Origin of the sequence: Nocardia sp. GTS18 (assembly GCF_013839555.1) — a bacterium.
Lineage (GTDB): Bacteria > Actinomycetota > Actinomycetes > Mycobacteriales > Mycobacteriaceae > Nocardia > Nocardia rosealba.
Map to the genome: position 1 here is coordinate 1 of NZ_JACBIU010000003.1, position 230,686 is coordinate 230,686.

204 protein-coding genes and 3 pseudogenes (1 of these 207 cut by a window edge) are annotated in these 230,686 nt (G+C 68.2%); 137 read left to right on the forward strand and 70 right to left on the reverse strand.

Annotation, left to right across the window (positions count from 1 at the left end; translation table 11 throughout):
* Positions 1–1,008: 1,008 nt before the first annotated feature.
* The 6 genes from HYG95_RS04795 (at position 1,009) to trmD (ending at position 4,945) form a co-directional block, all read left to right on the forward strand.
* Positions 1,009–2,103: an amidohydrolase family protein gene (locus HYG95_RS04795; RefSeq protein ID WP_181696806.1), complete on the forward strand. Its 1,095-nt coding sequence runs from the start codon at positions 1,009–1,011 to the stop codon at positions 2,101–2,103.
* A 167-nt stretch (positions 2,104–2,270) separates the two neighbouring features.
* Complete coding sequence (locus HYG95_RS04800; RefSeq protein WP_181696807.1) at positions 2,271–2,855, forward strand: Uma2 family endonuclease; 585 nt, start codon at positions 2,271–2,273, stop codon at positions 2,853–2,855.
* Between the two features lie 198 nt (positions 2,856–3,053).
* Positions 3,054–3,494, forward strand: a complete 441-nt coding sequence (gene rpsP / locus HYG95_RS04805; protein ID WP_181696808.1) for a 30S ribosomal protein S16 — start codon at positions 3,054–3,056, stop codon at positions 3,492–3,494.
* Positions 3,494–3,736, forward strand: a complete 243-nt coding sequence (locus tag HYG95_RS04810) for an RNA-binding protein (RefSeq protein WP_056811833.1) — start codon at positions 3,494–3,496, stop codon at positions 3,734–3,736. The genes rpsP and HYG95_RS04810 overlap by 1 nt, the downstream gene beginning before the upstream one ends.
* Complete coding sequence (gene rimM, locus HYG95_RS04815) at positions 3,737–4,261, forward strand: ribosome maturation factor RimM (protein WP_181696809.1); 525 nt, start codon at positions 3,737–3,739, stop codon at positions 4,259–4,261. It begins immediately after the preceding gene.
* A 3-nt stretch (positions 4,262–4,264) separates the two neighbouring features.
* On the forward strand, positions 4,265–4,945 hold the full coding sequence (gene trmD / locus HYG95_RS04820) for a tRNA (guanosine(37)-N1)-methyltransferase TrmD (RefSeq protein WP_181696810.1): 681 nt from the start codon (positions 4,265–4,267) through the stop codon (positions 4,943–4,945).
* Here the strand turns inward: trmD and HYG95_RS04825 are convergent.
* Together HYG95_RS04825 and HYG95_RS04830 are read right to left on the reverse strand one after the other, a co-directional pair.
* Entirely contained in the window at positions 4,942–5,310 is a 369-nt protein-coding gene (locus HYG95_RS04825) for a VOC family protein (RefSeq protein WP_067496209.1), read from the reverse strand. The genes trmD and HYG95_RS04825 overlap by 4 nt on opposite strands.
* A gap of 135 nt (positions 5,311–5,445) precedes the next feature.
* Positions 5,446–6,285 (reverse strand): LuxR C-terminal-related transcriptional regulator, encoded by an 840-nt coding sequence (locus HYG95_RS04830; protein ID WP_181696811.1) that lies wholly within the window; start codon positions 6,283–6,285, stop codon positions 5,446–5,448.
* Positions 6,286–6,369: 84 nt separating this feature from the next.
* Between HYG95_RS04830 and HYG95_RS04835 the strand changes: the two genes are divergently transcribed.
* From HYG95_RS04835 to HYG95_RS04910, 16 genes are all read left to right on the forward strand, one after another.
* Positions 6,370–8,091: an AMP-binding protein gene (locus tag HYG95_RS04835; protein ID WP_181696812.1), complete on the forward strand. Its 1,722-nt coding sequence runs from the start codon at positions 6,370–6,372 to the stop codon at positions 8,089–8,091.
* Positions 8,091–9,704: an AMP-binding protein gene (locus HYG95_RS04840; RefSeq protein WP_181696813.1), complete on the forward strand. Its 1,614-nt coding sequence runs from the start codon at positions 8,091–8,093 to the stop codon at positions 9,702–9,704. The genes HYG95_RS04835 and HYG95_RS04840 overlap by 1 nt, the downstream gene beginning before the upstream one ends.
* 112 nt (positions 9,705–9,816) lie before the next feature.
* On the forward strand, positions 9,817–10,959 hold the full coding sequence (locus tag HYG95_RS04845) for a hypothetical protein (RefSeq protein ID WP_181696814.1): 1,143 nt from the start codon (positions 9,817–9,819) through the stop codon (positions 10,957–10,959).
* Positions 10,960–11,006: 47 nt separating this feature from the next.
* Positions 11,007–13,409 carry a Tex family protein gene (locus HYG95_RS04850; RefSeq protein WP_370465682.1) on the forward strand — a complete coding sequence of 801 codons (2,403 nt, stop codon included), beginning with the start codon at positions 11,007–11,009 and terminating at the stop codon, positions 13,407–13,409.
* A 21-nt stretch (positions 13,410–13,430) separates the two neighbouring features.
* Positions 13,431–14,321: a hypothetical protein gene (locus HYG95_RS04855; RefSeq protein ID WP_181696815.1), complete on the forward strand. Its 891-nt coding sequence runs from the start codon at positions 13,431–13,433 to the stop codon at positions 14,319–14,321.
* Between the two features lie 160 nt (positions 14,322–14,481).
* Positions 14,482–14,823 (forward strand): 50S ribosomal protein L19, encoded by a 342-nt coding sequence (rplS, locus tag HYG95_RS04860; RefSeq protein ID WP_019048201.1) that lies wholly within the window; start codon positions 14,482–14,484, stop codon positions 14,821–14,823.
* An 87-nt stretch (positions 14,824–14,910) separates the two neighbouring features.
* Positions 14,911–15,675: a signal peptidase I gene (gene lepB / locus HYG95_RS04865; RefSeq protein WP_370465683.1), complete on the forward strand. Its 765-nt coding sequence runs from the start codon at positions 14,911–14,913 to the stop codon at positions 15,673–15,675.
* A gap of 19 nt (positions 15,676–15,694) precedes the next feature.
* Positions 15,695–16,399 carry a ribonuclease HII gene (locus tag HYG95_RS04870; protein ID WP_181696816.1) on the forward strand — a complete coding sequence of 235 codons (705 nt, stop codon included), beginning with the start codon at positions 15,695–15,697 and terminating at the stop codon, positions 16,397–16,399.
* Between the two features lie 46 nt (positions 16,400–16,445).
* Positions 16,446–16,751 carry a DUF2469 domain-containing protein gene (locus HYG95_RS04875; protein WP_011210678.1) on the forward strand — a complete coding sequence of 102 codons (306 nt, stop codon included), beginning with the start codon at positions 16,446–16,448 and terminating at the stop codon, positions 16,749–16,751.
* Positions 16,752–16,847: 96 nt separating this feature from the next.
* Positions 16,848–17,204: a YraN family protein gene (locus HYG95_RS04880; RefSeq protein WP_067496228.1), complete on the forward strand. Its 357-nt coding sequence runs from the start codon at positions 16,848–16,850 to the stop codon at positions 17,202–17,204.
* Positions 17,204–18,712 carry a YifB family Mg chelatase-like AAA ATPase gene (locus HYG95_RS04885; RefSeq protein ID WP_181696817.1) on the forward strand — a complete coding sequence of 503 codons (1,509 nt, stop codon included), beginning with the start codon at positions 17,204–17,206 and terminating at the stop codon, positions 18,710–18,712. Before HYG95_RS04880 ends, HYG95_RS04885 begins: the two co-directional genes overlap by 1 nt.
* Complete coding sequence (dprA, locus tag HYG95_RS04890; RefSeq protein WP_370465684.1) at positions 18,709–19,875, forward strand: DNA-processing protein DprA; 1,167 nt, start codon at positions 18,709–18,711, stop codon at positions 19,873–19,875. Before HYG95_RS04885 ends, dprA begins: the two co-directional genes overlap by 4 nt.
* A 469-nt stretch (positions 19,876–20,344) precedes the next feature.
* Entirely contained in the window at positions 20,345–21,268 is a 924-nt protein-coding gene (locus HYG95_RS04895) for a tyrosine recombinase XerC (RefSeq protein ID WP_181696818.1), read from the forward strand.
* Between the two features lie 262 nt (positions 21,269–21,530).
* On the forward strand, positions 21,531–21,896 hold the full coding sequence (locus HYG95_RS04900) for a YidH family protein (RefSeq protein ID WP_067636537.1): 366 nt from the start codon (positions 21,531–21,533) through the stop codon (positions 21,894–21,896).
* On the forward strand, positions 21,893–22,204 hold the full coding sequence (locus tag HYG95_RS04905; RefSeq protein WP_181696819.1) for a DUF202 domain-containing protein: 312 nt from the start codon (positions 21,893–21,895) through the stop codon (positions 22,202–22,204). Before HYG95_RS04900 ends, HYG95_RS04905 begins: the two co-directional genes overlap by 4 nt.
* A gap of 77 nt (positions 22,205–22,281) precedes the next feature.
* Positions 22,282–22,650 (forward strand): GatB/YqeY domain-containing protein, encoded by a 369-nt coding sequence (locus HYG95_RS04910; protein ID WP_181696820.1) that lies wholly within the window; start codon positions 22,282–22,284, stop codon positions 22,648–22,650.
* Between the two features lie 18 nt (positions 22,651–22,668).
* Here HYG95_RS04910 and HYG95_RS04915 read toward each other — a convergent pair whose 3' ends face one another.
* The 3 genes from HYG95_RS04915 to HYG95_RS04925 are packed head-to-tail and all read right to left on the reverse strand — an operon-like array spanning position 22,669 to position 24,029.
* The gene (locus tag HYG95_RS04915) at positions 22,669–23,199 is read right to left on the reverse strand and encodes a DUF1990 domain-containing protein (RefSeq protein WP_181697011.1); all 531 of its coding nucleotides are present in this window, start codon (positions 23,197–23,199) and stop codon (positions 22,669–22,671) included.
* 42 nt (positions 23,200–23,241) lie between these two features.
* Positions 23,242–23,778 carry a M23 family metallopeptidase gene (locus tag HYG95_RS04920; protein ID WP_181696821.1) on the reverse strand — a complete coding sequence of 179 codons (537 nt, stop codon included), beginning with the start codon at positions 23,776–23,778 and terminating at the stop codon, positions 23,242–23,244.
* Positions 23,779–23,789: 11 nt separating this feature from the next.
* Positions 23,790–24,029, reverse strand: a complete 240-nt coding sequence (locus HYG95_RS04925) for a hypothetical protein (RefSeq protein WP_181696822.1) — start codon at positions 24,027–24,029, stop codon at positions 23,790–23,792.
* Between the two features lie 836 nt (positions 24,030–24,865).
* Between HYG95_RS04925 and rpsB the strand changes: the two genes are divergently transcribed.
* The 5 genes from rpsB to HYG95_RS04950 all read left to right on the forward strand — a co-directional run bounded on the left by rpsB (position 24,866) and on the right by HYG95_RS04950 (position 29,402).
* The gene (gene rpsB / locus HYG95_RS04930; protein ID WP_067496258.1) at positions 24,866–25,747 is read left to right on the forward strand and encodes a 30S ribosomal protein S2; all 882 of its coding nucleotides are present in this window, start codon (positions 24,866–24,868) and stop codon (positions 25,745–25,747) included.
* 253 nt (positions 25,748–26,000) lie between these two features.
* On the forward strand, positions 26,001–26,825 hold the full coding sequence (tsf, locus tag HYG95_RS04935; protein WP_181696823.1) for a translation elongation factor Ts: 825 nt from the start codon (positions 26,001–26,003) through the stop codon (positions 26,823–26,825).
* Positions 26,826–27,044: 219 nt separating this feature from the next.
* Positions 27,045–27,773 (forward strand): UMP kinase, encoded by a 729-nt coding sequence (gene pyrH, locus HYG95_RS04940; RefSeq protein ID WP_067636525.1) that lies wholly within the window; start codon positions 27,045–27,047, stop codon positions 27,771–27,773.
* A gap of 49 nt (positions 27,774–27,822) precedes the next feature.
* Complete coding sequence (gene frr, locus HYG95_RS04945; protein ID WP_181696824.1) at positions 27,823–28,380, forward strand: ribosome recycling factor; 558 nt, start codon at positions 27,823–27,825, stop codon at positions 28,378–28,380.
* 176 nt (positions 28,381–28,556) lie between these two features.
* Complete coding sequence (locus HYG95_RS04950; protein WP_225280801.1) at positions 28,557–29,402, forward strand: phosphatidate cytidylyltransferase; 846 nt, start codon at positions 28,557–28,559, stop codon at positions 29,400–29,402.
* 5 nt (positions 29,403–29,407) lie between these two features.
* Here the strand turns inward: HYG95_RS04950 and HYG95_RS04955 are convergent, their stop codons facing one another.
* Positions 29,408–29,776, reverse strand: coding sequence for a lipopolysaccharide assembly LapA domain-containing protein (locus HYG95_RS04955; RefSeq protein ID WP_181696825.1), 369 nt, complete (start codon positions 29,774–29,776; stop codon positions 29,408–29,410).
* Between the two features lie 101 nt (positions 29,777–29,877).
* On the opposite strand from HYG95_RS04955, the gene rlmN reads away from it, so the two are divergent.
* The 4 genes from rlmN to HYG95_RS04975 all read left to right on the forward strand — a co-directional run bounded on the left by rlmN (position 29,878) and on the right by HYG95_RS04975 (position 34,920).
* Positions 29,878–30,987: a 23S rRNA (adenine(2503)-C(2))-methyltransferase RlmN gene (gene rlmN, locus HYG95_RS04960; protein ID WP_181696826.1), complete on the forward strand. Its 1,110-nt coding sequence runs from the start codon at positions 29,878–29,880 to the stop codon at positions 30,985–30,987.
* Between the two features lie 477 nt (positions 30,988–31,464).
* Entirely contained in the window at positions 31,465–32,577 is a 1,113-nt protein-coding gene (locus tag HYG95_RS04965) for an ABC-three component system protein (protein WP_181696827.1), read from the forward strand.
* Positions 32,570–33,049, forward strand: coding sequence for an ABC-three component system middle component 2 (locus tag HYG95_RS04970; protein WP_181696828.1), 480 nt, complete (start codon positions 32,570–32,572; stop codon positions 33,047–33,049). The genes HYG95_RS04965 and HYG95_RS04970 overlap by 8 nt, the downstream gene beginning before the upstream one ends.
* Positions 33,049–34,920 (forward strand): AAA family ATPase, encoded by a 1,872-nt coding sequence (locus HYG95_RS04975; protein WP_181696829.1) that lies wholly within the window; start codon positions 33,049–33,051, stop codon positions 34,918–34,920. Before HYG95_RS04970 ends, HYG95_RS04975 begins: the two co-directional genes overlap by 1 nt.
* A 224-nt stretch (positions 34,921–35,144) precedes the next feature.
* Here the strand turns inward: HYG95_RS04975 and fxsT are convergent, their stop codons facing one another.
* Complete coding sequence (gene fxsT, locus HYG95_RS04980; RefSeq protein WP_181696830.1) at positions 35,145–39,572, reverse strand: FxSxx-COOH system tetratricopeptide repeat protein; 4,428 nt, start codon at positions 39,570–39,572, stop codon at positions 35,145–35,147.
* Positions 39,573–39,582: 10 nt separating this feature from the next.
* On the reverse strand, positions 39,583–39,960 hold the full coding sequence (locus tag HYG95_RS04985) for a hypothetical protein (RefSeq protein ID WP_181696831.1): 378 nt from the start codon (positions 39,958–39,960) through the stop codon (positions 39,583–39,585).
* 372 nt (positions 39,961–40,332) lie between these two features.
* Here HYG95_RS04985 and HYG95_RS04990 point away from each other — a divergent pair.
* The 5 genes and pseudogenes from HYG95_RS04990 to HYG95_RS05010 all read left to right on the forward strand — a co-directional run.
* Positions 40,333–40,902, forward strand: a pseudogene (locus HYG95_RS04990) (radical SAM protein); the annotation flags it as partial.
* A 72-nt stretch (positions 40,903–40,974) separates the two neighbouring features.
* On the forward strand, positions 40,975–41,397 hold the full coding sequence (locus tag HYG95_RS04995) for an uL11 family ribosomal protein (protein WP_181696832.1): 423 nt from the start codon (positions 40,975–40,977) through the stop codon (positions 41,395–41,397).
* A 73-nt stretch (positions 41,398–41,470) separates the two neighbouring features.
* Entirely contained in the window at positions 41,471–43,087 is a 1,617-nt protein-coding gene (locus HYG95_RS05000; protein ID WP_181696833.1) for a serine/threonine-protein kinase, read from the forward strand.
* Between the two features lie 77 nt (positions 43,088–43,164).
* On the forward strand, positions 43,165–44,292 hold the full coding sequence (locus HYG95_RS05005) for a serine/threonine-protein kinase (protein ID WP_181696834.1): 1,128 nt from the start codon (positions 43,165–43,167) through the stop codon (positions 44,290–44,292).
* 43 nt (positions 44,293–44,335) lie between these two features.
* Positions 44,336–45,286 carry a LysR family transcriptional regulator gene (locus HYG95_RS05010; protein ID WP_181696835.1) on the forward strand — a complete coding sequence of 317 codons (951 nt, stop codon included), beginning with the start codon at positions 44,336–44,338 and terminating at the stop codon, positions 45,284–45,286.
* A gap of 55 nt (positions 45,287–45,341) precedes the next feature.
* On the opposite strand, the gene HYG95_RS05015 is transcribed toward HYG95_RS05010, so the two are convergent.
* Positions 45,342–45,611, reverse strand: a complete 270-nt coding sequence (locus tag HYG95_RS05015; protein WP_181696836.1) for a DUF2631 domain-containing protein — start codon at positions 45,609–45,611, stop codon at positions 45,342–45,344.
* A 95-nt stretch (positions 45,612–45,706) separates the two neighbouring features.
* Between HYG95_RS05015 and dxr the strand changes: the two genes are divergently transcribed.
* The 5 genes from dxr to HYG95_RS05040 all read left to right on the forward strand — a co-directional run bounded on the left by dxr (position 45,707) and on the right by HYG95_RS05040 (position 52,247).
* Positions 45,707–46,900: a 1-deoxy-D-xylulose-5-phosphate reductoisomerase gene (gene dxr / locus HYG95_RS05020; protein WP_370465685.1), complete on the forward strand. Its 1,194-nt coding sequence runs from the start codon at positions 45,707–45,709 to the stop codon at positions 46,898–46,900.
* A gap of 88 nt (positions 46,901–46,988) precedes the next feature.
* Positions 46,989–48,185 (forward strand): RIP metalloprotease, encoded by a 1,197-nt coding sequence (locus HYG95_RS05025; RefSeq protein WP_181696837.1) that lies wholly within the window; start codon positions 46,989–46,991, stop codon positions 48,183–48,185.
* A 116-nt stretch (positions 48,186–48,301) separates the two neighbouring features.
* Positions 48,302–49,456: a flavodoxin-dependent (E)-4-hydroxy-3-methylbut-2-enyl-diphosphate synthase gene (gene ispG / locus HYG95_RS05030; protein WP_181696838.1), complete on the forward strand. Its 1,155-nt coding sequence runs from the start codon at positions 48,302–48,304 to the stop codon at positions 49,454–49,456.
* 80 nt (positions 49,457–49,536) lie between these two features.
* The gene (locus HYG95_RS05035; protein ID WP_247607075.1) at positions 49,537–50,391 is read left to right on the forward strand and encodes a GNAT family N-acetyltransferase; all 855 of its coding nucleotides are present in this window, start codon (positions 49,537–49,539) and stop codon (positions 50,389–50,391) included.
* A gap of 65 nt (positions 50,392–50,456) precedes the next feature.
* The gene (locus tag HYG95_RS05040) at positions 50,457–52,247 is read left to right on the forward strand and encodes a penicillin-binding transpeptidase domain-containing protein (protein WP_181696839.1); all 1,791 of its coding nucleotides are present in this window, start codon (positions 50,457–50,459) and stop codon (positions 52,245–52,247) included.
* Here HYG95_RS05040 and HYG95_RS05045 read toward each other — a convergent pair.
* Both HYG95_RS05045 and HYG95_RS05050 read right to left on the reverse strand, forming a co-directional pair.
* Complete coding sequence (locus HYG95_RS05045; RefSeq protein ID WP_067496292.1) at positions 52,241–52,432, reverse strand: hypothetical protein; 192 nt, start codon at positions 52,430–52,432, stop codon at positions 52,241–52,243. The genes HYG95_RS05040 and HYG95_RS05045 overlap by 7 nt on opposite strands.
* Positions 52,433–52,642: 210 nt before the next feature.
* Positions 52,643–53,140: a peroxynitrite isomerase gene (locus tag HYG95_RS05050; RefSeq protein ID WP_181696840.1), complete on the reverse strand. Its 498-nt coding sequence runs from the start codon at positions 53,138–53,140 to the stop codon at positions 52,643–52,645.
* Positions 53,141–53,254: 114 nt separating this feature from the next.
* On the opposite strand from HYG95_RS05050, the gene HYG95_RS05055 reads away from it, so the two are divergent.
* The 3 genes from HYG95_RS05055 to HYG95_RS05065 all read left to right on the forward strand — a co-directional run bounded on the left by HYG95_RS05055 (position 53,255) and on the right by HYG95_RS05065 (position 56,073).
* Positions 53,255–54,601: a TIGR03118 family protein gene (locus HYG95_RS05055; protein WP_255495000.1), complete on the forward strand. Its 1,347-nt coding sequence runs from the start codon at positions 53,255–53,257 to the stop codon at positions 54,599–54,601.
* Positions 54,602–54,730: 129 nt separating this feature from the next.
* On the forward strand, positions 54,731–55,195 hold the full coding sequence (locus HYG95_RS05060; protein ID WP_181696841.1) for a DUF4254 domain-containing protein: 465 nt from the start codon (positions 54,731–54,733) through the stop codon (positions 55,193–55,195).
* Between the two features lie 56 nt (positions 55,196–55,251).
* Entirely contained in the window at positions 55,252–56,073 is an 822-nt protein-coding gene (locus tag HYG95_RS05065) for a thioesterase domain-containing protein (RefSeq protein WP_181696842.1), read from the forward strand.
* 6 nt (positions 56,074–56,079) lie between these two features.
* On the opposite strand, the gene HYG95_RS05070 is transcribed toward HYG95_RS05065, so the two are convergent.
* Positions 56,080–56,961: a helix-turn-helix transcriptional regulator gene (locus HYG95_RS05070; RefSeq protein WP_181696843.1), complete on the reverse strand. Its 882-nt coding sequence runs from the start codon at positions 56,959–56,961 to the stop codon at positions 56,080–56,082.
* 388 nt (positions 56,962–57,349) lie between these two features.
* On the opposite strand from HYG95_RS05070, the gene HYG95_RS05075 reads away from it, so the two are divergent.
* Positions 57,350–57,709, forward strand: a complete 360-nt coding sequence (locus HYG95_RS05075; RefSeq protein ID WP_181697015.1) for a DUF4254 domain-containing protein — start codon at positions 57,350–57,352, stop codon at positions 57,707–57,709.
* Between the two features lie 3 nt (positions 57,710–57,712).
* Here the strand turns inward: HYG95_RS05075 and HYG95_RS05080 are convergent, their stop codons facing one another.
* Positions 57,713–58,435: a GntR family transcriptional regulator gene (locus HYG95_RS05080; RefSeq protein ID WP_181696844.1), complete on the reverse strand. Its 723-nt coding sequence runs from the start codon at positions 58,433–58,435 to the stop codon at positions 57,713–57,715.
* Between the two features lie 97 nt (positions 58,436–58,532).
* Between HYG95_RS05080 and HYG95_RS05085 the strand changes: the two genes are divergently transcribed.
* The 6 genes from HYG95_RS05085 to HYG95_RS05110 all read left to right on the forward strand — a co-directional run bounded on the left by HYG95_RS05085 (position 58,533) and on the right by HYG95_RS05110 (position 64,430).
* Positions 58,533–59,660 carry a TIGR03364 family FAD-dependent oxidoreductase gene (locus HYG95_RS05085; protein WP_181696845.1) on the forward strand — a complete coding sequence of 376 codons (1,128 nt, stop codon included), beginning with the start codon at positions 58,533–58,535 and terminating at the stop codon, positions 59,658–59,660.
* A gap of 2 nt (positions 59,661–59,662) precedes the next feature.
* Positions 59,663–60,349, forward strand: a complete 687-nt coding sequence (locus HYG95_RS05090; RefSeq protein ID WP_181696846.1) for a phosphonatase-like hydrolase — start codon at positions 59,663–59,665, stop codon at positions 60,347–60,349.
* Positions 60,350–60,377: 28 nt separating this feature from the next.
* Positions 60,378–61,457, forward strand: a complete 1,080-nt coding sequence (locus HYG95_RS05095; protein WP_181696847.1) for a 2-aminoethylphosphonate ABC transporter substrate-binding protein — start codon at positions 60,378–60,380, stop codon at positions 61,455–61,457.
* Positions 61,458–61,481: 24 nt separating this feature from the next.
* Positions 61,482–62,669 carry an ABC transporter ATP-binding protein gene (locus HYG95_RS05100; RefSeq protein ID WP_181696848.1) on the forward strand — a complete coding sequence of 396 codons (1,188 nt, stop codon included), beginning with the start codon at positions 61,482–61,484 and terminating at the stop codon, positions 62,667–62,669.
* A 67-nt stretch (positions 62,670–62,736) separates the two neighbouring features.
* Complete coding sequence (locus HYG95_RS05105; RefSeq protein WP_181696849.1) at positions 62,737–63,630, forward strand: 2-aminoethylphosphonate ABC transporter permease subunit; 894 nt, start codon at positions 62,737–62,739, stop codon at positions 63,628–63,630.
* 2 nt (positions 63,631–63,632) lie between these two features.
* The gene (locus HYG95_RS05110; RefSeq protein ID WP_181696850.1) at positions 63,633–64,430 is read left to right on the forward strand and encodes an ABC transporter permease subunit; all 798 of its coding nucleotides are present in this window, start codon (positions 63,633–63,635) and stop codon (positions 64,428–64,430) included.
* Between the two features lie 37 nt (positions 64,431–64,467).
* On the opposite strand, the gene HYG95_RS05115 is transcribed toward HYG95_RS05110, so the two are convergent.
* The 3 genes from HYG95_RS05115 to HYG95_RS05125 all read right to left on the reverse strand — a co-directional run bounded on the left by HYG95_RS05115 (position 64,468) and on the right by HYG95_RS05125 (position 66,702).
* Entirely contained in the window at positions 64,468–65,232 is a 765-nt protein-coding gene (locus tag HYG95_RS05115) for a glucose 1-dehydrogenase (protein WP_181696851.1), read from the reverse strand.
* A 107-nt stretch (positions 65,233–65,339) separates the two neighbouring features.
* Entirely contained in the window at positions 65,340–66,185 is an 846-nt protein-coding gene (locus HYG95_RS05120) for a helix-turn-helix transcriptional regulator (RefSeq protein ID WP_181696852.1), read from the reverse strand.
* A gap of 106 nt (positions 66,186–66,291) precedes the next feature.
* Positions 66,292–66,702, reverse strand: coding sequence for a RidA family protein (locus tag HYG95_RS05125; RefSeq protein ID WP_181696853.1), 411 nt, complete (start codon positions 66,700–66,702; stop codon positions 66,292–66,294).
* A 78-nt stretch (positions 66,703–66,780) separates the two neighbouring features.
* On the opposite strand from HYG95_RS05125, the gene HYG95_RS05130 reads away from it, so the two are divergent.
* Together HYG95_RS05130 and HYG95_RS05135 are read left to right on the forward strand one after the other, a co-directional pair.
* Complete coding sequence (locus HYG95_RS05130; protein WP_181696854.1) at positions 66,781–67,161, forward strand: helix-turn-helix domain-containing protein; 381 nt, start codon at positions 66,781–66,783, stop codon at positions 67,159–67,161.
* Positions 67,162–67,250: 89 nt separating this feature from the next.
* The gene (locus HYG95_RS05135; protein WP_181696855.1) at positions 67,251–67,850 is read left to right on the forward strand and encodes a DUF4126 domain-containing protein; all 600 of its coding nucleotides are present in this window, start codon (positions 67,251–67,253) and stop codon (positions 67,848–67,850) included.
* 1 nt (position 67,851) lies between these two features.
* Here the strand turns inward: HYG95_RS05135 and HYG95_RS05140 are convergent, their stop codons facing one another.
* Entirely contained in the window at positions 67,852–68,862 is a 1,011-nt protein-coding gene (locus HYG95_RS05140; protein WP_181696856.1) for an Atu2307/SP_0267 family LLM class monooxygenase, read from the reverse strand.
* A gap of 82 nt (positions 68,863–68,944) precedes the next feature.
* Here HYG95_RS05140 and HYG95_RS05145 point away from each other — a divergent pair, with 82 nt between their 5' ends.
* Genes HYG95_RS05145 through HYG95_RS05155 form a run of 3 tightly spaced genes read left to right on the forward strand, consistent with a single transcriptional unit; the run spans position 68,945 to position 73,684 of the window.
* Positions 68,945–71,230 carry an FdhF/YdeP family oxidoreductase gene (locus HYG95_RS05145; RefSeq protein WP_181696857.1) on the forward strand — a complete coding sequence of 762 codons (2,286 nt, stop codon included), beginning with the start codon at positions 68,945–68,947 and terminating at the stop codon, positions 71,228–71,230.
* 13 nt (positions 71,231–71,243) lie between these two features.
* Entirely contained in the window at positions 71,244–72,107 is an 864-nt protein-coding gene (gene map, locus HYG95_RS05150; protein ID WP_181696858.1) for a type I methionyl aminopeptidase, read from the forward strand.
* Positions 72,104–73,684: a cobyric acid synthase gene (locus HYG95_RS05155; RefSeq protein ID WP_370465686.1), complete on the forward strand. Its 1,581-nt coding sequence runs from the start codon at positions 72,104–72,106 to the stop codon at positions 73,682–73,684. Before map ends, HYG95_RS05155 begins: the two co-directional genes overlap by 4 nt.
* A 6-nt stretch (positions 73,685–73,690) precedes the next feature.
* On the opposite strand, the gene HYG95_RS05160 is transcribed toward HYG95_RS05155, so the two are convergent.
* Positions 73,691–74,134 (reverse strand): hypothetical protein, encoded by a 444-nt coding sequence (locus HYG95_RS05160; protein WP_181696859.1) that lies wholly within the window; start codon positions 74,132–74,134, stop codon positions 73,691–73,693.
* Positions 74,135–74,382: 248 nt separating this feature from the next.
* Between HYG95_RS05160 and HYG95_RS05165 the strand changes: the two genes are divergently transcribed.
* Complete coding sequence (locus HYG95_RS05165; RefSeq protein WP_181696860.1) at positions 74,383–74,946, forward strand: alpha/beta hydrolase; 564 nt, start codon at positions 74,383–74,385, stop codon at positions 74,944–74,946.
* Positions 74,947–74,953: 7 nt separating this feature from the next.
* On the opposite strand, the gene HYG95_RS05170 is transcribed toward HYG95_RS05165, so the two are convergent.
* Entirely contained in the window at positions 74,954–75,985 is a 1,032-nt protein-coding gene (locus tag HYG95_RS05170; RefSeq protein ID WP_181696861.1) for an alpha/beta hydrolase, read from the reverse strand.
* Positions 75,986–76,217: 232 nt separating this feature from the next.
* Between HYG95_RS05170 and mqo the strand changes: the two genes are divergently transcribed.
* From mqo to HYG95_RS05205, 7 genes are all read left to right on the forward strand, one after another.
* Complete coding sequence (gene mqo, locus HYG95_RS05175) at positions 76,218–77,750, forward strand: malate dehydrogenase (quinone) (protein ID WP_181696862.1); 1,533 nt, start codon at positions 76,218–76,220, stop codon at positions 77,748–77,750.
* A 6-nt stretch (positions 77,751–77,756) separates the two neighbouring features.
* On the forward strand, positions 77,757–78,188 hold the full coding sequence (locus HYG95_RS05180; protein WP_181696863.1) for a GNAT family N-acetyltransferase: 432 nt from the start codon (positions 77,757–77,759) through the stop codon (positions 78,186–78,188).
* A 183-nt stretch (positions 78,189–78,371) separates the two neighbouring features.
* Entirely contained in the window at positions 78,372–80,579 is a 2,208-nt protein-coding gene (locus HYG95_RS05185; RefSeq protein ID WP_370465687.1) for a VWA domain-containing protein, read from the forward strand.
* A gap of 33 nt (positions 80,580–80,612) precedes the next feature.
* Positions 80,613–81,227 carry a cob(I)yrinic acid a,c-diamide adenosyltransferase gene (gene cobO / locus HYG95_RS05190; RefSeq protein ID WP_181696864.1) on the forward strand — a complete coding sequence of 205 codons (615 nt, stop codon included), beginning with the start codon at positions 80,613–80,615 and terminating at the stop codon, positions 81,225–81,227.
* Between the two features lie 64 nt (positions 81,228–81,291).
* Complete coding sequence (locus HYG95_RS24660) at positions 81,292–82,971, forward strand: cobyrinate a,c-diamide synthase (protein ID WP_181696865.1); 1,680 nt, start codon at positions 81,292–81,294, stop codon at positions 82,969–82,971.
* Positions 82,968–83,384 (forward strand): cobalamin biosynthesis protein, encoded by a 417-nt coding sequence (locus HYG95_RS05200; protein WP_370465688.1) that lies wholly within the window; start codon positions 82,968–82,970, stop codon positions 83,382–83,384. The genes HYG95_RS24660 and HYG95_RS05200 overlap by 4 nt, the downstream gene beginning before the upstream one ends.
* A 381-nt stretch (positions 83,385–83,765) precedes the next feature.
* Complete coding sequence (locus HYG95_RS05205) at positions 83,766–85,364, forward strand: TROVE domain-containing protein (protein WP_181696866.1); 1,599 nt, start codon at positions 83,766–83,768, stop codon at positions 85,362–85,364.
* Between the two features lie 84 nt (positions 85,365–85,448).
* Here HYG95_RS05205 and HYG95_RS05210 read toward each other — a convergent pair whose 3' ends face one another.
* Together HYG95_RS05210 and HYG95_RS05215 are read right to left on the reverse strand one after the other, a co-directional pair.
* On the reverse strand, positions 85,449–86,552 hold the full coding sequence (locus HYG95_RS05210) for a hypothetical protein (protein WP_255495001.1): 1,104 nt from the start codon (positions 86,550–86,552) through the stop codon (positions 85,449–85,451).
* Between the two features lie 2 nt (positions 86,553–86,554).
* Positions 86,555–87,685, reverse strand: coding sequence for a phosphotransferase family protein (locus HYG95_RS05215; RefSeq protein ID WP_181696867.1), 1,131 nt, complete (start codon positions 87,683–87,685; stop codon positions 86,555–86,557).
* Positions 87,686–87,878: 193 nt separating this feature from the next.
* Between HYG95_RS05215 and HYG95_RS05220 the strand changes: the two genes are divergently transcribed.
* The 3 genes from HYG95_RS05220 (at position 87,879) to HYG95_RS05230 (ending at position 92,143) form a co-directional block, all read left to right on the forward strand.
* Entirely contained in the window at positions 87,879–89,228 is a 1,350-nt protein-coding gene (locus HYG95_RS05220) for a DoxX family protein (RefSeq protein WP_181696868.1), read from the forward strand.
* Between the two features lie 130 nt (positions 89,229–89,358).
* Positions 89,359–90,606 (forward strand): uroporphyrinogen-III C-methyltransferase, encoded by a 1,248-nt coding sequence (gene cobA, locus HYG95_RS05225; protein WP_181696869.1) that lies wholly within the window; start codon positions 89,359–89,361, stop codon positions 90,604–90,606.
* A gap of 85 nt (positions 90,607–90,691) precedes the next feature.
* The gene (locus tag HYG95_RS05230; RefSeq protein ID WP_370465689.1) at positions 90,692–92,143 is read left to right on the forward strand and encodes an MFS transporter; all 1,452 of its coding nucleotides are present in this window, start codon (positions 90,692–90,694) and stop codon (positions 92,141–92,143) included.
* A gap of 3 nt (positions 92,144–92,146) precedes the next feature.
* Here HYG95_RS05230 and HYG95_RS05235 read toward each other — a convergent pair whose 3' ends face one another.
* The gene (locus tag HYG95_RS05235; RefSeq protein ID WP_181696871.1) at positions 92,147–92,560 is read right to left on the reverse strand and encodes a PPOX class F420-dependent oxidoreductase; all 414 of its coding nucleotides are present in this window, start codon (positions 92,558–92,560) and stop codon (positions 92,147–92,149) included.
* A gap of 118 nt (positions 92,561–92,678) precedes the next feature.
* Between HYG95_RS05235 and HYG95_RS05240 the strand changes: the two genes are divergently transcribed.
* Positions 92,679–93,302 (forward strand): metal-dependent phosphohydrolase, encoded by a 624-nt coding sequence (locus HYG95_RS05240; RefSeq protein WP_181696872.1) that lies wholly within the window; start codon positions 92,679–92,681, stop codon positions 93,300–93,302.
* On the opposite strand, the gene HYG95_RS05245 is transcribed toward HYG95_RS05240, so the two are convergent.
* Both HYG95_RS05245 and HYG95_RS05250 read right to left on the reverse strand, forming a co-directional pair.
* Positions 93,299–93,943 carry a LysE family translocator gene (locus HYG95_RS05245; protein ID WP_181696873.1) on the reverse strand — a complete coding sequence of 215 codons (645 nt, stop codon included), beginning with the start codon at positions 93,941–93,943 and terminating at the stop codon, positions 93,299–93,301. The two genes, HYG95_RS05240 and HYG95_RS05245, sit on opposite strands and share 4 nt — an antisense overlap.
* A 25-nt stretch (positions 93,944–93,968) precedes the next feature.
* Complete coding sequence (locus tag HYG95_RS05250) at positions 93,969–94,805, reverse strand: SGNH/GDSL hydrolase family protein (protein ID WP_255495002.1); 837 nt, start codon at positions 94,803–94,805, stop codon at positions 93,969–93,971.
* 168 nt (positions 94,806–94,973) lie between these two features.
* Between HYG95_RS05250 and HYG95_RS05255 the strand changes: the two genes are divergently transcribed.
* The 3 genes from HYG95_RS05255 to HYG95_RS05265 all read left to right on the forward strand — a co-directional run bounded on the left by HYG95_RS05255 (position 94,974) and on the right by HYG95_RS05265 (position 96,384).
* A complete protein-coding gene (locus HYG95_RS05255) occupies positions 94,974–95,255 on the forward strand; it encodes a helix-turn-helix transcriptional regulator (RefSeq protein ID WP_181696874.1) in 282 nt (93 codons plus the stop codon).
* Complete coding sequence (locus HYG95_RS05260; protein ID WP_181697021.1) at positions 95,255–95,647, forward strand: VOC family protein; 393 nt, start codon at positions 95,255–95,257, stop codon at positions 95,645–95,647. The genes HYG95_RS05255 and HYG95_RS05260 overlap by 1 nt, the downstream gene beginning before the upstream one ends.
* A gap of 62 nt (positions 95,648–95,709) precedes the next feature.
* The gene (locus HYG95_RS05265) at positions 95,710–96,384 is read left to right on the forward strand and encodes an NADPH-dependent F420 reductase (RefSeq protein WP_181696875.1); all 675 of its coding nucleotides are present in this window, start codon (positions 95,710–95,712) and stop codon (positions 96,382–96,384) included.
* On the opposite strand, the gene HYG95_RS05270 is transcribed toward HYG95_RS05265, so the two are convergent.
* The 6 genes from HYG95_RS05270 to ehuB form a co-directional block, all read right to left on the reverse strand.
* Positions 96,381–97,634 carry a hypothetical protein gene (locus HYG95_RS05270; protein WP_181696876.1) on the reverse strand — a complete coding sequence of 418 codons (1,254 nt, stop codon included), beginning with the start codon at positions 97,632–97,634 and terminating at the stop codon, positions 96,381–96,383. The genes HYG95_RS05265 and HYG95_RS05270 overlap by 4 nt on opposite strands.
* 87 nt (positions 97,635–97,721) lie before the next feature.
* Positions 97,722–98,465, reverse strand: a complete 744-nt coding sequence (gene yaaA, locus HYG95_RS05275; RefSeq protein ID WP_181696877.1) for a peroxide stress protein YaaA — start codon at positions 98,463–98,465, stop codon at positions 97,722–97,724.
* Between the two features lie 110 nt (positions 98,466–98,575).
* Positions 98,576–99,331, reverse strand: coding sequence for an ectoine/hydroxyectoine ABC transporter ATP-binding protein EhuA (gene ehuA, locus HYG95_RS05280; protein ID WP_181696878.1), 756 nt, complete (start codon positions 99,329–99,331; stop codon positions 98,576–98,578).
* 4 nt (positions 99,332–99,335) lie between these two features.
* Positions 99,336–99,983, reverse strand: a complete 648-nt coding sequence (gene ehuD / locus HYG95_RS05285) for an ectoine/hydroxyectoine ABC transporter permease subunit EhuD (protein WP_181696879.1) — start codon at positions 99,981–99,983, stop codon at positions 99,336–99,338.
* The gene (gene ehuC / locus HYG95_RS05290) at positions 99,980–100,696 is read right to left on the reverse strand and encodes an ectoine/hydroxyectoine ABC transporter permease subunit EhuC (RefSeq protein WP_181696880.1); all 717 of its coding nucleotides are present in this window, start codon (positions 100,694–100,696) and stop codon (positions 99,980–99,982) included. The genes ehuD and ehuC overlap by 4 nt, the downstream gene beginning before the upstream one ends.
* Before the next feature lie 7 nt (positions 100,697–100,703).
* Complete coding sequence (gene ehuB / locus HYG95_RS05295; protein ID WP_181696881.1) at positions 100,704–101,591, reverse strand: ectoine/hydroxyectoine ABC transporter substrate-binding protein EhuB; 888 nt, start codon at positions 101,589–101,591, stop codon at positions 100,704–100,706.
* Between the two features lie 270 nt (positions 101,592–101,861).
* On the opposite strand from ehuB, the gene HYG95_RS05300 reads away from it, so the two are divergent.
* Entirely contained in the window at positions 101,862–103,610 is a 1,749-nt protein-coding gene (locus tag HYG95_RS05300) for a proline--tRNA ligase (RefSeq protein ID WP_181696882.1), read from the forward strand.
* Between the two features lie 137 nt (positions 103,611–103,747).
* The gene (locus HYG95_RS05305) at positions 103,748–105,499 is read left to right on the forward strand and encodes an acyl-CoA dehydrogenase family protein (RefSeq protein WP_181696883.1); all 1,752 of its coding nucleotides are present in this window, start codon (positions 103,748–103,750) and stop codon (positions 105,497–105,499) included.
* A gap of 216 nt (positions 105,500–105,715) precedes the next feature.
* On the opposite strand, the gene HYG95_RS05310 is transcribed toward HYG95_RS05305, so the two are convergent.
* Positions 105,716–106,147: a ferritin-like domain-containing protein gene (locus HYG95_RS05310; RefSeq protein WP_181696884.1), complete on the reverse strand. Its 432-nt coding sequence runs from the start codon at positions 106,145–106,147 to the stop codon at positions 105,716–105,718.
* Positions 106,144–107,046, reverse strand: a complete 903-nt coding sequence (locus HYG95_RS25100) for a hypothetical protein (protein ID WP_370465690.1) — start codon at positions 107,044–107,046, stop codon at positions 106,144–106,146. The genes HYG95_RS05310 and HYG95_RS25100 overlap by 4 nt, the downstream gene beginning before the upstream one ends.
* A gap of 172 nt (positions 107,047–107,218) precedes the next feature.
* On the opposite strand from HYG95_RS25100, the gene rimP reads away from it, so the two are divergent.
* The 9 genes from rimP (at position 107,219) to HYG95_RS05360 (ending at position 117,167) form a co-directional block, all read left to right on the forward strand.
* On the forward strand, positions 107,219–107,848 hold the full coding sequence (gene rimP, locus HYG95_RS05320) for a ribosome maturation factor RimP (protein ID WP_181696885.1): 630 nt from the start codon (positions 107,219–107,221) through the stop codon (positions 107,846–107,848).
* Positions 107,845–108,873, forward strand: coding sequence for a transcription termination factor NusA (nusA, locus tag HYG95_RS05325; protein WP_181696886.1), 1,029 nt, complete (start codon positions 107,845–107,847; stop codon positions 108,871–108,873). Before rimP ends, nusA begins: the two co-directional genes overlap by 4 nt.
* Positions 108,874–108,943: 70 nt before the next feature.
* Positions 108,944–109,276: a YlxR family protein gene (locus tag HYG95_RS05330; RefSeq protein ID WP_084456574.1), complete on the forward strand. Its 333-nt coding sequence runs from the start codon at positions 108,944–108,946 to the stop codon at positions 109,274–109,276.
* Between the two features lie 108 nt (positions 109,277–109,384).
* Entirely contained in the window at positions 109,385–112,360 is a 2,976-nt protein-coding gene (infB, locus tag HYG95_RS05335) for a translation initiation factor IF-2 (RefSeq protein WP_181696887.1), read from the forward strand.
* Between the two features lie 89 nt (positions 112,361–112,449).
* Positions 112,450–112,743 (forward strand): DUF503 domain-containing protein, encoded by a 294-nt coding sequence (locus HYG95_RS05340; RefSeq protein ID WP_071929201.1) that lies wholly within the window; start codon positions 112,450–112,452, stop codon positions 112,741–112,743.
* A 54-nt stretch (positions 112,744–112,797) separates the two neighbouring features.
* The gene (rbfA, locus tag HYG95_RS05345) at positions 112,798–113,244 is read left to right on the forward strand and encodes a 30S ribosome-binding factor RbfA (RefSeq protein ID WP_181696888.1); all 447 of its coding nucleotides are present in this window, start codon (positions 112,798–112,800) and stop codon (positions 113,242–113,244) included.
* A 9-nt stretch (positions 113,245–113,253) separates the two neighbouring features.
* Positions 113,254–114,252: a bifunctional oligoribonuclease/PAP phosphatase NrnA gene (locus HYG95_RS05350; RefSeq protein WP_181696889.1), complete on the forward strand. Its 999-nt coding sequence runs from the start codon at positions 113,254–113,256 to the stop codon at positions 114,250–114,252.
* A 310-nt stretch (positions 114,253–114,562) separates the two neighbouring features.
* Positions 114,563–115,891, forward strand: a complete 1,329-nt coding sequence (locus HYG95_RS05355; protein ID WP_181697023.1) for an MATE family efflux transporter — start codon at positions 114,563–114,565, stop codon at positions 115,889–115,891.
* A gap of 139 nt (positions 115,892–116,030) precedes the next feature.
* Positions 116,031–117,167: a lipase family protein gene (locus HYG95_RS05360; RefSeq protein WP_181696890.1), complete on the forward strand. Its 1,137-nt coding sequence runs from the start codon at positions 116,031–116,033 to the stop codon at positions 117,165–117,167.
* 36 nt (positions 117,168–117,203) lie between these two features.
* Here the strand turns inward: HYG95_RS05360 and HYG95_RS05365 are convergent, their stop codons facing one another.
* Positions 117,204–118,067: a TerD family protein gene (locus tag HYG95_RS05365; RefSeq protein ID WP_181696891.1), complete on the reverse strand. Its 864-nt coding sequence runs from the start codon at positions 118,065–118,067 to the stop codon at positions 117,204–117,206.
* Positions 118,068–118,218: 151 nt separating this feature from the next.
* Between HYG95_RS05365 and HYG95_RS05370 the strand changes: the two genes are divergently transcribed.
* From HYG95_RS05370 to truB, 3 genes are all read left to right on the forward strand, one after another.
* A complete protein-coding gene (locus HYG95_RS05370) occupies positions 118,219–119,175 on the forward strand; it encodes a metallophosphoesterase (RefSeq protein WP_181696892.1) in 957 nt (318 codons plus the stop codon).
* A 158-nt stretch (positions 119,176–119,333) separates the two neighbouring features.
* Complete coding sequence (gene npt / locus HYG95_RS05375; protein ID WP_181696893.1) at positions 119,334–120,005, forward strand: 4'-phosphopantetheinyl transferase Npt; 672 nt, start codon at positions 119,334–119,336, stop codon at positions 120,003–120,005.
* Positions 120,005–120,931, forward strand: coding sequence for a tRNA pseudouridine(55) synthase TruB (gene truB / locus HYG95_RS05380; protein WP_181696894.1), 927 nt, complete (start codon positions 120,005–120,007; stop codon positions 120,929–120,931). Before npt ends, truB begins: the two co-directional genes overlap by 1 nt.
* Positions 120,932–120,947: 16 nt before the next feature.
* Here the strand turns inward: truB and HYG95_RS05385 are convergent, their stop codons facing one another.
* Positions 120,948–121,370, reverse strand: coding sequence for a nitroreductase/quinone reductase family protein (locus HYG95_RS05385; RefSeq protein ID WP_181696895.1), 423 nt, complete (start codon positions 121,368–121,370; stop codon positions 120,948–120,950).
* Between the two features lie 82 nt (positions 121,371–121,452).
* On the opposite strand from HYG95_RS05385, the gene HYG95_RS05390 reads away from it, so the two are divergent.
* Both HYG95_RS05390 and HYG95_RS05395 read left to right on the forward strand, forming a co-directional pair.
* Complete coding sequence (locus HYG95_RS05390) at positions 121,453–122,040, forward strand: TetR/AcrR family transcriptional regulator (protein WP_220139080.1); 588 nt, start codon at positions 121,453–121,455, stop codon at positions 122,038–122,040.
* 275 nt (positions 122,041–122,315) lie between these two features.
* A complete protein-coding gene (locus HYG95_RS05395) occupies positions 122,316–123,008 on the forward strand; it encodes a hypothetical protein (RefSeq protein ID WP_370465691.1) in 693 nt (230 codons plus the stop codon).
* On the opposite strand, the gene HYG95_RS05400 is transcribed toward HYG95_RS05395, so the two are convergent.
* The gene (locus tag HYG95_RS05400) at positions 123,009–123,737 is read right to left on the reverse strand and encodes a metal-dependent transcriptional regulator (protein WP_255495004.1); all 729 of its coding nucleotides are present in this window, start codon (positions 123,735–123,737) and stop codon (positions 123,009–123,011) included.
* Positions 123,738–123,826: 89 nt separating this feature from the next.
* On the opposite strand from HYG95_RS05400, the gene HYG95_RS05405 reads away from it, so the two are divergent.
* The 5 genes from HYG95_RS05405 to HYG95_RS05440 all read left to right on the forward strand — a co-directional run bounded on the left by HYG95_RS05405 (position 123,827) and on the right by HYG95_RS05440 (position 153,632).
* Positions 123,827–124,795 (forward strand): bifunctional riboflavin kinase/FAD synthetase, encoded by a 969-nt coding sequence (locus HYG95_RS05405; RefSeq protein WP_181696898.1) that lies wholly within the window; start codon positions 123,827–123,829, stop codon positions 124,793–124,795.
* Between the two features lie 126 nt (positions 124,796–124,921).
* Positions 124,922–125,191, forward strand: coding sequence for a 30S ribosomal protein S15 (gene rpsO, locus HYG95_RS05410; RefSeq protein WP_067492627.1), 270 nt, complete (start codon positions 124,922–124,924; stop codon positions 125,189–125,191).
* A 392-nt stretch (positions 125,192–125,583) separates the two neighbouring features.
* On the forward strand, positions 125,584–127,857 hold the full coding sequence (locus HYG95_RS05415) for a polyribonucleotide nucleotidyltransferase (protein ID WP_181696899.1): 2,274 nt from the start codon (positions 125,584–125,586) through the stop codon (positions 127,855–127,857).
* Positions 127,858–128,437: 580 nt separating this feature from the next.
* Positions 128,438–152,164 carry a non-ribosomal peptide synthetase gene (locus HYG95_RS24665; protein WP_255495005.1) on the forward strand — a complete coding sequence of 7,909 codons (23,727 nt, stop codon included), beginning with the start codon at positions 128,438–128,440 and terminating at the stop codon, positions 152,162–152,164.
* A gap of 121 nt (positions 152,165–152,285) precedes the next feature.
* Positions 152,286–153,632, forward strand: coding sequence for a M16 family metallopeptidase (locus HYG95_RS05440; protein WP_370465692.1), 1,347 nt, complete (start codon positions 152,286–152,288; stop codon positions 153,630–153,632).
* 84 nt (positions 153,633–153,716) lie between these two features.
* Here the strand turns inward: HYG95_RS05440 and HYG95_RS05445 are convergent, their stop codons facing one another.
* From HYG95_RS05445 to HYG95_RS05520, 16 genes are all read right to left on the reverse strand, one after another.
* Complete coding sequence (locus tag HYG95_RS05445; RefSeq protein WP_181696901.1) at positions 153,717–154,901, reverse strand: sensor histidine kinase; 1,185 nt, start codon at positions 154,899–154,901, stop codon at positions 153,717–153,719.
* Positions 154,902–154,936: 35 nt separating this feature from the next.
* Entirely contained in the window at positions 154,937–155,776 is an 840-nt protein-coding gene (locus HYG95_RS05450; protein ID WP_181696902.1) for an ABC transporter permease subunit, read from the reverse strand.
* Positions 155,773–156,666 (reverse strand): ABC transporter ATP-binding protein, encoded by an 894-nt coding sequence (locus HYG95_RS05455; RefSeq protein ID WP_181696903.1) that lies wholly within the window; start codon positions 156,664–156,666, stop codon positions 155,773–155,775. The genes HYG95_RS05450 and HYG95_RS05455 overlap by 4 nt, the downstream gene beginning before the upstream one ends.
* Positions 156,667–156,745: 79 nt before the next feature.
* Positions 156,746–157,945, reverse strand: a complete 1,200-nt coding sequence (locus HYG95_RS05460; RefSeq protein WP_181696904.1) for an FAD-dependent monooxygenase — start codon at positions 157,943–157,945, stop codon at positions 156,746–156,748.
* Complete coding sequence (gene accC, locus HYG95_RS05465; RefSeq protein WP_181696905.1) at positions 157,942–159,333, reverse strand: acetyl-CoA carboxylase biotin carboxylase subunit; 1,392 nt, start codon at positions 159,331–159,333, stop codon at positions 157,942–157,944. The genes HYG95_RS05460 and accC overlap by 4 nt, the downstream gene beginning before the upstream one ends.
* Positions 159,330–159,800, reverse strand: coding sequence for a biotin/lipoyl-containing protein (locus HYG95_RS05470; RefSeq protein WP_181696906.1), 471 nt, complete (start codon positions 159,798–159,800; stop codon positions 159,330–159,332). The genes accC and HYG95_RS05470 overlap by 4 nt, the downstream gene beginning before the upstream one ends.
* Positions 159,801–159,820: 20 nt before the next feature.
* Positions 159,821–161,491 (reverse strand): acetyl-CoA carboxylase carboxyltransferase subunit alpha, encoded by a 1,671-nt coding sequence (locus HYG95_RS05475; RefSeq protein WP_181696907.1) that lies wholly within the window; start codon positions 161,489–161,491, stop codon positions 159,821–159,823.
* Entirely contained in the window at positions 161,488–162,264 is a 777-nt protein-coding gene (locus HYG95_RS05480; protein ID WP_181696908.1) for an alpha/beta fold hydrolase, read from the reverse strand. The genes HYG95_RS05475 and HYG95_RS05480 overlap by 4 nt, the downstream gene beginning before the upstream one ends.
* A gap of 15 nt (positions 162,265–162,279) precedes the next feature.
* Complete coding sequence (locus HYG95_RS05485; protein WP_181696909.1) at positions 162,280–163,371, reverse strand: 3-oxoacyl-ACP synthase III family protein; 1,092 nt, start codon at positions 163,369–163,371, stop codon at positions 162,280–162,282.
* 29 nt (positions 163,372–163,400) lie between these two features.
* Entirely contained in the window at positions 163,401–165,728 is a 2,328-nt protein-coding gene (locus HYG95_RS05490; protein WP_370465693.1) for a beta-ketoacyl synthase N-terminal-like domain-containing protein, read from the reverse strand.
* A 31-nt stretch (positions 165,729–165,759) separates the two neighbouring features.
* Positions 165,760–167,028, reverse strand: coding sequence for a beta-ketoacyl synthase (locus HYG95_RS05495; protein ID WP_181696910.1), 1,269 nt, complete (start codon positions 167,026–167,028; stop codon positions 165,760–165,762).
* Positions 167,025–167,498, reverse strand: a complete 474-nt coding sequence (locus tag HYG95_RS05500) for a 3-hydroxyacyl-ACP dehydratase FabZ family protein (RefSeq protein ID WP_181696911.1) — start codon at positions 167,496–167,498, stop codon at positions 167,025–167,027. Before HYG95_RS05500 ends, HYG95_RS05495 begins: the two co-directional genes overlap by 4 nt.
* Positions 167,495–168,748, reverse strand: coding sequence for a beta-ketoacyl synthase (locus tag HYG95_RS05505; RefSeq protein ID WP_181696912.1), 1,254 nt, complete (start codon positions 168,746–168,748; stop codon positions 167,495–167,497). Before HYG95_RS05505 ends, HYG95_RS05500 begins: the two co-directional genes overlap by 4 nt.
* On the reverse strand, positions 168,745–169,191 hold the full coding sequence (locus HYG95_RS05510; RefSeq protein ID WP_181696913.1) for a 3-hydroxylacyl-ACP dehydratase: 447 nt from the start codon (positions 169,189–169,191) through the stop codon (positions 168,745–168,747). Before HYG95_RS05510 ends, HYG95_RS05505 begins: the two co-directional genes overlap by 4 nt.
* Before the next feature lie 3 nt (positions 169,192–169,194).
* Complete coding sequence (locus HYG95_RS05515; RefSeq protein WP_157104761.1) at positions 169,195–169,593, reverse strand: acyl carrier protein; 399 nt, start codon at positions 169,591–169,593, stop codon at positions 169,195–169,197.
* 52 nt (positions 169,594–169,645) lie between these two features.
* Positions 169,646–170,443 carry an SDR family NAD(P)-dependent oxidoreductase gene (locus HYG95_RS05520; RefSeq protein ID WP_370465694.1) on the reverse strand — a complete coding sequence of 266 codons (798 nt, stop codon included), beginning with the start codon at positions 170,441–170,443 and terminating at the stop codon, positions 169,646–169,648.
* 489 nt (positions 170,444–170,932) lie between these two features.
* Between HYG95_RS05520 and fabD the strand changes: the two genes are divergently transcribed.
* Positions 170,933–171,907, forward strand: a complete 975-nt coding sequence (gene fabD / locus HYG95_RS05525; protein ID WP_181696914.1) for an ACP S-malonyltransferase — start codon at positions 170,933–170,935, stop codon at positions 171,905–171,907.
* On the opposite strand, the gene HYG95_RS05530 is transcribed toward fabD, so the two are convergent.
* The 4 genes from HYG95_RS05530 to HYG95_RS05545 form a co-directional block, all read right to left on the reverse strand.
* Positions 171,826–172,449 carry a PadR family transcriptional regulator gene (locus tag HYG95_RS05530; protein WP_181696915.1) on the reverse strand — a complete coding sequence of 208 codons (624 nt, stop codon included), beginning with the start codon at positions 172,447–172,449 and terminating at the stop codon, positions 171,826–171,828. The two genes, fabD and HYG95_RS05530, sit on opposite strands and share 82 nt — an antisense overlap.
* Before the next feature lie 170 nt (positions 172,450–172,619).
* The gene (locus HYG95_RS05535; protein WP_181696916.1) at positions 172,620–173,612 is read right to left on the reverse strand and encodes an LLM class F420-dependent oxidoreductase; all 993 of its coding nucleotides are present in this window, start codon (positions 173,610–173,612) and stop codon (positions 172,620–172,622) included.
* 1 nt (position 173,613) lies between these two features.
* Entirely contained in the window at positions 173,614–174,420 is an 807-nt protein-coding gene (locus tag HYG95_RS05540; RefSeq protein WP_181696917.1) for a hypothetical protein, read from the reverse strand.
* Positions 174,417–175,325, reverse strand: a complete 909-nt coding sequence (locus HYG95_RS05545) for an ATP-binding cassette domain-containing protein (protein ID WP_181696918.1) — start codon at positions 175,323–175,325, stop codon at positions 174,417–174,419. The genes HYG95_RS05540 and HYG95_RS05545 overlap by 4 nt, the downstream gene beginning before the upstream one ends.
* Positions 175,326–175,428: 103 nt before the next feature.
* Between HYG95_RS05545 and HYG95_RS05550 the strand changes: the two genes are divergently transcribed.
* The 3 genes from HYG95_RS05550 to HYG95_RS05560 all read left to right on the forward strand — a co-directional run bounded on the left by HYG95_RS05550 (position 175,429) and on the right by HYG95_RS05560 (position 179,236).
* Positions 175,429–176,199: a response regulator transcription factor gene (locus HYG95_RS05550; RefSeq protein ID WP_356983950.1), complete on the forward strand. Its 771-nt coding sequence runs from the start codon at positions 175,429–175,431 to the stop codon at positions 176,197–176,199.
* 560 nt (positions 176,200–176,759) lie between these two features.
* Positions 176,760–177,608, forward strand: coding sequence for a hypothetical protein (locus tag HYG95_RS05555; RefSeq protein WP_220139082.1), 849 nt, complete (start codon positions 176,760–176,762; stop codon positions 177,606–177,608).
* A 122-nt stretch (positions 177,609–177,730) separates the two neighbouring features.
* The gene (locus HYG95_RS05560; RefSeq protein WP_181696920.1) at positions 177,731–179,236 is read left to right on the forward strand and encodes a lipopolysaccharide assembly protein LapB; all 1,506 of its coding nucleotides are present in this window, start codon (positions 177,731–177,733) and stop codon (positions 179,234–179,236) included.
* Positions 179,237–179,419: 183 nt separating this feature from the next.
* Here HYG95_RS05560 and HYG95_RS05565 read toward each other — a convergent pair whose 3' ends face one another.
* Positions 179,420–179,752, reverse strand: a complete 333-nt coding sequence (locus HYG95_RS05565) for a helix-turn-helix transcriptional regulator (RefSeq protein ID WP_067492681.1) — start codon at positions 179,750–179,752, stop codon at positions 179,420–179,422.
* 92 nt (positions 179,753–179,844) lie between these two features.
* Here HYG95_RS05565 and HYG95_RS05570 point away from each other — a divergent pair, with 92 nt between their 5' ends.
* Complete coding sequence (locus tag HYG95_RS05570) at positions 179,845–181,044, forward strand: MFS transporter (protein WP_181696921.1); 1,200 nt, start codon at positions 179,845–179,847, stop codon at positions 181,042–181,044.
* Between the two features lie 48 nt (positions 181,045–181,092).
* Here HYG95_RS05570 and HYG95_RS05575 read toward each other — a convergent pair whose 3' ends face one another.
* Positions 181,093–181,488 (reverse strand): VOC family protein, encoded by a 396-nt coding sequence (locus HYG95_RS05575; RefSeq protein WP_181697028.1) that lies wholly within the window; start codon positions 181,486–181,488, stop codon positions 181,093–181,095.
* A 135-nt stretch (positions 181,489–181,623) separates the two neighbouring features.
* Between HYG95_RS05575 and HYG95_RS05580 the strand changes: the two genes are divergently transcribed.
* The 8 genes from HYG95_RS05580 to HYG95_RS05615 all read left to right on the forward strand — a co-directional run bounded on the left by HYG95_RS05580 (position 181,624) and on the right by HYG95_RS05615 (position 188,745).
* Positions 181,624–182,730, forward strand: coding sequence for a zinc-binding dehydrogenase (locus HYG95_RS05580; protein WP_181696922.1), 1,107 nt, complete (start codon positions 181,624–181,626; stop codon positions 182,728–182,730).
* Between the two features lie 70 nt (positions 182,731–182,800).
* The gene (gene dapB / locus HYG95_RS05585; protein ID WP_181696923.1) at positions 182,801–183,547 is read left to right on the forward strand and encodes a 4-hydroxy-tetrahydrodipicolinate reductase; all 747 of its coding nucleotides are present in this window, start codon (positions 182,801–182,803) and stop codon (positions 183,545–183,547) included.
* A complete protein-coding gene (locus HYG95_RS05590) occupies positions 183,544–184,044 on the forward strand; it encodes a hypothetical protein (protein ID WP_225280460.1) in 501 nt (166 codons plus the stop codon). The genes dapB and HYG95_RS05590 overlap by 4 nt, the downstream gene beginning before the upstream one ends.
* A 3-nt stretch (positions 184,045–184,047) precedes the next feature.
* Positions 184,048–184,500 (forward strand): flavodoxin family protein, encoded by a 453-nt coding sequence (locus HYG95_RS05595; RefSeq protein WP_181696924.1) that lies wholly within the window; start codon positions 184,048–184,050, stop codon positions 184,498–184,500.
* 87 nt (positions 184,501–184,587) lie between these two features.
* Positions 184,588–185,280, forward strand: coding sequence for a response regulator transcription factor (locus HYG95_RS05600; protein ID WP_067492691.1), 693 nt, complete (start codon positions 184,588–184,590; stop codon positions 185,278–185,280).
* Entirely contained in the window at positions 185,277–186,491 is a 1,215-nt protein-coding gene (locus HYG95_RS05605; RefSeq protein ID WP_181696925.1) for a sensor histidine kinase, read from the forward strand. The genes HYG95_RS05600 and HYG95_RS05605 overlap by 4 nt, the downstream gene beginning before the upstream one ends.
* Positions 186,484–187,509, forward strand: coding sequence for a hypothetical protein (locus HYG95_RS05610; RefSeq protein WP_181696926.1), 1,026 nt, complete (start codon positions 186,484–186,486; stop codon positions 187,507–187,509). Before HYG95_RS05605 ends, HYG95_RS05610 begins: the two co-directional genes overlap by 8 nt.
* Before the next feature lie 36 nt (positions 187,510–187,545).
* Positions 187,546–188,745 (forward strand): winged helix-turn-helix domain-containing protein, encoded by a 1,200-nt coding sequence (locus HYG95_RS05615; RefSeq protein ID WP_181696927.1) that lies wholly within the window; start codon positions 187,546–187,548, stop codon positions 188,743–188,745.
* A gap of 11 nt (positions 188,746–188,756) precedes the next feature.
* Here the strand turns inward: HYG95_RS05615 and HYG95_RS05620 are convergent, their stop codons facing one another.
* A complete protein-coding gene (locus HYG95_RS05620) occupies positions 188,757–189,194 on the reverse strand; it encodes a hypothetical protein (protein WP_067492704.1) in 438 nt (145 codons plus the stop codon).
* Positions 189,195–189,308: 114 nt separating this feature from the next.
* Between HYG95_RS05620 and dapA the strand changes: the two genes are divergently transcribed.
* Together dapA and HYG95_RS05630 are read left to right on the forward strand one after the other, a co-directional pair.
* Positions 189,309–190,217, forward strand: coding sequence for a 4-hydroxy-tetrahydrodipicolinate synthase (gene dapA, locus HYG95_RS05625; RefSeq protein WP_067492706.1), 909 nt, complete (start codon positions 189,309–189,311; stop codon positions 190,215–190,217).
* A complete protein-coding gene (locus tag HYG95_RS05630) occupies positions 190,214–192,289 on the forward strand; it encodes a ribonuclease J (RefSeq protein WP_255495007.1) in 2,076 nt (691 codons plus the stop codon). Before dapA ends, HYG95_RS05630 begins: the two co-directional genes overlap by 4 nt.
* 57 nt (positions 192,290–192,346) lie before the next feature.
* Here HYG95_RS05630 and HYG95_RS05635 read toward each other — a convergent pair whose 3' ends face one another.
* Positions 192,347–192,895: a hypothetical protein gene (locus HYG95_RS05635; protein ID WP_067636350.1), complete on the reverse strand. Its 549-nt coding sequence runs from the start codon at positions 192,893–192,895 to the stop codon at positions 192,347–192,349.
* Between the two features lie 34 nt (positions 192,896–192,929).
* The gene (locus HYG95_RS05640) at positions 192,930–193,313 is read right to left on the reverse strand and encodes a DUF4189 domain-containing protein (RefSeq protein WP_225280807.1); all 384 of its coding nucleotides are present in this window, start codon (positions 193,311–193,313) and stop codon (positions 192,930–192,932) included.
* A gap of 293 nt (positions 193,314–193,606) precedes the next feature.
* Here HYG95_RS05640 and HYG95_RS05645 point away from each other — a divergent pair, with 293 nt between their 5' ends.
* Both HYG95_RS05645 and HYG95_RS05650 read left to right on the forward strand, forming a co-directional pair.
* Positions 193,607–196,144, forward strand: coding sequence for a DNA translocase FtsK (locus HYG95_RS05645; protein WP_181696929.1), 2,538 nt, complete (start codon positions 193,607–193,609; stop codon positions 196,142–196,144).
* Between the two features lie 415 nt (positions 196,145–196,559).
* Positions 196,560–197,537, forward strand: coding sequence for a TerC family protein (locus HYG95_RS05650; protein WP_181696930.1), 978 nt, complete (start codon positions 196,560–196,562; stop codon positions 197,535–197,537).
* Positions 197,538–197,591: 54 nt separating this feature from the next.
* Here the strand turns inward: HYG95_RS05650 and HYG95_RS05655 are convergent, their stop codons facing one another.
* Together HYG95_RS05655 and HYG95_RS05660 are read right to left on the reverse strand one after the other, a co-directional pair.
* The gene (locus tag HYG95_RS05655) at positions 197,592–197,876 is read right to left on the reverse strand and encodes a YciI family protein (protein ID WP_181696931.1); all 285 of its coding nucleotides are present in this window, start codon (positions 197,874–197,876) and stop codon (positions 197,592–197,594) included.
* Between the two features lie 27 nt (positions 197,877–197,903).
* Positions 197,904–198,470 (reverse strand): amino-acid N-acetyltransferase, encoded by a 567-nt coding sequence (locus tag HYG95_RS05660; RefSeq protein ID WP_084456481.1) that lies wholly within the window; start codon positions 198,468–198,470, stop codon positions 197,904–197,906.
* A gap of 257 nt (positions 198,471–198,727) precedes the next feature.
* Here HYG95_RS05660 and pgsA point away from each other — a divergent pair, with 257 nt between their 5' ends.
* The 5 genes from pgsA to HYG95_RS05685 all read left to right on the forward strand — a co-directional run bounded on the left by pgsA (position 198,728) and on the right by HYG95_RS05685 (position 202,407).
* Positions 198,728–199,366, forward strand: a complete 639-nt coding sequence (pgsA, locus tag HYG95_RS05665) for a CDP-diacylglycerol--glycerol-3-phosphate 3-phosphatidyltransferase (protein WP_181696932.1) — start codon at positions 198,728–198,730, stop codon at positions 199,364–199,366.
* Positions 199,363–199,872, forward strand: a complete 510-nt coding sequence (locus tag HYG95_RS05670; protein ID WP_181696933.1) for a CinA family protein — start codon at positions 199,363–199,365, stop codon at positions 199,870–199,872. The genes pgsA and HYG95_RS05670 overlap by 4 nt, the downstream gene beginning before the upstream one ends.
* Positions 199,873–199,964: 92 nt before the next feature.
* Positions 199,965–200,390 carry a helix-turn-helix domain-containing protein gene (locus tag HYG95_RS05675; protein ID WP_067492978.1) on the forward strand — a complete coding sequence of 142 codons (426 nt, stop codon included), beginning with the start codon at positions 199,965–199,967 and terminating at the stop codon, positions 200,388–200,390.
* A 183-nt stretch (positions 200,391–200,573) separates the two neighbouring features.
* The gene (locus HYG95_RS05680; protein WP_067492725.1) at positions 200,574–201,395 is read left to right on the forward strand and encodes a PspA/IM30 family protein; all 822 of its coding nucleotides are present in this window, start codon (positions 200,574–200,576) and stop codon (positions 201,393–201,395) included.
* A 145-nt stretch (positions 201,396–201,540) separates the two neighbouring features.
* Entirely contained in the window at positions 201,541–202,407 is an 867-nt protein-coding gene (locus HYG95_RS05685; protein ID WP_255495008.1) for a hypothetical protein, read from the forward strand.
* A gap of 88 nt (positions 202,408–202,495) precedes the next feature.
* Here the strand turns inward: HYG95_RS05685 and HYG95_RS05690 are convergent, their stop codons facing one another.
* Both HYG95_RS05690 and HYG95_RS05695 read right to left on the reverse strand, forming a co-directional pair.
* Entirely contained in the window at positions 202,496–203,986 is a 1,491-nt protein-coding gene (locus HYG95_RS05690) for a carboxylesterase/lipase family protein (RefSeq protein WP_181696934.1), read from the reverse strand.
* 56 nt (positions 203,987–204,042) lie between these two features.
* Positions 204,043–204,738 carry a maleylpyruvate isomerase family mycothiol-dependent enzyme gene (locus tag HYG95_RS05695; protein WP_181696935.1) on the reverse strand — a complete coding sequence of 232 codons (696 nt, stop codon included), beginning with the start codon at positions 204,736–204,738 and terminating at the stop codon, positions 204,043–204,045.
* 154 nt (positions 204,739–204,892) lie between these two features.
* On the opposite strand from HYG95_RS05695, the gene HYG95_RS05700 reads away from it, so the two are divergent.
* The 5 genes from HYG95_RS05700 (at position 204,893) to HYG95_RS05720 (ending at position 208,606) form a co-directional block, all read left to right on the forward strand.
* Positions 204,893–205,069: a hypothetical protein gene (locus tag HYG95_RS05700; RefSeq protein WP_166655713.1), complete on the forward strand. Its 177-nt coding sequence runs from the start codon at positions 204,893–204,895 to the stop codon at positions 205,067–205,069.
* Positions 205,070–205,085: 16 nt separating this feature from the next.
* Positions 205,086–205,796 carry a PIG-L deacetylase family protein gene (locus tag HYG95_RS05705; protein WP_181696936.1) on the forward strand — a complete coding sequence of 237 codons (711 nt, stop codon included), beginning with the start codon at positions 205,086–205,088 and terminating at the stop codon, positions 205,794–205,796.
* A 131-nt stretch (positions 205,797–205,927) separates the two neighbouring features.
* Positions 205,928–207,082 carry a glycosyltransferase gene (locus HYG95_RS05710; RefSeq protein WP_181696937.1) on the forward strand — a complete coding sequence of 385 codons (1,155 nt, stop codon included), beginning with the start codon at positions 205,928–205,930 and terminating at the stop codon, positions 207,080–207,082.
* 98 nt (positions 207,083–207,180) lie between these two features.
* Positions 207,181–207,372: a DUF3046 domain-containing protein gene (locus HYG95_RS05715; RefSeq protein ID WP_181696938.1), complete on the forward strand. Its 192-nt coding sequence runs from the start codon at positions 207,181–207,183 to the stop codon at positions 207,370–207,372.
* A gap of 7 nt (positions 207,373–207,379) precedes the next feature.
* The gene (locus HYG95_RS05720) at positions 207,380–208,606 is read left to right on the forward strand and encodes a phosphotransferase (RefSeq protein WP_181696939.1); all 1,227 of its coding nucleotides are present in this window, start codon (positions 207,380–207,382) and stop codon (positions 208,604–208,606) included.
* 4 nt (positions 208,607–208,610) lie between these two features.
* Here the strand turns inward: HYG95_RS05720 and HYG95_RS05725 are convergent, their stop codons facing one another.
* On the reverse strand, positions 208,611–209,126 hold the full coding sequence (locus HYG95_RS05725) for a CGNR zinc finger domain-containing protein (RefSeq protein WP_181696940.1): 516 nt from the start codon (positions 209,124–209,126) through the stop codon (positions 208,611–208,613).
* Positions 209,127–209,252: 126 nt separating this feature from the next.
* Between HYG95_RS05725 and HYG95_RS05730 the strand changes: the two genes are divergently transcribed.
* The 11 genes and pseudogenes from HYG95_RS05730 to HYG95_RS05775 all read left to right on the forward strand — a co-directional run bounded on the left by HYG95_RS05730 (position 209,253) and on the right by HYG95_RS05775 (position 218,577).
* A complete protein-coding gene (locus HYG95_RS05730) occupies positions 209,253–209,714 on the forward strand; it encodes a VOC family protein (protein ID WP_181696941.1) in 462 nt (153 codons plus the stop codon).
* Between the two features lie 9 nt (positions 209,715–209,723).
* A complete protein-coding gene (locus tag HYG95_RS05735) occupies positions 209,724–210,602 on the forward strand; it encodes a pyridoxamine 5'-phosphate oxidase family protein (RefSeq protein ID WP_181696942.1) in 879 nt (292 codons plus the stop codon).
* Positions 210,599–211,063, forward strand: a complete 465-nt coding sequence (locus tag HYG95_RS05740) for a nuclear transport factor 2 family protein (protein ID WP_181696943.1) — start codon at positions 210,599–210,601, stop codon at positions 211,061–211,063. Before HYG95_RS05735 ends, HYG95_RS05740 begins: the two co-directional genes overlap by 4 nt.
* A 140-nt stretch (positions 211,064–211,203) precedes the next feature.
* The gene (gene recA, locus HYG95_RS05745) at positions 211,204–212,241 is read left to right on the forward strand and encodes a recombinase RecA (protein WP_181696944.1); all 1,038 of its coding nucleotides are present in this window, start codon (positions 211,204–211,206) and stop codon (positions 212,239–212,241) included.
* Positions 212,242–212,662: 421 nt separating this feature from the next.
* Positions 212,663–213,205: pseudogene (recX, locus tag HYG95_RS24670) on the forward strand (recombination regulator RecX); the annotation flags it as partial.
* Between the two features lie 177 nt (positions 213,206–213,382).
* Positions 213,383–213,541: pseudogene (locus HYG95_RS24675) on the forward strand (recombination regulator RecX); the annotation flags it as partial.
* A gap of 407 nt (positions 213,542–213,948) precedes the next feature.
* On the forward strand, positions 213,949–214,599 hold the full coding sequence (locus tag HYG95_RS05755; protein ID WP_067636695.1) for an ABC transporter permease: 651 nt from the start codon (positions 213,949–213,951) through the stop codon (positions 214,597–214,599).
* Entirely contained in the window at positions 214,592–215,761 is a 1,170-nt protein-coding gene (locus HYG95_RS05760; protein WP_181696945.1) for an ATP-binding cassette domain-containing protein, read from the forward strand. The genes HYG95_RS05755 and HYG95_RS05760 overlap by 8 nt, the downstream gene beginning before the upstream one ends.
* Before the next feature lie 70 nt (positions 215,762–215,831).
* Positions 215,832–216,635: an ABC transporter permease gene (locus HYG95_RS05765; protein ID WP_181696946.1), complete on the forward strand. Its 804-nt coding sequence runs from the start codon at positions 215,832–215,834 to the stop codon at positions 216,633–216,635.
* Positions 216,632–217,609, forward strand: a complete 978-nt coding sequence (locus HYG95_RS05770) for a glycine betaine ABC transporter substrate-binding protein (RefSeq protein ID WP_181696947.1) — start codon at positions 216,632–216,634, stop codon at positions 217,607–217,609. The genes HYG95_RS05765 and HYG95_RS05770 overlap by 4 nt, the downstream gene beginning before the upstream one ends.
* Positions 217,610–217,716: 107 nt before the next feature.
* Complete coding sequence (locus HYG95_RS05775) at positions 217,717–218,577, forward strand: 3-hydroxyacyl-CoA dehydrogenase (RefSeq protein ID WP_181696948.1); 861 nt, start codon at positions 217,717–217,719, stop codon at positions 218,575–218,577.
* A 50-nt stretch (positions 218,578–218,627) separates the two neighbouring features.
* Here the strand turns inward: HYG95_RS05775 and HYG95_RS05780 are convergent, their stop codons facing one another.
* From HYG95_RS05780 to HYG95_RS05795, 4 genes are all read right to left on the reverse strand, one after another.
* Positions 218,628–219,524 (reverse strand): amino acid ABC transporter permease, encoded by an 897-nt coding sequence (locus HYG95_RS05780; RefSeq protein WP_181696949.1) that lies wholly within the window; start codon positions 219,522–219,524, stop codon positions 218,628–218,630.
* Entirely contained in the window at positions 219,521–220,192 is a 672-nt protein-coding gene (locus HYG95_RS05785; protein ID WP_181696950.1) for an amino acid ABC transporter permease, read from the reverse strand. The genes HYG95_RS05780 and HYG95_RS05785 overlap by 4 nt, the downstream gene beginning before the upstream one ends.
* A gap of 85 nt (positions 220,193–220,277) precedes the next feature.
* Complete coding sequence (locus HYG95_RS05790) at positions 220,278–221,114, reverse strand: glutamate ABC transporter substrate-binding protein (RefSeq protein WP_181696951.1); 837 nt, start codon at positions 221,112–221,114, stop codon at positions 220,278–220,280.
* Between the two features lie 36 nt (positions 221,115–221,150).
* Positions 221,151–221,879 (reverse strand): amino acid ABC transporter ATP-binding protein, encoded by a 729-nt coding sequence (locus HYG95_RS05795; protein ID WP_181697032.1) that lies wholly within the window; start codon positions 221,877–221,879, stop codon positions 221,151–221,153.
* A gap of 233 nt (positions 221,880–222,112) precedes the next feature.
* On the opposite strand from HYG95_RS05795, the gene miaB reads away from it, so the two are divergent.
* Positions 222,113–223,657 (forward strand): tRNA (N6-isopentenyl adenosine(37)-C2)-methylthiotransferase MiaB, encoded by a 1,545-nt coding sequence (gene miaB / locus HYG95_RS05800; protein WP_181696952.1) that lies wholly within the window; start codon positions 222,113–222,115, stop codon positions 223,655–223,657.
* Positions 223,658–223,776: 119 nt separating this feature from the next.
* The gene (locus tag HYG95_RS05805) at positions 223,777–224,358 is read left to right on the forward strand and encodes a hypothetical protein (protein WP_181696953.1); all 582 of its coding nucleotides are present in this window, start codon (positions 223,777–223,779) and stop codon (positions 224,356–224,358) included.
* Positions 224,359–224,412: 54 nt separating this feature from the next.
* On the opposite strand, the gene HYG95_RS05810 is transcribed toward HYG95_RS05805, so the two are convergent.
* Complete coding sequence (locus HYG95_RS05810; RefSeq protein WP_181696954.1) at positions 224,413–225,792, reverse strand: DUF349 domain-containing protein; 1,380 nt, start codon at positions 225,790–225,792, stop codon at positions 224,413–224,415.
* Positions 225,793–226,055: 263 nt separating this feature from the next.
* On the opposite strand from HYG95_RS05810, the gene HYG95_RS05815 reads away from it, so the two are divergent.
* The 5 genes from HYG95_RS05815 to hflX form a co-directional block, all read left to right on the forward strand.
* Positions 226,056–226,811: a hypothetical protein gene (locus HYG95_RS05815; RefSeq protein ID WP_181696955.1), complete on the forward strand. Its 756-nt coding sequence runs from the start codon at positions 226,056–226,058 to the stop codon at positions 226,809–226,811.
* A complete protein-coding gene (gene miaA / locus HYG95_RS05820; RefSeq protein ID WP_181696956.1) occupies positions 226,808–227,734 on the forward strand; it encodes a tRNA (adenosine(37)-N6)-dimethylallyltransferase MiaA in 927 nt (308 codons plus the stop codon). The genes HYG95_RS05815 and miaA overlap by 4 nt, the downstream gene beginning before the upstream one ends.
* Entirely contained in the window at positions 227,731–228,567 is an 837-nt protein-coding gene (locus HYG95_RS05825) for a TrmH family RNA methyltransferase (protein ID WP_181696957.1), read from the forward strand. Before miaA ends, HYG95_RS05825 begins: the two co-directional genes overlap by 4 nt.
* A 44-nt stretch (positions 228,568–228,611) precedes the next feature.
* Entirely contained in the window at positions 228,612–229,502 is an 891-nt protein-coding gene (dapF, locus tag HYG95_RS05830; RefSeq protein WP_181697033.1) for a diaminopimelate epimerase, read from the forward strand.
* Positions 229,503–229,665: 163 nt separating this feature from the next.
* Positions 229,666–230,686, forward strand: the 5' portion of a protein-coding gene (hflX, locus tag HYG95_RS05835; RefSeq protein ID WP_225280811.1) for a GTPase HflX. The gene runs 410 nt beyond the window's last position; 1,021 of the gene's 1,431 nt are visible here — the first part of the coding sequence; its start codon is at positions 229,666–229,668; its stop codon lies beyond the right edge, outside the window.

Consider the following 230,686-nt stretch of genomic DNA (forward strand, 5'->3'; position numbering starts at 1 on the left):
TCGAGTTTGCTACCTGCCGCACTCCCCGCGGTGCGGAACTACTGCGGTGTTTTGTGCACCACGGGGGTATTGGGCTGTGTTTTTGGAGCGCTGGCGCGCTCGAGCGCGGCCCCTGAGGGGCCGCGCGAACAGCGCTCGAGACTCGCGCCTGCGGCGCATGCGCTTCGAGCGCTGTTCGCGCGGCCGGGCCGCGGCGCCGCTTCGCGGCGGACCCTCCTCGAGGTCGGGTCGGGCGGGGCTGGGAATGCGGTCATGGCGGACTTAAGTGGTGCCGGGTGGCTGGGAATGCTGTCATGGCGGACTCGAGTGGTGCCACGTGGGCTGGGAGAGACCGCAACGAGATCCACGCCCTCGTCGACAATCTCGCCGCAGCGCTCTGCGGTAGGCGGCCGACTCGGGCCGGTGCCACGTGGGCTGGGGAGCGCGGTAGGTGGCGGACTCGAGTGGTGCCACGTGGGCTGGGAGCGCGGTAGGCGGCCGACTCGGGCCGGTGCCACGTGGGCTGGGAGTGCGGTAGGTGGCGGACTCGGGCGGTGCCACGTGGGCCAGGGAGTGCGGTAGGTGGCGGACTCGGGCGGTGCAGTTTGGGCTGGCGGTGCGGTAGACGGTGGACTGGAGTAGTGCCACGCGGGCCGGGTGTGCGGTAGGTGCGGACTGGAGTAGTGCCGCGCGGGCTGGGTGGCGGACTCGAGTACTGCCACGCGGGCTGGGCGTGCGGTAGGCGGTGGACTCGGGTGGTGCCGCGGGGGCCGGGGAGTGCGGTAGGTGGCGGACTCGGGCGGTGCAGTTTGGGGATGGGGGTGCGGTAGTAGGGGCTCGTGTGGTGGGCGGGATTGTGGTGGGTGGCCGACTCGCGTGGTGCAGTGTGGCTCGGGATTGTGGCGGGTGAACGGCTCGTATGGAGTCGTGTAGCGGACTGGGAATGTGGGGGCTGGGAATGTGGTCTCGGCGGGTTCGGGGTGGGGTGTTGGCGGTAGGTTGGGGGCAGGCTGACGTCTGGAGGTTGGTGTGCATCTGCGTGGTGTGGTTCTTCCCGGTGATCAGGAGCTCGACCTCTGGGTGGTCGACGGTGCGGTGACGTTCGAGCCGGTGGTGGGGGCCGAAACCCTCTGTCGCACAGGGTGGATCGTGCCGGGTCTGGTAGACGCTCACTGTCACGTCGGTATTCGGTACGGCGGCGGTGACGAGACGCACGAGGGTGCGATCGAGCAGGCCGAGACGGAGCGCGACGCGGGCGCCCTGCTGCTGCGCGACGCGGGCTCACCCATCGACACCCGGTTCATCGACGAGCACGCCGAACTGCCGCGCATCATCCGCGCGGGGCGCCACATCGCGCGGCCCAAGCGCTACATCCGTGAACTCGGCATCGAGCTCGACGACGAACGCGACCTGCCCGAGATCGTCGCCGAACAGGCGCGCTTCGGCGACGGATGGGTGAAGATCGTCGGCGACTGGATCGACCGGGCGGTGGGGGACCTGCGCCCGCTGTGGAGCGACGACATCCTGAAACAAGCGATCGACGCTGCGCACGCCAACGGCGCCCGCGTCACCGCCCACGTCTTCGGCGAGGACGCCCTGCCCGGCCTCGTCAACGCGGGCATCGACTGCCTCGAGCACGGCACCGGCCTCACCGACGACACCATCGAACTGATGCTGGCCAACGGCACCGCACTGGTCCCCACCCTCATCAATATCGACACCTTCCCCGGCATCGCCGACTCGGCGACCAAGTTCCCCGTCTACGCCGCCCACATGCGCGACCTGCACCGCCGCGTCCGCGACACCGTCGGCAAAGCCCACGAGGCGGGCGTCCCGATCTACGCGGGCACCGACGCGGGCGGCTCCATCCGCCACGGCCGCATCGCCGACGAGATCGCCGCCCTCACCGGCGCGGGCCTGTCCCCCCACGACGCCCTCGGCGCCGCCTCCTGGAACGCCCGCACCTGGCTCGGCCGCGAATCCATCACCGAAGGCGCCCCCGCCGACTTCGTCGTCTACGCCGACGACCCCCGCGGTAACCCCGCCGCCCTCACCGATCCTCAATGGGTGGTCCTGCGCGGCCTGGTGGTCAAAACCCCGAACCCAGTAACTGGCCACCGCTGATCGGCATTCGGAAGAACTGCCACCTGCAGCCCAGCTAGCAGATATTCATATCTCGTGGTCGATGAGTTATAGAGTGAGAAATAGACAAACCACGTGCGGTTTCGTCACAGGGCGGCAACGAGTTCGCTCGAGTGGTCGCGAGAAGGTACACGGCAGATCGGACAGCTATGACCATGAGCGCCGAGGTTTCGATGTTTCACCCGCTGGGCCCGAAGACTGTGGAAGATTGGCTCGTCGAAGAGCAGCCGGAAGATGGATCGCGACTCGAACTCATCTGGGGGTACCTGCACATGACGCCGCCGCCGGGTGGTTCGCATCAATATGCGTCGTTCGAGCTGGCCGTGATGTTGCGGGACGCGCTGCGAGCAGCTGAACGGTCCGACCTCCACGTTCTGCCCGCCGTGGGTGTTCGCATCAGCACGCCGCTGCGGACCGCCGTCATCCCCGATATTTCCGTCGTCGCGGGAGAGATCGGTCATGTCAGCTTCGCTGCCGAGGACGTTCTCCTCGCGGTCGAGGTCTGGTCGCCCGGCAACACTCGTGAGGAGCGAGACACGAAGATCGCGTCCTACGCGTCGGCGAGGATCCCGAATGTGTGGATTGTCGAGTTGCCGATCGGAAAACCACCTCGATTCTGGGGCTACAGCCTGGGCGAGAGCGGATATCGGCAGGAAGTCTTCGCCGACAACGGGGAAACGGTGAAAGCGCCCGGACCGGTGCCGGTCGTCATAGATACCTCACAGTTGCGCTGAGGCGGCGGCGGTCGAGCCGATTTCAGGTGGGCTCGACCTGTCTGGCACAATGGACCACCGTCCTCCCTGGACAGTGTCAGCCCGTCTCCGGTTACGTACCGCGCGGCGGTCACGCACTTCATGCGCGAAACCGGACCCGCAGACCATGTGGGTCGCCGAATCGCGTGGTGACCAAACTACTGAAAGAGGCAGATCAGCATGGCTGTTCGCATCAAGCTCACCCGTCTGGGCAAGATCCGCAACCCCCAGTACCGCGTCGTCGTCGCCGACGCCCGCACCCGTCGTGACGGCCGTGCCATCGAGTCGGTCGGCAAGTACCACCCGAAGGAAGAGCCCTCGCTGATCGAGATCGATTCCGAGCGCGTGCAGTACTGGCTGTCCGTCGGCGCGCAGCCGACCGAGTCCGTGCAGCGTCTGCTGGAGATCACCGGCGACTGGCAGAAGTTCAAGGGCCTGCCGGGCACCGAGGGCACCCTCAAGGTGAAGGCCGCCAAGCCGTCCAAGCTGGACCTGTTCAACGCCGCGCTGGCCGCCGCCGACAACGAGCCCGTCGCCGAGGCCGTCACCCCGAAGAAGAAGGCCGCCAAGAAGGAAGAGGCTGCCGCCGAGGAGACCCCGGCCACCGAGGCTGCCGAGTAATGACTGCCGTTGTTGCCGACGCCGTCGAACATCTGGTTCGTGGCATCGTCGCCAACCCGGACGACGTCCGCGTCGAGCTGCTCACCGGCCGTCGCGGACGCACCGTCGAGGTGCATGTTCATCCTGAAGACCTGGGCAAGGTGATCGGTCGCGGTGGTCGTACCGCGACCGCGCTGCGCACCCTGGTCGCCGGTATCGGTGGCCGGGGCATCCGGGTCGACGTGGTCGACACCGACGCCTAGATGGAACTCGTCGTAGGTCGGGTCGCCAAGTCGCACGGCGTGCGCGGCGAACTCGTCGTCGAGGTGCGCACCGATGAGCCGGATGCCCGGTTCGCTCCCGGTGCCACCCTCCACGGCCGCATGCCGAAGTCCTCGGCGACCCGTGAGTTCACCGTGAAGTCGGCCCGAGAGCACTCGGGCCGACTTCTGGTGTTCGTCGACGGCGTCGACGACCGCACCGCCGCCGACGCGCTGCGCGGGCTGCTGTTCGTCGTCGACAGCGAAACCCTGCCCCCGTCAGACGATGACGACGCCTTCTACGACCACGAGCTCGAAGGTCTGCGCGTCGAACTCGAAGACGGCACCGTCGTCGGCAAGGTCACCGAGGTATTGCATTCCGCCGCAGGCGAATTGCTGTCGGTGCGCGCCGAAGACGACGGCCGCGAAATTCTGATTCCCTTTGTCACCGCCATCGTGCCGACCGTGTCGGTCGCCGACGGTCTGGTGGTCATCACCCCGCCCGAGGGCCTGCTCGATCCGGAGTAATTCGTGCAACTCGATGTCGTCACGATCTTCCCGGAATATCTCGAGCCGCTGCGCACAGCGCTGCTCGGCAAGGCCGTCGACAAGGGCCTGATCTCGATCGGTGTGCACGACCTGCGTCGCTGGACCCACGATGTGCACAAGTCGGTCGACGATTCGCCCTACGGTGGCGGCCCCGGCATGGTCATGAAGCCCACCGTCTGGGGCGACGCGCTCGACGAGGTATGCCCCGACGACGCACTGCTCGTCGTTCCCACTCCGGCCGGGGTGCCCTTCACCCAGGCCACCGCCCAACGCTGGTCCACCGAAAAGCACCTGGTGTTCGCCTGCGGCCGCTACGAGGGCATCGACCAGCGCGTCTTCGACGACGCCGCCCGCCGCGTGCGCGTGGAAGAGGTGAGCATCGGTGACTACGTGCTCATCGGCGGCGAGGCGGCGGTACTGGTGATGACCGAGGCCGTGGTCCGGCTGATCCCCGGTGTACTCGGCAATCAGCAGTCACACCAAGAGGATTCGTTCTCCGACGGCCTCCTCGAAGGCCCGAGCTACACCCGCCCGGTGTCCTGGCGTGGTCTCGAGGTGCCGCCGATCCTGCTGTCGGGCGATCACGCGAAGATCGCGGCCTGGCGTCGCGAGCAGTCGCTGCAGCGGACCCGCGAGCGCAGGCCCGACCTGCTGCCCGATTAGTTCGCCATCACCCGCGTGGTGATGCAGAACGGATGCCCGGCCGGGTCGAGCAGTACCCGCCAGCGCGGATCCTGTTGTACCGGTGCGGGTGTGGCGCCCACCGCCAGCGCGTGCTGTTCGCACAGATCCAGGTCGGCATCGGCCGCGAGGTCCAGGTACACCGCGGGCGTGCCGGGCCATTGCGGCGGGTAGTAGCCCTCCACGTACTGTGCCGCGATCGTCAGTCCCGACGGTATGCGGATACCGACGCTGTGCTCGTCGTTCCACAGGACGCGGCCGCCGAGCAGCCCCAGGTAGAAACGGGCGAGAGACTCGGGGTCGGCGCAGTCGAGGGAGAGGCCGGCCAGCTGAAAAGGCTCCGTCATCGGATCGACGGTACCGGTCGGATTCCGCGCCGAGATTGTTTTGCGCTAAAGACATTTGGGTATTAGTTGGGGTTGTTCGTTGTGTGATCGTCCAGAACGAGGATTGCTGGTTCCGTCCGGAAACAGGTGCGTGACTCAGGGGAGCAGCCCGTACCGCCGCGCGGTCACCACAGCTTCCTGACGGGTGCTTGCGTCGAGCTTGCTCATCGCGTGCCGCAGATAGCTCTTCACCGTCTCCGCCCCGAGTGAGAGCCGAAGCGCCACTTCCTGATTCGTGCAACCGAGGGCCACCTGGGCGAGCACATCGATCTCCCGCCGCGACAACCGAGGCGCTTCGTCGGCCGGTGCTCCGGTCATCACGGCGGCCAGTCGTGCCGACACACCCGCCAGCCGGTCACGCAGCGTGGCATCGTCGACGGCGGCCGACATCGCACGCAGTTCGGCGTGGATCTCGCGCAGCTCCTCGGTGGCCGGTGTCGCGGCGACCGGTTCCGCGAGCTCGAGCAACCGCACCCGCCGATCCACCTCGTCGCGCACGGCGATCTCGTTCGCCAGCCGCCTGCCCGCCGCCATGATCACGTCGGCGGCGCGGTCGCCGAGGGGGCTCGCGCCGCGGGTGGCCGCGTACAGCACCGCGCGCGGCCGGTCCCCGACCACAACCGGCACGGCGATCACCGAGCGCAGCCCCTCGCCCGAGACGGCCGCGTCGTAGTCGTGGGTGATGGTTGGTGCGCGGCGGTAGTCGGCCACGGCCGCCGGTCTGCGGTATTGCATCGCCTGCCCACCGAGGCCGGAGGTACGCAGCACCGACAGCCCACGCAGACCGGTGGTGACGGTGCCGACGAACTCGGTGAGCAGCAAGGTGTCCTCGTCGACCGGGCCGCCGAAGACCACGGGCACGTTCGCCCGGCGCGCCACCCAGCGGATCTCGGCACGCAAGGCGTCGCCGTCGCGGGGACGCAACAGGGAGCTCATGGATCACCCCTTTTCGGGGGTAGTGGCGAACGTGAGGTGTGCCACATTCTATGCGAGACCGGCACGGTGTTGAGGAGAACTGCGATGAGTACCGACCTGGACGCGCGGGTACGCGACCTGCTCGCCCGCTACGACGGCCCCGAGGCGTGCGCGGCCGAGTTGCTCTGTGACGGGCATCCGGCCGACGCGATCGCGTTCACGGTCGTCGAGTCCGACCTGACCGCCCGCGACCTGACCTACGGGGAGTTGCGCGAGCGTTCGTCGCGGTTCGCGGCCGCGCTGGCCGGGCTCGGTGTCGGCCCGGGCGACCGGGTGGCCACCCTGATGGCCAAGTCCGCCGACCTGGTGGTGGCGCTGCTGGGAATCTGGCGTCGTGGCGCGGTGCATGTGCCGCTGTTCACCGCCTTCGCGCCCGCTGCCATCGAGTTCCGGCTCGCGGCGAGCAACACAAGGGTTGTCGTCGCCGATGCCGACCAGGCACCGAAACTGCGTGCAAGCGAAGGGTTTCCGGCCGGTGACGGCCCGACCACACCGAGTGGGCGGATCGGTGCGGGTGCCGAGCCGCCGCTCGCCGCATCCGACTCGTCGGGATCGGCTGCCGGGCCGACGAGCCCGCCCATCACGATCGTCGCCGGCGATGCCCTGCCCGGCACCTTGTCTTTCCATGACCTGCTCGATACGCACCGGGCCGACGACCCGCGGGCGGTCCCGGTCGCGGTCGGCGGTGACGGCCTGCTGGTCCAGCTGTTCACCAGCGGCACCACCGGCACACCCAAGGGCGTACCGATTCCGGTACGCGCGCTGGCCTCCTTCCACGCCTATCAGGAATTCGCCCTGGACGTGCGCGGCGACGACGTCTACTGGAACGCGGCCGACCCCGGCTGGGCCTACGGCCTCTACTACGCGATCCTGGCACCGCTGGCCACCGGTGTGCGCAGCCTGCTGCTGCATGCCGGTTTCTCCGCGCCCCTGACATGGGAGGTGTTGCGCCGCTTCGGTGTCACCAATTTCGCCGCCGCACCGACCGTGTACCGGGCGTTGCGCGCCGACGGGCAGGTTCCCGACGGGGTGGCGTTGCGCCGGGCCTCATCGGCGGGGGAGCCGCTCACGCCCGAGGTCGTTTCCTGGTCCCGTGACGCACTCGGTGTCGCGGTGCGTGACCACTACGGCCAGACCGAGCACGGCATGGTCATCTGCCACGCCTGGCACCCCGACCTCGACGTCGAGGCCCCCACCGGTTCGATGGGCAGACAGTTGCCGGGCTGGGCATGCACGGTGCTCGCCGAGGACGCAGACACCGAGGCAGCGCCCGGCGAGGTCGGCCGGGTCGCCATCGACACCGACCACAGCCCGCTGCTGTGGTTCCTCGGCTACCTCGACGACCCCGAACGTACTTCGGCGCGGTTCACCGCCGACGGCCGCTGGTATCTGACCGGCGACGTCGGCGCGCGCGATGTCGACGGATTCTTTCGCTTCAGTGCCCGCGACGACGATGTGATCATCATGGCCGGGTACCGGATCGGCCCGTTCGAGGTGGAAAGCGTGCTGGTGATGCACGCTCAGGTCGCCGAAGCCGCCGTCGTGGGCATGCCCGACGAACTGCGGGGCGAGGTGCTCGAGGCGTTCGTTGTGCCGCGCGAGGGCGTCGACGGCGACGACGAGCTGGTGGCCGAGCTGCAACAGCTGGTGAAGGACGAATTCGCGGCCCACGCCTATCCGCGACGGGTACATTTCGTCGCGAGTCTGCCCAAAACCCCTAGCGGGAAAGTGCAGCGGTTCCTGCTGCGCGGCAAGGAGATCCGGTGATGTCCGAACTCAGCTACGCCAGCGGTCCCGCGAGTACCCCGCTGCTCGGCGACACCATCGGCGCGAATCTCGACCGGACCATCGCGGCCGTTCCCGATCAGGAAGCCCTCGTCGACCGGACGACGGGCCGGCGCTGGACCTACCGCGAAGTGGGGGCAGCCGTCGACGCTGTCGCGACCGGGCTCGCGGCCTGCGGCATCGGGCGCGGCGACCGGGTGGGCATCTGGGCGCCGAACTGCGCCGAGTGGTACCTCGTGCAGTACGCGACGGCCAAGCTCGGCGCGATCCTGGTGAACATCAACCCCGCCTACCGCAGCAGCGAACTCGAGTACGTCCTCGGGCAGGCCGGGGTGCGGGCACTGATCGCGGCCGCGGAGTTCAAGTCCTCGAACTACGTGGCGATGATCGAGCAGGTGCGTCCGAATTGCCCTGCGCTGGAGCAGGTACTGATCCTCGGTACACCCCAGTGGCAGGAAGTGGCCGAGACGGCACCTGACTCGCAGCGCTTGGCCGCCATCGCGGCGACGCTGTCGGCCGACGAACCGATCAACATCCAATACACTTCGGGCACAACAGGTTTCCCCAAGGGCGCGACCCTGAGCCACCACAACATCCTCAACAACGGCTTCTTCGTCGGCGAACTCTGCGGCTACACCAGCGCCGACCGGATCTGCGTGCCGGTTCCCTACTATCACTGCTTCGGCATGGTCATGGGCAACCTCGCGGCCACCTCACACGGTGCGGCGGTGGTGATTCCGGCGCCGTCCTTCGATCCGGCTGCCACGCTGGCCGCTGTGGCCGCCGAACGATGCACTTCGCTCTACGGTGTGCCGACGATGTTCATCGCCATGCTCGCCGAGCTCGACAACGGTGCGTCCTACGATCTTTCGAGCCTGCGCACCGGCATCATGGCCGGTTCACCGTGTCCGGTGGAGGTGATGAAGCGGGTGATCGACCGAATGGGGATGGCCGAGGTATCGATCTGTTACGGGATGACCGAGACCAGCCCGGTGTCCACCCAGACCCGGCGCGACGACAGCATCGAACGCCGCACCGCCACCGTCGGCCGCGTCGGACCGCACCTCGAGGTGAAGGTGGTCGACCCCGACACCGGCCGCACGGTGTCGCGCGGCGAACCCGGTGAGCTGTGCACCCGCGGGTACTCGGTGATGCTCGGCTACTGGGGCCAGCCCGACAAGACCGCCGAGGCGATCGACGCCGCCCGCTGGATGCACACCGGCGACATCGGCGTGATGGACGACGACGGCTATCTCTCGGTCACCGGCCGGATCAAGGACATGGTGATCCGCGGCGGCGAGAACATCTACCCCCGCGAGATCGAGGAATTCCTCTACACCCACCCCGATATCGTCGATGCCCAGGTGATCGGCGTCCCCGACGAGAAATACGGTGAGGAGCTGATGGTCTGGCTCCGTGTGCGCGAGGGCGCCGCCCCGCTCGACGCGGCCGCGATCCGCGACTTCTGCACTGGTCGCCTCGCCCACTACAAGATCCCGCGCTATGTGCACGTGGTCGACGAGTTCCCGATGACGGTCACCGGCAAGATCCGCAAGGCCGAGATGCGGGAGCTGGCCCTCGACCTCCTCCGCTGAGATCCGTCGCGGGCACGGCCGCCGTTTGCTACCGTGCTCGCGGCGGGCGGGCGCTCGATGCCCGCCATCGAATATGCTGGGGGGCAGGGTGATCCGTCGCGTATCGATGGTCATGACAGTGATGTGCGCACTGGTGGCGGCGAGCGGAGCCACGGTCGAAGCAGGGCCGGGAGTCACGGTGCTGCCGCGCCCCGGCGGTGAAATGCTGGTGGGAACGACGACGCTGCATCTGGTCGACGCCGCCAGACCGGACCCGTTCGAAGCAGGCCGGACACGGGAACTGATGGTTTCGGTCTTCTACCCGGCCACCGACGTCGACCGTTACCCGCGGGCACATTACGCGTCGACCGAGTTGATCCCCGGGCTCGAGAAGACGCTGGGTATCGAACTTCCCGGCGTACTGACCCATGCCCATCGTGACGCGCCCGCCCGCGCCGGAACGACCTACCCGGTGGTGCTGTACACGCCCGGCGCCGGTGTTTCGCGTGTCCTCGGCACCGGCTTGGCCGAAGACCTTGCCTCGCGTGGCTACGTGGTTGTGACCGTCGACCACACCTATGAGACGGGACCGGCCGTCGAGTTCCCCGGCGGGCGCATTGTCTTACCCACACCCGCACCGAACGGTTTCGATACGACCATCCGCGAAAAGTACATTGCGGCAAGGCTGCTCGACTTCCGGTTCGTCCTCGACTCGCTGACCCGGCTGTCGAGTGGTGAGAATCCGGATTCCGAGCAGGACGCGCTACCCACCGATCTGGGGCTGGTACTCGATATGGAGCGGGTCGGTGCCGTCGGCCATTCCTCGGGTGGCTACACCGCGGTCGAAGCCATGCACACCGACCGCCGCATCGACGCGGCGGTCGACATGGACGGCCAGATCGGTGTCGACGAAGCATTCGGTCGCGCCGTCACCGAGGGCGTCGACAGGCCGACACTCGTGCTGACCAGCGCCCAGATCGAGCAGGTCGGTGACGGGAACCCGTCGTTCGACGCGTTCTGGGGTAAGGCCACCGGCTGGAAACGCCATCTGGCGATTGCGGATTCGGCGCACTACGACTTCACCGACATGCCCGCGTTCGTCCCCGCCCCTGCCAAGCCCGCTGCCGCGCAGTACATCGGCACCATCGATACCGAACGGATGGCGACGCTGGTGCGTTCCTACGTGGCCGCCATGTTCGACAAATTCCTGCGCGAGCGCACCGACACACTCCTGGATCGCCCGATCACCGAACCCGAGCTCACGACGGTGCGCTGACCTGGGATCGAGCCGGGTGTCGGCGGGGAGCTGTAGTCTCTGCGGCTGTGACGACAGCGCCCGAGATCGCCCGTTCGACGTCGAACGGCACTCCGACCGACAGCACGACCATCCTGGCCAGCGTGGGCAGGCGGATCGCCGACGAATTGGGGGTGCGCGAGACGCAGGTCCGCGCCGCCGTCGAACTGCTCGACGGTGGTTCGACGGTCCCGTTCATCGCGCGCTACCGCAAGGAGGTCACCGGTGGCCTCGACGATGCCCAGTTGCGTCAGCTCGAAGAACGGCTCGGCTACCTGCGCGAGCTCGACGAGCGACGCGGCGCCATCATCGAATCCATCCGCGGCCAGGGCAAACTCGATCCGGCCCTGCACGAGCAGATCATGCTCGCCGAGACCAAGGCCCGCCTCGAAGACATCTACCTGCCCTACAAGCCCAAGCGCCGCACCAAGGCCCAGATCGCGCGCGAGGCCGGCCACGAACCCGTGGCCGACGCGCTCATCACCGACCCGACCACCGACCCGGCGAACTACACCGCCGAGCAGCTCGACGGTGCCCGCGCGATCCTGGTCGAACGCTTCGCCGAAGACGCCGACCTGGTCGGTGAGCTGCGCGAAATGATGTGGAACCGGGGTCAGGTCACCTCGACGGTTCGTGCGGGCAAAGAAGAGGCGGGCGCCAAGTTCGCCGACTATTTCGAGTTCAGCGAACCGTTCCACAAGCTGCCCTCGCACCGGATCCTCGCGCTGCTGCGCGGGGAGAAGGAAGAGGTGCTCACCCTGCACCTCGAACCCGACACCGAAGAACCCGAACCCGGGACGCGCACCATCTACGAGGGCCGCATCGCCAAGGCCTTCGGCATCGCCGACCAGGGCCGCCCCGCCGACTCCTGGCTGCTCGACACCGTGCGCTGGGCATGGCGAACCAAACTGCAGGTGAGTCTCGGTATCGATACCAGGATGCGGTTGCGTCAGGCCGCCGAGAAGGACGCCGTCGACGTCTTCGCCGCCAACCTGCGCGACCTGCTGCTCGCCGCGCCCGCGGGCACCCGCACCACGATGGGCCTGGACCCCGGCTACCGCACCGGTGTGAAAGTCGCCGTCGTCGACGCGACTGGTAAGGCCGTCGCGACCGAGGTCATCTACCCGCACAAGCCGCAGGGCCAGACCGAGAAGTCCCTCGCCGTGCTCGCCGCGCTGGTCGCCCGATTCAACGTCGAGCTCATCGCGATCGGCAACGGCACCGCCTCCCGTGAAACCGACGCCCTTGCCACCGAACTGATTTCGCGCATCCCCGAGAACAAGCCGACCAAGATCGTGGTCTCGGAAGCGGGCGCGTCGGTGTACTCCGCGTCGGCCTATGCCTCGGCGGAACTGCCCGACATGGACGTGTCGCTGCGCGGTGCGGTGTCGATCGCGCGCCGCCTGCAGGACCCGCTGGCCGAGCTGGTGAAGATCGATCCCAAGTCGATCGGTGTCGGTCAGTACCAGCACGACGTGTCCGAAACACTGCTGGCGCGCTCGCTGGGCGCCGTCGTCGAAGACGCGGTGAACGCGGTGGGTGTCGACGTGAACACCGCCTCGGTGCCGCTGCTGGCCCGCGTCTCCGGCGTGTCCGGCTCGGTCGCGGAAAGCATTGTGGCCCACCGTGATCAGAACGGCCCGTTCCGCAGCCGCACCGCGTTGCTCGAGGTGCCGCGACTGGGGCCCAAGGCTTTCGAGCAGTGCGCGGGCTTCCTGCGGATCCGCGGGGGTGAGGACCCGCTCGACACCTCCGCGGTGCACCCCGAGGCATACCCGGTGGTGCGCCGCATTCTCGAACGAACCGGTAAGCCGATCGCCGAGGTCATCGGCAACACCTCGGTGCTGCGCTCGCTGAAGCCGGTCGAGTTCACCGACGAGAAGTTCGGTGTGCCCACCGTCAGCGACATCATCGCCGAGCTCGAGAAGCCGGGCCGCGACCCGCGCCCGGAGTTCAAGACCGCCGAATTCGCCGCCGGGATCGAGAAGGTCGCCGACCTGAAGCCGGGCATGGTGCTCGAGGGCGTCGTCACCAACGTGGCCGCGTTCGGCGCGTTCGTCGATGTGGGTGTGCACCAGGACGGCCTCGTACACGTCTCGGCGCTGTCGCACACCTTCGTCAAGGACCCGCGCGAAGTGGTCAAGTCCGGTGACGTGGTGAAGGTGAAGGTGCTCGAGGTCGACGTCGCGCGCCAGCGGATCGGGCTCACCCTTCGGCTGGATGACGAACCGGGCAAGCCCGCCACGGGGGACAATCGTGGGGGCGGTGCGCCGCGCGGCCAGGGTCGTCCCCAGGGCGGTCGTGGTCAGGGCGGCGGCCGCGCGCAGGGCCGTGGTCAGGCACAACCGCGGGGCGGCAATCAGCGCAAGCCGGCTGCCGAACCGACCGGTTCGATGGCCGAGGCGCTGCGCAGGGCCGGTTTCGGCAAGTAGGTCGACGACAGGGCGGGCGGCATGCGACGGTGGCTCGAAGACGATGTGATCGCGCACGGCCGCCTGCCCCTGCTCTGTTTCCTGCTGGGGTTCATCCTCGGTTTCGTGGTGATCCGCGTCAGCGTGCGCTTGATCCGCGCGCAGGTGAAGTGGTGGCCGGGCAACCTCAAGGCCGGTGACACCCACATCCACCACATGGTGTTCGGCGTCATCACGGTGCTGCTGTCGGGCATCGGCCTGATTGCCACGGCCGAGGACTCCACCCAGGTCACCTCGAGCGTGCTCGCCGCCTTTTTCGGCATCGGCGCGGCGCTGGTGCTCGACGAATTCGCGCTGATCTTCTACCTGCGCGATGTGTACTGGGAGGAGCAGGGCCGCACCTCGGTGGACGCGGTGTTCGTCGCGCTGGCCGTGACGGGGCTGCTGCTGCTCGGGGTGCAGCCGGCGACCTTCCTCGACTACGACGATTTCCGGGAGTCGGCAGGTGTCGGGGTGCGCGTCGGGATCGTCGTCACCGTGGCGATCAACCTCGTCCTTGCCGCCATGGTGATCGCCAAGGGCAAGATCTGGACGGGGTTGTTCGGCATGTTCTTCACCCCGCTGCTGCTGGTCGGTGCGATCCGGCTGAGCCGCCCGGGAGCGCCGTGGGCGCGGTGGCGCTACGGGCACCGACCCAAGACGATGTCGCGCGCGATCGCCCGGGAGCGGCGCTACCGCCGTCCCGTGATCCGGGCCAAGATCTTCATCCAGGATCTGATCGCCGGGAAGCCCGACGTCGAACACGCACGCACCGCCGCCGAGGTCGAGTTGCGGCGCAAGGTCGTCGCGGCCCCGCCCGCGCCACCACCACACCCGCATCTGCTGCCGCGTCGACGGGCCGAAGCCGGTTCCGGCAAGCCCGCCGACGAGTGACCGGCGGTGCCCGATTTCAGTCGTGACCACCCTGTCTGGCACAATGAACCGGTTGCCTTGGGCGAGTCATGTCCGGGAGCACCCCTGTACTGAGCACGAACCGGTCGAGCGCGAGCCGCCAGGTTCCTCTGTTCGCGCGAAGAATCCGAAAAGGTGGAAAATGAACACCCTTGATTTCGTCGACGAGAAGTCGCTGCGTAGCGATGTCCCCGACTTCCGTCCCGGTGACACCCTGAACGTGCACGTGAAGGTCATCGAAGGCTCGAAGGAGCGCATCCAGGTCTTCAAGGGCGTCGTGATCCGGCGTCAGGGCGGCGGCATCGGCGAGACCTTCACGGTCCGCAAGGTGTCCTTCGGCGTGGGTGTCGAGCGCACCTTCCCCGTGCACAGCCCCAACATCGACCACATCGATGTCGTGACCCGTGGTGATGTGCGTCGCGCCAAGCTGTACTACCTGCGCGACCTGCGCGGCAAGGCCGCCAAGATCAAGGAAAAGCGCTGATCTTCCGGTAGCTCTTTCCGGCACAGAATCTTTGACAGTAGCCCGGCGCCCCGACTCACGTCGGGGCGCCGGGCTACTCTGTTCGGCGTGGCAGACGAAAGTGGGTCGGTGTCGGTGTCCGATTCGGGCGACGAGGGCAAGCGGCGCAGGAAAAAGGCCGACGACAAGAAGCAACGGCCGTTCTGGCAGGAACTGCCGATACTGGTCGTGATCGCGGCGGTGATCGCCGCCCTGATGGTCACTTTCGTCGGGCGGCCCTACGTGATCCCGTCGCAGTCGATGGAGGACACGCTCCAGATCGGCGACCGCATCTACGTGCAGAAGATCAGCTACTACGGTTCCGAGCCGGGTCCGGGCGATGTGGTGGTGTTCGTCGGCCCCGAATCGTGGAACGGGCACTACAAGTCCATCCGCTCCGACAACGCGGCCATCCGCGGTGTGCAGAATTTTCTGTCCTACTTCGGCCTGGTTCCGCCCGACGAGAACGATCTCGTCAAGCGTGTGATCGCCGTCGGCGGGCAGACCGTGCAGTGCTGTGACCCGCAGGGCCGGGTGATGGTCGACGGGAAGCCGCTCGACGAGCCCTACATCAAGAAGGACTACCCCTGGTTCACCGACCGCCCCAACGCCGTGTACCCGGCCGGGCGGATGTTCGGGCCGGTGAAGGTGCCCGAGGGGCATCTGTGGGTGATGGGTGACAACCGCAACGAGTCGGCCGATTCGCGCGCTCATGTGAGCGACGATCTGCAGGGCACCGTCCCGGTCGACAACGTGCGTGGCAAGACCGTGTTCAAGATCTGGCCGCCCGGCCGGATGGGCCCGGTGAGCTCGCAGAATCCGCAGGACAACTAGACACGGGGACAATCGAACTGTGGGGCAGGATCGGACCAGCTGGCCGCCGCGGGTGGTGATGCGCCGGGCGGGTGGCCTACGCACGCTCGAGGCGGCGCTCATCCGCGGTGGCCTCGGCCCGGTGGCCGGTGTCGACGAGGCAGGGCGCGGGCCCTGCGCGGGACCGCTGGTGGTCGCCGCGTGCCTGCTCGCGCCCAAGGCCTACGACAAGCTGGCCGGGCTCGACGACTCCAAGAAACTCACCGAGGCGGCCCGTGAGGAGCTGTTCCCGGTGGTCAAGCGCCTGGCGCTGGCCTGGAGTGTCGTGGTGGTCCCCGCCTGGGAGATCGACGCCATCGGCATCCACGTCGCCAATATCGAGGGGATGCGTCGTGCGGTCGCCCATCTCGGCCGCACCCCCGGCTACATCCTGACCGACGGATTCAAGGTCCCCGGTCTGCCCGCGCCCTCGCTGCCCGTGATCGGTGGCGACGCGTCCGCGGCGTGCATCGCGGCGGCCAGCATCCTTGCCAAGGTCACCAGGGACCGCATGATGGTCGAGCTCGACGCCGAGCTGCCCGGCTACGGTTTCGCCGCGCACAAGGGCTACAACACCCCCGAGCACACCGCGGCACTGCGCGAGCTCGGTCCGAGCACCGAACACCGCCGATCTTGGCGGAATGTGCGCGAACTCGAGGTGCCGGGCGGTAGCCGGGTGGCTACCCGCGCGGCTCATGCGCGATGATGTGATCAATGAACGCGGCGCTGCTAGCAGGAGGATGTCCCACCCGATGAGTGCTGAGGACCTCGAGAAGTACGAAACCGAGATGGAACTGTCGTTGTACCGCGAGTACAAGGACATCGTCGGCCAGTTCTCGTACGTGGTGGAGACAGAACGGCGCTTCTACCTGGCCAATTCCGTCGAGCTGCGGCCACAGAACGCCGATGGCGAGGTCTACTTCGAAGTGCGGATGAGCGATGCCTGGGTGTGGGACATGTACCGTCCCGCCCGCTTCGTCAAGCACGTTCGGGTGATCACGTTCAAGGACGTCAACATCGAAGAGCTGGAGAAGCCCGACCTCCGTTTGCCCGAATAAGGGGAGTTGTCCCCAGGGGACGAGTTGTCCACAGGTTTTGTGTTTCCGCAGGTCGTGATCCCGGCGTAGCTTCGCGCCGGGATCACGCTTGCACCCGTGACGGACAAACAGGCGCTCGGCGCATACGGGGAGAAATTGGCCGCGCAGTATCTGTGCGAGGCCGGGATGCAGATCGTCGCCCGCAACTGGCGATGCCGGTACGGGGAGCTGGACCTGATCGTCCAGGACCCGTCGGTGACGGCGTTCGTGGAAGTGAAGACACGGTCCGGCCTCGGCTTCGGCAGCCCGGCCGAGTCGGTCACCTTCGGTAAACAGCAGCGGATCAGGCGCTTGGCGTTGTTGTGGCTCGCCGAGCAGGACGGGCCGTGGCGGCGCATCAGGTTCGATGTGGTGTCTGTGCTCGTCCCGCGTGGACGCAAACCGGTGATCGACCACCTGACGGGGGCGTTCTGATGGCCCTCGGACGTGCGCTGTCGGTCGCGGTGACCGGTGTCGACGGCCAGCTGGTGGAGATCGAGGCCGATATCGGCCAGGGACTGCCGTCGGTGAATCTTGTCGGGCTGCCCGACACGGCCCTGCAGGAGTCACGCAACCGGGTGCGCTCCGCCGTGGCCAATACGGGGGAGAAATGGCCCGACGGGCGGGTGATTCTGGCACTGTCGCCCGCGACTCTGCCGAAGGTCGGCTCGGTCTACGATCTGGCGCTCGCCGTGTCGGTGCTGGACGCCTCCGGTGCGGTGCCGGGGGACAAACTCGTGAAAACCGTGCTGCTGGGCGAGCTCGCCCTCGACGGGCGGGTACGCCGGGTCCGCGGTGTGCTGCCCGCGGTGATCGCGGCACGCAATGCGGGCTGCCCGACTGTCGTGGTGCCCGCCGAGGCGGTGGCCGAAGCCGGACTGGTCGAGGGCGTCGAGGTGCTCGGTGCGACGAGTCTGCGCGCTGTGGTCGCCTGGTTGCGCGGTGAAGGGACGCTGCTGGAACCCGACGGTGTGGTGCCGGGCGTCCAGGTGCCGTGTGGGGACCTCAGCGATGTGGTCGGCCAAGATGAGGCGCGCTGGGCGCTGGAGGTGGCTGCGGCGGGTGGCCACCACCTGCTGCTCACCGGACCACCGGGGATCGGGAAAACCATGCTGGCGCAACGTCTTCCGGGGTTGCTGCCGCCGCTGTCGGAGGCCGAATCGCTCGAGGTGACGGCGATTCATTCGATGGCGGGCTCGTTGACGGCCGAACAACCGTTGATGACGCTCGCACCGTTCGTCGCGCCCCATCACTCGACATCGGTAACCGCCATGATCGGCGGTGGTTCCGGCATGGCCCGGCCCGGTGCGGTCAGCCGGGCGCATCGGGGAGTGCTGTTTCTCGACGAGTGCGCCGAGATCGGCACCAAAGTGCTGGAGGCGCTGCGTACTCCGTTGGAAGAGGGCGAGGTGCGGATCGCGCGGCGTGACGGTGTGGCTCGCTATCCGGCGCGGTTCCAGCTGGTGCTGGCGGCGAATCCCTGTCCGTGTGCGCCCGCGCGTGATGTCGACTGCATCTGCGCGCCCCTCGCTCGTCGCCGGTACCTCGGCAAGCTGTCGGGTCCGCTGCTCGATCGCATCGATATCTGGGTGCAGATGCGTGGTCAGGCGGGGGCCGCCTTCGGTGACCAGCAGACCGAGACCAGTGCTGTTGTCGCGGCCCGGGTCGCCGCGGCGCGGGCCCGCGCCGCGGAGCGATGGAGTGCGGACGGTTGGGCGACCAATGCCGAAGTGCCGGGGCATATTCTGCGTCAACGGTTCCGGTTGCCCGCCGAGGCGATCGCGCCGATCGAGACCGCGCTGCGGTTGGGGCGGATGTCGGCGCGCGGTGCCGACCGGGCGGTGCGCGTGGCCTGGACGGTCTGCGATCTGCGCGGTGGGGAGCTGCCGAGCGTGCAGGATGTGCTGGCGTCGTTGAACTTCCGTCAGCGGGGTGGGCAGTGACGGGGCTGAGCGCGGTCGGCACCGTCGACCTCGATGTCGATGAACGCAGGCTGGCGTGGGTGTACCTGTCACGGGTGGTGCAGGGTCCGTGTGCGCCGTTGTCGGCGCTGATCGCCTCGGTCGGGGTTCGCGAGGCTGCGCGTGCGGTCCGCGAGCACGAACTACCTGACGCCCTTCGCGGACCCACCGCCGCACGACGTGAAATGGACTCGGCTGCCAAGGATCTCGAGACGATACAGCGGATCGGCGGCCGGGTCATCACGCCCGATGACGATGAGTGGCCCGGCTGGCGCATGCTCGGCCTCGACCAGCTCGACACCGACCGTGACCGCGAAGCCGCCGTACCGCTCGTACTGTGGGCGCGCGGACCGCTGTCGCTGCGAACCGCATCGGAACGCGCTGTGGCAGTGGTCGGTTCACGATGCAGCAGCGGGTACGGGATGCAGGTGGCCGGCGAGATCGCCTGCGACCTCGCAGGCCGCGGCTGGACCATCGTGTCCGGTGCGGCCTTCGGCATCGACGCCGCCGCGCACCGGGCCGCACTCGCCGTCGGCGGGCCGACCGTCGCCGTCCTGGCCTGCGGCGTCGACCGCCCGTACCCCGCCCAGCACGACCGGCTGCTCGCCGCCATCGCAGACAGCGGTCTGGTCGTCAGCGAATACCCACCCGGCGTCGCCGCCCAGAAACATCAGTTCCTGGCCCGCAACCGGCTCATCGCCACACTGGGAGACGGCGTCCTCGTCGTGGAAGCCGGATTGCGCAGCGGTGCAAGGAATACCGTGAAATGGGCTCGTCGCCTAGGTCGCCCGGCGATGGCGGTTCCCGGGCCGGTCGGGTCCGCGTCATCGGTGGGTTGTCACCGCATGATCCGCGAAGGTGAAGCCTTGCTCGTCACTCGCGCCGAAGACGTCATCGAGGAAGCGGGCCCCCTGCGTCTCCCCGTCGGTGAAGGCGCGCCCATCGACCCGGCCCACCACCTACGCGGCGCCGAAGCCGAGGTCTACGCCGCCCTCCCCGCCGTCGGCTCCCGCCAACCCCGCGACCTGGCCGGCCAGTGCGGTCTCGACCTGGCCACCGTCCGAGCAGTCCTCCCCAGCCTGGAACTGGCCGACCTGGTCGGCTGCGATTCCGAGGGGTGGTTCCGCACCCGTCGCCCGGGCTGACCGGCTCGTCGAGCTCGCGGTCCGCGACGACGAGCGAACATCACTGCCCGCCGGAACAGGTGGGCTTTGTGGTGTCGCCCTTTTGGCGCCAGGGACGGTATCGCCCTGGAGCGGGAGAGTGGCAGGTCTTTTGCCTGGATGGGTGGGACGCTGGTGTCGGCGTTGGGCGTGAGGGCGATGGCGATACTGCCGCCTCGTCGGCCAGGTGACCGCAGCGTCCCAGGCGCCGATCCGCTTATCGAGATAGCGGCGGTGCCTGGCCGACGTGTGGGCCTGGGCGGAATGTGAAAGCGCGAGAGCGACGTGTCCGAGGTGGCGGTGCCAGTCGGCGGTGTGCTCGCTCGGGTCGCCGCCGCTGCCACTCGTCGACCCAGCAGTGTGGGTGGTGCGTGGGGGCGCCGGGTGTGAGGGTGCCGGGTGTGCGGCGTGGTGGGTTGCGTGATGCAAGGGGAGGGGCGACGGTGGGGGAATGGATGTGTTGCCCGAGGATTTGACTGCTTTGCTCGGGGAGTTCGGGCGTCATCTGCGGCTGGGGCGGAATCGGTCGGCGCATACGGTGCGGGCTTATGTGGGGGATGTGCGGTCTCTGCTCGAGCATGTGTACGCGCGGTCGGCGGATGCGGCGTTGCGGGAACTCGATCTGGGAGTGTTGCGGTCGTGGCTGGCCGAGCTGGCGGCGGGTGGGGCCGCGCGGACGACACTGTCGCGTAGGGCGTCGGCGGCACGGACTTTCACCGCGTGGCTGACCGAGACGGGACGGCTGGATATCGATCCGGGGCTGCGGTTGCAGGCCCCCAAGGCGCACCGTGTGCTGCCTGCGGTGCTCGGGCGTGAGCAGGCGGCGCAGGCGATGGGTGCGGCGGAATCCGGTGCGGCACAGCAGGACCCGATGGCCTTGCGTGACCGGCTGATCGTGGAGCTGCTGTATGCCACCGGCATCCGGGTGAGCGAACTGTGCGGCCTCGACCTCGACGACATCGACCGTGAACGCCAACTCGTCCGGGTACTCGGCAAAGGCAACAAGGAGCGCTCGGTGCCCTTCGGCGCTCCGGCCGAGGCAGCCCTCGTCGCCTGGCTGCGTGCCGGCCGACCCGCCCTGGCCAACGAGCGTTCCGGTCGAGCGCTGTTCCTCGGCCAGCGTGGCCGCCGCCTCGACCAACGCCAGGCGCGGACCGTCGTCCACGAGGTTGTCGCCGCCATCCCCGGTGCCCCCGACATGGGCCCCCACGGCCTGCGCCACACTGCCGCCACCCACCTCCTCGAAGGCGGCGCCGACCTACGCGTGGTCCAGGAACTCCTCGGCCACGCCAGCATGGCAACCACCCAGCTCTACACCCACGTCTCCGTCGAACGCCTCAAACGAGTCCACGACCAAGCTCATCCTCGCGCATGATCGCCACGCCGACGCCACAACCGCGGTGAACGACCATATTCGACCCGATGCTTGGTCTGTCGGTTGCCGACTCAGCCAGATCGGCCGTTGCCGCGAGCGGATACACCTCGACCCGCGTGGTCAACTCGGCGAATACGAGAGGCTGTCGAGGTGACAGCGTGGACCGATCCTCGTCGGCGAGTTGCGGGTCGACGCGGCGGTTGTATGAGGTTGATCGGGGATGGGATGTCGGGGGCGCATGATGGGTGGCGGAGGTGATGGGATGACATTGCCCGAGGTCGGGGCCGAATCCGAGGATGGGGAGGGTGAGGTCGACTATCGGTTCACGCTCGCCAACGAGCGGACTTTTCTGGCGTGGATCAGGACCGCACTCGGCCTGCTCGCCGGCGGCGTCGCGGTGCACACCCTTGTTCAGCCACCGCGATTGGCGGGGTTCGCCGGTGTGATCACGCTGGCCTGTCTGGTGATGTCACTGGCCGTCGCGGTGGGCGCGTATCGGCACTGGCGTCGGGTGAATCGCGCGATGCTGGCAGGTGGGCCGTTGCCGGGCACGGTGCTGGTGCCGGTGCTGTCGGTCGGCGTCGCGGTGATCGCCGTACTCGTCTGTGTGGCGGTCGTACTTTCGTGACCGCGCCGACCCTTGCCATGGAACGCACCGCGCTCGCGTGGCGGCGCACCGCCCTGGGAGCTGCTGCCTGTGCACTGCTTTTCGCGCACGAGGCGACCACCGAGGACGGCATGTGGATCGTTCTTCCCTGCGCCGCCGCCACCGCGGCCGTACTGCTCGCCGGTCTGGGCTGGTATCGCGGTCGGACTCTCGGTCGGGGCCGCTCGGCGGGCGGGCATCGGCTGGTGTCGATCACCACCCTCGTGGTCACGCTGGTCGTCCTCATCGCCGTAGCCGAGGTTCTGCTCGGCAGCCGATACGCATCATGACTCCGATCGAAGAACCGTCACGTCGGGCACCGGAACTCGATCGACGGGTACCGAGCAGGCAATTACAGTCGACTCTCATGACCGCAGGATCACCGGACCAGCCCCTCACCGCGTTGCGGGATCGCCTGCGCACCGCACTGAAGCCCGCGATGAAAGCCAGGGATCGCAGCGCGGTCTCGGCGCTGCGATCAGCCCTGGCCGCGATCGGCAATGCCGAGGCGGTCGACGTCGGCGACGCGAAAGCCGGTGCGCTGGAAGACAGTGCCATCGGCCTCGGCGCCGCCGAAGTCCGCCGCCGGGAACTCACCGAGGACGACATCGTCGAGATCGTCCGCCACGAGATCAACGAAAGACGCATCACCGCAGGGGAATACGACCGCCTCGGTGCTGTGGACCAGCGCGACCAGGTCACCGCGGAAGCCGACGTGCTGAGCGCCTTCCTCTGACGACCGGCCCCGCGTGGGTCAGCTTCCGGTATTGCTCGGCAATGTTCGAAGGTAGCGGTGGGCGAACCAGTGTTGCAGCAGTCGCGCGACCGGCCCGCCCAGGCGGGTGTACCACGCGGCGGGTGTCGAAAACGCGGTGACCAGTCCGTACACCGTGTCGTCGGCCGGGTCGTATTCGACCGCGAACAACTCCTCGCCCCGTTCGGGATGCCCCGGTAACGTGCCGTAGGCGAACCCGCGGCGGTTCGGTTCGTCGAGCACATAAACCACCCGGCACGGCGCATTGATGCCGAGCGGCCCGGCGCCGAGACGAACCGTCAATTCGGTTCCCTCCCTGGCGGTTTCGGAATCGGCGCGCTGAAAGATGCCGACTCCCTTCTGCATCCCGAAGGCGAGGATGTGCGTCCCGGCCCGATCGAACAGTTCGCGACCCCGCCCTATAGGTCGCCGGAGCCGGAACCGGTGGTAACCGGCAGGAAGCGTCGTCGCGCGGGTCGCGCCGACGTCGGGATAGGTGAAGGGCGTTGATTCTGCGGGCACAGTATCGATTGTGGCCGGTATTCCCTGCGGCTCCGTGCCGGGTCGTCGAGGTCACAGTGCCGGGCTCAGCGGTTTGAGGCGTACCGGGACTTCGTGCAGGAGACCCAACGGGTCGATGTATTCGCGACGGCTGTGGATGCTGGATTCGCGGCGGACACCCCAGTGCAGGCAGGCCGGTGCCGGGCAGCCCTCGTGTCCGGCGACCAGGGTGCCGATCGGGGTGCCGCGACCTATCCGGGCTCCCACTTTTACCTGCGCCTGCACCGGCTCATATGTGGTGCGCAGGCCGCCCTCGTGGTCGATCGACACCACAGGTTTCCCGGCGACCGTGCCCGCGAAGACGACGATCCCATCGCCCGCCGCGAGAACCGATTGACCTTCGGCGCCTGCCAGGTCGACCCCGCGATGGCCCGGCAACCAATTGCGCTCCGGCTTGTCGAACCGCCGTTCCACCGTCGGCCGTGGACGCAGCGGCCAGCCGAACGGTCCGGTTTCCACCGCCCCGACCGGCGCCGCCCCACCCGCGACCACCGTCAGCACGAGGACAGCACCCGAAATCCAGGCGTACGGACGAACCCGGCTCGCCATCGTCGAGCGCCTCAGCGATGGGGGCGTGGCGCAGGCACGCGCTGTGGCACCAGCACGCGCACGAGTTCGCGCAACGCGGCAGGCAGGTCGGCCGCCGAACCGCTTCCGCCGCGCACCCGAATCTCGAGCTCCGGCGCGGAACTCCGATCCTTCTCCGGCCGAGCCCGCTGCTGGGCAGGCGCCGCAGACCCGAGGTCGTGCACGGTCACCCGAACCGGAACCGGTGCCGGAACCAGCGCCTCCTTCGGCATCTGGCCGGGCCGCAGAATCGGTGCCTTGCCACAGGAACCGGGCCGCTGCACCGGCACCCGCTCGCTGCCGTCGAGCGGACCTTCGACACCGTCACACCCCGCCGGAATCCCGGTATCAACGCCTCCCTCAGTGCCCGCGGTGGCGCACGGGCTGCCGGCAGCGTCTACCCCGGCAGGCCCTGGCGCGAGCGGCCCCGGCACCACGATCACAACGACGGGCCCAGGTGCGGCTTTCTCACCAGGCGGTGGCGGCGCGGCCGGTACAGATCCCGGTGCCGCCGCTCGAGACGGTGGGGAAACGACCTCTCGGTCGCCCGGTGGCTGCGCGAGGACGGCACACACCGGGGCGGGATGACCGGCCGCCGGCGCCGCTACACCCACCGCGCAGAGGAGGGGAAAGGTGGTGATCAGGACACGCGTCAATGTGTTCATGGCACAACTGTCGACCGCACAATCCCTGAGCGGGACAACGATTTCCCGATTGTGGACAACTTCGGCACATGTGGATATCGCGCACTTCACGACGGAAATCCCCGGTCGGCGAGCGGGGGCGATTTCGGCCCTGGCCCGTCGCCGCGTAGACTGAACGAGCGGTTTGTGCTCAGCAGCAACACGTGTGCACGGCACGGACCGACTTCGCGCGCCACCCGTGCTCGTCCATCCGGTCGTCGCTCGCAACGCAGACGGTCCGCGAGGGCATGTCAGCGCGAGTTCTCCAGCGGATGAACAGTGAAATCGCCGGCTGGTCCCGATCGGGTCCGGTGGTTTCGGTGGCGCCAGGGCAGTCGATCGCCGATCGGCTGCGTCAACCGGCAACGAAAGAGGGTACGGGAGCTATGGCTGTCGTAACTATGAAGCAGCTGCTCGACAGCGGCGCGCACTTCGGGCACCAGACTCGTCGGTGGAACCCGAAGATGAAGCGGTTCATCTTCACCGACCGCAACGGCATCTACATCATCGACCTGCAGCAGACGCTGACCTACATCGACAAGGCCTACGAGTTCGTCAAGGAGACCGTCGCCCACGGTGGCACCGTTCTCTTCGTCGGCACCAAGAAGCAGGCCCAGGAGTCGATCGCGGCCGAGGCGACTCGCGTCGGTATGCCCTACGTCAACCAGCGCTGGCTGGGTGGCATGCTCACCAACTTCTCGACCGTCCACAAGCGCCTGCAGCGCCTGAAGGAGCTCGAGGCCATGGAGCAGACCGGTGGCTTCGAGGGTCGCACCAAGAAGGAAATCCTCATGCTCACGCGTGAGATGACCAAGCTGGATCGCACCCTCGGTGGTATCCGCGACATGGCCAAGGTGCCCTCGGCCATCTGGGTCGTCGACACCAACAAGGAGCACATCGCCGTCGGCGAGGCTCGCAAGCTGAACATCCCGGTCATCGCGATCCTGGACACCAACTGCGATCCCGACCTGGTCGACTACCCGATCCCGGGTAACGACGACGCGATCCGTTCCGCCGCTCTGCTCACCAAGGTCGTCGCCTCCGCGGTGGCCGAGGGCGTGCAGGCCCGCGCGGGCCGCGCTTCCGGCGATTCGAAGCCCGAAGCCGGTGCCGGCGAGCCCCTCGCCGAGTGGGAGCAGGAGCTGCTGGCTCAGGCGACCCCGGCCGCTGAAGCCCCCGCCGCCGAGGCCCCGGCCGCCGAGACCCCGGCCGAAGCCGCTGCCGAGGTGAAGGCCGACCCGGCCCAGCACACTCCGGCCGACTTCTGAGCTGATCGGTAGCACACTGTTCACCTTGCCGACCCGTCTGAATTCAGACGAGGTCGGCAAGGTGGCGTAAATACCGAACGAACAACTGCCTGGCCCGGCCGAGACATCAGCTCTGCTCTGGTTTCTCGGCCGCCTCGATCTGGACTGACCAGAGGGTGCGACGAAGGAGCGCCCGCCGGGAGGGAAGATCGAGGCCCCCAGGGCCGAGAAACCCGCGGCGCCAGCCGCCATAGACACAGGAGGCTCGCCCCCGATGGCGAACTACACCGCTGCTGATGTGAAGCGGCTCCGGGAGCTCACCGGCTCCGGCATGATGGACTGCAAGAACGCGCTGGCCGAGTCCGACGGCGACTTCGACAAGGCCGTCGAGGTCCTGCGCATCAAGGGCGCCAAGGATGTCGGCAAGCGTGCCGAGCGCGCCACCGCCGAGGGTCTGGTCATCGCCAAGGACGGCGTCATGATCGAGATCAACTCCGAGACCGACTTCGTCGCCAAGAACGCCGAGTTCCAGGAGCTGGCCGACGCGATCGTCACCGCGGCCGCCGCTGCCAAGCCGGCCGACCTGGATGCCCTCAAGGCGCTGAAGCTGGACAACAGCACCGTCGACGAGGCCGTGCAGGCGCTGGCCGCCAAGATCGGCGAGAAGCTGGAACTGCGTCGCGTCGTGTCCTTCGACGGCCCGGTCGCCACCTACCTGCACAAGCGTGCCTCGGACCTGCCGCCCGCCGTCGGCGTGCTGGTCGAGTACGAGGGTTCCGGTGACGCCGCCGCCGAGGCCGCTCGTGCCGCGGGCATGCAGGTCGCCGCGCTCAAGGCCAAGTACCTCACCCGCGACGAGGTGCCCGCCGAGACCGTCGAGAACGAGCGCCGCATCGCCGAGCAGACCGCGCGCGAAGAGGGCAAGCCCGACGCCGCACTGCCGAAGATCGTCGAAGGCCGCGTCAACGGCTTCTTCAAGGATGTCGTCCTGCTCGAGCAGGCCGCCGTCACCGACTCCAAGAAGACCGTCAAGGCTCTTCTGGAGGACGCCGGCGTGACCGTGAAGCGTTTCGCGCGCTTCGAGGTCGGCCAGGCCTGATCAGGCCGACCGACGCCCCCGATGCGCTCAGCATCGGGGGCGTTTTGCCGTGCGCCGCCGACGCGCGGACCGATCCGGCGCGGGCCGCGCGCGAGGGGGTCTTGTGTGGTGGCGGTAACCGGATAAGGCAGGATGGATGCCGCTCTGCCTTGCTGTGCGGCCTGCTCCGCGCGCCCGCAGTTCGAACCGATCTCACCTCGCCGAAGGAGACGAACACCCATGACCGACCCGGGTAACGACCGCCCTGGATATCGCCGGGTGCTGCTGAAGCTGGGTGGGGAGATGTTCGGTGGCGGTGGTGTCGGGCTCGATCCCGATGTCGTGCAGACCGTGGCCGAGCAGATCGCCGAGATCGTCGAGACAGGCGTCCAGGTGGCCGTGGTGATCGGCGGCGGCAACTTCTTCCGCGGCGCCGAGCTCGAGGAGCGCGGCATGGAACGCGCCCGCTCCGACTACATGGGCATGCTCGGCACCGTGATGAACAGCCTTGCGCTACAAGACTTTCTGCAGCAGCAGGGGGTGGATACGCGCGTGCAGACCGCCATCACGATGGGCCAGGTCGCCGAGCCGTACCTCCCGCTGCGCGCCAAGCGTCACCTGGAGAAGGGTCGCGTGGTGATCTTCGGTGCGGGCATGGGCATGCCCTACTTCTCCACCGACACGACCGCGGCCCAGCGTGCGCTCGAGATCGGCGCCGACGTGGTGCTGATGGCCAAGGCCGTCGACGGCGTGTTCGACGCCGACCCGCGCGTGGACGACAACGCCAGCATGTTCACCGAGATCACCCACAAGGAAGTGATCGAGAAGGGTCTGAAGGTGGCCGATGCCACCGCTTTCAGCCTTTGCATGGACAACCAGATGCCGATGCTGGTGTTCAATCTGTTGATCAAGGGCAATATTGCTCGTGCGGTCGCCGGTGAACCCATCGGCACCTTGGTTCGGTCCTGACCCCGCACTCGCGGACGATGACGATGACGACGCTGTGGAGGAACCGGTCGTGATTGATGAAGCGCTCTTCGATGCCGAGGAGAAAATGGAGAAGGCCGTCTCGGTAGCGAAGGACGATCTGGGCAGCATCCGCACCGGGCGCGCCAACCCGGGCATGTTCACCCGGGTCCTGGTCGACTACTACGGCACGCCGACGCCGATCACCCAGATGTCCAGCATCTCCGTGCCCGAGCCGCGCATGGTGGTGATCAAGCCGTACGAGCAGAGCCAGCTCGGTCCGATCGAGAACGCCATCCGCAACTCCGATCTCGGCGTGAACCCCACCAACAACGGTGACATCCTGCGCATCACGATCCCGCAGCTCACCGAGGAGCGGCGCCGCGAGATGGTGAAGATGGCCAAGGGCAAGGGCGAGGACGCCAAGGTCTCGATCCGCAACGTCCGTCGCAAGGCGATGGAAGAACTGGGCCGGATCCAGAAAGATGGTGAAGCGGGCGAGGACGAGGTCGGGCGCGCCGAGAAGGAGCTCGACAAGACCACCGCCAAGTACGTGGGCCAGATCGACGAGCTGGTCAAGCACAAGGAAGCCGAACTGCTCGAGGTCTGAGCGCAGATCTCGCCAGTCCCGCTCGTGCGGGGGATGAACGGAACGACGAGTTGAGCGACGGGACAATCGTGGCCGAAGACGCCGCCGCCACAGGTGCGGCACCGGAACCGGAATCGCCGCCGGACACGGTCGAGCCGACCGGCGCGGCCGCGGCAGGGGACGAACCCGGCGCGGCCGTGCCGCAGGAACAGCCGCAGGCTCCGGCCTCGCGGGCGGGTCGCAACCTGCCCGCGGCGCTGGCGGTCGGCTTGGGCCTCGGGTTGTCGCTGATCGCGATCCTGTTGTTCGTTCCGAAGGTGTTCATCGGCGTCGCCGGTGTCGGTGTCGGCGTGGCCATGTGGGAGGTCACCAAGCGGCTGCGCGAAGCCGACGTCCTGGTGCCGCGCATCCCGTTGCTCGTCGGCGGCCAGGCGGTGTTCTGGCTCGGCTGGCCGTGGGGCGCGAGCGGGGTGCTCGGCGCGTTCGCCGCGACGGCGTTGACCTGCATGGTCTGGCGCCTGTTCGATCACGGCCTGAGCACCGCGCCACGGAACTTCCTGCGCGACACCGCGATCGCGATCTTCACGCTGTCCTGGATCCCACTGCTCGCGGCGTTCTCGACGCTGCTGCTGCTCGAACCCGACGGCAACCTGCGGGTGCTCACGTTCATGATCCTCGTCGTCTGCTCCGATGTCGGCGGTTACGTCGCAGGCGTGCTGTTCGGCAGGCATCCGATGGTGCCCGCGATCAGCCCGAAGAAGTCGTGGGAAGGGTTCTGCGGTTCATTGGTGTTCAGCGTGATCGGTGGTCTGCTCACCGTCACGCTGCTGCTCGAGGCCAACTCGATGATCGGTGTGGTGCTCGGTGTCGGCCTGGTGGTCGTAGCGACCCTCGGCGACCTGATCGAATCGCAGATCAAGCGTGAACTCGGTATCAAGGACATGGGCACGCTGCTGCCCGGACACGGCGGGATAATGGACCGGCTCGACTCGATGCTGCCCTCGGCGTTCGTGTCGTGGCTGGTACTCAGCGCGTTGGTCTGAGGCGCTCAGGGTTGCCGGGCGGCATGGCGTAACTGCAGGATGCGGATGCCGCCGACCAGCCCCATCACCAGTGCGCCGAGGATCACCGACAGCAGCACCATGATTCCCAGCGGTAGCGAGAAGCTCCAGAACAGCAGCGTCACCTGCACCTTGTCGAGATTCTGCAGGATGAAGATCAGCAGGACGATCCCGAAGATCGCGGCAGCGAGCAACGCCATCCACGTGTAGCCGGTGCGCGACCGCACCAGCGCGTCCGGCTTCGGTCGTTTGACGGGTGCGTGCGTGGCAGGCGCATGCTCGGGTTCCCGGCCGGCGGTGGGCTCGGCCTCAGGCTCGCGCGCCGGTGGCGTGCCTGATTCTGCGTTCGTGGACATACCTCGATCATGGCCGACCGCTATCACCGCTGCACGCATCTTCTCGATAACGGCGCCCGGCGTGGCGGCCCGGTCGCGGCGTTTGGGACAATGGAGGAATTATGGCCACCTCCCTGCCCCTTGTGTTCGATGCCCCGCGTCGCGGTATGCCGCCGCGCCACCTCGCCGATCTCGACGCGGACGAGCGCAAGGCCGCGGTGCAGGAGCTGGGCCTGCCGAAGTTCCGCGCCGATCAGCTGGCCCGCCAGTACTACGGCCGCCTGCAGTCCGATCCGGCGCAGATGACGGATCTGCCCGCCGACGTGCGCGAGAAGGTGGGCGAGACGCTGTTCCCGCCGCTGCTCGACGTGGTGCGTCACCTGGCCTGCGACGAGGGCGACACCCGCAAGACACTCTGGCGCGCACACGACGGCACACTGCTCGAGAGCGTGCTCATGCGCTACCCCGACCGCAACACGCTGTGCATCTCCAGCCAGGCGGGCTGTGGCATGGCGTGCCCGTTCTGTGCGACCGGGCAGGCGGGGCTCACCCGCAATCTGTCGACCGCCGAGATCGTCGACCAGGTGCGGGCCGCGGCCGCCGCCCTGCGCGACGGCGAGGTACACGGCGGGCCGGGCCGCCTGTCCAACATCGTGTTCATGGGCATGGGTGAACCTTTAGCTAACTATCGTCGAGTAGTGTCAGCTGTCCGGCGTATTACGTCACCTTCGCCGGATGGTTTCGGCATCTCCCAGCGCAACGTAGTTGTCTCGACTGTTGGCCTGGCCCCTGCTATTCGTAAGCTCGCGGACGAAGATCTCTCGGTGACTTTGGCTGTCTCCCTGCACACTCCGGACGACGAGTTGCGAGACACGTTGGTGCCGGTCAACAATCGCTGGCCGGTCGCCGAAGTCCTGGATGCCGCACGGTATTACGCCGACAAGTCGGGCCGTCGCGTCTCGATCGAGTACGCCCTCATCCGGGATGTTAACGACCAGCCCTGGCGTGCGGACATGCTCGGCAAGAAGCTGCACAAGGCATTGGGGTCCCGAGTGCACGTCAACGTCATCCCGCTCAACCCCACCCCCGGCAGCAAATGGGATGCCGCCCCCAAGCCGGTCGAACGCGAATTCGTCCGCCGCGTGAACGAGCAGGGCGTGCCCTGCACGGTCCGCGACACCCGCGGTCAGGAGATCGCCGCAGCCTGCGGCCAACTCGCCGCGGAGGGCTAGCGCGCGACGGCGCTAGGGGCATCTTGGGCCGGGACGTAGCAGTGGTGGTGCCTGCCTGTAGATCCAAACGGAATCGGAGCATCACGGGCCCGCCCCGTTGAAACGGGGAACCGGAACCTGCTGGCAGGTGATGGTCCGGCTCGAATGTCTCTGCAGGCAGTTAATCCGTTCGATCTCATTCCAACCTGGCAATTAGGCGCCCGTAGTGAGATCGCGGCAGCATGATGACGATTGGTTGTGTGGAGGAGCGAGGGTTGCGCGAGCGCCCCAGCCGCCCCCTCCATTCCGTGGCATCCAAATGGATACAAGCGCAGCCTTGTTGGGCTGGCCATTACTGGCCCGCGCCATCTGACCGTTAGACGTACGTCTGAAGCAAGTTATTCGAGGAAGTCCAACGACATGTAAAGCCCAGGCTGTGCTGTTCCTTGTTGTCTCCTAAGATTAGGCCGAGACGACACGGAACGAGGAGGTGCCCGCGTGTCCTTGGCGGCCCAGCCGAACGCAAGCAGCGGTGCCCCCGAACTCACCGACGTTCCTGTCCCCGTCGCGTCCGGCTCACCAGCCCCGGCACTCCCCGGTTCTCCCGTGCCCCCGGGCCACCGCATCTACTTCTATTCGCCCGACGAATGGGAAGTCTTCATCGCCGAGTGGGCAACCGGAGTCGCCACCTCGTATCGACAAATCAAGCAGCTCGGGGGATCCGGAGACCGAGGAGTGGACGTCGCCGCGTTCAAGACCGACCGCGGCCTTGAAGGCGCATGGGACTGCTTCCAGGCCAAGCACTACGACGGATCGCTCACCTTATCGGACGCATTCCCCGAAATGTTGAAGATCTTCTACGGCGTCGTGGATACCTATTACCGTCTGCCGGACAGATATGTGTTTGTCGCACCGCGGGGGTGCGGTCCGACGCTAAATCGTCTCCTGAGCAAGCCTACGGAGCTCCGAAAGAAGTTCCTTGAGCTGCTCGATGCCAGAGGTGCCGCTACGCGGCAGTACGACGAACAAACGCTGCAGTCCATCCGTGAACTCGCCGAGTCCTCCAGCTTCTCGATCTTCCAGTCACTTGAGCTCAACGAGATGCTCGATGTACATCGCGATACCCCGTACTACGCCGTCAGATTCGGGACATCCCTGCCTGCGCGGCCTCCCGTCGGTGAGACCCCGGAGGCTCCGGCACCGGACGAAGCGAGCTATGTCAAGAAGCTCGTGGACGTCTACAACGAGCAGGACCCCGCATCCTGCTCCGATGCTGGCTCGGTTGCCGCGCACGCGACGTACGGTCCGCATCTCCAAAGGCAGCGAGAGGCGTTCTACTCCGCTGAGGCGCTGCGCCTTTACGCCAGGGACTCCGTGCCAGACGGCACGTTCGAGCTCCTCCAAGACGACGTCTACGCTGGCGTCATCGACACGGCAGACGCGAACCATGCCAGCGGCCTTGACCGACTCCGAGCTGTCCTCACGCAGTCTGGCCAACTCGATCTGGGCGCCCACGCGCTCATCTCGGTTTCAAAGCTCCAGGACCGGCAAGGCATCTGCCACCAGCTTGCTAACGCCGAGAAACTGACGTGGGTGGCCGCTGATGAGTAACCCCCTCAACAGCCCTCTCGAAGTCGGGATGCGAGCCCTGATGATCCTGGTAGAAGCTTTTCCCGCACATCTTGACATCAATCGACTGGTGCTCCTTGACCACGGGCTACTCCACAGCGCCGACCTCGATGGCCCCGAGAGCCTCCACCCGCCAATCCCGGTACGAGTCGGCGAACTCGGAGTGAAACGACAGCACATCGAAGACGGTCTCCACGTCATGATCCGGGCGGGTCTCGTGGAGATGTCCGCTGAAGAAAGTGGTATCGAGTTCTGGGCGAGCGAGAGCTCGGAGAGCTTTCTGAGACTCTTTGAAAGCGACTACGCGCACGCCCTGCACGACCGAGCGCACTGGGTCGTTGAGGAGCTCGGTGCCGTTGATGACGCGCTCCTGCGTGAGCGCATGAGAGAGATCTCCTCTCACTGGTCCGAAGAGTTCGAGGTCATCCAGCACGAGAGCGGGGGCGAAATCTGATGGGGCGACTCACGCTTTTGCACCTGACGTTTACCGGCACGAATGCCGCGCCGGCCTCGGTCGACTTCAGCCCACAAGTCACCGTCATCCACGGCCCCTCAGACACGGGCAAGTCGTTCATCGTCGACGCGATCGACTTCGTCTTCGGAGCCAAAGAACTCAAGGAGATCCCCGAACGAGAGGGGTATAGCCGAGTCCTGCTCGGACTCGAACTCGGCAACGGCGAACAAATCACGCTCGCACGCTCGGTGGAGGGCGGTGGGGTCTCCGTCTACCGAGCCGATATCCGCGTCGAGCCCTCAACTCCTGCGGATGAGACGCTCGCGGCGAAGCACAGCGCGGCGAACACGAAGAACATCTCTCGGTTCCTCCTCGATCAAGTCGGCCTCGACGAGAAGCAGGTGAGGAAGAACGCGCGCAACGAGACCAACATGCTCAGCTTCCGCGACCTGACCCGCCTGTGCCTCATCGGGGAGACGGAGATGCAGGCCGAGGAACCCCCCGGCCTCAGCGGCAACCCGGTTAACAAGACCAAGGAGGTTTCAGTCCTCAAGCTTCTCCTGGTAGGCGAAGATGACTCCGCACTGACGGCGGTGCCCTCAGCGCAAGAACAGAAGCGGCTGCGCGGCGCCCGGCAGGAAGTCGTTGAGAGGATGCTCAGCCAACTTGAGTCACAGCTCCAAGACGTTGCTGAGCTAGCAGAGCTCACGACACAGCTCGGCAAGCTCAACCACACGATCGACGAGCACAGCACAATGATCGGCAGCCTCACAGAACAGCGAGGTCAACTGCTCCGGCAGCACAACAAACTTCAATTGGCAGACAGCGCCCAGCGGTCGGAATACTCAGATGCAGCGGCGCTCAGGCAGCGATTCACGCTCTTGCAGAAGCAGTACGAGAGCGATTTGGCACGCCTTGAGATGGTGGCGGAAGCCGGGAATTTGCTCGGATACTTCCGCCGCGGTACCTGTGTGTTTTGCGGTGCGGAGCCATCCAGCCAGCATCTCAACCTGGACTGCGAAGGAGACACGACCAGCTTTGGAGCCTCTGTGTCCTCCGAGACTCGGAGGACACAGGGCCTTCTCGAGGACCTCCGCGTCACGATCGAGAGCTTGGACACACGAACCGAGCACCTTCGCACATCGATCAGAACGGCGCGTAGAGACGCCGTGGCGCTGCAGAAGAGCATTGAGAAGCTCGACGTGACGATGAACCCCGAGACGGGTAATCTCCGCGACCTTCTCACTAAACGCAGTGAGATCGAGAAGCACATGGGTCTCTACGAGCAGGTCAAGACGCTTGAGGAAATGATTCGACGAATCGCTAACGAGACTGAAGCGGAGGTGGCAACAGCGGTCGCGGGCCTTAGCCTCACCGCCGTGCGAGAATTATCGACTGAGATTTCCAGGCGCCTCGCCGAATGGGACTATCCGTCTGCGGCGTCTGTGCGCTACGACCGAAACGAGCTCGACATTGTCGCCGGCGATCAACGGCGCTCGGCTCACGGTAAGGGCGTGCGTGCGGTCCTGCACGCAGCCTTCACGCTCGCCCTCGCCCAGTACTGCTTTGATCGGGAGCTGCCACACCCGGGATTCGTCGTGCTCGACTCACCCCTCGTCACCTACCGGCCGCCAGATCAGCCGACAGGGGGCGATGAGCCACCAGAGGGTGTTGTCCGCGCGTTTTACCGCGATATCCAGGACAACTTTGACGGTCAAGTCATTGTTATGGAGAACACCGATCCACTGGATCCGCTCGGGGCCGACGCCCTCGACATCCCCTTCACGAAGAGCGTCAACGTCGGACGGTACGGCTTCATGCCCGCTGTGGCCGACGAGAGGCCAGCCGACACCTTGGCGATCGATAGCTGATTGCGGGGTTCACTGCTTACCGTTCCTGGTCATGGGTGTCCCGCAGGATGTCGCCAGCTCGCTGTAGATGTGTGCCTCCGACGTACTCGCTCCATCCTCCGGCAGCAATTACGTCCACGACTACATCTCCCGATTGGACGCGGGTGCGGCCGCAACTCGTGACGGTTCAGGGCCGACCGCCTCCAAACTCCAAAATATTGGCGGCGAGCCCAGCGAGATCGAAATTATTCCTTCCGATTGATCTCGTTGCTTAGCGCCGTCCGCGTCCTACATAAGGACTGCCACCGATACGCCGTGGTATGCAAACCGTCCAATGGCTGCTGGAAATCCCTCCGGGGCGCGACTGATTCCGCCTTGAAGTTCTCGACCTCCGTGTAGTTAGCAATTGCCTCGCGGAGCTCTTCAGCTATCGGAGTATAGGCCACGATAAGCCCGTCAGTCTTATTTCTGAATGGACGGTTGACGCGGGATAGCAACTGCAGGAGTCGAGGTCCTTGCATTGGCCGGTCTATGTAAACCGTGTGCATCGCCGGAACATCTAACCCTGTCAAAAGAGAGTCGCAAACGATAACCATTGATAACTCATCGTCCGGATCGCGTAGCCGAGAAGAGAGATTTTCTCTTTCTGCGGCATTCAACCGATGTTTTATCAGCTCGGGTCCATCGATACTGCTGCTCACCATTACCTTCACGCTCCCTCGCGACACGCTGTCGTCATGCCAGTCAGGTCGCAACGATACAATCTCGCGATATAACATGGCAGCAATCCTGCGTGACGGGCACACGATAATAGACTTTCCAGTCACGCCAGTGTCTTTCCTGAAAGTTGCGGAGCGCTTCTCCCAGTGGTTGACGATGTCATCCGATATTTTGCGAACTCGATCGGGTGCCCCAAATGCTGCATTGAGCAGCTGGTGGTCGTGTCGGGCATTTGATGCATCGGGGGCAGGGGAAAGTAGTTCAGCATTGGCATCGATCGTAGAGTTGAAACCTATTTCAACAGGAAGGTCCATAGGGATGAGATGGCCTTCATAGTAGACTGGAACAGTCATTCCATCACGCTCGGAACGCACTATATCGTATTTGTCGATATATTCGCCAAATACTTCTCGGATATCGCGGCCGGGCTCAGACATGGGCGTACTCGTAAAGGCGATCATCGTGGCATTAGGAAGCGCATCTTTGACGTTTCGTATGAAACCATACAGTGAATTATTGTAACCTCGATGTGCCTCGTGCGCGATAACGACGATGTTGCGTCTATCTGAGAACAAGGACGGGGATGCCACTCCGTCCGGTCCCAGCTGTGCCGTCCGGAACTTCTGTAATGTCGTAAAAATTAAGCCACGATCTTTGCGACCCGCAAGTTCTGTACGCAGATCAATGCTAGATTCGGCTCGTACAGGCAGTGTCGACAAAAGGCTGCAATTCTTAAATCGATAATAGAGTTGGTCAACGATTGCGGAACGATCACCGATCACCACTACCGTTGGATTGCCAAGCGTCGGATTATTCAGCAGCCGACTAACGTAAAATTCCATGGTGGCTGATTTTCCGGACCCCGCTGTGTGCCAGACAACTCCAGCTCGTCCATCTGTCGACATTGCATTAACGGTCCGCGCCAGGGCTTTCCTGACGGCGAAGTATTGGTGCGGTTTCGCGATAGCGAAAGTATCGGGCGTGCCCAAGCCGGGAGATAGATAGATTGATACCAACTCGATCAAACGACCACGATTGAGCATCCCCTGCAGCGCGAGGCTCAGTTCAGAGCTGTCCCATTTTGCAGCAGGCTGCGGCACTGAGCGACCGTCGACGGCGACGTTCCATGGCGCAAACTGCTCATACGGCATGGATCTCGTACCATAGCGAGCGCGAAATCCATCGGTCACCAACCAGATAAGATTGTGTCGCAGAGAATGTTCGAACCATTCGCCATATTCTTTCAGTTGGTTGTATGCGTCCCTGACACCATCCTCATTGTTCGTGGCATCTTTTAGTTCAACGATAACCAGCGGCAGGCCGTTGACGTAGAGGACAAGGTCCAGCCGACGGGACGTAACGCCTTCGCAAATCTTTACCTCCGTCGCCGCCATGAATTCATTCTCATTAGGGTTAACTTGGTTGATGAGGTGCACGATTTCGTATCTCTCATCAGGGCACTCACCCCTGCGCTCGGTTAGTCGTAGGCCATTCACAATCCATTCTTGGATTCGAGCGTTTCCGCGGTCGCCGCAGGAATCGGATGATCGAATCGTCTCGATAGCCCTGTCGACTTGCCGGTCTGATAGCTGTGGATTAATGCGCTTTATCGACTGTCTCAGCCGAGCAGGGATAATGAGATCCGCCCACGATGCTCTCTCGTCGTTGCCGGGAGCAATTTTGGATCCAGGCAGTACTTCCCAGGAAAGAGAACGAAGAACGCCAAGGACAACCTCTGAAAGCGCATATTCGGTTCCTAGCGCCCTGGCCAATATTGTGCGAATCTGAAAGGAGACGGGATGGTCAGATCCATAGGTCAGCTCAAAGTCTGACACTGCTCGCTGGTATAGCGCGATCGCCTGCGTACGTTGGTTAGCAGACATATAAGTATCGGCCAGATTGAGGCATGACGTCAAAGTATGCAGGTGGTTAAGTCCAAGTAAACGTTCTTGATGTGCCAGAGTTTCCTTAAATAGAAGAATAGATTCTTCGACACGATTCGCGGATCGATACGCATATGCAAGGTTATGGCCGGACATCAGCGTGTGAGGATGATCTGGGCCGAGAACGCGAGTTCGATCAGCCAGGGTACGATAGAAAAGTTCGATCCCCTCGGGGGTCCGGTTTACTAGCATGTATGTACCTGCTAGCCCATCACGTGCCGACAAAGTCTCTGGGTCATCCTCCCCGAGAACACGTTTGCTGCCGGTGACTACCCGCTCGAATAAACGTACAGCCTCATCAAGGCGGCCAGACGATCTATAAGTGAATGCAAGGTCATGGCATGTTCTTAACGTCGCTGGATCGTCGGGCCCGAGGCTACGCTCATTCTCCGCCAATGTTTGTTCAAGAAGGTGAACTGCTTCGTGGAGGCGGCCGGCGGATTCGTATGCAAGCGCCAAAGCATTTCGTGGCGCGTGCGCGCTTGGGCGTCGGCGCCCAAGTAGACTCTCTTCATCTGCGACTGTCCGTTCCAGCAGGTCGATGGCTTCATCGGTTCTCCCGGCCAACCAGTAGGCATTAGCCAAACCTTCCCGCGAAGCAATCGTATCTGGGTGTTCTGGACCGAGCAGCCGGAGGTAGTCCGGAAGGAGGGTTGTCCCGATCCGCACTGCCTGCGACAACTCAGATATTGCCGTAAGTTGTTCGACAGTCGTTGCTCTCAGCTGAAGAAGCTGCTGTAGTAATTCACTATCGCCGAGTTCGGTCAGATGCGCGCACGACCATGACCAGAGCGCTTCAACATGGGACGCAGCGATTGAGATATCAATCCGCCGTCTCCAGGCTTCGATTGCATCGGCTGTTAGCATTCCTTCCAGAATGCAATGAGCATCAGTCGCAATCGAAGGAACCTGGCCCGATCGTTCGGCATCACGTTGTACCATCCGCCGAAGCAGGCTATGCATTGCAATAACGCTGTCACCAGCAGAGAACGTGAGAATTGAAGAGTTGACGCACTCTGCAACCGCGGCTCTCGCGGAGATCCCGGACAATCGCGTGAGGGTCCCGACCGCTAGGCCATTAGGGTCCAGAGCTGCGACTACCGCAAGCACCTTCGGCACTCCGAGCGACGCGCCTTGTGCTCGAACGGTGTCGAGGTTGAGTCTCAGTGCGGTGGTCGCGGCCTCTGGGTACTGCTGTCCTGCAGCCTTCTTCAATGCTTCATCCAGTGCATCGGGCGCGCGCAGCAGCTCCAAGTAGTCTCGATATGAAAGATGGTTGTTCCTGATCACCGATGCAGCCGCCGCTACCGCAAGTGGCAAGTCTCCAAGTTCAGCAGCAACGCTGTCGGCACCGGTCTGATCGTCCTGGCCGGTTCGCTGGTTCAGATAGGCAACGGACTCTTCACGGGTGTAGACGTCAACAGGTACCAGTGAGGCTAGTTCATGGAACCTGTGGTCAGTACTGGTGATAACGACCCTGGTCCCCGGGTCCTTGGGCAGGTACCTGTGTACAAGATCTGGATCTTGTGCGTTGTCGAAAACGATCAGCTTCGGATCAGACAGTCGTGCGATGCAGTTCCAGAGTCGATCAAGGGTTCGCTCATGATCTCCGTCGGGATCTGCGACGTCAAGCAGCGCAGCGGCACGTGTAAGACCGGCGAGGAGGTCGCGGGCAGTAGCGGCGTTGAGCCATAGAACCGACCCACCTCTTTCCTGCACCTTCCTTGCATGGGCCGCTGCGACATGGGTTTTGCCGATTCCTCGCATCCCAGTCAAAGCAGCAACCAGCACGCGCGTTGCTCCCTCGAAGTTTCCCTCAAGGGCTTCGACGATCTCCCTGCGCACAAACGCTGTGGGCTCGCGAGGAATATCACCCACGATGAACGGACCGGAGCGGAGTACGGAAGAGTTGCCGGCTGAACCGATGTTCAGCTGGCCGACGTGACCGGCTCCATCGACATGTATCTGTACAGCCTGGTCAGCGGCACGAAAGTTGCGGTCAGCAGTCACGGGGGATGGTTTAGAGGTTCAGGGTCCCGATCGATGTCCCGCCGGTAATGATTGCTTGCTTAGAGCTGTCGTACGACTGGGCGTTGATATTGGTAGCCGACAGACTGAGAGGGACCCGATTGATCAGATCCGTCAACTCGGCCCGGAATTCGTCGTCCCTGGTCGCCGCTTCGCGGATTCGCTCTGCGAGAGTCGTGAGGTTTTCCTGGTCTGGCAAAGTCTCGGCGGACTCCAGGACCCGTGTCATCTCCTGGTCATTGCGGAACCTTCTAGCTACTACACCCTTCACGGCTTTCCATGCGCTCGTCCCGGCATCCTGAGCCACGCCCTCCCCGAACTTGGTAGCCAGCAGCGCCGCCGCCGCAAGACCGAGCGTGATCGGTTCCATAACTGTCCCTCCGCAATCCAGTTGTGCCGCAGTCTATCAAGGGTGTCTAGCTGCTCTGCCGCAAGCACGGCGATAAGTTCGTGGAGAAAAGTTGACGCGCCGCAGCGCGTCGAAGCCCAGGCATCGCAGCCGGTTTGAACCCTTAGAGCACCGACGACCTGTCGGTGTCGGCTGACAAAGTTGACCATATCCGGAGACCTCGCCGTGCCGCCATAAATCGGCGCGCTGAACTGTTGGTTCGAACGGCGGGGTCGCCTCGCGGCGCTGCGGAGGGCGCCGCGCTTTCGACGTCGCGGCGACCTGTGGCTTACGCCAGCTTGCGAGCTGGGCTTCTTTGCCGTTCCAGCTGGTCAGAGCGTTTGTAAAACGGGGGGCATGGGTGAGCCGCTGGCGAACTACAAGCGGGTGGTGAACGCGGTGCGCCGCATCACCGCCCCCGCACCCGACGGTCTCGGCATCTCACAACGTTCGGTGACGGTGTCGACCGTGGGGCTGGCGCCCGCCATCCGCAAGCTGGCCGACGATGACATGTCGGTGCGCCTGGCCGTCTCCCTGCACACCCCCGACGACGAACTGCGCGACACCCTGGTCCCGATGAACAACCGCTGGCCCATCTCCGAGGTGCTCGACGCCGCCCGCTACTACGCCGACAAGTCGGGCCGCCGCGTCTCTATCGAATACGCCCTGATCCGCGACGTGAACGATCAACCGTGGCGCGCCGACATGCTCGGCAAGAAACTGCACAAGGCCCTCGGCCCGCTGGTCCACGTGAACCTGATCCCGCTCAACCCGACCCCCGGCAGCGAGTGGGACGCCAGCCCGAAGCCGGTCGAGAAGGAGTTCGTACGCCGCGTGATCGCCCAGGGTGTGTCCTGCACAGTGCGCGATACCCGCGGCCAAGAGATCGCCGCAGCCTGCGGTCAGCTGGCGGCCGAGGGCTGATTCTGAAACTGTTGCGGCCCAGGCGTTATCGTCGCGGGACCGCAATGATGCACGCGTCCGAGATCGTTGACTATGGCGCGCGAAACAGCCTCTGTCACAGTCACTCTCGAGCTCGAAGCGGGCAATGCCTCGTTGATGACGCTCGGCAAGATGCTCGGGCCGACCGGGGTTCCGCCGTTCGAGGTGAAGCGGAAATACGATGCGGCGACGGCGGATCGGCGTGGGGAGATCATTCCCGCTGTCATCACGATCGATGCGCGCAAGCGGTGGACGATGCGGCTCAAGACGCCGCCGACTGCCTCCCTCATCCGGGCCGCGCTCGGGCAACCGGGATCGCCGCAACCGGGACACAAGCCGGTCGGTGCGCTCAGTCGCGATCAGTTGCGGCGTATCGCGATTCGTAAGCTGCCCGATCTCAATACCACCGATGTCGATGCGGCGATGCGCATCGTGGCGGGTACGGCTCGGTCGATGGGGGTGAGGGTCGAAGAATGACCCGGACCCTGATGGTGTGGTGTGGCCTGCACTAAGTTGGACCGGTAATCGATCGGTTCGACAACGGGGGATCATGCTTGCGACGGGGGATGTTTTCGCGGGGTACGCGATCGAACGACAGCTCGGTCGTGGCGGGATGGGTTCGGTGTATCTGGCCAGGCACCCTCGGCTGCCGCGCCAGACCGCGCTCAAACTGCTGAATCCGGAACTGTTCTCGGACAACGAGATCCGGGCCAGATTCGAGCGGGAGGCCGATCTGGCCGCGCAGCTCGAACACCCGAACATCGTCACCGTGTACGACCGGGGCGCCGACGACGGGCGGCTGTGGATCAGCATGCAGTTCGTCGACGGTGTCGATGCCGCCGCCATCGAGCATCCTGTTCCCGCTGCCCGCGCACTGCACATCATCGAGGGCACCGCCGCCGCACTCGACCACGCGCACGGCAACGGCGTGCTGCATCGCGACGTGAAACCGGCCAATATCCTGCTGGCCGCCGCGAACGGCCCGGAGCGCGTGCTGCTCACCGATTTCGGAATCGCGCGCCCCCGCGACGACGTCCACCACCTCACCCAGACCGGCACCTTCACCGCGACCCTGGCCTTCGCGGCTCCCGAGCAGCTCACCGGCGCCCCACTCGATCACCGCGCCGATCAGTACTCCCTGGCCTGCACGCTGTACTCGTTGCTCACGGGGCTGGCGCCCTACGAGGCGACCAATCCGGTGCTCGTCATCCAGGGGCACCTGCAATCCCCACCGCCGTCGGTGCACCGGCAACGTCCGGATCTGCCCGTCGCCCTGGACGCGGTACTGGCGCGAGCGCTGGCCAAGCGCCCGGCCGATCGCTTCGATTCGTGTGCGGAGTTCGCCGCCGCGGCTCGTCGCGCGCTCACCGGAACGGGTGGGCAACCCACAGTTTTCGCGCCGCGAACCGGAATTGTCCCGGCACCGCACCAGTATGCGCCGCCCATGCGGCAGGGGGTCGCATCCCCTGCCCGGCAGATGGCGGCGCCCTATCCGGCTCGTCCAGTACCTGCGCGACGACAGCGTGGCGTCGTACCGCTGGTCCTGCTGACAGTGCTCGCGGTCATCGCCAGCGCGTCGTATTGGGTCTGGCAGGACGACAGCACGTGGGTCTCGCAGATACTCAACCGTTCCCGTGCCCATCGAGACATCGCCGCGATGTCGGCGGCGTTCCCGCAGATGCTGCCGCCCGGTGAAGCCGACGGATTATCGGCGTCGAATCCGTACCTCACCGGCGTCGGCACCGGTGGCCGGACCTGCGAGGCCTATGTCAATACGACGACCCGCAACGAGCTGATGTGGGAACTGACGTTCCAAGAGGCACACGCCAAATGGGCGTGCAAACCCGCCGATATCAACGCTACGCGCTTCGCCTTCTACGCGTTTCCGTCCGTGGAGTCCGCGAAAGCGGCGGTGGCGAAATTCGAGAGCGAGACCAAAGACGTGGGCAGTGGCAGCTCCGGCACGCGCACCGACGATCACCGGGGCTGGTTCGCCAAGGACAAGTCCGGAAGAGACCAATACGGATTCACCGTGGTCGTCTCCACTTTCAGTGACCCGGGCCGAGAGCGTTGGGTATTCCTGTTCTCCCGGGGTTCGGGACTGACATCGCTGACCGAGGACCTGCCCGAACTGCTGAAGGAACTGACCACCTTCCCGATGAGCTGAAGGATGCCCGCGACGGCACGAACACCGTTTTGGTAGGGTCCAGCGCGTCGGACGACGAGCGAGATTCGGGGGTCAGAGTGGTTTCTGACGGGACGGTATTCGCCGGATACACGATCGACCGGCAGTTGGGTCGCGGCGGGATGGGTTCGGTGTATCTGGCCAGGCATCCTCGGCTGCCGAGGTGGACCGCGCTGAAACTGCTGAATCAGGAGCTGTTCTCCGATGCAGAGATCCGGGCCAGGTTCGAGCGGGAAGCCGATCTGGTCGCCCAGCTCGACCACCCCAATATCGTGACGGTGTTCGACCGCGGTGTGGAGAATGACCAACTGTGGATCAGCATGCAATACGTCGACGGGATCGACGCGTCGATGCTCGATCCGGCGACGCTGCCACCGGATCGGGCGTTGCAGATCATCCGGGAGACCGCCGTCGCCCTGGACTTCGCGCACCGCGCGGGCGTGCTGCACCGCGATGTGAAACCGGCCAATATCCTGCTGGCCAGGTCCAACAGCCAGGAGCGGGTGTATCTCACCGACTTCGGCATCGCGCGCCTACGTGACGATTCCGGTCACCTCACCGAGACCGGCTCGTTCACCGCGACCCTGGCCTTCGCGGCTCCCGAGCAGCTCACCGGTGTCCCGCTCGACCATCGCGCCGACCAGTACTCGTTGGCCTGCACGCTCTACACCCTGCTCACCGGTACCGCGCCGTTCGAGGCGCCGAGCCCGGCCGCCGTCATCACCGGGCACCTGCAGTCGCCGCCACCGCCGGTGAGTCCGCGCCGGGCCGGGCTGCCGCCGAATCTGGATGCCGTGATGGCGCGGGCGCTGGCCAAGCGACCAGCCGACCGGTTCTCCTCCTGCGAGGAGTTCGTCGAGGCCGCGCAGCGGGCCATGCGCACCGGGACCACCGGTGCCCGCCCGATCGCTCGTCCGCCGTCGGGGGCGCACGCTCAGCCGTTCCTGGGGATGCAGCCGATGCGGCCGGTGAACAACTCCGGTGCCGCGATCCCGGTCGCACCGGTTCCGCCGATGGTGCCGCGACCGGCGACCCCCGCTGCCTGGGCCCAGCCCGCGATGCGTGCGCCGATGCCGCCACCGCCGCCCGCGCGCGGCGGTTGGGGGTCCATGTTGGGGATGCTGCTGGTGGTGTTCGCCATCGTGATCGGCATCGCGGTGCTCATCGCTGTGCTGACGAACCTGTGATCGGTGCGCTGACCTCTTCGGCGCGTGCCATATTCTGATCCGAATGAGCGACTTCGACGTCACCGCCGCCGACTCCATCGACCTCGTCCGGCTGCGTCGGTTCGTCGCCGTGGCCGAGGAACTGCATTTCGCTCGCGCCGCGAAGGCGTTGCGGATTCCACGTCAGGCGTTGAGCGCCACCGTGATCGAGCTCGAGGGCGAACTCGGCACGCGGCTGTTCGTGCCCGGCGCGTCGCCGACCCAGCTGTCCGAGGACGGCGCGACCCTGCTCGACCACGCGCGGGAACTGATCCGTGCCGACGAGCAGGCGCAGCGCGAGCAGAAACCGGAGCGGCCCGCGAGCCTGCGCGTCGGTTTCGTGCCGGGGGTGACGGTGTCGAAGTGGGCTCGGGTGTGGGGCGAGCGGCTGCCGGACCATCCCCTCGAGGTACTCGGTGTCCCGCAGGGCGAACAGGAGAGCGCGCTGCGCGAGGGCCGGGTGGACCTGTGCTTCGTGCGGTTGCCGATGGACCGGTCCGGGATGAACGCGATCCCGCTGTGGGAGGAGACGCCGGTCGCGGTCGTGCAGAAGGACGACGCGCTGTCGCTGCTCGATGCGGTGAGCCCGGCCGACCTGGCCGACGAACAGCACCACGACAGCGGCGATCTGGATAAGGCCGCCGACACCCTGGCAATGGTCGCCGCCGTGGGGGGAGTGGCGATCGTGCCGCAGTCGATCGCCCGACTGCATCATCGGCGCGACCTGGTGTACCGCCCGATCAGCGACACCGAGTTCACCCGGATCGCGCTGGCCTGGCCCGCCGACGGAGATTCGGAACTGGTCGAGGAATTCGTCGGCATCGTGCGCGGCCGTTCGGCCAACAGCTCACGCGGCGCGGAACCGGCCAAGCCCGCGCAGGAGCGTGCGCCCAAGAAGCAGGCGCCCAAGAAGCAGACCGCGCAACGCAAACCCGCCAAGACCGGCCGCAAGCCCGGCGCCCGACGCGGCCGCTGACACGACGATGCCTGCGGCGCGATCGAATCGCGGCCGCAGGCATCGGTGCGGGTGTCTACCTCGGGATGCGCTTGGTGAGCGAATCGACGACGAGGATCAGCGCGAGCAGACCGGCGAACACGATGAGGAAGATGTCCTCGACGTGGCCCTGGTGGTTACCGATGGTCATGCCGAGCAGCGCGATCACGACGAACCAGCCGGCGATGCGGAAGGTCTTGGGCGACTCGCCGCTCCAGCCCCACGCTGCCGAGGGCACCTCGGCGGGGTCGACGCTGGTGGCGACGGCGCGCTCGGTGCTGGCTTTTTCGAGGTCCGTGGCGGCCACGATCGCTCCTTAGGGCTCGAGTTCTGGTTGGGCGAGTGTGCATATCGTGGCATACGACCGTTCGTCGTAGCCAGCAGCCCTGCCACAATGGGCCCGTGTCCCACCACGCACCCCGTGCCGCGCACGGCAATACGGCCTCGACCGACCGGGTGAAGGTGCTGCTCCTTGGCAGTACCGGTTCGATCGGCACCCAGGCGCTAGAGGTGATCGCCGCCAACCCCGACCGCTTCGAGGTGGTCGGGTTGGCCGCGCGCGGCGGCAACCCCGCGCTGCTCGCCGAGCAGATGGCCGCCACCGGCACCCGCAATGTCGCCGTGGCCGATCCCGGCGCCGCCCGGAAACTCGATCTCGATCTGGGCGGGCCGGGGGCGGTGACCGAACTCGTGCGCCGCACCGAGGCCGACGTGGTGCTCAACGCCCTGGTCGGTTCGCTCGGCCTGGAACCGACGCTGGCCACTCTCGAGGCGGGGACCAGGTTGGCGCTGGCCAACAAGGAATCCCTCGTCGCGGGTGGTTCGCTGGTGACCCGCGCGGCCGCACCCGGCCAGATCGTCCCCGTCGACTCCGAACACTCCGCCCTCGCTCAATGTCTGCGCGGCGGTCGTGCCGAGGAAGTCGACCGGTTGGTGCTCACCGCCTCCGGCGGCCCGTTCCGCGGCTGGACCACCGAGATGCTCGAATCGGTGAACCCCGACGAGGCGAAAACGCATCCGACCTGGTCGATGGGTCCGATGAACACGCTGAACTCGGCCTCGCTGGTGAACAAGGGTCTGGAACTGATCGAGACCCACCTGCTGTTCGGGGTGCCCTACGACCGCATCGATGTCACCGTGCACCCGCAGTCGATCGTGCATTCGCTCGTCACGTTCACCGACGGCTCCACCCTCGCCCAGGCGAGTCCACCGGATATGAAGCTGCCCATCGCCTTGGCGCTCGGTTGGCCCGAACGCCTGCCCGGCGCGGCCACGCCCTGCGATTTCGGCACGGCGTCGACCTGGACGTTCGAGCCCGTCGACGACGCGGTCTTCCCCGCTGTACGTCTGGCCAGACAAGCCGGGGAGGCGGGTGGCAGCGTCACCGCCGTCTACAACGCCGCCAACGAAGTCGCCGTCTCGGCCTTCCTCGACGGCGCGATCAGCTTCCCGGCCATTGTGCGCACCGTCACCCGCGCGGTCGAGGCCGCGGACCGCTGGCGTGCCGAACCCGATACCCTGGACGACGTCCTCGCGGCCGACCGCTGGGCCAGGGAGTTCGCCGCCGAGGCCATCGCCGAAGTACCGACGCCCTGACCTGACCGACTCAACGGGACCCCCACGTTTTTCGGTTACGAGGCCGAAAAACCGCGGCGCCAGCCGCCAAGAACAGAGAAAGGGCCAGATGGTATTCGCGTTCGGGTTTGCCCTGTTCGCCGTCGGTATCACGATCTCGATCGCGTTGCACGAATGCGGGCACATGTGGGCCGCGCAGGCGACCGGCATGAAGGTGCGCCGCTACTTCATCGGTTTCGGGCCCCGGGTCTTCTCGTTCCGTCGTGGTGAGACCGAATACGGCCTCAAGGCGCTGCCGCTCGGTGGTTTCTGCGATATCGCGGGCATGACGGCCCTGGACGAGCTGGAGCCCGAAGAGGTGGACCGGGCGATGTATCGCCAGTCCACCTGGAAGCGGCTGGTGGTGATGTTCGGTGGCATCGCCATGAACTTCCTGCTCGGTTTCATCCTGCTGGTGGTGCTCGCGGTGGGCTGGGGTCTGCCGCAGCTCGAGCAGCCACCCGCCACCGCGCTCGGCACCATGAGCTGCGTCGCCCAGGAGACGCCGGACAAGAAACTCGCACCGTGTACGGGTGACGGTCCGGCTCAGCGCGCCGGTTTACGGCGTGGCGACGTGGTGAAGGCGGTCAACGGCGTCGAGGTGACCACCTGGGCGCAGTTCCAGGCCGAAACCCAGAAGCAGACCGGCACGTTCACCTACACCATCGAACGCGACGGCGACACCCTCACCGTGCCCGTGACCCCGGAGCGGGTGATGCGCTCGCCCAAGGAGGGCCCGGCCCGCGAGGTGTCCGCGGTCGGCGTCGGCCCGGATTACGCCGAACCGCAGCAGTACGGCGTGGTCGACGCGATTCCGGCGACCATCGTGTTCACCGGTGACTTCTTCGTCGAGACGGTGAAGTCGCTGGCCAAGATGCCGCAGAAGGTGTCGGCGCTGTGGGAGGCCGTCACCGGTGGTGAGCGCGACCCGGAGACCCCGGTCAGCGTCTACGGCGCGAGCCGGATCGGTGGCGAGACCGCCGAGCGTGGCCTGTGGGGCATGTTCATCCTGGTTCTGGCCAGCCTGAACTTCTTCCTCGGCGCGTTCAACCTGCTGCCGTTGCTCCCGCTCGACGGCGGGCACATCGGGGTGGTGCTCTACGAGAAGGTGCGCGATGTGGTGCGCTCCTGGCGCGGCAAAGCCCCCGCAGGCCCGGTCGACTATCTGAAACTGCTCCCCGTGACGTATGTGGCCGTCGTGATCGGCGGTGCGTTCATGCTGCTCACCCTGGCCGCCGACATCGTCAACCCCATTCGCCTACCCTGATCCGCGTACGCCCGCTGTCGCGCCCCTCACAGGGTGCGGTGCGAGCGTGCGCGACTAAGCTCGGAAGCAATCAGCCCAGGTCGATTCGAGATCCGTAGGAAAGAAGGCAGCCGACCGTGACCAGCACCATCGGATTGGGGATGCCCGCCGCTCCCGCTGCTGTTCTCGCACCACGGCGCAAGACCCGTCAGCTCATGGTCGGCAATGTCGGCGTGGGCAGTGACCATCCCATCTCGGTGCAGTCGATGACGACCACCAAGACCCACGACGTGAACGCCACCCTCCAGCAGATCGCCGAACTCACCGCCTCGGGCTGCGACATCGTGCGGGTGGCGTGTCCGAGGCAGGAAGACGCAGACGCCCTGGCGACCATCGCCAAGAAGTCACAGATCCCGGTGATCGCCGACATCCACTTCCAGCCCCGCTACATCTTCGCCGCCATCGATGCGGGCTGCGCCGCGGTGCGAGTGAACCCGGGCAACATCAAGGAATTCGACGGCCGCGTCGGCGAGGTCGCCAAAGCCGCGGGCGCGGCGGGCATCCCGATCCGCATCGGCGTGAACGCCGGTTCGCTGGACAAGCGGATGATGGAGAAGTACGGCAAGGCCACCCCCGAGGCACTGGTCGAGTCGGCGCTGTGGGAGGCGAGCCTGTTCGAGGACCACGGCTTCGGCGACATCAAGATCTCGGTCAAGCACAACGACCCGGTCGTGATGGTCGAGGCCTACCGTCAGCTCGCCGCGCGCAGCGACTACCCGCTGCACCTCGGTGTCACCGAGGCCGGCCCGGCGTTCCAGGGCACCATCAAGTCGGCGGTCGCGTTCGGCGCCTTGCTCAGCGAGGGCATCGGTGACACGATCCGCGTCTCGCTGTCGGCGCCGCCCGCCGAAGAGGTGAAGGTCGGCGGCCAGATCCTGCAGTCGCTGAACCTGCGTCCGCGCAAGCTCGAGATCGTGTCGTGCCCGTCGTGCGGACGCGCCCAGGTGGATGTGTACACGCTGGCCGACGCGGTCGCGGCCGGTCTCGACGGCCTCGAGGTACCGCTGCGCGTGGCTGTGATGGGCTGCGTGGTGAACGGGCCCGGCGAGGCTCGCGAAGCCGATCTCGGGGTGGCCTCCGGCAACGGCAAGGGGCAGATCTTCGTCAAGGGCGAGGTCATCAAGACCGTGCCGGAAGCGCAGATCGTGGAGACCCTGATCGAGGAGGCGATGCGGATCGCCGAGGAGATGGGCACCGAGCCCGGCGCGCAGCCGGTGGTCACCGCGGGCTGATCCCTCACGGTCCGGCGACGGATTCACCTCGACCCGTACCACTGCGCCCGCTTTCGTGGCAGGCTGGTGCCGTGCGGAGTCTGCTGGAGCCGACGCGACGGTCCAAGGCCACCCCCGCGCGTCCGGTGACCGTGCGGGACCTGGCCGAGGTGCTGCGGGTCCTCGATGCCGATCCGGTCGCCTCGTGCATGATCGCGGCCCGTGTCCAGGAATTCGGCCTCGACACCCGTTCCGGTGTCGGCGAGTTGTGGAGTCGCGGCGGTCCCGCCGACTCCCTGTGCTTCTCCGGTGCGAACCTCGTTCCGCTGCGCGGTGACCAGCAGGCCCTTCGCGCGTTCGCCGATCGGGCCACCAGGTGGCCGCGCGTGTGTTCCTCCGTGGTCGGCAGGCAGGAGCTGGCGCTGCCGCTGTGGGAAATGCTGGCGCCGAGCTGGGGACCGGCGAGGGAGTTGCGCGCCGACCAGCCGCTGCTCGCCCTGGCCCAACCTGCCCTCGCCCGCCCGGACAGCGCGGTGCGACGAGTGCGACCCGACGAGATCGACCGCTACCTCACCGCCGCGATCTCCATGTTCATCGAGGAGGTCGGCGTCGACCCGCGCGCGGGCGACGGTGGCCGCGGATACCGCCGCCGCATCAAGAGCCTCATCGAATCCGGCCGGGCCTGGGCACGTTTCGACGACGGCGAAGTGGTGTACAAGGCCGAGATCGGGTCGTTGTCCCGGCGCACCGGTCAGATCCAGGGCGTGTGGGTACATCCCGAACATCGCGGTGCCGGGGTGGGCACGGCGGGAACGGCCGCTGTCGCGAATGCCGTTGTGTCGACCGGCCGTACGGCCAGCCTGTACGTGAACGACTACAACCAGATCGCCCGACGTGCTTACAGCCGTGTGGGTTTCCGTCAGATCGCCACCTTCGCGACCGTCCTCGTCGATTAGTTTTCCGCCGCTGACCCGGCGTTGTTGCGTCGTCGGCGCCCGGTTCGCCGTTACCATCTGTGCCGATGAGGACTCGGATGTTCACCACCTGTGCGGTGCTCGCGCTCGCGCTCTCCTCGGGCGCGTGTTCGACGGGTCCGCAGGGACCGGCGCCCGCCGCCCAGGATTTCGCCGAGGCCCTCGCCGACCGCGATCTGGTCACCGCGGGTGGTCTCACGACCGCGCCCGAGAAGGCCACGGCCGCACTCACTTCCACCTGGGACGCTCTCCAGGCCGAGGAGCTGACCGTCCGCACCGGTGACGCGCGCGTGCAGGGCGACACCGCCACCGTCGACTACACCTACGAGTGGACATTGCCCAAGGGCCGCCGATGGACCTATTCGGGTGAACTGCAGATGGGCCGCAGTGACGGCCGCTGGCTGGTGCGCTGGACCTCCACCGACATCCACCCCAAACTCGGCGACACCCAAAGCCTGGAGTTACGAACCCAACCCGCGCCGCGCGCGCGGGTCAACGAGTCGGCGGGCAGCGATGTGCTGGTGCCGGGCAAGGTGTCACGGGTGCGGTTCACGGTCGCCGACGCCCCGGATCCGGAGCGGGTCGCGGGTACCCTGGCCGGTGCGCTGAGCCGCATCGATCCGGTGGCTTACACCCCGCAGGCCATTCTGTCGGCCGCGCGCAAAGCCGATGGGGCGTACACGGTCGTCCTGCTCAGCGAGTACGAGGCCGAGACGCTCGGCGCTCACCTGATCGGTCTGCCGGGGGTGACGCTCACCCAGGAGTGGGACATGGTGCCCACCGATCGCAAGTTCGCCCCCGACCTGCTCACCCAGGTGCGCAAGACCGTGATCGCCGAGGTCGACGGCAAGGCGGGCTGGAGCGTGGTCACCCGCAACGCCAACGGCGCGGATCTCGATGTGCTGCACGAGGTCCCGGCCCAGCCGGCACCGTCGTTCGCGCTCAGTATCGACCGTTTCGTGCAGAATTCGGCGCAGCACGCGGTCGACCTGCGCACCGAGCAGACGATGATGGTGGTGATCCGGCCCTCGACCGGCGCGATTCTCGCGGTGGCCCAGAACAAGGCCGCCGACCGCGACGGACCGGTGGCCACGAGCGGTCAGTACCCGCCCGGCTCGATCTTCAAGACGGTCACGGCGTCGGCCGCGATGGCGGCGGGGATCGCGACGCCCGAGACGGTGCTGCCCTGCCCGAGCCGGACAACCATCGGCGAGCGGACGATTCCCAACTACAACCTCTTCTCGGTGGGTGATGTGCCGATGGCCACCGCCTACGAGCGCTCCTGCAACACCACCTTCGCCGGGTTGGCCAGCAGGCTCGAACCCGACGCGCTCACCGAGGCCGCCGCCCGCCTCGGTATCGGCCAGGACTACCGGGTGGCCGGGTTACCGACGCTGTCGGGGTCGGTGCCGCCCGCCGACGGGCTGGTCCAGCGCGCCGAGGACGGCATCGGCCAGGGCCGGGTGGTGACGAGCCCGTTCGGGATGGCACTGATGGCCGCGGCGGTGGCGCACGGGTCGGCGCCGGTGCCGTATCTGATCGCGGGCAGGCCAACCGAGATCGTCGGTGAGCGGCCCGAACTCGCGCCCGAGGTGGTCGAGGGGCTGCGTGCGATGATGCGAATGGTGGTCACCGGCGGCACCGCCGAGCGCATCCGCGATCAGGGCGAGGTGTACGGCAAGACCGGTGAGGCGGAGGTCGACGGCGGATCGCACTCGTGGTTCGTCGGCTATCGCGGCGACATCGCCTTCGCGACACTGCTGGTCAAGGGCGGCAGTTCCGACAACGCGGTCGCCGTCACCCGTGACATGTTCGCGGCGCTGCCGCCCGGCTACTGAGCGCGATACGGCGGGACGACGTAGGCGTCTTTGTCGGTGTGCTCGACCGCGTCGCGATGGACCACTTCATAGCCGGGTGCCGGTTTGGGCGGCGCGGATTGGACTCGGGCGTCGAGCAGATCGATGGCCATGGCTCCGCCGAGAATCATTCCGGCGGTGGTCAAAATCAGGGTGGAACGGCTCATATTCGTCTCCCTCGTCCAGGGTTTCGACGTGTTCCGAATGGGAGAACCGTAGAACGCGGAAGCGCTCGGCAACAGGCGGCGGCAGTAAGCGACACACAATTGTTGCCATATGTGCGGGCGTGTTCGAACGTAATCGCTATGCGACCGTGACGATCCGCCGTCGCGATCGAACGCGCTGCTCAGCGGGTACGTGCAAATGAAATTGCATTGTCACGCACGTTGCAGGGTCGCGCTCAGATGATGTTGCAGGGATTCGCCGACGGCGGCCATCCGCAGCGTGTACTCGATGGTGTCGCCGGTCACATGGAAGGAACGGCCAACCGCGGTCACCGATTTCGCCGACCCGCTCAACCCGATATTCGTCGAATTCAATTCGAGTCGAATTCCGTCGACGGTTTCGGTGAGTGTTCCCTCGCAGATCTCGGTGATTCCGGTGGGGTGGGCGAGCACCAGTTCGACCTTGCCGGGTGCGGGGGCGCGCAGATAGCCCGTCTCCGCGTGCAGCGGGCGGCCGTCGTCGGCGGCCTTGGTTCGCTGCCGGTAGGTCAGGAACGGGCGGCCCAGATGACCGAAGGTGATCTCCTCGAGGTAGTCGAAGGGATCGATGGTCGGGTACTCACCGTGACCTCGCCCGCGCCAGGTACCGAGCAGCGGTGCCAGGGCGGCGACGGCGGGATGCGGGGCGATGGGCGCGCTTGGTTCGACCACGCGCGACAGCCTAGACCTGCCACCACAGCCATGTTCACGGCACACCGTCACACGGGTCGGGATAAGGTCAGCGTCGCCTGAACGCCGTCCGGCGGAGGTCGAAAGGAATGAACGTTGAACGGACATGTGAGGGGCACCCGCCGGGTGCTGTCCGGGCCGGTGCGCGGTGCGGTTCTCGGCGCGGTGCTCTTGGTCGCTGCCGCGTGCTCTAGCACCGATCCGGCGGGCGACGGTGTCGCCGCCCTCGACGGCAACCGGTACAGCCGAACCGATCTGGCCGCCAGCTCCGACTCCTATCACGCCCAATTCACCATCGCCGAGATGGTCGACGCCTGGGGTCTGGCGAATCGGCCCAAGGGCGCGGGCGGACATTTCTGGGTCGGCGCGGGTGGTAAGTCGTTCCAGTTCCTCGGTGATGTCAGCGAGTCGACGGATCCGGCATTGCAGAAACTCACCAGGGACCAGTTCGAATCCGTCGCGATCCCGGGCACCGATGCCGACCCGTCCGACAAGTCGGCGGGCAAGACGACCGGTGTGGTGTTCAACCCCGCCCCGATCAATTCCGATCTGTTCGCGGTGCGCGACCAATGGGTCGATCTGAACGGAATGCCGGTTCCGCTCGGCGGTTCGGCGCGATTCATCGTCGGCACCGATTCCGGCCGGATCAACGCCTGGACCGAGCAGGCGCCCGACGGAGCTGTCATCCGCCGCAACGGCGGCGCCAACCAGGTTTTCGACGGTTCGGCCCAGGGCATGTCGTTCCTCGGGCTCGCGCTCGCACCCTCCGGTGACAAACTGCTGGCCGCCGACTTCGGCGCCGACCCGCAGATCCGCACCTTCGACAAGTTCTGGCAGCCGGTGGCGACCACGGGCTTCGCCAATCCGTTCGCCACCGGCAAGCCCATCGACCCCGCCAGTCCGGAGAAGGGCAACAAGGCCGTTCCCGGTGACCCGGCACCGTTCAACATCACCACGGTCGGCAGCCGGGTGTTCGTCTCCTACGCCGTGACCAAGGCCGACAAGAAGGAGCCCGAGGCCTTCGACAAGGGCGAGGAGGTCTCGCTCGACGCCAAGGCCGACGAAGCGGCCGACGGCACCCCGGACAAGGGCAAGGTCGCCGAATTCGACGCGGCGGGCAAGCTGGTGCGCATCATCGACGACGGCGGGCGCCTCAACGCACCGTGGGCGGTGACGATCGCGCCGTCGAATTTCGGTGCACTCTCGGGCAAGTTGCTGATCGGCAATTCCGGTGGTCTCGGCCGGGTCCTCGCCTTCGACGACACCACCGGAACCTTCGTCGACTACCTGCGCGACAGCGACGGCGAGCCGGTCCAGATCGAGGGACTGTGGGCGTTGACGTTCGGCAACGGTGAGAGCGCGGGCGACGCCGACGCGCTGTACTTCACCGCGGGCCCACGTGAGGAGAAGGACGGACTGTTCGGCAGTCTGCGCGCGCTGTAGCGCGGCGGGCACACGCCAGGCGAACAGGACAACCTGGATGTCCGCAGGCCTGTTCGCTTCCGTCTGGCATCGTGGTAGGGGACAGTGGTGGCGGAGTGTTTGCCGGGGTGGCCGAGCCGGAGGTGCCAGATGACGGTGATGCGCTGTGAGACGCGGTTTTCGGTCGACCGGACCAGGTTGCCCGGGCGTGAGCTGATGCTCGCCGCGTTCCGTGGAATGGCCGAGGGCTACCACCCGGTGCTGCACGCGGCGGCCGAGCTCGCGGTGCTGCACCAGGTGCGCGACCGCACGCCGGCCTTCGAGGCGCCCGGCCTCGACCGTCGCCGGGCGCAGCTGATGCGCGCGATCGACCGCTGGGTGATCCTGGCCGCCCCGCTGCCCTCGGCCACCGCGGCCGAGCACTGCGAAACCCTCGGCATGCTCGTCGACCGGCTCGCCGCGCACAGCGCGCGACTGTTCGTCACGATGGCCGACGCCACCGACGCGCAGTTCTACGACGAGTGGGCCCGGCTCGACGACCTCGCCGAGAGCTACCAGCGTCTCATCGACGATCTGTGGGCCGGTTCCCGCTGTCTTCCCTCGGTCGTCCACTGACCGATGCCCCCGGAATTGTTGGCTCGGTAGAACTTTCGTACGACGTATCATTTGTTGTGCGCACAGACGAGGAGCAGGCGCGGACCTGCGAGTGGTCCCGTGAGGTGTACGCCGAACCACGACCCGCTGCCGCGTTGTCGACCGTGCTGCCGATCCGTCCGCGCTCCGATTCGGTCGACGGCACACCGTTGTTTTGTCTCGCCGGTGAGGCGGGCCTGGCTTGGCCGTTCGCCTGCCTGCTCGCCCACCTCGAGCCGGAGGTACCCGTCTACGGACTGCAGACGCTTGGGTACCTGCCGACGATCGGCGACTACGCGCAGCACTTCCTGACCGAGATCCGCCGGATCGCTCCGCAGGGGCCGTACCGGTTGCTCGGATGGTCGGCGGGCGGCCTCGTCGCCCAGGAGATGGCGGTGCGGCTAGGGGAGGACAAGCAGGTTGTCCGGGTTGTCCTCCTGGGCACGGATGCCGGCGCCGCAACGCTGTCACCGACGACGCCGGGCAGATTTGTCGACCGGCTCATCGGCGTCGCGGACAACGAATCCGGTTCGCCCACCCCGGAAACGGGCATTGACACATCAGCGGTCGAATTTAGCGACAGGCTGGCGGGCACGATCGCCATGACGGGCGACGAATTGCGGCACCTGATCGATCACTCCGACGCGCTCGCACGCGCAGCGTCGACCCACCGCCCACGGAGCCTGCCCGGCGATCTCGTCCTGGTCGTCCCCGAGCGCGATCGACCCGATGCGACTGCCGTGGTGGGGGATTGGCGACGGATGGCGGGCACACCGACGGGCCATGCCGTCGACGCGACCCTCGACGACCTCCTCGCACCCGAGGTCCTCGCCCAGATCGCCGACCTGCTCACCGAATGAGCGCAGCTACCGCTTTCGATCCAGCCCGGCCGCGATCTCGTCGCGTGCCCGCTGAATCAGCGCGGCGGAATCACGTGGGCTCAACGCCATGGCCCGCAACTGGTCGAAGATCACGCCGAACCGGCGGATCTCCGAATGACCTTCCACCAGGTCGTGCACCGACATGCTCTCCACGTACACCAGTTCGGGGTCGACCGGATTGCGGAAGTCGAGCAGCGTGAACGACCCGGCCATGCCGGGATGTGCTCCCGCCTCGAACGGCAGGACCTGCAGGATCACGTTCTTGCGCTTGGTCTCCTCCAGCAGCCGGTCGAGTTGGCCGACCATGGTCACCGGTCCGCCGACTACGCGGCGGATGGCGGCCTCGTCCATCACCACCCACAGCTCGAGCGGATCGTCCTTCGTCAGGTTGACCGCGCGGTCCATGCGCGCCTTGGCCCGGCTCTCCATCACGGAGGCATCGAGGCGCGGCATCGACGTATCGATCACCGCCGCCGCGTATTCGAAGGTCTGCAACAGGCCGGGCACAGTTGAGGTCTGGTACTGACGTGCCGAAAGTGCTTCCGCCTCGAAGTTGATGTAGGTGGCGTAGACATCGGACAACGCGCCTTCGTACGCATGTGACATACCCGGTTTGAGTGCGTCGCTGAGCAGGCTCATGGCCTCCTCGCGCATTTTGTCGCTCACCTGGTACAGGTCGAGCATCGCGCTGAGAGTGCGCCGCTGCGGGCGCGCCTGCGCCATTTCGATGCGGTACAGCGTCGTCACGTTGATGCCGGTGCGCGCGCTCACGTCCTCTTTGCTGAGCTGGGCGGATTCGCGCAGCTCACGGAGCATCGCGGCGAGCCTGCGAAGCCGGACGGTGAGTGTGGTTCGCTTGCCTGCCATGGGTGCCCCTTCGCCTGTGGCGCGTCACGTGAATCGCATTATTGCGCTGCTCGCCCATGCTGTCACGTGTTCGGGAAAGAATGCCGGTCGGCCTGTTCGCGGGTGGTCAAGTGACCCGCGGTTCTGTCAGGGCGGCTTTACTGCAGGAGTGACAACGCAATCTTGCGTTTCCCGTTGTGAGCGAGCATGATCCAGTTAGCCTGGTTGCGAGCAAGCCGAACAGAAGACCGGGATAACCGAATCGAGAGCCAATCATGTTGGTATACAAATCTTGGGTGTCGGGTGAATTCGGGGCGTTGCGATGAGCGCGCCGGTGATGGGTGGGGTACTGCCGACGGCGCCACAATTGTTGTGCGCCTTTCAGGGGCGGCGTTTCCAGGATCGCGAATTGCTGCGATCGGCACACGCGCTCGCTGAGCTGCACGAACGGCGGGCACAGGTGCGTGACGCCGCATTGATCACCGAAATAGATTGCCGTCGCGGAGAACTCGTCGACGACATCAACGACTGGATTGTCGCCGAGATTCCGGTGAATCGGACGGGTGCTTCATTGCACACCGAAAGTCTCGGCGCCGTCGTCGACCGGATGGCGCGCAGCTGGGTGGATGCCAACCAGGCCATCGACCTGGACGGCGCGCGAAGCGACAGCACGCACAAACATTGGTATCACCTGGCCGAACTGGTCGACGGCTACACCGACCTCGTCACCGATGTGATCGGTGGCAGGCGAAGGCTGCCCGAGCAGTAGGGGCTACGCGGGTTCCGGTGACAGCCTCGCCTCGAAGGCGACGCGGTCACCACGATAGAGCGAGCGCACCCGTTCGATGGGTGTGCCGTCCGCATCGACACTTCGCCTGTGCAGCAGCAACATCGGCAATGCGGTCGTGCTTTCGAGCAGGCCCGCTTCCCGTGGTGAGGCGAGAACGGTCTCGATGCGTTCCCGCGCACCGGCAAAGCTCACGCCGGTGGCGCGGATCGCGGCGTAGAGCGACGTGGTGGGGTCGTAACTGCCACGAAGCCCGCCGAAACGATGCAGTGGCAGATAGGTGCTTTCCAGGCCGATACGTTCACCGTCGGCGAGCAGGACGCGTTCGAGGTGCATCACCGGCGTACCGGGTGCCACCTCGAGATCGATCGCGGTCTGCGCGTCGGCGGGAACGTCTTCCCAGGCGACGACTATGCGGCCGGGTACGCGACCGAGGCTGATCGCGCCCTCGGTGTAGGAGCGCAGCGACAGCGGCTGGGTGAGTTTGGGCCGCGACACAACCGTTCCGCGCCCGCGCCGGCGAATCCTGCCCTCCACCAGGAGTTCCCGCAGCGCGTGGCGCACCGTCTCGCGCGCCACTCCGAAGCGGGTGGCGAGATCGCGTTCCGACGGCACCGGGTCGCCCTCGTCGAGTTCGGCGAGGATCGCGTCGATTTCGGTGCGGACGCGGAACACCTTCGGGACGCGCGTGGTGTGCGGTGAATCCATGCCGCTCAGCGTACCCGGATTGATCTATACCAAAAGTTAACGCGGTGTTCGCTCCGGCCACACCTATCGGTCTAGACCATTTGCCACTATCGGTGCCATGCGATTGGTCATCATCGGTGGTGGGATTCTCGGCACGGCGCACGCCTGGGCCGCGATAGCCCGCGGCCACGAGGTCGTCCACCTGGAACGCGAACGCGAGGCGCGCGGCGCGACGGTCCGCAACTTCGGCCTGGTCTGGGTATCCGGGCGGTCTGCGGGCGAACTGGAACTCACGCTGCGTTCGCGCGAGCTGTGGGAGGAGATCGGTGGTCGCGTCGCGGGTGTCGGTTTCCGGCCCGCCGGGTCCATCACCCTGGTCCGCACCCCGGCGGAGCTGGCCGTCGCCGAGGCCGCCGCGGCGGGGCCGACCGCTGTCGATCGCGGTTTCACCCTGCTCGAACCCGAGCAGGTGCTGGCGCGTAACCCGGCGCTGCGCGGCAAATACCTTGCCGGCCTGCACTGTTCGACCGACGCGGCGGTCGAGTCGCGCCAGGCGCTGCCCGCGTTGCGTGCCCACATGGCCGCCAGCGGCCGCTACACCTTCCACGAGTCGACCGAGGCCCGGTCGGTCACCGATACCGGCGCCGGTGCCGTGGTGCTCGACGATCAGGGCCGCCGTCACGACGCCGACCTGGTCGTGCACTGCCCCGGCGCGGCGCATTCCGGGCTCACCCGGGAACTGGCCGGTGTGTTGCCGGTGCGCCGGGTGCGGTTGCAGATGATGCAGACCGAGCCGCTCGGCGAAGAACTCACCACGGCGATCGCCGACGGCGACAGCTTTCGCTACTACCCGGGTTTCGCGGGGCCCCAGGTGGATTCGCTCGCACGCGAACAGTCGCAGACCGCCACCGCCGCCGAGCACAAGATGCAACTGCTGTGTGTGCAGCGGTTACACGGCGGGCTGACCATCGGCGACACCCACGAATACACCGAACCGTTCGCCTTCGACGTCGACGAAGCGCCCTACGACCACCTCACCGAGGTGACCGAGGAACTGCTCGGCCGCAAACTGCCACGCGTGGTGCGCCGCTGGGCGGGTGTCTACAGCCAGAGCGTCGACCCGGACGCCATCGTCACGCGGGTGCGGGCCGACACCAACGTGTGGGTGGTGACCGGCCCCGGTGGTCGCGGCATGACGCTGGGCCCCGCCCTCGGCGAACAAACCGCCGACGAGATCGGACTGTGAGGATGACCGTGCACCACAACAACATTCAGCTCGCTGTGCTCGACATGGCCGGCACCACCGTCGCCGACGGCGGGCTGGTGCTTCGCGCCTTCGAGGAGGCGGCGACCGCGGTCGGGATCGAGTCCGACGGCCCACGTCGCGAGACGGCCCGCCGGTACGTGCTCGACACCATGGGGCAGTCCAAGATCGAGGTCTTCCGTGCGCTGCTCGGTGACGAGGACGCGGCCCAGGCAGGCAATCGCGCCTTCGAGGCGGCCTACGACGCGCTCGTCGGCGAGGCCGACATCGCGCCCATACCCGGTGCGGTAGACGCGATCACGGCCCTGCGCGACGCGGGAGTCCGGGTGGCGCTGACCACCGGGTTCAGCCGCGGCACCCAGGACAAGCTGCTGTCCGCACTCGGCTGGGCCGAGCTGGCCGACCTCACCCTCGCCCCGTCCGACGCCGGCCGTGGACGTCCCTACCCGGACATGGTGCTTACCGCGGCCCTGCGACTGCGGGTCGACGCGGTCGACCGGATCGCCGTCCTCGGCGACACCACCAGCGATATCGCGACCGGTCTGGCGGCCGGAGCGAGCATCGTCGCGGGCACCCTGACCGGGGCGCACAGCGCGGCACAGCTGCGAGAGGCGGGCGCGACCCACGTCATCGACTCCGTCGCCGACTTCCCCGCCCTGCTCCTTGCCTGAACTTCCGCTGCGGCGACCGCCGCGGCGAATGCACCTCCGTGAAACGAAAGTTGCTGTCATCGTGCGTACTTCCCTCACCAGACGCCGCCTCGCGCGCACCGCGTTGCTGCTGGCAGGCGTCACCGCCGTCGCGTTCTCCTCGGCGTGTGGCGGCACCGGAACCGAATCGGCCGACGGCCGCACCGTCACCGTGTACTCCGCCGACGGCGTCGGCGGCTGGTACAAGAACCGCTTCGACGAATTCACCGCGCGGACCGGGATCGCGGTGAACCTGGTCGAGGCCGGGTCCGGCGAGGTGGTCAACCGTGTCGACAAGGAACAGTCCAACCCACAGGCCGACCTCGTGGTCACCCTGCCGCCGTTCATCCAGAAGGCCGAGCAGTCGGGTCTGCTGCAGCCCAGCGGTATAGACACCGCCGCGATCCCCGCCGCCGACAAGGATCCCGACGGCAACTACGTGACGATGGCCAACAACTTTCTGTGCTTCATCGCCAACCCGTCGGTCGATGCCGCCGCGCTCACCTGGGACGACCTGCTGAAGCCGGAGTTCAAGGGCAAGCTGCAGTATTCGACGCCCGGCCAGGCCGGTGACGGCACGGCGGTGCTGGTGCTGCTGCAGCAGTTGCGCGGCAAGCAGGGTGCGCTGGACTACCTGGCGGCGTTGCAGGCCAACAATGTCGGCCCGTCGTCGTCGACCGGCAAGCTGCAGGCCAAGGTCGACAAGGGTGAGCTGCTCATCGCCAACGGTGACGTGCAGATGAACCTGACCACGGTGAAGGAGAAGGGTTCGAAGTTCAACGTCTTCTTCCCCGCCGCCGACGGCAAGCGCTCCACCGTCGCGGTGCCGTACATGATGGGTCTTGCCAAGGGCGCGCCGCACAAGGACGACGCCACCGAGCTGATGCGTTTCCTGCTGGCGCCCGAGGCGCAGGCAGCGCTCGGACCCGAGGCGTTCGCGGTGTCGCCGCGTACCGATGTGCCCGCGCCCGCCGAGGGCGGTCCCGCCGCGGCGATGCGTGGTGTCGACGTGGTTCCGGTCGACTGGAACACCGTGCTCACCGAACTGGATGCCGATCTCGCGGCATACCAGAAGGCAACCGGCAGCTGAAACCCCCTGTAAAAGGAGTCGACAATGTCCGATGGTGACGTCCGCACGGGGTCCGTCGTTTCGGCCGGTGCCACCACGACCGAACCGGCGATCGTGTTCGACCGGGTCGGTGTGAGCTACGGCCGGGGCCGCAAGGCCGCTGTCGCGCTGGCCGACTTCAGCCTGCGCGTCGCCGTCGGTGAGACGGTGGCGTTGCTCGGCCCGAGTGGGTCGGGTAAGTCGACCGCGCTCAAGGCGCTGGCCGGATTCGTCCGTCCCACTTCGGGTTCGGTGCGGTTGGCCGGACGCGATGTCACCGCGTTGTCGCCTGCCGAGCGGGGGATCGGCGTGGTCGTGCAGTCGTACGCACTGTTCCCGCACATGAGCGTGCACAGCAATGTGGCGTTCGGGTTGAAGTCGCAGCGGGTGCGGCGCGCCGAGATCGGGCCGCGTGTCACCGAGGCCTTGGAGATGGTCGGTATGGGTGGCTACGCCCAGCGCCTGCCGAGGGAGCTGTCGGGTGGTCAGCAGCAGCGGGTGGCGATCGCCCGTGCGCTGGCCATCCGGCCGAGGGTGCTGCTGCTCGACGAACCACTCGCCGCCCTCGACGCGCAATTGCGGCACTCGATGCTGGGGGAGTTGCAGGAGTTGCGAAAGGCATTGCCCGACACGGCGATGCTGTACGTCACCCACGATCAGGCCGAGGCGCTCGCCCTGGCCGACCGGATCGCGGTGATGCGTGATTCGCGCCTCGTCGACATCGACACCGCCGAAAACCTCTGGCAGCGACCGCCTTCCGATTTCACCGCCGGATTCCTCGGCGGGGCGAACCTGGTGCCGTGCACGGTGAAGCACGTCACCGGGACGGCGGCGCTGGTCACCGCGGGCACCTCGACGCTGCGGGCCCAGGCGCCGGTGCCCGGTGTCGGGCAGGACGAATGGAAGCCGGACGACGACGCGCTGCTGTGCGTGCGCCCGCACACCGTCACCCTCGGCAAGACCTCGGATCGCGACGCGTTGCGCGCCACGGTGCGAAGTGCGGTCTGGCGTGGAGCCTCGACCCGGGTCGAGTTGGATGTCGACGGGTTGCCTTCGGTGCTCGCCGCCGATGTGCCGGGGCATTTCACCGCTGCGGTGGGTTCGGTGGTCGGTGTGGTGTTGCCCGACCCTGCCGGTGTGTTGATCGCGAACACGATCGGTGCGGGTTCTCGCGGCGAGGGGTCGGCATCATGATCTCGGGTGACTTCTCTGCGATGGTCGGACACGACTTCGGTTTGTCCTACGACGGCGAGGTGCGGTGATGAGTGCACCGGTGCTCGACCCTCCCGGAGTCGCCGAGTCGGAAACTGTTGGTACGCAGCGCTCGTGGGTGCCCGTGCTCTGGGCTTTGCCGCCGGTGCTCATCGTGCTCGGCATCGCCGGCTATCCGATTCTTCGAGTCCTCACGGAGTCGACGCGCACGCCGAGCGGGCGCGGCACCGAGGTGTGGTCCTCGGTTCTCGGCTCGGCGGCCTTCCGGGAAGCGTTGTGGCGCACCATCTCCATCGCCGTGTGTTCGACGCTCGGCTGCCTGGTGCTCGGCACGTTCCTCGCGATCGTGCTCGCCTTCGTGCCGTTTCCCGGCTCGGGCGTGGTCGGCAGACTCATCGACACCGTCCTCACGCTGCCGTCGTTCCTCATCACCCTGGCCTTCACCTTCCTCTACGGCACGGCCGGTGCGGTGAACGCCCTGATCACCGAATTGACCGGGGCGACAACGCCTGTCATCGATTTCCTCACCACGCCACTGGGGGTGATCCTCGCCGAGATCACCTTCTTCACCCCGTTCGTGGTGCGACCCGTGCTCGCCGCGTTCGCGCAACTGCCACGCGAACAGCTCGATGTGGCGGCCAGTCTCGGTGCCTCGCCATGGCGGGTGTTGCGACAGGTGGTGCTGCCCGAAGCGTGGCCCGCGCTGGCGGCAGGCGGCAGCCTCGTGTTGTTGCTGACGCTCAACGAGTTCGGCATCGTGCTGTTCACCGGCGCCAAAGGTGTCATCACGCTGCCCGCGTTGATCTACACCCGCGGCATCGTCACCTTCGACCTGCCCGGCGCCGCCGTCCTCGCCACCGTGCAGGTGGTGCTGTCACTCACCCTGTACGTCACCTACCGGCTCGTATTCGCCCGGTTCATCGCCCGTCCGAAGGAGGACTGATCGTGCTCGTCTGGACTCCCCGCGGGAAAGTGCTGGTACTCAGCGTCTTCGGGCTCGTGGTTACGGTGGTCTTCGTCGCCCCGATCGCGACGGTCGTCCTCGCCGCGCTCGCGGGCACCTGGACCGGCCCGCTCCCGTCGGACCTGGGCTTCGCCAATCTCGGCACCGCTGTGAGCGGTGAACAGGCCGCGAGCCTGTCGGTGAGCCTGCAGACCGCGCTGCTCTCGGGTGCGGTCGCCCTGATCATCGGCACCTGGGCCGCCCTCGCGGCCCGTGAAGCACCCACCTGGTTGCGTCGCCTCACCGACGCCGTCTTCCACCTGCCGGTCGCGGTGCCCTCGGTGGCCATCGGCCTGGGCGTCCTCATCGCCTTCAACGAACGTCCGCTGCTGCTGGGCGGCACCAAGTGGATAGTCATCCTGGCCCACACCGTCCTGGTCCTCGCCTACGCCTTCAGCGCTATCTCCGCCGCCCTCGACCGCCTCGACCCCGCCTACCGCCAAGCCGCCGAATCCCTCGGCGCAGGCCCGCTGCGGGTCCTGCTCCAGATCACCCTCCCCCTCCTCCTGCCCGCCCTCGGCGCCGCAGCGGGTCTCTCGATAGCCCTGTCCATGGGTGAACTCGGCGCCACGATCATGGTGTACCCCGCCACCTGGAAGACGTTGCCCGTCAGCATCTTCGCCCAAACCGACCGAGGAGAAGTCTTCGACGCCGCCGCCGCGACAACCATTTTGGTCGCGGTGACTCTCGTAGTCCTCGTGGTGCTCGGCCGGTTGCGCGGCCGCGCAGCCGTGCGCTGAGCGTTGCGTCGACGGCGCGGCCTCGGTCGCCCCGAAGCTAGAGCAGTGCGGCGGCGTCTACCGCGGTGAGACCACCGTCGATGCGCAGGTCGTGGCCGTTGATGTAGGAGGCCTCGGCGGAGGCGAGGAACGCGACGGCGGCGGCGATGTCGTCCACGGTGCCGATCCGGCCTGCGGGGGAGAGGGCCGCGACTCCGGCCTGCGCCGACTCGGAGAGTTCGGCGCGGAAGGCCGGTGTGTCGATGTAGCCGGGGCTCACCGAATTGACCCGGATACGCCGTGGCGCCAATTCCGCCGCGAGCGTTCGCGTCAGATTGTGCACGGCCGCCTTGCTCGCCGAATACAACGCCGCACCCGGCACACCCCGATGCAGGCCGAACGACGCGTTGATGACAATGGAACCGTGGTCGACCAGCAACGGCAACGCCTTCTGGATCGTGAAGAACGCCCCCTTGAAATTGCTGTCGATCACCTGCCCGAACAGGTCGTCGCTCACCTGCTCGATCGTCTGGAACGACCCGATCCCCGCATTGGCGAACACCACATCGAGCCGCCCGAACCGCTCCGAAATCGTCCCCATCACAGCATCCAGGTCGTCGAGATCAGCCATGTCCCCGGCGATCCCGACCGCCCGATCACCTAACTCCCCGACCGCCGCATCGAGCCGCCCCTTGTCCCGGCCGGTCACCACAACCCGCCCACCCTCCGCGATCAACCGCCGCGCAGCAGCCAACCCCATCCCACTGCTACCCCCGGTAACCAGAGCGATCTTCCCGTCGAACCGAAACCTGTTGTGCGTCATGCACTCACCCTGCGCCTCCGTCGAACAGGCAACCAGTGCGCGTTTATCAGGGGTGTGTCACCACCACCCTGGCTACCAGGACGGGCGGCTTCGTCGCGGCTGGTGCCTCAGGCGGATTCGGTGAGGTGGAGGTGGGGGAGGGTGGTCAGGCGGGCGTGGGTGGCTGTGCCCGGTTTCGGGTTGTAGAGGACTACGGACCAATTGGGGTTGTCGGCGACGGTGAGGGTTGTCGCGTCGAAGAACAGTTCGCCTGCTTCGGGATGGAGTAGCGCGTTGACTGCTTGCGCGGGGACACCCACCTCGTGCCGGTCCCACAGTTGTGCGAAATCGGGTGACGATGCCACGAGTTCTTTTGCTACACGGTGGAATTCGTCGTCGTGCGGGGCGAGCGCCGCGTCGGCACGGTAGGCCGCGACAACACCCGGTGCCGCAGCGGCCCAGATCTCGGGCAGGCCACGGTAGCGGGGACTGGTGAAGAAGGTGACGAGGCAGTTGTGTGGCTGCCCGTCGTCGCAGCCGAAGATCCGGCCGGCAAGAGTGTTGAACGCCAGGATGTTCCAGTAGCGGTCGCGCACCACGGCGGGCCCACGCTCCCATCCGTCGATGAGCGCCCGAATCTCCTCGGTCACCGGCGTTCCCGACCCGCTCGCGGGCGGCGGGTTGAGTCCGGCGAGCAGATACAGGTGCGAGCGCTCGGCATCGTCCATCCGCAGCACCCCCGCTACCGCGTCGAGCACATCGCCGGACACCGAAATGTCGCGTCCTTGCTCGAGCCACGTGTACCAAGACACCCCGACCCCCGCCAACATCGCGACCTCCTCGCGCCGCAACCCGGGCGTCCGCCGCCGCCCACCCACGGGCAACCCCACCTCACCGGGAGATATCCGCTCCCGCCGAGCGCGCAGAAACTCGCGCAATTGTTCACGCCGCCGAACCGATGCCGCACCGCCCATGACTCCAACGTAGTCACTCGGGGCGGTGGGGAGATCGGGGGTCGCGGAGTGTGCCGCACCGAACATGACTTCGCGGGTCGGTGTGGTGCGGCACGCTCGGCAGGGATCAATCGACGATCGCCGTGGCTTCGAGTTCCACCATCATGTCCGCTTCGAACAGGGCCTCCACGCCGATGAGCGAGGCGGGGGGCATCGGGTTGGGTAGGCCGATCTCCGCGGCGACGGATTCCACGCCGGACATGAAGGCACCGGCCTGGTCGGGGGTCCATCCGGTGACGTAGAAGGTCAGGCGAAGTACGTCGGCGAAGGTGGCGCCTGCGCCGGCCAGGCCGACGGCGGTGTTGCGGAGGGCTTGGGCGACCTGGCCGGCAAGGTCGCCGGGTGCGACGGGCGTTCCGTCGGCGAGGCGGGAGACCTGCCCGCTGACGTGCACGTGCCGCGATCCGGTGCCCACAGCCACGTGGTGGTAGGGCGCGGGCTGCAGCATTCCGGCGGGGGTGAAGTGCTCGACAGTCATGGTTCTTGCTCCGTTCGTTGTAAGTATCGCTAAGCTACCTAGTGCATAAAGGACACTTCAACGAAACCAGGTTTCAGCATGGATACCGCCGACGAACTCCGCATCGACACCGCGCACCGTGAGCTGCTGGATCAGGTGCTCGACAAGTGGTCGCTGAGCGTTCTCAACGAACTCTGCGAGCGACCGTCCCGGTTCAACGAATTGCGCCGCGCCATCCCCTCGGTAACGCAGAAGTCGCTCACCGCGACCCTGCGCAGACTCGAACGCAACGGGGTGATCGAACGGCAAGTGGTCGGCACCCGGCCGGTCGCGGTCGAGTACCGCATCACCCCGCTCGGCAAAACCCTGCGCCACCCGGTCGACGTCCTGCTCGCCTGGGCGGCCGAACAGATGCCCGCGATCCACCGCGCCCGCGATGCCTACGACGAGCGTGAGGAAGCAGAACTGGGTGCGAGCTGAATCCGGTGGGCCTTGGCTCATCGGGGAGGACTCGACCGCAACGTCGTCGCCTGCGAGTCTGTGTCGGTACCCGGGCTTAGGCTGATGACGTGTCGGTGCTGCCTCTGATCTTCACCGCTGGCTGGGCCAGCGGGATCAACGCGTACGCGGTGGTGTTCCTGCTCGGCTTGTTCGGGCGGATCGGGTGGACCGACGACGTGCCCGCCGGCTTGGAGCGCACCGATGTGCTCGTCGCGGCGGGCGTGCTGTTCCTCATCGAAGCCGTGGCCGACAAGATCCCGTACCTCGACTCGTTCTGGGATGCGGTGCACACGGTCGTGCGTCCGGCATCCGGGGCGGTGGTGTCGGCTCTGATTGCCGGACAAGACGATTCGCTACCCACATTGTTCGCCGCCGCCGTGGGCGGCACGACCGCGCTGGCCAGCCACATCGTCAAAGCCGGTACCCGGATGGCCATCAACACCTCACCGGAACCGGTCACCAATATCGCGATGAGTACCGCCGAGGACTTGAGCGTCGGCGGCATCATCACGCTCGCGGTGTTCTTCCCCGTGCTGGCAGCCGTCATCGCCGCGATCTTGCTGGCGATCGGGTTGTGGGTCGTCTACCTGTGCGCCAGCCGGATCCGCCGCTACCTGCGACGAAGAAGGGAACGGCGCGAGACGCGACCGGTCGACGCGCTCGAGTAGATCACCGCACCTGCGGCGCCACCTTCGAACCGAGCAGATCGATGGTGTGCAGCACCTTCTCCGGCGGCAGTGTGCCCACGCTGGTGTGCAGCATGAACCGGTCCAGGCCGAGGGTGTCGCGGACGTCGGCGATCTTGGCGGCCACGTAGTCGGGGGTGCCGACGAACAACGAACCACTCTGGGAACGCAGCGCGTCGAACTGCTGGCGCGTCATCGGACCCCAACCACGCTCGCGTCCGATCACCGACATCGCCATCGCGTACGGCTCGTAGAAATCGGCGACCGCCTGCTCGTCGGTGTCGGCGATGTACCCGTGCGCGTGCACCGCGACCGGCTGCTTCTCGTGCCCACCTTCGGCCAGCGCCCGGTGATACAGCTCCACCAGCGGCTTGAACCGCGCGGGCTGCCCACCGATGATCGCGATCGCCAGCGGCAGACCGAGCAGCCCGGCGCGGATCACCGATTCGGGACTGCCGCCGACCGCGATCCACACCGGCAGCGGCCGGTGGTCGGTGCGCGGGTAGGCGGTGGCCTCGTGCAGCGGTGCGCGGAACCGGCCGGACCAGGTGACCGGCTCCTCCTCGCGCAGCCGAAGCAGCAGGTCGAGTTTCTCCTCGAAGAGCGCATCGTAATCACCCAGGTCGTAACCGAACAGCGGGAACGATTCGGTGAAAGACCCACGCCCGGCCATCAATTCGGCCCGCCCGTTCGACAGGCCGTCCAGCGTCGCGAAGTCCTGATACACGCGCACCGGATCGTCGGAGCTGAGCACGGTCACCGCGCTGGTCAGCTGGATCCGTTCGGTACGGGCTGCCGCCGCGGCCAGGACCACGGCCGGTGCGGAGGCGGCGAAATCCTGGCGGTGGTGCTCGCCGACGCCGTACACATCCAGGCCGGCGGCCTCGGTGGCCACGGCCTCGTCGACCACCTGACGCAGCCGCTCGGCCGCCGTCGGCGCGGGCAGATCGCCCGTGGGGTACCGCTCGGCGAAGGTGGTGAGCCCCAGTTCCATGTGAACCTCGTTTCCAGGTCGCGTTCTGTTCCCCAGTCTAAACGGACCGTGGTCCGATATCATTCCCGTTTATGCTGGCCTCATGATCGAGGACCCCGCCGACGACCTGACGGTCACACCACCGAAGCAGTGGGCGGTCGGTGTCCCCGCCGTGGTCAACGCGCTGAAGTACTCCCTGTCGCAGAGCACGCTGCCGCGCACCGCCCTCACCTTGCTGAACATCAATCAGACCGATGGTTTCGACTGTCCCGGTTGCGCGTGGCCGGAGCCGAAGCACCAGACCACCAACGAGTACTGCGAGAACGGCGCACGCCACATCGCCGACGAGTCGACCACGCGTCGCGTCACCGCCGATTTCTTCCGCGAGCATCCCGTCGCCGAACTCGACACGATGTCGGACTACTGGCTCAACCAGCAGGGCCGCCTCACCGAACCGATGGTGAAACGACCCGGCGCCACCCACTACGAACCCATCGGCTGGGACGACGCCCTCGACCTCGTCGCCTCCACCCTGCGCGGCCTCGACTCGCCGGACGAAGCCGTGTTCTACACCTCGGGCAGGCTCAGTAACGAGGCCGCGTTCCTGCTGCAACTGTTCGTGCGCGCCTACGGCACCAACAACCTGCCCGACTGCTCGAACATGTGCCACGAATCCAGCGGGTCGGCGCTCACCGAAACCCTCGGTGTCGGCAAGGGCAGCGTGTCGCTGGACGACATCTATCAGGCCGACCTGATCTTCGTCGTCGGTCAGAATCCCGGCACCAACCATCCGCGCATGCTCTCGGCGCTGGAGCAGACCAAACGCAAGGGCGGCACGATCATCGCGGTGAATCCGCTGCCCGAGGCCGGACTCATCCGGTTCAAGAATCCGCAGAAGGCGCGCGGTGTGCTCGGTCGCGGCACCGCCATCGCCGACCAATTCCTCAAGATCCGCCCCGGCGGCGACCTCGCCCTGTTCCGCATGCTGAACCGGCTGCTGCTCGATGCCGAAGACGCCGGCCCCGGCACCGTGCTCGACCACGACTTCATCGCCGAGAACACCAGTGGTTTCGACGAATTCGCTGAGCAGGCCCGCGCGATCAGCTGGGACACCGCGCTCGCCGCCACCGGGCTCACGCGCGAGGAGATCGAGCAGGCGCACCAGCGCGTGCTGGCGAGCAAGAAGATCATCGTGTGCTGGGCGATGGGCCTCACCCAGCACAAACACGGCGTGCCGACCATCCGCGAGATCGTCGACTTCCTGTTGCTGCGCGGCAATATCGGCCGCCCCGGTGCGGGTGTGTGCCCGGTGCGCGGGCACAGCAACGTCCAGGGCGACCGCACGATGGGCATCTGGGAACGTCCGCCGCAGGCCTTCCTCGACGCGCTCGGCACAGAGTTCGCCTTCACTCCGCCCGCAGCACACGGTCTGGATTCGGTCGGCGCCATCCGTGCCATGCGCGACGGCAAGGCGAAGGTGTTCGTCGGTGTCGCAGGCAATTTCGTACGCGCCACCCCCGACAGTGAGGTCACCGAGGCGGCATTGCGCCGCTGTGCGCTCACGGTGCAGATCTCCACCAAGCTCAATCGCTCGCACACGGTGTGCGGCGATACCGCGCTGATCCTGCCGACACTCGGCCGCAGCGACCGCGACATCCAGGCAGGCGGCGAACAATTCGTCACCGTCGAGGACTCGATGAGTGAAGTGCACGCCTCTCGCGGGCGCCTCGACCCGGCCTCACCACACCTGCTCAGCGAGGTGGCCATCATTTCCCGGCTCGCCCGCCGCACGCTGGGATCCTCGGCGATTCCGTGGGAGGAGTTCGTCGCCGACTACGGGACCATTCGCGACCGCATCTCCCGAGTCGTGCCCGGTTTCGAGAACTTCAACGAGCGGGTGGCGCAACCGGGTGGGCTGCGGTTGATCAATCCGGTCAACGAGGGCGTCTTCCGAACCGCCACCGGCAAGGCGCGGTTCACGTGCAACGAGGTGACCGCGCTCGACGTGCCACCGGGTTACCTCGTGCTGCAATCACTTCGGTCCCACGACCAGTGGAACACCATTCCCTACGGCAGCGACGACCGCTATCGCGGCATCCACCACGCGCGCCGGGTGGTGATGGTCAACCCCGACGACCTCGCCGAACGCGGCCTGGCCGACGGCGACACCGTCGACATCGTCAGCGTGTGGCACGACGGCAGTGAACGGCGCGCCGAGAAGTTCGTCGTGGTCGCGTACCCGGCGAGCCGGGGTTCGGCGGCGGCCTACTACCCGGAGACCAATGTACTGGTCCCGCTCGACAGCGTCGCCGACATCAGCAACACCCCGACCTCGAAGGGCATCGTCGTCCGCCTCGAACCCGTCGCGGCCGATGCCGACGTCGGCTAAGTACACTTCCGGTATGTCCGTGCGCACCCGTCAGCCACTCGTCCCCGGCACCCAGTCGCCGATCCGGGACGTCCCGCGTTCCATCGAGCGCCCCGAATACGTGTGGAAACCGACGGTCAACGAGGGCAAAGAGCCCTGGGTGCAGACGGCCGAGACCATCGAGAAGATGCGGATCGCGGGCAAGATCGCCGCCCAGGCACTCGAGGAGGCGGGCAAGGCGGTGGCGCCCGGCGTCACCACCGACGAGCTCGACCGCATCGCCCACGAGTACATGTGCGACCACGGCGCCTACCCCTCCACGCTGGGCTACAAGGGTTTCCCCAAGTCGTGCTGCACCTCGCTCAACGAGGTGATCTGCCACGGCATCCCCGACTCCACCGTGATCGAGGACGGTGACATCGTCAATATCGACGTCACCGCCTACATCCACGGCGTGCACGGCGACACCAACAAGACCTACCTCGCCGGTGATGTCGACGAGGAGGTGCGGCTGCTGGTCGAGCGCACCGAGGAGGCGACCAACCGGGCCATCAAGGCGGTCAAGCCGGGCCGCGCGCTCAATGTCATCGGCCGTGTCATCGAGGCCTACGCCAACCGCTTCGGCTACGGCGTTGTTCGCGACTTCACCGGTCACGGTGTCGGCCCCACCTTCCACAGCGGCCTGGTGATCCTGCATTACGACCAGCCCAGCATCGATTCGGTCATCGAACCGGGCATGACCTTCACCATCGAGCCGATGATCAACCTCGGCGGCATCGACTACGACATCTGGGACGACGGCTGGACCGTGGTCACCAAGGACCGCAAGTGGACCGCGCAGTTCGAGCACACCCTGGTGGTCACCGAGACGGGCGCGGAAATCCTGACCCTGCCGTGAGCGGTGTGCTGCGCGGGGCACTGCTGATCGCCGGGACCACCTCCGACGCGGGCAAAAGCGTTGTGGTGGCGGGTATCTGCCGGATGCTGGCGCGGCGCGGGGTGCGGGTGGCGCCGTTCAAGGCGCAGAACATGTCGAACAATTCCGTCGTCACGCTCGACGGTGGGGAGATCGGGCGCGCGCAAGCTCTGCAGGCGCGCGCCTGTGGGCTCGAGCCGAGTGTGCGGTTCAACCCGGTGCTGTTGAAGCCAGGCAGTGATCGCCGTTCCCAATTGGTGGTGCGTGGCAAGGCGATCGGAACCGTCGGCGCACGAGACTATTTCACGCGCCGTCAGCAGTTGCGGGAAGTAGTCGCGGACGAACTCGCCTCGCTGCGTGCGGAATTCGATGTGGTGATCTGCGAGGGCGCCGGGTCGCCTGCCGAGATCAACCTGCGCGCGACCGATCTGGCGAACATGGGGCTGGCGCGTGCGGCGGACCTTCCGGTTCTCGTCGTCGGTGATATCGACCGGGGCGGGGTGCTGGCCCATTTGTTCGGCACCGTCGCCGTTCTGGAACCCGAAGACCAGCAACTCGTTTCGGGCTTCATCATCAACAAGTTCCGCGGTGACGTCTCCCTGCTCCAACCCGGCCTTGACCAGCTCAGTGCCCTCACCGGCCGCCCCACCCTCGGCGTGCTCCCGTTCGCCGAAGACCTCTGGCTCGACGCCGAAGACTCCCTCGGCACCATCGCGGGCACCCCCGTCGGCCGCCCCGCCCCACCCCACGGCACCGCCTGGCTCACCGTCGCCGCCATCCGCCTACCCCGCATCTCCAACTCCACCGACATCGAAGCCCTGGCCTGCGAACCCGGCGTCTCGGTCCACTGGGCCGACAGCCCCCACCAACTCACCACCGCCGACCTCGTGGTCGTCCCCGGTTCCAAATCCACCGTCTCCGACCTGGAATGGTTGCGCGCCAAGGGAATCGACGAGGCACTGCGCACACGTGCCGCCACCGGACGCCCCATCCTCGGCATCTGCGGCGGCTACCAGATGCTCGGCCGCCGCATCATCGACGGAGTGGAATACGCGGGCGGTGTACCTTCGCGCGATGCCGACTCGGCCGCTCACCCGTGGAGCGGCGACGGCCTCGGGCTGTTCGACCTGGACATCGAATTCGCGGAGCCGAAGATCGCACGACAGGTAGCCGGGACTGCCGCCGATATCCCGGTCCACGGCTACGAAATCCACCACGGCCGGGTGCGGCGTACCGGCGACCCTGCCTGGCTCACCATCGGCGGTGCTCCGGAAGGCAGTGCACGAGAAGCGATTTGGGGTACGCACGTGCACGGTGTGCTCGAATCCGACGAGTTCCGCCGCGCCTGGCTGACCGAAGTCGCCACTCGAGCGGGCCGCACCGGCTTCACCGTCGCCCCCGATACCTCCGTCGCCGCCGTGCGGGAAGCCCAGCTCGACCTACTCGCCGACCTGATCGAGAAGCACCTCGACATCCCCGCCCTGGAAGAACTGATAGCGCGCGGCGCAACCAACCTCCCGATCATCCGAAGTGGAATCCTCGACGTCCCCGGTGCGTAAAAGCGTTCACGCCGTGGACTCGGCGGTAGTGCTGCTCGGTTTCGGCCGGCCACGGCCGAGGGCGTACGCGGCGAAGGCGAATACCAGGGCCGGGGCGCCGAGTACGACGACGCCGAAGATCCAGATGTAGTCCTTGGCGGCGGTGGCGGGCGTGGTGTAGGCCTGGGTGTCTTTGCCGATGTCGATGAGAACCATTCGCGCGTCGACTGTTTCGCCCTCGGTGACGTCGAAGAGTCGGACGGTGCGCCCGTCCTCGACGATCGTTCCGATACCCGCGTGGCCGCTGCTCATCCCCGAAGTGGAGCTTTCCTCGATCCGGACGGTCACCTCCTCGCCGAATCCCGCGAGGTAGGCGGTGGCGTTGACCAGATGCGCGACCCCCGTCAGCGCTCCTGCTCCGAAGACGACGGCGCCGACCGCGCACAGCACGGCCTGGATGATCCTTTTCACATGCCCCCCATGATGTCGATAGAACTCGATGGCCATCCTATGGCGAGTGGCACGGCTGTGCCTCAGGTCGCGACGCCCGCCGGGTGTGGAACCGCTCTCGTCCTCACCGAGAGCGCACCCCTCTTGTGACAGGTTTGGCAATTCGACGGTTCCAGGCAGTGAAAGCCCAGTACACGGGCATCGGCCCGATGGAGAGCCGGGGCCGAACGGCAGGTGGCGTTCAGGGTGGGCGTGTACCGTAAACCGGCATGAAATCGCGGCAGATCACGGTCGGTGACCAGGCCTGGACAGTGCGGGTCGACGGGCCCTCCTCACGGCACAATGTGCTGTTGCTTCCCGATGCGGACGACCCTGCTGATGTGTTCGACAAGGTGTGCGCGCGGCTGCACGAATCCGATCTGCAGACCGTCGTCGTGGAATCCGTCGAAGGGCTCGAGCCCGCAGGGGTGCACGCCATTCTCGACGAACTCGAACTGCCCTACGTGAACGTGGCCGGACGCGGTGCGGGGGCGGCACTCGCGTGGCGGGTGTGCGCGGGCCGCTTCGGCCGGTTCATGAGTCTCGTCGTCGCCGACCACGGCCACCCCGCCGTGCCCGGCGCCGACGGCACGATCCCCGACCCGGCCTGCCCGCCCCTCGAACTCCCGGTGACGATGATGGTCACCAAGAGCCTGCCCCGCGCCACCGCCGACGCCTCCGGCCGCTTCGTCTACGGCGAATTTCGTGTCGTCCCTTTGGAAGTCGACAACATCGCCACCGAGGCTGGCCACGAACTCGCCACCGAGATCGTGTTGCGCACCAGCCTCTGGTGAAACGGGGTCAGGACTTGCGGTAGGCGGCGAGCCAGTCGAGCCAGCTGTCGGTCTCGGCGAAGGCGACCGCGCGAACGGCCTCCGAGGACAGGAACACGTCGTGGCGAGCGCCGTCGATGGGGACGATGGTGGTGCGTTCGCCCAGGCAGCCGGCCCAGCGCTGGATCTGCTTGACGTCGAGCACAGCATCGGCCACGTCGACGGCTGAACTGTGCTGGCGCGCGAACTTGGTGACCCGCGAACGCAGGATCAGCGCGGGTACCCCGATGGTGAGGCCCTGCTGCAGCCGTGCCTGGCCCTGCCGGATCGCCCGCAACCAGCCGAGACGCACCGGTTCGCCGGTCAACGGCTTCCAGTCCAGGTTGTAGTCCCATTCACCCGAGCGGGTGTGGTGCAGGCTGTCGCCGTAGGCGGTGCTCACACCCATACCCGGGATCTGCGCGAACGCCCGGAACCGGCCGACGGCGTTGATGATGGGCGTGCCGACGGTGCGGTAGTACGACGGTCCCTGCAGGTCGAACCAGGGGCTGTTGAGCACCACACCGACCACACCCGCCGCCGCGCTACCACCCGCGGCTTCGAGCCGGTCGAGCCACAGCGGCACGATGAGGCCACCGGTCGAATGCGCGACGACCAGCACATCGTTGCCGGTTTCCTCGCGGGCGATCCGCAGCGCCTCGCTGAGTTCCGCGTCGTAGAGCGCCAGATCGCTGACGTAGTGCGCGCTCTGCCCTTCACGCCGCGAGCGGCCGCATTTGCGCAGGTCGAGAGCGTAGAAGCGGTGGCCGCGCGCGGCGAAATGCTCGGCCAGGTGCTCCTGGAAGAAGTAGTCGGTGAAACCGTGCACGTAGAGCACTGTCGGCTCGTGTGCCGGGGCGGCGGCGTCGGGCAGGTAGCGAACCAGGGTGGCGACGATCTCGCCCTCGCCGTCGGGGTCGGTGCCCAGCGGCAGGGTTCGCTGCTGGTACGCCGTGCCGAGGATGTCGGCCTGCCACTGCTCGTCGGTCCGGTCGGCGATCCCTTGCGTTTCGTTCGTCACACCCGCCAATCTATCGCGGGGTCACGGCGACGTGCAGGGTTGGTTTACATCACATTCGGCAGGTCGGGTGCAGTGAGGCGATCTGCTGAGGTGCACAATTGAGTTCAGGTGAACGACGGGTAACCTACCCCCGGCGATTCACTGCGAGTCGCATCAACACTGCCAAGCGCCCGCGCCAAGCGAACTCACCCGCCGGTGGTTAGCTGAGAAGGACAAGGAAGTCGATCTACCCGTGCCGAACGCTGCGAAGATTGAAAAGACCGATGTAGTTCTCATCGGCGCAGGCATCATGAGTGCCACGCTGGGCGCGCTGCTGCGGCAGCTGCAGCCGGACTGGACGGTTTCGGTGTTCGAACGGCTCGACGCCGCCGCCGCCGAGAGCAGCGACCCGTGGAACAACGCGGGTACCGGTCACTCGGCGCTGTGCGAGCTCAACTACAGCCCGCAGAACGCCGACGGCTCGGTCGACGTCAGCAAGGCGATCGACATCAACGAACGCTTCCAGGTCTCGCGCCAGTTCTGGGCCTCCGCGGTCGACGCGGGCGTCCTGGGTGACCCCTCGCGCTTCATCAACCCCATCCCGCACGTCAGCTTCGTGCACGGTGCCGACAACGTCGAGTACCTGCGTAAGCGCTACGAGGCGCTGGCGCCGCACCCGCTGTTCCGCGGCATGGAGTTCATCGACAGCCCCGACGAGTTCGCCGCGCGCCTGCCGCTGATGGCCAAGGGCCGTGACTTCTCCGACCCCATCGCACTGAACTGGACCGACGGCGGCACCGATATCGACTTCGGCGCGCTCACCAAGCAGCTGCTGGCCTATGTCGGCTACTCCGGCGGCGAGATCGCCTTCGGCACCGAGGTCCGCGACCTCGACAAGCAGTCCGACGGCTCCTGGAACGTCACCGTGCGCAACCTGCGCACCTACCGGTCGCGCACGATCAACGCGAAGTTCGTGTTCGTCGGCGCCGGTGGTGGCGCGCTGCCGCTGCTGCAGAAGTCGGGCATCAAGGAGGCCAAGGGCTTCGGTGGGTTCCCGATCAGCGGCCAGTTCCTTCGCTCGACCAACCCCGACCTGATCGCCGCGCACGAGGCCAAGGTGTACGGCAAGGCCGCCGTCGGCGCGCCGCCGATGTCGGTGCCGCACTTGGACACTCGCGTCATCAACGGCAAGAAGGGCCTGCTGTTCGGCCCCTACGCCGGCTGGACCCCCAAGTTCCTCAAGGACGGCTCCAACGCCGACCTGTTCAAGTCGATCAAGCCGAACAACATCGGTTCGCTCGTCGGCGTGGGTCTCACCGAGATGGGTCTCACCAAGTACCTCATCAGCGAGCTGCTGAAGTCGCAGAACGGCAAGGTGGGTGTGCTCGAGGAGTTCCTGCCGCGGGCCGACGGCCGCGACTGGGAGCTCATCACCGCCGGTCAGCGCGTGCAGGTGATCCGGCGCAAGGGTGCCGGTGGCGTGCTCGAGTTCGGCACCGCCGTCATCTCCGCCCAGGACGGCAGCATCGCCGGTCTGCTCGGTGCCTCGCCCGGCGCGTCGACCTGTGTCACCGCGATGCTCGATGTGATGCAGCGTTGCTTCCCGCGTGAATACGCCGACTGGACCCCGCAGCTGCAGCAGATGATCCCCTCGCTCGGCCAGAAGCTGTCGGAGAACCAGGCCCTGTTCCAGGAAGTGTGGGACTGGACCAACAAGTCGCTCAAGCTCGACGAGGTCAGCGCCACCACCCAGGAAGACGCGCTCGGCTTCGCCCAGGTGCGCTGACCCGCCGTGCCGGTCGTGCTGAAACGGTCGTGGGCGGCGGACCTCGGCTCCGCCGCCCTGTACCGGCTGCTGAAGTTGCGCGTCGACGTGTTCGTCGTGGAGCAGGAATGCGCCTACCCCGAACTGGACGGGCGTGACCTGCTTCCCGGCACGCGGCACCTGTGGATCGACGACGACGGCGAGATCGTGGCGACTCTGCGCCTGCTCGAAGAGCCGGACGGATTCCGCATCGGCCGGGTGTGCGTGGCGGCGGATGCCCGCAAACGTGGCTACACCACTCGTCTGATGCAGGCCGCGCTGGCCGAAACCGGTTCGGCAACAGTGCGATTGGACGCCCAGTCCCACCTGGTCGACATGTATGCCAAGTTCGGCTTCGCCGTCGACGGGCCGGAATACGACGACGACGGCATCATGCACGTCCCGATGCGTCGCGGCTGATCCCTCCGGGTATCCATCTCCGACCCCTGCGTCTGCCATGCTGTCCGGTCCGTCGAGAGACGCGCGCGCCACTATGGCGGGACGCCGCTGGATGCGATCGTCGCGGGCGGCGGACCGGGTGCCGCTCGTCGGGCAGTGATGCCCGGGGATCAGAGGTGATCGGGCCGCGCATACAGTGGGGGCGTGCCTGGTTTTGCTGATGTTGCCGCTGGTCCGCACACCGCTGCGCGGGGAGTGGGTGAAGCGGGGTTCCCGTTCTCGGCTGTGGTGGGGCAGGAGCGGTTGCAGCTGGCGTTGATCTTGTCGGCGGTGCACCCCGGGATCGGCGGGGTGCTGGTGCGCGGCGAGAAGGGCACCGCGAAGTCGACCGTGGTGCGCGCGCTCGCGCAGTTGCTGCCGCCGGTGGTCGACGAGACGGGCGCGCGACCGGCCCGGCTGGTCGAGTTGCCGGTCGGCGCCACCGAGGACCGCGTAGTCGGTTCGCTGGATCTCGAGCGGGTGCTGCGCGACGGGGAGCAGGCGTTCCGTCCCGGCCTGCTGGCCGCGGCCCATCACGGCGTGCTCTACGTCGACGAAGTGAATCTGCTGCACGACCACCTGGTCGACGTGCTGCTCGATGCCGCCGCCATGGGCCGCGTACACGTGGAGCGCGACGGGGTGTCGCATTCGCATCCGGCGCGGTTCGTGCTCGTCGGCACCATGAATCCCGAAGAGGGAGAGCTGCGTCCGCAATTGCTCGACCGGTTCGGCCTCACCGTGGACGTGGCGGCCTCGCGTGACGTGTCGACCCGGATGGCCGTCGTGCGCCGCCGCCTCGACTACGAAGCCGACCCCGCCGCCTTCGCCGCCCGCTACGCCGGCGCGGATCGGGTTGTCGCCGAACGTATTCTGACCGCGCGCGACCGGCTGCCCGATGTCGTGCTCGACAATGCCGAGCTGCGCCGGATCGCGGCGCTGTGTGCGGCGTTCGATGTCGACGGGATGCGCGCGGACCTGGTCGTCGCCCGAACCGCGACCGCCCACGCGGCCTGGCGGGGCCGCGACCAGGTCACCGAGGACGATGTGCGGATCGCCGCCGAGCTGGCCCTGCCGCATCGGCGGCGCCGCGATCCGTTCGACGAGCCCGGGATCAGTGAGGAACAGCTCGACGAGGCGATGCGGGCGGCGGCCGAGGAAGTCGAAAATGCTTCCGAAGACGACGAATTCGATGATCCGTACGGGTCCGCCGATGACCGGGCGCTCGAGGCGGAGAATGCGGACGGTCGCAGCGGCGAGCAGGCCGACGGTGGTCGCGCGAGTGACGAGTCGATAGGTACCGATCAGGACGGGGACGGCTCCGGGGATCGGCTCGGGGGCAACAACTCGCGTGACCCGCGCGAGGGCGGTCCTGACGACAGCGACGGACCGGATGACGACGGCCCGGACGGTGGGCCCAGTGGCCCGGACGGCAGCGGTCCGGACGGTGGGCCCGGTGGTGGCCCGAATGGCAACCGCCCGAACGAGACCGGTTCGAACAGCAGTGGCTCCGACGACAAGGGTTCTCGGCCGACCGCCGAAAGGCTTTCCGGCACACCCGGTTCCACTTCCAAGCCTGCCCCCCGCTGGGAAGTTCCCGGCATCGGTGAAGGCGCTCCCGGCCGCCGCTCCCGCGCCCAGACCCGCACCGGTCGCATGGTTCGCCCCCACACCGACACCTCCACCGGTCTGCACCTGCTCGGCACCGTCTTCGCCGCCGCACCGAAACAGGTCGAGCGCGGCCGGTTCGCCGGCCCGCTCGCCCTGGCGATCGAAGACCTGCGTGGCGCGTATCGCGAAGGGCGCGAAGGCAACCTGGTGGTCTTCGTCGTCGACAGCTCCGGTTCGATGGCCGCCCGCGACCGGCTCACCGCCGTCACCGGCGCCGTCGTCACCCTGCTGCGTGACGCCTACCAGCGCCGCGACAAGGTGGCGGTGATCAGCGTGCGCGGCAGCGAGGCCGAGCTGGTGCTGCCGCCGACCTCCTCGGTCGACATCGCCGTGCGCCGCCTGGCCGGTCTGCGCACCGGCGGGAAGACACCTCTCGCTGCCGGTTTGCTGAAGGCCCGCGAGGTGATCGCCCGCGAACACGTGCGCGACCCGCGTCGCCGCCCGATGCTCGTCCTGCTCACCGACGGCCGTGCCACCGGCGGCACCGACCCCCTCCCGCGCGCCCGCACCGCCGCGCGCCTCCTCGCGGGCGAAGGTCACACCACCATGGTCATCGACTGCGAGCGCGGCATGATCCGCCTCGGCCTGGCCGCCGAACTGGCCCGCGACCTGCGCGCCCGCTACCTGCGCCTCGACGAACTCACCGGCGAATCCGTCGCCGATGTGGTGCGCGCGTCCGGCTACCCGACGAACCGCGCGGCCTGAGCCTCAGCCGAGCGTGAAGAGAAGGAGATTGCTGTGCCCAAGGGTGTTCCCGAGGTCGTCCCCGCGGACGGGCTGACCACGCGGCAGCGGCGTAATCAACCCGTGCTTGCCGTGCACACCGGGCCCGGCAAGGGGAAGTCGACGGCGGCGTTCGGGATGGCGCTGCGGGCCTGGAATCAGGGATTCGACGTGGCCGTGTTCCAGTTCGTGAAGAGCGCGAAGTGGAAGGTCGGCGAGGAAGCGGCGTTTCGGACCCTCGGCACCCTGCACGAGGAGACCGGCGCGGGCGGCGCGGTGGAGTGGCACAAGATGGGGGAGGGATGGTCCTGGACCCGCAAGCACGGGACCGAGGAAGACCACGCCGCCGCCGCACTCGCGGGCTGGCAGGAGATTTCCCGGCGTCTCGCCGCCGAGCAGCACCGCTTCTACGTGCTCGACGAGTTCACCTACCCGCTGAAGTGGGGCTGGGTCGATATCGACGAGGTCGTCGAGACCCTCACCAACCGGCCCGGTAACCAGCACGTCGTCATCACCGGACGCGACGCACCACAGGCGCTGATCGATGCCGCCGACCTGGTCACCGAGATGACCAAGGTGAAACACCCGATGGACGCGGGCCGCAAGGGTCAGCGCGGTATCGAATGGTGACTGGCTCGACAGCCGTTGTGGAACGAACGGGGAGTGGACCGGCGGTCGTGTGGGAGTGGCGACCGTGAGCGCCCCGGCGATCGTTATCGCGGCCCCGGCGTCGGGTAGCGGCAAGACGACGCTGGCCACCGGGCTCATCGGTGCGTTGCGGCGGGCCGGGCACGAGGTGGCGCCGTTCAAGGTCGGCCCGGACTACATCGACCCCGGGTATCACGGGCTCGCCGCGGGGCGCCCCGGCCGGAACCTCGATCCTGTTCTGGTAGGCGAGGATCGGGTGGTCCCGCTGTACCGGCACGGTGCACGCGGGTGCGATATCGCGGTGGTCGAGGGCGTGATGGGCCTATTCGACGGGCGTATCGACGAGCACCGGACGGAAGCGGTGGCCGAGGGTTCCACCGCGCAGGTGGCAAGCCTGCTCGGCGCACCGGTCGTGCTGGTCGTCGACGCGCGCGGGCATTCGCAGAGCCTGGCCGCCCTGCTCCACGGATTCGCCACCTTCGACTCCTCGGTCCGTCTCGGTGGAGTAATCCTCAACCGCGTCGGCAGCGAACGCCACGAACAGGTCCTGCGCTCGGCATGCGACCGCGTGGGCATCCCCGTCCTCGGCGTGCTACCCCGGATGACCGAATTGGAAGTCCCCTCACGCCATCTCGGCCTCATCCCCGCCGTCGAACACGGGACCGCCGCCACCCGCGCGGTCGACGCGATGACCACCCTGGTCGCCGCCCACGTCGACCTCTCGGCGATCGTCGCCTTGGCCGGTGGATCGGTGCAGGGAACCGCCTGGGATCCGCTGACCGAACTGGCCGCAGCCGCCGATCGAGCCGTGCCCGATCGAGAGCAGTCGTCCGGCGAGCTCGGCGGGTCGCCCTCTACCGCGCGAACTCCACGCGATCCCGCCCCGGCGATGTTGTCCGAGCGATCCCCACTGCCGACCGACCCGAACGCGCAGGCCGCAGCCACCTTGTCCGGCCGAACGCTGCCTTCGTCGACCGAACCCGGAGTTACAGCAGGCATGGCCAAGTTCGCGCACGCCGCGAATCGGCCGGTCGAACCTGCGCGAACCGGGCGGACCACCACGATCACGGACGCGACTGTCGGCGACCGCCTCACCCGGATCGGGGGGCCTGTGATCGCGATGGCCGGCGGCGCTGCCTTCACCTTCGGCTACGCCGAGCACCGAGAGCTGCTCTTGGCAGCGGGTGCGCAGGTCGTTGTCTTCGATCCACTGACCGACGAATTGCCCGAGAGCACAGCGGGTCTGGTGCTGCCGGGTGGTTTCCCCGAGGAACACGCCGCGCAGCTCTCGGCGAACGTACGCCTGCGCAGCGCGATCGCCGACGGCGCCACCCACGGCCTCCCGATCCACGCGGAATGCGCCGGACTGCTCTACCTCACCCGCTCCCTCGATGGGCACCCCATGGCGGGAGTGATCGACGCCGACGCCGAATTCGGCCCCCGCCTCACCCTCGGCTACCGCGACGCCGTCGCCCTGCACGACTCCGTGCTGTGGCAGGCGGGCGCCCGAGTACGCGGCCACGAATTCCACCGCACCCGCCTGATCCAGGCGGGCACGGCGAACGCCGCATGGGGCTGGCGCACAACACAGTCCGTCTCCGAAGGTGCGGTGGTCGGCCAGGTCCATGCCTCCTACCTGCACACCCACCCTGCGGGTAATCCTGACGCCATCCGCCGATTCGTCGACGCCGCAACGGGATTCGAATCGATGACGGGTCGTCGGTGACGGACGGTAGGGGGACGCGAGCGACCGGAGCATCCGAGAGCGAGTCGCTGGACCGAGCCGTCGCGGTCGGCATCGGTCTGCGCCCAGGCACCACATCGGACCGCATCGTGCGAGCCGTCGAAGAGGTTGTCGGGCAGTACCGCATCGCCTGCCTGGCGACGCTCGACACCCGAGCCGCCGAGCCGGAAGTGCGGGCGGCCGCCGCGATCCTAGGAGTCGCGTTGCTCGGATTCACCGCCGAGGAATTGTCCGCGGTAGAGGTTGCACACAGCTCGCTCCGCACCGAGGCAGCGGTCGGGACCCCCAGCGTCGCGGAGGCCGCCGCACTACTTGCGGGGAATGGCGAATCAGTATGCGGACGAACAATTGTCGATGGAATCGTCGTGGCAGTGGCGTACACCGACCCGATTTAATTCACTGGGCAATATCGGCCGCGCGCAGTAACGTCTGGTCCAGCAGTCGTACGGCGGGCCGGCACTGATCGGTTACCTCTGGACCAAGCGGACGCAGGTTCGAATCCTGCCCGCCACCGCGCGGTGGCGGTAGCTCAGCCTGGTAGAGCACTCGGCGCGTCCGGTCGGGACACACACGCCCGCCGTGCGATTGCGACGGAATAGGGCGGGCCGGATTCGGTCGGTTATCTGGTGACCTCGTAAGTCGAGCGGGTTCGAACCCCGCGTCGGAAAGCAATTTCCGGCTCCGGCCGAAAACACCACGCCTGCCCCATTCCGCATACATGCCCCGCTGGGTCCGGGGCCGAACAGCAACGCCCACGGGCGTATCGGAGGGGAACAATGAATATTCTGTCGCGGTTCAACCGTCGCAGCACACCGCAGACCGCACCGGCCGACAATCGTCAGGTCGTGAACAACGCCGGTGGTTACGTTTTCGACATCACGCCGCAGGCACGAGTGCGTCGCTTCCTCACGCTCGGCACCGAATCGGGAACGTACTACGTGAGCCCCGCCGCGCTGACCGCCGACAACGCGGAGTTCATCGTCGGGTACGCGGCCGAGCACACCGCCGGCCTGGTGCGCGAGATCGTGGAGATCTCCACCTCCGGTCGTGCGCCGCGACAGAATCCCGCGCTGTTCGCACTCGCCGCCGCCGCATCGGTCGGTGATGTCGACGGCCGTCGCGCCGCCTTGGCCGCGTTGCCGCAGGTCGCCCGCACCGGCACGCACCTGTTCCTGTTCGCCGGCTACATCGAGCAGTTCCGCGGCTGGGGTCGCGGGCTGCGCCGGGCGGTGGCGAACTGGTACCTGGACAAGCCGGTCGACGCGCTCGCCTTCCAGGCGGTCAAGTACCGGCAGCGTGAAGGCTGGACGCACCGCGACCTGCTTCGCCTGTCGCACCCGGCGGCCACCGACGACGAGCGGCGCAGGCTGTTCGACTGGATCTGCGGCCGCGCAACGGAACTCGACGGCTTGGCCGTGATCGAGGGCTTCCAGCGTGCGCAGACCGCCCCGGCCGATCAGGTGCCCGCACTTGTTCGCGAATACCGGCTCGGCTGGGAGATGCTGCCCGATGCCGCGCTGAACACACCCGAGGTGTGGGAGGCGCTGCTGGACAACGGGATTCCGCAGACAGCACTGCTGCGTCAGCTCCCGCGCATCACCCGCCTCGGGATGCTGGACCCGCTCGGATCACGGACGGCCGCGATCTGTGCCCAGCTCACCGATCCGGCGCGACTGCGCGCGGCCCGGGTGCACCCTGTCTCGGTGCTGATCGCTCTGCGTACCTACGCTTCCGGGCGTTCGGCACGCGGTTCGGGCACCTGGACGCCGTCGGCTCCGGTCGTCGACGCGCTCGATTCCGCGTTCTACGCGGCGTTCGAGCTGATCCAGCCGACCGGTCTGCGGCACCTGCTCGCGCTCGACGTGTCCGGGTCGATGACCGCGCCGATCAGCGGCCTGCCGCTGTCGGCACGCGAGGCATCGGCCGCGCTCGCCCTGGTCACCGCCCGCACCGAACCCCGGCACCAGATCGTCGGGTTCACCAGCGGCGGCAAGGGCTGGTCGCAGTCGGACCGGTTGTCGGAGCTGGCGATCTCGCCGCGCCAGCGCTTGGACGACGCGGTGCGCACGGTATCGGGACTGCCGTTCGGCGGAACCGACTGCGCGCTGCCGATCCTGCACGCGCTGGACAAGGGCATCGAGGTGGACGTGTTCTCGGTCTACACCGACAACGAGACCTGGGCAGGTTCCATGCACCCGCATCAGGCGCTGGCCCGCTACCGCCGCGAGGTGAACCCGCGAGCCAAGCTCGTGGTGGTCGGGATGACCGCGACGAACTTCAGCATCGCCGATCCCGACGACGCGGGCATGCTCGATGTCGCCGGATTCGACGCCGCCGTGCCGTCGCTGCTGGCCGACTTCGCCACGGCCGCATAGAAGTTCACACAGCACAGAAAACGGAGCCGCCGCGACCTCGTTGTCGCGGCGGCACCTTTCCTCTCGCGCGGAAGTTCCTCACCCTCAGGGGGCGACCGAGGACCAATCGGCGAAACCGGTGGGGTCGTGGCGGCCCATGGAGGCGTGTTCGAACAGGCCCCAGCCCTCGGCGTCGCCGCAGCGGGCGTGGCCGATGTGGTCGATCACGCCGTAGGGTACGCGGGCTCGGATGCCGGGGTCGGTGAGGTCGTAGGTGCTCGACAGCGACCAGTTCTCGCCCATCCAGCGGCCGTGGGTCCAGTCGGGGTCGGCGCCGTACCCGCAGCCAACGTGCAGGGCGATGCCGGGGCGGGACTCGATCTCGACCTCGAGGGGCTTGCCGTCGGGGGTCGTCATGTTCAGGCGGACCGAGCGGGGGTGGCGGGTGCCCGGCTCGTAGACCCAGGTCATGCGCGGCCAGCCGAGTTGTTCCTTGCGGCCGTCGTTCCAGATGCGCACCGCGTTGTTGAGAGTGCGGGTGCCGTCGGGTTCCTCCTGGATGATCACCACGATGGCGAAATCACGGAACCGCAGCGGCGCGTACAACCACCAGAAACCACCCATGCCCGTCGGCCTGCCCGCCGGGTCCGGTTCGCCGGAGGGACGGATGCCCCAGGAGCGGTCGCGGCTGCCGGTCCACACCGCCGGGTCGACGGAGTAGTCGCGCCCGTGGACCGCGAGAGTGCCCTCCCACGAACCCAATTGGGCGAAACGCGAGGCCTCGATGATCGGCCGCGTGCCGGACAGGATCAGGTGCGGTTGTTCCTGCACGGCCGGCTGCGCCCCGGTCCAGGTGAGGTCGAAACCGAGATCGTCGTGCTCGCACACCACGCGCAACTTCTGCAGCGGCTCGATCACCTCGATGCGGTAGCCACCGACACCGGTGTCGAGATCACGCGAGGTGAGCGCGTCGGAGAACCGCACACTGTGCTGGGTGTCGCCCTGGCGTGCGCACGCGAACGCGTCGACCACGCCCAGGTTCGGGTACACGCCGAACCCGGTGATGAGCATGGTGTCACCGGCGGGGTCGAAGGCGTTGAAGTAGTAGCGGTCGTAGAAATTCCGGTCGCTGGTCGCCACCCGGGCCAGCGAGAGCGGCGTCTGATGGACCGGGTATTCGTCCAGGGGGACGGGCATGATCGCGTTCATCGTCAGTCCCATTCGTAGGTGCCGTCGAGCAGCGCTTCGAGTCCGCGCCGGTGCATGATGTAGTCGTCGCGCTCGTCGGGCACGGTGTCCTCGCCGAAATGGATCATCCGCCGCTTGATCCGCGCCATCACGATGGCGTGGCGCAGCGCCGCGTACACGATGTAGAAGTCCAGGTCGGTGACGGTGTGGCCGGTGAGCTTCTCGTACTCGGCGACCACGTCGTCGCGGCGCAGGAAGTCGGCGAGGCCCGGCTGGTCGAAGTGGGTGGCGATGTCCTGGAAGAACCGGTGGATGAAGATCAGCCAGCCCAGGTCGAGCTCGCGGGGGCCGAGGGTGGCCATCTCCCAGTCCAGCACGGCGGCCGGGGTGAAGCCGTCGAACAGGATGTTGCCGGGGCGCGCGTCACCCCAGTTGAGCACCTCGGCGCCGGTCTCGGCGGGCCAGTTGGCCTCCAGCCAGTCGAAGGCGCGCTCGATCAGCGGGATCTCGACACCGTCGTCGGCCAGCGCCCACCGGTACCAGGCGCGCTGAGCCTCGAAGTGCCTGCGCAGCGCGGATCCTTCGCCGTCGAGCGCCGGAAAGCGCTGTGCCGCTTCGTCGATCGCGTGCACCTGGGCGATCACCTTGACGGTCTCGGCGGTGATGCCCGCGCGCTCGGCGGGGGTGGCGTCGAACACCCAGCCGAAGAACACGTACGGCGGATTGTCGGCGACTACCTGACCATCGATTTTGTCCATGACGAAAAACGGTGTGCCGAAAAGGGATTCGTCGGTCTCGAGCCAGCGCAGGGCGGGCACGGGAACCTCCGACGCCGCCGCGACACCCGACATCACCTGGTACTGCAACGGCAGGTCATAGGACTGGAACACCGGAAACGACGAGTCCTCGGGCGCCATCCGCGCGACGAACGAACCGCTCTCGGCGACCCCGTTCACCGACCATTCGGCATCGAACAGAACCGTGGTGCTCGACATACCGCCGGTGGCGGGTTTGCTGAGGTTGCCGATCGTCGGCGGGGCGTCGGCGCCGACCTTGTCCGACAGCCACCCCGAGAGCCGCTCGCCGAATGCGTCGAGATCGAGCTCGGTGACGGTCAGCGACTGCTGCGCGGTGTGGTCCGTGTCGTCGGACATACGTGGGGTCCCCTGTCGGCGTGGTGAAACGTGTTCCGTACCGGCGTACCGGAAGACCGGCCGGAATGTAAGGCGGGCGTCGGTGAGCGGGATTCAGGGTTGACACCTCCAAGATCGGGGTTTCCCCCGATGCGCGTGCGTGTCGTTCTCGGTAAAGCTTGCCGGACAGCTGTTTTCGATAGGGAGGTACGTAGTGACCGCAGTCGTCGCGGAGCACGCAGTCGAGGAGCCGGTGCGTGCACCGGAGCCCAGGTGGCACCCGCTCAGCCTGATCGCGTTCAGGTTCTGCGTCGCGTACTTCGGCCTGTTCTGCCTGTGGATGGCTCAGATCACCTTCGTCTTCCTCGGCGTGATCGCGTTGAAGATGCCCGAGGACGCCGTCGCCTGGCAGCTGCTCACCCTGGCCCCCGTGAGCAGCTGGATCGGGGAGCACGTGTTCGGCGTGTACGCCGAGCTGGAGATGAACGGCAGCGGCGACCAGGCCGCCATCTGGATCCAGTGCGGCTTGGTGCTGATGGTCGCGATCCTGGTCACCGCGGTGTGGTCGATTCTCGACCGCCGCCGCCGCGCCTATCCCCGGGTGGCGAGCTGGTTCCTCACCGGCCTGCGCCTGGCTGTCGGCGGGCAGATGCTGTTCTACGGTTTCACGAAACTGGTCCCCACCCAGATGCCCGAACCGGCGCTGACCACCTTGCTCACCCGGGTAGGCGACCTGAGTCCGATGGCGATGCTGTGGACGCAGGTCGGTTCGGCACCGGCCTATGAGGTGGCGCTCGGTGCCGCCGAGGTGCTCGCGGGGCTGCTGCTGTTCTGGCCGCGCACCGCGACGCTCGGTGCCATGCTCAGCCTGATCAGCATGGCCCAGGTGTTCCTGCTGAACCTCACCTTCGACGTGCCGGTGAAGATGCTGTCCGGCCACCTGCTGCTGATGAGCCTGGTGCTGCTCGCCCCGCAGGCCCGGCGGCTACTGGATGTGCTTGTGCTGGAACGCGCATCGGGTCCGATGGTGCAGCCCGCGCTGTTCCGGTCCGCGCGGGCGAACCGGTGGGCCACCGTGGCGCAGGTCGCGGCGGCGGTGTGGATTGTGGCCGGAATGATCGTGGTGATCACGGACTCGTGGCGCGAATACGGCGGGGGCGCACCGGAACCGGAGCTGTACGGCATCTGGGAGGTGTCGGAGTTCTCGATCGAGCAGCTGCCGGTGGCGCCGCTGACCACCGATCCCGTCCGCTGGCAGCGCCTCGTCGTGGACAAGGGCACGGCGGGCTATCAGCTCATGGACGACACCATCGTTCCGGTCCAGGTCACCGTCGACCCGGCGACCTCGACGCTCACGCTCCTGGCCGCGCCGACCGCACCCGATCAGGCGGCCGCGCCGTACGCCACTCTCGCCGTGGACCGTGCGGCAGACGACCGGCTCACCCTGCGCGGCGACATCGCGGGCAAGCAGGCGGTGGTCGTCCTCACTCGCGTCGATCTCGACAGTTTCCCCTTGCGCGGCACCGGCTTCCGGTGGGTACAGAACAATCCCTACCTGGGCTGAGCCGTGCACGGTGCGGCGAGGCGCGCGCGGACCGGCGTCCATCGAGCCGACCGGCACCGGGCAGCGGTCCGACACCGCAACGGCCGGGTGGGTGCGGGGATCGGCAGGTCACGAACTAGGCTCGGACATTGTGCCGAACACGTCTGACACCGCATCGACCCAGCCCGCCGGGGACCCGAACTACCTGGTCGGGCTCGATCTGCGTGGACGCAGAGTCGTTGTCGTCGGCGGCGGCACTGTCGCCCAGCGCAGGCTCGGGCTGCTCGTGGCCGCGGGTGCGCAGGTGCACGTGGTCAGCCGCGCCGTGACCCCGGCCGTGGAGGGCATGGCAACAGCGGGGCAACTCACCGTGGAACTGCGCGACTACCGCGACGGCGACCTCGACGAGGCCTGGTACGCGATGGCCTGCACCGACGAACCCGAGACCAATGCCGCCGTGGTCGCCGAGGCCACCGCCAAACGGATCTTCTGCGTGCGCGCCGACATCGCCCGCGACGGCACCGCCGTCACCCCTGCAACCGCCCGCTACGACGGCCTCACTCTCGGCGTCCTCGCGGGTGGTGCGCACCGCCGCTCGGCCGCCGTCCGCAACGGGCTGCTCGAAGCACTGCAATCCGGTGTGGTGACCGATGATTCGGAACCCGTGACGCCCGGCGTCGCGCTCGTGGGTGGTGGGCCAGGCGACCCGGACCTCATCACCGTGCGCGGTCGCCGCCTGCTCGCCCGCGCCGACCTGGTCGTCGCCGACCGGCTCGCACCGCCGGAGCTGCTCGCCGAACTCGGACCGCACGTCGAGGTCATCGACGCGGCGAAGATCCCCTACGGCCGGTCCATGGCGCAGGAGGCGATCAACCTCGCCCTCGTCGAGGGCGTGAAGGCGGGCAAGTTCGTCGTCCGGCTCAAGGGCGGCGACCCGTACGTCTTCGGGCGCGGGTACGAGGAGCTCGAGGCGTGCACCGAGGCGGGCATCCCGGTGACGGTGGTACCCGGCATCACCAGTCCCATCTCGGTACCCGGTGCGGCGGGCATCCCGGTGACCCATCGCGGCGTGACCCACGAATTCGTGGTCGTGAGCGGACACGTCGCCCCGGATCACCCGGACTCGCTGGTCGACTGGTCGGCGCTGGCCAAGCTGCGCGGCACCCTCGTGCTGATGATGGCCGTGGAACGCATCGACAAGTTCGCCGCCGCCCTGCTCGACGGCGGCAAGCCCGCCGACACCCCGGCCACCGTCATCCAGGAGGGCACCCTGCGCACCCAGCGGGTGGTGCGCGCCGACCTGGCCACCGTCGCCGAGCGGGTCAAGCAGGAGGGCATCCGGCCGCCCGCGATCATCGTCATCGGGCCGACAGCGGCCTTCGGTGCCGATCCCGCCTGAGTCACGATCCCGGCGGGGGCGCCGGCCGCGTCGTTTACAGTGGTCGACTGTGCTCGAAAACCCCGCTGCCTCGAAGCAGTCCCCGGTGAAGCAGTCGGCCTTCGGGCTCGCGATCATCGTTCTCAGCGGCCTGCAGTTCATGGTCGTGCTCGACGGCACCGTCGTGATCTTCGCGCTGCCCCGCCTGCAGGACGAACTCGGCCTGTCCAGTTCGGGCGGTGCGTGGACGGTCACCGCCTACGGCCTCACCTTCGCGGGCATGATGCTGCTGGGCGGTCGCCTCGGTGACGTCTTCGGCCGCAAACGCATGCTCATCACCGGTGTCGGCCTGTTCACCGCCGCCTCGCTGGCCTGCGGCCTCGCTCAGGGTGAGCTGGCGCTGCTGATCGCGCGCGCCTTCCAGGGTGCGGGCGCGGCGATCGCGGCACCGACCGCGTTCGCGCTGGTCGCCACGACTTTCGCGCCGGGTAAGGCACGCAACCAGGCGGTGGCCGTCGTCGGATCGATGGCGGGCATCGGGTCGGTGAGCGGCCTGGTGATCGGTGGTCTGCTCACCGAGATGTCGTGGCGGATGATCTTCCTCATCAATGTGCCGATCGGCGCGCTGATCGTGGTCGGCGCGATGTACACACTCTCCGACACCGCCCACCACCGGGCGCCCCTCGACGTGAAGGGCGCGGTGCTCGGCACGCTCGCCTGCGCGCTGGTCGTGTTCGGCGCCACCGAGGGACCGTCGTGGGGATGGGGCAGCCCGGTCATCCTGACCTCGCTGATCGTCGGTGTCGTGCTGCTCGTGGCGTTCGTGCTCATCGAGCGCAACGAGGCCGACCCGCTGCTGCCGTGGTCGCTGTTCGACAGCCGCGACCGCAACTCGACCTTCCTGCTGATCTTCCTCGCGGGCGCGGTACTCGGCGCGATGACGTTCTTCGTCGCCCAGATGCTGCAGAACTCGCTCGGCTACAGCCCGCTGCACGCCGGTATCGCCTGCATCCCGTTCACCATCGGCATCGGCGTCGGCGGCGCGCTGGCCTCGAAGGCGGCGTTGCGGGTGCCGCCGCGCTGGCTGCTGACCGGCGCCGCGCTCGTGTTGTCGGGGGCGCTGCTGTTCGGGTCGACCCTCGATCGCCACATCGGCTACTTCACCACCCTGCTGCCGTTGCTCGTCGTGATCGGATTCGGGGTGGGTGTGGCGATGGTGCTCGCCCCGCTGTGCGTGCTGGTCGACGTGCCGCCGTCCGATATCGGTCCGCTCTCGGCGGTGGGGCAGATGTTCATGAACCTGGCGACGCCGATCGCGATCGGACTGCTCAGCCCGATCGCGGCCTCGCGCACCCTGTCGCTCGGCGGCAGCCCCGACACCAAGGTGTCGGCCATGACCGGCCCCCAGCTCGACGCGCTCACCAGCGGCTACACCACGGTCCTGCTCGTCTGTTCGGGTCTGGCACTGCTGGCCGCCGTCGTGGCGCTGACACTGCGTTTCACGCCAGGTCAGCTGGCCCAGGCCCAGCACGCCCAGGAGGAAGCCCAGCAGTCCTGAGCCTCAGAGGCGGCCGGTGACCTTGTACGGCGTGATCCGTACCGTCACCCGTTCGGCGTCGTCTACCGAGGCCGGGTTGAACTCCGCGTAGGGCAGACCCGTGTATTTCAGGGACAACTCGTCGGGCAGCAGACGATCGGGATCCGGGACGAGGGTGGCGGTGCCGCGGATGGCGGCGTAGACGAACGGGCGCTCGGGCGGGTTGACCATCACGGTGACGCGGGGGTCGCGGGCCAGGTTCTTGGCCTGCTGGCGGGCGACCGTGGTGGAGAAGAGCAGGTCGTCGCCGTCGCGTTTGATCCAGACGACAGTCAGATGCGGATGCCCGTCGGGGCCGAGGGTGGCGACGGTGGCATACGCCCTCTCGTTGTCGATATAGGTGGACAACTCTTCGGACAGCGCGATGGTTCGGGTCATACCGGTACGAACGCGGCGGTCATACCCGGCATTCCGGCCCATTGTGGCAGAACGGTATTCGGGTTCTCGTGGCGAAAACGGGGTTGCCCGACAGTTGACGCGGCATGAGACTGGAGGGATGTCTGTGCTCGCGGAGAACCTGCTCGACCGGTGGATCGCCTTGGCCGGGACCGACTCCGAAGCCATCGGGATCGGCATCATCGGCCGCTACGCCGAACCACACCGTCGCTACCACACGCTCACCCACCTGGCGGTGATGCTCGCCGCCATCGACGAATTAGCCGATGCCGCAACCGATATCAATGCCGTGCGCTACGCGGCCTTCTTCCACGACGCGATCTACGCCGTCGACCGCGCCGACAACGAGGAACGCAGCGCCGACCTGGCTCGCGACGTGCTCGAATCACTCGGCGCCACACCAGAGCTGGTGAACGAGGTGGTGCGCCTGGTGATCCTCACCCGTGGTCACAACCCGGAAGCCGGCGACGCCAACGGCGCGGTGCTCTGCGACGCCGACCTGGTCGTGCTCGGTGGGACAGCGCAGGAGTACGCCACCTACGCGGCCGCGATCCGTGATGAATACCGCCACGTCCCCGACGACCTGTTCCGTGCGGGCCGTGCCTCGGTGCTGCGCAACCTCGCCGAGCAACCGCGCCTGTTCCGCACGCCGCGGGCTTATCAGCGTTACGAGGGGCCCGCTCGTGCCAACCTCGCGGCCGAACTCATCGGCTTGTCCGGCTAGTCCTTGCGCCCGGTCAGCGCGAGCGACGCGCCGAGGCCGATCATGACCAACCCGCCGGTCCCGCCGACGGCGGCCAGGCGTCGCGGCGACCGGGCGAACCAGGTTCTGGCCGAGCCGGCCGCCAGCGCCCACAGTGAATCGAAGACGAGGCCGAACACGGGGATGCACAGACCGAGGATCAGCATCTGCTGCGGTGCGCCGCCACGTGCGGGGTCGACGAACTGGGGGAGCAAGGCCGCGAAGATGACGATGGTCTTCGGGTTGGCCAGGCCGACGATGAACCCGTCGCGCAACGCCGCGACCGTGTTTCCGTCGCGACCCTCGGGTCCGATCTGCAGGGCGCCGTGTAGTTGGGTGCGGTGCCGGAAGCTCTGAATGCCTAGGTACACAAGGTAACCCGCGCCGACGAGCTTTATCGCCGTGAACGCGGTCGCCGACGCCATCACCACCGCCCCCACGCCACACGCGACGGCGACGATCTGGAGGTATACGCCCACGGCGTTGCCGACCACGTTCAGCAACGCGGTCCGCCGACCGGCGGTGAGCGCCCGCCCGATGGTGAACAACACGCTCGGACCCGGCACGAGAACGATCAGCAACGCCAGTCCGGCGAACGACGCCAGCGCACCCCAGGAGACCATGACCGCCACGGTATCCGGGCCGCGCTCAGCGCGCGAGCGCGTTGTTCGATTCGATCGCGGTCACGATGAGGTCGGCTACGCCGCGCTGACCGGCGAGGGTCGGGTGATAGGGCAGCAGGGTGCGATCGGCCAGGATCGGGTCGAACCAGCGCACCGACGGATCCGCGCACATCCCGAATTCGCGGGAGGCGGCGACAGTATCGACAAAGATCGCACCGTGCGCGGCGGCTTCGCCCGCGACCACCGCATTGAGTCGTTCGAACTTGGACTGGATATAGGCGGCGTCGGTGTCGCGCAGTCCGGCCATCGCCGGGCAGCTGTGGTCGGTGAGGTAGGTCGGCCAGCCGTCGACGACGATGACGGCGTTCGGGGCGCGCCGGGTGATGTCGTCGAGTGCGGCCGCGTAGCTCGGGGCGATCGCGTCGATCTTCTCGTCCCAGCCGTGTTCCGTCCCGCAGCCGCCCAGGTGGCACCGGCCGAGGATGTACTGCGTCATATCGGCGTCGTTGGCGCCGATGTGCAGCGTGACCAGCCGTGTCGCAGGCCCGAGCGCGTCCAGCTGCGGGGCGATACCCGGTCCCTGCTGCTGGGTCAGGTGCGGGATCTTCGCCGAACTGCAGGTGCGGTCGTCCAGGGTGAGTCCGAGCCGTTGCGCCACCAGCTTCGGCGCGTTGGCCGTCGAGCGAGCACACTGCAGCGGAGCGGTGAGGTCGAGGTTCGCGGCGCCGGTGGTCGCGGCACCGGAATCGCCGAGGGCCACATACACAGCCCCGCTCACCGGGTCGGCGTGCGCTCCGGCCGAGAGCAGCGCGGACGCCGAAACGGTCAGCGCCGCAACGAGAGCGCGCATGCGGTTGGTCATCGAACATCCTGGAGATCGAGCGGTCGGCGTCGGTCGGCCGAGTTCAGGCTAGGCGGCGGTGCACCCCGTTGTCTTTGTGCTGCGTCACGGTATCTGTTGGACGATGCGATTGACAGGCAAGTCGCTACTTGCCTATGGTGGTTTCGGAAGAGACAAGGAGTGCTCGCCGTGAGCGATATCTTCACCGCCCTGGCGGATTCGACACGACGCGTGCTGCTCGACGAACTGGCCGATCGTGACGGTCAGACCCTGTTCGAACTGTGCGGCAGGCTCGTGACAAAGCACGGCATCAGCTCCTCGCGGCAGGCGATCACCCAGCATCTGGGTGTGCTCGAGGCGGCGGGCCTGGTCCGCACGAGCCGTGTCGGCCGCTACAAATTCCACTACCGCGACTTCACCCCGCTGCGCGAGCTGACGGCGCGGTGGCCCATTCCCCAGGAGGACACATGATCCGCATCGGCGTCACCAGCGTCTTCGTCGACGACCAGGACAAGGCCGAGAAGTTCTACACCGAGGTGCTCGGTTTCCAGGTGAAACACAAAGTGCCCCTTGGTGAATACTCGTGGCTCACCGTCGTGTCGCCCGCCGACCCCGACGGCATCGAACTGCTCCTCGAACCCGATCAGCACCCCGCCGCCAAGGCCTACAAGACGGCACTGAGCGCCGACGGTATTCCGATGATGATCTTCACCGTCGACGACATCGACGCCGAGTACTGCCGCCTGACCGACCTGGGTGTCTTCTTCACCCAACCGCCCCAGCCCATGGGCCAGGTGACCTCCGCCGTCTTCGACGACACCTGCGGCAACCTCATCTCCCTGAACTCACCTGTCGGCGAATAGCGCACCGGGCGCCGCCGAGATCACCGGGAACAATCGTGGCACCCCATCGGTTGACCCGGCACATGACGACACTCGGATTGATCGGTAGCGGATTCATCGGCTCCACCCTGGCCCGGCTCGCGGTCGACGCGGGTCACGACGTGGTCCTCAGCAATTCGCGTGGCCCGGAAACCCTGGCGGACCTGGTGGCCGAACTCGGCCCACGCGCTCGCGCGGCCACCCCCGCCGAAGCGGCCGAGGCGGGTGACTACGTGGTGGTCACCGTCCCGTTGAAGGCCTACCGCGAGATCCCCGTCGCGCCGCTGGCGGGCAAGGTGGTGTTTGATACCAACAACTACTACCCCGAGCGCGACGGCGCGTTCCCCGAACTCGACGCCGACGAGACCACCACCAGCGAACTCCTGCAGCGCCACCTCCCCGAGTCGAAGGTGGTCAAGGCGTTCAACAACATCGCCTACGCCAACCTGGCCGAACTCGCCCGCCCCGCGGGCGCTGCCGACCGTTCCGCGCTGCCGATCTTCGGTGACGACGCCGACGCCAAGAAGCTGGCCGCCGAGTTCATCGACAGTCTCGGCTACGACGTGGTCGACGGCGGCTCACTCGCCGAAAGCCGCCGCTCGCAGCGGGATACGCCGGTCTACGTGCGCCCGTACGCCGCCGACAGCAACTGGCCGCCCGCGTCGAAGCCCGCGAGTGCCGACGAAGTGCGCGCGGCCCTCGCGGCGGCGCAGATCTAACCCGTTCCCCACCTCCCCGCGGCCCGCAACCTGGCCAGCGTCGCCTGATCTGGGTGATGCTCGACCAGGAAGCGCGGCGGGAACAGGCCGGGCACGGCCCGCAGGCCGACTTCGCGATCCAGCACCTCCCAGGGAACACCGAACAGGGACGCGGTCGTCGGGTCGACCATGCTGACGACATGCGCGCGCGGAAGCAGCGTGGGCACGGTGTCGGTCCACGCGGCCACCGTTTCCTCGATGCCGTTCTCGGCCCGTACGTGCAGCAGTTCTGCGACGAACAGATCCAGGCGGCCGGCTTCGGTATCGGCTTGCATGCCCTGATACTGGGCGGCATGGACCGGTGCGGCGAGCGCGGCCTCGGCGGAACGGATCGCGGCCCACGCGGGGTGGTCGATGGGCACCGTGAACGGCACGAGCCGACCCTGTTCGTCGACCGTGTAGGGAGCCGGTGAGACGGGTCGCACGGCATTGTCGAACATTTCCCGGGCGGCAGCGACCAGTTCGCAGACCCGCTCCGGTGAACTCGCCACCCCGGCCAGGACGCCGAAACTACCCGGCACGAAGAACAGGGGCTGTGCGCCTGCTTTGTTGCCGAGCCCGGCCAGCCAGCCGTCGACCAGCGGCAGCGACCCCGCGTAGAGATCACCGTCGTCGTCCGGGAGGAACAGCACACCGTCCTCGGTGTCGAACAGCGACACAGTCTCCACCGCGAAGTCGATCATGTTGGCGCGGGCGGTGGCGAAGACGGTATCGGCATCCACACCCCACTCGACCAGATCGTCCGGGGACACCGTGCGCATCGAGGTCGGCAGGTCGATCACCACGCGCTCGGTGAGGCAGGGCAGCAGCGGCCGCCACAGCATGTGGTCGCCGATCCGCTTCCCCTGGAACTCGAGGGTGAGGTCACCGGCCGGCCGCAGCACCGAGCGCAACGTCGGCGCCGCCGACACCCAGCCCGCTACGGGTTCGGTCATCACCGTTCGCGACGTCACCGCACGGCGCAAGTACTCGGCGAGCAGCTGCACCGCTTCCTCGCCGTCGAGGCCCACGGCCAGCCGGTACGGCGTCTGCAGGCCGTACTGCTGAATCGCGCCGTCGGCGTAGACGACATCGACGTGGAACTCGGACGCATCGAACTCCGCCGAGACGACCTCGGGAAACGCCCGCAGGATGTCGACCGCCCACTTGCCGAAAATCGCGTCACGCGAAGCAGATTCGCGACGCCGGAACAAACCCCTACCGAAACCCATTGAGCACTCTCTCGATCACGCATGCCCGGCCGGACGCGACCGAACCGCGGAACGTTACCGGTAACCGGACCGGCGCGCACCCCGAGTTCAGGTGATGATGAGAAGTTCTGTGGGCGAGGCGATTTCCGCGCGCAGACCGGATTTGGTCGCGACTCGGGCCACACCGCGAATGTCGGTGGGATCGGCGCGGGTGAGGACGAGGGCGCGGGCGAGCAGCCCCTTGTGGTGTTTGTTGAAATGGCTCACCACGGTGCGGGAACCGTCGGGGTGCTCGGTGAGGACGTTGGCGGTGATCGCGTCGGGGACGCGGCCGAGCTGCTGGTAGGTGCCCGAGCGCAGGTCGACGACGAGCTCGCCCGCGGCCTCGGCGTAGAGGGCGTCGGGGAGCACGTCACGCCACAGGGCCGAGAGGGTGGGCAGGCCGGGGAGTTTGGTGCCGCCGGAGAGACGGTAGGCGGGGATCGGGTCGCCCGCGCGGACGGCACCGAACAGGGCGGAGCCGATCCCCAGCCGGGCGTACGCCTTGGCCCGCTGCGCCTTGGTGAACGACTTCGCGTCCAGCGCGTCGTAGAGCACGCCGGTGTAGCGCTCGAGTGCGGGCCGGGTGGGGGAGGTGCGCAGGGTCGCGTTGCGGGCGATCTCGGTGTCGGCGCCCTTGCCGAGCCCGAGCACGGCTGCCGAGGTGGCCGGGTCGGCCGCCAACTGGACCACCTCGGTGATCAACTTGTCGCGCACCGCGCTCAGCTGCGGCATCGCCAGATCGTCGAGGTTCAGGGGCGCGCCCGAACCGCCGTCGGACTTGGTCTCGGAGGGAGGCAGCAGCACCAGCACGAGCGTCAACGGTAATCGCCGCGTTGATCGCCGCAGCGTCCCACCCCGCCGCTCCCGGCAAAGCCGCGTCTTCGTGCTCGCCGACTACGGCATCCGAAGTCCCGGGGTGCTCAGCGCACCGCTTCCAAGAACTTGCGCGTCCGCTCGTTGGTCGGCGCCTCGAAGATCTGTTCCGGCGGACCCTGCTCGATGATGCGCCCGGCATCGAACATCAGCACCCGATCCGACACCTCGCGGGCGAAACGCATCTCGTGGGTGACGATCAGCATGGTGATGTCGGTCGTCTCGGCGATGGTGCGTAGCACGTCGAGCACGTCACCGACCAGTTCCGGGTCGAGCGCGGAGGTCACCTCGTCGAGCAGCATCACCTTCGGGTCCATCGCGCAGCACCGCGCGATCGCCACCCGCTGCTGCTGACCACCCGAGAGCTGGGAGGGGTGCGCGTTCTCCTTGTCGGCCAGGCCGACCACATCCAGCAGGTGCCGTGCCCGTTCGCGCGCGTCGTCTTTCGACTTGCCGAGCACGTGGATCGGTGCCTCGGTGATGTTCTCGAGCACCGTCATGTTCGGGAACAGATTGAACTGCTGGAACACCATGCCGATCTTGGTGCGCACCGCCCGCAGGTGTTTCTCCTTGGCGGGCACCAGTTTTCCGTTGCGTTCGGTGTGGGTGAGGGGTTCGCCGTCGACCCAGATGACGCCCTCGCTCACGGTTTCCAGCGTCATCAACAGGCGGAGGATCGTGGTCTTGCCCGACCCCGACGGGCCGATCAACGTGACCTTCTCCCCACGCCCGACCGTGAAATCGAGGTGGTCGAGCACGGTGAGGGCGCCGAAGCGTTTGACCACCTGATCGAATCGAATCATCTCGTCAGTAGTAGGCAAGTCGCTTCTCCAGTCTTCTGATCAGCACGGAGGTCGGATAGCTGGCGACGAGGAAGAACACGCCCGCCAGGGTGATCGCCTCCAGGTAGGCGAAGTTGCGTGCCCCGAATTGCTGTGCGGCGGTGACCAGTTCGACCACCGAGATGGCGAACAGGAACGGGGTGTCCTTGAACATCGACACCGCGTTGGTGCCGAGTGCGGGCAACGACGCCCGGATAGCCTGTGGCAGCACCACCGCCCGCCAGGTGCGTGTCGGCGGCAGCGACAACGCGCGCGCCGCCTCCCACTGCCCCTTCGGTACCGCCTCGATCCCGGCCCGGTACACCTCGGCGAGATAACTCGAGTAATGGATACCGAGCACGGTGATGCCGATCTGCAAAGCCGAGAACTGGGTGAGCAGGGTGTAGGCGAACAGCAGCTGTACGACCAGCGGGGTGAGCCGCACGAACTCGCTCACCGCGTGGACGGGTGCGGCGATCCAGCGCGGCATCGACTGGCGGATGATCGCGATCACCAGTCCGAGCACGGCGGCGAGCGCGAAGCCGAGCACGGTGGCGAGCAGGGTGATCTGGAAGCCGTCCCACAGCACCGGCAGGGCGTCGCGGGCGCGCTCCCAGCTCCATTGGGCGTTCATGCGGTCACCTTCGCGTCGTCAGGGGCGAGCCGCAGCACTTCCTTCAGCGACGCACCTCGGCCGAGCTTGGTCTTGGCACGGGTTTCCAGGAGGTTCATGCCGAGGGTCAGCAGGTAGGCGAGGACGAAATAGATAACCAGGCCCACCCCGAACGAGAACAGGGTGTCGCTGGTGGTCTTGCGCAGCTGGCCGATCTCGTAGGTCAGATCGTGCAGGGTGATGTACGAGGCCAGCGCGGTGCCCTTGAGCAGGTGCACGAGCAGATTGGTCAGCGAGGGCAGCATGAGCGCCCACGCCTGCGGGAACAGCACCCGCCGCATTCGTTGCCATGGACTGAAGTTCAGCGCGACCGCTGCCTCGAACTGGGCGCGCGGCACCGCGTTCAGCGCGCCGCGCACCACCTCGGCACCGTAGGCGCCGTAGTTGAGGCCGAGCGCGAGGATGCCGCAGAACACTGGGTCGAGCTTGTAACCGAGCAGCGGCAGCACATAGAACAGCCAGAAGATCTGCACCAACAGCGAAGTACCACGGAAGAATTCGATCAGAACCCGCGCACTGCCACGCACCGCGAGCGAGCGGAAACGCGCGGCCGTACCGAGCGCCAGGGCGAGGACGAACGCGAGCAGCGCACCGCCGATGGTCAGTTCCAGCGTGACGACGATGCCGTCCCACAGCGCGGGGAGGGCATCGCGTACCGCGTCGAGCTTGCTCACGAGCCGGTCAGATCTCGCCCTTGCAGAGTTTTGCCGTCGTGTACTTCGGGTCGGGCAGTTCACGTTCGGTGAAGCCGAACTTGCCGACGATGGACAAGTACTTGTCCTTGTCGCCGGTGATCTTGGCGAGTTCGGTGTTGTAGGCGGCGAGCAGGTCCGGATCGGTGGTGCGGAAGACCGTGCCGCCCGCACCGACCTGCGGCTTGCCGTCGATGACCGCCACGAACGACGGCGTCACATCGACCGGCGCGTCGGGAGTGTGGCTCTTCAGCCAGTTCAGCGAGATCGCGGTGAGCGCGAACACGTCGGCGCGGCCCGAGGTGACCGCGTCCATGCCGTCCTGCGGGGTGGCCACCTGGGTGGCGTCGATGCCGAGCGACGCGGCGTAATCGGATTCGATGGCACCCGTCATCGCGGCCATCTTCGCCCCGCTGGATTTGATCGACTGCATATCGCTGAGGTTCATCGGATTTCCCTTTTTCACCATCAGCGCGGTGGTGTACATGAATTCCGGTTCGCTGAATGCGGCCTGTTCGCACCGTTTGGGCAAGATCGACATTCCGGCGCTCACCGCGTCGAATCGGTTGGCCTGCAGGCCGGGGATGAGGGCGCCGAACTCGGTCTGCACACCGTCGACGGTCTTGATGCCGAGGTTGGCGAAGATCTCCTTGTGCAGGGCCACGGTCGCGCCGGTGAGCTGGCCGCCCTCCTCGAACGAATACGGCGCCTCACCCGCGAAACCCACGGTGATGGTGCCCTTGTCCTTCAGCGACTGCAGGAGTTGGCCGCTCTCGGTGGTCTCGGTCTTCGTGCACCCGGCGAGCACCGCCGCCGCGAGCGCGGCACCGGCGAACACTGCTGTACAGCGCTTAGGCAGGGAAATCGTGTCCGGCATGGTCGGCCTCTCGCAGGGGTAGCGCCGCAGAATGTGCAGGTTACCGAATCTTCTTTTGTCGTCGGGAAATTCGTGTCTGTGAAAAATCTAATGCTTCGATATTTGCCGAACCCGGTTCCGTTATCGTTTTGTTATCTGCTGGTTGGCGGGCCACTTCGATGGGTAACCTGATACGCGATTTCCGCGGCGGACCGGCGAGGGGCCGCCCGCGCGGGTCCAGGTGGTAATCGGCTGTCGGCCCCGCCGGACCAGGGACTACCCTGTGCATCCGTGATCACCCGCCTCTCCCGCCTGTTCCTGCGCACCCTGCGAGACGATCCCGCCGACGCCGAGGTGCCGAGCCACAAACTGCTGGTGCGTGCCGGCTATGTCCGCCGCGTCGCCCCGGGCGTGTACTCGTGGTTGCCGCTGGGTCTGCGCACGCTGCGCAAGATCGAGGACGTCGTGCGCCAGGAGATGGACGCCACCGGCGCCCAGGAGATCTCCCTGCCCGCGCTGCTGCCGCGCGAGCCCTACGAGACCACCAAACGGTGGACCGAATACGGTGACGCCCTGTTCCGCCTGCAGGACCGCAAGGGCGGTGACTACCTGCTCGGCCCCACCCACGAAGAGCTGTTCGCGCTCACCGTGAAGGGTGAGTACAACTCCTACAAGGACCTGCCGGTCACGCTGTACCAGATCCAGGCCAAGTACCGCGACGAAGAACGTCCCCGCGCGGGCATTCTGCGTGGCCGCGAGTTCATCATGAAGGACTCCTACTCCTTCGACCTCGACGACGACGGTCTGGCCGCCAGCTACGCCGCCCACCGCGCCGCCTACCAGCGCATCTTCGACCGCCTCGGCGTGAAGTACGTGATCGTGGCCGCCACCTCCGGTGCCATGGGCGGTAGCGCGTCGGAGGAATTCCTCGCCGAGAGCCCCGTGGGCGAGGACACCTACGTGCGCTGCGTGGAATCCGGATACGCCGCCAACGTGGAAGCCGTGGTCACCCCCGCGCCCGCGCCGCTGCCGATCGACGGCCTGCCCGCCGCCGTCGAGCACGAGACCCCGAACACGCCGACCATCGCGACCCTGGTCGACTGGGCCAACGAGGCGAAGGTGCTCGACCGCGCCGTCACCGCCGCCGACACGTTGAAGAACGTGATGGTGAAACTGCGTCACCCCGACGGCAAGACCGAGATCGTCGGCATCGGCATCCCCGGCGACCGCGAGGTCGACGACAAGCGTCTCGAGGCCGCGGTCGAACCCGCGACGGTGGAACTGCTCACCGAGGCGGACTTCACCGCCAACCCGTTCCTGGTGAAGGGCTACATCGGCCCGAAGGGTCTGCAGGCCAACGGTGTTCGCTACCTCGTCGACCCCCGCGTCGTCGACGGCACCTCCTGGATCACCGGCGCCGACCAGCAGGGCAAGCACGTCGTCGGCCTGGTCGCCGGACGTGACTTCACCCCCGACGGCACCATCGAGGCCGCCGAGGTCCGCGACGGCGACCCCTCGCCCGACGGCGCAGGTCCGCTGGTGTCGGCCCGTGGCATCGAGATCGGCCACATCTTCCAGCTCGGCCGCAAGTACACCGACGCCTTCGATGTGGACGTGCTCGGCGAGAACGGCAAGCCCGTGCGCCTCACCATGGGTTCCTACGGCATCGGCATCTCCCGCATGGTCGCGGTGATCGCCGAACAGCAGCACGACGAGAAGGGCCTGCGCTGGCCCGCCGAAGTCGCCCCCTTCGACGTGCACGTGGTGATCGCCAACAAGGATGCCGCCGCCCGCGACGGCGCCGAACACGTGGTCGCCGGGCTGAACGCCGAAGGCCTCGAGGTCCTCTTCGACGACCGCACCGCCTCTCCCGGCGTGAAGTTCAAGGACGCCGAACTCCTCGGCATGCCCTGGATCCTGGTCATCGGCCGGGGCTGGGCCGAAGGCAAGGTCGAACTCCGCAACCGGCTGACCGGCGAAGCCGAGGAGATCCCGGCCGAGGATGCCGTCAGCGCGGTCACCGCGCGCGTGCGCGGCTGATCGGTTCGCCTCGATCGCGCTGTCCCGCCGACCGGTGGGGCAGCGCGATCGTCGTATCCGCCGAACTTACGCTTACGTAGGGGAAACCTGCAGGTAGACGGCGTAGTCGGGGGTGGGGCGCTGATAAGTTGACGGGTATGACGAGTTCGCCCAGCCTGTTGTTCAACCCCGCCACCTACGACCCGCAGCACTTCGATGCGGAGACGCGGCGGCTGCTGAAAGCCACCATCGAGTGGTTCGAGTCCAAGGGCAAGGCGCAGTTGCTGGCCGACGACCGGGACGCGCTGTGGGTGCAGGACTTCCTGGACTTCGTGGCGAAGGAGAAGCTGTTCGCCACCTTCCTGACCCCGGCCGCCTACGCCGACGGTGACCCGAACAAGCGCTGGGACGCCGCGCGCAATGCGGCGCTGTCGGAGATCTTCGGCTTCTACGGGCTGGCCTACTGGTACGCCGAGCAGGTGACGATTCTCGGCCTCGGCCCGATCTGGCAGAGCGACAACGAGATCGCCAAGCGCAAGGCCGCCGCCGACCTCGCCGACGGTCAGGTCATGGCATTCGCGCTGTCGGAGCGTGACCACGGCGCCGACATCTACAACACCGACCTCGTCCTGACCCCCACCGAGCCGGGCAGCGCCGATGCCGAAGCGGGAATCCTGTTCCGCGCCAACGGCGAGAAGTACTACATCGGCAACGGCAACGTCGCCTCGATGGTCTCGGTGTTCTCCCGCCGCGCCGACATCGAGGGCGCCGACGGCTACGTCTGGTTCGCCGCCGACTCACGCCACGAGAACTACCACCTGATCGAGAGCGTCATCCACGGTCAGATGTATGTGAGCCACTTCCGGCTGGAGAACTACCCGGTGACCGCCGCCGACGTGCTGCACGAAGGCCCCGAAGGGTTCTCGGCCGCGCTCAACACCGTCAACGTCGGCAAGTTCAACCTGTGCCACGGCAGTATCGGCATGGTGGAGCACTCGTTCTTCGAGGCCATCACCCACTCCAACAACCGCATCCTCTACGGCAAGCCGGTCACCGACTTCGCCCACGTGCGCGGCAATTTCGTCGACGCCTACGCCCGCCTGATCGCGATGAAGCTGTTCAGCGACCGGGCCGTCGACTACTTCCGCAGCGCCTCCCTCGAGGACCGCCGCTACCTGCTGTTCAACCCGATGACCAAGTCCAAGGTCACCTCCGAGGGCGAGGTCGCCATGACCCTGCTGCTCGATGTGCTGGCGGCCAAGGGTTTCGAGAAGAACACCTACTTCCACGAGGCCTCGCGCTACATCAACCACCTGCCCCGGCTCGAGGGCACGGTGCACGTGAACGTGGGCCAGATCCTCAAGTTCATGCCGAACTACCTGCTCAACCCGGCCGAGTACCAGGCGGTTCCCACCCGGCTCGAGGCGGGCGACGAGGAGTTCTTCTGGAAGCAGGGCCCGGCGCGCGGCGCGGGCAAGGTGCGCTTCGCCGACTGGACCCCGGCCTACGAGGCGGCCGCCGACGTGCCGAACGTGGGCCGCTTCTACGAGCAGGCCAAGGCGCTGCGTGAGCTGCTGCTCACCGCCGCACCGGACGAGGCGCAGCAGAAGGACCTGGACTTCATGCTCACCATCGGCCATCTGTTCTCCACGGTGGTCTACGGTCAGCTGATCCTCGAGCAGGCCGAACTCACCGGCCTCGACCGCGACGTGCTCGACCAGATCTTCGACTTCCAGATCCGCGACTTCAACACCCAGGCCACCGCGCTGCTCGGCAAGCCGTCGGTCACCGACGCACAGCGGAACTGGGCCATCGCCGCCCTGCGCACGCCGATCGCCGACGCCGAACGGTTCGACCGGGTGTGGCAGCAGGTGGAGTCCTACGACGGCGCGTACGCGATGCGTCCGTAGTCGACAGCGACGGTCCGGCCTGTTCAGCGGGCCGGACCGTCGCTGTGTCACACGGGGCGGCCATCGAGGCTCCCTCGATGGCTCGTCGCCCGCCGGCACTGCCAACGGGAGGGCATGGCGTTGCCGGGCGGGCGGAATCGCTTCCGTCCGCGACGGGTTGATGTGCGCGGGCGGTATTCCAGTACGGAAGCCCGCGTGACCCGGTGGGCCTTCGGGCTATGTCCGTCCCGGGAAGCTGACGGTGACCGGGTTCGTGCCGAGGATCGCCTGCCATCGGGCGCGGCGCACCGCTGCTTCGGTGAGCGCTTCGACGGCGCTCGCACGGACGGCGGGATCGGTCGCCTGTTCGACCACGGCGTACCACGCTGCGGCGCAATCGGATTCGACCGCGACGGCGAGGTGCGCGGCCGGGATCGGGTCGTCGACCGGGAACGGCGGGTTGTAGGCGGCGTCGGGTGCCTCGGGTGCGGAGCCACCGGCTTCGAGCAGTTCGATCGTCGCGTCCCGGCGGGCGCGGTGCGCGGCACTGAACTCCGCGACCAGGCGCGACCGATCACTGTTGGCGTAGGCGGCGATCAGGCCGTAGGAGTACACGGCCGCGTACTCGGTGTCGAGGGCGCGTTGCAACGCTTCACGTTGACCGGTCATGAAAGCAGAACTCCCGCCTCGGTGGCACAGGCCGCGCTGATCGAGGCCAGCAGCCCTGCGCGGTAACCGGATTCGGTGCGGGCCAGGGTCGCTGCGGCCTGTTGGGAATGCTGCAAGCGGGCACGCAACTGTTCGACGCTGATCGGCTGCTGCGCCGCCGAGACCAGATCCGCGGCGGGCACCGGTGCGCCGTCGGAACCCGGCACAGTGACGACGCCGGTGCGGTGCACAGGAGTGGTTCCGTCGCCGTAGACCCCGATCACCCGGTCGATCTCGGCGCGTAAGGCATCGGCGTGGGCGGTGCGTTCGGTGGCGACGGTCGTCAGCGCGGCCTGCGCCTGCGGTGCCAGCGCGATCGCGGCCGTCGCGGCGGCGGCATCGGTGCGAGCCAGAACCTCGTGTGCGGCAAGGGGGTCCGGTGCGTGCACAGAATCGTCCTCGGCGCACGACGTCAGGACGGCGACCGCGGGCACCGCGACAGCGCCTGCGCCTGCCAGCCGCAATATCGTCCGCCGCCGCCAGGTGCGCACGACGGTCGGTACGGGCGAGGGCTCCGTCGATTCCAGCTGCCCGGCCGCCGATACAGCAGCGCACTCCGGCGACTTCGGGTGCGGCACGGCGATGTTGGTGGTCGGCGACTGCAGGTGCTGGGCAGCGTGCTGTGCCGACTTCGCGTGCGGCACGACCTCGGTGGTCGGCGATGGGAGATGCCGGGGAGTCCGAACGGCGGTGGGGGTGCTCGGCGCGACGGCGAATTCGGCAGTCGTCGCGAAGGCCGACCGCACGACTTCACGCGCGAAGCCGCTGGTCGGCGGGTGGGAATCGCGGTGGTCGGGGCGCATGCCGGAAGGTCGCCCGGCACTCGGCGGGACGGTATGGCGGTGATGCACGTGGACCATCGTGCCAGATCCCGCGGCGACGGTTCGCCACGCGGCGATCGCGCCGGGCACGCCGACACGGACCGGTGCGCACCGCCCGGTGGCTGGTCCTTTACACTCTCGTGGCGCGTTACGCTAGACCTTCGGCGTAGAAATTTCCGATCGCGTCACAACTGAACCAGGAGCCGCCCATATGCCGATGCCCACCGAGGAAAGGGTGAGCCAGCTCGTCGCTGAGCTCGTCGCACGCCGGGGTTTCGACCTCGAGGGCGTCGCGATCGCGGCCGCGGGCAAGGACGAACTGGCTCCGGTTCGGGTGAAGGTCACCGTGGACAGCGACGGTCCCGCCGACCTCGACGCCATCGCCGAGTTGAGCCGCGAGATGTCCGAGTCGCTGGACGCGGCAGGTGATTTCGGCGAATCCGCCTACCTGCTCGAAGTGACGACCCCCGGCGTCGACCGGCCGTTGACCACCGACCGCCACTGGCGCCGCGCCCAGGGTCGCAAGGTGAAGATCGCCCTTGTCGTCGGCGCCGAACCCGTCGAGGGCAAGAAGACTTTCGAGGCCCGCGTCGGCCAGCTCGCCGACGACGGCACCATCGCGCTCGTGCTCGGCGGCAGGAACAAGCCGCACCGGGTGCATGTGCCCCTCGCCGACATCGCCTCCGCGGTCGTCCAGGTCGAATTCAACGCACCCGGCGCCGCCGAACTCGAACTCGCCGGTGGAATCGCCGCGGGCCGCCCCGTCCCGGGCGACGAACCCGCCGACCTCGCCGCAGCAGGCCAACACAGTGACACTCCCACCGAAGGGGTTGCGGAATGAACATCGAAATCGAAGCCTTGCGCGCGATCGTCGCCGACAAGGGCATCCCGATCGAGACCGTGATCTCGGCGATCGAGTCGGCGCTGCTCACCGCCTACCGGCACACCGAGGGGCATCAGCCCAACGCCTACATCGACATCAACCAGAAGACCGGCGTGGTCCGGGTGATGGCGCGCGAACTCGACGCCGACGGCAACCTCGTCTCCGAATGGGACGACACCCCTGAGGGTTTCGGCCGCATCGCCGCAACCACCGCCCGCCAGGTGGTGCTGCAGCGGCTGCGTGACGCCGAGAACGAGAAGTCCTTCGGCGAGTTCTCCACCCACGAGGGCGACATCGTCGGCGGCGTCGTCCAGCGCGACGCCAGGGCCAACGCGCGCGGCATCGTCGTGGTGCGCATCGGCAGCGAGGCCAACGGCGCCGAGGGCCTGATCCCGCCCGCCGAGCAGGTGCCCGGTGAGACCTACGAGCACGGCGACCGCATCAAGTGCTACGTCTACGGTGTGTCGCGCGGAGCGCGTGGTCCGCAGATCCAGCTCTCGCGCACCCACCCCAACCTGGTGCGGCGACTGTTCTCGCTGGAGGTTCCCGAGATCGCCGACGGTTCCGTCGAGATCGTCGCGGTGGCCCGTGAGTCGGGACACCGCTCCAAGATCGCGGTTCGTTCGACCGTTCCCGGCGTGAACGCCAAGGGCGCCTGTATCGGCCCGATGGGGCAGCGCGTGCGCAACGTGATGAGCGAGCTGGCGGGCGAGAAGATCGACATCATCGATTACGCCGAGGACCCGGCGACCTTCGTCGGTAATGCGCTGTCGCCGTCGAAAGTGGTTTCGGTCACTGTCGTCGATCCCGAGGCTCGCGCCGCGCGGGTGATCGTGCCCGATTTCCAGCTCTCCCTCGCCATCGGCAAGGAGGGGCAGAATGCCCGCCTGGCTGCCCGCCTGACGGGCTGGCGCATCGATATCCGCAGCGACGCCGCGCCGGAGACCGACGACTCGGCACGGCCGCAGGCGCACCGTAGTTGACGCGGACACGTCGGAATATCGGCCAGCGGATGACAGGTTTATAACTTCGGAAGGGGAGGGGTTCGTCGTTATGACCGGGTCACCGGTAGAGTGGGTGAAGGACCGGCCCGCGCAATCCGTTCGAACCTGTATCGGATGCCGTCAGCGCGAGCCGTCTGCCGACCTGTTGCGGATCGTGACGCAGCCAAGGGAGGCGGGCAGTGCTACTGCCGCCGCCCCCGTGGTCATCGTTCCCGACCCGCGGCGCAGACTTCCCGGACGGGGTGCCTGGTTGCACCCCGTCTCAGCTTGTCTGCGTTCCGCAGAGCGGCGCCGAGCATTCGGCAGAGCCCTACGAGTGTCCGGAAATCTGGATATCTCAGCCCTGGAGCAGTACCTCGAGAACAGGCACGAGCACTCATGAGCACACCGTGAAGCACCAACGATGAACGTCCATCGGAGATAACCCGAGGTCGTGCGGGCCCGCCTTACCTAGGCGGCGTCACTGCTCGACCTCTCAGTGAGGAGAGCAGTGGCAGGCAAGGCCCGCGTGCACGAGTTGGCTAAGGAACTCGGTGTCACAAGCAAGGAACTACTCGCGAAGCTCAAGGAGCAAGGCGAGTTCGTGAAGTCGGCGTCCTCGACGGTGGAAGCACCCGTCGCACGTCGTCTGCGCGAATCACTCGCGTCGAAGTCCGCTCCGGCGGCCGACGCGAAGCCGGCGGCCCGTCCGGGTCCGTCGTCGGCGGCCCGTCCGGCCGCCAAGCCCACCCCCGGTGGTCCCCGTCCGGGCCCGCGTCCGGCTCCGGCGCCCGCCGCCGCCGCGACTCCCGCACCCGCTCCGGCTCCGGCGCCCGAGGTGAAGCCGGCTCCGGCCGCCAAGCCGACGCCCGCCGCCGCGCAGAGCGCACCGGCCAAGCCGGCCAACGCACCGGCTCCGGGCCCGCGTCCGACCCCCGGCGCCCCGCGTCCGGCTCAGGCCGGTCAGGCGCCGCAGCAGCCGCGTCCCGGTACCCCCGCACCGGGTGCTCAGGCCCCGCGTCCGGCCGGTCCCGGCCCGAAGCCCGGCCCGAAGACCCCGCGGGTCGGCAACAACCCGTTCAGCTCCGCTCCCGATCGTGAGCGTCCGGCGCCGCGTCCCGCCCCGCAGGGCGGTCCGCGCCCGACGCCGGGTCAGGGCGGTCCCCGTCCGGCTCCCGGTCAGGGTGGCCCGCGTCCGGCTCCCGGTCAGGGCGGTCCCCGCCCCGGTCAGGGTCAGGGTGGTCCGCGTCCGGCCGCCGCGCAGGGCGGTGCCCCGCGTCCCGGTGGTCCGCGCCCCAACCCGGGCTCGATGCCGCCGCGTCCGAACCCCGGCGCCATGCCCGCTCGTTCCGCACGTCCCGGCCCCGCGGCCGGTGGCCGTCCGGGTCGTCCCGGCGGCGCCCCCGGTGGCGGCGCAGGCCGTCCCGGTGGTGGCGGCGGTGGCGGCTACCGCGGTGGCGGTGGCGGTGCCCCCGGCGCTCCCGGTGCCGGTGCACCCGCGGCCGGTGGTTTCCGCGGTCGCCCCGGTGGCGGCGGCGGTCGTCCCGGTGGTCCCGGTGGCCGTGGTGGTGCCGCAGGTGCCTTCGGTCGTCCCGGTGGCGCGGTTCGCCGTGGCCGTAAGTCGAAGCGGGCGAAGCGCGCCGAGTACGAGAACATGCAGGCTCCCGCCGTCGGCGGCGTGCGTCTGCCCCGTGGCAACGGCGAGATCATCCGTCTCGCCCGTGGCGCCTCGCTGTCGGACTTCGCCGAGAAGATCGACGCGAACCCGGCCGCTCTCGTGCAGGCCCTGTTCAACCTCGGCGAGATGGTCACCGCTACCCAGTCGGTGAACGACGAGACCCTCGAGCTGCTCGGCAGCGAGATGAACTACGTCGTCCACGTGGTCAGCCCCGAGGACGAGGACCGCGAGCTCCTCTCCTCGTTCGACCTCACCTACGGCGAGGACGCAGGCACCGAGGAAGACCTCGAGCAGCGTCCGCCGGTGGTGACCGTGATGGGTCACGTCGACCACGGTAAGACCCGACTGCTGGACACGATCCGTAAGGCCAACGTCCGTGAGGGCGAGGCCGGTGGCATCACCCAGCACATCGGTGCCTACCAGGTGCTGACGAACCTGAACGAAGAAGAGCGCCTGATCACCTTCATCGACACCCCGGGTCACGAGGCGTTCACCGCCATGCGTGCCCGTGGTGCGAAGGCCACCGACATCGCGATCCTGGTGGTCGCGGCCGACGACGGCGTCATGCCGCAGACGGTGGAAGCGATCAACCACGCCCAGGCGGCCGACGTGCCGATCGTCGTGGCGGTCAACAAGATCGACAAGGAAGGCGCGAACCCGGACAAGATCCGGCAGCAGCTGACCGAATACGGCCTGGTGACCGAGGAATACGGTGGCGACACCATGTTCGTCGACATCTCGGCCAAGCAGGGCACCAACATCGACGCACTGCTCGAAGCGGTGCTGCTGACCGCGGATGCCTCGCTCGACCTGCGGGCCAACCCGGACATGGACGCCCAGGGTGTCGCCATCGAGGCGCACCTCGACCGCGGCCGTGGCCCGGTGGCCACCGTGCTCATCCAGCGCGGCACCCTGCGTGTCGGCGACTCGATCGTGGCGGGCGACGCCTACGGTCGCGTGCGCCGCATGGTCGACGAGCACGGCGAGGACGTCCACGCGGCGCTCCCGTCGCGCCCGGTGCAGGTCATCGGTTTCACCTCGGTGCCCGGCGCCGGTGACAACCTGATCGTGGTCGAGGAAGACCGCATCGCCCGTCAGATCGCCGACCGCCGCAACGCACGCAAGCGCAACGCGCTCGCCGCACGCAGCCGCAAGCGGATCAGCCTGGAAGATCTGGATGCCGCACTGAAGGAGACTTCGGAGCTCAACCTGATCCTCAAGGGCGACAACTCCGGTACCGTCGAGGCCCTCGAAGAGGCCCTGCTCGGTATCGAGATCGACGACGAGGTGCGTCTGCGCGTCATCGACCGCGGTGTCGGTGGCGTCACCGAGACCAACGTCAACCTGGCGTCGGCCTCGAACGCGATCATCATCGGCTTCAACGTCCGTGCGGAGGGCAAGGCCACCGAGCTGGCCAACCGCGAGGGCGTCGACATCCGGTACTACTCGGTGATCTACCAGGCGATCGACGAGATCGAGAAGGCCCTCAAGGGCATGCTCAAGCCGATCTACGAAGAGGTCGAGCTCGGCCGGGCGGAGATCCGCGCGATCTTCCGTTCGTCCAAGATCGGCAACATCGCCGGTTGCATGGTCACCAGTGGTTCGGTCAAGCGCAACGCCAAGGCGCGCCTGATCCGCGACGGCCGGGTGATCGCCGAGACGATGACCATCTCCTCGCTCAAGCGGGAGAAGGACGACGCCACCGAGGTGCGCGAAGGTTTCGAGTGCGGTATGACCGTGACCTACAGCGACATCAAGGACGGCGACATCATCGAGGCGTACGAGCTGCGCGAGAAGCCGCGCGACTGATAACGCACACCGTTCCACACGCCGCATCCGAGCTCTCGGGTGCGGCGTGTGGTCATGCGTGCGAACCATCTACCAGGAGGTGAGCACCGCTGTACATCGGTGCGCTCGAATTCGATCTACTGCTCGGTGACGTGCATTCGCTCAAGGAGAAGCGGTCGGTGATCCGGCCGATCCTCGCCGAGCTGCAGAAACGCTTCGGCGTGAATGCCGCCGAGGCCGGTGATCAGGACCTGCACCGCCGTGCGCTGCTCGGGGTGGCCATGGTCAGTGCGGAAACGGGACATCTCAACGAGGTGCTCGACAAATGTGAGCGGCACGTTGCCGCGCGTCCGGAGATAGAGTTGCTGGCAGTACGCCGCCGGATCTTCGGACCCGAAGACTGACAGGCGCGGCCCGGGTGTCACAGCCCGGTGCCTGCCTATGAGAGGAGTGTCCCCATGGTGGATCAAGCCAGGGCTCGCCGACTCGCCAAGCGGATTTCCGCGATCGTGGCCACCGCGATCGAGTACGAGATCAAGGATCCGCGGCTGCGGTTCGTCACCGTCACCGACGCCAAGGTGACCGGCGACCTGCGCGAGGCGACGATTTACTACACGGTGATGGGCGAGACGCTCGACGCCGAACCCGATTACCCGGCGGCCGCCGCCGGTCTCGACGCGGCCAAGGGTGTACTGCGGTCCAAGGTCGGCGCGGGGACGGGCGTGAAGTTCACCCCGATCCTGTCGTTCAGCCTGGACAAGGTGCCCGACGCGGCGCGCGAGATGGAAGAGCTGCTGGCCAGGGCTCGCGCCATCGACGACGAGGTGGCCAAGGTGGCCGCCAACGCCAAGCACGCCGGTGACGCCGACCCGTACAAGTCCGAACGCGACGACGAGGACGAGTAGGACACCCGCGTGACCAGTGTCCGGGACGGGACCGAACTGGGTGCCGCCGTCGCGTTGTTGGCGGCTGCCCGTTCGGTGACCGTCCTGTGCCATGTGCAGCCCGATGCCGACACGGTCGGTAGCGGGCTGGCCTTGGCGCTGGCTCTCGACCGCCGCGGCGTACCCGTGTGCGTGTCGTTCGCCGAACCGGCCGAACTGCCCGCCTCGCTGCGTACCCTGCCGGGCGGGCAGCATCTCGTCGCGCCCGCGCAGGTTCCGCACGAGGTGGACCTGCTGGTGGTCGTCGACTGCGGCGCCCGCAGCAGACTCGGCGCACTCGCCGACCGATTATCCGGTGCGGCAACGACTCTGGTGATCGACCATCACCGCGCCAACGACGGTTTCGGCACGGTGGATCTGATCGACGAGACGGCGGCCTCGACCACCGAGCTGGTCACCCGCCTGCTCGACGCGTGGGGTGTGCCGATAGACGCCGCCATCGCGCACTGCCTGTTCGCGGGCCTGGTCACCGACACCGGCTCGTTCCGCTGGGCTCGGCCCGGCAGTCACGCCCTGGCCGAGCGGCTGCTCGCCACGGGCATCGACGGTTCCGAAATCACCCGTTCGCTGCTCGATACGCACCCCTTCACGTGGTTGCCGATGCTGTCGAAGGTGCTGTCCTCGGCGGTGGTCGTGCCCGGTGCGGCGGGCGTCGGCCTGGTGTACGCACTGGTCCGGGCCGCCGACACCCATGAAGTGGGGCCGGAGGAGGTCGAAAGCGTCATCGACGTCATCCGCACCACCGCCGAGGCGGGTATCGCGGCGGTTTTCAAGGAGGCGCGCGGGCAGAACGACCGCTGGACGGTGTCGTTGCGTTCGCGCGACTCGGCTCCCGGGGTGTCCGATGGCGTCGACGTGGCGGCGATCGCGAGCCGTTTCGGTGGCGGCGGGCATCGGTTCGCGGCCGGGTACACGACCTATGGGAGCGCCGAGTCGGTGGTGCGCGCGCTGGTGGACGAGCTCTCCTGACGCACTGGTGTCGTGATCGATGCGCTCGACTTTGTGATGTGGATCAGACGGCCACGTGCGCTGAGATACGGCTATATGCGCTGGCGAGTGGCTACTCGCGCTGACCTCGGCCATGCGCGCCGATGGGCGGTCCGGTGCGCAGATGGGCGGTACGGCACTGCCTGCGCGTCGAGGGCTGTACCTCATCGGATTCGGTGATCTCGCCGATCAGCTGCGCGGCGATCTTGTCGGTGCCTTGTGCCAGTATCTGCGGAACAGTTGCGGGTGGTGGGAGGTTGGTGTGGGGTCGACGGTGTCCAACGACGACGCGATGATCGAAGACGCCGGGCCCCGGCGGATTCTCGGTATCGCGGTGCCGACGCTCGGTGTGCTCGTGGCCGAGCCGCTGTATCTGCTGTTCGATATCGCCGTAGTCGGGCGGCTCGGGGCGCTGGCCTTGGCCGGGCTCGCCGTCGGCGGGGTGATCCTGGGAACGGTGAGTACGCAGCTGACGTTCCTGTCCTACGGCACGACGGCGCGGGCGGCTCGGCGCAACGGTGCGGGCGACCGCGCGGGCGCGGTCGAGGAGGGTGTGCAGGCCAGTTGGGTCGGCCTCGGGATCGGCATCGTGATCCTCGCGGTGATCCAACTGTTCGCGGGCCCACTGTGTTCGGTGCTCGCCGGTGGTGGGGAGATCGCCGACGAAGCGCTCGCCTGGGTGCGGATCGCGCTCTTCGGAGTGCCGTTGATCCTGCTGTCCATGGCGGGCAACGGGTGGATGCGTGGGGTGCAGGACGTTCGTCGTCCACTGCTGTATGTCGTTGCCGGGCTGGCTCTTTCGGCGGTGCTGTGCCCGGTTCTGGTGTACGGGTTACTCGGCGCGCCACGGATGGAGCTGGCCGGATCGGCGGTGGCCAACCTTGTCGGCCAAACGGTGTCGGGCGTGCTGTTCGGCTACGCCCTGCTGCGGGAGCGGGTTTCGTTGCGACCACGCCCGTCGGTCATGCGTGCTCAACTGGTCCTCGGCCGCGACCTCATCGTGCGCAGTCTGTCGTTCCAGGTGTGTTTCGTCTCGGCCGCCGCCGTCGCGGCCCGCTTCGGCGCAGCCTCGGTCGCCGCCCATCAACTGGTGTTGCAACTGTGGAATTTCCTCGCACTCACGCTGGATTCGCTGGCCATCGCCGCCCAGACCCTGGTCGGTGCGGCGCTCGGTGCGGGCAACGCACGGGGCGCGAAGGGCATCGCCCGGCGCGTCACCACCTGGTCGGGGATATTCGGACTGGTCCTCGCGGGAATCTTCGCCGCCGGTGCCGGCGTGCTGCCCCTGCTGTTCACCGACGACGCGGCTGTGCTCGACCGCACCCACGTGATCTGGTGGTTCTTCGTCGCCATGATTCCGGTCGCGGGCGTCGTCTTCGGCCTCGACGGTGTCCTCCTCGGTGCGGGCGACGCGGCCTTCCTGCGCACTGCCACCCTGGCGGCGGCACTCGGCGGATTCCTGCCCCTGATCTGGTTGTCGCTGGTCTTCGACTGGGGCGTCGCAGGAATCTGGACCGGCTTGGTCGTCTTCATGCTTGCCCGCCTCCTCGCAGTGGTGGCCCGTGCCCGGTCCGGACGCTGGGCCAAGGTCGGCGCCGAACTCCCACGCGAAGCCGCCTAGCCGTCCGATCAATCGAGCTGGGCCGCGGCGTTTCGAGCCGAATTCGGTTCGTCGGCGGAAATGCGGGTAGTGCCGGTTCGTCGCCGATGGCCTACCGTCGGGTGGACGACTTCGAGCAGACATGGGAGGCGAAACCGGAGTGCACGAGTGGATTTCGAAGGCCGGGCGGGTGATCCTCGCTGGGGTCTTCGTACTGGTCGCGGTGGTCGTCGGGCTGCCCGCGACGGCACAGGCGGCACCCGAGACACCGGGTCGGCTGGTAGCGCACACCGCTCAGCCCGCCGGGTGGGGCGAATGGTCGCGGGCCTCGATCGTCGAATACAGCACCGAGGCGGTCACCGGCGGCACCACGAATTCGGCAGGGCTGCTGTTGCTTCCGGACACACCTGCCCCGGAAGGCGGATATCCGGTCGTCGCTTGGGATCACGGCACCAGTGGCCTCGCGCCGCACTGCGGGCTCACCACGTCCAAGGCGGCGCACGAGCATTCGCTGCTGCAGTCGTTCCTCGACCGCGGCTGGGCCGTGGTCGCTCCGGACTATCTGGGACTTTCGGCCGGCGCGGACACCGTTCACCCATACCTGCACACCCGCACCGAGGCGACCGCGACCATCGACCTGGTGCGCGCCGCCCAGGCGGCCGAGCCCGATCTGTCGCGCAGCTGGGCTGTGGTCGGTGGTTCCCAGGGCGGGCACGCCGCGCTGGCCACCGGCAACCTCGCCGCCGATTACGCCCCCGAACTCGACTTCCGGGGGACCGTGGCCTTGGCACCGGAATCTCATTTCGAGGAGATCCTGTCCCGGCTGGGCCCCGGCGTCCCGAATCTTCCGGTCGTCGACCGGCTGGTCGGCCCGTTCGCGGGGATGCTCGCCGGGCTGCGCGCCGCCCGTCCGGACCTCGACGTGAACGGCGCGCTCACCGAGCGCGGCCGCCGAGTGGTCGATGCGATCTCGACGAGCTGTGTGCGCGAGTTCGACCGTGCGGCGGGCACCGCCTCGCTCGGGTCGCTGCTGGCCCGGCCGATCACCGAGGGCGGCATCGGCGCGGCCCTGCGCGACTACATGGTGGTGCCGACCGTCGGCTACCGGCAGCCGATCCTCATCGCACACGGTGCCACCGACATGGTCGTCCCGCTGCCGATGACCCTCGCACTGCTGTCGCGCATGCGGGCGGCGGGTACCGACGTGGAGTTCGCCCAGTACCCGGGCGGCCACGAGGAGATCGTCGTGGAATCGCGTGACCGCGTGCTCGACTTCGTCGACGAATTGCTGGCCTGACCCCGTCCCGCCGGGTGAGCCGGCGGGACGCGAGAGCTAGTCGGGGTCTTTCATCAGTGAGCCCACGGCGATGGCGCCCCCGACCAGCGCGAGCGGGACCAAGCACAGGAAGCCGAATATGTTGCCTCGCTCGTTGATGTCTTCCTGCTCGTCGCGGTTGTGGCGGGCCGAGTTGTTGGTGACGCAGATGTCGTCGGCGTCCATGACCTCGGTGCCGCAGCGGACGCCGGAATCGTCCTCGCTCAGACCCATGAAGGCGATACCGCCGAAGAACACCATGATCGCGATACCGATGACGAAACCCATCACCCGCATCGCCGGAGTCGACCTCTCGGCGGCGGCCGATGTACGAGCGGTCGGGTCGGGCGGCATCGGTGGCATCGGCTCGGCCGGCGGCGCCGGTGTCAACGGCTGCGCCTGGGACACCGGCGGCAGCTCGAGTCCTATGTCGCGCGCGAGACCGGTGATCCCGTCGGCATAGCCGTCGCCGAGGTGACGAAGTTTCCACCGGCCCTGATGACGGTAGAGCTCCACCGTCCTGACCAGCGTCTCGGCTGTGAAGCCGCTGCTCACCGCGACGAACTCCTCGCCGTCGCCGCGCACGACGCTGCGCACCTCGGTGCCCGCGAACCCTTGCCTGCCCGTGGCCGCGGCCACGACGACCCGCGCGATACCGGGATCGACCAGGGCGGGATCGATGCGCACCGAATCCTCCGTGACTTCGACGGCACCGTCAGCAGACGGGTCCGCGCCGGAAACCACCAGGTCGCGGCCGTCGCGCAGGCGACCGTTGACGTCGAGACCTACCGCGAGCACGCGCGGCGGTGGGCCGTCGACCACACCGACCCGGATCTCGACACGCCCGCCGGACAGCACACAGTTGCCCCCTTTTGCCAACAACACCTGATCCCCCGAAGCTCTTGTGGCACAACGCCATGTGCGAAAAGCCTAACCGCTGCGCGCGGCGTCGGCAGGCTGTCTTCCGCAGAACCCGGGCGCCTGTGACCGACGGGGATGGGCCGGTCGAGGGCCGATGTGTCACTGTGGACAGGTGAATCCGAAGTTGTGGGCGGTCAGCGATGTGCACGTGGGGCATCAGGGCAACAAGCCGATCGTCGAGCAGATCCGGCCCGAGTCGCCGGAGGACTGGCTGATCGTCGCCGGTGACGTGGGGGAGAAGGCCGAGGAGGTGCGGTGGGCGCTGGAGTTGCTGCGTGCCCGCTTCGCCAAGGTGATCTGGGTGCCGGGCAACCACGAATTGTGGACCACGCCCAAGGACCCGGTGCAGATGCACGGCGCCGCCCGCTACGACTACTTGGTGGCGATGTGCCGTGACCTCGATGTCCTCACCCCGGAGGATCCGTTCCCGGTGTGGAACGGGCCGGGCGCGGAGAAGTTCGGTGGCAGCGTCACGCTCGCCCCGATGTTCCTGCTCTACGACTACTCGTGGCGGCCCGCCGGCACCAATACCAAGGCCGAGGCGCTCGCGGTGGCACGGGAACGCAATGTGGTCGCCACCGACGAATTCCTGCTCCACCCGGACCCGTACCTCACCCGCGACGCCTGGTGCCACGCCCGCGTGCAGTACACCCAGCGTCGCCTCGACGCCCTCGCGCCGGACACCCCACTGGTGATGATCAACCACTTCCCGCTGGTCCGCCAGCCCACCGACATCCTCTTCTACCCCGAGTTCTCCCTGTGGTGCGGCACCGACCTCACCGCCGACTGGCACACCAGCTACAACGTGGTCTGCTCGGTCTACGGCCATCTCCACATCCCCCGCACCACCCATTACGACGGTGTCCGCTTCGAAGAGGTATCCCTCGGCTACCCGCGCGAATGGAAGCGTCGCGGCATGCCGGACCCGTTGCTGCGCCAGATCCTGCCCGAACCGGTCTACGCCGAGGGCGACCTCAACGCGTGGGGCGGCCATTTCGCCGTCACCCCGGAAATGGAAGCCGCAGCCGAAGAGATGCGTGCGAAGGCGGATCGGCGCCGAGGCATCTGAACCGCGGAGTTCGGATTTGCGTAGAACGTCGACCACTGATTTGGTGATGCACATGGGTAACTCATCGGGTACGGGCGAACTTGCCGCTTCCGTCCCGCCAGCCGCCGAACTCGCCGGACAACCACCCAGGTCTGGCCTCGAGTCCCGGGGAGGCGGGTGTGCTTGAGAACATACTGCCGTCCGGTGTCGCTACCTCGGAGCTGCTGGCGTATCCGGAGGACCTGAAGGCGCATCCCGCCGAAGAGCACCTCATCGCGAAGTCGGTGGAGAAGCGCCGTCGCGATTTCATCGGTGCCCGGCACTGCGCGCGGCTGGCGCTCGAGGAGCTCGGTGAGCCGCCGGTGGCGATCGGCAAGGGGGAGCGCGGTATGCCGCTGTTCCCGCGCGGTGTCGTCGGCAGCCTCACCCATTGCGACGGGTACCGTGCCGCCGCGCTGGCGCACGCGCTGCGGTTCCGTTCGGTCGGTATCGACGCCGAGCCGCACGGTCCGCTGCCCGAGGGGGTGCTCGACTCGGTGAGCCTGCCCGCCGAACGCGAGTGGCTCGCCGGCACACCCGGCGACGGTCTGCACCTGGACCGGCTGCTGTTCTGCGCCAAGGAGGCGACCTACAAGGCCTGGTTCCCGCTGACCCTGCGCTGGCTCGGTTTCGAGGACGCCCACATCACCTTCGAAGTCGATTCCCGCACAGCCGATTCCGCCACCGGGACGTTCCACACCAAGCTGCTCGTCCCCGGTCTCACCACCGACGGCGGAATCCCGCTGACCACGTTCGACGGACGTTGGCTGATCGCCGACGGGCTGATCCTGACCGCGATCGCGCACGGCTGATGGCGGCGCGTACTCCGGCCGTCGATCCGCTCGGCGGGTTGGTGATCGTCGACAAGGACGGCGGCTGGACCAGTCACGACGTGGTGGCCCGCAGCCGGAAGCTGTTGCGCACCAAGAAGGTCGGCCATGCGGGCACCCTCGACCCGATGGCGACCGGGGTGCTGGTGCTCGGCGTCGAACGGGCGACGAAACTGCTCGGCCAGCTGATCCTCACCTCCAAGGCGTACACGGCGACGATCCGCCTCGGTCAGTCGACGATCACCGACGACGCCGAAGGCGAGGTGGTCGCGACGACGCCCGCCACGCACGTCACCGACGCCGACATCGCCGCCGGGGTCGCCGCGCTCACCGGCGACATCCAGCAGGTGCCCGCGACCGTCAGCGCCATCAAGATCGACGGCGAACGCGCCTATGCCCGCGCCCGTGCCGGCGAGGACGTGCAACTGGCCGCCCGCCCGGTGACCGTCTCCCGCTTCGACGTCCTCGCCCGCCGCGAAGCCGGCGACTTCGTCGACCTCGACGTGGAGGTCGACTGTTCCTCGGGCACCTACATCCGCGCCCTCGCCCGCGACCTCGGCGCCGCCCTCGGCGTCGGTGGCCATCTCACCGCATTGCGCCGCACCAGGGTCGGCCCCTTCACCCTCGAACATGCCCGCACCCTGGACGAACTGGCCGCCGCGGCCGAAGCCGAGCAACCGCTGCTCAGCCTCGATATCGACACCGCAGTCCGCACCGCATTCCTGCACCGCGACATCGACGAAGCCCAGGCGAACGATCTGCGTAACGGCCGCTGGCTCGAACCTGTCGGCATCAAGGGCGTCTACGCGGCCATCGATCCCACCGGCCGGGCCATCGCCCTCCTCGAGGAGAGCGGCAAACGCGCCGCCTCGGTCATGGTCGTCCGCCCCCAGGGCATCGGCGACTGATTTCGGCGCAGAGGCGTCAGCGAGCGGTCTCGCCGGTGGGGTCCAGGTCGATCCGGATGGTGAGCAGATTCGTACCGAGCAGGCGAACCATCGCACTGTTGATCCGGGGCAACTGCCGCAGCCGGGCGCGCGCGTCGTCGTCGGGGAGCGGTCGAGCCGTTCCCGTGTGCCAGCGGGAACGTAGTTGGAGGCGCACGCGGGGGTCGGCATCGATATTGCGGACGTAGGCCGAGTCGCGTCCGTGATCACTGACCATCCAGAACGTCGAGCCGACGAGACGTCCACCGATCGGCGTGCGCCTGGCCAGTCCTGAGCGTCGGCCGGTTGTCTCCAGTAGTGCGTTGCCCGGAATGCGGCCGACCAGTGGTTTCGCCAACGGATTGGCGAGATAGCGGTGAACCCATGTGACGATGCGTCGCTTGACCTGCGGATACGTCATATTTGCCTACTTTGTCGAGACGGAATGTCTAGACAAGAGTGTTGTCGAGACTGCGCGTTCCGTCAACGGTAGAATCCTCGATGTGGTCTCGAAACCGTGTCGCGTGCACACCGGTCGCAAGCGCAATGACGCGGCGAGACAGGCGATTCTGGATGCTGTGCCTGCCCTGCTGGCCGCCGCCGACGGCACCGACATCACCATGACCGAGATCGCCGCCGCGGCCGGTGTCGGCAAGCAGACGATCTACCGATGGTGGCCCTCTCGCGGCGTGCTACTGCTCGACGCACTGAGCGCGTGGGCGGGCGCCGAAGTTGCCGAACCGTCCGGCGAAACCCTGCTGGAGGACCTCGACACGTTCCTGCGAGCGACCTTCCTCGCCGCGTCGACGCCGCCCGCTCACCATCTGCTGTGCGCGATTCTTGCCGACGCACAACGTGATCCGGAGACGTCCCGACTGCTCGCGGGCTTCGCCGAGACCCGCCGCGCCGCCTTGCGCCGCATCTTCGACCGGGCCCGCGTTCGCGGCGAACTCGCCGACGGTACCGATGTGGAGTTGCTGATCGATCAGGCGTTCGGGGTGCTCTGGTACCGGTTGGGTGTGCGCCGCGCACCGCTGACCGCTGAACTGGCAGCCCAGCTCGCTGCCACCTTGGCCGACATGCGCCGCTGACCGATCGCTGGTGTGCGGCGAACGGTCACCTGGCACCCCGATCGGGTCGTGGTCGTGCGCCTCGGGAGTTCGGCGGCCGGCTTCGGCTGTGTCATGTCCTCTGGACGAGGGCTAACGGGGTCGGGACCTCGCTCGATAGCTTCGGTATATAGCCGACGGCGCAGAGGTGGACCATGGGTGCGGTACGGAAAGCCTGGATCGGCGTGATCGCCGGGGCGATGCTCCTAGTTGCCGGATGCGCGTCCGATGAGCCTCGGGTGGTTAACCCTTCGCGCGTGCCGACCACGCCGGCCCAGCCGCCGGTGGCGACGCCGCCTGATGCGGCGATCACTGTGGGTCCGGTCGAGGCGACGACGGGGATGTCCGCCACGCGTACCACCGCCGCGCGGCCGAGTCCGCGGCCGACACCGGCGACGGGAACCATCGTGCTGCGCACCGAAACGGTGTCGGGAATTGCGGTTCCCGATGTGCCGGTGCACCTTTCGCGTCAGGAACCATGCGACCCGGCAGGCCACGACATCCCGGTGGGCGAGACGAGCGAGACCCAGCGGCTCGACGCCGTGACCGACGGCGACGGCCGCGCCGTCTTCGCCGTGCCCGTCGGCTGCTACTACTTCGGCATGACCGCCCCCGCCGGCACGAATCCTGTTCCGGAGGGCATGCATTCGGCCTTCCTCACCACCGCCGGATCAACCGTCGACGGCCTGCGGCGCTTCCAGGACACCGCGGGCCCCTGCCACCCCGACGGCATCTCCGCCGACCTCGGCATGCTCGACAACGCCGCCGTCGTCGACTGCGACGGAACCTGGGCCGTCATCCGCTTCGCCACCCCCGGCGACAACCAGCGCATCATCCGCCGCGTCGACGGCACCTGGACCACCTACGTCCTGTTCCCCCACGAAACCTGCTGGACCACCGCCGAATCCGACGGCGTCCCGGCTCGGCTCCGCCCCTACTTCACCTGCTGATCAGGCGGTCAGCCAGATGGCTTCGGCCGCGAGGGTGCCCAGTTCGGTGGGGGCGTCGGCGGTGGCGATGCGGACGGCGATGGTGCCGGCGAAGTCGCGGCGTTCGGCTACCTCGATGGGGGTGTCGAGGGCGATGCCGACGGAGTCGAAGTAGCGCAGCATCTCGGGGTCGGAGTCGGAGATGCGGGCGACGCGGCCGGATTCGCCTGCGGCGAAGTCGCTGAGACGGCGGGCCGGGGGAGTGGGGACGGCGCCGTCGACCGAGGGGATGGGGTCGCCGTGCGGATCACGGTCGGGGTGGCCGAGTTTCGCGTCGATGCGCGACACCAGCAGTTCCGACACCGCGTGCTCGAGAACCTCGGCCTCGTCGTGCACCTCGTCCCAGCCGTAGCCGAGTTCGTTCACCAGGAAGGTCTCGATGAGGCGGTGGCGGCGCACCATGGCCACGGCGGCGCGACGGCCGTGGTCGGTCAACGTGATCGCGCCGTAGCGAGCGTGTTCGACCAGGCCCTGGTCGGCGAGTTTGCGCACCGCCTCCGACACGGTCGAGGCCGACACGCCGATGCGCTCGGCGAGCAGCTTGGTCGACACCTTCTCCTGCGACCACTCCTGCGCGGTCCAGATGACCTTGAGATAGTCCTGTGCCACCGCCGACAGCTCGGGCGCGATCGTAGCGCTGACCTCGAGTCCGGCCTCACGTTTACCTGGCACGTTGTCAATGTTAGGCATCCCTGGCCCGAATCACACATCGGCGAACCGGCCACGATCGCATCACACCGGAATTCTGTTCGCGCACCGCTTTGCGTAGGCTTCGCTCTGTGCAGAGATGGCGAAGTCTCGACGACGTGCCCGCGGACTGGGGACGTTGCGTCCTCACGATCGGCGTGTTCGACGGGGTACATCGTGGACACGCGCAGCTCATCAGCCGTGCGGTGGCCGCGGCGAAAAAGCGTGGCGTGCCCGCGGTCCTGATGACGTTCGACCCGCACCCGATGGAAGTGGTGCGCCCCGGTTCGCATCCGGCCCAGCTCACCACCCTCACCCGGCGGGCGGAACTGGCCGAGGAACTCGGCATCGACGTGTTCTGCGTGATGCCGTTCACCCAGGAATTCATGAAGCTCACCCCCGCCGGTTACGTGCACGACCTGCTCGTGGAGCGGTTGCACGTCACCGAGGTCGTGGTGGGCGACAACTTCACCTTCGGCAAGAAGGCCGCGGGCACCGTCGACACCATGCGTGAGCTCGGTGCGCGTTTCGGTTTCGAGGTCGACGGGGTGACCCTGCTCGGTGAGCACGCCGTCACCTTCTCCTCCACCTACATCCGTGCCTGCGTCGACGCGGGCGATATGGCCGCGGCCGCCGAGGCGCTCGGCCGCCCGCACCGCGTGGAGGGCGTGGTCGTGCACGGCGACGGTCGTGGACGTGGACTCGGTTTCCCGACCGCCAACGTCGCCCCGCCGATGCACGCCGCGATCCCCGCCGACGGCGTGTACGCGGGCTGGTTCACCGTGCTCGGCGCCGGTCCGACGATCGGCACGGTCGAGGCGGGCGAGCGGGCGATGGCCGCGATCTCGGTGGGCACCAACCCCACCTTCTCGGGACGCTCGCGCACGGTCGAGGCCTATGTCCTCGACGGTGAGGCCGATCTGTACGGCCAGCATGTGGCGGTCGACTTCGTCGAACAGTTGCGCGGGATGCGTAAATTCGAGTCCATCGACGAGCTGGTCGAGGCCATGGGCCGCGACGTCGAGAATGCCCGCAAGGTACTCACCGCCGCCGAGGTCTGAGGCGGATTCAACCTCTCACCAGCGGCGGTGTAAGGTGGCTCCTCGGGTTTGCTGCGGTCCGCGGTGGCGCCCATCCCGGGTAACCGGACATTCGAGCGCGGAACTGAAAAATAGGAGTCGAGCCACATGGCGCTGACCACTGAGCAGAAGTCGGCCATCCTGGCCGAGTACGGCCTGCACGAGAAGGACACCGGTTCGCCGGAGGCGCAGATCGCGCTGCTGTCGAAGCGGATCTCGGACCTGACCGAGCACCTCAAGCAGCACAAGCACGATCACCACACCCGCCACGGCCTGCTGGCCCTGATCGGTCGTCGTCGTCGCCTGTCGAAGTACCTGCAGGCCAAGGACATCAACCGCTACCGTTCGCTCATCGAGCGTCTCGGCCTGCGCCGCTGATCTGCTACGACACGCCTCCACGCTGAGGCGGTCGGCGAGTAGCCAACAGGAAGAAGTACACTTCTTTCTGTTGGCTATTCGCGTATTCGGAGACCATGGGGTTTCCGGGTGCACTACAACATGTGACAGCCGTGTGCATCCGTCCACGTGGCGTCGGTCTTCGGTAGTGGCCTTTCGGCAGGCGATGTTCTACCGCCGTCGGGCTTCGATCGATGACCGCCACCGCGTCGCCGCTTCCAAGGGGATACGGCCGGGTGCTGCGCGTGACAGCCAGGAGGGTTGTCGCGTGTCCGTGTCCGGTACGGCTGACGAAAAGCTGGTTCGCGCCCATCAGGCGAGTACGCCTGGCATCGGCCGCGCGAATCGGCGAGACGAGAGGTCGAGAGAGAAATATGACGCAGACAACTGAACGTGCATCGACTGCGGTCGAGGTCGAACCCGGTGTTTTCGAATCGGTCGCGCTGATCGACAACGGTAGCTTCGGCACCCGCACCATCCGCTTCGAAACCGGCCGTCTGGCCAAGCAGGCCGCCGGCTCCGTGGTCGCCTACCTGGACGACGAGACCATGCTGCTGTCGGCGACCACCGCCGGTAAGCACCCCAAGGACCAGTTCGACTTCTTCCCGCTGACGGTCGACGTCGAAGAGCGCATGTACGCCGCGGGCCGCATCCCCGGCTCGTTCTTCCGTCGCGAGGGTCGTCCCTCCACCGACGCGATCCTGACCTGCCGCCTGATCGACCGTCCGCTGCGTCCGACCTTCATCGACGGTCTGCGCAACGAGATCCAGGTCGTGGTCACCGTGCTGAGCCTGGACCCCCAGGATCTCTACGACGTGCTGGCCATCAACGGCGCCTCGGCGTCCACCCAGCTGTCGGGCATCCCGTTCTCGGGTCCGATCGGTGGCGTGCGCGTAGCCCTGATCAGCGGCCAGTGGGTGGCGTTCCCGACCGTCGAGCAGCTCGAGGGCGCTGTCTTCGACATGGTCGTCGCGGGCCGCGTCACCGACACCGGTGATGTCGCCATCATGATGGTCGAGGCCGAGGCCACCGACAAGGTGATCGCGCTGATCGAGGATGGTGCGCAGGCGCCGACCGAGGCCGTGGTCGCCGAGGGTCTGGAAGCCGCCAAGCCGTTCATCGCGCGCCTGGTCCGCGCCCAGGCCGACCTGGCCGCGCTGGCCGCCAAGCCCACCCAGGAGTTCCCGCTCTTCCCGCCGTACGGCCCCGATGTGTTCGAGGCTGTCGAGGGCACCTCGAAGGTCGAGCTGAACCAGGCGCTGAGCATCGCCGACAAGCAGGCCCGCGAAGCCAAGATCGATGAGATCAAGGTCGAGGTGCTGTCGCGTCTCGGTGAGGACTTCGCCGGACGCGAGAAGGAGCTGGGTGCCGCGTTCCGCTCGGTCACCAAGAAGCTGGTCCGCCAGCGCATCCTGACCGACGGCTTCCGCATCGACGGTCGCGGCCTGGCCGACATCCGTGAGCTGTCCGCCGAGGTCGACGTGATCCCGCGCGCCCACGGTTCGGCGCTGTTCGAGCGTGGCGAGACCCAGATCATGGGCGTCACCACCCTGGACATGGTGAAGATGGCTCAGCAGGTCGACTCGCTAGGCCCGGAGACCTCCAAGCGCTACATGCACCACTACAACTTCCCGCCGTTCTCCACCGGTGAGACCGGTCGCGTCGGTTCGCCGAAGCGTCGCGAGATCGGCCACGGCGCCCTGGCCGAGCGCGCGCTGATGCCGGTGCTGCCCTCGCAGGAGGAGTTCCCCTACGCCATCCGTCAGGTCTCGGAGGCGCTCGGCTCCAACGGCTCCACCTCGATGGGTTCGGTGTGCGCCTCGACCCTGTCGCTGCTCAACGCCGGTGTGCCGCTGAAGGCGCCGGTCGCGGGTATCGCCATGGGCCTGGTTTCCGACACCATCACCAACGACCAGGGTGTCGACGAGGTCCGCTACGTGGCCCTCACCGACATCCTCGGTGCCGAGGATGCCTTCGGCGACATGGACTTCAAGGTTGCCGGTACCCGTGACTTCGTCACCGCCCTGCAGCTCGACACCAAGCTCGACGGCATCCCCTCGCAGGTGCTGGCCGGTGCGCTGAACCAGGCGCACGACGCCCGCACCACCATCCTGGACGTGATGGCCGAGGCCATCGCCACCCCGGACGAGATGAGCCCGTACGCCCCGCGCGTCACCGCGATCAAGATCCCGGTCGACAAGATCGGTGAGGTCATCGGCCCCAAGGGCAAGATGATCAACCAGATCACCGAGGAAACCGGCGCCAACATCTCCATCGAGGATGACGGCACCGTGTTCGTCGGTGCGACCGACGGGCCGTCGGCCCAGGCCGCGATCGACATGATCAACGCCATCGCCAACCCGCAGCTGCCCAAGGTCGGCGAGCGCTTCCTCGGCACGGTCGTCAAGACCACCGCCTTCGGTGCGTTCGTCTCGCTGCTGCCGGGCCGCGACGGTCTGGTGCACATCTCCAAGCTGGGCAACGGCAAGCGCGTGGCCAAGGTCGAGGACGTGGTCAACGTCGGCGACAAGCTGCGCGTGGAGATCGCCGATATCGACAACCGCGGCAAGATCTCGCTGGTCCCGGTCGAGGACGAGGCCGCCGCGCCCGCCGAGTCGGCCGACACCGAGGACGCCTCCGCCGAGTAACTCTCAGGCACCGTAAGCCCCCCGCCGAGCACGATGGCGGGGGGCTTCGTCGTGTTCGGGGTGTAGTGGTGTGCATCACTCGGATGCAACGGTGATGCAACGTTGGCTCGCCTAGTGTGTCCTGACACAGTACGAATCTGTGGCGGCAGCAGTGACGTAGCCCGTGGGTGCACCGGGCGGGCGGCTGCCGGTTCGGCGTGTGCGGCCGGGTTGCCCGGCGCCGTCGGATTCTGGTGAATTACTCCCGAGTACGAGATTTTGACGGAATCTGGTCCGGTTTATTATCGAAACGAATACGCTTCAGTCGTCTACGGGCGCGTGTGTCGGGTGTCGGGGTTGACGATGGAGGTCGGGAGATAACCGAGTCATTGCTGGTTGTGTGGCGACGAGCTGGAATGTCGCGATCGTGTCATAGCCGATCGCACTGAATTCCGGTGTGAGCGGGCGGATTTCGGGCAGGGTGCCCGGGGTTGGCCGTCCGTGCGCCGATCCCCGACCCGGTGCGAGCCGGGGGAGTTCCGAGAGTTTTTCGCGGCTGCGTGGCGTTACCCGCGGCCGGTAGATGGAAGGCAGTGTTGCAATGACCAACCCCACTCCGGCGTGCGCGCAGATCGATCAGCTGGCGGCGCTGGTGGCGACGGTCGCGGCGATGGAACCGGCACGGACCGCCGTCGGATTCGACGGCACCTCGGTGTCCTACGCGGAGCTGGATGCCCAGCTCACACTGATGGCGGAGCTCACCGGCGGCGCGCTCGACCCCGAGACGCTCGTCCAGGTCGTGCTCGCCGAGCTGTTTCCGGGGGTTGTCGACGCGGCCGAGGGCACCTTCGGGCGCTTGCTGAACACACTGGCCGCCGACGCGATGACCGTGCTCGGGATCGAGGCGCCTGCCGCCGGGGCGACGCTGGTCGACCGGTTCGCCGAGCAGCTGGCGCGCACTCCGGATCGGGTGGCGGTGCAGTTCGGTGACCAGACGCTGACCTATGCCGAATTCGATGCCAGGGTCCGGGTGCTGGCCGATCGGCTGGCCGGGCTCGGTGTCGGCCCGGAGTCGCTGGTCGGGTTGGCGATGCGGCGCAGTGTCGAGTTGATCGTCGCCGTGCACGCGATCGTGCGGGCGGGCGGGGCGTATGTGCCGCTGGACCCGGATCATCCGGTGGACCGGTTGCACTACGTGCTCGAGGTGGCACGGCCCGTCGTGGTGGTGACGCGGGCGTGCGACGAACCGGATCTGGGTGGCGCGGCGGTGTTGCGCACCGACGACGTCGACTGGTCCGCGGTACCGGCGGAGATCATGTTGGGAGCGCAGGCTGGGAACACGGCCTATGTCATCTTCACCTCCGGTTCGACCGGTCGGCCCAAGGGTGTCGCGGTGACCCACAGTGCGATCGTGGCGAACCTGGACTGGCGTCAGCGCAGCTATGCGATGACCGAAGACGACGTGGTGCTCCAGAAGACCCCGTACACCTTCGACGTGTCGGTGTGGGAACTGTTCTGGCCCTTGCAGATCGGTGCCCGGCTGGTGATCGCCGAACCGGGCCGTCACGGTGATCCCGCCTACCTGGCCGACCTGATCGCCCGCCACCGTGTGACGGTGACCCACTTCGTGCCGTCCATGCTGGCCGCCTTCGTCGGTGAGCTGGCCGAGGCCGCGACGGTCGCGGATCTGTCGTCGTTGCGGATGGTGTTCGCCTCCGGTGAGGCATTGCCCGCCGCGACCGCCGCGCGGCTACGCAAGCTGTCGGCGACGGCGCTGCACAACCTGTACGGGCCGACCGAGGCGGCGGTCGACGTCACCGCACACGAGGTGACCGAGGCCGACGAGGTGTCGGTGCCGATCGGTGGGCCCGCCGACGACACCGGGTTGCTCGTGCTCGACGAGAACCTCGACCAGGTGCCCGCCGGGGTGGTCGGTGAGCTGTATCTGTCGGGTGTGCAGTTGGCTCGTGGCTATGTGGCGCGGCCCGGGCTGACCGCCGACCGGTTCGTCGCCAACCCCTACGGCGAGCCCGGTGAACGCATGTATCGCACGGGTGATCTCGTGCGGCAGCTGCCCGGCGGTGCCGAGCTGGAATACCTGGGGCGCACCGACTTCCAGGTGAAGCTGCGTGGGTTGCGGATCGAACTCGGCGAGATCGAGGCCGTGCTCGCGGCGCACCCGCGCGTCGGCAACGCCGCGGTGGTGCTGCACCGGCACGCGGCCGGTGAGGCGCTGGTCGGGTATGTGGTGAGTGTCGACGGGGAGCCTGTCGACGAGGCCGAGCTGGTGGCGCATGCGAAGGCATCGATGCCGGAATACATGGTGCCCTCGCTGCTGGTGCAGTTGCCCGCGATGCCGATCAATGCGAGCGGCAAGCTGGACCGGAAAGCATTGCCCGAACCCGACTTCCGTGTGGCCGCGGCCGAGTTCCGTGCGCCGGTGACCGCGACCGAGCAGGCGGTGGCGGCGCTGTTCGCCGAACTGCTCGACGTCGAGACCGTCGGCCTGGACGACGACTTCTTCCGGCTCGGCGGCAACTCCCTGATCGCCACCCGGGCCATCGCTCGCCTGCACGCGAACTTCGGTGTGCGCGTAGATGTTCGGGACTTCTTCGACAGTCCCACCGTCGCGGTTCTCGCGTCGTTGATCGATGCTTGCGATGCCGACGAGAGGCCGGCTCTCGTCGCAGGCCCCCGCCCCTCCGTTCTGCCGCTGTCGCCCGCTCAACAACGCATGTGGTTCCTGAACCGCTTCGACCCGACCACCGGCGCCTACAACATCCCGATCGCGGTTCGCCTCTCCGGTGCGCTCGATCATGCGGCCTTGCGTGCGGCCGTCCGCGACCTGATCGCCCGCCACGAAGTGCTACGGACCGTCTACCCCGAGGTGGACGGGGTCGGGACGCAGGTTGTGCTCGACCCCGCCGAGGCTTACGAGCTGCTCGTCGCCGAGGCGGCGGGCTGTGCACATGCCGGGGCATCGGCCCCCGGCGGCGGTAGCCACGGTGTCGCGGAACCGGCGCTCGGCGCCGCGGCTGCGGGTTGCGGTGCTGTCGGTGGCGAAGGCGTTGGTGCGGCGCTGTTGGAACCGATTGTTGTTGCAGCGGACGAGCTGCGGGAGGTAATCGCGGGGGAGATCCTGCGCGGTTTCGATGTGGCGGTGGCGCCGCCGGTGCGGGTGCGGTTGTTCGAGGACGACGGGGATCACGTGCTGGTGCTCGTGGTGCACCACATCGCGGCCGACGGGTGGTCGGCGGGGCCGCTGGTGCGCGACACTATGGCCGCCTATCAGGCACGGACCAGTGGAGCGGCGCCCGCGTGGGAGCCGCTGGCGGTGCAGTACGCCGATTACACGCTGTGGCAGCGGGCCGTGCTCGGCGAAGAGGACGATCCGGCTTCGCAGGCGGGGCGGGAGATCGCGTTCTGGCGGGCGGCGCTGGCCGGTCTGCCGGACGAGTCGGGGTTGCCGACCGATCGGCCGCGCCCAGCGACCGCCTCGATGCGTGGGCAGCGGGTCGAGTTCAGCCTTGACGCCGAGTTGGTCACGGCGCTGAATGCTGTTGCCGCCGAACGCGGCGCGACGCTGTTCATGGTGTTGCACGCGGCATTGTCGGTGCTCATCGCCCGTCTGTCGGGCAATGTGGATGTGGCGATCGGCAGCCCTGTCGCCGGGCGCGGTGCCGCCGAACTCGACGATGTGATCGGCATGTTCGTCAACACCGCGGTGCTGCGCACCCAGGTGCGCGCCGGGGAACCGTTCGCCGAGCTGCTCGGCCGCGTCCGGGCCGACGACCTGGCCGCCTTCGAACACACCACCCTGCCCTTCGAGCGGCTCGTCGAAGTGCTGGCGCCTACTCGTTCGGCCGGTCGGCACCCCCTGTTCCAGGTGGCGTTGTCGCTACAGAACCTGCCCCTGACCACCTTCGAACTGCCCGGCCTGCGGGCAAGCGCGGTCGACCTGCCCTACGACATCGAGAAGTTCGACCTGTCGGTGACATTGCGCGACGCTGCGGCCGATGGTCTGTCCGGCGAATTCTCCTACGCCACAGAACTGTTCGACGTGTCGACGGTTACCACGATGGTGCGCCGCTTCACCGGACTGCTCTCCGCGATCGCCGCCGCACCGCATACCCCGGTAGCCGATCTGCCGTTGCTGATCGACACCGAACTCACCGAACTCACCACCCGCAGCGGCGGTTTCGCCGAGCCCGCACCCCTGCTGCCCGAAGTTCTTGCCCGTGCCGCCGCCGACCCGGCCGCTATCGCCATCCGCCACGGCGGACAGACCCTCACCTACGGCGAACTCGAAGCCGCCGCCACCAGCTTGGCCGCCCGGTTGGCCGACCACGGCGTGGGCCCGGGAGATGTTGTCGCCGTCAGCATTCCGCGCTCGGCAGCGTCGGTGACCGCCGTGTGGGCCGTCATCAAGTCGGGCGCAGGCTTCCTCCCGGTCGACCCGAACTACCCGGCCGACCGCATCACCCACATGCTCGCCGACTCCGGCGCCGCCGCAGGCATCACCACCGACGAGCTCCGCGCGGACCTACCCGCCGCCGTGGACTGGCTGGTCGTCGACCGCGCCGCCGTGTACACGGACACGCACGCCGTTCCCGATGTCACCGCGCCGAGGCTTGTCGAGGGTGATGGTGGATTCGGCGCGGCGGACGTTGTCATCGACGGGTTCGATGCGTCGGGTGATGCTCGGAGGCCGCATCCGCTCGACCCGGCCTATGTCATCTACACCTCCGGCACCACCGGTCTGCCCAAGGGTGTGGTGATTCCGCACGCGGCTGTCGCCGCCTACCTGCCGGTGCAGGCGGGACGGTATCGGGCTGCGGCGGACGCGCGGGTCCTGCATGTGGCGTCGCCGTCGTTCGACATCTCGGTGGCCGAGCTGCTGCTCACCGTCAGCGCGGGAGCGACCATGGTCGTCGCGCCGAACGGGGTGTTCGGTGGGGCGGAGCTGGGTGAACTGTTGCGGGTCGAACGGGTGACCCATGTGGTCATCACGCCGTCGGCGCTCGCGACGGTCGATCCGGTGGGGCTCGCCGATCTGCGGGTCGTCGTGGTGGGTGGTGAGGCGTGTCCGGCGGAGCTGGTGGCACGGTGGACGGCGGCGATTCCGGGGTTGGTGTTCCGCAACGGGTACGGGCCGACCGAAACCACGATCGTCACCAATATCAGCGAACCACTCGGCGCCACAACGCCGATCACCCTCGGTGGTCCCGTGGAGGGGACCACCGAATTGGTGCTCGACGAGCGGCTGCGCCCGGTGCCCGCCGGTGTCGTCGGTGAGCTCTACATCGCGGGCGCGCAGTTGGCGCGCGGCTACCATCGTCGGCCCGCGTTGACGGCGAGCCGGTTCGTCACCAACCCGTACGGCGCGCCGGGGGAGCGGATGTACCGCACCGGCGACACCGTCCGCTGGGTGCGCCTCGGTGACTCCTACGACCTGGAATACCTGGGGCGCAACGACTTCCAGGTGAAGGTGCGTGGGTTCCGGATCGAACTCGGTGAGATCGACGCCGTCCTCGCCAAGTACCCGACGGTGCGTTTCGCCGTCACGATCGGGCACCGCACCGAGGCTGGTGCGACCCTGCTGGTGTCCTATGTGGTGCAGGCCCCCGAGGCCGCTGTCGACACCTCGGAGTTGCTCGCGCATTCCGCCGCGCATCTGCCCGCGCATATGGTGCCCGCCACGATCATGACTCTGGACGAGGTGCCGCTGACCCCGGTCGGCAAACTGGATCGTTCGGCGCTGCCCGCTCCCGTATTCGAAGCCGCCGTCTACCGCGCGCCCGTCACCCGTGCCGAACAGGTAGTCGCGGACGCGTTCGCCGAGGTCCTCGGTCTGGAACGGGTCGGCCGCGACGACGACTTCTTCGAGCTCGGCGGCAACTCGCTCCTCGCCACCCGCGTGATGGCCCGCATCGGCACCGACCTCGATATCCGCATTCCGGTGCGGCAACTGTTCGACACCGCCTCGGTCCGCTCCCTGGCCGACGCCGCCGAGCGGCTGCGCGGCACCGGCGTCGGTCCGGCCCTCGTCGCGGGCGTGCGCCCCGACCCGCTGCCGCTGTCCCCGGCCCAGCAGCGCATGTGGTTCCTCAACCGCTTCGACCCCGGTTCATCCGCCGACAACATCCCGATGGCCGTGCGCCTCACCGGCGACCTCGACGTGCCCGCTCTGCGCGCAGCCCTCGTCGACGTCCTCGACCGCCACGAGGTCCTGCGCACCCGGTACCCCGAACGCGACGGCCACGCGATCGCCGAAATCCTCCCCACCCCGGGTCTTCTCCCTGACATCCACCCCGAGGTCCTCTCTACCGACGACCTCCCCGACGCGATCCGTACCTTCGCCAACGCCGGCTTCGAACTCACCACCGACGCACCCCTCCGCATCGCCCTGTTCCGCGTGCGCGACACCAGGGAAGCGCCGACCAGCGGGTACGGTCCGATCGATACGTCAGCGCGCTCCGGCGAGGAACCGCTGCTTGCCGATCCCGTGAGTACCGGTGCGGCACTGCAAGTTACGGGTGTATCGACGGGCGTGCCTACGATGCTTGACGGGGACGCGCCCACCGACGACGGCGTGAGGTCCGGTGCGGCGCAAGCCGGTACGGTGGAGTTCACCGCGGAGGCGCTGCTGACTGCGCAGGAGCAGTTCGGCGGAGACGCATCGGCCGGTGTCGGTCAGATCCCCGGAGAAGCACGGGAAGCTGCTGTGTCGGTTGACGGCGCAGCGGAGTACGTGCTGGCTATCGTGCTGCATCACATTGCGGCGGACGGATTTTCGTTCGGTCCGTTGATCCGCGATGTGCTCGCCGCGTACGGGGCGCGGGCTGTAGGGGAGGCTCCCGCGTGGGAACCGCTGAGCGTGCAGTACGCCGATTACGCGGTGTGGCAGCATGCGGTGCTCGGCACCGCGGCCGACCCCGGATCGGTGGCTGCCCAGCAGCTTTCGTACTGGCGTAAGACGCTGGACGGGCTGCCGGAGCAGTTGGAGTTGCCTGCCGACCGGCCGCGGCCTGCGGTCGCCTCGCGCAGAGGAGCGGTGCACGCGGTCGAATTCGAGGCCGAAACGCACCGTGCGCTGGCCGAATTCGCGCGGGCGCACGGGGTGACGGTGTTCATGGCCGTGCACGCGGCGTTCGCCGTGTTGTTGGCGCGCTTGTCGGCGACCACCGATATCGCCATCGGCACGCCGGTGTCGGGGCGTGGGCACCGCGCACTCGACGACCTGGTCGGCATGTTCGTCAACACCCTGGTTCTGCGCACCGAGGTGGCACCCGCGACGCCGTTCGCCGAGCTGGTCGCGCGGGTCCGTGACACCGATCTGGCGGCCTTCGGGCACGCCGATGTGCCGTTCGAGCGGCTCGTCGAGGCGCTCGACCCGGTGCGTTCCACGGCCCGCAACCCCCTGTTCCAGGTGATGCTGTCGCTGAACGAGGACACCGCGCGCGAACTCGTCCTGCCCGGCCTGACGGTCGGTGGCGTCGACCTGCCGACCACGGTCGCCAAGTTCGACCTGGAACTCACCCTCACCGAACACCGCGACGAGAACGGCGCTCCCACCGGACTTTCCGGCGCCTTCCTCTACGCCACCGATCTGTTCGACGCGGCGACCGTCGCCGGATTCGCCACCCGCCTGCACCGCGCCCTCACCAGCGCCCTGACGGACCCCACGCGCCCGGTCGGCGACATCGACCTCCTCGACGACACGGAACGCACACAACTGCTCGCCATCGGGGACGCGCCCTCTGCGGCTGGTTCCGCCCTGATAACGCAGTCGACCGACCGGGCGGTGGTCGACGCTGCCGCTCAGGAAGACTCCGCCGCTGCTGCTTCCGGCCTGGCAGCGCAGTCGGGTGACCACGTCGCGGCCGCCCGTGCCGCCCGAGCGCCCGCCGCTACCGCCACCCTGGCTTCGCTGTTCGCCGACCAGGTCGCGGCCAGCCCCGGCGCAACAGCTCTCATCCTCGATGCCGAACCCGCGGGAGTAGCGCGCGGTGCGGATCTTGCGGACACAGCGGTAGCCCTTGATGCGCAGCAGCCCGTGGTCGGGTCACGCAGTGTGGATCGCGCTGCGACACCGATCGTTTCCGATGCCGAGCCCGTCGTCGAGCCCAACCGGGTGGGCGGTGTGGGGACTTCGGTCTTCCATCACGCAGAGCGAGGTGGGGCAGGGTGTGGCAGTGGTGCCGACAGCGCGGTAGCGATGGGCGGTCCGGTATCGGTGCGGTTCACGTATGCCGAGTTCGGTGAGAGGGTTGCTCGGTTGGCCCGGCATCTCATCGGGCTTGGTGCGGGGCCGGGTTCTCTCGTGGCCGTGGCGATGCGGCGTGGTGTCGAGCAGTTGGTCGCGGTGCACGCAGTGCTGGCCGCCGGGGCCGCTTACGTGCCGGTGGATCCGGATCATCCAGCTGACCGAACCGCGTATGTGCTCGCTCAGACGGCACCGGTGTGTGTGCTTACCGTCGCCGGAAGTGGTGTCGGCGTGGGTGAGGCGGTCGAGGTGGACACCCTCGATCTGTCGGCGCTGTCGGGTGATCCGATCGTCGACGAAGAGCGCTGTGCCCCACTGCGTCCCGACAATCTCGCCTATGTGCTGTTCACCTCCGGTTCGACCGGTCGGCCCAAGGGCGTGGCGGTACCGCACCGCGCGGTGGTGAACCAGCTGCGGTGGTTGCAGAGCGCTTATCCGCTCTCCGCCGATGATGTGGTGCTGCAGAAGACGCCCTTCACCTTCGACGCCTCGGTGTGGGAGCTGTTGTGGCCCTTGCAGGTCGGGGCCCGACTGGTTCTGGCCGCGCCCGACGGGCATCGCGATCCGGCGTACCTGGCCGCCGCGACTGCCCGGCACAGCGTGAGTGTGGTGCAGTATGTGCCTTCGGTGTTGACCGCCGTGATGGCGGAAACGACCGGAACCGTGGGCGACCCGCACGATCGGTCCGGCGACGTTTCCCGGGGGCAGAGCGCGCTGCGGCTGGTGTTCGCCGGCGGTGAGGCGCTCACCACCGAACTGGCGCGTACCGTCCGCGAACGCACCAACGCCACGGTGGTGAACCTGTACGGGCCCACCGAAACCGCCATCCAGGTCACCACCCACCGGTTCGCCGACGACCAGGGTGCGACCGTGCCCATCGGTTCGCCTGTCGCCGAAACCCGTGTGTACGTGCTCGATTCGCGCCTGCACCCGGTCCCGGCCGGTGTGCCCGGCGAACTGTATGTGGCCGGCGCCCAGCTCGCCGACGGCTACCACGGTCGCGCCGACCTCACCGCCGAGCGTTTCGTCGCGAACCCGTTCGGCACCGGCGATCGCCTCTACCGCACCGGTGACCTCGTCACCTGGCGCACCACGTCCACCGGCCCCGCCCTGCACTACCTGGGCCGCACCGATTTCCAGGTGAAACTGCGTGGCTTGCGCATCGAACCCGCCGAGATCGAAGCCGCCCTCACCACGGTTTCCGGCGTTCGCCGCGCGGTGGTCGTCGTCCGCTCGGACGACGGCAAGCCCGACCAGCTCGTCGCCTACATCGTCCGCGACAGCACCGAAGCCGAACCCGTCGCGGCTGCCCGGCGAGCCTCTCCCTCAGTCGGGGTCATCCCGGCCGGAGGTGCGCAATCAGCTTCGACTGCAGCCGGTTCCGTACCGACAGGCGGTGCGCAATCAGCCTCGACCGAAGCCGGTGTCGACGGCACAGTCTCGGGTGCGCCCGACCGTGACGCCTGCACTCCGGCGGATCTCGACGCCGCTGTCACCGCCACCCTGCCCGCCTACATGGTGCCGGGCGCCTACGTGTTCCTCGACGAACTGCCGCTCACTGCCTCCGGCAAGCTGGACCGCCGCGCACTGCCCGCCCCACAGGTGCGCCGCACCGTTCACCGGGAGCCCGCGACCACGACCGAACGCATCGTCGCCGCCACCTTCGCCGGCGTGCTCGAACTGGACCGGGTGGGCGCCGACGACGACTTCTTCGCGCTCGGCGGCAACTCCCTGCTGGCCACCCAGGTGGCCGCACGCCTCGGCGCCGCGCTCGATGCGCGCGTCGCGGTCCGTCAGCTGTTCGAGGCGAGCACCGTCAGTGGCTTGGCACAGCGCCTGGACACTCTGCGTGGCACCGGGAGCAGGCGCGGGCCGGTGGCGGGTCAACGCCCGCAACGGATCCCGTTGTCGCCCGCGCAGCAGCGCATGTGGTTCCTGCACCGTTTCGACCCGGAGTCCGCCGCCTATCACATCCCCGTGGCCATCCGCCTCAGCGGTGAACTCGACGTTCCGGCGCTGCGCGGCGCCTTGGGCGACCTGGTCTTCCGGCACGAGACCCTGCGCACCACCTACCCCGAATTCGACGGGCAGGCAACGCAACTCGTCGGCGACCCGTTCGTTCCCGAGTTCACGGTCTCCGACGTTTCCGCCACCGACGTGTCCGGCGCCGTCGCGCAGGTGCTGTCGGGCGGTTTCGACATCACCGCCGAGGTGCCGGTGCGCGTCGCCCTGCTGCGCGTGACGCCGACCGAGCACGTGCTGGTGCTCGTCGTGCATCACATCGCCGCCGACGGCTGGTCGATGGGCCCGCTCACCCGTGACCTGGTGGCCGCCTACGCCGCCCGCGCCACGGGCAGCGCGCCGCAACTGCCGCCGCTCACGGTGCACTACGCCGATTACGCGCTGTGGCAGACCGAGGGGCTCGGCAGCGTCGACGATCCGGACGCACCGCTGGCCCGCCAGCTCGACTACTGGCGGCACCGCCTGGCCGCGCTGCCCGACGTCCTCACTCTGCCGACGGACCGCCGTAGGCCGCTGATCGCCTCCGATCGCGGGGCCACCTTCATCACCGCCTTCGACGCGCACTTGCACCGGGGGATCGAGGAATTGGCTCGGGCGCGCCGGGCATCCACGTTCATGGTGCTGCACGCGGGCCTCGCGGTGTTGCTGGCCAGGCTGTCGTCGGGGTCCGACATCGTGGTCGGCACCCCGGTGGCCGGGCGCGGTCATCGCGAACTCGACGACATCGTCGGCATGTTCGTCAACACGCTCGTCCTGCGCGCCGAGGTGCGCGGCGGAACCGGATTCGCCGACCTGCTCGACCAGATCCGCGCCGGTGACCTCGATGCCTTCGACAACGCCGACGTCCCGTTCGAAACACTCGTCGATGCGGTGAACCCCGCACGCTCGCAGGGCTATTCGCCGCTGTACCAGGTGTCGCTCGCCCTGCAGAATCAGCGGCGCGCCGCGTTCGAACTGCCCGGGCTCACCCTCTCGGGCCTCGAACTGCCGGACGCGCCGATCGAAGTCGACCTGGACTTCACCTTCGTCGACCGGTTCGACGCCGACGGCGAGCCCGACGGTCTCGATCTCGAATTGCGCTACGCGACGGACCTTTTCGACGCCGAGACCGTCGCGACGATGGCTGCCATGCTCGAGCTCGTGCTCCGCGCGGCCGTGCAGGCTCCGGCGACACCCGTCGGCGACCTCGAACTGCTCGCCGAACCGGTCCGCGCCGAGTTGGTGGCGGGCCCGCACGGCGAGGTGGTTCCGCTCGAGCGGGAGCTGGCCGAGCTGGGCATCGGCGCGCCGCTGGCCGCCCATCTGCTCGATGCGGCGGCCGCGCGCGATCCGCAGGCGATAGCGGCCGTTTTCGAGGACACCGAGATCACCTACGGTGTGCTCGCGGCCAGGGCCAATCGCCTGGCGCGCAGGCTGATCGAGTGCGGTGTCGGGCCGGAAACGCCGGTCGCCGTCGCTGTTCCGCGCGGAATCGACCTGCTGGTCGTGTTGCACGGTGTGCTCGCCGCCGGTGGCGTGTACGTGCCGATCGACCCGGCCCAGCCCGCCGACCGCATCGGCCACGTACTGGCGACGGCGGCACCACGATTGGTCGTCGCCGCCGAGGCGAGCGACCTCGATCACGTGGACGCGGGCATCCGGTCCGCCACCGCCTCGGTGCATTTCGCGGCCGCCTCGCGGTCCGGGTTCCCGGTGCTCACCGTCGCTCAGCTCGAAGACCCTGCGCAGGTCCCGGTGCCGGGTACTCCGGTCACCGATGCCGAGCGCCTCGCACCGCTGCTGCCGGACCATCCGGCGTATGCCCTGTTCACCTCCGGTTCCACCGGTCTGCCCAAGGGCGTGCTCATCACCCACCGGGCGGTGATGAACGAATTGTGCTGGCTGCGCGGGGAATACGCGTTGACCGCTGAGGATCGCCTGCTACAGCGCGCCCCGCTGACCTTCGACGTGTCGCTGTGGGAACTGCTGGCCCCGGCGTTGCTCGGCGCCACCCTGGTGCTGCTGCGCCCCGGCGGCCACCTCGACCTCGCCTATCAGGCGCGGGTACTGCGCGAACAGCGGGTCACCGTGGTCGAACTGGTGCCGTCGGTGCTGTCGGCGATGCTCGCCGAAGGGCTCGGTGACGCCCTGCGCGGCCTGCGCATGCTGCATGTGGGTGGCGAGGAACTGCCCGCCCCGCTCGCGGCGACGGTGCTGGCCACGCTGCCCGTCGAGTTGCACAACACCTACGGTCCGACCGAGGTGGCGATCACCAGCACCTTCCAGCAGATCACGGCACCGGTCGAACAGACCGAACTGCCCATCGGTAGGCCCACCTGGAATGTGCGCGCCTACGTCCTCGACGAGCGGCTGCACCCGGTGCCCACCGGTGTGACGGGTGAGCTGTACCTGGCGGGTGCCCAGCTGGCCCGTGGCTACCTGGGGCGGCCGGATCTGACCGCCGACCGTTTCGTCGCCGACCCGTTCGGTGCGAACGGTACCCGTATGTACCGCACCGGCGACCTGGTCCGCCGCGACCGCAATGGTGCGCTGATCTACCTGGGCCGCAACGACTTCCAGGTGAAGATCCGTGGCCTGCGAATCGAGCTCGGTGAGATCGAGGCCGCCCTCGGCGACGTTCCCGGCGTCACGCATGCGACGGTGCTGCCCGCCACGGACGACTCGGGGCGTCAGTGCCTGGTCGGCTATGTAGCCGGTGCGGTCGACGCCGCGAAGGTGCGCGATCATGTGGCGAGCCGCGTGCCCGCCTACATGGTTCCCACGCATTTCGTCGTGCTGGACACAGTGCCGCTGAACTCGGCGGGCAAGCTCGACCGTGCCGCCCTGCCCGCTGCCGACCTGTCGGTCACCACCGCCTACGTGGCGCCACGTCCCGGCACCCAGGCAACGCTCGCCGAGGTGATCGCCGACCTGCTCGGCGTGACCCGCATCGGTGCCCACGACGACTTCTTCGCCGTCGGCGGCAACTCACTGCTGGCCATGCGGCTGGTCGCCCGCGCCAACGCGGCACTGGGCAGCGCCCTCGACGTGCGCGACGTGTTCGAAGCACCGACCGTGGCCGGGCTCGCCGAACGCGCCACCGACGGCGAACAGCTGCCGCCGCTGGCCGCGGTGCACCCACGTCCCGACCGAATCCCGTTGTCACTGGCCCAGACTCGTCTCTGGCTGCTCAACCGCATCGACCCCGACTCGGCCGTCTACACCCTGCCCATCGCCCTGCGCCTCACCGGTGACCTCGACATCGCCGCCCTGTGGGCCGCCCTCGCCGACGTCCTCGCCCGCCACGAGGCCCTGCGCACCGTCTTCCCCGAAGACACGGACGGCCCCACGCAGGTGGTCCTTCCGGTCGACCAGGCCCTACCCGACGCGGTACTCGAGGAGGTCCCCGAGCCGAACCTCGCCGCTGCTGTCCGCGCCGTCGTCGGGGCGGGCTTCGACCTCACCACCAAGCCGCCCCTGCGCGCGGCACTCCTGCGCCCGGTGCCCACACCGGCGAACGAACTGCCCGACCACCGCCGTCTCGCCGGGCAGTCTGCCGATTACGGGGTCGTCAGCCTCGGTGATGTCCTGCCGCACGGCGTCGACCACCACGAGGTCGGCCGTCGCGCGGGTGCCCACAACGATGACGGGTCCGGGCGCAATGGCGGCGACCGCGTCGCCACCGGCGGGGTCAACGGTACTGCCCGAGCTCTGGGCGATGCCTCGGCCGATCGAGTGTCGGGCGACGGGGCGCGGACCCAGGGGGTGACCTCCGCAGGCGGCTCCACGCGGGACCATGAGTATGTCTTCGTGCTGGCCGTTCATCACATCGCGGCTGACGGTGTGTCCATCACGCCGTTGGCGCGGGATCTCATCGCCGCGTATGCCGCGCGGACGGCGGGGGTCGCGCCGCAGTGGGAGCCGTTGCCGGTGCAGTACCCGGACTTCACGCTGTGGCAGCGGGAGGTCCTCGGCGACGCCGACGATCCGAAGTCGCGCCTGGCGCGGCAGCTGGCGCACTGGCGTGACGAATTGGCCGGGCTGGCACCGGCTCTCGAGTTGGCGACGGATCGACCACGTCCCGCTGTGCGCGCGGGGGAGGGCGCTGCCGTCGGATTCGATGTGCCCACCGAGGTCGTCGCCGGGATAGAGGCGCTGGCCCGCAGGCACGGGACGTCCACGTTCATGGTGGTGCACGCGGCATTCGCGGTGCTGCTGGCCCGGCACGGTGCGGGCGGCGATATCGCCATCGGCACGCCGGTCGCGGGACGAGCCGATGCGGCGCTCGACGATCTCGTCGGCATGTTCGTCAACACCCTGGTCCTGCGTACCCCGGTGGACGCGGGGGCGGCGTTCGCCGACCTGCTCGCCACCGTGCGTGCGGCCGATCTGCGCGCTTTCGCGCACGCGGACCTGCCCTTCGAACGGCTCGTCGACGAACTCAACCCGGTGCGCTCCACCTCGTACGCGCCGATCGTGCAGGTGATGCTCGCTTTCGAGCACCGCGACGACACCACCGTCGAACTGCCGGGCCTGCGGATCGACGAATTCGCGCTGCCCGCGGCGACCACGCAGTTCGACCTGTCGCTCGCCGTCAACGAAACCGCCGGTGCGGGTGGTCGACCGGGGATGCGCGGATGGCTGCGGTATGCCACCGATCTGTTCGACGCCGAGACCGTCGCCGCCTTCGGCGCGCGGTTCGTCCGGGTGCTGCGTGCGGTGGTCGCCGACGACGCGGCGATCGTCGGTGAGATCGACCTGCTCGACGACACCGATCGGGCCCAGCTCGCGGCCTGGAACTCCACGCACGCGCCTCTGGACACCGATGCCACGCTCGTGTCGATGTTCGCCGAACAGGCCCTTCGCACCCCGGATGCCATCGCCCTCGAATTCGAGGGGCAGCGAATCACTCACGGCGAGTTCGCTGTTCGTGTGGCTCGTCTCGCGCGCTGGCTGATCGGGGAGCGGGTGGGGCCCGGCGCCATCGTGGGTGTGGGACTGCGGCGCGGAATCGATCTGCTCGTCGCGCTCTATGCCGTGCAGGCGGCAGGTGCGGCGTACCTGCCGCTCGACCCCGACCACCCGGCCGACCGGATCGCCGATGTGCTGGCCACCGCGGCACCGGTCTGTGTGCTTGCCGCCTCCGGCTTCCCCGAAACCGGCACTCGCACCATCGATCCCGGCGAACTCGACCTCGACGACTTCGACGCCCACCCGGTGACCGATGCCGATCGTCTCCGCCCGTTGCGCGGTGCCGACCTGGCGTACGTGCTGTTCACGTCCGGGTCGACCGGAAAGCCGAAGGGTGTGGCGGTGAGCCACACCGCCATCGTCAACCGTCTCGTCTGGATGCAAAACACCTACGGGCTCACACCGGCCGACACCGTGTTGCAGAAGACGCCGATCACCTTCGACGTGTCGGTGTGGGAACTGTTCTGGCCCTTGCAGATCGGCGCCACGCTGGTGATCGCCCGCCCCGACGGGCATCGTGACCCCGCCTACCTGGCCGAGGTCATCACCCGCACCGGAGTCGGTGTGGCGCACTTCGTTCCGTCGATGCTCGCTGCGTTCCTCGCCGAACCCCGATCCGTCGACTGTGTGTCGCTGCGTTCGGTGTTCGCCTCCGGTGAGGCACTGCCCGCCGCCGATGCGCAGCGTCTGCGCGCGCTGATTCCCGGTGTGGCCGTGCACAATCTGTACGGCCCGACGGAGGCCGCCGTCGACGTGACCTTCCACGAGGTCACCGACGCCGACACCGTGACGGTGCCGATCGGCGCACCGGTCGCCAACACCGCCCTGCACGTCCTCGACGCCCGCCTGCGCCCCGTGCCCGTCGGCACACCCGGCGAGCTCTACCTCGCCGGTGTGCAGCTGGCCCGTGGCTACCTCGGCCGCCCGGACCTGTCGGCCGACCGCTTCGTCGCCAACCCCTACGGCGCACCCGGCGAACGGATGTACCGCACCGGTGACCTCGTCGTACGCACCCGCACCGGTGAACTGGAGTACTTGGGCCGCACCGACTTCCAGGTGAAGCTGCGTGGCTTGCGCATCGAACTCGGCGAGATCGAGGCGGTGCTCGGCGGTATCGACACTGTCGACCGCGCCGTGGTGACCGTCCGTGACGACGGCACCGGCCCCTACCTCACCGCCTACCTCGTCCCAACGCGCGGACAGATCGACCTCGCGCAGGTGAAAGCCCGGTTGCAGGAGGCGCTTCCGACCTACATGGTGCCGGCCGCGTTCGTCGTCCTCGACGCGCTGCCCGTGAACGCCTCGGGCAAACTCGACCGTCGGGCGCTGCCCGCGCCGGAGCTGAGGGCACGCGAATTCCGCGCACCCGCGACGGTGACCGAGATATTGGTCGCCGGGATCATCGGTGACGTGCTCGGGGCTGAGCGCGTCGGTGCCGACGACGATTTCTTCGATCTCGGCGGCAACTCACTGATCGCCACCCGGGTCGCGGCGCGGCTCGGGGCAGCGCTGGACCGGCAGGTGCCGGTGGCCCGCATCTTCGAGGCGCCGGTCGTGGCCGCGCTGGCAACCGCGCTCGATACCGAGGCGGGCCCGGCCCGGCTCGCGCTGACGGCGGGGGAGCGGCCCGCCGTGGTCCCGCTCTCGCCTGCCCAGCAGCGCATGTGGTTCCTCAACCGGTTCGACCCGGACTCGGTGGGCTACAACGTGCCCATCGCCGTCCGGTTGCGCGGCGTACTCGACACCGACGCGCTCGCGGCCGCCGTCGACGACCTGGTCGACCGGCACGAAGTGCTGCGCACCTACTACCCGGAGACCGCCGACGGTCCGGTGCAGCGCATCCTGTCGGCCGCCGAGGCCGGTGTCGCGCTGGAGATCCGCGACATCACCCCGGACGAGGTGGCCGGTGCGGTGACGACCCTGGCCGCGACCACTTTCGACGTGACCGCCGGGGTGCCGTGGCGGGTCGTGCTGTACCGCCTCGACGCCGACGAGGCGGTGCTGGCCCTGGTGGTACACCACATCAGCGCCGACGGGTCGTCGGTGCCGCCGCTGGTGCGCGACCTGATGACCGCCTACCTCGCCCGCCGCGACGGCACCGCGCCCGCGTGGGCGCCGCTGCCGGTGCAGTACGCGGACTACGCGCTGTGGCAGCGGGCCGTGCTCGGCGACGAGACCGACCCCACCTCGGTGGCCGCCCGCCAGCTCGACTTCTGGCGCACCGAACTCGCCGGTGTGCCCGACGAACTCGCGCTGCCCCTCGACCGGCCACGCCCGGCCGTGCGAACCATGGCCGGCGGCACGGTCCCGGTCGCCCTCGACGCTGCCACCCACGCCAGGCTCACCGAGCTGGCCCGCGAGTGCGGTGCCACGCTGTTCATGGTGGTGCACACCGCCTTCGCCGCTCTGCTCGGACGGCTGTCGAACAGCACCGACGTGACCGTCGGTACCCCTGTTGCCGGGCGCGGTGAGGCCGCGCTCGAAGAACTCGTCGGCATGTTCGTGAACACGCTGGTGTTCCGCACCCGGCTGCGGGCGGGAGAATCGTTCCGCCAGTTGCTGATCCGGCAGCGCGCCACCGACCTCGCCGTGTTCGCCAATGCCGACGTGCCGTTCGAACGGCTCGTGGAGGTGCTCGACCCGGCGCGTTCCACCGCCCGGCACCCCCTGTTCCAGGTGGGCTTCTCCTTCCAGAACTTCGAACGCGCCGAACTGGAGCTGCCCGGCATCACCGTGTCGGGTCTGGACACCGACGGGGAGCTGTCGCAGTTCGACCTGCACCTGATCGTCAGCGATGGCTACACGAACGACGGTGCGGCAGCCGGTGTTTCGGGCGTACTCACCTACGCCACCGATGTATTCGACCCAGAAACCGCCGCCGCCGTCGTCACGCGCCTGGAACGGCTGCTCACCGCCGTCGCCGCGGAACCGCAGACTCCCGTGGACGCCATCGACGTGCTCGATGCCGAAGAGCGCACCCGCATCCTCGACCACTGGAACGACACCAGCCACGAGATCGACCGCACGGTAACTCTTCTCGCGCCGTACCGTCACCAGGTCGCCACGCGCCCCGACGCGAGGGCCCTGATCTTCGAGGACGAACACCTCACCTACGGCGAGCTCGACACCCGGGTCAACCGCCTGGCCCGCCACCTCATCACCGACGGCGTCGGCCCCGACACCCTGGTCGCCCTGGCCATGCGTCGCTCGGTCGACCTGGTCGTGGCCATGTACGCGGTTCTCACCGCAGGCGGCGCCTACGTCCCGATCGACCCCGACCACCCCACCGACCGCATCACCCAGATCCTCACCACCGCCCGCCCCCACACGGTCCTCACGACCAGCCGCGACCGCTTCGAAATCGGCGCCGTCACCTCCGGTGAGCCGCCGGCGGCCGACGACCCGGTCGATTCCTCGGTCGCCGGGCACACGGTGCCCTCGGTGGGGGTGCGTGTCGTCCTCGTCGACCACCTCGACCTGCAGGGCTACTCGACCCACCCGGTAAGCGAGGCGGAACGACTTGCGCCGCTGCGGGATTCGAACCTGGCCTATGTGCTGTTCACCTCCGGCTCGACCGGGCGGCCCAAGGGTGTGGCGATGAGTCATGCCGGTGTGCGTAATCAGGTGGCGTGGATGATCGAGCAGTACCGGCTCGGTGCGGGGGATGTGTACCTGCAGAAGTCGGCCGCGACCTTCGACCTGTCTGTGTGGGGGTACTTCGTGCCGCTCGCGGCGGGGGCCACGCTCGTGCTCGCCTCGCCCGACGGGCACCGTGACCCGCTGTATCTCGCGGAGCTGGTCGCGCGGCAGCGCATCACGGTGGCGGACTTCGTGCCGTCGATGCTGAGTATGTTCACCGCGCACGCGGAAGCCGAGCAGCTCAGGAGCTTGCGCCTGGTGCTCGCCATCGGTGAGGCGCTCACCCCGGACACGGTTACGGCTTTCCGAGCGAAATCCTCTGCGGCACTGCACAACCTGTACGGTCCCACCGAAGCCGCCGTTTCGGTGACCGCCTGGCCCGCCGGCGACTCGACCGGGCCGACGGTGCCCATCGGCGTGCCCGAATGGAACACCCGGGTCTACGTGCTCGACGACCGGCTGCGCCCCGTCGCACCGGGTGTGGCGGGCGAGCTGTACCTCGCGGGTGACCAGCTGGCCCGCGGCTACCTCGGTCGTCCGGACCTGACCGCCGACCGGTTCGTCGCCGATCCGTTCACCGCGCCCGGCGAACGCATGTACCGCACGGGCGACGTCGTGCGCTGGACCCGCGACGGTGTGCTCGTCTACCTCGACCGGCGCGACTTCCAGGTGAAGTTCCGTGGTCAGCGCATCGAACTGGGTGACATCGAAGCGGCGCTGCGTGCCCTGCCCGGGGTGCGTCAGGCTGCGGCTGTCGTGTCGCCGAGCCCGACGGGCGACCGCCTCGTCGGTTACGCGGTGCCGCAGCCGGGCGCGGAGCTGGACCCGGCGTTCCTGCGCACAGCCGTCGGGGGTGCCCTGCCGTCGTACATGGTTCCGTCGGTCGTCGTGGTGCTGGATGCGTTCCCGCTCAACACTTCCGGCAAGCTCGACCGGGCCGCACTGCCGGCGCCGGAGTTCGTGGCCCGCCCGTTCCGCGCCCCGGTCACCCCGGTGCAGCGGGCCGTGGCCCAGGTGTTCGCCGAGGTGCTCGGCCGTGAGCAGGTGGGTCTCGACGACGACTTCTTCGAACTCGGCGGCAACTCGCTCATCGCCACCCGCGTCGCCGCCCGCCTCGGCGCGGCACTGTCCACCCGGGTGCCGGTGCGCACCCTGTTCGAGGCGACCACCGTCGCCGCACTGGCCGAGCTGCTCGCCGGCCACGCGGGCAGCGGCGCGGGCACCGCACTGGTTGCGGGCCCACGCCCGCAACGGATCCCGCTGTCGGCCGCACAGCAGCGCATGTGGCTGCTCAACCGCCTCGACCCGGAATCGGCCGCCTACAACATCCCGATCGCGGTGCGGCTCACCGGCGATGTCGACGCCGACGCCCTGGCCGCCGCCGTCACCGATGTGCTCGAGCGGCACGAGGTGCTGCGCACCGCCTACCCGGCCGTCGACGGTATCGGCCACCAGGCGGTGTGGGAGTTCGTGCCTGCCCCGGTGGTGGAATCCGTCGATCCGATCGCGGTGCCGTCGATCGTGGCCGCCGAGATCGGCAGGGGATTCGACGTGACCGTCGCCCCGCCCGTGCGGGTGCGCGTATTGCGGTGCGCCGCCGACGAAGTGGTGTTGGTCGTGGTGGTCCACCACATCAGCGCCGACGGCTTCTCCGCCGGACCACTGCTGCGCGACACCACCGCCGCCTACCTGGCACGTCACGCGGGCACCGCACCGGACTGGGCACCGCTGGCGATCCAGTACGCCGACTACACCCTGTGGCAGCGCTCCGTGCTCGGCGACGAGCAGGACCCCGAATCCCTGGCCGCCCGTCAGGTGCGGTTCTGGCGCACCGAACTCGACGGGCTGGCGCCGCTGCTCGAACTGCCCACCGACCGGCCCCGCCCCGCCGTCGCCTCCCAGCGCGGCGCCAGCGTGGAAACGGCTGTGCCACAAGAAGTCTGGCAGCGCGTTACGGCAGTGGCGCGGCGGGCGGACGCGAGTGAGTTCATGGTCGCCCACGCGGCACTGGCCGTACTGCTGGCCCGGCTCAGCGGGTCGGCCGACATCGCTATCGGCACCCCCGTCGCCGGACGCGGTGCCGCCGCGCTCGACGACCTGGTCGGCATGTTCGTCAACACCCTCGTCCTGCGCACCGGTGTGGACCCGGCCACCTCCTTCACCGCGCTGCTGAAGGAAGCCAGGCGGATAGACCTCGACGCGTTCGACAACGCCGATGTGCCCTTCGAACGCCTGGTCGACGTGCTCGACCCGGTTCGTTCGGCCGGACACAGCCCGTTGTTCCAAGTGATGCTCGCCTTCCAGAACCTGGGAGCCACACCCACCGAGGTGGTGCTGCCGGACCTCACCGTCACCGCCATCGACGCCGACGCGGCGGTCGCCAAATTCGACCTCGACCTCGTCCTGGCAGATACCGCCGACGGTGGCTGCTCGGTGCGGCTCACCTACGCCACCGACCTGTTCGACGCCACCACCGCACATCGGATGGCCGAGGCGTACGTGCGGATCCTCGACGCTGTCACCGCCGACCCGGACATCGCCGTCGGTGATGTCGACCTGCTCACCGACGCCGACCACCGAATGCTCGAAAGCTGGTGCGACACCGACCATCCGCTCGCACCGGAGACGTTGGTCGACGGCTTCTACCGGCAGGTCGTCGCGACCCCCTCGGCCATCGCGTTCGTCGACGACACGACCACCCTCACCTATGGCGACTTCGCGGACCGGGTGAACCGGCTCGCCCGGTACCTCATCACGCTCGGCGTCGGCCCCGACACCGCCGTGGCGGTGGCGGCCCGCCGCTCGACGGACCTGCTGGTCGGGTTGTACGCGGTGATTGTCGCCGGTGGCACCTATGTGCCGGTCGACCCCGACCATCCGGCCGAACGCATCGCGCGCGTCCTCGACATCGCCCGTCCCGCCTGCCTTCTCACCACCTCACGGGTCCGGGCCGACCTGCCGATCTCGATGGGCCGGGGAATCGACGTGGTCGTGCTCGACGAGATCGAGACGGCAGCACTCGCCGGGCAACCCGTCGACGACGCCGAACGCACCCACCCGCTGCGCCCCGAGCACACCGCGTACGTGATCTTCACCTCCGGATCCACCGGCCTACCAAAGGGCGTCGGGGTGCCGCACCGCGCGATCGTCAACCAACTCGACTGGATGGCACAGGAATTCGGCTTCACCGCCGGTGACACGGTCCTACACAAGACGCCAACCACCTTCGATGCCTCGATCTGGGAACTGTTCCTCGGTCCCCGCGTCGGCGCCCGCACCGTCATCGCCCGTCCCGGCGGCCACGGCGACCCGGCCTACCTGGCTGCCGTCATCACCGAACACCGCATCGACACAGTGCAATTCGCGCCGACCCTGTTGGCCGCCTACCTCGCCCACATCGGCAGAACGGACGCGGTGACGCCGGCTGCCGCCACTCGGCGGCCGTACCGCGACGACAGCCCCGACACCGGCTCGCAGACCTCGGCAGTCGCGACGAGTCGGTCGCAGGCAGACACCGGAACCGTCGGCGCCATGGTGGCGTTCGCGGCCGGTCGCTCGTCCGATGACCGTGGCCCCGGGGTCGGCAGCGTCCGCTCGCTGCGGCGGATCTTCGCCGGTGGTGAAGCGCTGCCCGCCGCACTCGCCCAGCAGGTGCGAACGGTGACCGGGGCCGAGGTCGTGAACCTCTACGGGCCCACCGAGACCGCCGTGCAGGTGAGCACCCATGTCGTCACCGACGACGACACCGTCACCGTGCCGATCGGCACACCGGTGTGGAACACCGGGCTGTACGTGCTCGATGCCCGGTTGCGTCCCGTGCCGCCCGGTGTGGTCGGTGAGCTGTACGTCGGCGGCGCCCAACTCGCCCACGGCTACGTGGGGGCAGGCGCGCTGACGGCCGAACGGTTCGTCCCCGATCCGTTCGGAGCCGCGGGCACCCGCATGTACCGCACCGGTGACCTCGTCCGCTGGCGCGGCGAAAGGGCCGCCTTGGAATACGTCGGCCGCTCCGACCTGCAGGTGAAGCTGAACGGTCAGCGCATCGAACTCGGCGAGGTCGAAGCCGTGTTGGCACGGCAGCCGGGTGTCGCGCAGGCCGCGGCCGCCGTGGTGCCGGGTACGGGTGCCGACCGGCTCGTCGGGTACGTCGTTCCCGCACGGGGGAGAAGCTCCGTCGGCTCGCCCGAGGGTGTCACAACTCCCGGAACTGTTGTCGCCCAGAGCGTCTCGGTGCTCGACACCGCGGCCCTCCGATCGGCGCTGGCCGACGAACTGCCCGGCTACCTCGTGCCGTCGGTGATCGTCGAACTCGACGAGTTCCCGGTGAACACCTCGGGCAAGCTCGATCGCGGCGCCCTCCCGGCCCCGCGCCTGCGCCAGGCCACCTACCGGGCACCCGTCACCGAGACCGAACAGCGGGTCGCCGCCGAATTCGCCAGGGTCCTCGACCTGGACCGAATCGGCATGGACGACAACTTCTTCGACCTCGGCGGCAACTCGCTCACCGCCGTCCAGCTGGCCTCGCGACTGAGCGAAACCCTCGGCACACCGGTGCCGGTGGCCTGGTTCTTCACCGACCCGACCCCGGCCGTCGTCGTCGAACGCTTGCGCGGCGACGACGCGCAGGCCGACGCCTTCGCCGTCCTGCTGCCCCTGCGCACCGGCGGCACCGGGGCACCGCTGTTCTGCATCCACCCCGTCGGCGGCCTGTCGTGGTCGTTCGCCGGTCTGACCCGCCACCTCGACCCGCAACGCCCCATCTACGGTCTGCAATCACCCGCGCTGACCGCCGACGAACCGGTGCCCGACAGCATCGACGCCTGGGCGCGCCGCTACATCGACGCCATCCGGTCGGTGCAGCCCGAAGGGCCGTACCACCTGCTCGGCTGGTCGCTCGGCGGCTTGCTCGCGCACGCGGTCGCCACCGGTCTGCGGGCCGAGGGCGAACAGGTCGCGCGGCTGGCCATGATGGACAGCTGGCTCGGTGACGGACCCGAGCAGACCCCGGCCCCGACCGTCGGCGACCTGCTCGGCGGCCTGGCGGGCGAGGACCTCGACTTCGGCATCGACGGACTCACCGCCGCCGCCGCGAACCTCGGCGGACCGCTCGCCGAACTCGACCGCGCCCGCATCGCCCGCATCATCGACGCCGCACAGGCCTCGATGAGCATGGTCGACGACTACCGTCCCCGCCGCTTCGACGGTGACCTGGTGTACTTCGCGGCCACCGTCGACGACCCGACCGGAACACACGGAGCCGCCACCTGGGCGCCGGTCGTCGACGGCGCCGTGATCTGTCACCGCATCGAGGCCACCCACTGGGCGATGGCGAACGAGCACGCGCTCGCCCGCATCGCACAGGTCCTCGACGCGACCGGCCGTGGTGAACCGGCGCCGCGGCCACGGGCGACGACGAGGGTCGATGCACGGGCGGGGGCGGGCGGCGCATAGAATCGATGAGCCGGCCGTCGTGCCTGCAGCCTGCCCCTGCGGCAGGCATCCGCGCACGTCGCCAGCCCCCGTTTCGAGAGGTCGAGAAAAGCATGCCAGTACAGCCGTCCGGTGGGATCGGGTGACCGAGCGACAGTTGAGTGAACCCGGAACCGGCACCGCCCAGGACGTGACCACCGATGGTGGAGTGCGGCGCACCGTGCTGCCCGGCGGGCTGCGCGTGGTCACCGAACACGTGCCCGGTGTGCGCTCGGCCTCGGTGGGCGTGTGGGTCGGCGTCGGCTCCCGCGACGAAGGACCGACCGTGGCGGGTGCGGCGCACTTCCTCGAACACCTGCTGTTCAAGGCGACCCCCACCCGCACCGCGCTCGACATCGCCCAGACCATGGACGCTGTGGGCGGCGAACTCAACGCCTTCACCGCCAAGGAACAGACCTGCTACTACGCCCACGTCATCGACGAGGACCTGCCGCTGGCGGTCGAACTCGTCTCCGATGTGGTGCTCAACGGGCTGTGCCGGGCCGTCGACGTCGATGTGGAACGTCAGGTGGTACTCGAGGAGATCGCCATGCGCGACGACGATCCCGAGGACCTCGTCGCCGACTGCTTCCTCACCGCCCTGTTCGGTGACCACCCCGTCGGTCGTCCCGTGATCGGCAGCGTCGAATCCATCGAAGGCATGCAGGCCGCCCAGCTGCGCGGCTTCCACCAGCGCCGCTACCGCCCCGAACGCATGGTCGTCGCGGTGGCGGGCAATGTCGAACACGAGCGGGTCGTCGAACTGGTCCGCCACGCCTTCGGCCCGCACCTCGACCCCACCGCCGAACCGGCACCCCGTCGTGAGGGCAAGTTCCGCGCCCAGGGCGCACCGGGACTCGTGCGCATCAACCGTGACAGCGAACAGACCCACCTCACCTTCGGTGTGCGCGCGTTCGGCAGGCACGAGGGGCAGCAGCGCTGGCCGCTGTCGGTGCTCAACACCGTGATCGGCGGCGGACTGAGTTCGCGCCTGTTCCAGCGCATCCGGGAAGAACGCGGCCTGGCGTACTCGGTGTACTCGAGCGTCGACACCTTCGCCGACACCGGCGCGTTCTCCGTGTCACTCGGCTGCCAACCCGAAAACCTCGCCCAGGTGGCCACTTTGGCACGTTCTGTACTCGACGAAGTCGCCGCCGAGGGCATCACCGACGCCGAATGCGCCCGCGCCAAGGGCTCGTTGCGCGGTGGCCTGGTGCTCGGCCTCGAGGACTCCGCATCGCGGATGAACCGCATCGGGCGCAGCGAACTCAGCTACGGCAACCACCGCAGTGTCTCGGCGACCCTGGCCCGCATCGACGCCGTCACCACCGACGAGGTCAACGCCATCGCCCGCACCCTGCTCGCCCGGCCCTACGGCGCCGCCGTCGCGGGCCCCTACCAACGCACCCGCGACCTGCCCGCCTCGGTCCGCAGACTCGTCGAGAACTGAGTGGTCGGCTGCCCGCGAGCGCACCGGGCGGCATCGGCGTCTCTTGCCCGCGTCGCCTCTGTCGAGGTGACGATTGTCGACGGGCTAATCGCGCGCGGCGTCGATACGCCCGTTGTGCAGGGGAAGTGACGCGGCGACAACGTACTTCGCGTCGCCCGCGCCCGCGCTGAAAGTTCCGCCGAGCATCGTCGCGCGTTCGCGCATGCCGAGCAGTCCGTGGCCCGCACCGGCGGCAGGCACCGTCGCACACGGATTGGCGACACGGATGTCGATCGCCTTCTCGGTCACGACAACGGTGACCTCGACCGGTGCGCCCGGTGCGTGGCGGATCGCGTTGCTCAGCGCTTCCTGCACGATCCGATAGGACGAAAGGCCTACGGCGTCAGGCACTTTCGCCGTATCGCCGGTCAGTGTCATCGTGATGTGCGTACCGCCCCCGCGCACCGTCTCCACCAATTCGGTGAGGTCTCGCAGGGCGGGCTGCGGCAGGAGCGTGGCGTCACCACTGCGCAGCACTCCGAGGATGTGGCGCATCTCGGACAAAGCGACCGTCGCGCTGTTGCGGATGGTGTCGAGCCGGGCGCCGGTGGCGGGCGCGAGATTGCGGTCGCTGTGCTGGGCGGCCTCGGCCTGGATCGCGATCACCGTCATGTGGTGGGCGACCACATCGTGCAGCTCACGGGCGATGCGGGCGCGTTCCTCCCACAGTGAGGTGAGCTGGCGTTGCCGCTCGGTGCTGTCGCGTTCGCGGCGCAGGCTGTTGCTGGTGACGCCGACCGTGCGCACCGCGATCACGGTCGAGAGCACCAGCCCCGACACCGCGCTCGCCCCGAGAATCCCGACCAGCCATTCGGCGGGCCGCAACCACAGCGCCAGACCGATTCCGATCGCCACCGTCGCCGCCCAGGCCCCCGCCGCGGCGCGGGCGCCCGCCCGCACCGCCCCAACGCCGAGAACGACGAAATAGCTGGTCAGCATCGGATCGACCCACAACTCCGCCTGCGGTCCGATGAGCACGGACGCGGCGGCCAGCGCCGCGAGGCCGAGCGCCCACCCCGCCACCGGAGCCCGCATGGCCAGCGAGACAGCGATCCCGATGCCGAGCGCGAGCGCGACGACCTGGACCACCGCCAGCTCGGTGTCGGCCACCATGGTCGCCAGCACCGCGACGAACCCCACCACGCCCGCCGCGACGCTCAACGACACCTGCTGCCACCAACCCAGTCGCGGGGGCCAGGACTCCAGCACGCGGGCAGCGATCGTCTCCATGCGCTCATCCTTGTCGATCGTGGGTGCGGACACCGTCAGACCAGGTCGCGTCGCCGGACGACGACGATCGCGCAGGCGAGGAAGATCACCGGGTACACCGCCAGCGCGACAACGGCCTGCGGCCAGTCGAGGAGGTCGAGCACCCCCGGTGTCGCCTCGCCCTGCAGTGTCCGTAGACCACCGGCCAGCGAACCCGCCACCGACCCGGGCAGGTAGTCCGTCACCGCACCGGCACTGCCGAGCATGTCGCCGAAGAAGCGAAGCACGTTCTCGAGCACCAGTACCCACACCAGGCCGAGCCCGACCGCGAGGGACGGCCCGCGCGCCAGCAGACCGATCAGCGCGCCGAGCAACGTCCACATGGTCAGAATCGCGATGCCACTGCCGATTCCGGCCAGCAGCCGGCCCACCGACGGGAGCACGAGCGGCTGGGATTCGGCCGAGGCGATGACGCACGCGACGCCCAGATCGAGCACGAACGCCCCGAGTACAGCCACGACCGCCACCGCGAGCAGCGCGAGCACCGTGCCGAGCAGAGCCGTGACGCGCGCGGGTCCCTGAGTGAACACCGTCTTCCAGGTGCCCCAGCCGTACCCGCTGCCGGTGGCGAGGGCGCCGAGGATCAGCATCAGCGCACCACCGAAAAGCACGGTGCCGCCGACGAATTCCTCCGGCACGGCCGTGGGCATCATCTGCGCGAGCACGTACTCGCGCGGCTGCCCCTCGGTGGCATCGGCGGCACTGCCCGAGCTGTAGCTGAGGTAGTTGAGCAGGTACATGAAGGTGAGGTTCAACGTCAGCCAGACCGCGAGCAGACTCCACAACACGGGCCAGCGGCGCAGCCGGAGCACTTCCGCGCGAATGCTGTCGATCATGCGACGTTCTCCACATCCGGTGCGGTCATCTCGAAGTACGCTTCTTCCAGGGAACGTTCCGTGGAACGCAATTCGTGTAGTTCGGCGCCCGCGTCGAGCACCGCGCGGGCGATGAGCGGTGCCGCGTCGGGGCCCGCGTCGACCCGGATGCCGGTCTGGGTCCGGGTGGCATCGCCGACGGCGACCCGGATCGCGTCGACCGCGGTCTGTACCGGCTGGGCCCGTACGAAAAGGGTGCTGCGCCCGCGCATTTCGGCGACGGTCGATTCGGCGACCAGTTTCCCGCCGTTGATCACCCCGACCCGGTCGCAGATTTCCTGCACCTCGGCCAGCAGATGGCTCGACAGCAGAATCGTGTGCCCGTCGGCGGCGAGATCGGTGATGAGGGTGCGCATCTCGGCCATGCCGCCGGGGTCGAAACCGTTGGTTGGTTCGTCGAGGATCAGGAGTTCGGGGTTGCCGAGCAGCGCGCAGCCGACGCCGAGCCGTTGTTTCATGCCCTGGGAGTAGGTGCGGAATCGGTCGTCGCCCCGGCCGGTGAGGCCGACGCGGGCCAGTGCCTCGTCGACGGCAGAATCCGGGATGCGCCGATAGCGTGCCATGACGCGCAGATTGTCGCGTCCGGACAGATACGGATAGAAGCCGGGACTTTCGATCAGAACCCCGATGTGCGCCAGAGCCGCCGGATCACCGGGCGCCTTTCCGAGGACCCGGGCGGATCCACTGGTCGGTTCGATGAGCCCGACCAGCATTCGCAGTGTCGTAGTTTTGCCCGCGCCGTTCGGGCCGAGGAAACCATAGATTTCCCCGGCCCGAACGGTGAGGCCGACCTTGTCGACAGCGACTTTGTCGTCGTATCTCTTGGTCAAATCATCCGTGACCACAATCATGATCCAACCCTAGATATCAGCTGGTCCCGGCACATCCCGCCGCAGAGTGATCACCGGTGGTAGCTCTCAGGAGTGACGGTCATTCCACCAGGTGGCCGAGCCGTGGCACGGCGACCTCGAATTCGGCGTGCATTTTCGACACCTGCGTTTTGCCGACCACCGTCTTCATCATCAGATCGCGCACCTTGGTCGCCGCGAATCCGTCCCAGGACGAAATCGTGCCGATTTTCCAGGATGCCTTCTGCAATGCCTCCGCTTCGGGCCTGCGCGCCTTTTCGTACGACGACAGCGCCCGCCGCACCGCCGCGCCGTCACCGACGTCGATGGAGCCGAGATGATTCGCCAGAGTGATCGAGTCGACGATGCCTTCGCTGGCGCCGCGGCCGAGATTGGGGGTCACCGCATGCGCCGCGTCGCCGAGAAAGACGATGCGGCCCGAACTCCACGCTGGCATCGGGCCGAGCGCGCGCACATTGTGGTGCAGCATCACCTCCGGCGGCGTGGCCGCGATCAGGTCACGCACCGCGGCGGGGAACACCTCGAATCGGCGCAGCAGGTCGTCTTTGACCGTGCCCGCCGGTGCGTCGAGTTCCAGGGTCGGCCTGGCCAGACCCGCCACCCAGAAGACATTGTTGTTGCCGCAGTCCTTGATGGCGATGCGGTTGCCCCGCCCGAAGAGCAGCGTGAACATATTGCGCCCGAACGGCGGGACGTGATCGGCCACCGCGTGCACCAAACGGTAACTGGCGGTGCGCAGTTCGACTTCGGGGAAGATCTGCTGCCGGGTCGCCGAGTTGATGCCGTCGGCGGCGATGAGCAGATCGGCCCGCTCCCGATGACCGTTGTCGAATGTCACGGTGACACCCGAATCGTCCTGCGTGATGTCGATCGCCCTGTGGTTGAAGTTGATCGAGCCGAGATCCGGTGAGCCGGCGAGCGTATCGATCACCTCCGCGCGCCGGATCATCACCGGCATCGGCGCGTCGTAGCGCTGCGCCATCGCGGCCAGCGGCGCGTGATACAGCGGGGTGCCGTCCTGGTTGAAGAACTGCTGGCGGTGCACATCGGCCCCGCGCGCCCGGATCTGTTCGGCCAGGTCGAGTTCGGCGAAGGCCTTCATGCCCTTCACCCAGATCTGCAACGACGCGCCGACGGTGCCGAACGCGGGCGCCTGCTCGAACAGGGGCGCATCGATCCCCACCCGGCGTAAGGCGATGCTGGTGCTGAGACCACCGATCCCGCCGCCGAGAATGATCACACGACCGTTCGCTGTACTCATGGGTGCTCCAACCGGGTGCGCTGGGTGGTGGCGACGAGATCGAGATCGAAATCGCCGGAACGGAATTCGGGTCGCGACAGGATGTCGGTGTGGAAGCTCGCGCTGGTGGTGAGGCCGTGGCCCTCCAGGACGAGCTCGTCGAGAGCGCGGATCATGCGGTCGATCGCGGCGGGTCGATCCGCGGCCCAGACGATGACCTTCGCCAGCAGTGCGTCGTAATACGGCGACACAGTCACCCCCGGTTCGAGGTGGCTGTCGACCCGCACCCAGGGTCCGGCAGGCGGACGATAGCGGGTGACCCGCCCGGTCGTCGGTGCGAAATCGCGCGCCGGATCCTCGGCATTGATCCGGCATTCGATCGCGTGCCCACGCACGACGACATCGGCTTGCCCGAAGCTCAGAGGCTGCCCCTGGGCGATCCGCAATTGCTCGGCGACCAGGTCGATCCCGCACACCATTTCGGTGACCGGATGCTCCACCTGCAGGCGCGCGTTCATTTCCATGAACCAGAAGCCACCGTCACGATCGAGCAGGAACTCCATCGTCCCGGCCCCTTCGTACCCGACCGATCGGGCGCCCGCGACGGCGGCGGCACCGATCGCCGCACGGGTGGCGTCGTCGAGTGCGGGCGACGGTGATTCCTCGAGCAGCTTCTGGTGCCGGCGCTGCACCGAGCAGTCCCGTTCGCCGAGATGCACGGTATTGCCGTGGCGGTCGCCGAGGATCTGCACCTCGATATGACGGGCGCCCTCGAGGTATCGCTCGATGTAGAGGCTGCCGTCACCGAAGGCGAGGGCGGCCTCGGTCTGGGTGCGGCGGTAGGCGTCCTCGATCTCGGCGCGCTCGCGGACCACCCGCATACCGCGTCCACCGCCACCGGCCGCCGCCTTGAGGATCACCGGATAACCGATCTCCTCGGCGACCCGTTCGGCCTCCTCGGCACCGGTCAGCACCGACGTCGTCCCCGGCAACAAGGGCAGGCCCGCCGCGCTCATCAGCGCACGGGTCACCGCCTTGTCGGCCAGCGCGGTCATCGTCTCCGGCGACGGCCCGACGAAGATCAGGCCCTCCTCGGCGCACACCGAGGCGAAATCCGCGTTCTCCGAGAGGAATCCGTAGCCCGGGTGGACCGCGTCGGCACCCGTGCGCAGGGCCGCGCCGATGACGTTCGGGATATTGAGGTAGCTGCGACCCGGCTCCGGCGGGCCGATGCACACCGCGTCGTCGGCCAGTTGCATGGCGATCGAATCGGCGTCGGCGGTCGAATACACCACCACACTGCGCAAGCCGAGTTCCCGGCAGGCCCGCACCACGCGCAGCGCGATCTCACCCCGGTTGGCGACCAGAACGGTCTTGATCGGCCGTTCGGGATCGGTCGCCGGGTTCATGACGCGATCTCCATCGGGGCGGACTCGTCGGGCTCGAGCAGGATCAGCTGCTGGCCGTACTCGACGACGTCACCGTCGTCGGGCAGGATCCGCACCACCCGCCCCGGACCGGGCGCGGTGATGCGATTCATCAGCTTCATCGCCTCGACGATCGCGACCACCTGACCCTCCGCCACGAAGTCGCCGGGGGAGACGAACGGTTCGGCTCCGGGCTCGGGGCTGCGGAAGAAGTGCCCGACCAGGGGCGACTCGATCGCGACGGCGCTGGATTCCGGCGCCGGGCTCACCGATTCGACGGTGACGACCGGGACGGGCGCCGCGCTCACGCTCGCCGGACCCTCCGGCCATTCCATCTCCAGGTCGAATTCGCCCGCCCGGACGCGCAGCCGGCGCGGCCGGGGGTTCAGGTCGGCGACCAGGCCCCGTACCTCATCGATCATGTGGCTCAACGATTTGTCAGTGGTCATCGGTTTGTCTCCCAGGTGTGTCACGAGCCGAACTTCCGGAACTTGCGGTACCTGGCCTCGATCAGGTCGGGGCCGGGCACGGTGGACAGCGCGGTGAGCGCGTTCGACAGGGTTGCGCGCAGATCGCCCGCCATCCGCACGATGTCGGGTCCGCCCTCGGCGTCCTCGGGGATGACGCCGTCGACCACGCCGAGCGAAAGCAGATCCGCCGCAGTGAGTTTCAGTGCTTCGGCGGCCGTGTTCGCCGCCGCGCGGTCGCCCCACAGGATCGCGGCGCACCCCTCCGGGCTGATGACGGAGTAGTAGGAGTTCTCGAACATCAGCACGGTGTCGGCGACGCCGAGCGCCAGCGCCCCACCGCTGCCGCCCTCGCCGGTGACCACGGTGACGATCGGCACCGGGAGCCTGCCCGATTCCATGATGGCGCGTGCGATGGCGCCCGCCTGCCCGCGTTCCTCCGCGCCGACGCCGGGATAGGCGCCCGGCGTATCGATCAGGGTGACGATCGGCATCCCGAATTTCGCCGCGTGACGCATCAGCCGCAACGCCTTGCGGTATCCCTCCGGTTCGGGCATACCGAAGTTCCTGGCGATGGATTCCCTGGTGTCGCTGCCTTTCTCGTGGCCGATCAGCATCACCGCGCGGCCACCGAGGGTGGCGAGCCCGCCGACCAGAGCCGAGCTGTCGGCGAACATGCGATCACCGCGCAATTCGACGAAGGTGTCGAAGGCGACCGCCGCGAAACTCAGGGTGGTCGGGCGGGCCTGATCACGCGCGACCCTCACCACCGTCGCGGCCGGGCGCGGGGACACCTGCGCAGGGTCGGTGACGGCGACCGACGGCAGCAGCGGTCCGAGCGGAGTGTCCGGTGCGTGCGCGGCGAGGACTTTCGCCAGATACGCCCGCAGCTGCGCACGCGGGACCACCGCGTCGATCAGCCCGTGTGCCAGCAGGAATTCGGCGGTCTGGAAACCGGGCGGCAGATCCTCGCCGATGGTCTGGCTGATCACGCCCGGCCCGGCGAACCCGATCAGCGCGCCGGGCTCGGCCACCAGCACATCACCGAGCATGGCGAACGAGGCGGTGACACCGCCGAAGGTTGGGTCGGTGAGCAGGCACACCACGAGCAGTCCGGCCTCGTGCAGCCGGCCGATCGCCTGGCTCGTCTTGGCCATCTGCATCAGTGACAGGCTGCCCTCCTGCATCCGCGCGCCACCGGAGGCGCAGCACAGCAGCAGCGGAAGCCGTTGGGCGAGGGCGAGTTCGGCGGCGCGGGTGATGACCTCGCCGACGGCCGAACCCATCGAGCCGCCCATGAACCCGAACTCCATCGCCGCGACGACAAGACGCCGACCGTCCAGAGTGCCGACACCGAACACGGCGGCATCGTCTTCGCCGGTTTTGGCGCGGGCCTGCGCGAGCCGTTGCCGGTAGGACTTGTGGTCACGGAAATCGAGCACATCGCGGGTTTCGATGTCGTCGTAACTGCCCGGGGCCCAGGAGTTCTCGTCGAGCAGCAGGGCCAGCCGCCGGTGCGCGCCGATGCGCAGATGGTGGCCGCAGCGGGTGCAGACCCGCAGGTTGCGTTCCAGCTGGGGTTTGTACTGGTATTCGGCGCAGGACGGGCATTTGGTCCAGGTGGTGTCCTGGTCGGTGCCCTGCCTGCCGATGGTGTCGATCACTTCGGTCATCGGAACTCTCCGTTCGGCTCTGACTTGTCGATCTGTTCGGCCAGGAACGCCCGCAGCGCGTCGGCGACGGGGCCGGGCGCTTCCGCGTGCACGGCATGGCCGGTACCGGGCACGAACACGTGCGAGCCGTCGGCGAGCAGCCCGAGCGCGCGCCGCACGTGTTCGTCGGTCATGAGCGCGCCGGTGCGCTCGTCGCCCTGGACGAGCAACACCGGACACCGCAGTCGCGACATCAGCTCGTCGGGGTCTTGTTCGCGCTGGTTGCGCCCCTCCACCCAGCGTTGATTCAGCTCCGGATCGGCCATCCGCAGCGACACCGCGATCGAACGCATCGCCTGATTGGGGACGGCGTAGCCGAGTATCGCCGCGCGCTGGGAATCGTTGAGCCGATACAGCGCCGAGTCGACGATCACCACCGCCCGCACCAGATCGGGGCGGGCGGCGGCGACCATGGCGGCGATCCAGCCGCCCATCGAGTGCCCGAACAACACCACCGGCGCGCCGATGCGCTCGGTGACGAACTGTTCGACATCGACGGCGAAGTCGGCCAGCGCGTAATGGCCTGCCACCCAGTCGGATCGGCCGTGCCCACGCAGATCCGGTGCGTAGACGTCCCAGCCGGGCCCGAGCGAGCGGACGAGCGGCCGGAAGGTCTGCCACCGTGCGCCCAACCCGTGCAGCATGCACAGCGACGGCCTGATGTCACCACTGACGTGGGCGTATTCGAGCGTCGCCGCACTCGTGCGAAACCGGCCCGTCTCGATCGGGCCCACGGCAGGGCGCATCCCTCAGCCCGCCCAGACCAGGGTCATCCCGGCGTACTTCCACTTGCTCGTCTCGATGGCCAGGAGCAAGACGTTGTCGCCCGCCCGCAACCGGCCCGCGCGCGCTGCTTCGTCCAGGGCGAGGGGAACAGCGGCCGAACCGGTGGCACCGACCCGTTCGATGTTCTCGTAGATCTTGTCGCGCAGGGCCAGCCACTCGTCGGTGAGCAGACCGGCCGCCTCCAACTCACTGGTCATGTAGCCGGCATTGCCCTCGGGGACGACCCACAGGGCGATGTCCTCGGCCTTCACCCCGCTGATCTCGAGCATCTCGCGCAGCGACCGGGTGATCATGTGCGGGATGAACTTTCCCGACTCCACGACGTCGACTTTCAGCTCCATCAGGCGTTTGGCCAGCACCTGCTTGTGCAGCGGTGCGTGGGTCGACCCGCCGATCACCTGCATGCCCGGCTTCTTGGTGCCGCCCATCGTGACGATCGAGGAACCGAGTACCCCGGCCCGGGTCTGCGGGTCGGCCGGTTCGGCGCGCAGCACGAGCGCACCCGCACCGTCGCCGAAGGTGTAGGCCACCAGCCGATCCCGCATGCGGATCCGCTCCGGGTCGATGCCGCGATACATCGGGACGAGCAGGGGCGAGATGGCCTCGCTGCCGATCACAACGGCGGTGCGGTGGGTGCCGCGCTCGAGGTAGGCGCGTGCCACGTCGGCGGCTTCGACGAAACCCGCACAGCCGGACCGCACTTCGATGGTGGTGCACTCGGCGATCCCGAGGTGCTCCTGCACGAACGTCACCGCGGGCGGCAGCAGGTATTCGGGGCTGGCCGTCGACATGACGATCAGGTCCACCTCGCCCGCCTCGATGCCGGCCTGCTCGAGCGCCGCGGTCGCGGCGCCCGCGGCCATCTGGGAGTTGGTCACCAGGTGTTCGCCGGTGTCGGGGTCGATCATCCAGTGGCGCTCTTTGACCTGGATGCCCTCGAGAATGTCCTCGGGGACGGGACCGAGCAGTGCTTCGATCTGCTTGTTGTCGATCGGGTCGCCGTGCAGGTAGCTGCCCGTGCCGACGACCTGGGCCGTGAATTCCGGTGTTGCCATAACGCTTGTCGTCCTTTGTGTTCGGATGCTCAGTCGGTCAGCGGCGCGAGCACGATGCTGATGTGGGTACCGCCCAGTGAGGAGCTGTTCACCAGGGCCACGCCCCGGTCGGGCCGGTCACAGGTGGCCAATGCGGCGGCGAGCAGTCCGCCTGCGCCCAGTTGTTCGCCGAGCGCCCGTTTGGCGGCGATGCGCTGTGGGGCGTTGTCGCCGAAAAGCCGGTGCAGGGCCTGGTTCTCGGGCTCGTCGAAGGCGGGCAGCCCGACCTCGTTGGTCCACACCTCGGCGATATCACCCGGCGCCAGACCCGCGACGTCGAGTGCGGCGCGCATGGCGCGTTCGACGGCGGCGCCGGTCGGATCGGTGCGCCCCACACCGCGCGCGTCCGATGCGGTGGCATGGCCGAGTACTTCGGCGTACACGGTGGCGCCCCGGCGAACGGCGTTGTCGTACCGTTCGAGCATCACCGCGGCGCCGCCCTCGGCGAGGGCGAACGTGTCGTGCGGTCCCATGGGCAGCCCGAGCCTGCGGTAGCCACGCACCACGAGTGGGGTGAGGGTGTCGGCGGCGGTGGCCAGGATCGCGGTCGCGCGGCCGAGCGAGACCATGTCGTAGCCGTAGCAGAGTGCGTTCGCGCCCGCCGCGTGCCCCGAGGTCACCGTCGAGGTGGGACCGAGCGCCCCGAGCAGCGTGGCGACACTGCCCGCCGCCGCGTTGTAGACGGTGTTCGGGAACACGGCCGGGTTCGCCGCCGCCACCCCTTCCGCGCGCAGCGGGCGCACGAACTGTTCCATCGCCTCCATCGGACCGAGCCCGGTGCCGAAGACCACGCCCACCCGGTCGGGGTCGTCGGCGATCAGGTCGGCACCCGCCTCGGCCAGCGCCCGGCTCGCCGCGAAGGTCGACAGCAGGCCGAGCCGGTCCATCCGCCTGGCCTCCCGCCTGGTCAGATGGTCGCTGGGGTCGGTGTCGATGAGACCCAGCCGCACACCGTCGTCGACCCGGGTGCAGTCACGCCCTTCGGTGACCGCGCGCAAGGCTGCCCGCACATCGAGGCCGGCGGCGCCGACGGCGCCCGTCCCCGTCACCACCACGCGCGAACGCTCGACGCGGGTCGGCTCGGCGGCGCGTTCGGAGAACACCACGCTCGCGTTCGCACCCGCGAAAGCGAAGTTGTTCGAGATCGCGTGATCGATCTTGCTGACCCGTGGGGTCACCGGGATGTGGTCGAGCGCGCATTCCGGGTCGGCCCGAACGAGATTGGCGGTCGGCGGCAGCACGCCGTTGCGCAGGGCGCCGACGGTGATGATCGCCTCGACCGCACCCGCCGCGCCGAGCAGGTGCCCGATCATCGACTTGGAACTGCTCACCGGCACGGAATCGGCGGCGTCGCCGAGCGCGAGCCGGGTGGCCTTGGCCTCGGCGCTGTCGTTGCGTGGCGTGCCGGTGCCGTGGCTGTTGACGTAGCCGATGTCGCTGTCGCGCAACCCGGCCCATTCGATGGCCGAGCGGATGGCCCGCGCGGCGCCGGTGCCGTCGGGGCGCGGGGCGGTCGGGTGGTAGCCGTCGGCGGACAGTCCGTAGCCACGGATCACGCACAGCGGCTCCACCTCGGCCGCGGCCGCCAGCTCGGCGCTGGTCAGGACGAGCATGCCGCTGCCCTCACCGAGCGAGAGCCCGGTTCGCTTGTCCTGGTACGGCGCCGCCGGTGTCGGCGACAGCGAACCGAGCGAGTTGAATCCCGCGTAGGCCACGTCGGACAGGGCGTCGGTGCCGCCGGCCAGCACCATGTCGGCCCGCCCGAGCGCGATCAGATCGGCGGCGTAGCCGATCGCGTTCGCCCCCGCGGCGCAGGCGGTGTTCACCGAGAACACCGGACCGGCGCACTGGAAATGCGCTGCCAGCGATTCGGCGATGGCCTGCGGCGGGCCGAACATGGCGAGTTCGGGGGTGCCCGCGCCGACACCGTCGTCACCGAGCCACTCGAGGGTGCTGAGCAGACCCGCATTGCAGGTGCCGAGCACGATGGCCCGGTCGTGCGGTGCCACCTCGGCGACCAGGGCGCCCGCCGCCTCCATCGCCTCGGTGGCGGCGGCGAACGCGAAATCGAAAGCGCGGTCCCGGAATCCGCCCACTTCGTCGGCGATCGGTGAGGGCGCGACGGGGGAGCGGACCTCACCGCCGATCCGGGTGTTGTAGTCCGACATGGGCAGGTGCTCGACCGGGTCGATCGCGACATGACCGGCGCGTACGCCGTCCCACAGCGCCTTGGCCGTGTCGCCCTGCGAGGTGACGGCGCCGACAGCGACGACGACCACCGTTCGCAAGGGCATGTGCTGGGTTTCTCTCGTCTTCACCGTGCACTCCTGTTCGTGGTTCCAGCGGGCTCTACAGGCGCCGCAGCGCCAGCGCGGCGGCCTGGCCCGACAGTCCCCGGCCCAGCGCGAGGCTGTAGTCCGCGCGCAGTTCGCGTGCCACAGCGGGCACCCAGTCCAGGTCGCACTGCGGCGCCGCAGCGGACAGATTCAAGGTCGGCGCCACGGTGTTCTCGCGCAGTGCCATCGCCGCCAGCGCGACATTCAACGGCCCTGCGGCGGAGAGCAATTGGCCGAGAGCAGGCTGCACGCTGCTCGCCGCGACGGTGTCGGCGCCCACGCCGAGCGCGGCCCGCAATGCCCGTGTCTCGGCGAGATCGGCCCGGATCACCGCCGCGCCGTCGGCGGCCACGTAGCCGATATCGGTGCCCGCGACACCCGCCTCCCGCATCGCCGATGCCAGGGCATTACGCAGACCGGTGCCGTCGCCCCAGATCTCGCCGGGTGTCACCGGATCCGAGCCACCACCGAAACCGACGATCTCCGCGTACGGTTCGATCCCGCGGGCCACGGCGGTGTCGTAGTCCTCCAGCACGAGCATGCACGCGCCTTCGCCGAGGACGGTGCCGGTGGCGTCGCGGTCGTACGGGCGCACCGCACCCGTCTCGTTGCGGTCGGTGAGCAGGTCGAGCCGGTCGAGCTTGGACATGCACCACCAGGAGACGCCGTCGTCGAAACCACCCGCGACCGCGACCGTCGTCTCGCCGCGCGCGATGGCCCGGTAGGCGTTGCCGATCGCACTGATGCCCGCATCGCCCGCACCGGAGAGGAATGCGCTCGGTCCGGCGAAGCCGAATTCCTCGGAGAGGAAGAACAGTTCGGCAGAGGGGAGTCCTTCCACGAAGAACAGCGGGTACATCCGCGCCGCCTCGTGACCCAGCCGGGCCGGGTCGATCCGCCCGTCGGGCCCGCAGGCCTGCACCGTCGCGTCGAGGATGTGCAGCGGGTCGGAGATCTGGTTCTCGCTGGCGAGGAAGACACCGACCGAGTCGTTGCCCGAGGTGGCCGGGTCGATCCGCGCCTCCTCGGTGGCCAGCCGGACCGCGGCATGCGCCAGCTGGTTGGCCCGCGTCATCAGCCGCAGCGACTTGCGGTTGCGGACAAAGGGTTTCGCGTCGAAGTCGGTGATCTCGGCGCCGAACCGGGTGCGCAGCGAGGAGGGGTCGTAGGCGGTGATCGGGCGCACCGCGCTGCGCCCGGCCACCAGTTCCTTCCAGGTCTGGGTGAATCCGGTACCCAGGGGCGACACCACACCGATGCCGCTGATGACAACGCGATTCATGAGACTTCCCTCTCTGGACCCGCGTCACGGGTCATGGTGAGCTCGCGCGCGAGGACGACCACCGCGCCGGCCCGGGTGATGCGCCCGGTGAGGCGCGCCACCGTGGCGTCGAGTTCGCGGATGTCGACCGCCACGTGTAACTGGTCGCCGGGGCGCACATAGTGGCGGAACTGCACCCGCCGCGCGCCGGTGAGCCGCCACCGGCCACCGTCCCGGGCGAGCAACAGGTCGGCCAGGTTCGCCATGCCGTGCAGCATGAGCACACCGGGCAGCACCGGGAACCGCTGGAAATGGGTGTCGAACACGGGCAGGGTGTTCGGCACGTTCGCGAGGGCACTGGCCCCCGCACCGGGTCGCAACTCGACGACGCGGTCCAGGCGCAGGCCGCCGGCCACGGCCAGGGCGTCGGGCGGCACCGGCGACCCGGCGCCGACATCCGTGCTCGGCACGGTCACCGCGGGGGTACTCATGGCGCCTGCACCACGAGTGAGGCGTTCGTGCCACCGAAGGCGAACGAATTGACCAGCGCCACCGAGACATCGGCCTTTCTGGCCTGGTTCGGGACATAATCCAGATCGAGCTTCGGGTCGGGGTGCGTGTAGTTGACGGTCGGCGAGACCAGCCCCTCGGTGATCCCACCGAGCGCCGCGAGCACATTGAGCGCACCCGCCCCGGCGGTGAGGTGCCCGGTCATGGACTTCGGCGAGGTGACGAGCAATTCGTAGGCGTGCGCACCGAAAACCTGCTTGATGGCCGCGGTTTCGGAGACGTCGTTGCCCGGTGTGCTCGTCCCGTGCGCGTAGACACAATCGACCTCGGTGCCCGCCACCCCCGCGTCGGCCAGCGCATCGGCCATCGCGGTGATCGACCCGCCACCGTCGGGCGGGGAATCGGTGATCCGGTACGCGTTCATCGTCGAGGCGTAACCGGTGAGCCGCGCCAGAATCCGGGCCCCGCGTGCCTCGGCGATGCGCCGCTCCTCCAGCACGAGCAGCACCGACCCCTCGCCGAGCACGAAACCGTCGCGTTCGGCGTCGAACGGTTTCGAGGCCTTGGTCGGATTGTCGTTGTAGCGGGTGGTGAGCGCGCCGAGCAGCGAGAATCCGGCGACGTCGAGCCAGGTGGTGAGCGAGTCCTGGCCGCCGGCGACGGCCATGGTGATCTCGCCCGCCTGGATCCGGCGCATCGCCTCACCGACGGCATGGGTCGCCGACGTGCAGGCGGTGCTGATCCCGCTGATCGGTCCACGGCACCGGCTCACCTCGGCGATGGCCATCAGGTCGACACCCTGATCGCAGCGCCACGTGCTGTCGGTACTGCGGCGGTGGATCACCGTGCCGTCGCTGGTGCGGCGGGTGAGGCCGATCTCGGCGAACTCCTGCGGCTCGGGCCTGCCGACGTGGCCGCCGACGAAAACGCCTCGGGCGGCCTCGTCGTGCGAGCCCATATTGCCCGCCTGGGCCAGCGCCTGTGCCGCGGCGACGACGCCGAAACCGCCGGATCGACTGAGCAGGTCCCAGCGCTGGGTGGTCAAGAGCTCGGGCGCGGGGCTGAATCCACGCACCATCCCGGCGATCTGGACTTCGAACGTGCTCGGATCGAACGTCTCGATCCGGCCCACCCCGCTGCGCCCGGCGGCCAGCGCCGACCACGTGTCCGGTGCGGTGTTTCCCACCGGGGTGACGGCCCCGATACCGGTGATGACGACCTCGTTGTTCATGATCGGGCCCCGCTTCGCAGTAGTTCTTCGCGCATCCGCACCGACGCCGCGTCCTCGAGCATGTCGGCGTCGACCAGGCCGCACATGAGGTCGTCGACCTCGAAGACGACGCTCTCGCCGACCAGCAGCCCGCCTGCGGCCACGATGGTGTCGCCCCTCGACAGGATTTCGACCGAGGCGACGACGTCGTCGCCGGGCACGATGGCGGACCGGGTGGTCATGGCGCCGACCGACAGCAGCACCGCCCGCTGCCGCCGGTCGGTGCTGAGATAGATCAGCCACGCCAGACTCTGGGCGAGTACCTCCAGCTGGATCGACAGCGGCATCGACGATCCGAAAGCCGTTGTAGACCAGTAACTCTCACTCGAACTCGTCCGCTTGACCGCCTCGACCCGCGCCCATGGATCGATGGTGTCGATGCGGTCGACGAGATGGAACCGCACGGGTCAACTCGCCGCGACGGTGTGTTTGGACACCATGTCCGCGAGATTGCGCACGGTGAACAGACCCATCACGTCCTCGGCGCCGAGCTTGCCGCTGAGTTCGGCCGGGTCGATCTGGGGCATCACCTTGTGCAACTGCTCGAGGCCGAGGTCGGAGACCATTCCGTCGTCGGTGCCGAATTGCTCGTCCGGGATGCCGCCCTGGATTCGCTCGCTCAGCTGGGTGGTCGTGATCTTGACGCCCAGGCGGCGTTCGATTCGGAAAAGAATGTCGAGCAGATCGATCGACTCGGCGCCGACCTCACCGAACAGGGTGGCATCGGCTTCGACCTCGTCGATGTCCAAAGCGACTGCCTCGGCGACGATTTCGCGGACGGTATCGATAACGCTGATTTCGGACATGCTGGTTTCCTCCATCTGGAAGTGGTCGGATCGGGGTGGAGCGGGGTGCCGGCTAGCGCCGCGCGGTCTTCTTGAGCGGTTTGCCGGTCAGTAGCGTCCCGGCGACCATGCCGTCGACCGGGACGAGCGCGCCGGACAGATGCCGGTTACCGGGCGCGGCGAGGTAGGAGACCAGGTCCGCCACCTCGTCGACGGTGGTCGCACCCGAAATGGGCACCTGCCCGATGACGGAGTCGCCACCGTCACCACTGAGAACGTCGGCGATCATCTCGGTCTCCACGAAGCCCGGCAGCACCGCGTTCACCCGGATGCCGAAGCGGGCGAACTCGAGCGCCGATGCCCGGGTGAAGGAGTTGATCGCCGCCTTGGACGCCGCGTAACTGGAGGCACCGAACCAGGCGCGTTCGCCCATCACCGAGGAGATGTTGACGATGGCCGCGCCGTCGCTCTGGGCGAGCGCGCCGCAGGCTGCCCGCGTGCCGTTGAACACGCCGCCGAAGTTGACCCGCATGACCTCGAGCCAATCGCTCTCCGACATTTTCATGATCAATTCGTTGCGCGTGATACCCGAATTGTTGACGAGGATGTCGAGCTTTCCGGCGAATTCCAGAACCTGCTCGACAATCGACTCGGCAGCACTGTAGGAGGAGATGTCTCCCTGAAGGGCAACGGCTTTTCCGCCGTTGTTCTCGATTTCGGTGACCACTTCCTTGGCTGCCTGCTCTCCGCGAAAGTAATTCACGGCGACAATGGCGCCTTCTGCGGCGAGACGACGGCAAACCGCGCGTCCTATTCCGCCTGATCCGCCGGTCACCAGTGCGACCCGGCCGGTGTGAATTGCTGACATCATGTACCTCCCCAGGGGTCAGCATGAAAAGTGTGCGATGGTCCGGTTCGGACGATCTCATCCACACTTTCCGAAACCGATGATCCGGCAGTTAAACCCCAGGTGCAACCGGCATAGATGTGATTTGCGCCATAATAGCTGTTCGCTATTGCTGGCTGGAGGGGCGCTTAGCACGTGCTGTTGCAGTGCGCTAGCTAGTAATTTCAGGGGGCTGCGAGAGGCTGATCTTCGCGCGGGAAAGACGGAATAGATACGGCGTTAACGCTGAATTCATCATGACGTGAGTCGATGGCGAAAACCGACCGGTCGGAGATTCGGCCGAGATATGCTTCGCGGTATACCAAACAGGCAAGTCTTGAACTCCCGTCCGCCTGCGAGCAGAATCGAGCGACGACGCTCGTCGTCCGAGCGGAATTTCCTGTATCCGTACCTGCAGATGTTTTTGACGCCTGTCCAGGTTGATACCCGTTCTATATTCAGGGGAAGAATCGCATGACATCCACCGCTTTCCTGTTTCCCGGCCAGGGCTCACAACGTGTCGGCATGGGTCACGACCTGGCGCAGGCCTACCCCGACCTGGTCGCGCCGCTGTTCCGCACCGCCGACGAGGTGCTCGGCTTCGAGCTGTCCCAGCTGTGCTGGCACGGACCGGAGGACCGCCTCGCCCGCACCGACATCACCCAGCCCGCGATCTTCGTCGCCAGCCTGGCCGCCTACCGTGTACTGGCCGAACTCGTTCCCGCGCCCGTGGTCGTCGCCGGCCACAGCCTCGGCGAGTACACCGCCCTGGTCGCGGCGGGCGTGCTCGAGTGGACCGACGCGCTGCGCTTGGTCCGGCGCCGCGGCGAACTCATGGCGCGGGTCAACGAATCGAATCCCGGTGCGATGGCCGCCGCTCTAGGGCTGTCGAGTGACACGGTCGAGCGGCTCTGCGCCGAGGTGCGCGACCAGACCGGGGCGGTCGTCGAGGTTGCGAACTACAACGCCGAGGACCAGACCGTGGTGTCGGGTAGCGAGGCCGGTGTGATCGAATTCACCACCAGGGCAACTCGACTCGGCGTCGAGGGGGCCAAGGTGAAGCGGCTCGCGGTCGGCGCGCCCTTCCACAGCTCGATGATGGCCCCGGTCGAGGCGGAGTTCGCGGCCGATCTCGCCGGGGTCCGCTTCGCCGATCCGGTGATCCCGCTCGTCGCGAATGTCACGGCAGCGCAGGTGCGTACGGGGGAGCAGGCGCGTGCGGGGCTACGGGCACAGCTCGCCGGATCGGTGCGCTGGAGCCAGAGCCTGTGCACCGTCCGGGAATTCGGTGTCGAGACGTTCGTCGAAGTGGGCCCTGGTCGGGTGCTCACCGGGTTGTGTAAACGGGCGTACCCCGAGGTGGCGAGCTATTCCGCGGGCGACCGACGGCGCATCCGCGCGGTGGCCGAGGAAGTGGGCGGGGTGTTCCCGGCGGAGGCGGTGGGCTGAACCGCTGCCCGGCGCTGTTCGATCTCACCCCAGAACTCGACCGACAGCGCTTCGTAGCGGATGCCGAACTCGAGCACGAGCAGCTCGTGGGTGTCGCTGGCCGGATCGCCGGAGAGCGAATCATGGGCGGCGAGATAGCGATCGAGCCGTTTCTGATGCGCCTGCTTCTCCCCGGCGGCGACCTCGACCACGTCGTCGGGGGAGGAGAGGCTGCCGAAATACAGCTTGAGCAGTCCGCTGTCGCGCAGTTCGTGCGTGCGCCTGTCCTGCCCGGTGGTGAGCCAGTCCTCGAGTTCGGCCCGGCCCGCGTCGGTGATGGAGTAGATCCGGCGGCGGCGACCGGTGGTCTCCTGATAGCCGGACAGCAGCCCCTCTTCGACGAGGCGTTCCGGTTCTGCGTAGATCTGGGAATGGGGGAACGACCAGAAGAATCCGATCGAGCGATCGACCTGCTTCTTGATGTCGAAGGGAGTGCAGGGTCCGGTGCGGGCGACCAAGCTGAGGACCAGATAGGACGTCGGGCTGAGCTTCCGGTCGGCCAAGCAGCTCACTCCTCTGGTATCGGGTGACAACATCCTGGGTGAGAAACAGGAATGTTTCATTATTGGAGCCGGATATCGCGATCCGCACTATACGTTTCGGACTATGCGCTGTCAAAGGCTGCCCGCAGTCGTCCGCCGTGCGACGACAGCGTCACACGGCGGACGAAGGCTCAGGCGACCAGCGGTTTCAGTGCCTCGCCTGCCATCTCGAGAACACCGGGATGGTGGCCGTTGGCAACCATGTTGATGATGAGGCCGTCGACGCCGTGGACCAGCACGCGTTCGGAGATCTGCTCGGCGACCTGCTTCGGCGTTCCGACGAACAACTTGCCCGCCATCGAAGCCCGCACCCGCTCGACCTTCGCCCGTTCACCCACGCGCGCGGCGAACATGTCGTCGATGAGTTGTTCGGCGCGGTCGGCGTTCTCGTCCATCACGACGAAGGCGAGGTAGCTGACATCCAGCGTCGACCGGTCGCGCCCGGCCTCCGCGCAGCGCTGGTCGAGGGCGGCCATCTTGCGCGGCAGCTCGTCGGTCTCGCAGCCGATGCTGAGATGGTCGGCGTGCCGTGCCGCCAGGGCGAAGGTCTTCTTCTCGCCCGCACCGCCGAGCATGATCGGCACGTCGTCGCGCATGCGTGGTTCGTTGATGACGTTCGCGACGCGATACCAGGTGCCCTCGAAGCTCGGGCGTTGTCCGCGGAACATCGGTGCGATGATCCGCAGTGCCTCGTCCAGCTTGGTGAACCGGTCGGTGAAGGTGCCGAATTCGTAACCGTAGGCGAGGTGTTCGAGCTCGAACCAGCCCGCGCCGATACCGAGCATCGCCCGGCCCCGGCTGATCACATCGAGGGTGGTGACGATCTTGGCGAGCAGCGCCGGATTGCGGTAGGTGTTGCCGGTGACCATGGTGGACAGCCGGATCGTCTCGGTGACGGCGGCGATCGCGCCGAGCGTGGTGTAGGCCTCGAGCGTCGGGCCGTTCGGCGGGCCGAAGCGCTGATAGAAGTGGTCGGTCAGGAACAGGGTGTCGAATCCGGCCTTCTCCGCCGCCTGCGCCTGCGCGACGATAGCGGGGAACAGTTCGTCGACCGGTGCGCCGAAATTGAAGTCGGGCATCTGGAAACCGAGGCGGACGATGCCCCGGCCGGTGGGTACGGACATGTCAGACATCCCTTCGGAGCAGGGCGCGGCGGGCGAGGGCCGACACCCCGAGTGTCACGGTTACCACGATCGCCAGCCGGGGCCAGCCGCCGAGCGCGCCGATGAGTTCGGCTGAGGCATCGGCACTTTGGGAGAGCTTGCCGACCACGGCACTGGGTGCCTGCAGGGTCGCCAGCTTGTGCAACTCGCCGAACGCCGTCGCCGACGCCGCCTCGGGTAGCACCACGTGCGCGGCCGCCGCGGCGACCGCCCCGGCGGAGCTGCGCATCAGGATGCCGAGCGCCGCCCCGAACAGGGCCACCGCCGGGAACACACAGACGATGCCGAGCAAGCCCGGAAACGCGTCACCCGCGGCGTATTTCGAGCTGTCGATGGCGAAGATGCCGACCAGATAGGTGAGCGTGGTGGCCGCGATGCCCAGGGTCGTGCTCACCGCGGCGGCGGTGAGCATCTTCGCCCCGAACACGACATCGCGTTGCGGTGTCGCCGCCAGGACCGAGCGGATGGTCCCCGAGGTGTACTCGGTGGAGGTGACCAGTGCACCCCAGGCGCCGATGAGCGCGATGGGCAGGGTCATGGCGGTGAAGGCGCCGCCGATCACGGTGTCGGTGGTCTCCAGGCTGTCGGACAGGCCGACCAGTGCCGCCGACACCGGGCCGATCAGCAGCGCCAGGATGGGCAGCAGGAACAGCGCCCGCGACGACCGGATCTTGATCAACTCCGAGATCACCTGGTATCGCATCACCTCCCGGGGTGGCGCCGAGCGGTTCGGGGTGGCGTTGGTGCTGGTGACGATCGTGGTACTCATGCCGACTCCTGCAGTGTTTCGGTGTCCTGGAAGGTGTGCCGACCGGAGACCAGCCGGGTGAAGACCTCTTCGACCGTCGCGGTGACCGGCGTCAGCTCGTCGAGGACGATGTCGTGGGTGGCCGCGAGGCGCCAGATCTCGCGTGCGGTCACCCCGCGCACGGTGCCGGTGTCGCCCCGGATCTCGATGCGGTCGCCGAGCACGGCGGCCAGCCGGGTCAGCTCGTCCCCGCGCACCCGCACCCGTGGTTCGGCATTGGCGACGAAGTCGGCGGTCGGCTCGTCGGCGACGATCTTGCCCCGGCTGATCACCAACAGGTGATCGGCGACCAGTTCGGTCTCGCTCATCATGTGGCTCGACAGCAGCACCGTGCGGCCCTCGTCGGCCATGGCCCGCAGGGTCTGGCGGATCCAGCGGATGCCCTCGGTGTCCAAACCGTTGACGGGTTCGTCGAGGATCAGCACGGCGGGATCGCCGAGCAGGGCGGCGGCCACGCCGAGGCGCTGGCGCATGCCGAGCGAGAAGCCTTTCACCCGCATCCCGGCCACGTCGGCGAGCCCGACCCGCTCGAGCACCTCGTCGACCCGCGTGCGTGGGATGCCGTTGCTCGCCGCGAGGAAGGCCAGATGATAGGCGGCGGTGCGCGATCCGAGCACATCGCTCGCATCGAGCAGGGCGCCGACGGTGTGCAGTGGGAATCGCAGGTGGCGGTAGTCCTGGCCGAGTACCGTCGCCGTACCGGAGGTTGGGGTGTCGAGTCCGAGTATGCAGCGCATCGCGGTCGACTTGCCCGAACCGTTGGGGCCGAGAAACCCCGTGACCCGACCTGGTTCGACGGTGAAGCTCAGGTTGTCGATGGCGCGAGTCCTGCCGTAGAACTTGGTCAAGTTACGTGCTTGGATCATGCTTTCGAGCGTATTGAGCAGGCATTTTCGCCACATCCATCCCGGGAGCCAACTGCGCGGGTAGTCCTCGAGAGGGATGCGGCCCGCCCGGTGCGTTCGCGCGGTGGCGATTACGCTGATGTCGCAGGGTGGTTCGGATCGGTTCGGCGCAGCGCGCGCCGTCCGCACAGAGGGGCGAATTCCGTTGTCGGACAACCAGTATCAAGCTCGAAGTGGGGCACCGGCGAACATCCGGGTGCTCATCGCCGACGATCAGGAGCTGGTGCGCGAGGGCTTGAGCGTGCTGCTGGACTCCCAGCCCGACATCGACGTCGTCGGTCAGGTGGCCGACGGCGAGCAGGCGGTGCGCGAGACCGAGCGGCTGGCCCCCGATGTGGTGCTCATGGATGTGCGGATGCCGGTGTGCGACGGGATCGAGGCCACCCGCCGTATCACCGCCGCCGGCCCGGCCAAGGTGATCGTGCTGACCACCTTCGACCTCGACGCCTACGTGTATTCCGCGTTGCGTGCCGGTGCCTCGGGCTTTCTGCTGAAGGAATCCTCGGCCCGTTCGCTCGGTGAAGCGGTGCGCGTGGTCGCCACCGGTGAGGCGCTGCTCGCCCCTTCGGTCACCCGGCGCCTGCTGTCCGAGTTCGCCCGGCAGGGGCAGTCGGTGCGGTCGGCGGAGAAGGCGGCGGGGCTCACCGCGCGGGAGACCGAGGTGCTGGTACTCATCGCGCGCGGGTTGTCGAATGCCGAGATCGCCGGGGAGATGGTGATTTCCGAGCAGACGGTGAAAACCCATGTCGGCCGGATCCTGGACAAACTGCAATTGCGCGACCGGACCCAGGCGGCGATCTACGCCTACGAGACTCGGCTGGTGAGCCCGCTGTAACACCGGCGGCGATCAGGAGCGAACTTGTCGTAGTCGCACCGTAGCGTGATGCGCGGTGGACGCCGGTCGCCGAATGGTTGCCGGCGCCGTACGCAGCATCGTCAACGGTACGACGTCGGCGGGGGAGGGAATGGTTGTGACGGTGGAGGGGGCGCTCGAACGTGCGCGTGCCGCCAGGCGGATCGGACGCGTCGAGGAGGCGCGCCGGGTGCTGGGGACTGCCCTGGCGCAGGCGCACGACGACCCGGACGTGCTGGTCGAGTTGGCCGGAATCGCCTACGACAGCCTGGAATTCGACAAGGCCCTCGACTACGCGAGGCAGGCGGCCGTCGGCGAACCCGAATCGGCGGGCGCACACGAGATGATCGCCAAAGCGTCGGCGGCACGCGGTGACTGGGACACCGCCTTCGCGCACGGCGACATCGTCGTGCGGCTTTTTCCCGACGAAGCGTTCTCATGGCTGCTGCTCGCCTGGTTGCGTGCATTCGGGGCTCCCCGGGACGAGGCCGGGGCGCGCGGCACTGTCGGAAGCCATCGCACTGTCGCCGGAGGACGTCGAGGTGCATCGGTCGGCTGCCGTGATCTACGCGCGCCTGCGCGACCGCGACGCGGCACGACGACATCGCGGGGCGGGCCTCGAGATCGACCCGACACAGCCGGAACTGCTCTACCTGCAAGCTCGATCGGAATTCACCCTGAGCGGCAGCAGAACGGCGGCCGTTGCCACGCTGCGGAGCCTGCTGGCACAGACACCGGCCTATGCCTCGGCGCGGCTGATGCTCGCCGAGATCTGCTGGCGGGCCATGATGCGCTTGGCGGCATGGGTCTGGGTTTTCGCGGGATGTGCTGCGCTGGTGGGGATCTGGGGTAGACCGTGGCTGCTGTGGATGCTGACCGTGATCTTCATCGTCGTCCTCGTCCGTGCGTGGACCGGGGTGTTCGGTACGCTGCGTGGCTGGACACCTCAGCCCGCGGTATCGGGGGCCTTGTCGGCGGTGCTCGGCATCGTCTTGCTCACGTTCCTGATCGAATGGATTCGTGCGCTCTTGATCGACTGGATTCGTGTGCTCCGGCTGCGCCGGTCCACCCTGCGAAAAGATCTGGAGTTCGCGCTGGTCTTGGTATCGGTGGCCGCCGTGGCGACGGCGGCGCTGTTCTCGGGTGGTCGCGAAATCGACGTCGGCGTGTTGCGGAGCCGCGATGTCGTGAATGCCCCTGCGCCATCGCAGGTTTCACCGAGCACGGTTCCGGTGTCACCCACGCCGACTCTCGTCCGGCTACCGACCGTCCCGCCCGCCCCACCACAGATCACGACTCCACGCGCGATACCGAGGCCGCCACTGTATGCGCCGTCCTACTTCCGGCTACCTACAGTTGGCCAGGTGCCGATCGTGACACCTGAGCGCTGATCACTCGGGTGGGCTCGGCGCCCTGGCCCGATCTCGACTGCCGCGAGCAGTGGCAGGCCGGTCGTCCTGACTGCCGTAGCAACGGTAGTGTGCGCCCGAGGAATCCAGGGGGAGGGGAAATCGTGCCGGTACAGGCAGCGCTCGAGCGGGCGCGGGTGGCTTTGGAGATCGGGCGGGCCGAGGAGGCTCGGGGAATTCTGGGGGCCGTGCTGGCGCAGGCACCGGACGACCCGGAATTGCTTGTCGCGCTAGGGAACACGGCCTTCGCGCTCGACGATCCGCAAGAGGCGTTGCGGTGGGCGGGGCGCGCCATCGGTGCCGACCCGGAACTGCCCGAAGCGCAGATGCTGGCCGCCATGTGCGCGGCGATGCTGGGGGAGTGGGGGCGGGCGCGCGAGCACAGCGAGACGGTCCTGCGGTTGCTGCCCCACGAACATGCGTCGCTGTTGCTGGCGGCGTGGATGATCGCCTTCGCGCCGGGCGCCGACAGCGACCGGGCCGTTGCGATCGTCGGCAAGGCCGTCGAACTCGCGCCCGACGACGCCGGCGTGCACTGCTCCGCCGCCGAGATCTACGAGCGCCTCGGCGACTTCGACGGGATCCGGCGCCATGTCGGCGCGGGACTACTGCTCGACCCGACCCACACAGACCTGCTCCGCATGCAGGCGCAGCTCGAGTTCGGCGGCGTCGACGGTGGCAGGCAGTCGGCGGTGGCGACGCTGCGCGGTGTCCTCGCGCAGGCGCCGACGGACAGCAAGGCGAAACGGCTGCTCGCCGAGGTGCACTGGCGAGCGCTGATGCGGCTCGCCGCGTGGGTGTGGTTCTTCGCGGGTTGCTATGCGGCCGTGGCGATGTGGGCGCCCACGATGCTGCTCCGAATCGTGTCGCCGGTGTTGCTGGCGGCGATTCCGCTCGCCTGGTTCGGCGTGTTCCACAAGCTGCGCAAACAACTGCCTACCGGGTATCTGCGGACTCGCGTGTTGCGACCGCGCGTGGTGTTCGCACTGCTCGTGGTGGTCGGTGCGGCGTTCGGTGTCGTACTCGGCGCGGTGGCGATGCGGTCGGAGTACGTGGCGTTCATCCGGATCGGGAGCTGGCTGCTCGTGCTCGGTGCGCTCGGGGCCGCGCTCGCGCATCTGCTGCTGTACACGGCGTGGTTGCGGCCGAGCCGCGACGACCCCGATCCCGAAGACGGCTTCGACTTCGCGGCCGTGCAGATCATGGTGCTCGGCATCTGCGTGGTGCCGCTGGTCGTCCTCGCCGGTCTCACACGCGGATTCGCGCGCCAGCCCGCCGTATTCGGTGCGTTCCTCGCCGTGGTCGGTGCGGTGTTGTTCACCCTCGTTCTGGAAGCCGGAATCGGAATCTGGCGCGATGGAGCGGGATACCGCAGGCTGCCCGTGATCGCGGCGATCGTGTGCGCCCTGCTGGCCGGCGCGGGTGCGGCCGTGTGGTGGGGTGGCGGCGAGATCGTCGACGGGGAAATGCGCGGCCGTGAGTTCATGAATGTGCCCGCACCACCGACGATCTCACCGCGCGAGTTCCCGACGATCCCGACCCTGCGAGTTCCGACTCTCGTCGTACCCCCGACTGTCACGGGGATACCGGCCGTGACCCCGACTCGGTGACAGCGGCAATCGGTCCGCAGGGCCACATGGTCGCGCGAGCAACTGTCGGTTCCGGTGCCTGGCGACCGTAGGCCGCGAGGGGTGGTGACAGCGGCAACCGGTCCGCAGGGCCGCGCGGTCGCGGCAGCAGGTGTCGGCTCCGGCGCCCGGTGACCGTAGGCACCAGGGCAGGACCGCTGCTCGTCAGTCGTCGGCAGCGCTGTTGGCGGCGGCGACGACCGCGGGGAGCAATCCAGGGACCGCCGATTCGACATCTTCGGTGCGCAGGCGCTGATAGGTCTGCCCGTCGAGGGTGAGGCGCTCGATGAGACCCGCTTCGCGCAGGATCTTGAAATGGTGGGTCGCGGTGGACTTGTTGATCGCGTCGTAGAGCGCCGAGCAGCGCAGCGGGCCGCCCGCGTTGCTCAGGCGGCGCACCATTTCCAGGCGCACGGGATCGTGCAGCGCGCCGAGTACGGCGGGCAGCTCCGCCACGGGCAGGGTGGGCGCCGCGGGGAGATCTTTAGCCTGCGTCATGATCTACCTCACTCCCGGGTTTGATAGTCATCATACCCGGCGTAGGGTCAGGGTCGTTCGATGGTTATCAAACTCACCTGATGGGGGCTGCGATGGCAGCGACAACGATGGTGCCGACCGAAACCGGTCAACGGTGGGCCTACGGGCTGGTACTCGCCGCCACCGGCGTGGCACTCGGTGTCTCCGGGGCGCCCGCCCCGCTGTACGGAATCTACGAAACCGAATGGCACCTGTCGCCGTTCACCACGACGATGGTCTTCGCCGTGTACGCGGTGGCCGCGCTCGGCGCGGTGCTGGTGTCGGGTCGCGTGTCCGACGTGGTCGGGCGCAAGCCGGTGATCGTCGGCGCGTTCGCCACCATGATCCTCGGGCTGATCGCCTTCCTGCTCGCCGACTCGGTACCGATGCTGCTGCTGGCGCGGGCCCTGCACGGCGCGGCGGTCGGGGCGACCGTGGTGGCGGGTGCCGCCGCGCTGCTGGATCTGCGACCCGAACGGGGCGCGCGGTCCGGCCAGCTCAGCGGGGTGGCGTTCAATGTGGGCATCGCGATCGCGGTGCTCGGGACCGCCGTGCTCGCCCAGTACGCGCCGTCGCCGCTGCGCACGCCGTACGTGGTGATCGCGGTGGTCTGTCTTGCCGCCGCCGCGGGGATCCTCGCCCTGCGCGAACCGCACACGGCCCGGGTCAAGGGACGTATCACGATCGCGAAACCCGCTGTGCCGCAAGAGATCAGTGCCGATTTTTGGTTCTCCGCGATCGGTGTGATGGCCGCGTGGTCGGTGCTCGGTGTGCTGCTGTCGCTGTATCCGTCGCTGGCCGCCGCCGAGACCGGCGTGCACAACCTCGTCTTCGGTGGGGTCGTCGTCGCCTCGACCGCCTTGGCCGCGGCGATCGTCCAACTGTTCGCCACCCGCATTCCGGCGCGCAGGGCGGCGATCATGGGTGACCTCGGTATGGCCGCCGCGCTGCTGGCCACCATTCCGGCGCTGGCCACGAAACAACCGGCCGCCGTGCTGATCGCGGGGCTCGTGCTCGGCGCGACGTTCGGGCTCGGCTTCGGTGGTTCGCTGCGTCATCTGTCGGAAGTAGTGCCGCCGCATCGGCGCGGAGAAACGATGTCGGCCTATTACCTGCTCGCCTATTCGGCAATGGCTTTGCCGACGCTCGCGGCAGGTTGGGCGGCGACCACCTGGGGAATCGCGACGGTATTCCCGTGGTTCATCGCGATCGTCGCCGTGGCCTGTGTGCTGGCCGCCCTGCTCGGGCTGCGCGGCAGCCGGGCGAAAGGCTGAGGACGAACCCCGTCCGGCCGGGTGAAACGGCCGGACGGGGTCGGGCAATTATGTGGGCCAACCGCCGTAGGGCACGGTGATCAGTTCCAGGAAATGGCCGTTGGGGTCGAGGAAGTACACGCCTCGGCCCCCGTCGTTGTGATTGATCTCGTTGACGCCGTGCTGCTGCGGATCGGCCCAATGGTCCAGCTTGTAGCGCTGGATCTTGGCATAGGCCGCGTCGAACTCGGCTTCGGAGACCAGGAACGCGTAGTGCTGCGGCTGGATCTCGGAAACGAACGGCGGCACCTTCGCGAAATCGAACGTGACGCCGTTGTCGAGCGGGATGGGAATGAACGGACCCCACCCTTTTCCTATGTCCAACCCGAGGATGTCCGCCCAGAATTCGGCGGTTTCCCTATTGTCCCGACATCCGACAATGGTGTGATTGAACTGTACTGACAGGGGATTTCTCCTTGGTTCGTGACGGCGCCGACCCTGGGCTCGGTACAAGGCGGCCGACAGGAGCACCGTCACCGGAAACGAGATTAACGCCGAATCCCGGGCCCGGCAACGCCGATGGCGCGGTAGGTTCGCGCCATGAGGATTCGTGGAGCCGTTCTCGAACGCGTCGCCGATCCGGCACCGTTCGCGCAGTCGCGGCCGATCACCGTGTGCGAACTGGAGCTGGCCGAGCCGGGTGACGGCGAGTTGCTGGTGCGGATCGAGGCGGCCGGATTGTGCCATTCGGATCTGTCGGTGGTCGACGGCAACCGGGTGCGCCCGGTGCCGATGCTGCTCGGTCACGAGGCGGCGGGCATCGTCGAAGCGGTCGGCGCCGGTGTCGACGATGTGACGGTCGGGCAGCGCGTGGTGATGACGTTCCTGCCGCGCTGCGGCGACTGCGCGGGCTGTGCCAGCAACGGCCGCACACCCTGCGGGCCCGGCAGTGTCGCCAACAACGCGGGCGAGCTGCTCGGCGGTGGGCGGCGGCTGCGTCGCGACGGCGAGGATGTGCACCATCACCTGGGGGTTTCCGGGTTCGCCACGTACGCCGTGGTGGATCGGCGGTCGGTGGTCCCGGTCGACGACGACGTACCACCGGAGGTCGCCGCAGTCCTGGGCTGCGCGGTACTCACCGGCGGTGGCGCGCTGCTCAACGCCGCGAAACCCGGTGCGGGAGACCGGATCATGGTGGTCGGTCTCGGCGGCGTGGGGATGGCGGCGGTGCTGGTGGCGGTGTCGCTCGGGCTCGGTGAGGTGATCGCCGTGGACACGGTGCCCGACAAGCTGGCGCTGGCACGGGAATTCGGGGCCACCGCCGCCTTCACCCCCGCCGAGATCGCCGAGCGAGCGGTGAACGCCGACGTGGTGATCGAGGCCGCGGGTAACGTCCGTGCCTTCGAAACCGCCGTCGCCGCAACGGCTCCCGGTGGTGTCACCGTGACGGTCGGCCTGCCCGCACCCGAGGCCACCGCAACGATCTCCCCGCTCGCGCTGGTCGCCCAGGGACGAACCATCATCGGCAGCTACCTCGGCTCGGCCGTGCCCGCCCGCGACATCCCCGAATACGTGCGGATGTGGCGCGCCGGGAAACTGCCGCTGGAACGACTCGTGTCGGCGCGCATCGGACTCGACGCGGTGAACGAGGCCATGGACGAACTCGCCGCGGGCGCCGCGCTGCGGCAGGTGATCGTCTTCGGCTGACCTCGGCGTCCCCGGCCGGTGCCTGCTCGATAGGCTTGCGGACAAGCGGAAACGATGACGAGGAGATGCGGTGACCATTCGGGTCGGAGTGCTCGGAGCACGCGGCAAGGTCGGGCAGGCCATCTGCGCGGCGGCGGAGGCGGCGGCCGATCTGGAGCTGGTGGCCCAGGTCGACAAGGATGACGCTCTCGAGGCGTTCACCGAGACCGGCACCCAGGTCGTCGTCGACTTCACCCACCCCGACGTGGTGATGGGCAACCTGAAGTTCCTGATCGAGAACGGCATCCACGCCGTGGTCGGCACCACCGGTTTCGACGAGGCACGGCTCACCGAGGTGCGCGGGTGGTTGGCGCAGCGTCCCGAGGTCGGGGTGCTGATCGCGCCGAACTTCGCGATCGGCGCGGTGCTGTCGATGCGGTTCGCCGAGCAGGCGGCGCGGTTCTTCGAGTCGGTCGAGGTCATCGAACTGCACCACCCGAACAAGGCCGACGCGCCCTCGGGCACCGCCTACCGCACCGCCGCGCTCATCGCCGCCGCCCGCGACGAGGCGGGGGTCGGGCGCAGTCCCGACGCGACGACCGCCGAACTCGAGGGTGCGCGCGGCGCCGACGTCGACGGGGTGCGCGTGCACTCGGTGCGCCTGGCCGGGCTCGTCGCCCACCAGGAGGTGCTCTTCGGCACCCAGGGCGAGACGCTGACCATCCGCCACGACTCCATCGACCGCAGCTCGTTCGCCCCCGGCGTGCTGCTCGGGGTTCGTGAGATCGCCGGACGGCCGGGCCTGACCGTCGGGCTCGATCCGTTCCTCGACTTGTGAGCGCCGATCCGGTGACCCAGGCCGAGCCGAACCGTCAGGTCGTGAAAACCGTTGCGCTCGTTGCCTTCCTGGTGCTGGCGCTGGTGTTCTACTTCATCCGCCTCGGTGGCCTTGCCATCGCCTACATCGCCGACGGCAAGCCGGCGGGCATCGCCATCGGCATCGGCATGCTCTTGCTGCCGATCGTCGGCGTGTGGATCGTGTGGACCACCTTGCAGGCCGCCCTCGATCATCAGCGCCTGGCCCGGCGCGTCCACGACGAGGGCCGCGAGGTCGACACCTCGCAGCTGCCGCGTCGCCCGTCCGGCCGCATCGAACGCGACGCGGCCGACGCCCTGTTCGCCGAGATCAAGGCCGAATGGGAAGCCGACCCGGACAACTGGCGCAGCTCCTACCGGCTGGCCCGCGCCTACGACTACGCCGGTGACCGCACCCGCGCCCGCGAGACCATGCGCCGCGCGGTGGCCCTCGAGAAACTGGAACGCGACGGAAAGTAGCTCATGGCCCGGTTGCTCATCGTCCACCACACCCCCTCGCCGCACGCCCAGGCGATGTTCGAAGCGGTCCTGGCCGGTGCCACCGACCCGGAGATCGAGGGCGTCGAAGTGGTGCGCCGAGCCGCGCTGGCCGTCACCGCCGTCGACGTGCTGGAGGCCGACGGCTACCTGCTCGGCACCCCGGCCAACCTCGGCTACATGAGCGGCGCCCTCAAGCACGCCTTCGACACCATCTACTACCCGTGCCTGGACTCCACCCGCGGTCGTCCCTACGGGCTGTACCTGCACGGCAACGAGGGCACGGAGGGCGCCGAGACGAGCGTCGAGCGGATCACCACCGGGCTCGGGTGGACGCGCGCGGCCGCGCCGGTGGTGGTGTCGGGGCCTCCCGGCAAGGCCGAACTGGAACGCTGCTGGGAGCTCGGTGCCACCATCGCCGCAGGTCTGATGGGGTAAATGCGCATCGCCCCGAATTCTGGTGGCTGACATCGCGGCTGCCGATACGGTAGAACTCGACTCCGACGTGTTGCGGGCTGGCCGCGGATGGGTGTTCGAGATGGGGAGTGGTCGGTGACCGAGGTGCAGACGGTGCGACGGATCGGGTTGGTCGAGGACCACGAATCGGTGGCGATCGGGTTGGCCGCCATGCTCGGCCCCGAACCCGACCTGGAACTGGTCGCCACCGCCGAGACCGTCGCGGGCTTGCTCGCCGACGCCGACGACCTGGATCTGGTGGTGCTCGACCTGCGCCTGCCCGACGGGTCGAGCCCCGAGGACAACGTCACCGCGCTGCGCGAGCGCGGCATCGAGGTGCTGGTGTTCACCGGCGCCGACAACGCCTTCCTCGTCCGCTCGGCCGCCAAGGCGGGCGTGCTCGGCGTGCTGCGCAAATCCGAGGGCGCGGCCACCGTGGTCGATGCCGTCCGCCGCGCCGCCTCCGGCGAACAGGTGGTCACCACCGACTGGGCCGCCGCCATCGACGGCGACCCGCAGCTGTCCGACGTGGGTCTGAGCCCACGCCAGGAGGAAGTGCTCATGCTCTACGCCTCGGGCGAGAAGGCCTCGCGCGTGGCCCGCCTCACGGGGCTGTCGGAACAGACCGTCAACGACTACCTCGGCCGCATCCGGCAGAAATACGCCGACGCGGGCAGGCCCGCACCCACCAAGACCGACCTGTACAAACGGGCCGTCGAGGACGGGTGGCTGCCCGTGCCGGAGAGGCAGCAGCGCACGTGAGCACCGCGGTCGCCGCCGCGCCCGCACCCGTCGCCGAGATCGACCTGTCGCATGCGGCGACCGATCAGATCCTGCGCAGGCTCGGAGTGGTCATCGGGATCGGTGCGCTGATCGTGATGATGCTCGAATTGCCCGCGGTGCTGGTGCAACCGGTCTACCTCGCCCGCTGGCCCGAGATCCACCTCGTGTCGGCCTATGTGCTGTTCGCGGTACTGGCGATCGTGTCGGCGCGCGGCCCGGTGCGCGCGATCCGGCGTGCGGCCGGCGCCGCCGCGGTGGTTTATCTCGCGGCTGCGGCGGTGACACCGCTGCTGTACTCGGTGACCTACATCGGCTCGTTCGCCTCCTGGCCCTACCGGGGACTGGCTGTCGGTGCGCTGGCGGCCGGTCTGGCATGGCCACGGCGGGTGGCTGCGGTCTTCGTCGCGCTGCTGGCGACGGTGGCCGCGATATCGAATGTGCTGGTGATCCCCGGTAGTTCGATGTGGACGCTGGTCGGTGACATCACCCGGGCGCTCGGTGTGGCCGCGCTGTTCCTGTGGTGCGTGGTGTACGCGCGGGCCGCCGCCGAACGAGTCGACCGGGAGGCCATCCGGCAGCGGGTACGCGCCGCGACGGTCGCGGCGACCACCGCCCGCGAACGCGAAGGCGCCCGCTTCGCCGCGCTCATCCACGACGCGGTGCTGTCGACCCTGCTCGAGGCCTCACGCAGTGCCGGGTCGACCCCGGTGCTGCGCCGCCAGGCCGCGCGCACCCTCGAACAGCTCGAACAGTCACGCAACGCCCCCGAGATCGACCACTTCGACGCCGCCGCCACGGTCGAGTTCCTGCGCGACGCGGTGCGTGAAGTGGATCCCGAACTGCCCGTTCAGGTTTCCTCACGCGGTGCCGACCTGCGGCTGCCGGTGGAATCGGCGCGGGTGCTCGGCGCGGCACTCATGGAGGCGGTGCGCAACAGCTTGCGCCATGCGGGCGCAACCGGTCGCACCGTTCGGCGTGGCTTGTCGGTGACCATCGCGACCGGCGGCATCCGGGTGGTGCTCACCGACGACGGCGTCGGCTTCGACCCGGCCCGCGTCCCCGCCGACCGGATGGGCATCACCGGCAGCATCCTCGGCCGCATGCGCACCCTCGCGGGCGGCGCGGCGTTCGTCGAGTCCTCGCCCGGCGCGGGCACCGTGGTCACCCTGGTGTGGGCCAGCGATGGCTGAGCGCGACCTGCCGTTCGGGATGCGCGACCTGTTCGGCCTCAGCGACGGAACCGCCTGGCTGTTCGTCGTCATCTTCGAAGCGACCATCGTGATGCACCTGCGGGTGAACTTCGGCATCGCCCCACCACTGCCCGCCACGGCCGCACTGCTGCTGATGGCGGCGGCCGCGCTGGTGGTGCTGGTGTTCCCGATGGATCCGCTGCCCTGGCCGCCGACGGTGTTCGTCGCGGCCGCCGGACCGATGGCGATGGCGCTGACCGTGCCGTGGGTGCAGAACCCCTCGGGCTTCTCCAACCAGTTGTGGACGGCCTATCCCACTTCGTATCTGCTGGCCATGCTGGTCCTGCGCGGGCGGGTCGGTGCGGCCTGGCTCGGCGTGGCGGCGGCCGCGTCGGTGCTCATGACGCTCGGGGTGTTCACCGAGTGGCACGCGGAAACCGTGGTGCGCGCGCTGACCCCGATCGCGACCGTCGGCGCGGTGACGGTGTTCATGGCCATCGTGCGGCCCACCCAGCGCTCGCTGCGCGAGCTGGGATCGCAGGCGAACCTGCGTGCCGCCACCGAGGCGGCCCTGCACGCGGCGACGGCCGAGCGGGACCGTCAGCTGGTCCGGCTCGACCAGGTGGCGGGCCCGATCCTGACCCGCATCGCCGAGGGCCGTGAACTCACCGACGACGAACGCGAACAGTGCAGGCTGCTCGAAGCCGAACTGCGTGACGGATTACGCGCCCCCGAACTGGTCACCGAACGCCTGAGCACCGCCGCCCGGGGCGCGCGGGCGCGCGGTGTGGAGGTGACACTGCTCGACGACGGCGGTTTCCGTGGTGTCCCGGAATGGGTGCGGCGCAACGTGATCGAGGCCGCCGTCGAGGCACTCGACGCGGCCCGGGCGGGCACCGTCACCGTGCGGGTGCTGCCCATCGGCAGACGCTGGGTGGCGACGGTGCTGGCCACCGGTCCCGACGGCGACCGGCGCACGGAGATCGATACTGCCGGTGACGTGCGGGTTTCCACCTGACCCGAATCTGTCGTACCCCTGTGCCAGGGTGGTGGCATGCAGCGGATGAATGCGGCGGCGGCCCGGCGGATCGCGCTGGCCGCCCAGGGTTTCGGCAAACGCCGCCCGGCCAACCCCAAACGGCGGGCGATTCTCGATGTGGTGGCCAGAACCCGCCTGCTGCAACTGGATTCGGTCTCGGCCGTGGTACGCGCCCACTACGCGCCGGTGTTCAGCCGGATCGGCCCCTACGACCGCACCCTGCTCGACGGCGCCGCCTGGAGCGACAGCCCACGCGCCAGGCGCGGTCTCGTCGAGTACTGGGCACACGAGGCCGCGCTCATCCCGGTCGCCGACTGGCCGCTGATGCGGTGGCGCATGGCCGAATACGAGCACGGCCGGTGGGCGGGCATGCGCAAGGCGGCCGAACGCAACCCGACGCTCGGCAAGGACATCCTCGACGTGGTCACCGAGGTCGGTGCGGCCAGCGCCCGCGAGATCGAACGGCATCTCGAACTCGACAAGCCGCGCCCCAAGGGCACCTGGTGGAATCTCAGCGACACCAAACTGATCTGCGAGCAGCTGTTCGCCGCGGGCGAGTTGTCCACCGCGCGCCGGGTCGGCTTCACCCGCCACTACGACCTCACCGAGCGCGTCGTCCCCGCCGACATCCGTGAACGTACGATCGCCGAAGCCGACGCGGTGCGGGAACTGGTGCGCCGCGCGAGCCGGGCGCTCGGTATCGCCACCGAACCCGACCTGCGCGACTACTACCGGCTGCACCGCCGCCAGAGCGCGCCTGCCATCGCCGAACTCGTCGACGCGGGCGAACTCGTCCCGGTCGATGTCGACGGCTGGGACGCACCGGCCTACCTGCACCCGGAGGCGAGTATCCCGCGCCGGATCACGGGTGCGGCCCTGCTTTGCCCGTTCGACCCGCTCATCTTCTTCCGGCCACGCACACAGCGCGTGTTCGACTTCCACTACCGCATCGAGATCTACACACCCGAACCCCAACGGGTGCACGGGTATTACGTCTTCCCGTTCCTGCTCGACGGCAAGCTCGTCGGCCGGGTCGACCTGCGCGCCGAACGCGCGACCGGACGGCTGCTCGCCCCCGCCGCGTTCGCCGAACCCGGCCACGCCACCGCCGAGACCGCCCACGCGCTGCGCGGCGCGCTACGCGAGATGGCGGACTGGCTCGAACTCGACGAGGTGGTGATCGGCGAGCGCGGCGACCTGGCCCCGCTGTTATGACCGGGTGCGCGTCACCATTTCTGCCCGCGCATCTGATCGCGCAAGGCGCCGGTGACCGCGCCCGAGAGCCACGAGTTCAGTGACTGCCCGTTCTGCTGGGCCGCCTCCTCGGCGCGGGACTTGAGCTGTTCGACCAGACGCAGGGTGACGCGGCTGATGTCGCCGGTCATCTCCTCGAAGGTCGGGGGTTCGGCATCGTCGCCGGACGTGTTCTTGCGCACGTCGGCCACGACGTCGGTGCCGTCGAGACGCACGTGCACGGTGCGGTCACCGAGCTCGGTACTGATCTCGGCGGCCAGTTCCGACAGTGCCGACAGCAGCACCAGCCGGTGCGAGCTCTCCACCGCTGCGGCCAGTGCGGCGGCGGTGGCCTGCGTTTTCTCGTCGCCGAGAGCCGCGGCGGCGAGCAGTTCCTCGCGCAGCCGCGCGGTGTGAGCGTTCAGATCCATGACATCAGCATGACGTCACTCATGACATCACGCAAGGAAGGCGACCCCTACCGGCCGCGACTTCGGCCGCTAGGGTGTCGAGGCGCTCGAGCCGACCGGGTAGCCTTTCTGACCATGACGAACGGTGAATCGACGCCCACGGAGCTGCACGCATCCGGCACGGTAGGTGTCGCGATGGTGACCCCCTTCAGCGCTGCGGGCAAGCTCGACGTGGACGCCGGGGTGGCGCTGGCCGCTCGCCTGGTCGATCGCGGCGTCGATCTGCTCGTCGTCTCGGGCACCACCGGCGAGTCGCCGACCACCACCGAGTCGGAGAAGGTCGATCTGCTGCGCGCCGTCGTCGATGCCGTCGGCGACCGCGCCACCATCATGGCCGGTGCCGGAACCTACGACACCGCGCACTCCATCGAGCTCTCGCGCGCCGCCGAGAACGCCGGCGCGCACGGTCTGCTCGTGGTGACCCCCTACTACTCCCGGCCGACGCAGGAGGGGCTGATCGCACACTTCACCGCGGTCGCCGACGCCACGTCGCTGCCGGTGACGCTCTACGACATTCCACCGCGGTCGGTGGTGCCGATCGCCATCGACACGATCCGATATCTGTCCGAGCATCCGAACATCGTCGCCGTGAAGGACGCCAAGGGCGACCTCGTCTCCGGTGCCGATCTCATCTCGAGCACCGGACTGGCGTTCTACTCCGGTGACGACGGGCTCAATCTGCCCTGGCTCTCGGTGGGTGCTGTCGGATTCATCAGTGTGATCGGGCATCTGGTGCCCGAACGCCTGCGCGAGATCCACCAGGCCTATACGGCCGGTGAGGTGGCTCGGGCCAGGGAGCTCAACGCGACACTGCTGCCGCTGTACGCGGCCATGACCCGCCTGGGAGGTGTGGCGATGTGTAAGGGAGGACTTCAATTGCTCGGGATCGACGTGGGTGAACCACGGTTGCCCCAGCTGATGCCGACGCCGGCTCAGCTCGACGAGCTGGCGCTGGATCTGCAAGCCGCGGGGGTGACCGCATGACCGAACCCACTGGTCGCAAGCCCCGTCGTCGGGCCGCGTCGCGTCCCGCGGGCGCGCCGGAACCTACCCCGGCCGAGATCGCACAGGCGGCCGAGCCGGTCGCTGTGCCGCCCGTGGCCGAACAGCCCGTGGCAGCACCCGCCGCGGCCGAACCGGTCGCCGAGATCGCCGCCGAGGCGGAACTGACGGCCGAGGCCGAGTCGGTACCCGAGGCGCTCGAGATCGCGCAGGATCGAGCCCCGGCGAAGAAGACGACCTCGCGTCGCGCCAAGGCCAAGCCCGCCGAGCAGGCCGCTACCCAGCAGCCGAACCGTCGCGGTGGCGGCGGCGGCCGGGGTCGCCAGGGTGGTCGCGGCCGCGGTGACGCGCAGGCCGAGCCGCGCGAGAAGGCCGCTCAGGACAAGCTGGGTCTTCCGCCCAAGCTGCCCAAGAACGGGCTGCGCGTGTTCGCCCTCGGCGGCATCGGCGAAATCGGCCGCAACATGACCGTTTTCGAATACAACGGCAAGCTGCTGATCGTCGACTGCGGTGTGCTGTTCCCCGAGGACCAGCAGCCGGGCGTCGACCTGATCCTGCCCGATTTCCGGCCCATCGAGGACCGGATGGACGACATCGAGGCGATCGTGCTCACGCACGGTCACGAGGACCACATCGGCGCGGTGCCGTTCCTGCTGCGCATGCGCCCCGACATCCCGGTGATCGGCGCCAAGTTCACCCTCGCCCTGGTCGCGGCCAAGGCCCGTGAGCACCGCCTGCAGCCCAAGCTGCGCGAGGTCGCCGAGGGCGAGACCACCGTGCACGGCCCGTTCGAACTCGAGTACTTCGCGGTCAACCACTCCATCCCCGACGCGCTGGCCGTGGCCATCCGCACCCCGGCGGGCGTGGTGCTGCACACCGGCGACATCAAGCTCGACCAGCTGCCGCTGGACGGCCGCCTCACCGACCTGGCCGGTTTCTCTCGCCTGGGCGACGAGGGCGTCGACCTGTTCCTGGTCGACTCGACCAACGCCGAGGTCCCCGGCTTCGTCACCCCCGAACGCGAGATCGGCGGAGTGCTCGACAATGTCATCGGCAAGGCCCGTAACCGGGTGATCGTCGCGTCGTTCGCCAGCCACGTGCACCGCATCCAGCAGGTGGTCGACGTGGCCCAGAAGCACAACCGCAAGGTGTGTTTCGTCGGCCGCTCGATGGTGCGCAACATGCAGATCGCCCAGGACCTGGGCTACCTGTCGGTGCCCGACAATGTCGTGGTCGAGATGGATCAGGCCGCGAACCTGCCCGGCAACCGCCTGGTGCTGATCTCGACCGGTTCCCAGGGCGAACCGCTCTCGGCGCTGGCCCGGATGGCCCGCGGCGACCACCGCCAGATCAACATCCGCGCCGACGACCTGATCGTGCTGGCGTCCTCGCTGATCCCCGGCAATGAGAACTCGGTGTTCGCCGTGGTCAACGGCCTGGCCCGGCTCGGCGCCACCGTCATCACCCAGCAGAGCGCCAAGGTGCACGTCTCCGGGCATGCCTCGGCCGGTGAGCTGCTGTACCTGTACAACGCGGTGCGCCCGACCAACGCCATGCCGGTGCACGGCGAATGGCGCCACCTGCGCGCCAATGCCGCGCTCGCGGTGGCGACCGGTGTGCCGGAGGAGCGGGTCGTGCTCGCCGAGGACGGCGTCGTGGTCGACCTGGTCGACGGCATCGCCTCCATCGTCGGCCGGGTCCCGGTCGGGCACGTCTACGTCGACGGGCTCTCCGTGGGTGACGTCGGCGAGTCGACGCTGTCGGACCGCCTGGTCCTCGGTGAGGGTGGCTTCATCTCGATCGCCATCGTCATCGACGCCACCACCGGCAAAACGGTGAGCACCCCCGAGATCAACGGGCGTGGTTTCTCCGACGACCCCACCGCGCTCGACGGCGCGAACGAACTGGTCGAGGCGGAGCTGCTTCGCCTGGCGGGCGAAGGCATCACCGACACCCACCGCATCGCCCAGGGCGTGCGCCGGGTGGTCGGCCGCTGGGTCGCCGACACCTACCGGCGCCGCCCGATGATCGTGCCGACGGTCATCGGCGTCTGACCCTCGAAATACGAAAACCGCCGGGTGACGTTGTCGCCCGGCGGTTTTCGTCGTTTCTCAAGCCTGGCAGGCCGCGGAGTCGAGCTTGGCCGACTTCACGATGTTGCAGGCGAAGGTGTGCGAGACCTTCCACGACTCGTCCTCGGCGACGAAGTCGATGAAGGCGTCCTGCACGGGCTGGCCGTCGATGGTGACATCGGCGTCGGCCTTGAGCTTGCCATCGGCGGGTTCACCCACGTTGGTGATGGAGACCTTCACATTGTTCTTCTTGGCGGCGTCGACGAACTTGTCGACCAGCATCGGGTCCTGGTCGGCGTCCTCGATGTAGGTCTTCTTCTCGTCGGCGGTGAGCTGGCCGCTCATCGCCTTGGTGAGCCGCGCGTTGAGTTCCTCGACGGTGGGCTTGGGCAGGTTCGGCGGGGTGGTCTCGGCGACGTCGCCGCCTTCTTCCTTGTCCTGCTTGGCCGTACCGGACTCGAAGGCGGCCGCGGTGGTGGTGGCGCCCGCGCTGCTCGACTCGGTGTCCGAAGAACCGCACGCGCTCAGCCCAAGCGACGCGACGAGCGCGACGAGGACGGCGGCGGTCTTGATCGGTCGGTTGTTCACTACAACTCCTATGATGGTGGTCGAAACGGTCGGGCTAGAGCTGGTAACCGCTGGTGCAGTTCCAGTGCTTGATCGAGGCATTGCCCGGATTGCGGTTCAGCGCTTCGCGTTTGGCGCCACCGATGGTCGAGGCCGAGCCGTAGCTCCACCAGCCACGCGAGATCGCGATGGCTCCGCACCCGTTGCGATAGGAGACCTTCACGTCGCAACCGCCGCCGCCACCGCCGCGCCGGCAGGCCGACATGGCGCCCGCCTCGGCATCGGCGTAGCTGCCGTAATCGGTCGCGTACCCGTACACCCCCGAATTGACCGACGCCGCGATGGCGCCGTAGTAGCCCGACTGCGCCTGCGCCGGTGCGATGTGCCCCGCGAACATGGTCGCGACGGTGGCACCCAGCACGGCCGCGCTGGTGAGCATTCTCTTCACTTGTTCCCCTTCATACGCATGGGTCGACGACCCGATGGAGCGCAGTCAAAGTACCGAGCGGTGTGCTGCCCGCGCCACCGCTGGCAGCCCAGATCGGCCGAAATACTGGAAATCGGCAAGGATTCGGTAAGCGACGGGCCGCGAAACGCCCTCGATCCGGTATTTCCGCGCGTTGACCGGCGGGCCCGCGACCTGCGGGTCCGGCGCGTATCGGCGGTCACATCACCCGTGGGACCAGTGTTGCGGATGGTCTCGATGGTGTGCGAGCGGCTAGCCTGATCGTCATGGCAGGTAAGTCCCGCAGCACCACGACCTCTCGTGCGCGGGCGGGATCGAGCAGGGGGCAGACGCCGTCGGCGCGGTCTCGTTCGACGACACCGCGAGCGTCGTCGGCCGCGCGTGGGCGAACCACCCCCGCCCGCAGACCCGTCAAACGCGCCTCGAACACCGCACCGCTGGCCGTGATCGGCCGGGGCGTCACCAGCGGCTGGACGATGCTCGCGCGCGGCCTCGGCGCCACCACCCGCACGCTGAGCCGCGCGGGCGAACTCGAGCACGGGCATCGCCGCGACGGGATCGGCTTGGCGCTCATCGCGTTGAGCGTGATCATCGCCGCCGCGGTGTGGTTGTCGGCCGGTGGTCCGGTGGGGCGTTTTCTCGAGGACGTCGTGCGCGCGATCGCCGGGTCGGCGGCCGCGGTGGCGCCGCTGCTGTTCGTGGCGATCGCGGTGGTGCTGATGCGCACCGAACCCCATCCGGAGATCCGGCCACGGCTGGTCCTCGGCGGGCTGCTGGTGATCCTGCCCGCGCTCGGCATCTGGCACCTGGCGGCCGGGTCACCCACCGACGCGCACGGACGTTCGCGTGCCGCGGGCGCGCTCGGCTACGCCATCGGCGGCCCACTCGGCCAGGGGCTCACCCCATGGCTGGCGATGCCGATTCTGTTGCTGGCCATGGTGTTCGGTGTGCTGTTGCTCACGGGGACCACGGTGCGCGAGGTGCCGTCGCGGTTGCGCGAATACTTCGGTCTCGGCGAATACGCCGACGACAGCGACCCTTACGACCCGGCCAACTACGACGCCGACGGATTCCCGGTGCACCGCAACCGGTCCCGTCGCGGCGCAGCGTCGGCGGCCGACGATTTCGCCGGTTCCGACGCGGTGACCGAGTCGCTGGGCGAGCCGCCGCTGCGCGATGCCAAACCTATCGTCGAGGAGCCGCCAGCTCCCGCGCCGAAACCGGCCCGCAAGCGTCCGGCTCCCGCACCCGTCGACCAGACGCCGCCGCCACCGCCGGAACCGGAGTTCGTCACCGATCGTGTGGTCGACGGCGACTACTCGCTGCCGCCGCTGAGCCTGCTGCTCGACGGCGACCCGCCCAAGAAGCGTTCGGCCGCCAACGAATCGATGATCGAGGCGATCACCGAGGTCCTGGTGCAGTTCAAGATCGACGCCGCGGTCACCGGATTCGTGCGCGGGCCGACCGTCACCCGGTACGAGGTGGAGCTCGGCCCCGGCGTGAAGGTCGAGAAGATCACCGCCCTGGCCCGCAACCTCGCCTACGCCGTGGCGACGGAGAACGTGCGCCTGCTCGCACCCATTCCGGGCAAGTCGGCGGTGGGTATCGAGGTACCCAATGCCGACCGCGAACTGGTCCGCCTGGCCGACGTGCTCAAATCGCCGCACACCCGCAACGACCACCATCCGCTGGTGATCGGCCTCGGCAAGAACATCGAGGGCGAATTCGTCTCGGCGAATCTGGCCAAGATGCCGCACCTGCTGGTGGCGGGTTCCACCGGCTCCGGTAAGTCCAGCTTCGTCAACTCGATGCTGATCTCGTTGCTGCACCGGGCCACCCCCGAAGAGGTCAGGATGATCCTGATCGACCCGAAGATGGTGGAACTCACGCCCTACGAGGGCATTCCGCACCTGATCACGCCCATCATCACCCAGCCCAAGAAGGCCGCCGCCGCGCTGGCCTGGCTGGTGGAGGAGATGGAACAGCGCTACCAGGACATGCAGGCCAACAAGGTCCGCCACATCGACGACTTCAACAAGAACGTGCGCTCGGGCAAGATCACCGCTCCGCTCGGCAGCGAGCGGGTCTACCGGCCCTACCCGTACATCCTCGCCATCGTCGACGAGCTCGCCGACCTGATGATGACGGCCCCGCGTGACGTCGAGGACGCGATCGTGCGGATCACCCAGAAGGCGCGTGCGGCGGGCATCCACCTGGTGCTGGCCACTCAGCGGCCCTCGGTCGATGTGGTGACCGGTCTGATCAAGACCAACGTGCCCTCGCGGCTGGCGTTCGCGACGTCCTCGCTCACCGACTCGCGGGTCATCCTCGATCAGCCGGGCGCGGAGAAGCTGATCGGCATGGGTGACGGCCTGTTCCTGCCGATGGGCGCGGGTAAGCCGACGCGTCTGCAGGGTGCCTTCATCTCCGACGAGGAGATCCAGGCGGTCGTCGAGTACAGCAAGACCCAGGCCGAACCGGAGTACCAGGAGGGCGTCACCGCCGCCAAGGCAGGCGAGACCAAGGACGTCGACCCCGATATCGGTGACGACATGGACGTGTTGCTGCAGGCGGTGGAACTGGTGGTCACCTCACAGTTCGGCTCCACCTCCATGCTGCAGCGCAAACTGCGTGTCGGTTTCGCCAAGGCGGGCCGGCTGATGGACCTCATGGAGACCCGAGGTGTCGTCGGCCCGAGCGAGGGCTCCAAGGCACGCGACGTGCTGGTGAAGCCCGACGAACTCGATGGTCTGCTGTGGTCGATCCGTGGCGGCGATCCGGCGGATTCCGGGGACGGCGAATAGCGCACTGCTGGTTTGCTCTGACCGTGCCGTCAGCGAGCGGCGACGAACGAGGAGGGACCGGGGCGCGGAGTGCCGATCGCGGACAGCGGTCGGAGGCGGGCTCGGGTCAGTTGCCGATGCCCGCGCGCGACACGCGCTGGGGGAGCGCGGCGTCCTCGGGCAGCCGTGACATCGCGGCGAAATGGTTGTACTCGGCGGTCACGGCTGACTCCTCTCGCGGTGCCGGTGGGTGGTCGATGTGTCGACGGTAGCAGCGGCCGTGACGAGGCGAAACGGGTTTTCGGCTCGGCTACCGGCGTGGACGGGTTCGCGCGGCTGTGTGTGGAATCATGGCGGGCAATCGCTCCGCAAAGTTGGCTGAAACGGACATATTGGACATGATGGACGGCATGAACCTCATCGATCGGACCACTTCATGGATGTGACCACGCTCGAATGGGTGATCACCGGCTTGGTGATCCTCGGACTGTTCGTCTTCGACTTCTTCGCTCACGTGCGCACGCCGCACGAACCGACCTTCAAGGAATCGGGCATCTGGTCGGCCGTCTACATCGGCCTCGCTCTGCTGTTCGGCGGGTACGTCGCCTGGAAATGGGGCGGCACCTTCGCCGGGGAGTACTACGCCGGTTTCGTCACCGAGAAGGCGCTCTCGGTGGACAACCTGTTCATCTTCCTCATCATCATGACCACCTTCGCGGTGCCGCGGATGTACCAGCAGAAGGTGCTGCTCATCGGCATCGTGCTCGCCCTGGCGATGCGCGGTGTGTTCATCGCCGTCGGCGCGGCCGCGATCAGCGCGTTCAGCTGGGTGTTCTACCTGTTCGGCGCGTTCCTGATCTACACCGCGATCAAGCTGCTGCGCGAGAGCGGGCACGAGGCCGAGCACGAGGAGCAGCGCGACAGCCGCATCGTCGCGCTGGCCAAGCGGGTGCTGCCGACCACCGACCAGTACGACGGCGACAAGCTGATCACCAAGATCGACGGCAAACGAGTGGTCACCCCGCTGCTGATGGCGCTGCTGGCCATCGGTTTCGCCGACCTGCTCTTCGCCCTCGACTCGATTCCGGCCATCTACGGTCTCACCGAGCAGCCGTACCTGGTGTTCACCGCCAACGCTTTCGCCCTGATGGGTCTGCGTCAGCTGTACTTCCTCATCGGTGGGCTGCTGGACCGGCTGGTGTACCTGTCCTACGGTCTGGCCGCCATCCTGGCGTTCATCGGTGTGAAGCTGGTGCTGCACGCGCTGCACGAGAACACTCTCGGCTTCATCAACGGTGGCGAGCACGTGAGCGTGCCGGAGATCTCCACGCCGGTGTCGCTGAGCGTGATCCTCGGAATTCTCGTGATCGCGACGGTGGCGAGCCTGCTGAAGACCCGCCGCACGTCTGTCTGACCGACGCGGAACAGCCCGGAACCCGTGGGGTTCCGGGCTGTTCGCGTGTGCGGGCTATTCGGAGAAGGCGCCCATCACGGGCAGCCACTCGACCACGCGCACGTCCTCGATCAGGCCGAGTTTCGCGAACGGGTCCTCGGTGAGCAGTTGCTCGAGCGAGGACTTGTCCTCGGCCCGGAACAGCAGCAGGGCGCCCGAACCGTCCGGGTACGGGCCGCTGGTGAGCACGGTGCCCGCGTCGACCAGGGCATTCAGCCAGCCCCGGTGCTCCGGCCGGTTGGTTGTCCGCTCGGCCGCGGTGGCCTCGGTGTAGGTGTAGTGGACGGCGAAGATCGGCACGTCGATCAACTTTCTCGCGGTGGGTATCTACAGGGTGAGCAGCATGCGGGTGTTGCCGAGGGTGTTCGGCTTCACGAAACTCAGGTCGAGGAACTCGGCGACACCGGTGTCGTAGGAACGGCACATCTCCGCGTACACCTCGGCGGTCACCGGCGTGCCGTCGATCTCCACGAAACCGTGCCTGCCGAAGAAGTCGACCTCGAAGGTGAGCACGAACACCCGCTGCAACTGCAGCTCCCGTGCCACCTCGACCAGCTGACGCACCACCGCGCCGCCCACCCCGCGCCCCTTGACCACCGGATCGACCGCGACCGTGCGCACCTCGCCCAGATCGGCCCACAACACGTGCAGCGCGCCGCATCCCACGACCCGGCCCTCGACCTCGGCAACCCAGAATTCCTGCACCGACTCGTACAGGGTGACCAGGTTCTTCTCCAGCAGGATCCGGCCGGCGTACTCGTCGACCAGACGTTTGATCTCGGGGACATCCGAGGTTCGCGCTCGTCGCACGGTGACGTCTCGAACTGGCGCCACGGTAGGCGCGGACGGGTGCGCGTCGCTGGTCGGACCACCTGCTGGTCCCCGTGAAGTCATGGGGTGCACAGTAGTCGGCCCGGTTACCGATAGTCTGAACATGTGCCGCACATCCTGTCGTTCCGCTCATCGCATCGCGCCGGGCCCGGCGACCGGGGAATACGGCACTGCACGCGTGAGCAAACATCGCGCGACACACCCGATATTCGGCGCAGTGCCGGTGAGTGCCGAGAGGGCGGGGGCATGAGAGGTCAGCGCCTGGCGGCGGAAGCGTGCGTGACCACGGAGGGCGCCCGACCATGCCGAGAAGACGCAGCATGAGCGTGCGACCCGAGGAGATCGAACGCGAGACGGGGCGGCTACCGGGGATGTCCGAACATCAGGTTCCGGTGGTCAATATCGCGAACGTGCTGACGGTGGCGCGCATCGTCCTGGTGCCGCTGTTCGTGCTCGCGCTGTTCGCGGACGGCGGGCACGACACCCGCTGGCGCGTGATCGCGGCGGCCGTCTTCGGCCTCGCCGCCATCACCGACCGGTTCGACGGGCAACTCGCCCGCAAATACGGTCTCGTCACCGATTTCGGCAAGCTCGCCGACCCCATCGCCGACAAGGCGCTGATCGGCGCCGCCCTGATCGGGCTCTCGATCCTCGGCGATCTGCCGTGGTGGATCACCCTGGTCATCTGCGGCCGCGAACTCGGCATCACCCTGCTGCGGCTGGTCGTGGTGCGCCGCGGAGTGATCCCGGCCGGGCGCGGCGGCAAACTCAAGACACTCGTGCAATCGGTGGCCATCGCCCTGCTGGTGCTGCCACTGTCCGGTGCGTTCGCCACCGCGGGCATGGTGTTGATGTACCTGGCCGTGGCGCTCACCGTGATCACCGGCCTCGACTACGTCGGCCAGGCCGTGCGGGTATGGGTGGCGGGTGGTCGCGCGCGCAACGAGTCGCGCGGGTGAACGACCCCCTGATCGCCGGTGCGCCGGTCGCCGAGCTGGTCGCGGCACTCACGGCCGCGGGCCAGACCGTCGCCACCGCCGAATCGCTCACCGCGGGGCTGCTCGCCGCGACGATCGCCGGGGTGCCCGGCGCGAGTGCGGTGCTGCGCGGCGGACTCATCGTCTACGCCACCGACCTGAAGCACCGGCTCGCGGGAGTGGACGAGGAGGTGCTGCTCGTCGAGGGCGCGGTCGCGGCTTCCACCGCCGAACAGCTCGCCGTCGGCGCCCGCGAACGCTGCGGGGCGGACTGGGGGATCGGCCTCACCGGGGTCGCTGGACCCGATTCCCAGGACGGGCATCCGGTCGGCACGGTATACCTCGGAGTAGCCGGACCCGATCACAGCGCGGTGAGCCGGTTGAAACTGCACGGTGACCGGTGGAACATCAGGATCGGTGCGGTGCACAACGCGATCGGGGAGTTATTGCGCTGTGTCGGTGGGTACGGCGATGTGACGACGGACTAGCCGCGTCCGGGAACCCTCGGCCGCTGCTCGACGTTGTGCCAGAAAGAGGTGAGCACCGCCCGAGGCGGTGACCCGAGGTGGAGGAGAACGAGATGACGCTGCTGCGGGAGGCAATCGGGGACAGTCTGCGGCGTGCGCGTCTGGCCCAGCATCGGACGCTGCGCGAGGTGTCGACCTCGGCGCGCGTGAGCCTCGGCTATCTGTCGGAAGTGGAGCGCGGCCGCAAAGAAGCCTCCAGTGAACTGCTCGCCGCCATCTGCGAGGCACTCGACGTGCCGTTGTCGCGGGTGCTGTGGGACGTGAGCACCATCATGGCCGGAGCCGACGGCTCCGCGCCCCGCGAACCCGCGCTCACCGAGCCCGTGGCCGAACCCGTCGCCGAACCGGTGCCCGCCGAGCCGTCGGCCACCGCGAGCGCGCAGGCCGACGTGGACGCGCGCATCGGGATCGCCGAGGACACCCGCATCGTCATCCCGGCCCCGCGGGCCGAGATGCTGGTATTGGTGAAAGGGATGTGACGCGGCGAACCCGCGTGACGCTGCGCACTACTGGTGAGAGCGGATAGATTCTCATCAGGCGTCGAGTGGGCCGGTCATATCGGTCCGGGTGCCGCATGGTGAAGGATAAGCACATATCTGGTGCGTGACGGTCGCGCACCACCAGTCGCACGAGCGACGCACAGATGGAGGCGGGATCAATCGATGGCTAATCCGTTCGTGAAGGCCTGGAAGTACATGATGGCCCTTTTCGACTCCAAGATCGAAGAGCATGCGGATCCGAAGGTCCAGATCCAGCAGGCGATCGAGGAGGCGCAGCGTCAGCATCAGGCGCTGTCGCAGCAGGCGGCGTCGGTGATCGGCAACCAGCGTCAGCTGGAGATGAAGCTGAACCGCCAGCTCGACGAGGTCGAAAAGCTCAACGCCAATGCCCGCCAGGCCGTCACCCTGGCCGATCAGGCGCAGGCCGCGGGCGACACCGAGAAGGCGATCCAGTACACCAACGCCGCCGAGGCGTTCGCCGCCCAGCTGGTCACCGCCGAGCAGTCGGTGGAAGACCTCAAGGTGCTGCACGACCAGTCCCTGCAGGCCGCCGCACAGGCCAAGAAGGCGGTCGAGCAGAACGCGATGATGCTGCAGCAGAAGGTCGCCGAGCGCACCAAGCTGCTCAGCCAGCTCGAGCAGGCCAAGATGCAGGAGCAGGTCTCGGCCTCGCTGCAGCAGATGGACTCCACCCTGTCCGCGCCCGGTTCCACCCCCAGCCTCGACGCCGTGCGCGACAAGATCGAACGCCGCTACGCCAACGCCCTCGGTTCGGCTGAGCTGGCCCAGAACTCGGTGCAGGGCCGGATGATGGAGGTGCAGCAGGCCAGCATCCAGATGGCCGGGCACAGCAAGCTCGAGCAGATCCGTGCCTCCATGCGCGGCGATGCCCTGCCCACCGGGAACAACGCGGCCATCGACCCGGCCAAGCAGCAGCCCGCGGCGCCGCAGATCAACAAGGGTGGCCAGGCGGCTCAGCAGTAGCGCAGTAGCCACGCCACCTCGGGCCGTCGGCCGACGCTCGATACTCGCGCCCGTCGCGGGCGTCGAACGCCGACCGGCGGCCCGGCCCTGTTCAGGGTGAGGTTGTCGTACCCGCGTGGCACTCTGGGTAGGTGGAAGGATCACGATGAGCGGCAGAACGCGGCGCGACCGGATCGAGGTCGCCGATCCGATGGCGGTTGTGCAGTCGACGATGAACGGCGGGGTTCCGGCGACACTGCGCGGAGTGGGCGAGCAGGCGCTCGTCGCGGTGCGGCGCTGGGCCGACCCCCGCGAGCGTGAGTTGCGGCGTCGCCGCCGGATGCGCAGGCGCAGTTTCCAGCTGGGTACGGCTTCGGGGATCACGACGGTCGGCGCGGTGGGGTTGGCCGTGGTGTCGGCGCCGGCGTGGGCGGTGGTCGTCATCGGTGGTGGGGCAGTGGCTTTCGTGACCGGCGCCGCGGTGAACGCGCGGCGGTATCTGCGCACCCGCAGTCAGCCGTTGCCGCAGGCGACCTTCGTGCCACGCAAATCACCGGGACTGCGGTCGGCGGCCCGGTCGCCGATCCAGCGGCTGATCCGCGCCGAACGCGCGCTGCACGGACTCGGTTCCCAGATCGCGCGCACCAGGCGCCTCCCCGAGGACGAGTTGCGCGATCTGCTCGCTACGGCGAACTCCGGCGCCGCGGCCCTGCACGCGCTGGCCGCCGACGTGGTCGCCATGGAACAGGCCGCCGACACAGTGGGCCGGGCGAACCCGGAGACGGTGTCGGCGTTGAAGGCCACGGTCACCGCCGTGCTCGCGCGCCTGGAAACCGGCGTCGTGGAGTACGAACAGCTCGTCGCGGCGGCCGCCCGCATCCTGGCCGTCCCCGAGGACACCGTCGTCGCCTACCAGTTCAACGGAATCGTGGCCGATCTGCGCGAAGCCGCCGACCGCCTCGACGGCTGGGCCCAGGCCCTCACCGAGATGGCCGACGGACCCGGCTTGTCGTCGCCCGATCTTCCCCGCTGAAATCTCGCCCGTACGGATCCCATACTCGCGCAGCGGGTATGGCGGATCGGGCGGCCCGACTCGACAGACCTGCCGAGCAGTCCGGTTCTCAGGAGCGAATCGCCTGACGGAGGGCGGCTAGCTCCTCGGCGCGCGGATTGTCGACCGTAGACGACGCGGGGTGGTCGAAGATGCGGACGTTCTTCTCTGCCGGAGTGAACGCCGACCAGCCCGTGCTGCCATGTGTGGCGAAAGAGACCCAGGCTGCGTGGATTTCGTCGGCCAGCGGCTGCGGCGGGGTCGGCCCGGTGAGGGTGTGGGCGTTGTCCACGGCGTCGAAGACGAACGGGACTTCCAGCACATGGCAGGCGCCGAGGCCGGGCAGTGCTGTGGGCCAAGCGAACTCGTAGACGTAGGTCGCCGCGGTGGCGGCATTGGTTTCGGCGAGGTCCATGGTGCCCGCGCGGAAACACCAGTCGGTGAGGATCGCGTTGAAGATCTCGGCCGGTGCGGCATCGGGGCGTTGCCGCGAATAGGTGTGTGCCACCGACGGATCGATGCCGTAGCGGGCCAGCACGAACGGCAAGCTGTCGGCATCGACGCCCGCGGCGATACCGGTGGGAACCGTGAAGAAGCGGAACTCGTCGGCGGTGGTGCCCGCGATGAGCGGAACCCGGCGTTGTGGGTTGGCCGCGAGTACCTCGGTGGGGGTGCCCTCGACGACATCCCCGTCGACCACCGGGAACAGGCTCATGATGCCGAGGCCGCGCTCGACCACCGAGGTGCCCCACCGTTGGGGGTCGGGGTCGGTCATCAGCGCGAGCGCGACGGCGTTCTGCGCCGAGCACAAGTCGGCCGGACCGAGTGCACCGAAATCCGCCGCGGTGGGTGTGATTCCGAGGTGTCCGGCCAGCGCGGCCGAAACCAGGCGCGCGTCGTCGGCTTCGGCGGCGACGGATCCGTTGCCGCTCTGCACGATCGCCCGGCGGAACAGTCCCGCCGACTGCGGCGCCGCCATCAGCGCGGCCACACTCATACCGCCCGCGGACTCCCCGAAGATCGTCACATTGTCCGGGTCGCCACCGAACGCCGCGATGTTCTCCCGCACCCAGCGCAGCGCGCAGAGCTGGTCGTGCAGGCCACGATTCGACGGCGCGCCGTCGAGCTCCGCGAATCCGGAGATCCCCAGGCGGTAGTTGATCGACACCATGACCACTCCGTCGCGCGCGAACGCGGTGCCGTCGTAGATCCGGCGGGCATTGGACCCGCGCACGAACGCGCCGCCATGAATCCACACCAGCACCGGCAGGCCCGCACCGCCCACATCGGGTGTCCAGACGTTCACATTGAGGTAGTCGTCGCCGGGGATGCCGTCGCTGCCGATCAGGGCGTGGATAGGCGCGGGATACGGCGACTGCGCGCACGTCGGGCCCATACTCGTCGCCTCGCGCACGCCCTCCCAGCGCTCCACCGGTTCGGGCAACCGGAACCGTCGCGGCCCCACCGGCGCCGCCGCGTACGGCACACCGAGGAACCGGGTGACGCCGCCTTCGGTCGTGCCCCGAATCGCGCCGCCGGTAATCGTGACGATCGGTTCCATCGGTCCTCCTCGCAGTCGAACCCGATTATGGACGCTTGTCCGGTTCGGCGGGGCGCTTATGGAACCAAGGGCCCGGCGAGGACGCGCAGCCCGGCGGCACGGTCGCCGTCCCAGCGCAGACCCTGATCGTCGGGCGGGATGCGAGCCCACAGCGCGAGCAGCAGATCCGACGCCGTACCCGCCAGCTCGGCCACCGGTTCGCCGGGACCGTAGGTCCAGCAGCGATCGGTGTCGGTGGTGCGAACGCGCAGCGCCACCTCCGGTTCGGTGGCCAGGCCGCGGTGGACCATCCGGGGTGCGAACAGCTCGAAGACCTCATCGATGCCGTCCTCGGCGATCGCCCGCTCGAACGGCTCGGCCTTCCCGAGCGCGTGCTGACCGTCCCACCGGTGCATCAGCGTCTCGTGGGCGCGGCGACGGCGCCAGAAGCCGACCGTGCGCGGCATGGCACGGGTGAAGGTCCACGCTTCCTGTTCGGGATCGGCCGACAAAGTCGCGGCGAGGGCGTCGGCGGACTCGTCGTACCACTTGCGCAGGGCCGCAGGATCTTTCGGCGCCGGCCGGCCGTCGTCGTCGCCACGAAGCTCGGTGACGGCGGTGACCACCCACTGATTGCCTCGGCCCAGGTGATCGACCAGATCGTAGAAGGTCCAGTCGCCGCAGGTCGTAACGGGTGCACTGAGATCGACGTCGTCGGTGATCAGCTCGCCGAACGTGGTGAGTTCGGTACGCAGCAGAGCCAGGTAGTTCATGGATTCACGGTAGATGCAGACGGCGCGAGTCTCGGGGTGAACCCTGATCTCTACCCGGATATCCGTGCTGACCTGGTGATTTACGCCCACGGCGGTGGCAGCATCGAAGGTGTCGATCGCGGCTGTGCGGTCGCGGACACCGAGGAGTCACATCATGGTTTTCAAGGTCATCGGCATCGTCGTCGTAGCGGTCATCGCGTTCTGGATCATCGGGGCCATCCTCGAGGCGGTGCTGCCGATTCTGGTGCTCGCCGCGATCGGCACCGGGCTGTACCTGCTGTACAAGGCGGTGACGGGGTCGGGCGACAAGACGCCGGTCAGCAAGATCTAGCCCTAGCATGGGCGGGGTGGAACAGCTACCCGAGGATTGGCAGCGCGGACTGGTGATCGTCGCGCATCCGGACGACATCGAATACGGCGCGGCGGCAGCGGTCGCGCGATGGACGAAGCAGGGCAAGGACATTCGCTATCTGCTGGTCACCCGAGGCGAGGCCGGGATCGCGGGTGTGCCGCCCGCGCAGGCGGCGCCGTTGCGGGAGTCCGAGGAGATCGCGGGCGCCCGCGAAGTGGGTGTGCACACCGTGGAATTCCTCGACTACCCCGACGGGCGCATCGAGGAGGGGTTGCCGCTGCGCCGCGACCTGGCCGCCGCGATCCGCAGGCACCGCCCCGAGATGGTCGTGCTGTTCAATTTCGGCGACACCTGGGCGCCCGGCTTCGTGAACAGTGCCGATCACCGGGCCGTCGGCCGCTCGGCGATGGACGCGATCTCCGACGCGGGCAACGAATGGATCTTCCCCGAGATCGCCGATCTGGCACCGTGGTCCGCGCGCTGGGCCGCCGTCGTCGGCCCGGTCGCCACCCACGCGGTGGACGTGAGTGATCAGCTGGACAAGGCACGGGCCAGCCTGGCCGCGCATCGGCGCTATCTGCAGGTGCTGAGCCCGGCCCCGGTGGAAGAACAGGTCGACGAGATCGTGGCGATGGCAACGGGTCCCAAGGACGGCTTTCCCGCCGCGCACGCAGTCGGTTTCGAGCTGTTCACCTTCGCAGGCTGAGCGCACGCCGGACTCGGTGACGCCACCCGATTGTCTTGGGCGCGTGGGCGGGTCGGCCCGGCATCGGCCGATGTGGGCCGTGTCGACGGGGTCACGACCGTGCGTCCTGCGGATATGGCATGGTGAGGCGCATGCGAGTAGCTGTGGTAGCCGGGCCCGACCCAGGGCATGCGTTTCCCGCGATCGCGTTGTGTCTGCGGTTGCTGGACGCCGGAGACGAGCCGGTGTTGTTCACCGGTCCCCGGTGGCTCGATGCGGCGCGGGCCGCGGGCATCGGTGTGCGCAAACTCAAAGGGCTCGCGCCGCGCCCGGCCGACGACGACACCGACGCGGGTGCCCGCATCCACGAACGCGCCGCCTACATCGCCACCGAGAACCTGCCCGAACTCGGTGCCATGCTGCCCGACCTGGTCGTCTCCGATGTGCTCACCGCCGGGGGCGGTCTCGCGGCCGAACGCCTCGGCGTGCCATGGGTGGAGCTGTCACCGCACCCGCTGTACCTTCCGTCGAAAGGTCTGCCGCCGATCGGGAGTGGCCTGGCACCGGGCGAGGGAGTGCGCGGCCGGTTGCGCGACACCGTGCTGCGCACCATGACCGACCGCGCGGTGCGGGCCGGTGAGCGGCAGCGTTCGGCGGCGCGGGTGAAAATCGGGCTGCCCGCCGAGGACCCGGGCCCCGCCGCCCGCCTCATCGCCACGCTGCCCGCCCTCGAGCTCCCACGACCCGATTGGCCCGCCGACACCTACGTCGTCGGCCCGCTGCTCTGGGAACCCACTGATGCCGTGCTCGAACTGCCACCCGGCGACGAACCACTGGTGATGGTCGCCCCGTCCACCGCCCACACCGGGGTGGCGGGCATGGCCGAGACGGTGCTCGACGGCCTGTCCGGACTCGGTGTGCGCGCAGCGGTTTCGATGCTCGACACCCCACCGGCAGACCTGCCCGCCTGGGCGACGGCAGGTCTGGGCCGCCAGGACGAGCTGCTCACCCACGCCGCGGTGGTCGTCGGTGGGGGCGGGCACGGGTTGCTCGCGAAATCACTCTCCGCCGGGGTGCCGGTGGTGACCGTGCCCGGCGGCGGCGACCAGTGGGAGTTGGCCAATCGTGCGGTGCGCCAGGGTAGTTCGCTGCTGATCCGGCCGCTCACCCCGGACGCCGTCGCCGCGGCCGTGCGGCAGGTCCTCGACGACAAGGCGTTCGCCGCCGCCGCGCGCCGGGCCGCGGACGGCCTGGACGAGGTCGCCGACCCGGTCGAGATCTGTCATCGCATCGGGGCCACGGTCTGAGGAACCTGCCGGCCTCGCAACGGCCGCGTCCTCGGTTGACCCGTGGCACTGGACCGGCGTCCTGACAGGTGCGCGACAGCGCGAGTATCTTGGGCAAGGTGCGGTTGACCGAATTCCAGGAGCTGATGCACACCGAGTTCGGCGTTGCGCGCGCCGACGCCATGCTGGCCGATCACGTCATTCCGGCCTTCGGGATGACCGGTGCGGCCGCGATCGACGCGGGAGTCGACCCGCGCGAGGTGTGGCGGGCGCTGTGTGCCGACTTCGACGTCCCCAGAAACCGGTGGTGACCAGACTATGTCCGTGACAGCGCAGAACTCGTCGGCACGTCCTTACCGGTTCGACGAACGATTGCGGATGATCCCGGTCGACGCCGAATCCCTCGCCGCCCGTGTCGCCGCCGCCGACCCGCACGACTTCGGTGGATTGCGCAGGCTCGGCATCGCGCTGATGCTGCTCGGGCGCTATGACGAGGCGCTCGACCGCCTGGATCAGGCCCTCGAGCTGGCCGATACCGAGCGCCGTCGCATCACCGTGTGGATCAATCTGGCCGATGTGTACCGCTATCAGGGTGAACCCGGTCGCGCCGAGATCCTGTACCGCCGGGCGCTGGACGCCAGCCGCGCCCTCGACCCCGAACTGGTCTCCTTCGCGGCCCATCACCTGGGCAAATCGCTGGCCGAACAGCACCGGCCCGACGAAGCGCGCGAGCTGCTCAACGAGGCGATGCGGTTGCGGGTGGCCGACGGTGACTCCGAGCTGATCGAGTCCACCAGGGCTGCGCTCGACCACCTCGACGAGCTGGCTCTGCCCTTGCCGCCCGAGGTGATCGCCTTGGTCGGACCGCTTGCCGATTGGTCCGACGAGCACGAGGGCCGCGGCGGCAATGTGCTGCGGGCGGGGGAGTACTGGATCAAACGCGGCCCGCGCGCCGTCGCCGAACACGAGCGCCTGATCTGGTTGCGCGGCAAGGGCATCGCCGTTCCCGAGGTGGCGGCGTTCGCCGAGGACGTGCTGGTTCTCGCGGACGTGGGCGGTGGTTCGGTGTCGTCGCAGGCACTCGACCCGGTCGCCGCCGGGACGCTGCTCGGTTCGCGGCTGCGTGCCCTGCACGACCTGCCGGTAGCGGACTGCCCGTTCGACGCCGGGCTCGACGTCACCCTCGCGCGGGCGCACCGCAATGTCGTCGAGGGGTTCGTCGACGCCGACGATTTCGACCCCGATCACCGCGATCGGACACCGGCCGAGCTGCTCGCGGAACTGGTCCGCCGTCGCCCGGCGAGCGAGGACCTCGTCGTCGCGCACGGCGATTTCACCCCGGGCAATGTGCTGGCCGGTGGTGTGCTGATCGACGTCGCCGAGCTCGGCCGCGCCGACCGCTACCGCGACCTCGCCCTGGCCGAACGCGACCTCGGCGAGGATTTCGGTGCCGACGCGGTGACGGCGTTCCGCGCGGCCTACGGCCTGACCGAACCCGAGGCGGACAAACTCGACTACTACCGCCTGCTCGACGAGTTGTTCTGAACGCTCACCCGCTCTTGGCGTAGTGGCGGGCGGCCTTGGCGCGGTTGCCGCAGGTCGCCATGGAGTGCCAGCGGCGGGTGCCGTTCTTGGACGTGTCGTAGAAGAAGAGCACGCAGTCGGGGTGGGCGCACTGGCGGATCCGTTGCGGCGCTTCGCCGATCAGTCGCAGCAGGTTGTCGGCGGCGAGCCAGCCGGGTAGCCAGGCGGGGTCGGCCACTTCGGGGATGTCGCGTGGGCCGTCGTCGGTGAGTTCGCGGCGAATGCGGCCCTGGTCGAGAACCCGGTTGAGGGCGGTGTGGTCGGCGCGCGTGACCGCGTCGTGTACGGCGTCGCGCGCGGTGTGCAGCGCGGTGAGGGTGTGCTCGTCGGCGGGTACCCGGTCGGTCAGGTCGAGCAGGGCCAGCCAGGTGCGCAACCCGTCGAGATCGGCCAGCAGATCGCCGGGTTCGGCGCCTGCCCATCGGGTGTTGAGCAGGTCCAGAGCAGGTGGTTCGCCGGTGTGCGGACGGGGATCGCGCATGTCTGAGGCTATCAACTCGCGCTCCTAACCATCAAAAAGTATTTCAGGGGTTGACGGCGGCGCTCTGTCACCCTATGTTCTAACCATCAAAACAATCATAGATAGTTACCCATTCCTGGAGGACTCATGACCGCCGTCACCGCTCCCGTGCTCACCACCGGCCACATCGGGCTCAATGTCACCGACCTCGACCGCTCCGCGGAGTTCTATCGCCGTGGTCTCGGCTTCGAGGAACTCGGCAGCGGCGCCGACGGTGCACGCCGCTGGGCCTTCCTCGGTATCGACGGCGTGCTGATGCTCACGCTGTGGCAGCAGAGCACCGGCGAATTCGCCACCGGCGCACCGGGACTGCATCACCTCGCCTTCCAGGTAGCCGACCTCGACTCGGTGCGCGCCGTCGAGTCGGCGCTGCGGGGGCTCGCCACGGAGTTCTTCCACGAAGGAGTGGTAGCTCACGGTGAGGGCGCGTCATCGGGCGGGATCTTCTTCGCCGACCCCGACGGTATCCGGCTCGAGGTGTACGCCCCGGCCGGCGCCGAAGCCGCACCCGCCCCCGCGGGTAGCGCACCGACCTGCGGCTTCTTCTGAGGAGTCGTCATGTTCCATCCGGGTGAGCTGGCCGTGCAGCAACGCCTCGGCCAGGCCGGGATCGCCGAACGCGTCGGGCGTTCGATCCGCACCGGAATCCCGGCCGTCGCCGCGGACTTCCTCGCCGAGCAGCCGATGGTCGTCCTCGCGGCGGCCGACGCGGCGGGGCGACTGTGGGCCAGCCCGCTCACCGGACCCGCCGGATTCGTGCACGCGATCGACGACACCACCATCGACATCGCCGCGCTACCCGGTGACGACGACCCCCTGTCCGGCGCGCTGACCGGCGATATCGCGGTCGGGATGATCGCCGTGCAGGCGCAGCGGCGGCGCCGGATGCGCGTGAACGGGACCGCGACGCCACTACCCGGTGGCGTACGGATCACCACCGAACAGGTGTACGCGAACTGCCCGAAATACATCTCCCGCCGAGAGATCCGCGCTGTGTCGGCCGGGCAAGCCGGTCCGGCGCGGCGCGGCACGGAACTCACCGCGGAGCAGGGGGCGATGATCGCCGCCGCCGACACCTTCTTCGTCGCCACCGCCGACGCCGACGGGCACGCCGATGCCTCCCACCGTGGCGGCAACCCCGGCTTCCTCGAGCTGCTGTCGCCGACCCGGCTGCGCTGGCCGGACTATCGCGGCAACTCGATGTTCATGACCCTCGGCAACCTCGCCATCCACCCGCGGTGCGGTTTACTGATCGCCGACTGGTCGACCGGTGCGCTGCTGCAACTCACCGGCCGGGCCGAAATCATCTGGGACACCGCCGATCTCACCACCGGTGCACAATGCGCCGTCGACTACACCGTCGAGCAAGTGATCGAACGCCCCGGCGCGCTACCGCTGCGCTTCGGCGCACCCGAACTGTCACCGCACAACCCATGAAAGGCGACACCGTGCGACCACCGCTGCCTCCCTTCGACCTCGACTCCGCGCGCGCCAAGGTGCGCGCTGCCGAAAACGCCTGGAACACCCGCGATCCCGAGCGGGTCGCCGCCGCCTACACCGAGGATTCGGTGTGGCGCAACCGCGACGAGTTCTTCACCGGCCACGCCGCGATCGTCGAGTTCCTCACCCGCAAATGGGCTACCGAGAACGGCTACGCCCTGCGCAAGGACCTGTGGGCCTTCCACGACAACCGCATCGCCGTGCGCTTCCAGTACGAATGGCACGACGACACCGGACAGTGGTGGCGCAGCTACGGCAACGAACAGTGGGAGTTCGCGCCCGACGGGCGGATGGCCCGGCGCGAGGCGAGCATCAACGATGTGCGCATCGAACAGTCGCAACGGCGGATCCTCGGGCCGCGTGCCGAGGGCGACGAATCGGTGCTGCCGCAGCACTGACGACGGTCGTGGCGTGTTTGCGGGCGCGTCGCTTGACTCGAAAGAGTGTTCGACTAATCTTGGCGACAGAACTTGTCGGTGCCGCCCTCTACTGTGGGCGCCAACCAGAGAGACACTCACCTCGAGAAGGGGACCACATCATGGCACCGCAGGCCTACGATCGCGACAAAGCGCTGGAACTGGCGCTGGCTCAGGTGGAGAAGAGCTTCGGCAAGGGCGCGGTCATGCGCCTGGGCGAAGAGGCCCGCCAGCCCATCTCCGTCATCCCGACCGGTTCCATCGCCCTCGACGTCGCGCTCGGGATCGGCGGGTTGCCGCGCGGTCGCGTCGTCGAGATCTACGGCCCGGAATCCTCGGGTAAGACCACCGTCGCGCTGCACGCGGTGGCCAATGCCCAGGCCGCGGGCGGTGTCGCCGCCTTCATCGACGCCGAGCACGCGCTCGATCCCGACTACGCCCGCAAGCTGGGCGTCGACACCGACGCCCTGCTCGTCTCCCAGCCCGACACCGGTGAGCAGGCCCTCGAGATCGCCGACATGCTCGTGCGCTCGGGTGCCATCGACATCATCGTCATCGACTCGGTCGCGGCCCTGGTGCCGCGCGCCGAGATCGAGGGCGAGATGGGCGACAGCCACGTCGGCCTGCAGGCCCGCCTGATGAGCCAGGCGCTGCGCAAGATGACCGGCGCGCTGAGCACGTCGGGCACCACCGCCATCTTCATCAACCAGCTGCGCGAGAAGATCGGCGTGATGTTCGGCTCGCCCGAGACCACCACCGGTGGTAAGGCGCTCAAGTTCTACGCCTCGGTGCGCCTGGACGTGCGCCGTATCGAAACCCTCAAGGACGGCAGCGACGCGGTCGGTAACCGCACCCGCGTGAAGGTCGTCAAGAACAAGGTGAGCCCGCCGTTCAAGCAGGCCGAGTTCGACATCCTCTACGGGCACGGCATCTCCAAGGAGGGCTCGCTCATCGACATGGGTGTCGAGCACGGCTTCATCCGCAAGTCCGGCTCCTGGTACACCTACGAGGGCGACCAGCTGGGCCAGGGCAAGGAGAACGCCCGCAAGTTCCTGCTGGAGAACACCGATGTGCGCGACGAGATCGAGAAGAAGATCAAGGAAAAGCTCGGCATCGGCGCGGATCTGACCGCCGAGGCCGACGCACCCGCCGACTTCTGAGCCGATGCGCACGCCGAACCCCGGCCGCGCACGCCGCGACCCGGCCGATCCGGTCGAGGACATGCGACGTCAGCTGGCTCGCCTCGGTATCGAGGTGCAACCGCAGTCGCTGACGTCGGAGGTGACGCGCGAACCGGGGTCGGCAACCGAACTCGCCCCGGCGGCTCGTGCCGAACGAGTCGCCTCGGGCGCGAAGGGAATTCGGTCGGGTGCGGGCGATCCGCAGCGCGCGCACCCGACCGGATTCACCGATGAACACAATCGGACCGATTCCGCCCCGCGAACCGGTGTTGATCATGAAGAGTGGGGGAGCGGGGCGGCGACGCCCCGCCGCGCCCGGCGTTCTCGCCGATCCACGCGGCGCGACACAGACTCCCTGTCGACCGTCGTCGGTGGTGACGACGGGCGGCAGGTGGATCCGGTGGCGGCCGGATCCCCACCGGGAGAGCCCGAGCGGCGAGCCGGCACACGCCGGCTCGCCCCGGGTGACCGGCCCGGAGCCACCGTGGAACAAGCCAAGGACGCCTGCCTGCGGTTGCTGGCCGTGCGGGCCCGCAGCCGCGCCGAACTGGAGAAACGGCTCGGCGAGAAGGGTTTCCGGCTCGAGGTCACCGCAGCGGCCATCGACCGGCTCACCGAAGTCGGTCTCATCGACGACAGCTCCTTCGCCGAACAGTGGGTACACGCCCGCCACACCTACTCCGGCAAGGGGAAGAAAGCCCTGCAGCGTGAACTGCGCGACAAAGGAGTAGCACCCATCGACGCCGAACAGGCTTTGTCGATGGTCTCCGACGACGCCGAACGTGACCGCGCCACTGATCTGGTCCGCCGCAAACTGCGTACCCTGCCCCGAGAACTGGACCGCGACAAGGCGGTTCGCCGTCTCGTCGGCATGCTGGCCCGCCGAGGCTACGACCAGTCCACCGCTTTCGCTGTCGTCACCACGGAACTCGATGCCGCAGGTTTCGCCCGAACCTCGGCCACCGGCCCCGGTGAGAGGGTGAACCACGACGGCGCCGAGCAGCCAGACACCGACGACGGCCACGCTCGGCAGGCCCGGGCCGACATCGCTCGAGGGCCCTCCCGTGACACTGCGGCACCCGCACGCCGCACCCGTCCGGAGCCGGGCGACGACGAGGCCGCCGCCGAACTGGTCCGCCGCAAACTCCGCACCACACCACCGGACCTCGACCGAACCAAACTCACCCGCCGCCTCGTCGACATGCTCGCCCGCCGCGGCTACAACCCCTCCACCGCCTACGCCGTGGTGAAAGCGGAACTGGCCGAAGCGGGTCGATGACTCGAGCGACTGGTCGACCGCGCGATCTGTTGGCCTGCTGCGGGCTACATCCCTTCCACCGCCTATGCCGTGGTGAATGCGGAACTGGCCGAAGCGGGGTCGGAAACTCGGTCTGCGTGACCGCGTGCCCATGCGGAACTGGCCGCTACGAACTGCCCGAAGCGGGCGCGACTCCGCCATGGGATGTGGATCCGGCCGCCCGGGTCGGGGATCGGTGGGGGCGCCGGAACGGCCACGGGTGTCGGGGTGGGGCGTTAGCATGAGGCGGAAGTGAAACGCGGGTCCGCGCAGGTGGATTCGGGTGCTTGGACGGCTGTGGGTGTGTGACGGGTTGTTTCACCCGGCTTGTGGGTGGGCATCTTGGGGCAGGGCCCGTTGGGCCGCCGGACGATGGGGAGGTGGGGATCCTGGACGCACTGTGGTCGTTCGTGGTGAACCGGCGTGAGCAGTTGCTGGTCGATTCGTATCTGCACGTGTCGGCGGTGGTGCAGTCCCTGCTGCTGGCGACGGTGATCGCTGTGCTCGTGGGGATCCTGGTCTACCGGAGTCCGCTCGGATCGGCGGCGGCGACCGCGACGGCGGGCGCGATCCTGACCGTGCCGTCGTTCGCTTTGCTCGGGCTGCTGATCCCGTTCCTCGGACTCGGTGTGGCACCGACCATCGTCGCGCTGGTCCTCTACGCGCTGCTGCCGATTCTGCGCAACACCGTGCTCGGGTTGTCCACCGTCGACCCGGCCGCCGTCGATGCCGCGCGTGGCGTCGGGATGGGCCGGTGGCAGTTGCTCACCAGGATCGAACTGCCGCTGGCGTGGCCGTCGATCCTCACCGGGATGCGGGTGAGCGCCCAGATGATCATGGGCATCCTCGCGCTAGCGGCCTACGCGAAAGGCCCGGGGCTCGGCAACCTGATCTTCTCCGGGCTCGCGCGCCTCGGCAGTCCCAACGCCGTGCCGCAGGCGCTCACCGGCACCATCCTCATCGTCGTGCTCGCACTCGCGCTCGACGGCGTCCTGGTTCTGCTCGGACGGTTCACCATCTCGAGGGGTATTCGTGACTGACACCAGCACCGCCGAAACCGGCGCCGCCACCGCCGTTTCCGGGGTGGAGATCGTCCTGGACCGGGTGACCAAACGGTATCCGGAGCAGCCGGACCCCGCGGTCGAAGAGGTGAGCATGACGATCCCCGCCGGGGAGATCGTCGTACTCGTCGGCCCGTCCGGCTGTGGCAAGACCACAACCATGCGGATGATCAACCGCCTCATCGAACCGACCTCGGGCACCATCACCATCGGTGGCCGCGACGCGCTCGCCATCGACGCCGACGAATTGCGCCGTGGCATCGGCTATTCCATCCAGCAGGCCGGGCTCTTCCCACACATGACGGTCGCCAAGAACATCGCGACGGTGCCGGGACTGCTCGGCTGGGACCGGCGCCGCGCCGCCGCCCGCACCGACGAAATGCTCGACCTCGTGGGCCTCGATCCCGACACCTATCGCCACCGCTACCCGCGCCAGCTCTCCGGCGGCCAGCAGCAGCGCGTCGGAGTCGCACGGGCGTTGGCGGCCGACCCACCGGTACTGCTGATGGACGAACCGTTCGGCGCCGTCGACCCCATCACCCGCGCACTGCTGCAGGACGAATTGCTGCGCTTGCAGGGCGAACTCGGCAAGACCATCGTTTTCGTCACCCACGATTTCGGTGAGGCGGTGAAACTGGGCGACCGTATCGCGGTGCTCGGCGACCGCTCCCGCATCCTGCAGTACGACACCCCCGCCGCGATCCTGGCCGCCCCCGCCGACGACACCGTCGCGGGGTTCGTCGGCGCCACCGCGACCATCGACCGCCTGGGGCTCGCGGTCCTCGCCGACCTGGATCTCGACCAGGGCGTCGCCGTCACCGAGGACACCGACCCCACGGCACTGACCACCGCACTGCACGAGGCGGACCGTCCCTGGGGGATCGTCCTGGACTCCCGACGGCGACCACTTCGCCGGGTCTCCAGAGACGAACTCGCACAAGCGGACTCCCTGACCACCGCAGGAACCTCGATCGGTGCGACCCTCCCCGCCGACGCCACCCTCCAAGACGCCCTCGCCGCCCTCCTCACCGAACGCACTGCCTCGGCGATCGTGCTCGACGCGAGCGGCGGTTACGCCGGTATCGTCACCGTAGACACCCTCATCGACCACCTGGCCACGTCCGCGAAGGCGTCGTCATGATGCCCGACCAGCAGAATTCCCAACCCGACCACCGATCGACTCGAACTTTCGTCGCGGAACGGGTGGGCTCATGGTGACCGCTACTCCCTCGACTCGTCCGGTCGTCGACCTCCCCGCCGCCGCGTCCGCACCGGCGACCCAGCGGCGTGCCGAACTCCTGCGGTTGCTCGCCCAACCGGTGATCGTGCTGATCCTCACCGTCGGTGTGCTGGTGTGGGCCTTCCGTCGTGAACTCACGACTATTCAGCAGGCCAGTATCAGTGCGGGCAATATCGCCGAGGTCACCTGGCAGCACGTGCTCATCACGGCGGCCGTGGTCGCGATCGTCGTCGTGATCGCGGTGCCGCTCGGCACGCTGCTCACCCGGCGCCGGTTCCGCCGTCTCGCACCGTTTTTCGTCGGGATCGCCAATATCGGGGCGGCGGCGCCCGCGATCGGTTTGATCGTGCTGTGCTACCTGCTCACCCGGACCACCGGGTTCTGGGTGGGTGTAGCGCCGATCGCGTTCTGTTCGCTGCTGCCGGTGTTGCGCAACACGATCCTCGGCTATCAGCAGGTGGACCCGGCTGTCATCGACGCCGGTCGCGGCCAGGGTATGTCGGCCGTACAGGTGTTGCGGCGCATCGAGTTCCCGCTCGCCATTCCCTACGTCCTCGCCGGGTTGCGCACGTCGCTGGTGCTCGCCGTTGGTACCGCGACGCTGTCGTTCATGGTGAGCGCGGGCGGTCTCGGCATCCTCATCGACACCGGCTACAAACTGCGCGACACCGTCACCCTGACGGTCGGTGCGGTGCTCGCGGTGGCACTGGCCCTGTTCGTCGACTGGCTCGGCGCGCTGGCCGAACAGTTTCTCGGGCCGAGGGGGCTGCGGTGAGAAAGAGCAGATGGTTGCATGGGCTGATCCCGGTCCTCGCGGTGGTGCTCGCCGGATGCGGTCTGCAATCGGGCGGTTCGGTGCCGCTGCCGGTGGGCCCGGGCAGTATCACCCCGGTCCCGGAACTCGACGGTGTCGCGGTGACGGTGGGGTCCAAGGACTTCACCGAGGCCAACATCCTCGGCTACCTCATCGAATTCGCCCTTACCGCCGCAGGCGCGAACGTGCGTGACCTGACCAATATCCAGGGCTCCAACAGCCTGCGCGACGCGCAACTCAACGGCCAGATCGATATCGCCTACGACTACACCGGCACCGGCTGGATCAACTACCTCGGCAACGAGACCCCCGAACCCGACGAACGCAAACAGTTCGACCTCGTCCGCGACGCCGACCGCGCACAGCACGACATGGTGTGGGCGGCCATGGCACCGATGAACAACACCTACGCCCTGGTCACCAGCAGACGCACCGCCGAGGAGACCGGGGTCCGCACCCTGTCGGACTACGCGAAACTACTCGCCGCCGACCCGGCCGCGGCAGCCACCTGCGTGGGCACCGAGTTCAACGTCCGCCCCGACGGCTACCCGGGCCTGGCGCAGAAATACGGCATCGACGCGGGCAGAGCGCAGAAACAGATCGTGCAGGACGCCCTGGTCTACCAGGCCACCGCCGACGCGAAACAGTGCCGCTTCGGCTCCGTCGCCGCCACCGACGGTCGCATCCCCGCTCTCGACCTGGTGCTGCTCGAAGACGACAAGGGCTTCTTCCCCAAGTACAACGCGGCCCTGGTGATGTACGGCCCGTTCGCCGACGCCAACCCCCGCGTGGTCGACATCATGGCGCCGATCTCGGCCCGGCTCACCAACGAGGTCATCACCGAACTCAACCGCCAGGTCGACATCGACGGTCGCGAACCCGCCGACGTCGCCCGCGACTGGATGATCGCCGAAGGCCTCGTCACCGCCGGCTGACTTGCCCCGGCGCCCGGGCCGGACCACCTCCCCACGATGCCGACCGGCCGGGCCATGATGGACGGTGGCTACACACCGGCACACCGACATCGCTGGGAGGAACACGCATGACCATCGCATTCCGCAAGGTGACAGTTCTGGGAACCGGCGTCCTCGGTTCCCAGATCGCGTTCCAGACCGCTTTCCACGGCTTCGACGTGACGTCCTACGACATCGACGACAAGGCGATCACCGCCGCCCGCACCCGGTTCGACGAACTGGCGAAGACCTACCAGGCCGAAGTGGACGGAGCCGACACCGCCAAGACCGAGGCGACGGCCGCGGGCATCACGCTGACCACCGATCTGGCCGCCGCGGTCGCCGACGCCGACCTCGTCGTCGAGGCGGTGCCGGAGGTGCTGTCCATCAAACGCGACCTGTACACGAAACTGGGCACCCTCGCCCCGGAACGCACGGTCTTCGCGACGAACTCCTCGACCCTGTTGCCCAGCGACATGGCCGGTTTCACCGGGCGCGCCGACCGTTTCCTCGCCCTGCATTTCGCCAACCACGTGTGGAAGTTCAACACCGCCGAGGTGATGGGCACACCGGAAACCGACCCGGACGTGTTCGCCTCGGTCGTGAAGTTCGCCTCAGACATCGGCATGGTGCCCATCGAAGTGCACAAGGAGAAGGCGGGTTACGTGCTCAACTCACTGCTCGTCCCGTTCCTCAACGCGGGCATGGGGCTGGTCGCGGGCGGCTATGCCGAACCGAAGGCCGTGGACGAGACCTGGCGCATCGGTACCGGCGCACCGATGGGACCGATGCAGATCCTCGATATCGTCGGGCTCACCACGCCCTACAACATCCTGGCCAACGGCGGCCCGGAGGAGCAGAAGCTCGCCGACTGGCTGAAGCAGAACTACATCGACAAGGGCAAACTCGGCCTGTCGACCGGTGAGGGCTTCTACCGCTACACCGAATGACGCGAACGGGGCCCGGTCCAGAATGGACCGGGCCCCGTCGGTTTCCGGGTCTACTTCTTGGTGATGTCCACGCCTGGTGCGGCGTCGGTGACGATCGAGTCGGCGGCCAGCACCGCACCGCCACCCTTCTTGCGCCGCGACCGCAGCCGCTTCTCCAAGCGGGTCGCCAGGAACGACAGCGCGATATTGAGCGAGATCATGATGACCGCGATCACCATCAGGGCGGGGATCGTGTTCTGCTCCGCCGCACCTACCTGCTGACCCGAGCGCACCAGTTCCACATAGGTGATCTGGTAGCCCAGCGCGGTGTCCTTGAGCACGACCACCATCTGCGAGACCAGCGCGGGCAGCATCGCGGTGATCGCCTGCGGCAACAGCACCAGGCGCATCAGCTGGGTCTTGCGCATACCGAGCGCGACGGCGGCCTCGCTCTGGCCCTTGGGCAGCGACCGGATACCGGCCCGCACGATCTCGGCGATGACCGCCGCGTTGTAGACGGTGAGGGCGATGACCACCGCGGCCAGCGCGAGCTGATCGGTGGGGAACACCTTGTAGTCGCCGAACACGGCGAACAGGAAGATCATCAGGATCAGCACCGGGATAGCCCGGGCAAGCTCGACGATCGCGCCCGCCACCCAGCGCACCCAGGTGTGATCCGACAGGCGCAGGATGCCGAAGATCATGCCGAAGATCAGCGCACCGATGATCGACAGCACCGCGGCGGTGAGCGTGCCCTCGAGACCGGGCAGCAGGTAGGTCTCCCAGACCTCCGCCTCCAGGAAGGGCTTCCACTTCGCGGCGGTGAACTGACCTTCCCGCTGGAAGGCGAGGAACATCCACACGCCTGCCGCGACGAGCACCGCCGCGACCACCACCGAGTAGAGCCAGTGCCGCACCCGGGCCTTGGGGCCGGGAGCGTCGAACAGAACCGAAGCGCCTGAGCTCACCGGACAACCTCGAATCGCTTGGCCAGCCAGCCGAAGAACAAGCCGGTCGGCAGGGTGAGCACGACGAAGCCGAGCGCGAAGATCGCACCGATGGCGAGCACCGCGGCCTCGTTCTCGTTCATCTCGCTCATCAGGAACGCGGCCTCACCGACACCGATCACCGAGGCGATCGTCGAGTTCTTGGTCAGCGCGATCAGCACGCTGCCCAGCGGGGCGATGACGGCCCGGAAAGCCTGTGGCAGCACGATCAGGCGCAGATTCTGGGCGAACCCGAAGCCCAGCGAGCGGCCCGCCTCGGACTGCCCGATGTGGACGGTGTTGATGCCCGACCGCAGCGATTCGCACACGAAAGCCGCGGTGTAGACGCTCAATCCGATGATCGCCCACCAGTAGTTGTTGTCCTTGATCGAATCACCGGCCAGCTCCCACTGCAGCGTGGTGTAGAGGCCGAGCGAGCAGAACACGATGATCAGCGTCAGAGGGGTGTTGCGGAAGATCGACACGTAGGCGGTGCCGACCCAGCGCGCGACGGGGATGGGAGACACACGCATTCCGGCGACGATGGTGCCGAGGATCAGGGCACCGATCGCCGAGAAGAACGTCAGCTTGATGGTCACCCAGAAGGCAGCGAGGATTCGGGAGTCATACTCCGAGATCAGGTCGAACACGGACGCGCGTCCTCCGATCGATGAGAAAGGCCAGCAGGACAGAAACCGTCGCGGTGGCGCGTGGCCACCGCGACGGTGATCGGGATCAGTAGCGGTCGACCTTCGGCGGCTCCGGGACCTTGAAACCGGTGCCGGGGAAGGACTTCTCCAGCGCGGCCTTCCAGGAACCGTCGGCGATCATCGCCTCGATCGCGTCGTTGATCTTGGTGCGGGCCTCGGTGTCGCCCTTCTTCAGGCCGATGCCGTAGTTCTCGGTGGTGAAGGTCTTACCCGCCAGCTTGTAGGTGCCGGGCGCCTGCGCGGCGTAACCGGCCAGAATCACGTCGTCGGTGGTCATCGCGTCGATGGCACCGCCACGCAGGCCCTCGAGGCACAGCGAGTACGTGTCGTAGGTCTGCAGCTGGGCCTGCGGGTAGTTCTTCTCGATGTTCTGGGCCGGGGTGGAGCCCTTCACCGAGCAGACCTTCTTGCCCGCGAGCGAATCGGGACCGGTGATGTCGGTGTTGTCGGCACGCACCAGCAGGTCCTGACCCGCCACGTAGTACGGGCCGGCGAAATCGACCTTCTCCTTGCGCTTGTCGTTGATCGAGTAGGTGGCGACGATGAAGTCGACCTGACCGTTCTCGATCATCGTCTCGCGCTGCGCCGACGGGGTTTCCTTGAACGTGATGGCCTCGGGCTTCACGCCGAGCTTGTCGGCGACGTACTTGGCGACCTCGACATCGAAGCCGCTGTAGGTGCCGTCGGTGTTGCGCAGGCCGAGACCCGGCTGGTCGAACTTGATGCCGACGGTCAGCTTGCCTTCCTTGGCGTGGTCGAGCGCGCTGCCCTCGTCACCGCCGCCGCAGGCCGCCGTCACGGTGGCGGCGAGAGCCAGAGCCACAGCGCCGACGCCGACGCGCACCGCACGATTGATCCTCATCGAGTTTCCTTCTCCCTCTTGTGGTGTCGCTACAAGTCAGTGGCTGAGAATTTTGCCGAGGAAGTCCTTGGCGCGGTCGGATCGCGGTGCGGTGAAGAACGTTTCGGGCTCCGCGTCCTCGACGACCTCGCCGTCGGCCATGAACAGCACCCGGTGGCCGGCCCGGCGGGCGAAGCCCATCTCATGGGTGACCACGAGCATCGTCATGCCCTCCTTGGCGAGGGAAACCATCACCTCGAGCACCTCGTTGACCATCTCCGGGTCGAGCGCGGAGGTCGGCTCGTCGAACAGCATCACCTTCGGGTCCATCGCCAGCGACCGCGCGATCGCCACGCGCTGCTGCTGACCGCCCGACAGCTGGGCGGGGTACTTGTCGGCCTGGTTGGCGATGCCGACCCGGTCGAGCAGGGCGAGCGCGTGCTTGCGCGCTTCGTCCTTCTTGATGCCGCGCACCTTCATCGGCGCGAGCATCACATTTTCGAGAATTGTCTTGTGCGCGAACAAATTGAACGATTGGAAGACCATGCCCACCTCGGCGCGCAATGCGGCGAGGGCCTTGCCTTCGGCGGGCAGATCCACCCCGTCGATGGCGATGCGGCCCGAGTCGATCGGTTCGAGCCGGTTGATGGTGCGGCACAGGGTGGACTTCCCCGAGCCCGAGGGGCCGAGGACGATCACGACCTGCCCGCGGGGCACTTCCAGGTTGATATTGCGCAGAACATGGAGCTCACCGAAGTGTTTGTCCACGTTGTGCATCGAGATCATCGGCGGCGCGCCTGCAGTGGCAGCGGCGTCGGCTTTCCCGGTCGCGGGTGCGGCGTCGTCGGTCATGCTCAGAAACCTTAGGCGTTCTTCGGAGATTTGCCCTGCTTTCCGTGACTCGCCGTCCCGGCTCGCCGAGAAGACACCTGCCGGTAACCGGGCGGCAGCCTCCTCGTCGCGCTCGGCCGGCCCGACCGCGACGCAGGTCACCGGGGCGGTGGCCGTACCCTGGACGGGTGGATTCGAACGGACAGAATGCGACGCACGGCTCGGTGACCGAGGTGCGCACCTACGAGGTCCGCACCTTCGGTTGCCAGATGAACGTCCATGATTCCGAACGCTTGTCCGGCCTGCTCGAAGACGCGGGTTATGTGAAGGCCGCCCCGAGCGACACCCCGGACCTGGTGGTGTTCAACACCTGCGCGGTGCGGGAGAACGCCGACAACAAGCTCTACGGCACCCTCGGGCACCTCGCGCCGGTGAAGCAGGGCAGGCCCGGCATGCAGATCGCCGTCGGCGGCTGCCTGGCGCAGAAGGACCGCGACACCGTGGTCCGCAAGGCGCCGTGGGTGGACGTGGTGTTCGGCACACACAACATCGGTTCGCTGCCGGTGCTGCTCGAACGGGCACGGCACAACGAGCAGGCCCAGGTGGAGATCCTCGAATCGCTCGAGGCCTTCCCGTCCACCCTGCCCGCCAAGCGTGAATCCGCCTACGCGGGCTGGGTGTCGATCTCGGTGGGTTGCAACAACACCTGCACCTTCTGCATCGTGCCCGCGCTGCGCGGCAAAGAGGTGGACCGCCGCCCCGGTGACGTGCTCGCCGAGGTGCAGGCCCTGGTCGACCAGGGTGTGCTCGAGGTGACCCTGCTCGGCCAGAACGTGAACTCCTACGGCGTGAACTTCGTCGACCCCGAACAACCGCGCGACCGGGGCGCCTTCGCCCAGTTGCTGCGCGCCACCGGGCGGATCGAGGGGCTCGAGCGGGTGCGGTTCACCTCGCCGCATCCGGCGGAGTTCACCGACGACGTCATCGAGGCGATGGCCGAGACACCCAATGTCTGCCCGCAGCTGCACATGCCGTTGCAGTCGGGCTCGGACCGGGTGCTCAAGGCGATGCGCCGCTCCTACCGCAAGGAACGCTTCCTCGGCATCATCGACAAGGTGCGCGCCGCGATGCCGCACGCCTCGATCACCACCGACATCATCGTCGGCTTCCCCGGCGAGACCGAGGAGGACTTCCAGGAGACCCTGGACGTGGTGCGGCGGGCCCGCTTCACCAGCGCCTACACCTTCCAGTACTCCAAGCGCCCCGGCACCCCGGCCGCCGAACTGGCCGATCAGGTGCCCAAGGCCGTGGTGCAGGAACGCTACGACCGGCTCATCGCCCTGCAGGAGCAGGTGTCGCTCGAGGAGAACCAGGCGCTGATCGGCACCGAGGTGGAATTGCTCGTCGCCGAGGGCGCGGGCAAGAAGAACGCGGCGACCGCCCGGATGAGCGGACGCGCCCGCGACGGCGGACTGGTGCACTTCCGGCCCGGCACCGACGCGGGGATCCGGCCCGGTGACCTCGTCGTCGTCGACATCACCGCCGCCGCACCGCACCACCTGATCGCCGACGGTGTCGTGAAATCGCATCGCCGCACGCGAGCGGGCGACGCGCACGAGCGAGGGGTCACGCCCAAGACCGCGCCGATCGGTGTCGGTCTCGGCTTGCCACGCATCGGCGCGCCCGCGATCGAGCCGGTGGACAGCGGTTGTTCGACCGGGTGTCCGGCATGAACGCCGAGGACCCGGACTCTACTACCGGTCGTAGTGGGTCGGGTGCCGAGGACGGCGCGGGGGATGGCAGAGTGGAGCCCGGCGCACACGAGCCGAGTAACCCTGCGGACAGGAGCGACGTGAACCGGGTGGGCAACGATCAGGAATTCGAGCAGTTCCGCGGCGAGATCGACGCCGTGGAGCGGCGGATCGCCGGTGAGATCGATCCCGGCGCACGGGCCATGGTGGTGGCGGGCGCGGTGTTCGCCCTGCTCGTCTCGCTGATCCTGCCGCACGCAGGTGCCGCGCGCGGCTTCGACGTACTGCTGAGCACCGATGCGGCCCGCCTCGAACACATCGGGCTGCCCTCACGCGTCTTCGTGTGGCTGGTCATCGTGTTCGGCGTCGGTTTCTCCCTGCTGGCCCTGACCACCCGGCGCTGGGTGCTGGCCTGGTTGGCCTGTGCGGGCTCGGCCGTGGCGAGTGTGTTCGGCGTGCTGTCGATCTGGCACCGCCAGACCCCGGGCCTCGGCAACTACGAGGGCGCCGGGCCCGGCATCGGCCTGATCCTCGGCACCCTGGCCGTCATGGTGCTCACCTTCCACTGGATCCGCGTGGTCTGGAGTCGCACCGCTGTGCAGCTGGCCGCGGAGGAACAGCGCCGTAATGCCGCCCGCGAAGCCGAGGAACGCGACCGCAAACGCCTGATGGGCGAGGAGTAGATCCCGAAACGAAGAAAACCCGGACCGAAGGCGGTCGAGGTTTTCTTCTTCTCGTCAGAGGTTGCTGACGGCGCCTTCTGCCGCTTCGGCCCACTCGCGCCACTGCCTGGCCTGCTCGAGTGCCTTTTCGGCGTCGCGCTTCTTGCCCGCTGCCTCGGCCTTGGCGGCCTGCTCCTCGAACTGGGCGACGCGCTCGCGGAACTGCGCGGCGCGGGCGACGGCCTCGGGGTCGGTGCGGCGCCACTGCTGGTCGGCCGCGTCGCGCACCCGCTTCTCGATCGCGCGCAGCCTGCCTTCGAGTTCCTGCATCCGCTCGCGCGGGACCTTGCCGACGGCGTCCCACTTGTCCTGCAGTTCGCGCAGGGCGGCGCGGGCGGCCTCGAGGCCGTTGGCCGGATCGATGTGCTCGTAGGCGTCGAGCAGTTCCTGCTTGGCGACGGCGTTGTGCTCGAACTCCGCGTCGCGTTCGGAGACCGCCGCGTTGCGGGCGGCGAAGAACACGTCCTGCGCGCTCTTGAAACGGCGCCACAGCGCCTCGTCGGCCTCGCGGGGCGCCCGGCCTGCCGCCTTCCACTCGGTGAGCAGATCGCGGAACACCGCGGCGGTACCGGTCCAGTCGGTGGAGCCGGACAGCTCCTCGGCGCGCACGCACAGCTCTTCCTTGCGCGTCTTGGCCGTGGCGCGTTCACGATCGAGTTCGGCGAAGTGGGCGCCGCGTCGGCGGTTGAACGCCTCACGCGCCTTGGAGTAGCGCTTCCACAGCGCGTCGTCGACCTTGCGATCGACACCGCGGATCGACTTCCACTCGTCGAGGATCTCGCGCAACCGGTCGCCCGCGGCCTTCCACTGGGTGGATTCGGCGGCGATCTGCTCGGCCTCGGCGGCCAGGGCTTCCTTGCGCTCGGTGTGCTCGTGGCGGGCGCGTTCCTTCTCCTCCTTGGCGTGCGCGGCGGCTTCCTCGGAGTGCTCGGTGATGGCCTGCAGGCGGGCGGCCAGGCCGTCGATGTCACCGATGACGGCGGCGGTCGGCAACGTTTCGGCGAGCGCCAGCGCGGCGGCCTTGGTCTTGCGGGCATCGGCGCCCGCGGCCAAACGCGCCTCGAGCAACGCCACCTCGGTGGCCAGGTCGTCGAAGCGGCGGCCGAAGTGGGCAAGGCCCTCGGCGGCGTCACCGGCCTGCCAGGAGCCGACGACGCGTTCACCGTCGGCGGTCTTCACCCAGGCGGTGCCGTCCTCGTCGACGCGACCCCATTTGCTCGGGTCGGTGGCCGCGGGCACCACCACCGCGTGCGGGTGCGTCTGGTCGGGGCCGGGCGCGGGTTTCACGGCATGTGGTTTGGGCGGACGCGGAGCCTTGCCGCCGGGCTTGGGGGTGCCGGAGGGTCGCGGGCCCGGACCGGGGGTGGGCTTCGCGGTTCCGTTGCTGTCGGTCATTGCTCTCCGTCCCTGCCGCGCGTCACGGCTGCCTGGTTACGCTCTAGCACATCCCATTGAACCCGCTTCGAGCCGAGGAAACCATCGATCCCGAGGATCGGATGCCGCGTTTCCTGGGATTTCGTCCCGGACGACGGGGGTGGTCGCATCAGAAAACACTAGCAATCTCGCGGGGCGTCACGGCGCCGGACACTCGCTGACCCCGGTGCGCTCCTCCTGCGCCGGATGCGGGTGCGTGCTACCGGTGCGGCTACGGTTACGTCGTGTTCTCGATAGCGGCCCTGGTCCCGTCGCCGCCGATGCTGGTGCCACAACTGTGCGGACACCAGGTGGCCTCCGACGATGCTCCCGACGAGCCGGTGGTGGTGTTGCGCGCGGCCGCGCTCGAGGCCGCCGCCACGCTCGCCGCCCGCGCCGATCGCTGGGTCGTCGTCGGCGCCGGTGCGCGGGCCGAAACCTTCGACCCCGGTGTGCGCGGGACTTTCCGTGGTTTCGGCGCCGATGTCGTCGTCGGTCTCGGCCCGGGCGCGAGCGTCGACGCACCGGCAGACCCTCAGCTTCCGCTGCCCGTCCTGATCGCCGCGTGGTTGCGGGAGCAGGCCGCGCCGGGTGTTTCCGTACGGGCGCGAGTGATCGCCGCCGACACGGCACCGGGGGAGTGCGCCCGCTTCGGCACCGACCTGCGCGCCGAACTCGACGCCGATCCGGCGCCGTGGGCGGTGCTCGTCGTCGCCGACGGAGCCGCGACCCTCACCCTCAAATCCCCGGGCTACCTCGACGAGCGCGCCGACCCGTTCCAAACCGCTCTGGATGCCGCCCTGCGCGAGGGCTCCCGAGCAGGGCTCGCCGCACTCGACCCCGACCTGTGTGCGCAATTGCGGGTCGACGGTCGCGCCGCCTACCAGGTGCTCGGCGGCCTGTTCGCCACCGACCCGGCCGACCCGCCGGTTCGCACCCTCTACCAGGGCGCACCGTACGGCGTGGGCTACGACGTGAGCGTGTGGGAGGTCGGCCGATGACGAAGCGCCCCATCGCGGTCGTCGGACCCACCGCGACCGGGAAGTCTGATCTGGCCCTCGACCTGGCCGAACGGCTCGACGGCGAAATCGTCAACATCGACGCGATGCAGCTGTACCGCGGCATGGACGTCGGTACCGCGAAACTGCCGCCCGCGCAGCGGCGTGGCATCGCGCACCACCTCCTCGACGTTCTCGACGTCACCGAGACCGCCACGGTCGCTGCCTACCAGAGCGCGGCAAGCGACATCGTGGAAGACATCATGGCGCGCGGCCGCACCCCGGTGGTCGTCGGCGGTTCGATGATGTACGTGCAGGCACTGCTCGACCAGTGGGACTTCCCGGCCACCGACCCCGACGTGCGCGCCCGCTGGGAAGCGGTGCTGGCCGACGGCGGAGTCGCGGCCGTGCACGCGGCGCTGCGGGCGGCCGACCCGGTCGCGGCCGACACCATCCTGCCCACCGACGGGCGACGGATGGTCCGCGCACTGGAAGTCGTCGAACTCACCGGCAAACCGTTCGCCGCCTCGGCTCCGACCATCGGCGCACCGCGCTGGGACACCGTCATCATCGGCGTCGACCGGGAGACCGCCGCCCTCGACGCCCGCATCGAGGCCCGCACCGCGCACATGTTCGACTCCGGCCTGGTCGAGGAGGTCCGCACCCTGCTCGATGCCGGACTGCGCGACGGCCAGACCGCACGCCGCGCGATCGGGTACGCCCAGGTGCTGGCCTACCTCGACGGCGAATACGATCTCGCGCACGCCCGCGAACGCACTTTCATCGGCACCCGCCGCTATGTGCGACGGCAGCGCTCGTGGTTCCGCCGCGACCCCAGGGTGACCTGGGTCGACGGCGCCGACCCCGACCTCGCCGCCACCACGCTCACCCTGCTCGACGAACAGACAGGACGGACCGCGCAGTGACCCGACGAGTGAGTACCCGCAACGCCTCGGTGCAGGTGTGGCAGGCCTACCTCAACAACCGGACCAAACGTCATCGCGACGGCCGCTTCCTCGTGCAGGGCGTGCGCCCCATCACCCAGGCCCTGGCCAACGACTGGCCGCTGGAGACGCTGCTCTACCGGCTCGGCACGCCCGATCTGTCGAGCTGGGCGCGGGAACTGCTCGACACCACCGAGGTGCCGCAGGTGGGTCTGGTCCCCGAACTGATGGCCGAGCTGGGGGAGAAGTCGGGCACGATTCCCGAGATCGTGGCCGTCGCCCATTCGCGTCAGCCCGACCTGGACACCTACGCGCCCGGCGAACCGGGCGAGGACTTCCCGGTCGTCGTGGTCTTCGACCGGCCCAACTCGCCCGGCAACCTCGGCACCCTCATCCGCTCGGCCGACGCCTTCGGGGCATCGGGCGTGATCGTCACCGGCCATGGCGCCGACCAGTTCGACCCGCAGGCCGTGCGCGCCTCCACCGGTTCGCTGTTCGCCGTGCCCGTGCTGCGCGCGTCGGGTGCCGCCCAGGTCGTGGAGTTCCGTGACCGGCAGGTGGCGCGCGGTATCCCCACCCGCATCGTGGGCACCGACGAACACGCGCCGTCGACCATCTACGACTACGACTTCACCGAGGCCACCATCCTGGTGGTCGGCAACGAGACCACCGGCATGAGTTCGGCCTGGTCGCAAGCCTGCGACGACCTGGTGACCATCCCGATGGGCGGCACCGCGAGCTCGCTCGGCGCCCCGTCGGCCGGCGCGATCGGCCTGTACGAGATCGCCCGGCAGCGCCGCACCTTCGCCCGATGACGGGATCGTCGCCCGCACAGGGGACAATGGCGGACGTGTCCGACATCGAATTCAGCAAGGGCCACGGCACCCAGAACGATTTCGTGGTGCTGCCCGACCTCGAGGTGCGTCTCGACCTGAACGCCGACCGCGTCGCCGCCCTGTGCGACCGCCGTCGCGGCCTCGGCGCCGACGGTGTGCTGCGCGTCGCCAAGGCTGGCGCCCTGCGCGAGGCCGGCGTGCTCGACACCCTGCCCGACGGTGTCGGCGCCGACGACTGGTTCATGGACTACCGCAATGCCGACGGGTCGATCGCCGAGATGTGCGGCAACGGCACCCGGGTGTTCGCCCACTACCTCAATGCCACCGGCCTGGAAACCCGCACCGAGTACGTCGTCGGCAGCCGCGCGGGCGGGCGACCCGTCGAGGTGCACGCCGCGGGCCCCGTCGACGGCGAGGTCACCGTCGACATGGGCGCTGTGCGTGAACTCGGCAGCTCCACCGCGACCCTGGCCGGCTGGGCACTGTCCGGAATCGGCATCGATGTGGGCAATCCGCACCTGGCCTGCGTCGACGAGAGCCTGACCGCCGACGCGCTGGCCAAGCTCGATCTGAGCGTGTCGCCCGGCTTCGATCCCGACCTGTTCCCGCACGGCGTCAATGTCGAGATCCTCACCGCGCTCGGCCCCGACAACGCCGTCGACATGCGCGTCTACGAGCGCGGTGTCGGCGAGACCCGCTCCTGCGGAACCGGAACTGTCGCCGCAGCGGCCGCCGCGCTGACCGCCGCCGGTGTGCCGGTCGGGTCGGGCCGGGGCGAGGTCACGGTGCGCGTTCCGGGCGGGCAGGTGCGCGTCACCATCGACAACGGCCGTGCCTGGATGCGCGGTCCCTCGGTGCTGCTCGCCGCGGGCACACTGTCGCGCGACTGGTGGAACGCGCAAGCCAACCGATAACCGGATGCGCCGTGTCACTGTGACGTGGCAGCATGGAAGGCGTATGACGAAACCAGAAGTACCCTCAGACACCACATCGGACCGCGACACCACCGCGGCCGATGCCGACGTGGCCGCCGACCGCGGCGACGTCGACGACGCGCTGGCCCGCCACGCGGCGCGGATGCAGCGCCCGGGCTGGTCACCCGAACCGACCGTCGGTGAGATGCAGCTCGACGAACGCACCTCGCTGCGTCGCGTCGCGGGCCTGTCCACCGAGCTCACCGACATCACCGAGGTCGAATACCGCCAGCTGCGCCTGGAACGGGTCGTGCTGGTCGGTGTGTGGACCACCGGCAGCGCCGCGCAGGCCGAGGCGAGCATGGTCGAGCTGGCCGCTTTGGCCGAGACGGCGGGCTCGGAAGTCCTCGAAGGCCTCATCCAGCGACGCGACAAGCCCGACCCGGCCACCTACATCGGTTCCGGCAAGGCCGAGGAACTGCGCACCGTCGTCCTCGACACCGGCGCCGACACCGTGATCTGCGACGGTGAACTCACCCCCGCCCAGCTCACCGCGCTGGAGAAGGTCGTGAAGGTGAAGGTCATCGACCGCACCGCACTGATCCTCGACATCTTCGCCCAGCACGCCACCTCCCGCGAGGGTAAGGCCCAGGTCGCGCTCGCCCAGATGGAATACATGCTGCCGCGGCTGCGTGGTTGGGGTGAGTCGATGTCACGGCAGGCCGGTGGTCGTGCGGGCTCCAACGGTGGTGTCGGTCTGCGTGGTCCCGGTGAGACCAAGATCGAAACCGACCGCCGCCGCATTCGTGAGCGAATGGCCAAGTTGCGCCGCGAGATTCGCGAGATGAAGACCGCACGCGACACCATGCGCGCGCGCCGCAGCGCCAGCGGGGTACCCGCGGTGGCCATCGTCGGCTACACCAACGCGGGCAAGTCCAGCCTGATGAACTCCCTGACCGGCGCGGGTCTGCTGGTGCAGGACGCCCTGTTCGCCACCCTCGATCCGACCACCCGCCGGGCCGCGCTCGACGACGGTCGCGAGATGGTGTTCACCGACACCGTCGGCTTCGTCCGTCACCTGCCCACCCAGCTGGTCGAGGCGTTCCGGTCCACCCTGGAAGAGGTCACCGGCGCCGACTTACTGCTGCATGTGGTCGACGGGTCCGACCCGTTGCCGCTCGAGC

What these genes read in the sequence shown, in the direction of transcription:
- HYG95_RS04900 (WP_067636537.1), top strand. Translation starts at nt 21,531, where the DNA reads ATGACATTGCCCGAGGTCGGGGCCGAATCCGAGGATGGGGAGGGTGAG.
- HYG95_RS05060 (WP_181696841.1), top strand. Translation starts at nt 54,731, where the DNA reads ATGACGGTGATGCGCTGTGAGACGCGGTTTTCGGTCGACCGGACCAGG.
- HYG95_RS05725 (WP_181696940.1), bottom strand. Translation starts at nt 209,126, where the DNA reads ATGCGCGATCCCCGTCCGCACACCGGCGAACCACCTGCTCTGGACCTG.
- pyrH (WP_067636525.1), top strand. Translation starts at nt 27,045, where the DNA reads ATGACCGACCCGGGTAACGACCGCCCTGGATATCGCCGGGTGCTGCTG.
- rimM (WP_181696809.1), top strand. Translation starts at nt 3,737, where the DNA reads ATGGAACTCGTCGTAGGTCGGGTCGCCAAGTCGCACGGCGTGCGCGGC.
- HYG95_RS04835 (WP_181696812.1), top strand. Translation starts at nt 6,370, where the DNA reads ATGAGTACCGACCTGGACGCGCGGGTACGCGACCTGCTCGCCCGCTAC.
- HYG95_RS05140 (WP_181696856.1), bottom strand. Translation starts at nt 68,862, where the DNA reads ATGGAACTGGGGCTCACCACCTTCGCCGAGCGGTACCCCACGGGCGAT.
- HYG95_RS05675 (WP_067492978.1), top strand. Translation starts at nt 199,965, where the DNA reads ATGACGCTGCTGCGGGAGGCAATCGGGGACAGTCTGCGGCGTGCGCGT.
- HYG95_RS05580 (WP_181696922.1), top strand. Translation starts at nt 181,624, where the DNA reads ATGAGGATTCGTGGAGCCGTTCTCGAACGCGTCGCCGATCCGGCACCG.
- HYG95_RS05355 (WP_181697023.1), top strand. Translation starts at nt 114,563, where the DNA reads ATGATCGAAGACGCCGGGCCCCGGCGGATTCTCGGTATCGCGGTGCCG.
- recA (WP_181696944.1), top strand. Translation starts at nt 211,204, where the DNA reads ATGGCACCGCAGGCCTACGATCGCGACAAAGCGCTGGAACTGGCGCTG.
- HYG95_RS05205 (WP_181696866.1), top strand. Translation starts at nt 83,766, where the DNA reads ATGAATATTCTGTCGCGGTTCAACCGTCGCAGCACACCGCAGACCGCA.
- HYG95_RS05215 (WP_181696867.1), bottom strand. Translation starts at nt 87,685, where the DNA reads ATGTCCGACGACACGGACCACACCGCGCAGCAGTCGCTGACCGTCACC.
- rpsP (WP_181696808.1), top strand. Translation starts at nt 3,054, where the DNA reads ATGGCTGTTCGCATCAAGCTCACCCGTCTGGGCAAGATCCGCAACCCC.
- HYG95_RS05710 (WP_181696937.1), top strand. Translation starts at nt 205,928, where the DNA reads ATGCGAGTAGCTGTGGTAGCCGGGCCCGACCCAGGGCATGCGTTTCCC.
- HYG95_RS05460 (WP_181696904.1), bottom strand. Translation starts at nt 157,945, where the DNA reads ATGAGTACAGCGAACGGTCGTGTGATCATTCTCGGCGGCGGGATCGGT.
- HYG95_RS04840 (WP_181696813.1), top strand. Translation starts at nt 8,091, where the DNA reads ATGTCCGAACTCAGCTACGCCAGCGGTCCCGCGAGTACCCCGCTGCTC.
- HYG95_RS05690 (WP_181696934.1), bottom strand. Translation starts at nt 203,986, where the DNA reads ATGGAACCGATCGTCACGATTACCGGCGGCGCGATTCGGGGCACGACC.
- HYG95_RS05620 (WP_067492704.1), bottom strand. Translation starts at nt 189,194, where the DNA reads ATGGATCTGAACGCTCACACCGCGCGGCTGCGCGAGGAACTGCTCGCC.
- HYG95_RS05310 (WP_181696884.1), bottom strand. Translation starts at nt 106,147, where the DNA reads ATGACCGGTCAACGTGAAGCGTTGCAACGCGCCCTCGACACCGAGTAC.
- HYG95_RS05120 (WP_181696852.1), bottom strand. Translation starts at nt 66,185, where the DNA reads ATGGGCGGTGCGGCATCGGTTCGGCGGCGTGAACAATTGCGCGAGTTT.
- ehuA (WP_181696878.1), bottom strand. Translation starts at nt 99,331, where the DNA reads ATGATTCGATTCGATCAGGTGGTCAAACGCTTCGGCGCCCTCACCGTG.
- HYG95_RS05070 (WP_181696843.1), bottom strand. Translation starts at nt 56,961, where the DNA reads ATGGCAGGCAAGCGAACCACACTCACCGTCCGGCTTCGCAGGCTCGCC.
- HYG95_RS05235 (WP_181696871.1), bottom strand. Translation starts at nt 92,560, where the DNA reads ATGACCCGAACCATCGCGCTGTCCGAAGAGTTGTCCACCTATATCGAC.
- HYG95_RS05685 (WP_255495008.1), top strand. Translation starts at nt 201,541, where the DNA reads ATGAGCGGCAGAACGCGGCGCGACCGGATCGAGGTCGCCGATCCGATG.
- accC (WP_181696905.1), bottom strand. Translation starts at nt 159,333, where the DNA reads ATGAACCCGGCGACCGATCCCGAACGGCCGATCAAGACCGTTCTGGTC.
- HYG95_RS05565 (WP_067492681.1), bottom strand. Translation starts at nt 179,752, where the DNA reads ATGACGCAGGCTAAAGATCTCCCCGCGGCGCCCACCCTGCCCGTGGCG.
- HYG95_RS05045 (WP_067496292.1), bottom strand. Translation starts at nt 52,432, where the DNA reads ATGAGCCGTTCCACCCTGATTTTGACCACCGCCGGAATGATTCTCGGC.
- tsf (WP_181696823.1), top strand. Translation starts at nt 26,001, where the DNA reads ATGGCGAACTACACCGCTGCTGATGTGAAGCGGCTCCGGGAGCTCACC.
- HYG95_RS05445 (WP_181696901.1), bottom strand. Translation starts at nt 154,901, where the DNA reads ATGGAGACGATCGCTGCCCGCGTGCTGGAGTCCTGGCCCCCGCGACTG.
- HYG95_RS05660 (WP_084456481.1), bottom strand. Translation starts at nt 198,470, where the DNA reads ATGACTTCACGGGGACCAGCAGGTGGTCCGACCAGCGACGCGCACCCG.
- HYG95_RS05495 (WP_181696910.1), bottom strand. Translation starts at nt 167,028, where the DNA reads ATGAATCGCGTTGTCATCAGCGGCATCGGTGTGGTGTCGCCCCTGGGT.
- HYG95_RS25100 (WP_370465690.1), bottom strand. Translation starts at nt 107,046, where the DNA reads ATGGTCCACGTGCATCACCGCCATACCGTCCCGCCGAGTGCCGGGCGA.
- HYG95_RS04885 (WP_181696817.1), top strand. Translation starts at nt 17,204, where the DNA reads ATGGCCCTCGGACGTGCGCTGTCGGTCGCGGTGACCGGTGTCGACGGC.
- rimP (WP_181696885.1), top strand. Translation starts at nt 107,219, where the DNA reads ATGCCGATGCCCACCGAGGAAAGGGTGAGCCAGCTCGTCGCTGAGCTC.
- HYG95_RS05130 (WP_181696854.1), top strand. Translation starts at nt 66,781, where the DNA reads ATGGATACCGCCGACGAACTCCGCATCGACACCGCGCACCGTGAGCTG.
- HYG95_RS04810 (WP_056811833.1), top strand. Translation starts at nt 3,494, where the DNA reads ATGACTGCCGTTGTTGCCGACGCCGTCGAACATCTGGTTCGTGGCATC.
- ehuB (WP_181696881.1), bottom strand. Translation starts at nt 101,591, where the DNA reads ATGCCGGACACGATTTCCCTGCCTAAGCGCTGTACAGCAGTGTTCGCC.
- HYG95_RS05385 (WP_181696895.1), bottom strand. Translation starts at nt 121,370, where the DNA reads ATGACGTATCCGCAGGTCAAGCGACGCATCGTCACATGGGTTCACCGC.
- HYG95_RS05520 (WP_370465694.1), bottom strand. Translation starts at nt 170,443, where the DNA reads ATGATGTCAGCAATTCACACCGGCCGGGTCGCACTGGTGACCGGCGGA.
- HYG95_RS05095 (WP_181696847.1), top strand. Translation starts at nt 60,378, where the DNA reads ATGCACCTCCGTGAAACGAAAGTTGCTGTCATCGTGCGTACTTCCCTC.
- HYG95_RS04975 (WP_181696829.1), top strand. Translation starts at nt 33,049, where the DNA reads ATGGGGCGACTCACGCTTTTGCACCTGACGTTTACCGGCACGAATGCC.
- HYG95_RS05475 (WP_181696907.1), bottom strand. Translation starts at nt 161,491, where the DNA reads ATGACCGAAGTGATCGACACCATCGGCAGGCAGGGCACCGACCAGGAC.
- HYG95_RS05270 (WP_181696876.1), bottom strand. Translation starts at nt 97,634, where the DNA reads ATGGGTTTCGGTAGGGGTTTGTTCCGGCGTCGCGAATCTGCTTCGCGT.
- HYG95_RS05615 (WP_181696927.1), top strand. Translation starts at nt 187,546, where the DNA reads ATGCAGCGGATGAATGCGGCGGCGGCCCGGCGGATCGCGCTGGCCGCC.
- HYG95_RS05100 (WP_181696848.1), top strand. Translation starts at nt 61,482, where the DNA reads ATGTCCGATGGTGACGTCCGCACGGGGTCCGTCGTTTCGGCCGGTGCC.
- rpsB (WP_067496258.1), top strand. Translation starts at nt 24,866, where the DNA reads ATGGCTGTCGTAACTATGAAGCAGCTGCTCGACAGCGGCGCGCACTTC.
- rlmN (WP_181696826.1), top strand. Translation starts at nt 29,878, where the DNA reads ATGGCCACCTCCCTGCCCCTTGTGTTCGATGCCCCGCGTCGCGGTATG.
- miaA (WP_181696956.1), top strand. Translation starts at nt 226,808, where the DNA reads ATGACGAAGCGCCCCATCGCGGTCGTCGGACCCACCGCGACCGGGAAG.
- HYG95_RS05515 (WP_157104761.1), bottom strand. Translation starts at nt 169,593, where the DNA reads ATGTCCGAAATCAGCGTTATCGATACCGTCCGCGAAATCGTCGCCGAG.
- HYG95_RS05505 (WP_181696912.1), bottom strand. Translation starts at nt 168,748, where the DNA reads ATGAACAACGAGGTCGTCATCACCGGTATCGGGGCCGTCACCCCGGTG.
- HYG95_RS05125 (WP_181696853.1), bottom strand. Translation starts at nt 66,702, where the DNA reads ATGACTGTCGAGCACTTCACCCCCGCCGGAATGCTGCAGCCCGCGCCC.
- HYG95_RS05680 (WP_067492725.1), top strand. Translation starts at nt 200,574, where the DNA reads ATGGCTAATCCGTTCGTGAAGGCCTGGAAGTACATGATGGCCCTTTTC.
- HYG95_RS05600 (WP_067492691.1), top strand. Translation starts at nt 184,588, where the DNA reads ATGGGTGTTCGAGATGGGGAGTGGTCGGTGACCGAGGTGCAGACGGTG.
- HYG95_RS05640 (WP_225280807.1), bottom strand. Translation starts at nt 193,313, where the DNA reads ATGCTCACCAGCGCGGCCGTGCTGGGTGCCACCGTCGCGACCATGTTC.
- HYG95_RS05500 (WP_181696911.1), bottom strand. Translation starts at nt 167,498, where the DNA reads ATGAGTACCCCCGCGGTGACCGTGCCGAGCACGGATGTCGGCGCCGGG.
- HYG95_RS05650 (WP_181696930.1), top strand. Translation starts at nt 196,560, where the DNA reads ATGGATGTGACCACGCTCGAATGGGTGATCACCGGCTTGGTGATCCTC.
- HYG95_RS04995 (WP_181696832.1), top strand. Translation starts at nt 40,975, where the DNA reads ATGGCGCGCGAAACAGCCTCTGTCACAGTCACTCTCGAGCTCGAAGCG.
- HYG95_RS24665 (WP_255495005.1), top strand. Translation starts at nt 128,438, where the DNA reads ATGACCAACCCCACTCCGGCGTGCGCGCAGATCGATCAGCTGGCGGCG.
- HYG95_RS04875 (WP_011210678.1), top strand. Translation starts at nt 16,446, where the DNA reads ATGAGTGCTGAGGACCTCGAGAAGTACGAAACCGAGATGGAACTGTCG.
- HYG95_RS04955 (WP_181696825.1), bottom strand. Translation starts at nt 29,776, where the DNA reads ATGTCCACGAACGCAGAATCAGGCACGCCACCGGCGCGCGAGCCTGAG.
- HYG95_RS05025 (WP_181696837.1), top strand. Translation starts at nt 46,989, where the DNA reads ATGGTATTCGCGTTCGGGTTTGCCCTGTTCGCCGTCGGTATCACGATC.
- HYG95_RS05730 (WP_181696941.1), top strand. Translation starts at nt 209,253, where the DNA reads ATGACCGCCGTCACCGCTCCCGTGCTCACCACCGGCCACATCGGGCTC.
- HYG95_RS05040 (WP_181696839.1), top strand. Translation starts at nt 50,457, where the DNA reads ATGAGGACTCGGATGTTCACCACCTGTGCGGTGCTCGCGCTCGCGCTC.
- HYG95_RS05145 (WP_181696857.1), top strand. Translation starts at nt 68,945, where the DNA reads ATGATCGAGGACCCCGCCGACGACCTGACGGTCACACCACCGAAGCAG.
- HYG95_RS05765 (WP_181696946.1), top strand. Translation starts at nt 215,832, where the DNA reads ATGGTGACCGCTACTCCCTCGACTCGTCCGGTCGTCGACCTCCCCGCC.
- ehuD (WP_181696879.1), bottom strand. Translation starts at nt 99,983, where the DNA reads ATGAACGCCCAATGGAGCTGGGAGCGCGCCCGCGACGCCCTGCCGGTG.
- HYG95_RS05795 (WP_181697032.1), bottom strand. Translation starts at nt 221,879, where the DNA reads ATGATCTCGATGCACAACGTGGACAAACACTTCGGTGAGCTCCATGTT.
- HYG95_RS05720 (WP_181696939.1), top strand. Translation starts at nt 207,380, where the DNA reads ATGTCCGTGACAGCGCAGAACTCGTCGGCACGTCCTTACCGGTTCGAC.
- HYG95_RS05415 (WP_181696899.1), top strand. Translation starts at nt 125,584, where the DNA reads ATGACGCAGACAACTGAACGTGCATCGACTGCGGTCGAGGTCGAACCC.
- HYG95_RS04855 (WP_181696815.1), top strand. Translation starts at nt 13,431, where the DNA reads ATGCGACGGTGGCTCGAAGACGATGTGATCGCGCACGGCCGCCTGCCC.
- rplS (WP_019048201.1), top strand. Translation starts at nt 14,482, where the DNA reads ATGAACACCCTTGATTTCGTCGACGAGAAGTCGCTGCGTAGCGATGTC.
- HYG95_RS05090 (WP_181696846.1), top strand. Translation starts at nt 59,663, where the DNA reads ATGACCGTGCACCACAACAACATTCAGCTCGCTGTGCTCGACATGGCC.
- HYG95_RS05700 (WP_166655713.1), top strand. Translation starts at nt 204,893, where the DNA reads ATGGTTTTCAAGGTCATCGGCATCGTCGTCGTAGCGGTCATCGCGTTC.
- HYG95_RS05630 (WP_255495007.1), top strand. Translation starts at nt 190,214, where the DNA reads ATGACCGAACCCACTGGTCGCAAGCCCCGTCGTCGGGCCGCGTCGCGT.
- HYG95_RS05080 (WP_181696844.1), bottom strand. Translation starts at nt 58,435, where the DNA reads ATGGATTCACCGCACACCACGCGCGTCCCGAAGGTGTTCCGCGTCCGC.
- HYG95_RS04895 (WP_181696818.1), top strand. Translation starts at nt 20,345, where the DNA reads ATGGATGTGTTGCCCGAGGATTTGACTGCTTTGCTCGGGGAGTTCGGG.
- HYG95_RS05810 (WP_181696954.1), bottom strand. Translation starts at nt 225,792, where the DNA reads ATGACCGACAGCAACGGAACCGCGAAGCCCACCCCCGGTCCGGGCCCG.
- HYG95_RS04970 (WP_181696828.1), top strand. Translation starts at nt 32,570, where the DNA reads ATGAGTAACCCCCTCAACAGCCCTCTCGAAGTCGGGATGCGAGCCCTG.
- HYG95_RS05790 (WP_181696951.1), bottom strand. Translation starts at nt 221,114, where the DNA reads ATGAGGATCAATCGTGCGGTGCGCGTCGGCGTCGGCGCTGTGGCTCTG.
- pgsA (WP_181696932.1), top strand. Translation starts at nt 198,728, where the DNA reads ATGAGCGTGCGACCCGAGGAGATCGAACGCGAGACGGGGCGGCTACCG.
- rpsO (WP_067492627.1), top strand. Translation starts at nt 124,922, where the DNA reads ATGGCGCTGACCACTGAGCAGAAGTCGGCCATCCTGGCCGAGTACGGC.
- HYG95_RS04825 (WP_067496209.1), bottom strand. Translation starts at nt 5,310, where the DNA reads ATGACGGAGCCTTTTCAGCTGGCCGGCCTCTCCCTCGACTGCGCCGAC.
- HYG95_RS05250 (WP_255495002.1), bottom strand. Translation starts at nt 94,805, where the DNA reads ATGACCAACCGCATGCGCGCTCTCGTTGCGGCGCTGACCGTTTCGGCG.
- HYG95_RS05450 (WP_181696902.1), bottom strand. Translation starts at nt 155,776, where the DNA reads ATGATCGACAGCATTCGCGCGGAAGTGCTCCGGCTGCGCCGCTGGCCC.
- HYG95_RS05085 (WP_181696845.1), top strand. Translation starts at nt 58,533, where the DNA reads ATGCGATTGGTCATCATCGGTGGTGGGATTCTCGGCACGGCGCACGCC.
- HYG95_RS05540 (WP_181696917.1), bottom strand. Translation starts at nt 174,420, where the DNA reads ATGAGTACCACGATCGTCACCAGCACCAACGCCACCCCGAACCGCTCG.
- rbfA (WP_181696888.1), top strand. Translation starts at nt 112,798, where the DNA reads ATGGTGGATCAAGCCAGGGCTCGCCGACTCGCCAAGCGGATTTCCGCG.
- truB (WP_181696894.1), top strand. Translation starts at nt 120,005, where the DNA reads ATGGCGGCGCGTACTCCGGCCGTCGATCCGCTCGGCGGGTTGGTGATC.
- HYG95_RS05240 (WP_181696872.1), top strand. Translation starts at nt 92,679, where the DNA reads ATGTCTGTGCTCGCGGAGAACCTGCTCGACCGGTGGATCGCCTTGGCC.
- fabD (WP_181696914.1), top strand. Translation starts at nt 170,933, where the DNA reads ATGACATCCACCGCTTTCCTGTTTCCCGGCCAGGGCTCACAACGTGTC.
- HYG95_RS05645 (WP_181696929.1), top strand. Translation starts at nt 193,607, where the DNA reads ATGGCAGGTAAGTCCCGCAGCACCACGACCTCTCGTGCGCGGGCGGGA.
- HYG95_RS05010 (WP_181696835.1), top strand. Translation starts at nt 44,336, where the DNA reads ATGAGCGACTTCGACGTCACCGCCGCCGACTCCATCGACCTCGTCCGG.
- HYG95_RS05545 (WP_181696918.1), bottom strand. Translation starts at nt 175,325, where the DNA reads ATGATCCAAGCACGTAACTTGACCAAGTTCTACGGCAGGACTCGCGCC.
- HYG95_RS05485 (WP_181696909.1), bottom strand. Translation starts at nt 163,371, where the DNA reads ATGGCAACACCGGAATTCACGGCCCAGGTCGTCGGCACGGGCAGCTAC.
- HYG95_RS05245 (WP_181696873.1), bottom strand. Translation starts at nt 93,943, where the DNA reads ATGGTCTCCTGGGGTGCGCTGGCGTCGTTCGCCGGACTGGCGTTGCTG.
- HYG95_RS04845 (WP_181696814.1), top strand. Translation starts at nt 9,817, where the DNA reads ATGACAGTGATGTGCGCACTGGTGGCGGCGAGCGGAGCCACGGTCGAA.
- HYG95_RS05305 (WP_181696883.1), top strand. Translation starts at nt 103,748, where the DNA reads ATGACGAGTTCGCCCAGCCTGTTGTTCAACCCCGCCACCTACGACCCG.
- dapA (WP_067492706.1), top strand. Translation starts at nt 189,309, where the DNA reads ATGACGAACGGTGAATCGACGCCCACGGAGCTGCACGCATCCGGCACG.
- HYG95_RS05000 (WP_181696833.1), top strand. Translation starts at nt 41,471, where the DNA reads ATGCTTGCGACGGGGGATGTTTTCGCGGGGTACGCGATCGAACGACAG.
- map (WP_181696858.1), top strand. Translation starts at nt 71,244, where the DNA reads ATGTCCGTGCGCACCCGTCAGCCACTCGTCCCCGGCACCCAGTCGCCG.
- HYG95_RS05105 (WP_181696849.1), top strand. Translation starts at nt 62,737, where the DNA reads ATGAGTGCACCGGTGCTCGACCCTCCCGGAGTCGCCGAGTCGGAAACT.
- HYG95_RS05400 (WP_255495004.1), bottom strand. Translation starts at nt 123,737, where the DNA reads ATGCCTAACATTGACAACGTGCCAGGTAAACGTGAGGCCGGACTCGAG.
- HYG95_RS05165 (WP_181696860.1), top strand. Translation starts at nt 74,383, where the DNA reads ATGAAATCGCGGCAGATCACGGTCGGTGACCAGGCCTGGACAGTGCGG.
- nusA (WP_181696886.1), top strand. Translation starts at nt 107,845, where the DNA reads ATGAACATCGAAATCGAAGCCTTGCGCGCGATCGTCGCCGACAAGGGC.
- HYG95_RS04910 (WP_181696820.1), top strand. Translation starts at nt 22,282, where the DNA reads ATGACCGCAGGATCACCGGACCAGCCCCTCACCGCGTTGCGGGATCGC.
- HYG95_RS05470 (WP_181696906.1), bottom strand. Translation starts at nt 159,800, where the DNA reads ATGACCACTGACAAATCGTTGAGCCACATGATCGATGAGGTACGGGGC.
- HYG95_RS05735 (WP_181696942.1), top strand. Translation starts at nt 209,724, where the DNA reads ATGTTCCATCCGGGTGAGCTGGCCGTGCAGCAACGCCTCGGCCAGGCC.
- HYG95_RS04830 (WP_181696811.1), bottom strand. Translation starts at nt 6,285, where the DNA reads ATGAGCTCCCTGTTGCGTCCCCGCGACGGCGACGCCTTGCGTGCCGAG.
- HYG95_RS05115 (WP_181696851.1), bottom strand. Translation starts at nt 65,232, where the DNA reads ATGACGCACAACAGGTTTCGGTTCGACGGGAAGATCGCTCTGGTTACC.
- HYG95_RS04925 (WP_181696822.1), bottom strand. Translation starts at nt 24,029, where the DNA reads ATGCCGAAGGAGGCGCTGGTTCCGGCACCGGTTCCGGTTCGGGTGACC.
- HYG95_RS05595 (WP_181696924.1), top strand. Translation starts at nt 184,048, where the DNA reads ATGGCCCGGTTGCTCATCGTCCACCACACCCCCTCGCCGCACGCCCAG.
- HYG95_RS05535 (WP_181696916.1), bottom strand. Translation starts at nt 173,612, where the DNA reads ATGTCCGTACCCACCGGCCGGGGCATCGTCCGCCTCGGTTTCCAGATG.
- HYG95_RS04800 (WP_181696807.1), top strand. Translation starts at nt 2,271, where the DNA reads ATGACCATGAGCGCCGAGGTTTCGATGTTTCACCCGCTGGGCCCGAAG.
- HYG95_RS05740 (WP_181696943.1), top strand. Translation starts at nt 210,599, where the DNA reads ATGAAAGGCGACACCGTGCGACCACCGCTGCCTCCCTTCGACCTCGAC.
- HYG95_RS04985 (WP_181696831.1), bottom strand. Translation starts at nt 39,960, where the DNA reads ATGGAACCGATCACGCTCGGTCTTGCGGCGGCGGCGCTGCTGGCTACC.
- HYG95_RS05455 (WP_181696903.1), bottom strand. Translation starts at nt 156,666, where the DNA reads ATGATTGTGGTCACGGATGATTTGACCAAGAGATACGACGACAAAGTC.
- HYG95_RS05775 (WP_181696948.1), top strand. Translation starts at nt 217,717, where the DNA reads ATGACCATCGCATTCCGCAAGGTGACAGTTCTGGGAACCGGCGTCCTC.
- HYG95_RS05210 (WP_255495001.1), bottom strand. Translation starts at nt 86,552, where the DNA reads ATGAACGCGATCATGCCCGTCCCCCTGGACGAATACCCGGTCCATCAG.
- HYG95_RS04920 (WP_181696821.1), bottom strand. Translation starts at nt 23,778, where the DNA reads ATGGCGAGCCGGGTTCGTCCGTACGCCTGGATTTCGGGTGCTGTCCTC.
- HYG95_RS05330 (WP_084456574.1), top strand. Translation starts at nt 108,944, where the DNA reads ATGACCGGGTCACCGGTAGAGTGGGTGAAGGACCGGCCCGCGCAATCC.
- HYG95_RS05610 (WP_181696926.1), top strand. Translation starts at nt 186,484, where the DNA reads ATGGCTGAGCGCGACCTGCCGTTCGGGATGCGCGACCTGTTCGGCCTC.
- HYG95_RS05570 (WP_181696921.1), top strand. Translation starts at nt 179,845, where the DNA reads ATGGCAGCGACAACGATGGTGCCGACCGAAACCGGTCAACGGTGGGCC.
- HYG95_RS05265 (WP_181696875.1), top strand. Translation starts at nt 95,710, where the DNA reads ATGACGACACTCGGATTGATCGGTAGCGGATTCATCGGCTCCACCCTG.
- HYG95_RS05695 (WP_181696935.1), bottom strand. Translation starts at nt 204,738, where the DNA reads ATGAACTACCTGGCTCTGCTGCGTACCGAACTCACCACGTTCGGCGAG.